This is a genomic window from Streptomyces sp. NPDC032822 (assembly GCF_055578825.1).
Window position 1 is genome coordinate 54,515 of sequence record NZ_JBVIOL010000008.1, and the last position, 223,436, is coordinate 277,950.

The window sequence follows — 223,436 nt, forward strand, 5'->3', positions numbered from 1 at the left end:
AGGTCATCTCTTTCCGGGTGAGGACCTCGTGGGCGTCCTCCGGGTCGATCCCGTCGTGCTCGGCCAGCCACAGCAGGGCGTACGGCCGCAGCGTGGGCTCCTCGGCCACGGAGCGGACGTCGGGCTCGGCGGGGGCACCGACCACGCGCAGCGCCTCGAAGGCGAGGCCGCGCAGCAGGGCGTCCTCGCCGCGGGCGGCGCCGAGCAGTTCGGTGACGGCACTGCCGACGGGACGGGCGGCGAGCCAGGCGCGGTACTCGGCGCGGGCCGCGTTCGGGCGCAGCTGGGCGCAGCCGCGGAGCATGCCCTCGGCCGCCTGCTCGATGTTCCCGGCGGGGCTCTGCGCGGCGACGCAGATCTGCTCCAGCTTGACCCAGACCGCCCAGTTGCCGAGCGGGGTGAGCGTGGCCTGTCCGGCGCCGTAGGTGAGGGCACCGACGGAGGCGAGGGCGCGCAGGGCCCAGTCCAGGAGGGGGGAGAGCGGGGCGTCGGTGTACTCCGGCGGGGCCGGGGGCGCCACCGCCGGTACGGGCTGCGGACCGTAGGGGATCTCGCAGCGTTCGGTGCGCAGTTCGGTGACGCGCTGCTCCAGCAGGTCGAGGAGCTGCTCGACGGGCACGGGGCCGGCGGACAGCTGGAGGAAGGAGAGCACCTGGGGCATCGCCGAGACGACCTCGGCGACCGCGGCCGCCTCGTGGTCGGCGGGTTCCGGGCAGGCGAGCGACCAGGCGTCGAAGAGGGCGACCCAGCCGCGCAGTACGGCGCTGTCGTCGCGGTCCCAGGCGCGCAGCCGCCAGCCGGGGCGGGCGCTGTCGCCGTGCACCTCGATGAGGCCGGCGAGCCGGGCGGTGTCCCAGTCGGCACGGACCTGAGCCGCGGTCAGGCCCAGCTCGGCGGCGGCCTGTTCGGCGGTCTCGCCGGAGAGGGTGCCCTTGCCGTCGGGGCTCGCGCTGTCCCGGCCGGGGCGCAGCGCGGCGTCGGCCCAGTGGGCTACGCGGGCCGCGGCCGCCAGGCCGGAGCGCGCCATTCTGGCCAGTTCCGCGGGTGCCGGTGTGCCCTCCGGCGGGCGGGGGGCAGGGCGGCGCGGGCGCCGCTGGTTCACGGCTCGGGGGGCGGCGGCCAGGGGTCGCGGGCGGACGAGTCGAAGCCTGGAGTCGCGCGGGATACGGGACGTCACGGGTGCAGTCTTCCGGTTGACGGTCGGAAAACCCAAACGGAATGTCACGGCGGGCTACGGGGAGGGCCAACGCCGGGGCCCCGCGGGGGGCCGTAGGCCGAGATCAGGCCACTGGTACGACGTTAAACGGAACGGGTCGCACCGGGTGGGGGCGGCGGCGGACCAGAGGTCACATGAGCGGGGTCAGGAAGCGGCGCAGGGTCTCTTCGTAGGCCGTCGGGTCGGCGTTCCACAGGGCGGCGTGGGGTGCGTGGCGGACCGTGTGGAGGGCGACCCGGTCGGGGCGGGACGCGGCGAGGCGGCGGGAGGGGCCCCAGGGGGCCACGCTGTCGTCCGGGCCGTGGAAGATCAGTGTGGGGGGTACGTCGAGCAGTTCGGGGGCGGTGCCGTTGCCGAGGCGGTCGCCGCCGTACAGGCCTGTGCGGCCCTGTGCGGCGCGGACCGCGAGCGGCAGCAGGGCGCCGGGGGTGCGGCGGGCCGAGGCGAGGGCGCGCAGGGTGGCCTCCCAGTCGAGGACCGGGGAGTCCAGGACGAGCCCCGAGATCCGCTCGCGCAGTCCCGACCGGGTGGCGGCGCGCAGTGCCATCGTGGCGCCGGTGGACCAGCCGTGCAGGACGATCTGCCGGGCCCCGTGGTCGAGGGCGTAGCGGATCGCGGCGTCCAGGTCGCGCCACTCGCTCTCGCCGAGGTGGTTCAGTCCGTCCGGCGGGCGGGGCGCTCCGAGGTCGCCGCGGTAGGCGAGGGCGAGGACCGGGACGCGGTGGCCGTGCAGGAACGCCATGAGGTTCATGGCGTGCTCGCGGGTGGCGCCGAGGCCGTGCACCGCGATCACCCAGGTTCCGCGGACGCCGGGCACGAACCAGGCGGGCAGGGAGCCGAGTTCGCCGGGGATGTCGACGTCGGCGTGGTCCAGGCCGAGGGCGGTCCGGGGGTCGCCGACGTACAGGTTCGGGGTGAGCCGGACCTTGTCGCCGGGTTTCAGGGTGCCGTGCGTGACCCGTTCCAGTCGGCGTACGACGGAGTCGACGGAGTGGGTCTCGGTGGCGAGGACGGGGCCGACGACCGCGTGCGAGCCGTCGCCGCCGAGGCCGTAGGTGCCGGGGCGCAGGGCGGCCGGGTCGCGGGTGAGGGCGACCCGGCCGGCCGCCGTCGCGTGCACGGTGAGCCGGGGTTCGGTGGGCAGGGGGCGGCCCGGGGGAGCCTTGAGCGCGGCGTCACTGGCGAGCCGGCCGGCGGCGATACCCGCGGCGCCGGCGGCCAGGGCGGCGGTGACGGCGGCGGCCGTTGCGGTGACAGTGCGCACCCGACCAGTGTCCGGGCGGACTCCGCCGACGGCCAGTGGGAGGGCGGGTCGGGGTGACACCGGCCGCGGGGAGCGCAGGTGGGCCTCAGCCTCGCTGGCCGTACCCCCGCAGTCGCTCCCCCGCCTCCGCCACCTGCGCCCGGGACAGCAGGTTCGGCGTCAGACCCGGTACCGAGGACGCCGTCAGCCACAGGCGGCACATCCACTCCAGCTGGGCCGTGCGGTCGTAGGCCTGGTCGAGGGTGGCGCCATGGGTGACGGTGCCGTGGTTCTGGAGGAGGCAGGCGGAGCGGTCGGCCAGGGCGTGGAGCATGTTCTCGGCCAACTCGTCGGTGCCGTAGGTGGCGTACGGGGCGACCCGGACGGGTCCGCCGAGCGCGCCGGCCATGTAGTGGACGGCCGGGAGTTCGGGGACGAGCGTCGAGACGGCCGTGGCGTGCACGGCGTGGGTGTGGACGACGGCGCGGGCGTCGGTGGTGCGGTACACGGCGAGGTGCATGGGCAGTTCGCTGGTCGGTACCAGGGTGCCGAGGACCTGTCGGCCGTCGAGGCCGACGCCGGTGATGTCGCCGGGTGCGAGCCGGTCGTAGGGGACACCCGACGGTGTGACCAGGACGGTGTCCTCGACGCGCACGGAGACGTTGCCGGAGGTGCCGACGACGAGCCCCTCGGACACGGTCCGGCGGGCCGTCGCGACCAACGCCTCCCAGGCCTGCGCCTCCTCGGGGCGCACCCGCCTCCCTCCCGGCTCCCGCGCATCCTGTGCGCCCTCTCGCACGCCCTGCACGCTCTCCGGATCCCGCTGCTCCTCGACCATGTCGCGATCCTGCCAGGCGCGGCGTCGACCCGCCGTGGAACGAGGGCACTTCAGGCCGGAACAGGCGCCTCCGGAAGGTCGCGTACCGGCACGGAAAAGGCTTCTCCTGTCGTTCGGCCAGGGATCGCCGGAGTGTGGATGATCTTCCAGTAGTCTCCGAGGGTTTTGTCGTGTAAGTAGCCATTCCGGGGGACATATGGCCCGTGACCATCGTCCGTACCGCCGCCGCGCCCGCGCCCTCGCGGCGTCCGTGGCGGCCCTCACCGTGGGGGGAATCGCCCTCGCCGAGGCACCGACCTCGGCCGCCGGCCTGCCGAAGGGCCACGACGTCTCCTCCCACCAGAAGAACGTCGACTGGCAGAAGGCCAGGGCGAAGGGCGCCCGGTTCGTCTACGTCAAGGCGACCGAGTCCACCACCTACCGCAACCCGTACTTCGACCGGCAGTACGACGGGGCGCGCGACGAGGGCATCCTCCGCGGGGCGTACCACTTCGCGCTGCCCCACCAGTCGTCGGGCAGGGCGCAGGCGGCGTACTTCGTGCGCAACGGCGGCGACTGGACCGCGGACGGCTGGACGCTGCCGCCCGCGCTCGACATCGAATACAACCCGTACGACAAGAAGCGCAAGTGCTACGGGCTGACCAGGCCGAAGATGGTCAGCTGGATCAAGTCGTTCAGCGGCGAGGTGAAGCGGCTCACCGGCCGCCGCCCGGTGATCTACACGACCACCCACTGGTGGAACACCTGCACCGGCGGCAGCACCGCCTTCGCCTCGAACCACGCCCTGTGGGTGGCGCGCTACGACTCGGCGGACGCGGGCGCACTGCCGGCCGGCTGGTCGTCCTGGACGATCTGGCAGTACGACAACAGCGGCGGTCTGCCGGGTGACCAGAATCTCTTCAACGGGTCCGCGAGCGGCCTGCGGAAGTTCGCCAGAGGCAGTTGACCATGCCGCACAGGGGCCGTGCGGAGCAGGTCGGAGAGAGCGGTGCGAGAACCATCGACTCCGGACACCGTGCGGCCCTGCTCAGTTCACCTTCCGTTCATCCAGGTTGCCTACGTTCATCCGGCCAATGACCTCGAACGATTGCCTGGGTAAATGGAAAACTTCTCGCTGATCCTCGCGATTGTGGTCGTGACCGCACTCGCGTTTGATTTCACGAACGGTTTCCACGACACCGCCAACGCGATGGCCACCACCATCTCGACCGGCGCGCTCAAGCCCAAGGTCGCGGTGGCCATGTCCGCCGTGCTGAACCTTGTAGGCGCCTTCCTCTCCGTGGAGGTCGCCAACACGATCTCCAAGGGTCTCGTCGACGAGACCGGCATCCGTCCCGAGGTCATCTTCGCCGCCCTGGTCGGCGCGATCCTCTGGAACCTGCTGACCTGGCTGGTCGGACTCCCCTCCAGCTCCTCGCACGCCCTCATGGGCGGCCTCATCGGCGCCACCATCGCCTCGGCCGGCGCCGGCGCGGTACACGGTGACGTCCTGGTCACCAAGGTGCTGATCCCCGCGATCGCGGCACCGCTGGTCGCGGGCCTCGCGGCGATGCTCGCCACCCGACTGTCGTACTCCCTCGGCAAGAAGGCCGACGGCAAGGCCGCCGCGAAGGGCTACCGGACCGGCCAGATCGCCTCCGCCGGCCTGGTCTCGCTGGCCCACGGCACCAACGACGCCCAGAAGACGATGGGCATCATCACCCTCGCCCTGGTCGCGGGCGGGGCCGTCGCGCCCGACTCCGACCCGCCCACCTGGGTCATCCTCTCCGCGGGCCTGGCCATCGCGCTGGGCACCTATCTCGGCGGCTGGCGCATCATCCGCACCATGGGCAAGGGCCTGACCGACCTTCAGCCGCAGCAGGGCTTCGCCGCCCAGACCAGCGCGGCCACGGTCATCCTGGCCTCCTCCCACCTCGGTTTCTCCCTCTCCACCACGCACTCCGTCTCCGGTTCGGTGATGGGCGCGGGCCTCGGCCGCAAGGGCGGTGTGGTCCGCTGGTCCACGGCGACCCGCATGTTCGTGGCGTGGGGCCTGACCCTGCCCGCCGCGGCCCTGGTGGGCGCGCTCGCCGAGTACGTGACCAGGATCGGGGACTTCGGCACCGCCCTGGTCGCGGTCTTCCTGATCGCCTCCAGCGCGGCCATCTGGAAGGTCTCCCGCCGCGAGGTGATCGACGCGAGCAACGTCAACGAGACCGACGGGAGCGGGGAGCCGGCCGGTGTGGTGACCACGGCGATCGCCGCCGTGACGCCGCCGCCCACGGGCACGGTGACCGAGGACCTCACGGCCACGATCCCGGCCCCGGCCGCCACCGCCACCGACCCCGCGGCCCCGCCGGCCGCGACCACCGTCTGAGCCCGGCCCCCAGGCACCTCCCCTCGTGAAGGAAGAAGCAGCATGAAGATCGACTGGGCGGCCCTCGGCTCCGTCTTCGGCGTCAGCCTCGTGATCACCGTGGCCCTCGTGGCCCTGTTCACCCTCGGCATCATGGGCCTGTCGCGCCGCGAACGGGCCACGGCCCAGGGCGACTCCGCCACCCTCGCGGTCACCGGCGCGTACGTGTGCTTCGCGGCGTGCGCGGCCGCGGTGGCGTACGGGATCTCACTGATCGTCGTCTGACCCGCGCGACCCGGACACCACGTGGGGTGCTGGACGGTTCTCCGTCCCGCACCCCACGTCTTTCCGTGACGGCTGCGACCACCCGCGTGTGGGTCTCAGCACACTCTCCCTTCGCAGGTCAACGGCAAGTTGACGGCCCTTCCAACACCGTGGTGGACTGCCGGGGCCATCTACGGCGGCAGGAGAGGAAGCCGGTGCGATTCCGGCGCGGTCCCGCCACTGTCACCGGGGCAGAAAGCCCCGGGAGCCAGGAACTCTCGCCGCCGATCTCGTCGAACCAGGGCGTGGACACCCTGAGTGAGGACATATCGCCATGCGCGGCTGCCGTTTGACGTTCACCACCGGTGCCCTGTCCGTGACCGCGGTCGGCTGAGCCGATGCGTGCCGATCGCGTCTTCGCGTACGGCGCCGCCGCCGGCCTTCTCGGCGACCTCCTGCTCGGCGATCCGCGCCGCGGGCATCCGGTCGCCCTGTTCGGGCGGGCCGCGGGCGCCGTGGAACGGGTGTTGTGGCGGGACCACCGCGGGTGGGGCGCGCTGCACGCCGTGGTGTGCGCCGGTGGCGCCGTCACGCTCGGCGCGATGGCCGCCCGTGCCGTACGCCGCTCCCCCGCCGCCTCCGTCGCGCTGACCGGCGCGGCCACCTGGGCCGTGGTCGGAGGGACGTCGCTCGCCCGGGAGGCCCGGACCGTCGGGCGGGCCCTGGAGGCCGGGGACGTCGACGCCGCACGGGCCCGGCTGCCGCATCTGTGCGGACGGGACCCGCAGGCCCTCGACGCCGACGGAATCGCCCGGGCGGTCGTCGAGTCCGTCGCCGAGAACACCTCCGACGCGGTGGTCGGGGCGCTGGTGTGGGGTGCTGTCGGGGGCGTACCGGGGCTGCTCGGCTTCCGGGCCGTGAACACCCTCGACGCCATGGTCGGGCACAGGTCGCCCCGGTACCGCCGCTACGGGTGGGCCTCCGCCCGCGCCGACGATGTCGCGGGGTGGCCGGGGGCGCGTCTGACCGCCGTGCTCGCCGCGGTGGCGGGGCCGGATCCGCGAGGTGCCGTGCGGGCCTGGCGGGCCGACGCGGCGAAGCATCCGAGCCCCAACGCCGGTCCCGTGGAGGCCTCGTTCGCGGGGGCGCTGGGCGTACGGCTCGGCGGGACCCTGTCCTACGCGGGACGGGTCGAGCACCGGCCGGTCCTCAACGAGGAGGGGCGCACCGTCGCGACCTGCGACATCGAACGGGCCGTACGGCTGTCGCGGCGCGTCGGCTGGCTCACGCTCGGCGTGGGCGTCGCCGCACGGCTGCTGACGCGGGGGCGTGCCTCATGACCGGTGGTGGACTGCTCGTCGCCGGGACCACCTCGGACGCCGGCAAGAGCGTCGTCACCGCCGGGATCTGCCGTTGGCTGGTGCGGCAGGGGGCGAAGGTGGCGCCGTTCAAGGCGCAGAACATGTCCCTCAACTCGTTCGTGACGCGGGAGGGTGCCGAGATCGGGCGGGCGCAGGCCATGCAGGCGCAGGCCTGCCGTATCGAGCCGACCGCGCTGATGAATCCCGTGCTGCTGAAGCCGGGCGGTGAACAGAGCAGCCAGGTCGTGCTGTTGGGAAAGGCGGTCGGGGAGCTCAGCGCCCGCGGCTATCACGGCGGGCGGCAGCAGAGGCTTCTCGGGACCGTTCTCGACTGTCTCGCCGAGTTGCGGGGCACGTATGACGCGGTGATCTGTGAGGGGGCGGGAAGTCCCGCCGAGATCAATCTCCGGCGGACCGACATCGTCAACATGGGCATCGCCCGGAACGCCGGGCTGCCGGTGCTCGTCGTCGGCGACATCGACCGCGGTGGCGTCTTCGCCTCCTTCTTCGGGACCGTCGCCCTGCTCTCCCCCGAGGACCAGGCGCTGGTCGCCGGGTTCCTCGTCAACAAGTTCCGGGGCGATGTGTCCCTGCTGGAGCCGGGGCTGGAGATGCTGCACGGCCTCACCGGACGGCAGACGTACGGCGTCCTGCCCTTTCGGCACGGGCTCGGCATCGACGAGGAGGACGGGCTGCGGGTCTCCCTGCGGGGCACGGTCCGGGAGTCGACCGTGGCGCCTCCGGTCGGCGAGGACGTCCTGCGGGTCGCCGTCTGCGCGGTTCCGCTGATGTCCAACTTCACGGACGTGGACGCGCTGGCCGCCGAGCCGGGTGTCGTCGTGCGGTTCGTGGACCGGGCGGAGGAACTGGCCGACGCTGATCTCGTCGTCGTCCCGGGGACCCGGGGAACCGTCCGTGCCCTGGAGTGGCTGCGGGAGCGGGGGCTCGCCGACGCCCTGGTCCGCAGGGCCGCCGAACAGCGGCCCGTCCTCGGCATCTGCGGCGGCTTCCAGGTCCTCGGCGAGCACATCGAGGACGACGTGGAGAGCCGTCGAGGCCATGTGGACGGGCTCGGGGTCCTCCCCGTGCGGGTGCGGTTCGCCCGCGAGAAGACCCTCACCCGGCCCGTCGGTGAGGCCCTCGGCGAACCCGTCGAGGGGTACGAGATCCATCACGGCATCGCCGAGGTCGACGGCGGGGACCCCTTCCTGGACGGCTGCCGGGTCGGGCAGACCTGGGGCACGCACTGGCACGGCTCCCTCGAATCCGACGGCTTCCGGCGGGCCTTCCTGCGCGAGGTGGCCGCCGCCGCGGGCCGCCGGTTCGTGCCGGCCCCCGACACCTCGTTCGCCGCGCTGCGCGAGGAGCAGCTCGACCGGCTCGGCGACCTGATCGAACAGCACGCGGACACGGACGCGCTGTGGCGGCTCATCGAGTCCGGCGCGCCGCAAGGACTGCCTTTCATTCCACCGGGAGCGCCCGCATGAGCACAGTGTTGTTGTTGTCCACCGCCGACACGGATCTGCTGGCCGCCCGGGCCGCTTCCGGCGCCTCCTACCGGATCGGCAATCCGACCCGGGTGGATGTCGCGGAGGAACTGCCCGGGCTGATCGAGGGCTCGGACCTCGCCGTCGTCCGTCTGCTGGGCGGCAAGCGGGCCTGGGAGGACGGGCTCGCCGCGCTGAAGGCGTCCGGCATCCCGACCGTCCTGCTGGGCGGCGAGACCGTGCCCGACGCCGAGTTGATGGCCGAGTCGTCCGTGCCCGCGGGTGTCGTCGCCGAGGCGCTGCGCTATCTCGTCGAGGGCGGCCCGGAGAACCTGACCGAGCTGGCCCGCTTCCTCTCCGACACCGTGCTGCTGACGGGCGAGGGCTTCGTCGAGCCGCTGAAGATGCCCGAGTACGGCGTCCACGGGGAGCGGGTGCTTGAGGACGGCCGTCCGACCGTCGGTGTGCTCTTCTACCGCGCCCACGAACTCAGCGGCAACACCGCCTTCGTGGACACGCTGTGCGAGGCGATCGAGGCGCGCGGCGCCAACGCCCTTCCCGTGTACTGCGGTTCACTGCGCGGCGCGGACGCGGGGCTGTACGAGATCCTGGGCCGGGCAGACGCTCTGGTCGCCACCGTCCTCGCGGCCGGCGGCACGCACGCCTCGCAGGCGTCGGCCGGCGGCGACGAGGAGGCCTGGGACATCGGGGCGCTGGCCGATCTCGACATCCCCGTGCTGCAGGGGCTCTGCCTCACCTCCTCGTACAGCGCCTGGTCCGCGTCGGACGCCGCCCTGTCCCCCATGGACGCGGCGATGCAGGTCGCGATCCCCGAGTTCGACGGCCGGCTGATCACGGTCCCCTTCTCCTTCAAGGAGCAGGGCCCGGACGACGTTCCGGTGTACGTCGCCGACCCCGAGCGGGCCGCCCGGGTCGCCGGGATCGCCGTACGGCACGCGCGGCTCGGGTACAAGCCGAACGCCGACAAGAAGCTGGCGCTCGTCTTCACCGCCTACCCGACCAAGCACTCGCGGGTCGGCAACGCGGTCGGCCTGGACACGCCCGCCTCGGCGATCCGCGTCCTGGACGCGCTGCGGGACGCCGGGTACGTCGTCGAGGGACACCCCGACAACGGGGACGAGTTGATCCACCGGCTGATCAACGCCGGTGGCCACGACGTCGAATGGCTCACCGAGGAGCAGCTCGCCGCCGCGCCCGCGCGGGTGCCGCTGGCCGACTACCGGGCGTGGTTCGACAAGCTCGACCCGCAACTGCGGGACGGCATGCTGGAGGCCTGGGGCGAGCCGCCGGGCAACCTGTACGTGGACGGGGACGAGATCGTGCTCGCCTCCCTCCGGTTCGGGAACGTCGTCGTGATGATCCAGCCGCCGCGCGGCTTCGGCGAGAACCCGATCGCGATCTACCACGACCCGGACATGCCGCCGTCGCACCACTACATGGCGGCCTACCGCTGGCTGGACAACAGCTTCGGCGCCGACGCGATCGTCCACATGGGCAAGCACGGCACCATGGAGTGGCTGCCGGGCAAGGGACTCGGCCTGAGCGGCGGGTGCGCGCCGGACGCCGTCCTCGGTGAACTCCCCCTCGTCTACCCCTTCATCGTCAACGACCCCGGCGAGGGCACCCAGGCCAAGCGGCGCGGGCACGCCACGGTCGTCGACCACCTGGTGCCGCCGATGGCCCGCGCCGACACCTACGGCGACCTGGCCAAGCTGGAGCAGCTGCTCGACGAGTACGCGCTCGTCTCCGACCTGGACCCGACGAAGGCCCCGGCCGTGCGGGCGCAGATCTGGACGCTGGTGAAGGCGGCCGAGCTCCACCACGACCTGCACATCGACGACCAGCCCGACGACGACGCCTTCGACGAGTTCGTCATGCACATCGACGGCTATCTGTGCGAGATCAAGGACGTGCAGATCCGCGACGGGCTGCACATCCTCGGCGGCGGTCCGGAGGCCGAGCCGCGCGTCAACCTCGTGCTGGCCGTGCTGCGGGCCTCGCAGGTGTGGGGCGGGCAGGCGAACGCGCTGCCGGGGCTCAGGGCCTGTCTCGCGGCTCATTTCGGGCTGGTGGAGAAGGAGTTGCTGGCCGAGCCCGGCGCGCCGGTGAAGCTGCCGGTGGAGCTGACGGACCTCGTCGCGGGGCCGGCCCGTTCGGCCGCCGACGCGATCGACCTGCTGGAGCAGCTGTGCCGGCGGTTCGCCGAGGGCATGGAGGAGCGGGGCTGGGCGGTCGCCGAGGCAGCGCCCCTGGTCCGTGAGGTCATCGGCGCCGAACTTCCCGACGCCGTCGCCGTGTTGGAGTTCGCCTGCGTCGAGGTCGTGCCGCGGCTGGCGAGGACCACCGACGAGATCGACCACATCCTCAAGGCCCTGGACGGCGGTTACGTCCCGGCGGGCCCCTCCGGCTCGCCGACCCGCGGGCTCGTCAACGTGCTCCCGACCGGGCGCAACTTCTACTCCGTCGACCCCAAGGCCATTCCCTCCCGGCTGAGTTGGGAGGTCGGGCAGTCCCTCGCGGACTCGCTGGTCCAGCGCTACCTCCAGGACACCGGCGACTACCCGAAGTCCGTCGGCCTGACGGTGTGGGGCACCTCCGCGATGCGCACCCAGGGCGACGACATCGCCGAGATCCTGGCGCTGCTCGGCTGCCGCCCGGTGTGGGACGACGCCTCGCGCCGGGTGACCGGCTTCGAGGTCGTGCCGCTGGACGAACTCGGCCGGCCGCGCATCGATGTCACGGTCCGCATCTCCGGCTTCTTCCGGGACGCGTTCCCGCACGTCGTCGGGTTGATCGACGACGCGGTGCGGGCGGTCGCCGAGCTGGACGAGCCGGCCGACCGCAACTTCGTCAAGGCCCACGCCGACGAGGACACCGCCGAGCACGGTGACCGGCGGCGCGCCACCGCCCGGATCTTCGGCTCGAAGCCGGGGGCGTACGGGGCGGGCCTGCTGCCGCTGATCGACGCCCGCAACTGGCGCTCGGACGCCGACCTCGCCGAGGTGTACGCGGTCTGGGGCGGCTACGCCTACGGGCGCGGGCTCGGCGGGCGGGCGGCGCGCGGGGACATGGAGACGGCGTTCAGGCGCATCGCGGTGGCCGCGAAGAACGTCGACACCCGCGAACACGACCTCGTCGACGCCGACGACTACTTCCAGTACCACGGCGGCATGGTCGCCATGGTCCGGCACCTGACCGGCGCCTCCCCCGAGGCGTACGTCGGCGACTCCGCCACCCCGGACCAGGTGAAGACGCGGACGCTGGGCGAGGAGACGCACCGGGTGTTCCGCGCCCGGGTCGTCAACCCCCGCTGGATGGCGGCGATGCGACGGCACGGCTACAAGGGCGCCTTCGAGATGGCGGCGACCGTCGACTACCTCTTCGGGTACGACGCGACGGCCGGGGTCGTGGACGACTGGATGTACGAGAAGCTCAGCGCGGAGTACGTCTTCGACCAGGAGAACCAGGACTTCATGAGGAAGTCCAACCCCTGGGCGCTGCGGGGCATCACGGAACGGCTCCTGGAGGCCGCCGAGCGCGGACTGTGGGCGGAGCCGGACCAGGAGACCCTGGACCGACTCCGGGCGACCTACCTTGAGCTTGAGGGCGATCTGGAGGGGGACGCGTGAACTCCCTGAAGATCCCCGCGGCGGCGGGGAGCACACCAGCACGCCGCCTACCGCCGGCGATACGGCCGGACCACCCCCGCACCGGCAGGGAGCAGGCTTCGACCATGACGGATCCGCGGCTCGACTGCGGGTCGTCCTGCCATAAGCCCTTCGAAGGAGTGATCACCGCGTGAGCACGCCCTATCCCTTTACTGCCCTCGTCGGGCAGGACGACCTCCGCTTGGCCCTGCTCCTGAACGCAGTGAGTCCGGCGGTCGGCGGCGTCCTCGTCCGGGGCGAGAAGGGAACCGCGAAGAGCACTGCCGTGCGCGCGCTCTCGGCGCTGCTGCCGGGGGTGGACGTCGTCTCCGGGTGCCGGTTCTCCTGTGACCCCGACTCACCCGATCCGGCCTGTCCCGACGGGCCGCACGAGCCGGGGGCGTTCGCGACCCGGCCGGCCCGCATGGTCGAACTCCCCGTCGGCGCCTCCGAGGACCGGCTGGTCGGCGCGCTCGACATCGAGCGGGCGCTCGCCGAGGGCGTGAAGGCCTTCGAGCCGGGCCTGCTCGCCGACGCGCACCGCGGAATCCTCTACGTCGACGAGGTCAACCTCCTCCACGACCACCTGGTCGACCTGCTGCTCGACGCGGCGGCGATGGGTGCCTCCTACGTCGAACGCGAGGGCGTCTCGGTACGCCATGCCTCGAAGTTCCTGCTCGTGGGGACCATGAACCCCGAAGAGGGCGAGCTGCGCCCCCAACTGCTCGACCGGTTCGGGCTGACCGTCGAGGTCGCCGCCTCTCGGGAGCCCGACCAGCGGGTGGAGGTCGTGCGGCGGCGGCTCGCCTACGACGACGATCCCGGCGGGTTCGCGGAGAAGTGGGCCGGCGAGGAGACCTCGCTACGTCAACGGATCGTCGCCGCGCGGGAGTTGCTGCCGTCCGTGCTGCTGGGCGACGGGGCGCTGCGGCAGATCGCGGCGACCTGTGCCGCCTTCGAGGTGGACGGGATGCGGGCCGACATCGTGATGGCGCGGACGGCGACCGCGCTGGCCGCGTGGGCCGGGCGGACCGAGGTGATCGCGGAGGACGTACGGCAGGCCGCGCTGCTCGCGCTGCCGCACCGCAGGCGGCGCAATCCCTTTGACGCGCCGGGACTTGACGAGGACAAGCTCGACGAGACCCTGGAGGAGTTCGGGGGCGGGTCCGACGAGGATCCCGACCCGGATCCGGACGGGCCCGATGGCGGGGGTGGCGGGCAGCCGCCGTCCGAGGGACCGGACGACGAGGGCGGCGACACCGGTGCGCGGCCCGAGGCCGGGGAGGAGGGCGGGGAACCGCGGTCCTCCGGTGGCGGCTCGGGCGAGCAGCAGCCGGCGCGGGCCGCCGAGCCCTTCCGTACCAAGGTGCTGAGTGTGCCGGGGCTCGGTGAGGGGGCCGCGGGCCGGCGTTCGCGGGCGCGGACCGAGCACGGGCGGACGACGGGTGCGCGGCGGCCCCGAGGGGCGCTGACCAAGCTGCATCTGGCGGCGACCGTGCAGGCGGCGGCGCCGCATCAGCGGGCGCGGGGCCGGTCGGGACGCGGTCTCGTCGTACGCCGTGACGATCTGCGGCAGGCGACCCGCGAGGGGCGTGAGGGGAACCTCGTGCTGTTCGTCGTCGACGCCTCCGGGTCGATGGCGGCTCGGCAGCGGATGAGCGCGGTGAAGGGTGCCGTGCTGTCGCTGCTCCTGGACGCCTACCAGCGGCGGGACAAGGTGGGGCTGGTGACGTTCCGCGGGTCGGCCGCCGAGGTGGCGTTGCCGCCGACGTCCTCCGTGGACGCGGCGGCGGTGCGGCTGGAGTCGCTGCCGACCGGTGGGCGTACGCCGCTCGCGGCGGGGCTGCTGCGGGCGCACGAGGTGCTGCGGGTGGAGCGGCTGCGGGATCCGGCGCGGCGGGCGCTGGTCGTGGTGGTGACGGACGGGCGCGCCACGGGCGGGCCCGAGCCGGTGGCGCTCGCCGGGCGGGCGGCCCGGCTGTTCGCGGCCGACGGTGTCGCCTCCGTGGTCGTGGACTGCGAGTCGGGGCCCGTGCGGCTGGGCCTCGCCGGACAGCTCGCGGGTGAGCTGGGCGGTACGCCGGTGACGCTCGACGAGCTGCGGGCGGACTCGATCGCCGGGCTGGTCAGGGATGTTCAGGGGACTTCGAGGAGGGCCGCGTAATGCCGCAGGGGCAGCCGAGTGTCGTACCGGACGACGGGCTGACGACCCGTCAGCGGCGTAACCGGCCTCTCGTCGTGGTGCACACGGGGATCGGGAAGGGCAAGTCGACCGCCGCCTTCGGGCTCGCTCTGCGTGCCTGGAACCAGGGGTGGCCCATCGGGGTGTTCCAGTTCGTCAAGTCGGCGAAGTGGAAGGTCGGCGAGGAGAACGCGCTGCGGGTGCTGGGCGCCAGCGGTGAGGGCGGGTCCGTCGACTGGCACAAGATGGGCGAGGGCTGGTCCTGGGTCCAGCGGGACTCCCAGATGGACAACGAGGAGAAGGCCCGGGAGGGCTGGGAGCAGGTCAAGCGGGATCTGGCCGCCGAGACGTACCGGCTGTACGTGCTGGACGAGTTCGCCTATCCCCTGCACTGGGGGTGGGTGGACGTGGACGAGGTCGTCTCCGTGCTGCGGGACCGGCCCGGGAACCAGCATGTGATCATCACCGGGCGGAACGCGCCCGACAAGCTCGTCGACCTCGCCGATCTCGTCACCGACATGTCCAAGGTCAAGCATCCGATGGACGCCGGGCAGAAGGGGCAGAGGGGCATCGAGTGGTGACCTCGTCCGTCCCCCGGCTGGTCGTCGCCGCGCCCTCCTCGGGCAGCGGCAAGACCACCGTCGCCACGGGGCTGATGGCCGCGCTCGCCACGCGGGGGCTCGCCGTGTCCCCGCACAAGGTCGGGCCGGACTACATCGACCCCGGGTATCACGCGCTCGCGACCGGGCGGACGGGGCGCAACCTCGACGCGTACCTGTGCGGGCCGGAGCTGGTCGGACCGTTGTTCCTGCACGGTGCACGTGGGTGTGACATCGCCGTCGTCGAGGGTGTGATGGGGCTGTACGACGGGGCCGCCGGGGAGGGTGAACTGGCGTCCACCGCCCAGGTGGCGAAGCTGCTCGGGGCACCGGTGGTGCTGGTCGTCGACGCGTCGTCGCAGTCCCGGTCGGTGGCGGCGCTGGTGCACGGGTTCGCCTCGTGGGATCCGCAGGTGCGGGTCGCGGGGGTGATCCTCAACAAGGTCGCCTCCGATCGGCACGAGGCGTTGTTGCGGGAGGCGCTGGACTCGGCGGGGGTGTCGGTGCTGGGGGTGTTGCGGCGGGTGGAGCAGGTGGCCACGCCGTCGCGGCATCTGGGGCTGGTGCCGGTTGCCGAGCGGGGGGTCGAGGCCGTGTCGGCCGTGGCCGCGATGGCTTCGCAGGTTGCCGACGGGTGTGATCTGGAGGCGTTGGTCGCGCTGGCGCGGAGTGCGGGTGCGTTGCCCTGTGCGGCTTGGGATGCGGGGGAGGCTCTGGCTTCTTCGCCCCCGCCGCCCCTTCCCTCCCCCGCTCTCGGCCTCGGTCGAGCGGGGGGACCCCCGTCGTCGCTGGGGGCTGCGCCCCCAGACCCCGCTTCGGCCCTGAAGGGGCCTCGTCCTCAAGCGCCGGACGGGCTGGATGGCGCAGGTCCGGGCTCGAAGGTACGGGTCGCCGTCGCCGGTGGGGCCGCCTTCACCTTCTCCTATGCCGAGAACACGGAGTTGCTCGGCGCCGCCGGGGCCGAGGTCGTCGTCTTCGATCCGCTGCGGGACGAGGAACTGCCCGACGGGGTGGCCGGGTTGGTCATCGGGGGTGGGTTTCCCGAGGTGTATGCCTCTGAGCTGTCCGCCAACGAACCGCTGCGCAAGGCCGTTTCCGCTCTCGCGGAGAGCGGGGCGCCCGTCGCCGCCGAGTGTGCCGGCCTGTTGTACCTCTGCCGCGCGTTGGACGGGCAGCCGATGTGCGGGGTGCTCGACGCCTCCGCGCGGATGGGTGAGCGGCTGACGCTGGGCTATCGCGATGCCGTGGCCGTCAGTGACAGTGTGCTGGCCGTCGCCGGGACCCGGATGCGGGGGCACGAGTTCCACCGCACGGTGGTGGAGCCGGGCGCCGGCGAGGTCGCCGCCTGGGGTGTGCGCACACCGGCGCGGCGGCTGGAGGGTTTTGTACAGCGAGGTGTGCACGCGAGTTATCTGCACACGCACTGGGCGTCGGAGCCCGGTGTCGCCCGTAGGTTCGTGGAGAGGTGCCGGACGTCATGAGCAGCAGGCTGATCGGAGTCGGGGTCGGGCCCGGTGACCCGGAGCTGGTGACCGTCAAGGGTGTCAACGCGCTGCGGGCCGCCGAGGTCGTCGTCGTCCCCGTCATGGCCGCGTCCGACGGAAACGACGGCGGTGAGCCGGGGCGGGCCGAAGCCACCGTGTTGCACTACGTGCCCGCGGAGAAGGTCGTACGGGTCGTGTTCGCGCTGAACGAGCGCAGTGACCGGGCGCGGCGGGAGGCCGCCTGGGACGCGGCCGGGGAGCGGGTCGCCGGGCTGCTGGCGGCCCATGGGTCGGTGGCCTTCGCGACCATCGGGGATCCGAACGTGTACTCGACGTTCACCTATCTCGCGCAGACCATCGGCGAGCTGGTGCCGGGGGTCGTCGTCGAGACGGTGCCCGGGATCACCGCCATGCAGGATCTGGCCGCGCGGTCGGGGGCGGTGCTGACGGAGGGGACCGAGCCGCTGACGCTGGTTCCCGTCACCGCCGGGGCCTCCGTGCTCAAGGACGCGCTGAGCGGGCCGGGGACCGTGGTCGCCTACAAGTTCGGGCGGCAGGCGCGCGAGGTGGCCGAGGCGCTGCGGGAGACCGGGCGGCTCGACGACGCGGTGTGGGGTTCGGCGCTCGGGCTGGCGGAGGAGTCCATCCGGCCCGCCGGTGACCTCGACGGCGCCGCCCTGCCGTATCTGTCGACCCTCATCGCGCCGGCGCGGCGCGAGAGCGGGCGGGGCGGCAAGCTGTGAGACCCCCGGCAGCGGGCTCACTCGGCGAGGCCCACCACCAGCCAGATGAACGCGGCGCCCGCGATCGTGCACAGCACGGTCGAGCGGGCGGGGTGTTCGTGGTGGGCCTCGGGCAGGATCTCGGCCGCCGCGAGATACAGGAGCGCGCCGCCGAAGAGGCCGAGATAGCCGCCGAGCAGGGGCTTCGGGATGGTGAACAGGAGCGTCGAGGCCGCGCCCAGCACGGGGGCGGCGGCGTCCGCGAACAGCATGGCGAGGGCTCTGCGGCGGGCGTTCCCGTACAGGCTCGTGATCGTGTACGTGTTGAACCCGTCCGCGAAGTCGTGGGCGATGACGGCCACCGCGACCGCCGCGCCCATGCCGCCGCCGATCTGGAAGGCCGCGCCGATCGCGACGCCGTCCATGGCGCTGTGGCCGACCATCGCGGCGGCGGCCGTCAGGCCCACCTCCGGGACTCGGCCGCCCGGTTCCCCGGCGCCGTGCGCGGCCTGCCGTACGGCCAGCAGACGTTCCACCAGATGGGCCAGCAGAAAGCCGGCCACGAAGAGCAGCAGGGCGGCCGGTACGCCGAAGACCTCGGTGCCGGCCGCGTCCAGCGCCTCCGGCAGCAGGTCGAGGCCGACCACGCCCAGCATCAGGCCGCCGGCCAGGCCCAGCACGAGATGACGGCGGTCGGTGACCCGCAGGGCCGTCCAGCCGCCGGCCAGCGTCATCAGGAACGCGCCGAGCGCGACGAACACCGCCATGTGCTCTTGGTATCCGATCGGACCCCGTTCGCGCACATCCGGCGCCCGCGGGACGCCCACGACCTCGAAGACGCGTAGCACGCGGACGCGCAAGACCTGAAGACGTGCAAGACCCCGAAGAGAGGACCTGTTCCCATGGCCGAAGCCCCCACCGGCAAGGTGACCTTCGTCGGTGCCGGCCCCGGCGCCGCCGACCTGCTGACGTTCCGTGCCGCGCGTGCCATCGCCGAGGCCGACGTCGTGATCTGGGCGGCCAGCCTGGTCCAGGCGGAGGTCCTCGACCACGCGCGCGAGGGCGCGGAGATCCTCGACTCGGCGACGATGTCCCTGGAGGACGTGGTGGCCGTGTACGAGCGGGCCCTGGCTGAGGGGCTGCGGGTGGCCCGTATCCACTCCGGCGACCCCGCCCTGTGGGGCGGCACGCAGGAGCAGCTCGACCGGTGCGACCGGATCGGCATCGCGACCGAGGTGGTCCCGGGGGTCTCGGCGTTCTCCGCCGTCGCCGCGCTCGCCCGGCGCGAGCTGACCGTCCCGGAGGTCGCGCAGTCCGTGGTGCTGACCCGGCTCGGTGGCGGCAAGACGCCGATGCCGCCCGGTGAGGAGGTGCGGGAGTTCGCCAAGCACGGCACCACCATGGCGATCTTCCTGTCGGCCGCCCGCAGCGGGCAGCTGGTGCGGGAGCTGCTGGAGGGCGGCTACCCGACGAGTACGCCGGTCGTGGTGGCGTACCAGGCGACCTGGCCGGAGGAGCTGATCGTGCGGTGCACGATCGAGACGCTGGAGGAGACGGTGAAGGAGCACAAGCTCTGGAAGCACACGCTCTTCCTCGTCGGCCCGGCTCTCGCCGCCGAGGGCACCCGCTCGCACCTCTACCACCCCGGTCACTTCCACGGGTACCGCAAGGCCGACCCGGAGGCCCGCCGGGCGTTGCGTCAGCGGGGTGCGAGTACGTGATCACCGTGGTCGGTACGGGAACGCAGGCCGGGGCGCCGCCGGTTCCGGTCGAGGTGCTCGCCGGGGCGCGGCTCGTCGTGGGCGGGCAGCGGCATCTGGCCGCCGCGCCGGTTCCCCAGGACGCCGAGCAGGTGGTCCTCGGGGCGCTGGCGCCCGCGCTGGACGTGATCGAACGGCATCTGGAGAAGGGGAACCGGGTGGCCGTGCTGGCCTCCGGGGATCCGGGGTTCTTCGGGATCGTGCGGGTGCTGGCCGAGCGGTTCGGGTCGCGGCTGCTCGATGTCCGGCCGGGGGCCTCCTCCGTCTCCGCCGCCTTCGCGCGGGCCGGGCTGCCGTGGGACGACGCGGTCGTGGTCAGCGCGCACGGACGGGACCTGCGGACGGCCGTCAACGTGTGCCGGGCCCGGCCGAAGGTCGCCGTGCTGACCGGGCCGGGGGCGGGCCCCGCGGAGCTCGGGGCCGCGCTCAGGTCCGAGGCGCGGGAACTGGTCGTGGCGACCGCGCTGGGCTCCCCGCGGGAGCGCCTGGAGCGGGTCACTCCGGCCGAGGCCGCCGCCCGGGACTGGGGGACGGCGGTGAGCGTGGTGCTGTGCCTGGACGGGTCGCGGGCGCTCGGCGCCGTGCGTACGGTCGCCGGGCCGCCCGCCGGACCGGCCCGATGGGCCCTGGTGGAGGACGAGTTCAGCCACCGGGACTCGATGATCACCAAGTTCGAGGTCCGCGCGCTCGCCCTGGCCCGGCTCGGGCCGCGGCTGGGCGACCTGGTGTGGGACATCGGCGCGGGCTCCGGTTCCGTGGCCGTGGAGTGCGCCCGGTTCGGCGCGGCCGTCACGGCGGTCGAGAAGACCCTGGACGGCGTCGAGCGGATCCGCGCGAACGCGACCGCGCACGGCGTCGACCTCCGGGTCGTGCACGGGGCGGCGCCGACCGTGCTGTCCGACCTGGACGACCCGGACGCCGTGTTCGTCGGCGGCGGGGGGCACGAACTGCCCGCCGTCGTCACGGCGTGCGCGCGCCGGGCCCGGCGGACGGTCGTCGTCGCGATGGCGGCGCTCGACCGGGTGCCGGCCGTGCGGGCGGCCCTCACCGGTGCCGGACTGGACTGCGACGGGGTGCTGCTGCAGTCGTCGCGGCTCGCGCCGCTGCCGGGCGACGTGACCCGGCTCGCGGCGACCAATCCCGTGTTCCTGCTGTGGGGCGTACGGCCTCCGGCATCCGCTGACGAAGGAGTTGCTCAGTGATCGGCCTCATTTCCGCCACCGCGGCGGGGGCGGCTGCCCGGGACCGGCTGGCCGCGGCGTGGCCGGAGCGGACGCGCGTGTACGAGGGCCCCGTCGGGGACGCCGTACGGGCCGCGTTCGCGGAGTGCGGGCAGCTCGTGTGCTTCCTGGCGACGGGGGCGGTCGTCCGGCTGGTCGCGCCGCTGCTCGGCGACAAGACGTCCGACCCGGGTGTGGTGTGCGTCGACGAGGGCGGCCGGTTCGCCGTGTCGCTGGTCGGCGGACACGGCGGCGGTGCCAACGAACTCGCCCGCGAGGTCGGGGAGTTGCTGGGTGCGGCGCCCGTGGTGACGACGGCGACGGACGCGGTGGGACTGCCGGGGCTGGACACGCTCGGGCTCCCCGTGGAGGGTGACGTGGCGGCCGTCTCACGGGCTCTGCTGGACGGCGAACCGGTGGCCCTGCACGCCGAGTCGGCCTGGCCGCTGCCCGCGCTGCCGGTCTCCGACGAAGGGGCGTACACCATCCGGCTGACCGACCGTGCCGTCGAGGCCGCCCGGGGCGAGGTCCTGCTGCGGCCTCCGTCCCTCGTCGTCGGCGTCGGCGCCTCCAAGGGGGCCCCGGTCGACGAGGTGCTGGGGCTGGTCGAGGCCGCGCTGCGGGACGCGGGCCTGTCCGCCCGCAGCGTCGCCGAACTCGCCACCGTGGACGCCAAGTCCGGGGAGCCCGGGATCGTCGGGGCGGCCGAGCGGCTCGGCGTTCCCCTGGTCACCCACTCCGCCGGGGAGTTGGCGGGTGTCGAGGTGCCGAACCCCTCCGACGCCCCGCTCGACGCCGTCGGCACCCCGTCCGTGGCCGAGGCCGCCGCGCTCGTCCGCGGGGGCGAACTCCTCGTCCCCAAGCGGAAGTCGGAGCGCGCCGACGGACGTCCCGCGATGGCGACCTGCGCTGTCGTACGGCGTCCCGCGCGCGGCCGGCTCGCGGTCGTCGGGCTCGGTCCGGGCGCCCGGGACCTGCTCACGCCCCGCGCGAAGGACGAGCTGCGGCGCGCTTCCGTGCTCGTCGGGCTCGACCAGTACGTCGACCAGATCCGCGACCTGCTGCGGCCGGGCACCCGGGTCCTGGAGTCGGGGCTCGGCGCCGAGGAGGAGCGGGCCCGGACGGCGGTGGCGGAGGCACGGAAGGGGCAGGCGGTCGCGCTGATCGGCAGCGGGGACGCGGGCGTCTACGCCATGGCCTCCCCCGCGCTCGCCGAGGCGTCCGACGACATCGACGTGATCGGCGTACCGGGGGTCACCGCGGCGCTCGCCGCCGCCGCGCTCCTCGGCGCCCCGCTCGGCCACGACCATGTGTCGATCAGCCTGTCCGACCTGCACACACCGTGGGAGGTCATCGAGCGGCGGGTGCGGGCGGCGGCCGAGGCGGACCTCGTCGTGACCTTCTACAACCCGCGCAGCCGGGGCCGGGACTGGCAACTACCGAAGGCCCTCGCCCTGCTCGCCGGACACCGGGACGCGGCGACGCCGGTCGGTGTCGTGCGGAACGCGTCACGACCGGACGAGTCCGCACGGCTCACGACACTCGCCGCCCTCGACCCGGCGACGGTCGACATGATGACGGTGGTGACCGTGGGCAACACGGCGACCCGGGACATCGCGGGGCGCATGGTGACCCCGCGGGGATACCGCTGGCAGGAGACGCGGCAGGAGGAACCGAAGTGAACCGTGCCGAAGTGAATCGCCCGGATGGTGTGGATCGTGTGGTTCATCCGATCGAGCAGGAGTCCTTCCGGCGGCTGCGCGCCCGGCTGGACACCTCGGCCTTCCCGCCGCTGACCCGGGCGGTGGTGGAGCGGGTCGTCCACTCGGCCGCCGACCTGGAGTACGCGTCCGAACTCGTCATGGACGAGGGGCAGTTGGAGAAGGCGCACACCGCACTGCACGCGGGGGCGCCGGTGGTCGTGGACGTGGAGATGGTGGCCGCCGGGATCACCCGGCGGGAGACCGTCTGCCGGCTCCGGGACGCCAGGTCCGGGCCGGGGCTGACGCGTTCGGCACACGCCGTGCGGCTGGCCTACGAACAGGTGGGCCCCGGCGCGCTCTGGGTGATCGGCTGCGCGCCGACCGCCCTGGAGGAGCTGCTGACGCTGGACGCCTCCCCCGCGCTCGTCATCGGGCTGCCCGTCGGTTTCGTCGGTGCGGCCGAGTCCAAGGCCGCGTTGCGCGCGAGCGGGCTGCCCGCCGTGAGCAACGTGTCCGAGAAGGGCGGCTCGGCGGTGGCCGCGGCGGCGCTCAACGCGCTGCTGTACCAGCCCGGTCCGGCCTCCGGCCCGGCAGGTGCGCCGGGATCCGGCTCGGCATCCGGTTCGGCCGACGGTTCGGATCGCGACCCGTATCCCGATCAGCATCCCGGTGCCCCGCTCACCCCCCACCCCGTTTCGCACCCCGCTTCCCACCCTGCCCCGCACTTCGAGGAGAAATCGTGACCACCCCGCCGCCCGCCCTGCTCATCGCCGGTCACGGCACCCGGGACGAGGCCGGAGCCGAGGCGTTCCGTGACTTCGTCCGGGAGCTGGGCGACCGCCACCCCGAACTGCCCGTCGCGGGCGGCTTCATCGAGCTGTCCCCGCCGCCGCTGGGTGACGCGGTCACCGAGCTGGTGGAGCGGGGCGTACGACGGTTCGCCGCCGTACCGCTGATGCTGGTGTCCGCCGGACACGCCAAGGGGGACATCCCGGCGGCGCTGGCCCGCGAGAAGGAGCGGCACCCCGGGATCTCCTACACCTACGGCCGTCCGCTGGGCCCGCACCCGGCACTGCTGGCCGTCCTGGAGCGGCGGCTGGACGAGGTGCTCGGCGGATCGGCCCGCACGCCCGCGGACCGGGCCGACGTGACCGTGCTGCTGGTCGGGCGGGGCTCGACGGACCCGGACGCCAACGCCGAGGTGCTCAAGGCGGCCCGGCTGCTGTGGGAGGGGCGCGGGTACGCGGGCGTGGAGACCGCGTTCGTGTCGCTGGCGGCGCCGGACGTGCCGAGCGGCCTCGACCGGTGCGTGAAGCTGGGGGCCCGGCGGATCGTCGTCCTGCCGTACTTCCTCTTCACCGGCATCCTGCCGGAGCGGGTGCGGCACCAGACCGAGGGCTGGGCCGCGGCGCACCCGGAGGTCGAGGTGCGGTCGGCGGACGTCATCGGGCCGGAGCCGGAGCTGCTCGACCTGGTGATGGAGCGGTACGAGGAGGCCGTGCGGGGCGACCTGCGGATGAACTGCGACTCCTGCGTGTACCGGATCGCTCTGCCGGGCTTCGAGGACAAGGTGGGTCTGCCGCAGCAGCCGCACTTCCACCCGGACGACGACGACCACCACCATGGTCATCACCCTCACGACGCCCACTCCCACTCCCATGCCCACTGAGGCCCACGATCTGCGGCACCACGGCGACTCCGAGGTGCGGGACGACGGCGCGGGGCTGATCGACCTCGCGGTGAACGTCCGCGCCGACACGCCTCCGGCGTGGCTGCGGGAGCGGATCGCCGGCTCGCTGGGCTCGCTGGCCGCCTACCCGGACGGGCGGGCCGCGCGGGCGGCGGTCGCGGCCCGGCACGGGCTGCCGGTGGAGCGGGTGCTGCTGACGGCGGGCGCCGCGGAGGCCTTCGTGCTGCTCGCGCGCGCCCTGAAGGTCCGTCGACCGGTCGTGGTGCACCCCCAGTTCACGGAGCCGGAGGCGGCGCTGCGGGATGCCGGGCACACCGTCGGCCGGGTGCTGCTGCGCGAGGAGGACGGGTTCCGGCTGGACCCCGCGGCCGTTCCCGAGGACGCGGACCTGGTGGTGATCGGCAACCCCACCAACCCGACGTCCGTGTTGCACCCTGCCGCCATGATCGCCCGACTCGCCCGCCCCGGGCGGACGTTGGTCGTGGACGAGGCGTTCATGGACGCGGTGCCGGGTGAGCGGGAGGCCCTGGCCGGGCGGACGGACGTGCCCGGTCTGGTCGTGCTGCGCAGTCTGACCAAGACGTGGGGGCTGGCCGGGCTGCGGATCGGTTACGTGCTGGCCGCGCCGGAGACCGTCGAGGCCCTGGAGCGGGCGCAGCCCCTGTGGCCCGTCTCCACGCCGGCCCTGGCCGCGGCGGAGGCGTGCGTCTCCCCGCGGGCCCTGGCGGAGGCGGCCCATGCCGCGCACCGCGTCGCCGCGGACCGGGCCCATCTCGTCGCGGGACTTGAGGAGTTCGGGCCGGACGGGCTGCGGGTGGCCGGTCCGGCCGAGGGGCCCTTCGTGCTCGTCGGGCTGTCGCACGCCGTCGACGTACGCCGTCGCCTGCGCCGCCTGGGGTTCGCGGTCCGCCGGGGGGACACCTTTCCCGGTCTGGGCGAGGAGTGGCTGCGGCTGGCGGTACGGGACCGGGTGACGGTCAACTCGTTCCTTCAGGCGCTGGACCGGGCGGTGACGCTGGCGGGGCGGTGACATCGCTCGGAGGCAGGGATGCGCGGGGCCGTCACGGAGCGCCCCGCGCATCCCTGCCTCCGAGGTCAGCCCCGGCTCTTGGCGCGGCGCGCCAACAGCACGGCTCCCCCGCCCGCGACGAGCAGGGCGAGCGCGCCGCCCGCGAGGTACGGCGTCGTCGAGTTGCCGCCGGTCTCGGCGAGACCGGCCTCGGCGGGCTCCCCCTGCGGCTTCACGCCGTCGCCCGGACCCTGGCTCGGGGCCGCCGGGGCCGAAGCGGGCCCCGGCGGTGCCTCGCAGGTCGCCTTCGCCAGTGTCACGGTGCCGGTCACCTCGGCCACGTTGAGGTTCAACGGGTTGACGGAGACGGTGAGTTCGAGGGCCGTCGCGGCGGCCGTACGGCTCGTCCGCTCCGTCTTCGAGAGGTCGAGGCGGACCTCGCCGACGCCGGGGACCTTCACCTGGGTGGGGCCGCCGGCGGTGAGCGTGACCTTCTTGCCGAGGACCGTCACCGCGCCGAGCAGGTTCGACGTGGCGACCGGCGTCTTTCCGGCCTCGCAGGTCGCCTTGGAGGTGACCGTGCCGACTTCGACGAGGGACAGCAGCGGCAGGCCGGGGACGTGCAGTCGGGCGTGGGCGAGGTGGGTGGAGCCCTCGGCCTTCCCGGCGGTGACCGTGGCCTTCGCGTCGGCCACGTCCGCGCGCAGCACGCTGAAGGGCGCGCCGCCGTCGACGCCGTCCAACGTGGCTGTCAGCGCCGTCTTCTGCGCGCTGTCCGGCGCCTCGACGGCGTTGAGGGTGACCGCGAGCGGGACGTTCACGGTCTTGTTGAGCAGGGACACGTCGAGGCCGGTGCGCAGGACGACGGCGCTCGCGCGGCCCTGGTCAGGGGTCGCGTGGGCGGTGGCCGCGCCGGCGAGGGCCGTGGGCCCCGCGGCCAGGGCGGTGACCGTCGCGACGATCGCCGAACGGCGTGCGGGCATGCGGAAGTTGATGCTGTTCAAGGTGGTGGGACCCCCAGAGAGAACACGCTTGGGACCTCGAAAGGATGTCGCACCATCGGCCGTTCGACAGTGATCCGCCGGGAGTTCACACCATCGTGGCGCATCCGTGCAGACTTTCGATCAGTCGTTCACAGTCCGGTCCTGAGGACGCGCCGGCAGGGAGCGCGGGGCGAGGCCGCGCTCGCCCTGCCTGTCAGGCGAAGACCCTTCCGTTCAGCACCACCCGCAGCGGGGCCCCCAGCACGCGTACGTCCGTGCGGGGGTCCTGTGCGTAGACGACCAGGTCGGCCGGGGCGCCCTCGTCCAGGCCGGGGCGGCCGAGCCAGGTCCGGGCGGACCAGGTCGTCGCCGACAGGGCGTCCAGCGGGGGGATCCCGGCCGTCACCAGTTCCGCCACCTCCGCCGCCACCAGGCCGTGCGGCAGGGTGCCGCCCGCGTCGGTGCCGACGAAGACCGGGATGCCCGCGTCGTAGGCGCTCCGGACCGTGTCGTAGCGGCGTTCGTGGAGCCGGCGCATGTGGGCCGACCAGCGGGGGAACCTGGCCTCTCCGCCGTCGGCGAGGCGGGGGAACGTCGCGATGTTGACCAGGGTCGGGACGATGGCGACCCCGCGCTCGGCGAACAACGGGATCAGGTCCTCGGTGAGGCCCGTGGCGTGTTCGACGCAGTCGATGCCCGCCTCGACCAGGTCGCGGAGCGAGCTCTCCGCGAAGCAGTGGGCCGTCACCCGCGCGCCCAGCCGGTGGGCCTCCGCGATGCCCGCCTCGACCGCGTCCCGCGGCCAGGTGGGGGTCAGGTCGCCCACCTCGCGGTCGATCCAGTCGCCGACCAGCTTGACCCAGCCGTCACCGCGGCGGGCCTCCCGGGCGACGTACGCGACGAGGTCCTCCGGCTCGATCTCCCACGCGTAGCCCCGGATGTAGCGGCGGGTGCGGGCGATGTGCCGGCCGGCCCGGATGATCTTCGGAAGGTCCTCGCGGTCGTCGACCCAGCGCGTGTCGGAGGGGGAACCCGCGTCGCGGATCAGCAGGGTGCCGGCCTCGCGGTCGGTCAGCGCCTGCTTCTCCGCGACGTCGACGTCGACCGGGCCGTGCGCGCCCAGGCCCACATGGCAGTGGGCGTCGACGAGGCCGGGCAGCGCCCAGCCCGTCACCGTGCGGACGTCACGGGCGGCGACGGGACGGTCGTAGGAGATCCGGCCGTCGACGACCCACAGCTCGTCCCGGACGTCGTCGGGGCCGGTCAGGATCCGGCCCTTCACGTGCAGCACCGAGTGATCGTTCATGCACCGCACCTTAGGACAGGTCCTGGCCGGCGGGCCGGGCCGTCACTGTTCCCAGGGCGGCGGGCCCTCGAAGGCGAGTCGGTACACGTCGAAGAGGACGGCGGCCTCGACGCCGAGTGCGGGGCCGCCCAGGTGGGCCGCCCAGGTGAGGAAGGGGCCGGGTTCGAAGCCCTGCGCGCCGAGGCCCTTGGTGTACTCGGCGTGGGCGGCCAGCGAGGCGATGCCGCGTCGCAGCGGCTCGCCGGTGACGTCCACGCCGTGGGTGGGCTGTTCGGCGCCGGCGAAGCACACGAAGCGGACCCCGCCCCAGGGTTCGAGGCCCTCGTCGGCGAGTTCGGGGAAGATCCACCGGTTGCCCGCGTCCCGCGCCGCGTCCAGCGTGGCGAGGCCCACCACCCGGTGGTCGGCCTGGTTGACCACGCCGGCGACCATCCGCACGGTGTACGCGCCCGACACCACGACCTCGGGCCGGTGCCGGCGGATCGCCCGGACGATGTCGCGGCGCAGGGCGGGGCCGCCCTCGATGGTCCCGTCCCGGTGGTCGAGGAACTCGACCGTGTCGACGCCGACTTCGCGGGCGCCGGCGCGTTCCTCGGCCTCGCGCAGCGGGCCCGCCTCGTCGGGGTGCAGTCCGTCGATGCCCGCCTCGCCCCGGGTGGCCAGCAGGTAGGAGATCCGCTTGCCCTGGGCCGTCCAGCGGGCCACGGCGGACGCCGTGCCGTACTCGATGTCGTCCGGGTGCGCGGCCACGGCCAGACAGCGTTCCCAGTCCTCCGGCAGCGGAGGCAGTGCGGTACCGGCGCCGAGGCCGCCCGTGTCGTCGTGAGTCGTCATGACCCGAATGATGACGGTCGGCGGAGTCTGGGCGACAGAGGCGCGTATGCCCTTTTCAGTCCTTGCCGCCGACCTGGTCCGACGTCTCCTCCTCCACCTCGGCCCGCGCGGGGTCGAGGAGGCGGGAGAGGAAGTGGCGGGTGCGTTCGTGGCGGGGGGCGGTGATGACCTGTTCGGGGGTGCCGTCCTCGACGATCACTCCGCCGTCCATGAAGACGACCCGGTCGGCGACCTCGCGGGCGAAGGTCATCTCGTGGGTCACCACCATCATGGTCATGCCCTCCTGGGCGAGCCTGCGCATGACGGCGAGGACGTCCCCGACGAGTTCCGGGTCCAGTGCCGAGGTCGGTTCGTCGAACAGCATCACCTCGGGGCCCATCGCCAGCGCGCGGGCGATGGCGACGCGCTGCTGCTGGCCGCCGGAGAGGGAGGCGGGGTAGGCGGTCGCCTTCTCCGTGAGGCCCACCCGCTCCAGGTTCTCGGCGGCGACCTCGGCGGCCCGCGCCTTGTCGCGCCGGAGCACCCTGCGCTGGGGCAGCGTGAGGTTCTCCGTCACCGACAGGTGCGGGAAGAGGTTGAACTGCTGGAAGACCATGCCGATCCGGCGGCGGGCGGCGTCGATGTCGACGTCGGGGTCGGTCAGTTCGGTGCCGCCGACGAAGACCTGGCCCTTGGTGGGCTCCTCAAGGAGGTTCACGCACCGGAGCAGGGTCGACTTGCCCGACCCCGACGGGCCGATCACACACACGACCTCGCCCTGGGCGATCTCCAGGTCGATGCCGCGCAGCACCTCGTTGTCGCCGAACGACTTGTGCAGTGCGCGTACGTCGATTTCCGGACGGCTCATCTCACGGCCTCCCCGGCCTTGTTCTCCATCCGGCGCACGACGAAGCCGAGCGGGATGGTCACCAGCAGGTAGCACAGGCCGGCGACGAGGATCGGCGTGGAGTTGGCGGTCGTGCTCGCCAGGTCGCGGCCGTACTTGGACAGTTCGCGCTCCTCCAGGGTGACGCCGAGGAACAGCACCAGCGAGGAGTCCTTGAACAGGAGCACCAACTCGTTGGTGAGCGGCGGCAGGATGATCCTGAACGCCTGCGGGACGACGATCGAGATCATCGCGCGGGCGGGTGAGAAGCCCAGTGAACGGGCCGCCTCCAGCTGCCCCTTGGGCACCGCCTGGATGCCCGCGCGGATGGTCTCCGCCATGTAGGCGGCGGCGACCAGGCCGAGCGCGAGGGCGACCTTGCCGTAGGTGCCGCCGATGATCTCCGTGCCGGGGAAGGCGAGCGGGACGGCGACGCCGATGAAGATGAAGATGAGCAGGGCGGGCAGACCGCGGAAGATCTCGATGTACACGCCGGCGAACCAGCGGTACGGCCCGACCGACGACAGCCGCATCAGCGCGATGACCATGCCGAGCACCAGGCCGACGACGAAGCCGGACAGGGTGTAGAGCACGGTGTTCTTCAGCGCCAGCGTGATGACGTCCGGGAACATCTGCTCGGCGATGTCCCACTGGGCGAACTGGTTCTTCAGCCGGCCCCAGTCCGCCGAGACCGCGAAGGCGATCACGGCGGCGACGAAGACGACGTACTGGGCGCCCTGCGACAGGCTGCGCTTCTGACGCCGGGTCAGACCCTTGCGGCGGGGCGTGACTTCGGGCCGCGTATCGGTCATGAGGCGGACGGGGAGGCGGAGGCCGCGGACTCGTCGTAGGGGCCGATCCACTTCTCGTACAGCTTCTTGTACGTGCCGTCGGCCTTGGCGTCCGCGATGGCCTTGTCGATGGCGGCGAGCAGCTTGGTGTTGCCCTTCTTCACCGTGAAGCCGTACTGCTCACCGGTGTTGATCTGCCCGGCGACCTGGAAGGCGTCCGCGTTGGCCTTGTTCTTCAGCCAGCCCTGGACGACCGGGTAGTCGATGACGACGGCCTTGACCTGTCCGGAGCGCAGACCGTTGAGGACCGCGTCGGAGGACTCGAAGGAGACCGGGTCGAAGCCCTCCTTCTTGACGTAGTCCTCGCCGGTGGTCTGCGCCTGGGCACCGAGCTTGTCGCCCTTGGACTTCAGGTCCGCGAGGGAGGTGATGCCGCTGTCCTTGCCGACCAGGAGCGCCTGGGTGGCCTCGAAGTACGGGGCCGAGAAGTCGACGTTCTTCTTGCGCTCGTCGGTGATGGTCATGCCGGCCGCGGCCAGGTCGCACTCGCCGGAGTTGAGGAAGGCGCCGGTCTTGAAGTTCTCGAACGGCGTGTCGAGGATCTCCTGCTTCACGCCCAGGTCCTTGGCGGCCACGTCGATCAGCGAGACGTCGAAGCCCTGCACCTTGCCGTCGATCTCCGACTGGAAGGGCGGGTAGGGCAGGTGCGTACAGGTGGTGAGCTGGCCGGCCTTGGCCAGTTCGACCCCGCCGGCGGCGGTCTTCGTACCGCTGCCGCCGTCGTCGGTGGAGGTGCAGCCCGAGACGGCGACGAGCACCAGCCCGGCCGTCGCGGTGGTGGCGGCCAGGACGCGGGTCCGGCGCCCGAGGAGCGTGTTCACGGCGGGCCTTCCTGTGGGGGAACTCAGGGGGAGCACTCAGGAGGAGTACAGACTTCTGATTATAAGGAGAGGTTTGAGTCTCTCAAACCAATCCGATGGTTGTGGGGCCGTCCGGCCTAAGAAGTAATCGGTCGGAGGGAGGTGAAGGGTGCCGGTTACCCTCGTCACGTCTACCCCGTGAGCGAAGAGAGCACCCTCGTGACACATCCGTTTCTGGACCTGGCCCCGCTGACCGCGGCGCACTTCGCGTCGATCGAGGACCGGGTGGCACGACTGCTGAGCACCGCCCAGGACGTGGTGATCACCCAGGGCGAGGCGCTGCTGCCGCTGGAGGGCGCGATCCGCTCCACCGCCGGGCCGGGCACCACCGCGCTCAACGTCGTCACCGGCCCGTACGGCCAGACCTTCGGTGACTGGCTGCGCGACTGCGGTGCGACGGTGATCGACCTGGCGGTGCCCTTCCACACCGCCGTCACCGCCGGGCAGATCCAGCAGGCCTTCACCGAGCACCCCGAGATCGACTTCGTGTCCCTGGTGCACGCGGAGGCCGCGACCGGGAACACCAACCCGGTCGCGGAGATCGGCGAGGTCGTACGGCGGCACGGTGCCCTGTTCTACCTGGACGCCGTCGCCTCCATCGGCGCGGAGCCGGTGCTGCCGGACGCCTGGGGTGTGGACCTGTGCGTCATCGGGGCGCAGAAGGCGATGGGCGGGCCCGCGGGCGTCTCGGCCGTGTCGGTGAGCGAGCGGGCGTGGGCGCGGATGGCGGCACATCCGGGGGCGCCGCGCCGGTCCTACCTCTCCTTGCTGGACTGGAAGGAGAGGTGGATCGACGGCGGGCGCACGGCGCTGCCGCACGCGCCGGCGCAGCTGGAGATGCTGGCACTGGAGGCGTGTGTCGAGCGGATCGAGACGACGGGGCTGGAGTCGGTGATGGACCGGCACCGGTCCGCCGCCGCGGCGACGCGGGCGGGGGCCGTGGCGCTGGGCGGAGGCCTGGAGCCGTATGTCCACGAGGTGGCGGACGCGGCGCCGGTCGCCACGACGTTGCGGGCACCGTCGGGGGTGGTGGCGTCGGAGCTGGTGGCGCGGGCGTTGGAGTCCGACCCCACGGTGCCGTTGGTGGCGGGTGGGGGTGCGCTGGCCAAGGAGATGATCCGGGTCAACCACTACGGGATGGCCGCGACGCGGGGGGCCGTGCAGGGGAGTCTGGCGGCGTTGGGGGTGGCGTTGTCGGAGCGGGGGCTGGACGTGGATCCCGACGGGGCCCGGCGGGCCGCGGAGGGGGCGTGGCGGTAGGTTCGCCCCCTCCGCCCCTTCCCGTCCCGTTCCTGGGGGCTGCCGCCCCCAGGCCCCCGCTTCGGCCCCGAAAGGGCCTCGCCCTCAAACGCCGGGCGGGCTGAAACCATGCGGGCGGGCCGGGAAGAGGGCTGGAAGGCGCCCGTCCTCCGTGAAGCCCGTGGCCGGCTCGCCGTATGACAGCGACTCTCCCGGACGGTCGGCCCGTCCCCCTCATGACCGGTGACGAGCGGCCCATGCTCGACAGCTGGCTCGCGTTTCATCGCGCCACGCTGGAGCTGAAGTGCGCGGAGCTGGACGACGCCCAGGTGCGGATCGCGTCCGCGGAGCCGTCGGCGCTCACGCTGCTCGGGCTGGTGCAGCATCTGTCGGAGGTCGAGCGGAACTGGTTCCAGCGGGTGGCCTCGGGGATCGACGTGCCGCCGCTGTACGGGCCGGGGAACGGGTACACCCTCGTGCCGGAGCGGGGCCTCGACGAGGCGTTGGCGGTGTGGCGGCGGGAGGTCGCCCGGGGGCAGGAGCTGTGCGCGGGCCGGTCGCTGGACGACGTGGGGCGGATCACCGAGGGGTTCATGACCGGGGTGGAGGTCAGCCTGCGGTGGGTGTACGTCCACATGATCGAGGAGTACGCGCGCCACAACGGACACGCCGATATTCTGCGGGAAAGGATCGACGGGGTAACCGGGGCATAATTCGAAGCGAATTCCTGGAATTCCCACAGGCGTAGCTTCCCGTGTTCTTCTTCCCGCTTTCTTCCGACCTAAACGCAAAGATTCTGCGAACGTCGCCCGGTGGAATACGGGCGGGTCTCGTGGGGATTACATGGCTGTGACGCGTTACACATCACGACCGTTTCGCGCCTTATGTGCCGGTAGAAACCGTACAAATCCCCGCGCACGCCCGCGTGATAACACAGGCCCCGCTCGTCCGTAACCCCATGCGGCGATGCATTTTTCAATTTCCCTCGGTAAATTCAATTCGCATGACTGCCGCACAAGCAGACCTGCAAATCGACCGCCCGGAGGTGGCCGACGGGGCCGCACTGTGGCGGATGGCAAGGGACTCGAAGGTTCTCGACCTGAACTCGTCCTACAGCTATCTGCTCTGGTGTCGTGACTTCGCCGCCACCTCGGCCGTGGCGCGCGACGAGCACGGCGAGCCGGTCGGCTTCGTCACCGGCTACGTCCGGCCCGACCGCCCGGACACCCTGCTCATCTGGCAGGTCGCGGTGGACGAGACGCACCGCGGGCGAGGACTCGCCGCCGCCCTGCTGGACGGGCTGGTCGCCCGCACCGCCACCGAGCAGGGCCTGACCCGCGTCGAGACCACCATCAGCCCGGGCAACACCGCCTCCGAGCGCCTGTTCACGTCGTTCGCCGAGCGCCACGTCGCCCACCTGGAGCGGGAGGTGCTGTTCGACACGGACGTGTTCCCCGACGGACCGCACGACTCCGAAGTGCTGTACCGCATCGGCCCCCTGTTCTTCCCTCCCGCCGTCTGAGCACCGCTTCCGCACTCCGCACCAGACCCTCCGCACCCCCCACGCAACGAGGAGCGATTCGTCGTGACCATCACCCAGCCCGACCTCAGCGTCTTCGAGACCCTCGAGTCCGAGGTGCGCAGCTACTGCCGCGGCTGGCCCACCGTCTTCGACCGTGCGCAGGGCAGCCGTATGTACGACGAGGACGGCCACGCGTACCTGGACTTCTTCGCCGGGGCCGGGTCGCTGAACTACGGCCACAACAACCCCGTCCTCAAACGGGCGTTGATCGACTACCTGGAGCGGGACGGCGTCACGCACGGGCTCGACATGTCGACCACCGCCAAGCGGGCCTTCCTGGAGTCCTTCCAGAACCTGGTGCTGCGACCGCGCGACCTGCCGTACAAGGTCATGTTCCCGGGCCCGACCGGCACCAACGCCGTGGAGGCCGCGCTGAAGCTGGCGCGGAAGGTGAAGGGGCGCGAGGCGATCGTGTCGTTCACCAACGCCTTCCACGGCATGTCGCTCGGCTCGCTCGCGGTGACCGGCAACGCCTTCAAGCGGGCCGGCGCGGGCATCCCGCTGGTGCACGGCACGCCGATGCCCTTCGACAACTACTTCGAGGGCAAGATCCCGGACTTCCTCTGGTTCGAGCGGCTGCTGGAGGACCAGGGCTCCGGGCTCAACAAGCCCGCCGCGGTGATCGTGGAGACCGTGCAGGGCGAGGGCGGCATCAACGTCGCCCGCCCGGAGTGGCTGCGCGCGCTGTCCGAGCTGTGCGAGCGGCAGGACATGCTGCTCATCGTCGACGACATCCAGATGGGCTGCGGCCGTACCGGTGCCTTCTTCTCCTTCGAGGAGTCGGGCGTCACCCCGGACATCGTCACCGTGTCCAAGTCCATCAGCGGCTACGGCATGCCCATGTCGCTCTGCCTGTTCAAGCCGGAGCTGGACATCTGGGAGCCGGGCGAGCACAACGGCACCTTCCGCGGCAACAACCCCGCCTTCGTGACGGCCACCGCCACCCTGGAGACGTACTGGGCGGACGGCTCCGCGATGGAGAAGCAGACCCGCGCCCGGGGCGAGCAGGTCGAGCAGGCCTTCATCTCCATCACCGAGGAGAACCTCGCCGACGTGAAGGAGTACCGGGGCCGCGGCCTGGTGTGGGGCCTGGAGTTCCACGACAAGGAGCGGGCCGGACGGATCGCGAAGCGCGCCTTCGAACTCGGCCTGCTCATCGAGACCTCCGGCCCCGAGAGCGAGGTCGTGAAACTGCTGCCCGCGCTCACCATCACGCCGGAGGAACTGGACGAGGGGCTCAGCATCCTCGCCCGCGCCGTACGGGAGACCGTCTGACCCGTACGGGAACACGGGAAGCCGACGGGGGCACCCGTCGGGAGACCCGACGAGAGACCCACCTATCTAGGAGGCATCGCAACACCGTGATCGTCCGTTCGTTCAAGGACATCGAAGGTACCGACCGGCATGTGAAGGCCGAGTCGGGGACCTGGGAGAGCAAGCGCATCGTCCTCGCCAAGGAGAAGGTCGGCTTCTCGCTGCACGAGACGATCCTGTACGCGGGTACGGAGACGTCGATGTGGTACGCGAACCACGTCGAGGCCGTCGTGTGCGTCGAGGGCGAGGCCGAGCTCACCGACGACGAGACCGGGCAGAAGTACACCATCACGCCCGGGACCATGTACCTGCTCGACGGCCACGAGCGGCACACGATGCGGATCAAGGAGGACTTCCGCTGCATCTGTGTCTTCAACCCGCCCGTGACCGGCCGGGAGGACCACGACGAGAACGGCGTCTACCCCCTGCTCACCGAGCCCGAGGAGGTGTGAGATCACCATGACCACCGCCACCAGGATTCCCGACCTCTACCCCAGCCGCGGCGCCACCGAGGTGGCCACCCCCCGCAAGGACCCGGTCCTCTGGTCGCCTCCGGGCACCCCCGGACCGATCGCCGACACGGAGCTCCAGTCGTTCGAGCGGGACGGCTTCCTCGCCATCGACCAGCTGGTCGGCGAGGACGAGATCGGCGTGTACCAGCGGGAGTTGGAGCGGCTCGTCACGGACCCGGCGATCCGGGCCGACGAGCGCTCCGTCGTGGAGCCGCAGTCCCAGGAGATCCGGTCCGTCTTCGAGGTGCACAAGATCAGCGAGTTGTTCGCGAAGCTCGTGCACGACGAGCGGGTCGTCGGCCGGGCCCGGCAGATCCTCGGCTCGGACGTGTACGTCCACCAGTCGCGGATCAACGTCAAGCCCGGCTTCGGCGCCAGCGGCTTCTACTGGCACTCCGACTTCGAGACCTGGCACGCCGAGGACGGTCTGCCGAACATGCGGACGGTGTCGGTCTCGATCGCGCTCACCGAGAACCACGACACCAACGGCGGGCTCATGATCATGCCGGGGTCGCACCGCACGTTCCTCGGGTGCTCGGGTGCCACGCCGAAGGACAACTACAAGAAGTCCCTCCAGATGCAGGACGCGGGCACGCCCTCGAACGAGGCGCTGACCGCGATGGCGAGCGAGCACGGCATCAAGCTGTTCACCGGCAAGGCCGGTTCGGCGACCTGGTTCGACTGCAACTGCATGCACGGCTCGGGCGACAACATCACGCCCTTCCCGCGCAGCAACGTCTTCATCGTGTTCAACAGCGTGGAGAACGAGGCGGTCGAGCCGTTCGCGGCACCGATCCGACGACCGGAGTTCATCGGAGCACGGGACTTCACGCCGGTCCGGTAGACCGACCCCGGCCGGGGGTCCGGGGGTTGCCCCCCCCCCGGAGAACGCGGCATCGGCGCAGTGAGTTTCCCGCCCGTGAGGTGAACCGGGCGAAGTGGAGCGGGTGGTGTCACAGCCAGGCCAGTGACGCCGCCCGCTCCAGCACGTTCCGTACGGCTTCCTCGTCCCCCGACGCCCCTCTGGGCACCTCGTCCGGCGTGTACCGTCCGCCGACGAGGAGACAGAAGTCGACGGGATCCAGGGTGACTTCGGCACGGACCGGCTCGTCCTCGGAGCCCAGCACCCACTGTGCGCCGCCGGTGACCGCGAACAGCACCGGCGGCGCGGTGCGTTCCAGGGCCAGGGCGAGGCCGAGGATGCGGACGGCTAGGCGGACCAGCTGCCACAGGTGGGCCTCGGGCGGTGGCGGCACGGCGAGGCCCAGCGCGCGGCCGATGTCGTCGGTGTGGATCCACACCTCGAAGGCGCGCACCAGGAAGTGCTCGGTGACCGGCAGCCGCATGCCCATCAACGTCACGGCCGGCAGGGCCGGTTCGGGCTCGCGGGCCGCCCGGGTGGCAAGCAGCGCGTCGGCCTGCGCGGCCCAGTCGGCGGCGGTCTCCTCGGGTGTACGGCCGTACTCGTGGGCGATGACCTCGGCGGTACGCCGGTTCCAGGCGTCCTCCCAGGGGAGGTCCTCATCGAGGTCCGAGGGCCGTACCCGGGTGTGGAGGCCGAGCCGGCCGGCGAGGGGTTCGTCGGCGGCGAGGAGGTGGGCGAGGGTCGCGTGCACGTCCCAGTCGTGCACCACCGGGGTGGTCCAGCGGCCCGCGGCCTCGGGCAGCAACGCCTTGAGCCCGGCGACGGCGGCGGCGTAGGGGGCGGCGTGCGCGGCGACACGGGCGGCGGCCGGGCGGGTGCGCAGGGCGAGCGGGAGCCGGCCGACGGGCCGAACGGGGGCGCCGGTCGGCGGCGGGCCGTCCAGCGGCCGTACCGTCGCGCGCAGGTGTTCCGCCTCGGCGGCGCAGGGCTCGCACTCGGCCAGGTGCGGGGTGACCCGTTTGCGGTCGGAGGGTTCCAGCGCGCCGAAGGCCCAGGCCGCCAACAGGTCCCGTACGCCCTCGTGTTCGGTGGTCACCGCACGCCCCCTCCCCCTGATTCCCTGTCCATGATGCGCCCCTTTCGCCCACCGGTTCGGGTGGGTCGGCCAAAGATTCGGCCAAGGCGCGCGGTGCGGTGCGCGGCCTGGTCCTGGCGGTGCCTTCGGGGATGCCGAGCTCGACGGTGGCCTGCCGTTGCCGTTAGGTGCGGCCCGAGAAATGGGCAAGGTGCACGACGTCCCGTTGCCGCTGCGGGAGTTCGGCGAGCGCGGAGTGCAGGAGCAGGGAGCGTTCCCGGTCGACGACGGCCTCGTCGGGGCCGGGGCGGGGTCGGGGATGGTGTGCAGGATGGCCTCGTCCACGCGGGCGTTCTTGTGGTGCTGGGCCTCGCCGCGCACCGAGTCGACGGCCCGCCGGTGGGCGAGCACGGACAGCCGGGTGCGCAGGGGTGCCCCGGCCCGCGTCGAAGGCGTAGGGCCTGCTCCGCAGCTGGGCGGACACCTCCTGCGCCACGTCCTCGGCGGCGCCGGGGCTGCGGGAGACGCGCGGGGCCACCCGCCGCCCCGGTCCGCCGTACGCCGGGGAGGCCTCGGTCGGCGCGGACCCGTCGCCGTGGACCGGCCGCCGGTGCGGTTCCGCGTCGGCGGACGGTTCGACGGACGTCCCGCCCGTGGACTCCGACAGCACCACCCCTGTGCCCCTCCCGACGTCCCGGGCGGGTCCGCGCCACCGGTTCAGCCGGACAGGACGTCCAGCAGCCGGTCCACGTCGGCGGTCGTGTTGTACACGTGGAAGGAGGCACGCAGGTTGCCCGCGCGGTCGGAGACCTGGATGCCCGCGTCGGCCAACTCGCCCTGCCGCCGGCCGAGTCCGGGTACCGACACGATCGCCGAGCCGGGCGCGGGCAGCGGTTCGTGGCCGAGGCCGGCGAGCCCTGTGCGGAACCGGTCGGCGAGGGCCAGGTCGTGGGCGTGCACGGCGTCGACGCCGAGTTCCTCGACGAGTTCGAGGCAGTGGCGCATCCCGGTGTACGGGAAGAGGGCCGGGGGCAGGTCGAAGCGCCGGGCGGAGTGGGCGAGTTCGACGACGGGGCCGTAGCAGTTGTCCCAGGGGTTCTCCGCCGCGACCCAGCCCGCCAGGATCGGGGTCAGTGCGCCGAAGTCCTCCGGGACGACGAGGAAGCTCACTCCGTGCGGCCCGAACAGCCACTTGTATCCGACGCAGACGGTGTAGTCGTAGGCGTCGGCGTCGATCGCCAGCCAGCCGGCGGACTGGGAGACGTCGAGGTAGGTGCGGGTGCCGTGGGCCCGGGCCGCGTCCCTCAGGGCGGGCAGGTCGGCGATCCGGCCGTCGGCGGACTGGGCGGAGCTGACCGCGACGAGGGCGGTGCCGTGGCGGACGGACTCGGCGAGCCGCTCCAGCGGCACGGTCCGGACCTTGAGGTCGCCGCGGGCGTGGAAGGGGTTCACCACGGAGGTGAAGTCGTTCTCGGCGGTGAGGACTTCGGCGCCCGCGGGCAGCGAGGCGGCGACCACTCCGGTGTACGCGGTGACCGAGGACCCGGCCGCGACCCGGCCGACCGGGACGCCGGCCAGCCGGGCGAAGGCGGCCCGGGCGGCCTCCAGGTCCTCGAACAGCGGGGTCGTCGACCGGCCCTCGGCCTTCAGCAGCACGGCCTCGTGCAGAGCGGCGACGGCGCGGGTGGGCAGCAGTCCGTTGCTCGCGGTGTTCAGAAAGGTGCTCTTCGGGGCGAACTCGGTCCGGACGAGGCTCTCGAAGCTTTCCGTGGTCTCCATGGATCCACTGTGACTCCCGGCGGACCTCCGGTCCATTGCGCGTTTCTGCGTCGGTTCCCCAAGGAGCGCTTATACGCCCGCCCCGACCTGCGTGTCTGTTCAGTTCTGCGGTACCGCGCACCCGTCGGGACCGCACGCCTGCGCGTCCTCCTGGTCGATCAGCCGCAGCGGCGGGCGCTCGCCCCAGGCCTGGGTCAGCGCCTGGGTGAAGACCTCGGCGGGCTGGGCGCCGGAGACGCCGAACTTGCGGTCGAGGACGAAGAAGGGCACGCCGTTCGCGCCGAGTTCGGCGGCCTCGCGTTCGTCGGCGCGGACCTCGTCGGCGTAGGCGGTGGGGTCGGCGAGCACCTCGCGGACGGCGTCGGCGTCGAGGCCCGCGGCGACGGCCAGTTCCACGAGCCGCTCGTCGCCCTCGGCGAAGACGGACCGTTCCTCGGCGAAGTTGGCCCGGTACAGCAGGCCGAGCAGCTCGTCCTGGCAGCCCTCGGCCTTGGCGAGGTGGAGGAGGCGGTGCATGTCGAAGGTGCTGCCGTGATCCCGGTCCCGGGTGCGGTAGTCCAGCCCCTCGGCGGCGGCCTGGGTCCCGAGGTTCTCCTCGCCGGCCTGGGCCTGTGCCTGGCTCATGCCGTACTTCTTGGTGAGCATCGTGATCACGGGCTGGATGTCGCCCTTGTCGCGTCCGGGGTCCAGCTCGAAGGAGCGGTGGACCACCTCGACCTGCTCGCGGTGCGGGAAGGCCTCCAGGGCCTTCTCGAAGCGGGCCTTGCCCACGTAGCACCAGGGGCAGGCGATGTCGCTCCAGATCTCGACGCGCATGTTCTCGGCTCTCTCCAGGTCGTCCGGGCGCGGGGGTTCCCTCCGCCGGTTGCCTGAACGTTCAATCAGTCTGTTTCATTCCCCGGTGACGCCGTACCGCAGGCCGTACCGCAGGGAGAGGTGGTGGTCTCCCGGGCCCGCCGGCCGCCGCGGATCGGGCGTCCAGCCCTGCCGGGCGTAGAACGCCCGGGCCCGCCGGTTGTCGACATGCACGTCGAGCACGGCCGCCCGCCTGCCGTCGGCCCGCCACTGCTCCACGCAGGCCGCGTGCAGGGCGGTGCCGACACCGGAGCGCCAGTGGTCGGGGTCGACGTGGAACTGGAACAGTCCGACCGTGTCCGCGGGCCCGCCCTCGGGCGTACGGAACGAGGCGAGTCCCACGATCCGGCCCCGCTCGACCGCGACCAGCACCTGTCCGGCGGGGCGCTCGACGGCTTCGCGCCAGGCGGCGGCCCAGTCGGTGCCGTCGTCGGGGATGCCGTCCGGGTAGTACGTGGCCCGGGCCCGCGCGTGCAGCGCGGTCACCGCCTCGGCCTCGGCGGGTACGGCGGTCCTGATCACCAGGGACTCGACGGTCCGGCGTGTTCTGATCACGCGGCGGAGGACGCGGGCGGGGCGGCTGTGGTTCCCGGACGGACGGTCAGGTTCCGTCGCGCAGGTCGTCCGGCCAGGTGGACCGGAACTCGATGTGGTCGTAGGTCACCACACACCCCTCCCCCATCGGCGACTGCGTCATGAAGCCGACCAGGGCCGCGCCGGTCTCCTTCTCGTCGCCGAGGGTGAAGAGGCGGACGAAGATCCAGCGCTTTCCGTCACGGGAGGCGTGGAAGGCGAGGGTGCGGCCGGTGCGGCTCACCCTGAACCAGACGGAACTGCCCTCCACCGTCCAGGCGTTGGCGTCGTCGGAGTGTCCCCGGGTGACCACCGTGCAGACGGTGGGCACGTCCGGGGAGTACTCCAGGCACAGCTTGGCCCAGGCCCGTTCGCCGACATGGACGTACAGCGCCCCCGCGTCGAAGGACCCGGCGAACCCCACGGTGACGCGTGCTATCAGCTGGAAGTCGCCTTCGGGCGACCCGAGCAGGCGGGGCGCGTCGGAGGCGGGGTCCAGCCCCTCACCGGCGGGCGGCACGAACCGGTCGTGGCGCGGGCCGGCCCATCCGGTGAGGACACCGTCGTCGTGGGACCAGTTGCCGTTGGGGCCGTACGTACGAAGGAGGAAGGGCAGTTCGGGAAGTTCGACGTCCATCGTCAGAGCTTCCCAGTTTCCCCTGCTCCGTGCGGCCCTTGTGGGATCAGCGTTCGAGGCTGCCGTTGAACCGACGCGGCACCCCGAGCGGGTTGGCGTCCCGCAGCTCCGCCGGAAGCAGCGCCTCCGGTGCGCCCTGGTACGCCACCGGCCGCAGCCACCGTTCGATCGCGGTGCCGCCGACCGACGTCGACGTGGAGGTCGTCGCCGGGTACGGGCCGCCGTGGTGCTGGGCCGCCGCGACGGCCACGCCGGTCGGCCAGCCGTTCACCAGCACGCGCCCGGCCAGCGGTGTCAGTTCCGCCAGGATCTCCGCGCCGCGTCCCTCGCCGGCCGACTCCTCCTCCGACAGGTGGACCGTCGCGGTGAGGTTGCCGGGCAGGCGGGAGAGCACGGCCTGCGCCTGGGCGTCGTCGTCGTAGCGGACCACGACCGTCACGGGACCGAAGCACTCCTCCAGGAGGAGGTCGTAGGCGCTCTCGCTGGTCAGCTTCTGTGCCGCCACCGTCAGGAAGCCCGCGCTCACCGTGTGCTCGCCGCCCGCGCCCGGCGTCACCGGCGAGTCGACGTCGGGGAGTTCGGCCCGCTCGGCCACGCCCGCGACGAAGTTGTCCCGCATGCGGTGGTCGAGGAGGACGCCGGCGTCGGTGTCGCTGACGGCGTCGGTCAGCGACTTCAGCAGACGGTCGCCCGCCGCGCCGGACGGGGCCAGGACGAGGCCCGGCTTCACACAGAACTGGCCGACTCCCAGCGTCATCGAACCGGCGAGGCCCGCGCCGATCGCCTCGGCGCGCTCGGCGGCGGCGGCCTCCGTGATCACGACGGGGTTCAGCGAGCCCAGCTCGCCGTGGAAGGGGATCGGCACCGGACGGGCCGCGGCGGCGTCGAACAGGGCACGGCCGCCCCGGACGGAGCCGGTGAAGCCCGCGGCGGCGACCAGCGGGTGCTTGATCAGCTCGATGCCCGCCTCGAAGCCGTGGACCAGGCCCACGACGCCCTGCGGGATGTCGTGCGCGGCGGCGGCGCGGCGCAGCACCGACGCGACCAGCTCGGACAGCCCCGGGTGGTCGGGGTGGGCCTTGACGACGACGGGGCAGCCCGCGGCCAGCGCGCTCGCGGTGTCACCGCCGGCCACCGAGAAGGCGAAGGGGAAGTTGGACGCCGAGTAGACGGCGACGACACCGAGCGGCACCTTGTAGCGGCGCAGGTCCGGGATCGGCGGGGTCGCGGTGGCGTCGGGGTGGTTGATGACGACGTCGAGGAAGGCGCCCTCGTCGACGATGTCCGCGAAGGCCCGCAGCTGGTAGCAGGTGCGGGCGAGTTCGCCGGTCAGCCGGACCGGGCCGAGCGCGGTCTCGGCGTCGGCGGCCTCGACGAGGTGGTCCTTGGACGCCTCCAGGCCGTCGGCCGCGGCGCGCAGGAACGCGGAGCGGACCGCCCGGTCGGCGAGGGAGGCACGCGCGGCGTGCGCGGCACGGACGGCCGCGTCCACCTCCTGGGCTGTGGCCTCCACCGCAACCTGTTCCCGCTGCTTCCCGGTTCGGGGGTCGACACTCCAGACTGGTGCTGCTGCCACCGCGGTCCCTCCACGTATTGCTGGGTCATTCACCAGGGTCGTTCGATATGCTGAACGCTGTCTCTGATGATGAATATGCTGTCGGAGACTATTTCCCGTCGAACGAAGGGGTCAAGGGCGATGTCGGCAGCCGAGACAGGCGGCGGGGCACAGGTCAAATCCGCGGTACGGACCGTTGAACTGCTGGAGTACTTCGCCGGACGCCCCGGCATGCACTCCCTGGCGGCGGTCCAGGAGGCCGTGGGGTACCCCAAGTCCAGCCTGTACATGCTGCTGCGCACCCTGGTGGAGCTGGGCTGGGTGGAGACCGACGCGACCGGCACCCGGTACGGCATCGGTGTCCGGGCACTGCTCGTCGGCACCTCGTACATCGACGGCGACGAGGTGGTCGCGGCGGCCCGCCCGACGCTGGACCGCCTCTCGGACGACACCACGGAGACCATCCACCTGGCCCGCCTGGACGGCACCAACGTCGTCTATCTCGCCACCCGCCAGTCGCAGCACTACCTGCGCCCCTTCACCCGGGTCGGCCGCCGGCTCCCGGCCCACTCGACGTCCCTCGGCAAGGCGCTGCTGAGCACCTACGCGGACGAGCAGGTCCGCAAGCTGCTCCCGGAGACGCTGCCCGCGCTCACCGAGCACACCATCACCGACCGGGAGAAGCTCATCGAGGAGCTGCACCAGATCCGGGAGCAGGGCTTCTCCGTGGACCGCGAGGAGAACACCCTCGGGCTGCGCTGCTTCGGTGTGGCGATCCCGTACCGCACCCCGGCACGGGACGCGATCAGCTGCTCGGTGCCGGTGGCGCGGCTCACCCCGGCGCACGAGCAGCTGGTGAAGGACGCCCTGTTCGACGCCCGTGACCGGCTGACGCTCGCCACCCGGAGGCTCTGAACGATGCAGGTCGACCTCCGCCCGGTCCACGACAGCGACCTGCCGGTCTTCTTCCGGCAGCTCAACGACCCCGAGGCGCTGCGCATGGCGGCCTTCACCCCACGGGATCCGGCCGACCGGGACGCCTTCGAGGCCCAGTGGAAGCGCCAGAGGTCCTCCGCCGACGTGGTGGTGCGTACGGTGCTGGCCGACGGTGACGTGGTGGGCAGCGCGGCGGTGTACGGAGAGCCGGGCGAGCGCGAGGTCACCTACTGGATCGACCGCGCCTACTGGGGCAAGGGCATCGCCACCGCCGCCCTGACCGCACTCCTGGCCGAGGTGCCGGAACGCCCGCTGTACGCCCGCGCCGCCGCCGACAACGAGGCTTCGCTGCGCGTCCTGGCCACGTGCGGATTCCGGCTCACCGCCCGGACCACGGGCTACGCGAACGCCCGCGCCGAGGAGATCGACGAAGTCGTGCTGACGCTGGAGGGCTGAGCCGCCCCGGCCCCGGCCCGGCGGGACTTTCATGAACAGGCGATGAGAAATCCGGTGGGAAGGGAACGATCCCCTCACTCCGGCTCGTCCTTCTGAGCGGGATGAACAAAACGATCAGGCGCGCCTCCGTCTTCATACTGCTCCTGGTGTTCGCTCTGTTGTTCAGGGCGACCTGGGTGCAGTTCTACGACGCCAAGGCGCTCGCAGACGACAAGGACAACCGGCGCAACGCGATCGAGCTGTACAGCGCGCCGCTCGGCAACATCGTGGTGGGCGGCAGATCGGTCACCGGCTCGGCGCCGACGAGCGGCGACCTCAAGTACAAGCGGACGTACACGAACGGCAAGCTGTACGCGGCCGTCACCGGCTACAGCTCGCAGGCGTACGGGGCGACGCAACTGGAGGGCATCTACCAGAACCTGCTCGACGGCACGGACACCCGGCTGAAGACCGTGATGGACACCGTCACCGACAAGCGGGCCGACCCGGGCAACGTGATCACGACGATCGACCCGTCCGTGCAGAAGGCGGCGTACGACGCGCTCGGTGACAACAAGGGCGCCGCCGTCGCGATCGACCCGGCCACGGGCCGGATCCTCGCGGTCGCCTCGACCCCGTCGTACGACCCCTCGAAGCTCACCACGGGCGAGGGCGACGCCTGGTCGCAGCTGACCAAGGACTCCGAGAAGCCGATGACGAACCGGGCGCTGCGCCAGCCGCTGCCGCCGGGCTCGACGTTCAAGCTGGTCGTGGCCGCGGCGGCGCTGGAGGACGGGCTGTACTCGTCGGTGGACGAGAAGACCGACAGCCCGAACCCGTACCAACTGCCGCTGTCGACGGACGTGCTGTCGAACGAGAACCCCTCGGCGCCCTGCGAGAACGCCTCGATCCGGGTGGCCCTGCAGTACTCCTGCAACAACGTCTTCGCGAAGATGGCCGTCGACCTGGGTGATGCCGAGGTCCGGGCGACCGCGGAGAAGTTCGGGTTCAACGACGCCACGCAGGACGTCCCGGTGCGGGCGTACGAGAGCGTCTACCCCAAGGACATGGACAAGGCGCAGACGGCGCTGTCGGGCATCGGCCAGTTCGACGTGACGGCGACGCCGCTGCAGATGGCCATGGTCTCGGCGGCGATAGCCAACGGCGGCAAGCTGGTCTCGCCGCACATGGTGTCCCAGATCACCGACAGCGGCGGTGACGTCCTGGAGAACTACGACGACGACACGGACACCAAGGAGATCGTCAGCTCCTCCACCGCCGAGCAGTTGCAGTCGGCGATGCAGACGGTCGTCGAGGAGGGCACCGGAACGAACGCGCAGATCTCCGGCGCGACGGTCGGCGGCAAGACCGGTACGGCCCAGCACGGCGAGAACAACAGCAAGACGCCGTACGCCTGGTTCACCTCGTACGGCAAGGCCGACGGCAAGGAGGTCGCCGTCGCGGTGATCGTGGAGCAGTCGAACGCGGCCCGGTCGGAGGTCAGCGGCAACGGGCTGGCCGCGCCGGTCGCCAAGGCCGTGATGGAAGCGGCGCTGAAGAACTGACGAAGCAGGGGGACGGTCGCGCCTCGGTCGCCGCAGACCGTCCCCCGGGCCCGCTACCTCGCGCCGAGGATCTGCTCGATCGGGTTGATCGCGAAGTACACCAGGAACAGCGCCGAGGTCGCCCACAGCAGCCAGTGGATCTCCCTGGCCCTGCCGAGGACCGTCTTGATCACCACGTAGGCGAGGAAGCCCGCGCCGATGCCGTTGGTGATGGAGTACGTGAAGGGCATCACGGCGATGGTCAGGAACGCCGGGATGGCGATCTCGTACCGGTCCCAGTCGATGTTCTTGACCTGGGTCATCATCAGGAAGCCGACGGCGACCAGGGCCGGGGCGGCCGCCTGGAGCGGCACGATGGTGAGCAGCGGGGTCAGGAACAGCGCGAGGCCGAACATGGAGCCGGTGACCAGGTTGGAGAAGCCGGTGCGCGAGCCCTCGCCGACGCCGGCCGCCGACTCGATGTAGGAGGTGGCCGAAGAGGACGAGGCCGCGCCGCCCGCGACCGCCGCGACACCGTCGATGAGCAGGACCCGGCTGAGGCCGGGCACCTTGCCCTCGTCGTCGAGCAGTCCGGCCTCGGCGCTGATGCCGACGACGGTGCCCATGGTGTCGAAGAAGTCGGACAGGATCAGCGTGAAGATCAGCAGGACGACGGTGACGACGCCGACACCGGCCGCGTCGAAGGCCCCGAACAGGCTGAAGTGACCGAGGAGCCCGAAGTCGGGGGTGTCGACCACCTTGTCGGGCCAGGCGGGTGTGGTCAGGCCCCAGGCCTTGATGTCGGCGACGGCGTTGATGATCATCGCGACGATCGTCATGGTGACGATGCTGATCAGGATGGCGCCCTTGACCTTGCGGGCGAGCAGGCCGATCGTCAGCAGCACGCCGAGGCAGAAGACGAGGATCGGCCAGCCGGTGAGGGTGCCGGTGGCGCCGAGCTGGACCGGGACCGTGGTGCCCGCGATGTCGGGGATCCGGCTGACGAAGCCGGCGTCGACGAAGCCGATGAAGGCGATGAACAGGCCGATGCCGACGCTGATGGCCTGCTTGAGGGGTTGCGGGATGGCGTGCATGACCGCCTCGCGCAGCCCGGTCAGCACCAGCACGCAGATCAGCAGGCCTTCGAGGACGACCAGGCCCATCGCGTCGTCCCAGCTCATCAGCGGGGCGATCTGGAAGGCGACGACCGCGTTCAGGCCGAGACCGGCGGCGAGGGCGAGGGGCAGGTTGCCGCCGACGCCCATGATGATCGTCATGACGGCGGCCACCAGGGCGGTGGCGGTGGTCAGTTGGACCGCGTCCAGCTGGTGGCCGAACTTGTCCTTGGCGCTGCCGAGGATGAGGGGATTCAGGACAAGGATGTAGGCCATGGTGAAGAACGTGGCGAAGCCGCCGCGTATCTCACGGGCGAAGGTGGATCCCCGCTCGGAGATCTTGAAGAACCGGTCGACGCTGTTCGTCGCGGGTGGCGGGCCGCTCGGCCGGTCGGCCACCTTCTGCGGTTCGGACATGGTTGCTGCTCCTTGTTGCCTGAATGATCGGTGCGCGGGTGCTGGCTGGATTGTTCCCTCGATGAACCCGTTGCAGGTTTTCCCCGTGTTACGGAATCAGGGTCGGGGGACCATACAGCGTTCGAAGGCCCGTACGAACCCAGTGATCGGTCACTGCTACGCTTCCGGATCTCGTCCGGAGACCCGCCGGATGATCACGTGTCATCCACATGACGCACACCGGCGTCCGAGGACGCTTCCGCCGCCGTGAGGAGAGGCCCCGTGGGCACAGTCGTCGACGACGCCGCCTCCGTGGAGTTCCACGCCTTCTTCGAACGTCACTACGCCGAACTGTCCCGCCTCGCCCATCTGTTGACAGGCGAGGCCGATGCCGCCGACGACCTGGCGGCGGACGCGCTGCTGGCACTGTGGCACCGCTGGGACCGGGTCCGCGCGGCCGACCATCCGGTGGCGTACGCCCGGGGCGTCGTCGCCAACCTGGCCCGCACCCGGATCCGCAGCGCGGTCCGCGAGCGGCGGCGCGTCGCGCTGTTCTGGTCGCAACGCGAGGAGAAAACCGAGAACCCGGACGTGGCCGGCGTGGTGGACGTCCAGGGGGCGTTGCGCGGACTGCCGTTCCGCAAACGGGCGTGTGTGGTGCTGCGGCACGCGTTCGACCTCTCCGAGAAGGACACCGCGCTCGCCCTCGGGATCTCCGTCGGTACGGTGAAGAGCCAGACCTCCAAGGGCATGGCGGAGTTGCAGCGGCTGCTCGGCCCGCAGGCCCCACCGCTTAGAGTGCATGCGGCGATGGCGCGCACCAGTGACGCTGCGGGAGGGGACCGATGACGACGCAGCGGGACGTGCACGAGAAGCTGCGCGCCCGGCTGCACGAGGCGGCCGGGACGCACGAACCCGACCGCGCGCGCATCCTGGCCCGCGTCGAGCGCGGCATGAGCGAGCAGACCCGCACCGGCCGCCTCGACCACGAGCCGGCGCGTCCGCCGGTGTTCGGCTGGGTGCGGGTGGTCGCCGCCACCGCCGCGGTCGCGGGTGTACTCGGTGTCGGCGGTTACGCGGTGGCGTCCGCGGTCAAGGAGGACACGCCCCCGCAGAAGTCGGTCGTGGCGACGGTGACACCGTCCCCGGACGCCACCAGCCGTGCGCCCGCCCCGCCGCCGGATCCGACGCCGAGCGCCCCCGAGACCTCCCGCGAGCCCAGTGGTTCGCCGTCGGGGACGCCGAGTGCGAAGGCCACCACCGAGGCGCCCGCCACCTCCGGCGGTTCCGCGGACAAGGACGGCCCGCTGTGGTCGGACGGTTCGGTGGACCCGCACAGCAACGAGTTCTGGGCGCAGAGCAACGTGACGGTGAGGACGAGCGGGAAACTCACCGCGCTCACCGTCCGGTTGAAGGTCAGGCAGACCGGCGGGGTCACCTCGGCCGGTGCCTGGCGGTCCGCTCCGGAGGACGACTTCACCCTGACGGTCGCCGAGGAGAACGGCTTCCTCGTCTACACCTGGGTGCTCAAGCCGGACCGCACGGTGTGGCCGGGCGACTGGGTGTTCGCGGGCCAGTACGACCACGACCGCGGCGGCCGGGACGCGAAAGACGACGCCTACGAGATCACCGCCACCGTGGGGGGCCAACAGCGTTCCGTGTCCGGCGACTTCGCCGCCCAGGCGGACGACGAGGGCGACTCGTAGAAAGTTTCCGAAACGGCGGCAACCTTTTGCCCCGCGGTGGCGACCGGCAGGAGGACAGTCCGGCCAAGCCCCCCTTGGGCCGGACCGATCCCCTGCTGGTCGAGCCCCCCTCGGCCGGTGAGAGGGAGGCCCCCGCCGGTGACGACCGGCGGGGGCCTCCCGCGTCCCGTACTCATGTCACGCACTCATTTCACCCACTCGGTTCACGCGTTCAGTTCATGGTGGCTCCGACGGCCGTCGATCCAGTGGTCAGGAACGTGGTGGCCGGCAGGGACCCGTCCGGCCGCCGCGCACCGTACGCCGTGGTCGCGTCCGTCGACCTGAAGGCGGGCGTCGACACCCCGCTGTCCCAGTTGTTGGCCGCGGACACCGTCGAGGAACCCGGCTTCGCGAGTCCGCCCTTGTTGCCGACCGCGAGATTGCGGGCCAGCCGGGCCTTGCCGGTGGCGAAGTGGAAACCGTCCTCGGTGTTCGCGTAGGCGGTGTTGCGGTTGAGCACGATCGCCCCCGGGTTGGAGTTCTCGGTGAACCCGTTCAACGTGTTGCCCCACGCCGCGTTGTGGTTCACCACATGCCCGACGGTGACTCCCCCGCCGCCCAGCTCGAACCCGTTGCCGTCGCCCTCGAAGGCCGGGTCGGACCAGCGGTTCCTGCCGTTGCCGAAGGCCCAGCTGTGCTCGACGGTGACCGGCGAGGAGAACTGCCAGAGGTCGAGGCCGTCGTCGGAGTTGTCGTACAGCCGGGCGCCCGTGATCCTGTTGCCCGTCCCGGAGCCGAACTTCACGGCGATCCCGTCGGCGTTCTCGCCGTGCCCGGCGGCGTCGTAGTTGCCGTGGCTGTCCAGGTTCTGCACGAGGTTGTCGGTGGTGCCGTCGCCCCGCAGGGTGAAGCCGGAGTCGCCGTTGTCCGCGGTGACGAGGTTCTTGAAGACACCGCCGGCCGAGGAGGTGGCGACGAAGCCCTGGGCCGGGGAGTTCTGGAAGGTGAGGTCCTGGACGGTCCAGTAGTCGCCGTAGACACCGGCGAGCCAGGAGCCGTCGGGCAGCTGGGAGCCGTCGATCCGTACCTTCTCGCCGCCGTACGCCCGCAGCGTGATCCGTGCCGAACTCGTGCCGCTCGCGGTGGACTTGAGGGTCGCCGCCGGGGTGTAGGTGCCGGCCCGGACCTGGATGACGGTGCCGGCGGACGCGTTCCTGACGGCCGACTCCAGCTGGGCCGTGGTGGAGACGGTGACCGTCGTCGTGGCGGCCTGGGCACCGCCTCCCGACAGCCCGAGGTGGACGCCGCCCGCCCCCGCGGCGACGGCCACCGCCGCGGCGATCGAGAGAGTCCGCGTTCTGCGGTGGCGTCCGGAACTTGGGCGCACGGATGGTCCTTTCCTCGGAGGTCGGGGACGACAGCGGGTCGGAGGGGCCGCCTCGGCCCGCTGCTGCCATCCGGTCGCCGCCCCGACCCGAAAGGTTGCCGCCGCCCCGCGAAAACGATCGAAACTTTCGCTCCCGCCGGCCCCACCCGCACCGATTGACGCCTTGATCGCCTCCGATGACACTCCGAGAACAACAGACCCCACAGAAACCCCCACAGTCACACAGGATGTGTCATGCGACCTCCCGGACGCCGCACCGCCCGCACGTTCCTGACTCCCTTCCTGGTCCCCCTCCTCGCTCTTGCCCTCTCCTTCCTCTCCCTCCTCGCCAGTCCACCGAGCACCGCGCACTCAGGAGCACCACCCGTGAAGAAGCCCCAGTACGCCGGCTACCTCTTCGCCTACTTCACCGGCGAGGGCACCGCCGACGGTGAACAGATCCGCTACGCCCTCAGCCGCGGCAACGACGCGCTGCACTGGAGGGAGCTGAACGCGGGCAAGCCGGTCCTCACCTCCACGATCGGCGAGAAGGGGCTGCGGGACCCGTTCGTGATCCGCGCCCCCGAGGGCGACAAGTTCTACATGATCGCCACCGACCTCAGGATGTACCGCAACAGCAGCGGCAGTTGGGACCAGGTCCAGCGGCACGGCAGCAAGTCGATCATGGTGTGGGAGTCCACCGACCTGATCCACTGGACCGACCAGCGCCTGGTGAAGGTCTCCCCGGACAGCGCGGGCAACACCTGGGCGCCGGAGGCCTACTGGGACGACTCCCTGGGCGAGTTCGTCGTCTTCTGGGCGTCGAAGCTGTACGCCGACGACGATCCCGACCACACGGGATCGACGTACAACAAGATGCTCTACGCGACCACGAAGGACTTCCGCGGCTTCAGCGAGCCGAAGGTCTGGGACGACCCCGGCTACTCGGTCATCGACTCGACGGTCGTGAAGCACGAGGACACCTACTACCGCTACACCAAGGACGAGCGCGACCCGTCCTCCAGCTCGCCCTGCTCGAAGTTCATCACCGGCGAGAAGTCGACCTCGCTGACCGACACCTCGTACGACTTCGTCTCCGACTGCATCGGGAGCGGCTCGATCGACCGCGGCGAGGGGCCGACGGTCTTCAAGTCGAACACCGAGAAGAAGTGGTACCTGTTCATCGACGAGTACGGCGGTCGCGGGTACGTCCCCTTCGAGACCACCGACCTCGACTCGGGCCGCTGGACCATGTCCGCCGACTACCAGCTCCCCGCGAGCCCGCGGCACGGCACGGTGCTGCCGGTGACACAGAAGGAGTACGACCGGCTGCTGGCCGCCTACCCCTCCACCCCGGCCTCGGTCGTGGACGCGACGGCGACCGGGCAGAAGGGGTACGCGGTGGTCACCGAGGCCGCGTCCAAGGTGGTGCTGCCGATGCGGCCGGGCCTCAAGGAGACAGATCTGCGCGGACTCGCGCCGAGGCTCTGGGTGGGCGAGGGCGCGACGCTGAGCCCGAGGTCGGGCACCCGCCGGGACTTCCGCAAGCCGCAGACGTACACCGTGACGGCCGCCGACGGCACGAAACGCGCCTGGACGGTCGAGGCGGTCCGCACCGGCAGCCCGGCCCTGCCCGGCCTCAACGCCGACCCCGACGTGCACTATCTGAACGGCGAGTACTGGATCTACCCGACGACGGACGGCTTCCAGGGCTGGGGCGGGACCAGGTTCAAGGCGTACTCGTCGAAGGACCTGGTCCACTGGAAGGACCACGGCGTCATCCTGGACCTCGGGCCCGACGTGGCCTGGGCGGACAAGTACGCGTGGGCTCCGGCCATCGCCGAGCGGGACGGCAGGTACTACTTCTACTTCTGCGCCGAGCAGCAGATCGGCGTGGCGGTGGCCGACTCCCCCGCCGGCCCCTTCGAGGACGCGCTGGGCAAGCCGCTGGTCGCCAAGGGCGGTTCCCTCCCCGGCCAGATGATCGACCCGGCGGTCTTCACGGACGACGACGGGACGTCGTACCTCTACTGGGGCAACGGGCACGGCTACGTGGTGCCGCTGAACGACGACATGACGTCGTACGACGCCTCGAAGGTGCGGGACATCACCCCGGGCGACTTCCGCGAGGGCTCGTTCGTGATCAAGCGGAACGGCACGTACTACTTCATGTGGTCCGAGGACGACACCCGCAGCGAGAACTACCACGTCGCCTACGCGACCGGACCGTCCCCGCTCGGCCCGTGGACCGAGCGGGGGACGATCCTGTCCAAGCGGGCCGAGTACGGCATCCTCGGCACCGGCCACCACTCCGTGGTGAACGTGCCCGGCACCGACGACTGGTACGTCGTCTACCACCGGTTCGCCCTCAACGGCCCCGGACGGCCGGGCGGCGACGGCATGCACCGCGAGACGGCCGTCGACCGGATGGAGTTCGCGGCGGACGGCACGATCGAGCCGGTGGTGCCGACCCTGGAGGGCGTCAGGCCGGTTCGACAGCGCCCCTGACGGGCGGCGGAGCGCCTAGCCGACGAAGTACGTCGGGTTCGGCAGCTTGTACGTGCGGTCGGCGTAGCCGCCGTCCAGGTCCGAGTACTGGTCGCCGAAGTTGGCGACGATCTCGTACCCGAGGTCCTTCTCGATGTGCTTCCGGGTGCCGGACTTGTACTGCACGGTGGTGCAGGTCCAGGCACCCGGCGTGGCACAACCGCCGAGGTAGGACGGCGGGTTGGCGGCGTCCTTGAGGAACATGTGGCCGGCGTCGAGGTTGACGTCGGCGCCGACCTTCTTCAGGTTCTCGACGGCCGCCGAGCGCTGGGCCTCGCTCAGGCCCGAGTTGTAGAAGACCTCGACGCCCTTCTTCTCGGCGTACCGCACGAGTTCGGGGCTGCCGAACACGGCCGGGCGGTCGGCCTTGTTGACGTAGGCCGCCCAACTCGCCGAGTTGTAGGTGTAGTTGTAGCGCTTCTCGTAATCGAGGCTGAGCAGCAGGGTGTCGTCGATGTCGAAGACGACGGCGGGCTTCTCCCCCTTGTGCAGCGCCTTGCGGGCCGCCTGGTCGATGTACTTCCTGGCGGCCGAGTCGATCCGCGCGAGGTCCTTGGCGTAGGGGCTGTCCGCGGACGCCTGGTAGACGCCGTTCGCGTCGGCTGCGGTGCCGTAGTAGCTGTCGATGTCCTTCACCAGCAGCCCGATGTTGTAGGGCTCGTGCGTGGAGTTGGCCGTGGACTGGCCGGCGGTGGCCGCACCGGCGCCGTACAGGACGGCACCGGTGACGGCACAGGCGGCGGTGACGGCCGCGATGCGCAGGGGCTTGCGTTGCAGTGACTTATGCATGACACAGGTTTCTACGCGCGTCACCCCCTCCGGCGCGAGACCCGCCGGGCAAAAAACGGGTCAAGCACCCCGGCCGGGTCGGTCGGTCGTCGTTCCGACCACGGTCCGACGACGAGCTGCCGTCAGTTCATGGTCGCCCCGATGGTGGTCGAGCCGGTCGTCAGGAACGTCGTCGTCGGCAGGGTGCCGCTCGTGCCGCGGGCGTTGTACGTGCTGCTCGCGTTCGTGGACCGGAAGGCCGGGGTGGCGATCCCGGAGTCCCAGTTGTTGCCGGCGGAGACGACCGAGGAGCCCTTGTTGACCGAGCCGCCGCCGTTGCCGACGGCGAGGTTCTTGCCGAGGCGGGCGGCGCCGGTGGCGAAGTAGTAGCCCCACTTGGCGTTGGCGTAGGCGGTGGTGCGGTTGAGGACGATCGCGCCCTTGTTGGAGTTCTCGGTGAAGCCGTTGCCGGCGTTGTCCCAGGCCGCGGAGTTGTTGATGACGTGCGCGACGACCTCGCCGTCGCCGCCCAGCTTGTAGCCGTTGCCGTCGCCCGCGAACGCCGAGTCGGACCAGCGGTTCCTGCCGTTGCCCATGGCCCAGGTGTGCTCGACGGTGACCGGCGAGGAGAACGACCAGAAGTCCAGGCCGTCGTCGGAGTTGTTGTACAGGCGGGCCCCGGTGATCAGGTTGCCGGAGCCGGAGCCGAACTTCACGGCGATGCCGTCGGCGTTCTCGCCGTGGGTGGCGGCGTCGTAGTTGCCGTAGCTGTCGATGTTCTTCACGGTGTTGTTGACCGTGCCGTCGCCGGTGAGTGTGAAGCCGGAGTCGCCGCCGTTGACGGTCTTGATGTTGTTCCACACCGTCCCGGTGCAGGACTGGCAGACGACCGCGCTGTCCGGCGAGTTCTGGAAGGTGATGTTCGAGACGTTCCAGTAGTCCGCGGTGAGCTTGAGGATCCAGTCGCCGTCGGGCAGCGACGACCCGTCGATCTTCACGGTCTCCGAGCCGTACGCGGTGAGCGTGACCGGCGCCGAGGAGGTGCCGTTGACCGTGGACTGGAGGGTGGCCGTCGGGTAGTAGGTGCCGCCGCGGACCTGGATGACGGTGCCGGCCGTCGCGCCGGACAGGGCGCTGCTCAGCTCGGCCGAGGTGTCGACGACCACGGTCGCGGCCTGGGCCTGGGTGGGGAGGACGGCGAGGCAGGTACCGAGCGCGAGGGCCGCCGCGGTGGTGAGAGCGGTACGACGAGACATGGGTGCGGGTCCTTTCGTCGTTCAGCCGGTGGGGAGATGGGGATGCGGGGACGGGGATGCGGGGACGGAGCGATGGTGGGGAGTTGAGCGGGGTGGTTCACAGGACGGAGTCGAGCCATGCGAAGACCTCGTCCTGCATGCGGTCGACGAAGACATGGCCGAGGTCGGGCCAGGTCTTCAGGCGCAACCGCTCCTCGGCGTGGCGCGCACGCCAGACGGCACGGAGCTTGTCGTGGGCCACCCGTACGCCGTCGGCGGGGAAGAGGGTGTCCAGCGCGCCGCCGAAGAAGAGCATCGGCCTGGGTGCGGCGATGCCCGCCACGTCGGGGAAGTCGAGGAACCGGGGAAGCCCCGGGTGGAGCATGTAGTACGACGACTGCCCGCGCAGCGTGTTGTTGCCGGGCACCATCATTTCCTTCAGGCCCGTCATCCAGCACACGCTCGCCGCGGCGGCGATGTCGTCGCTGAGCGCGGCCGTCTGCCAGGCCCGGTAGGCGCCCATGGAGAACCCGAGGGCCGCGACCCGGCGTCCGTCCACGCGGTCGAGACCGGCCAGGAACCCGGCGGCTCGGGCGTCCTCGCGGGCCATGAGTCCGGCGAGCGAGGAGCCGAGGTGGGAGAGGTTGGAGGCGAGGGCCTGCTGTTGGTCGTAGACGAGCGGGCCGCGGTCGCCCCAGCCGAGGGCGTCCAGGCAGAGGACGACATGGCCGCGCCGGGCGAGTTCGTCGCCGACGAAGCGTCCGCTGAAGTACCTGTCCGCCCAGGCCTGCGCGGAGGCGAGGCGGGTGTCGTCGTACCAGGGCCGGACGAGCTTCTCCTTCCCGATGTCGAACTTCGCTCCGTGGTCGTGGAGGAGGAGCACGGCGGGGAAGGGGCCGGGGCCGTGCGGGGTGAGCAGGGCGCCGCGGACCCGTTCGTAGCGGGTGAGGGAGAGGGTGACCGACTCCCTTGTGTAGCCGTCGCCTTGAGGGCCGGTGGTGAACTCCGGCGCGTACGGCGTCCCGTGCTGCCGGTCCACGAGGAGGTGCTCCTCGACCGTGGCACGGGCGGCGCGACGCCAGGACCCGAAGTCACGGATCGGGGAGGTGCCGTAGGCGAGCGGGAAGCGCAACTCGTCCTTGAGTGCGGGGTGGAAGTCGGGGAGGTTGCCGCCGACGAGTCCGGGTGCCTGCGCCGGGTCGGTGGCGTGCGCCGGGCCGGTGGCTCCTCCGAGGAACGCCGCCGCCGTGGCTCCCGCCACGAAGCTACGGCGGCCGAACGGCTCACTCATGGTGCCTCCCGGCGCCGGCGTGCCGCAGGACGTGGTGCTCGACGGCCGACCGGGAGGTGAGCGGCCGGTAGGCGTAGACGTCGGCGGGGTCCCAGCCGACCTCGTCGGTGAGACCGAGGCCGGTCGCGACGGCGTCCAGGCGGGCGGGCCGGCCGTTGAACCAGGAGCCGGTGTCCCGGAAGTGCTCGCCGCCGTAGTCCGCGACGGCCAGCGCCGGGTTGCCGCGCGGGTACACGAAGACGTTGCGCTCGGAGAAGACCGCGGACTCCAGTCCCGCGCCGAGCGCGTACAGGGTGTCGGCGGCCCGGCCCCGGTAGACGTTGTTGACGACGTGCACCTGGCCGAAGCGGACGCGGGGGCCGCGCTGCACGATGTCGGTGAAGAGGTTCCGGGCGAAGGTGACCTTGAGGTGGCCGCGGTCCCGGTCGCCGCGTCCGTCGCCCGAGCCGATGAGGATCGCCTTGTCGTGGTCGGTGAACCGGCTGTCGGAGACCGTGACGAAGTCGGAGCCGTCCTCGATGTCGAGGAGCCCGTCGTGCCGTTGGACGTGCTCGCCGTGGAAGCCGACAGGGGCCTCGCGGTCCGGAAAACGGCCGTCGGTGAAGGTGCAGTGGTCGACCCAGATGTTCTTGCCGGTGATCACGGTCATCGCGTCGAAGCGGGCGTTCCAGCTGCCCTGTGTGCCGTCGTCCGGTGACCAGGCGGTGAAGTGGTCGACCGGTGCCTCCAGTCGGAGGTTCCGGACGATGATGTTCGTGCCCGTGTTGACGGTCAGGAAGACTCCGAGGAGCCGTGCGTCGGCGCCCACGCCCACCAGGGTGGTGTTGCTCGGCACGGTCAGCTGGATCTGCAGCTTCTCCTTCGTGGAGCCCGTCTGCCGGAGTCGGCGCTGCGGTCCGCAGTAGTCGTGGCGGGTGTCGGACCAGGTGGTGCCGTCCTCGCCGAAGCAGGACCGGTAGCGGGCGAGGTCGTATCCGGGCGCGTAGTCCTGCTCTCCGAGCAGCGAACCGTCGTCCGCCTCATGGCCGCTCACGGCACCGACGACCCGGATCACCTTCGGCGCGATGGGGTCGCCGTCGTTCGCCAGGGCCTCCTTCAGTTCGGCGCGGGTGTGCACCGTCCGGGTGGTGCCGCCCGCGCCGCCGGTGGTACCGGAGCCCCAGCCGAGGGGGCCGCGCCCGGTGGCGGAGGCCTCGGGCGCCCAGGCCGGGCACACGCAGGCGAGCGCGAGCAGGACGGCGGCAGCCCTACGCACGGGGTCGCCAGTCGCCGAGATAGGCCGACCTGGTGTGTGACGCGGCCTGTGCCGCCGTGAGTTGGGGCCGGTTCTCCGGCACCGTGATCGCGGCGCCCGGGCCGGTGTTGCGGTACTCCCTGAACCGCATGGTCTGCCAGGGGTACGTCTCCCGCATGTTGGTGTACGGCGCCACCACGTCGATCCCCGCACCGATCCGGCTGTCCCGGACGACGAGGGACGGCCAGGCGGTCGTCTCGTACGTCGGCACCCACGGCCGCGCCAGCCGGTACGCCCCGTCCTCGGCGCCGGAGGTGATGAGGGAGCGGAGGGCGAGGATGCCGTGCGGGTTGGCACGGGCGGTGGACGGGGCGAAGACCATGCCCTTGGGGGTGAAGGTGACGTCCCGGCGCAGGGTGCGGAAGTGGCACTCCTCGAAGACGGCCGTCGCCCGGCCGAAGACGAAGTCGACGTCACCCTCGATGTAGCAGCGGTGGAAGTACTGCCGGTCGAAGGCGTCCAGGGCGGTCGTCTCGACGAACAGGGTGTCCTGGTGGGCCAGCAGCCGCACGTTCTCGAAATGTGTGCGGTCGCCGTACGTGTACGCCGCCACCGCCTGGGTGCCGGTGATCTCGGGATGGTCGGCGCGCAGCCAGTCGTTGGCCAGGGTGAGATCGCGGACGGTCAGCCCGGGGGCCGCCGAGGTGAAGGTGGCGGAGCCCGCGGTGCCGTACGTTCCCGAACCGTCGGGCTTCTGGGTGCCGTTCGCGTGGTCGAAGACGATGACGACGTCCCGCGGGTCGCGGGTGGCGCCGCGCAGGGTCAACTCCGCCTTGTCCGCGGGGATGTCGACGACTTCGCGATACGTCCCCGGGTGCACGACGATCGTCCGGCCGGGCCCGGTCACCGCGTCGACGGCCGCCTGCACGGAGTCGCCGGGGCGGACGTGCAGGACCCGGTGGCCGCCGGTGCCGGCGGAAGCGGCAGCGGAACCAGCGGTGACGGCGGGAGCGGCGGCGGCCAGGCCTCCGGCGAGTCCCGTCAGGAGGGTACGTCTGCGCATGTCAGCACCCCTGCTTCCACGGCCGCCAGTCACCGAGGTAGGCCGCGCGGGTCGCCGACCGGGCCTGTTCCGGGGTGAGTTGGGGGCGGTTCTCGGGGACGGTGATCTCGGCGCCGGGGCCGGTGTTCCGGTACTCGGCGAACCGCTGGCGCTGCCACGGGAAGGAGTCCGACATGCTGGCGTAGGGGGCGACCGCGTCGATGCCGGGGCCGAGCCAGGTGTTCCGCACGGTGAGCATCGGGCGGGCGGTGGTGTCGGAACTGGGCACCCAGGGGCGGGCCAGCTTGTAGAAGGCGTCCGGGGCCTCGCTGCTGATCCGGCCGCGCAGTACCAGGTAACCGAGCGGGTTGGCGCCCGCCGTGGAGGGCGCGAAGACGAAGCCGTACGGGGCGGTCGTCAGGTCGGCGCGGTTCAGGGTGCGGAAGTGGCAGTCCTCGAACACCGCGGTGCCCCGGCCGAAGACGAAGTCGACGTCACCCTCCGCGTAGCAGTGGGAGAAGTACTGCCGGGCGACGACGGAGAGCGCGAAGGAGTCGGCGTAGAGGGTGTCCTGGTGGCCGAGGAAACGGCAGTGGTGGAAGGCCGAGCGGTCGCCGAGGACCTTGACGGCGACGGCCTGGGTGCCGGAGATTCCCGGGTGGTCGGCGCGCAGCCAGTCGTTGGCGAAGGTGACCCAGCGGGCGGTGAAGCCGTCGGTGCGGATCAGGGTGGTGGCGGAGCCGGTGGTGCCGTAGGTGCCGGAGCCGTCCGGCTTCGGGGTGCCGGCCGCGTTGTCGTAGACGATGACGACGTCACGCGGGTTCTCGCTCGCGCCGATCCAGGTCATCTCGGCGGCGGCCTCGGTGCGCTGCCCGGTGGCGGGGTCGACGACTCCGGCGGACACCGTCTCGCGGTACTCGCCGGGCGCGATGACCAGGGTGTGTCCGGAGGTGGTGGCGGCGGACACGGCGGCCTGGACGGTGGTGAAGTCGCCGCGGCCCCGCTGGTCGACGTAGAGCGTCTTCGGGGTGAGCCGGGCGGCCGGTGATCCGAACCGGCCGAAGGGGCGGGGCCGGGCGGCGGCCTCGGCAGGACGGCTGCCGGCCGCCCCGAGCGCGGCGCCCGCTCCGGCGCTCGCCATCAGGAATCTCCTTCTGGACAGGGGCCTGGACAGGAGGAGTGGGAAGTGGGGCGAGGGCATGCGGGAACTCCTTGGATGTGCGGCTCGGGAGAGCGGTGCGGTGCTTCCTCGCGTGCGGGGTGTGGCCGGGGCGGGCGCATCCCTGGGTCCCGCCCCGGCCTGTTCGACGGGTGTCAGCACAGACGTCCGGCGCCCGCCCCGTGGTCGACGATCGCCGGGACGGACTTCGCCCGGTCGACCTTGGTGCGCAGGGTCGGCGTCCAGCCCGCGCCCGACGGGAGGGTCTCGGCGGGGAGTTCCGCGTTGTGCACGGCGAGCAGGTCGACGGCCTTGCCGTTGACGTGGTTGCCCGCGACGGTGACCGGCGACTCGTTCCACCGCTTGAGGACCTTCGCCGCGCTGACCCCGGCCGGCAGCGTGAACGCGTTGTGTTCGGCGACGAGTTGGGACTCCTTGCCGATGCCGTAGCTGTAGGCGTAGGAGTCGTCGGCCACGAAGTGGTTGTTGTACGAGTCGACCTGTCCGAAGCGGACCCGGGGTGCGCGCTCGACGAGCTTCGAGAACAGGTTGTGGTGGAAGGTGACCTTCAGGTGTCCCCGGTCGCCGACCGCCGTGGACTCGCTGTCGCTGTTGCCGACCAGGATCGTCTTGTCGTGCTCGGTGAAGACGTTCCAGGAGGCGGTGACGTAGTCGGCGCCGCGGACGATGTCGAGTTCGCCGTCGTGCTGCTGGTAGAGCATGCCGAAGTAGGTGGGCGCCGCGCTGTCGGGGTGCTCGCCGTCGGTGAACGTGTTGTGGTCCAGCCACACATGGGTGGAGCCGTAGACGACGGCGGTGTCGTACTCGGAGTTCCAGTTGCCCGTGGTGCCGTCGGTGGGGTCCCACTGCGGGAAGCAGTCGACGGGACTCTCGAAGGCGAGGTTGCGGACGATGACGTTGTCCACGGCCTTGATCTGGAGGCTGGCGCCCTTGATACCGGCGTTCTTGCCGACACCGATGATCGTGGTGTTGGCCGGGATGTTCGCCTTGATGGCCTTGTCCTGGTTCGCGGCGGAGGTTCTGCGCAGGCCCTCGGGGCTGTCGGCGGGCTCGGCGCTCAGGTCGGTGTCGAGCCCCCAGGCCTCCGGCGCGTACTTGGCGAGGTAGGCGTCGAAGTCGTAGCCGGGCGCGGCGAAGGCCTCGCAGCCCTCGGAGACGGCGTCGATCGTCCCCTTCACCTTGATGATCTTCGGCGCGCTGCCGCCGGCGGCCAGGGCGGCCTTGAACTGCGCCCAGGTGGTGACGGTGTAGACGTGCCCGGCATCGGCGGCGGCCCCGCCGGTCGTCCCGGTCCCGTAGGACGCCCAGCCGTCGTTCGGGGCGAGGGTCTGGCGGGCCACGTCCCGGGAGGTGGGGGACGGCGAGGTGTGCGACTGAGGGGTGTGGGCCTGTGCGGTGGTGCCGGTGACCGTCAGCGCGAGCGCGGCGCAGCCGACCACGGCCACGCTGGTGACATGCCCATGCCATGCATTGGTGTTCATTCTGCGGCTCTCTTTTCGGCGAGGTCGAAGGAGCTTGCTCGTGCGGTCCTGAGGGGTCCTACGCGTCTTACGCGGTCCTACGCCGCGGCCGCCGGCCAGGTGATCCAGGACTCCGGGACCACCGCGTCGAGCCGGCGCACGTCCCGCGGCGCCAGCACCCGGCGGCGCAGCAGCTCGGCGGCGACCAGCCGGGCCACCGCGATCGCACCCGGCGGATTGAAGTGCGTGTTGTCCTGCTCGGTCGCGGTCCAGTTGAAGTACTTCTTCGTCTCCTCGACCCCGAGCCGCTGCCACAGCGCCAGCGACAGGGCCTGGATGTCGAGGAGCGCCACCCGCTCCTCCTCGGCGAGCGCGCGCATCGCCGCCGGGTAGTCGCCGTGGCTCGGCAGCGAGGTGCCGGCGGCGTCGAACCTCCGCCGCTCGACGGGCGTCGCGAGCACGGGCCGGGCACCGCGGGCCCGGGCCCCCTCGATGTAGAGACGCAGATGGTCCTGGTACGTCGTCCAGGGCTCGGTGTACCGGGTGGGGTCCTCGGCCTTCTCGTCGTTGTGCGCGAACTGGACGAGGAGCAGATCCCCCGGCCGGAGCGCGGAGAGGATGACGTCGAGCCGTCCCTCGTCGACGAAACTCTTCGAACTGCGCCCGTTCACCGCATGGTTGGAGACGGGAAGATCCTTGTGCAGAAAGAACGGAAGCGCCATGCCCCACCCGGTCTCGGGGGCGGCGTCGGCGTACTTCTGGGCGGCGGTGGAGTCACCGGCGATGTAGAGGGTGCGGGATCTCCGGTGCGAGGAGGCCTCTGCCGGAGCCGCCGCGAAGGCGAGCGGAGCGACGGCGAGCGCCGCGGTGGTGACCTGTCTGCGGGTGAGCGACACGACGATGTGCCTTTCTCGACGGTCTTGACGGTCTTACGGAATGGCGGTGCCTTTCAAAGGTGGGGGGCTACCCCGCGCCCCCCATGGGGGGCGCGGGGTTGTACGCGATATGCGGCCGCGGTCACGTGGTGCGACCAGCCGCGACGAACCCGCGGCCGGCGCGCGGCCGAGCCGTCCGGGCTGTCAGCCGTTCTGTTCCTTCCACTCCGCCTGGGCCGTGTTCAGCTGCTCGGCGAGCGTGTCCAGGAAGTCCTTCTCGCTCATCTTCCCGAGCAGCACCTTCTGGAAGTTCGGCTCGTTGTCCGACTTCGAGATGGTGTTCCAGTCCGGCAGGTAGTACGGCAGCTGCACGATGGTCGTGGACCCGTCGGTCAACGCCTGGGCCGCCAGCTTCGTCGGCTCGGCCTTCGAGATCCACGCGTCCTTCGCCGCGTCGTTGTTCGACGGCACCTGGCCCGCGGACTCGTTGAACTTCGAGTTCTCCGCCTGCGAGGTGGCGAACTCGATGAACTTCCAGGCCGCGTCCTTGTTCTTGGAACTCTTGAACACGCCCAGCCCGTCGACGGGGTTGGACACCTGGACCCGCTTGCCGTCGGCGCCGGTCGGCTGGGGAATGCCCCGGAACTTGTCCGCGCCGAAGGCCTTCACGTGGTCCTGGTAGGAGCCCAGGTTGTGGTTCAGCATGCCGATGGTGCCGGAGTCCCACTGGGCGACCATCTTGGTGAAGTCGTTGTTGAGGTCGGCGGCGGGGGTGTCCTTCTTGTAGAGCGCCGAGTACTTCTCCAGGGCGGCCACGTTCTTCGGGTCGTTGACCGTGGTCTTCGCACCGCTCGTGTCCCAGAAGGACGTGATGCCGGACTGCCCGTACATCGCGTCCAGCGCCTGGGCGATGGAGCCGGCGCCACCGCGGATGGTGTAGCCGAACTCGTTCTTGCCGCTGTCGGTGAGCTTGTCCGCGGCCTCGTAGAACGTGTCCCACGTGGTCGGCGCGTCCAGGCCCGCCTGCTCGAACAGGTCGGTGCGGTAGTAGAGGACACCGTTGTTGGCGGAGGTCGGTATCGAGTACAGGGCGCCGTCACCGCCACCGGCGGCCTTCAGCGACTCGACCATGTCCTTGTTGAGCTTGCCGTTCAGGGAGGACTTGGACAGCCGGTCGTCCAGCGGGTCGAGCGATTTCTGGGCGGCGAAGCCAGCGAGCATCGCCGCGCCGACACCGCCGACGTCCGGCAGGCCGCCGCCCTGGATGGCGGTGTCGACCTTGGACTGGTACTCGGTGGAGGCGATCCCGACGTACTCGACCTCGATGCCCGGGTTGGCCTTCTCGAAGGAGGCGATGATCTCCTTCCAGATGTCGGTGCGGACACCGCCGTTGTTGTCCCAGAAGACGATCTTGCCCTTGCCGCTGCCCTCGGCGCCCTTGTCACCGCCGGAGCCGCTGCCGTCGTCACCGCAGGCGGTGGCGGTCAGCGCGAGCACGGAGCCCAGGGCGACGGCCATGGCGGCACGCCTGCTTCTACGGATGCTGATCTTCATTGGTCGGCTCTCTTCTTCTTCTGGTGTCTCTGGATCCAGCGGAGCTGTGAAGTTGTGGGGGTCTGTGGTCGCCACGAGGTCAGTGGCGGGTGTGCGGGGCCCAGTCGTCCGTGCCCCGCAGGTAGTTCGCGACGGTGTGCGCCTTCGCGTCGGCGTCGCTCAGCTGCGGCCGGTCCGCGGTGACGGCGGCTCCCGGCCCATGGGTCCGGTACTCGGCGAACCGTGCGTCCTTCCACGAGAAGCCGCTCATGTCGGTCCACGGGGAGGACTTCACCGCGGCGGGCAACTCGGTGTCGCGGAACAGCACTTGGGCGACGGCGTTCGGCTCCCCGCCCGGATGCCACGGCCGGCCGAGATGAAAGCTGCCGGCGGGCGCGTCGCTCACGACCCTCGACTTCGTGATCAGGAAGCCGTACGGGTTGCCCGTCCAGGTCGAAGCCGCCGTGATGTAGCCGTTGTTGGTGGTCGAGCCGCGGCTGAGCGCCTTGATGACGGACCGCTCGATGACGGTCGTCGCGCGCCCGTAGACGAAGTCGACATCGCCCTCGATGTACGAGTCGCGGACGTAGACCCGGCTGATCACGTCCAGCTTGGGGCTGTCGGTCATCAGCGTGTCCTGGTTGCCGAGGAAGGCGGTGTCCTCGAAGACGATCCGGTCGCCGGTCGTCTTCATGGCGAGCGCCTGCTCGCCGTTCAGCTCGACCGCGGCCTCGTCGAAGTCGTTGCTGAAGGTGAGGTTGCGGGCCGTGACGTCGTTCGCGGCGATCCGCACGGTGGTGCTCCCGGTGGAGCCGCCGTACGCGGCCGGGGTGTCGTGGACGATGACGGTGTCGGAGCGGTCGCGTCCGGTCCCCTGGAGCACGAGGTTCGCCTTGCCCGCCGGGACGAAGACCTTCGCGCGGTATGTTCCCGGCGCGACGGCGATGGTCACCGGCACGGTGTTGCCGTCGGGCACGGCGTCCACCGCGGCCTGCACGGTCGGGTAGGCGGCCGGTACCTGGAGCGTGACGCCGATCCGCCGCTGCGGTCCGGAGTAGCGCTCGACCAGCGCGGGAACGGCCGCCGCCGGGTCGAGGCGGTAGCTGTAGAACTCCCGCGGATCGAAGGCGGCACCCCACTCGTCGGTCCGTCCGGTGGTGTTCCGCAGAATCGAGCCGCGTTCCACCAACTCGGCGGTGGCATCCGCCTGGTAGGGGTGCTGGACGCCGTCGAAGTAGCTGTTCTCCAGGACCATCCTCGTCCCGCCGCGCGCCCAGTTCCCGTACGTCCACACCGGGTCGCCGTCGGCCACCTGCGCCGACAGGTAGTTGTTGTACAGGTGGGCGTAGGCGCAGTTGTCCGCGGAGGGATTGCGCTGCTTGGTGCCGGTGAACCAGTTGTGGTCGATGGTGATCTGCGTGTGGACGTTGCTGGTCCAGCCGATCCCCAACGCCTTGTTGTGGTGGTCGAACCGGTTGTAGGAGACGGTGATGTACTGGCTGTCCTTGCGGATGTCGAGCAGTCCGTCGCCCATGTGCGTGAACCGGTTGTGGTCGATCCACACATGGTCGACGGTGTCCATCTGGATCGCGTCGAAGTCGGTGGTCTTGCCGTCCCAGTCGCCCTCGACGTAGGAGTCGCGGATCGTCAGGTTGCGGATGACGACGTTGCTCGTGCCGGGGTTCAGATGGAGTTCCCCGTGGACGATCTCCCCGGTGTCACCGACGCCGATGATCGTCTTGTTCGAGGTCACGACGATGTCGGAGCCGAACGGGGCGACGGCTATCGCACCCGAGACCCGGATGACGTACGGCTCCTCGGCCGCCGCGTACCGGACCAGCGAGGCCTGGTCGGTGACGGTCACGACCCTGCCGCCCGCGCCGCCGGTGGTGCCCCCGGCGAGGGAGGCGAATCCGTGCGCCCGGTCGGACCAGCGGTCGGCCGCCGGAGCGGAGGACACCGCCGTCGGACCCGGAACGGCGGCCTTCGCCTCGCCGGCCGCGCCGAGCCCCAGGGCAGCGAGCAGGCCGGCCACCGCGGCCAGGACGACCCCCGGTCTCGGCAAGCGCTTGCTAGGGAAGTGCGTCATTGCGGCTCCCAACAGGCATACGGATGAGGTGGGTTACAGGGGAGTGACCCTGAAGTGCGAGAAGGTCGCCGCGCCGGTCTGTCCCGGACCGGCGGGCGCGAGCGCGAACACACCGAGCAGGGCTCCGACCCAGCGCCAGGGAGTGGCGGCGAAGACCGGTCCGGAGGGGCGCGGGCCGTCCCCGACGTCGTAGAAGAAGCGGCAGCGTGCGCCGGTGCCGATCTCGATGCGGAGCCTGGCCCGGCCCTGCGGCGCGAGCCTCGGGTGGTCGGCGTCGCGTTCGTTCTCCGCGACGGCCTCGGCGAAGCGGTGGACGAGGTGGACCGTCCCGTCGGTCCCCCGTTGCAGTCCGATCCAGCCGAAGGCGTCCCCGAGGACCGCGAGCCCGGCCCGCGCCCCCGGCTCCTCACCGTGCAGGGTCAGCTCCACCTCGACGGCGGACGGGGTGCCCGGGAGCCGCTGGGTGAGGACGCTCGGCAGTTTCCGCAGGTCGTGCGCGTCGGCCGAGCGGACACAGGCGAGCCGGAGGCCGTCCCCGGAGTGCTGGGTGGCCCAGCCGTCCTGCGGGTTGGCCGTCCACTGCCACTGGCGGCCGAAGCGCCCGCCGGGGAAGTCGTCGTCGGTGGCCGGTGCGGCGGCCGGCTGCGACGGCAGGTCGGGCCTGCGGTGTACGGCTACGGGGGCGCCCTCGTCGCCGAGCACCGGCCAGCCGTCCGCACCCCAGCGCATCGGCTGGAGGTGCACGACCCTGCCGTAGGCGCCGCGCTGCTGGAAGTGCAGGAACCAGTCCTCGCCGGACGGGGTGCGCACCCAGCCGCCCTGGTGGGGGCCGTTGACGTCGGTGTCCCGCTGTTCCAGGACGGTCCTCTCCTCGTACGGCCCGAAGAAGCCGCGCGAGCGGAAGGCGCCCTGCCAGCCGGTGTCCACTCCCCCGGCGGGCGCCAGGATCCAGAACCAGCCGTCGTGCCGGTAGAGCTTGGGGCCTTCGAGGGTGAACCAGCCGGGGAGGCGGTCCCCGTCGACGATCACCTTGCCCTCGTCGAGAAGTGACGTGCCGTCAGGGTGCATACGGTGGCCGGTGAGCCGGTTCTTGACGCCCGACCGGGACTTGGCCCAGGCGTGCACCAGATAGGCCTCGCCGGTCTCCTCGTCCCACAGGGGGCAGGCGTCGATGAGGCCCTTGCCCGCCTTGACCAGCCGGGGGCGGGTCCAAGGGCCGCGTATCTCAGGGGCGTTGACCTGGAAGATGCCCTGGTCGGGGTCGCCCCAGAAGATCCAGAAGCGGTCGTCGTGGTGGCGCAGCGCGGGTGCCCACACGCCGCAGTCGTGCCGGGGGGTCCCGAACTCGTCCGCCGGTTCCAGGCGTTCGAGGGCGTGGCCGACGAGCGTCCAGTTGACCAGGTCGCGGGAGTGCAGCAGGGGCAGGCCCGGGGCGCGGCCGAAGCTGGACGCGGTGAGGTAGAAGTCGTCGCCGACGCGGATGACGTCCGGGTCGGACCAGTCGGCGTTCAGGACGGGGTTGGTGTACGTCTCGGCGGCCGGAACGGGCTTCGGGTCCGTCTCGTCGGTCGCCGCGGGGTGCGTCTTCGCGGTCACGCGCTCACCGCCTTGCGGATGAGGGCCGCGGCCCCGTCCCGGTCGAGGCGGCCGTCGGCGACGACGGTGACGATCCGGCGGACGACGGTCTCGCCCGGCCCGATCGGCACCCGCTCGTCGTGGGCGAGGGACGAGCCGACGCCCGGGTACTCGGCGGTGCGGACGAACCACGGGTCACGGCGGCTCTGTTCGGTGGCCCCGGCGAAGACCAGGGTCCAGGCGGAGCCGGCCAGGGCGAGCCAGTCGGCCCGGGTGCCGTGGACCCCGGCCTCGCCCTCGCTGTCCGCGGTGAAGACCTCGGGGGTCCGCTGTTCCTTGCGGGCCCGCCAGAAGAAGCCGCCGTAGGCCGCGCCGGGGCGGCCGTTGGTCGCCGGGGAGCCGATCGACAGCGGGTCCGGGGTGACGTTGGTGAGGGAGAAGGTGAAGTCCAACGCCCAGGCCACGTCGGTGAGTTCGATGGCGGCGACGGTACGGCGCTCGCGCAGCAGCTCCGCTCCCGAGGCGACCCAGCGCAGCTCCTCCACGAAGCCGTCGGGGTCGCGCAGCTGGAAGGAGTGGTGACGCTGGGCGCCGTGGTTGTCCAGCTCGGTCGGACCCTGGTCGCGGACGTAGGTGCGCCCGCCCCAGAAGTTGTGCCCCTCGACGTCGGGAACGGCGACACCGACGCCGAGGTGGTGGGTGTGGTCGGCCGGGCTGAGCTCGGTCACCGCCGTGCCGGCCAGGGTGGTGACGGGGTGCAGGTAGGGGCGCGGGGAGAGCCGGGCCGGCAGTTCGGGCCGGGTGATGTACCGGCCGACCGGCCGGCCCGCGACGCGCAGTACCGGCGAGTCGTTGGTCGTCATCACGTGCTCACCTCTTTCGGTGGGGCCCAGTCGGCGCCGAGCTCGGAGTAGAGGGCGAGGTTGTCCGCGGAGGCCGCGACGAGTCCGTCGATGCCGGGCACCACCCTGCGCTGCTCGTCGGGGAGCAACCGCCAGGCGGTGTCGGGCAGTCGGGCCGGGTCGGGGGCCACCCGGATCGCTTCGACGACCTTCATGAAGGCGCCCGTCACGTCGGGGGCGACCAGCAGGTCGACGCCGTCGGTGAGGTGCTCGACGAGGTTCTCCAGCAGGTCGGTGCGGCCGTACTCGTACTCCTCGGGGCCGTGGCCGGCCCGCTGGAGCAGCACGCGGTCCTGCTTGTACCAGAAGGTGATCCGACCGCGGTCGCCGTGGACGACGACGTACGGCTCGTCGGGGTCCTCGGCGCACAGGGTCGCGGCGACGGTGACCGGGAGTCCCCCGGTGGTGGTGACGCGGACGCAGGAGGTGTCGTCGGACTCGATGTCGTTGGCGCGCAGCAGTTCGGTCTCGATCCCGGCGACGTCCTCGGCGCGCGAGGCGCCGGCCAGGGCGAGGCCGGTGGCGACGGCGTGCGCGAGCGGGTTGGTCAGCGCCCCGTCGATCACGTCGACGCCGTTCAGCCGCCGCTTGCCCGCCCAGGGCGCCCGCCGGTAGTACGACTCGGGACGCGCCCAGGCACCGGCCCCGCCGACGCCGGCCACCTCGCCGATCGCGCCCTCGGCGATCAGCTCACGGATCGCGGGCACGGCGTGCGAGCCCAGCGACTGGAAGCCGATCTGGCAGACGACCCCGGCCTCGGCGACCCCGTCCGCCATCCGGCGGAACTCGGCGTACGAGGGGGCGGGCGGCTTCTCCAGCAGGAGGTGCACACCCCTCGCCGCGGCCGTCAGCGCCAGGTCCGTGTGGGTCGGGATCGGCGTGCAGATGACCGCGACGCGGGCGCCGGTCGAGTCCAGGAGGGCGCCGAAGTCGGCGGACTGCTCGGGTGTGCCGAGGGCCTCGGGGAGCTCGTCCGCGGTCAGCGGGGTCAGCTCGCAGATGCCGGCGAGCCGGACGATGCCCTTGTCCTGGAGCCTGCGGATGTTCTCCAGGTGCCAGTGGCCGTGGCCACGCGCGCCCGCCAGGACGATGTCGATGCTCATGGGGTCCTCCCTGCGCCCGCGCCGCGTGCCACCTCTCGGTCGGCCACGTCGGCGCTGTCGATCTTTGTGTGCAGGGTAGGGGTCCAGCCGACGTCGGCCGTGAGGTCACGCTCGCTGCCCGAGTTGTAGGCGTTGTGAAGGGCGAGCAGGTCCACCGGATAGCCGTTGAAGACAGTGCCGCTCTGGTGCAGGGCGGTGCCGTTCCAGCTCTTGACCAGGTCGGCGACCTCGACGTGGCCGGGGGCGTGGAAGGCGTTGTTCTCGGCGAAGATCGCGGACTCGGTCGACACGCCGATGGAGTAGCGGTGGTCGGTCGCGTCCTCGGGGACCACGTACCGGTTGTTGTAGAGGTGCACCTGCCCGAAGCGGACCCGCGGTGCCCGCTGCACGACGGACTCGAAGGTGTTGTGGTGCAGGGTGACCCGGAGCTTTCCGCGGTCGCCCGTCGCCGTGTCTCCGCTGCCGATGAGCATCGCCTTGTCGTGGCCGGCGAACCGGCTCCAGGAGACGGTGACCAGGTCGGAGCCGTTGGTGATGTCCAACAGCCCGTCATGGCGCAGGTAGTTGCGGGCGAAGTAGGTGGGTTCCTTCGCGTCCGGGTGCCCCTGGTCGGAGGCCGTGACGTGGTCGACCCAGACATGGGTGGCGCCGTTCAGCCACAGGTTGTCGTAGGCCGTCTTCCAGTCGCCGAGGCCGCCGGTGTTGGGCTGCCAGACGGGGAAGCAGTCGTAGGCGTCGCGCAGGTCGAGGTTGCGGACGATGACGTTGTCCGCGTTCCTGACCTGGAGGCTCGCGCCCTTGAGGACGGCACGTCCGAGGCCGACGATCGTCGTGTTCGAGCCGACCGGCAGGACGATCCGCTCGGCCTGCCGCGCCGCCGACGCCTGACGGGCCTCCTCCTGCGGGCCGCCGGGCTTGGCCGCGCCCCAGGTGCGGGGGTCGTAGGCGGCCAGGTACTTCTTCGTGGTGTAACCGTCGGTGGCGTAGTCGGCGCAGTCCAGGTGGTCGCCGTCGTCGTCGGTGTTGGCGTCGACGGTCCCGGCGATCCTGATGATCTTCGGGGTGTCGCTGCCGCCGTCGAGGGCGCGGACCAGGCCCGCGCGGTCGGTGACCGTGAAGACGTGGGTGTCGTCGGCCGCCGCGCCCCCGGTGGTGCCGGCGCCCGCCGAGGCCCAGCCGTCGTTCGCGGGCAGGGTGTCGCGGCCGATGTCCCGGGCCTCGGCATGGGCGGGGACGCAGAGGAGTCCTAACAGGGCGGCGCCCAAAGCGATCTGACGGAGTCTCATCCCTTCACCGCCCCCGCGCTGAAGCCCGTGATGAGCCACTTCTGGATGAAGGCGAACACGATCACGACGGGGACGGCGGCGATGATGCCGCCCGCGGCGAGCGCGCCGAGGTCGACGCTGTCCGCGCTCATCAGGGTGTTGAGGCCGACCGGGATGGTCTGCTTCTCCTGGTTGTTCAGGAACATCAGGGCGAACAGGAAGTGGTTCCAGGAGTGCACGAAGGCGAAGGAGCCGACGGCGATCAGACCGGGCCGCAGCAGCGGCAGGACGACGATCCGGAACGCGGTGAACCGGTTGCAGCCGTCGACCCAGGCCGCCTCCTCCAGCGAGTACGGCACGTTCTTGATGAAGTTGCTGATCAGGATGATCGACAGCGGTAGCTGGAAGACGGTCTCCGCGATGATGACGCTGCCCAGCGAGTTGATCATCTGGAGCTCGGCGAAGATCTCGAACAGCGGGACCAGGAGCAGTGCGCCCGGCACGAACTGGGAGCAGAGCAGGGCCAGCATGAAGGCCTGCTTGATCTTGAAGTCGAACCGGGCGAGCGCGTAGCCGCCGGCCAGTGCGACGAGGGTCGTCATCACCAGGGTGGCGAGGCCGACGAGCAGGCTGTTCTCGAAGTAGGTGCCGAAGCTCCGGTCCGTCCACACCTTCTCGAAGTGGTCGAAGGTCATCGGCCAGGGCACGAGCGAGGTCGAGCCGGCCGGGCGGAGCGCGAAGAGCAGGATCCAGTAGAACGGGATCAGGGTGAAGACGAGGTAGATCCCGAGCGGCGTGTAGATCTGCCAGCGGGGTGCCTCGTCCCAGGCGGCACGCTTCTTGACCGGGCGCCGCGGTGCGGGAACCGTAGGCCGGGGAGCCGGTGCCACCGCGATGGCCTCCTTGGTGCTCACTTGTCACCGCCTCCGAACTTGCTCAGGCGCAGATAGACCATCGAGCAGAAGAGCAGGATCACGAACGCCACCGTGGTCAGGGCGGACGCGTAACCGAAGTTGTGGGCGTCGACGCTGGTGTTGGCGATGTAGAGCGGGAGTGTCGTGGTCTCGCCGGCGGGTCCGCCACCCGTGAGGGTGTAGAGGAGGTCGACGTTGTTGAACTCCCACACCGCGCGCAGCAGCGTGGACAGGATGATCGCGTCCTTCAGGTGGGGCAGCGTGATGTGCCAGAACTGCTTGAGCCGGCTGGCCCCGTCGACCTCGGCGGCCTCGTACAGGTCCTTCGACACGGACTGCAGGTCGGCGAGGATGAGGATCGCGAAGAAGGGGACACCGCGCCACAGGTCGGCGACGACCGCCGCCGGGAACACCGTGGAGGTGTCGGACAGCCAGCTGGTGCCGTAGCTGCCGAGGCCCATGTCCGCGAGGTAACGGGTGATGCCCGTCTGGGAGTTGTAGAGCAGCACCCAGATCGCGGAGGTCAGCACGCCGGAGACGGCCCACGGGGAGAAGACCATGGCGCGTCCCAGCCCCCGGCCCACGAAGGTCTGGTTGACGATGAGGGCCAGCGCCAGACCGAACAGCAGCTGGAGTCCGACCTCGACGACGACCCACTTGGCGCTGAAGACCAGCGTGTCCCAGAAGACGGGGTCCTTGGTGAAGGCGTGGACGAAGTTGTCGAAGCCCGCGTAGCCGTTCCGCCACGGTTTGGTGGGGTTGTAGTTCTGCAGGCTGTAGTAGAAGACGCTGATGACCGGGTAGGCGATGAAGCCCAGCATCAGCAGGGCCGCCGGCGCGATCAGCAGGTACGGGAGCCTGCGTGGCGTGGCGGAGGCACGGCGCCGCCGGGGTGGCGCTGGCGGTTTCGCCACGGCTGCGGCTTGGGCCATGACTGTTCTCCGTTTCTCGGTACGTCTGGTGCGTCGTGCGGGAACTCGGGTGCGGGAAGCGCTTTCTCTCTGGACAGGGGTGTGCGCGGTCGGGTGGCGGCGGCTCAGCCGGCGTACGGGTCCTGCACCTTGCCCGGACGGGCCAGGAACTCGAAGTCGCAGCCGGTGTCGGCCTGCGTGATCTGCTCGTTGTAGAGCGCGCCGTAGCCACGCTCGTAGCGCACCGGCGGCGGCGTCCACGCGGTCCGGCGGCGCGCCAACTCCTCGTCGTCCACGTTGAGTCGCAGGGCGCGCCCCTCGACGTCGAGGGTGATGCTGTCGCCGGTCCGCACCAGGGCCAGCGGCCCGCCGACGTACGACTCGGGCGCCACGTGCAGGACGCAGGCGCCGTAACTCGTGCCGCTCATCCGGGCGTCGGAGATCCGGACCATGTCCCGCACCCCCTGCTTGAGCAGGTGGTCGGGGATCGGCAGCATGCCGTACTCGGGCATACCCGGACCGCCCTTGGGCCCGGCGTTGCGCAGCACCAGCACACTGTCGGCGGTGATGTTCAACTCGGGTTCGTTGATGGTGCGTTGCATGGTCCGGTAGTCGTCGAAGACGACCGCGGGACCGGTGTGCTTGAGCAGCCTCGGCTCGGCGGAGATGTGCTTGATGACCGCGCCGTCCGGGCAGAGGTTGCCGCGCAGGACGGCGACCCCGCCCTCGTCCGCGACCGGGTTGTCGCGGGGGCGGATGACGTCGTCGTCGTGGACGAGGGCACCCTCCAGTTGCTCGCGCATCGTGTCGTGCGAGACGGTCGGCCGGTCCAGGTGGAGCAGGTCCGTGATCCGGGAGAGGAACCCGGGCAGCCCGCCCGCGAAGTGGAAGTCCTCCATGAGGTACGTCTGTCCGCCGGGCCGTACGTTGGCGAGCACCGGGACCGTACGGGCGACGCGGTCGAAGTCGTCCAGGGTGAGGGTGACTCCGGCCCGGCCCGCCATGGCGATCAGGTGGATCACCGCGTTGGTGGACCCTCCGAGACCGAGGACGGTCGTCACCGCGTCCTCGAAGGCGTCCCGGGTCAGGATCTCGCTCAACTTCCGGTCCTTGTGGACCAGTTCGACGATGCGCAGACCCGCGGCGGCGGCCATCCGATCGTGCCCGGAGTCGACGGCGGGGATGCTGGAGGCACCCGGGACCGTGACGCCGAGGGCCTCGGCGGCGGCGGTCAGGGTGGAGGCCGTGCCCATGGTCATGCAGTGCCCGGGCGAGCGGGCGAGGCCGGACTCCAGCTCGGTCATCTCGCAGTCCCCGATGAGACCGGCCCGCTTGTCGTCCCAGTACTTCCACATGTCGGTGCCGGAGCCGAGGATCTCGTTGCGCCAGTGGCCCGGCAGCATCGGCCCGGCCGGCACGAAGACGGCGGGCAGGTCGGCGGTCGCGGCGCCCATGAGGAGCGCGGGCGTGGACTTGTCGCAGCCGCCCATCAGGACGGCCCCGTCGACCGGATAGGACCGCAGCAGCTCCTCGGTCTCCATCGCGAGCAGGTTGCGGTAGAGCATCGGGGTGGGCTTCTGGAAGGTCTCGGAGAGCGTGGAGACCGGGAATTCGAGCGGGAAGCCCCCGGCCTGCCACACGCCCCGCTTCACGGCCTGCGCACGGTCGCGCAGGTGAACGTGGCACGGGTTGATGTCGGACCAGGTGTTGAGGATCGCGATGACCGGCTTGCCGAGGTGCTCCTCGGGCAGGTAGCCGAGCTGGCGGGTGCGGGCGCGGTGGCTGAAGGAACGCAGTCCGTCCGTGCCGTACCACTGATGGCTTCTGAGGTCTTCCGGACGCCTCCTGACCGGCTCGTTCATATCGACCATCCGGCGGCTATGGCGGCGACTTCCGCCCGCTCGTCCTCGGGCAGGTGGCGGCTCGGCGGGCGGACGTCGCGGCGGCACAGGCCGAGGGAGGCGAGGGCCTCCTTGACGATGGTGACGTTGTTGGCGGAGCCGTTGGCCGCGCGGAGTTCCTCGAAGCGGCGGATCTGTTCCCAGACCTTCATGGCAGCCGGGAAGTCGCCGGACCGAAGCGCTTCGATCATGTTCAGCGAAACGGCCGGGGCGACGTTGACCAGGCCGGAGGTGAAGCCGGTGGCGCCCGCGGAGAAGTACGAGGGAGCGTACGGCTCGGCGAGCCCGGCGACCCACACGAAGCGCTCCAGGCCGGCGTCGCGGGCGAACGCCGCGAATCTGGCCGCGTCCGGGACGGCGTACTTCACGCCGATGACGTTCGGACAGGCGTCGGCGAGTTCGGCGAGACGGAAGCCGTGCAGCTGCGCGTTGCGGATGTACGGGACGACACCCAGCTCGGGCACCGACTCGGCGATGGCCCGGTGGTAGTCGACCCAGCCGCCCTGCGAGACGTACGGGTGGACGGGCTGGTGGACCATGACCATGTGGGCGCCGAGGTCACGGGCGTGCCGGGCGGAGGCGACGGCGGTCGGCACGTCGTGGCCGACCCCGACGAGGATGACGGCACGGTCGCCGGCCTCGTCGACGGTCAACTCGGTGACGAGCTGCCGCTCCTGCGGGGTGAGGGCGTAGAACTCGCCGGTGTTGCCGTTCGGGGTGAGGGTCCTGATCCCGCCGTCGAGCAGCCGGCGCAGCAGGGCCCGGTGGGTGGCCCGGTCGACGGTGCCGTCCTCGGCGAAAGGCGTCACCGGGATCGCCACCACGTCGGCCAGGGCCGTCCGCTGGGTCTCGAACGTCGCCGTCATGCCTGACCGTCCTCTCCCTGGGCCCCGGACTCCGCCTGCGGGAAGGCCCGTTGCACGAACGACCCGATGTGCGCGTGCAGGGCGCGGCCCGCGCCGTCGGCGTCACCGGCGAGGGCGAGCCGCAGGATCTCCCGGTGCTCGCCGGCCTCCTTCTCCCAGGACGGCGAGGCCGCCCAGGCGACGGCGGAGACGAGGGCCGCCTGGTCACGGACCTCGTCGAGCATCCGGCCGAGCAGCGGGTTGCCGCACGGCAGATACAGGGCGCGGTGGAACTCCCGGTTGGCCAGGGAGCGTTCGGCGGTGTCGGTGGCCTGGTCGGCCCGGGTCAGCGCGTCCCGCGCCGCGTCGAGGGAGGCGCCGCGGTGCACGGCGCGCTTCAACGCCTCGGGTTCGAGGAGCAGCCGGACGTCGTAGACCTCGCGCGCCATGTCCGCGTCCACCATGCGCACCGTGACGCCCTTGTACTGGTTCATCACGACCAGCCCGGTGCCGGCCAGGGTCTTGAGCGCCTCGCGCACCGGGGTCTTGGACACCCCGAACTGAGCGGCGAGCTCGGTCTCGACCAGGGCCTGACCGGGCGTCAACTGCCCGGTGAGGATGCGGTGTTTGATCGCGTCCAGCACGTACTGCGTGCGGGACGGGATCGGCGTGGGCACAGAGGTCATGCGCGCCTCTCGGATCTCACGGATCGGATCTCGCGCATCGGTCTCACGGATCAGATCTCACGTATCGCGTCTCATATATGACGTACGAAGTACGACGGCTTGAAGGTAGGAGGGGGCCTGTGTTTCGTCAATGCTTCTGACAAAGGAAGTTGGGGTTGCGGACCCCGGTCTCCGTGGCCCGGTCACCTGACCGGCCGGAACGCCGGACACCGGGGCCGGGCCGGACCGCGAGGAACTCGGGGTCGACGGCATGGCGGAGCACGCGGTCGCTGTCGGCGGTGCCGTACGGGACCGCGGTGAGCGCGCCCGGGGAGGCGGCTAGGACACTCGCGTCCAGCCCGGGTCCCGCCCGCTCAGCCCGACCGTACGGTCCAGCAGGGAAGCCTCCGGCGGGACCGGGACGACCGGGCCGAAGATGCCCTCCCCGCGGTCGGAGTCCTCGGCGGCGGCGAGGAGGAAGTCGTGCGAGGCGCGCAGGGCGGCGGGGTCCGGGACGTACTCCTGTCCGGTCGCGCGGGCCAGGTCCCAGCCGTGGACGACGAGTTCGTCGGCGGCGACCGCGCCGGCCACCGCTCCGGGGAGGTCCACGCCGCCCGCGCGGGTCATGCCGGTCCAGGCGGACGGGTCGCGCCAGGCGTCCGCGAGTTCGTCGAGGACCTTGGGGAGTTCCGCGCGCCAGCCGGGGCCGATGTCGGGCACGGCGGCGTCCGGGCTGGTGTCGGTGGTGGCGCCGAGGTCCTTGCGGGCGGCGTCGCGGAAGGCGACGGCGAGACCGGTCAGGTGGCCCAGCAGGTGGCGCAGCGCCATGTCCGGGCACGGTGTCGGGGCCGCGAGCCGGTCCTCGCTCACCCCCTCGGCGAGGCGGGCGACGACGCGGGCCTGCGGTCCGAGGTCGAAGATCGTCGAGTCGGGGGTCGTCGGGTCGCTCATGTGCTGCTCCTCCGGGATACGGGTGTCCTGGGAGGTGGACCGGCCGCGGCACGGAAAGTCATCGCACCGCGACCTCCGGGCGTGCCGTCCCTGGCGTCCACGGCGTCCAGGCCATCCGGCGGCGGCTCGGTCGGCGACCGGGCCGCCGCCGGATGGCCCCCGGGGCACCACCGACGGGTCGCGACAGGTGCCGACAGGTTCCCGTCGCAGGCACGGTCGTCGCCTTGCCGTCGTCCGCCCCGCACGCACCGGTCGGCCGGAGCCCGCGCTCGGCCGCGGTGGCGCCGCCTCAGCGGTCGGCCAGCGCCTTCCGGGCCGCGTCCAGGTCCCCGTCCGACGCCAATCCGGCGTGGTACAGCCGCAGTTCGGTGGCGCCGAGGTCGCGGGCGCGGGCCGCGTCCGCGGCGAGCGTGCCCGGGCTGCCGCCCATGCCCGAGACGAGCCCGAAGTTGGCGGCGATCACGGACCCCTCGCGCCGGTGCCCGGCGAAGGCGGGCAGCAGTCCGGGGCCGCCCGCGCAGGGCACGACCACACCGTCCGCGACGGACAGGATGTGCGCGGGGTCGACACCCGGGTTCGCGCCGACGTGGTACGACACCGGGTCGGCGTGCAGCAGCACCTGGAAGTCCTCCGGGGCCGCCGCCCGGACCGCCGCGACGGCCGCCTCCTGGAGGCCGCGGGCGGTGGCGTCCCGCCACGCGCGCGTGGCGTTCGCCGTGCCCTCGCCGAGCAGCTTCTCGACCGCCTCCCAGCCGCCCTCGTCGGGCGCGCCCCGCCACACCGGCTCCAGCGCGTCCCGTACGGCGGCCGCCAGCGCGTCGGCGTCCAGGCCGTGGCCGCCGTAGCCCTCCCGGCAGGCCGGGCAGAAGCAGAGCGCCATCAGGTACTGGCCGGCGTCTCCGAGGCCGACCGCGCCCGTCTTGTCGTGGGCGTGCAGATGCTGGAGGCCGTACCAGCCGAGGGACTCCAGTTCGGTGCCGCGCGCGCCGGGGCGTACGGCGGCCTCGGCGGCCAGGTCGATCAGGTACGCGCGCGTGGCGGGCTGCGCGATGCAGGGGGCCCACGGGTAGCGGTCGCCGTAGGCGTTGACGACCGAGGTGTCCGGGCGCTCGGCGCCCAGGCGGGAGTTGTGGGCGAGGACGACCCAGGTGTGCACCTCCAGGCCGGCGTCCGCGAGCGCGCCCGCCGCCTCGCCGAACGCGTCCCCGGGAGCCCAGTCACCGGCGGCGTACGGGCGCAGGGCCCGGCCCTCCCAGCGGCCGTCGGCGGGGTACAGCACCGCCGCGTGCTCCGCGGTGACGATGCGGTGGCGGGGATGGCGGGGGGTCAGGGCGCGGGTGGAGTGGTAGGCGGCGGCGAGCGTCACCTGTTGCACGCCGAGGGAGGCGATGCGTTCCGCGGCCTCCGGGTCCCCGTTGACGTCCCAGGGGTAGACGAATGTCGACGCCTTCACTTGGTGCCCTCCTCCAGCAACGCGTACCCGCGCTCGATGATCTGAGCGAGTTGCTTGACATGATCCTCGGTCGGCTCGTGCAGCGGTGGCCGGACCTCCCCCACGTCGAGCCCGCGCAGTCGGACACCGGCCTTGACCAGGGCGACCGCGTAGCCGCGGCCCTGGGCGCGCAGTTCGACGAAGGGCCGGTAGAAGCCGTCGAGGAGCCGGTGGGCGGTGGCGTCGTCGCCGGTCCGGTGGGCCTGGTGGAAGGCGAGGGCCACCTCGGGCGCGAAGCAGAACACCGCGGAGGAGTAGAGGGTGACGCCGAGGCCGCGGTAGGCGAGCTGGGTCTGTTCGGCGGTCGGCAGTCCGTTGAAGTAGAGGAAGTCGCCGGGTTCCTCGGTGCGGACGGCGCTCACGATCCGCTGCATCAGGTCGAGGTCGCCGAGCCCGTCCTTGAAGCCGATGATCCCGTCGGTGCGGGCCAGTTCGACGACGCTCCCGGGGGTGAACACGGCGTTGTCACGCTGGTAGACGATCACCGGCAGCGCGGTCGCGGCAGCCACCTCGCGGTAGTGCCGCAGCAGCCCCTCCTGGCCGGCGGCCACCAGGTACGGCGGCATGGCGAGCAGCCCGTCGGCCCCGGCCGCCTCGGCGAGCCGCGCGTACCGCACGGCGAGCGCGGTGCCGTATCCGGCGCCCGCGACGACCGGTACCCGGCCCGCCGTCTCCGCCACGGCCGCCCGCACACACGCCTCGAACTCCTCGGGCGTGAGCGCGTGGAACTCCCCGGTGCCGCAGCACGCGAAGACGGCGGCGGCCCCGGCCTCGACCCCGCGGCGCACATGCGCGCGGTAGGCGTCGAGGTCGACGGAGCCGTCGGGACCGTAGGCCGTGACGGGGAAGAACAGCGGCCCACTGGGGATGCCGAGTCGAGTGGCGAGGGGGGCTGGCGTCACGGGCTCTCCCTGGGCAGGCGTGTGCATCGTTGTGATTGACGTCTACATTTCTGAACGCACTCACCCTAGGGAGCCCCTCGGGGCAGGTCAAGCGCGCAAACCCGCAACTCAAGGGGGTGCTTCCGTGCTCAGAGCACCCCTTGACTAGACAGGCGAGCAATCCTTAGCGTGTCCACGCATGTGAATAGCGTGCACGCATACAGTCGACGAATCGACACGCACGACGACTCAAGGAGACCGAGGATGCCAGCGCCCCGCACCGTTCTGCTCACCGGCGCCGCCGGCGGGCTCGGCACCCTCATGCGGAACCTGCTCCCCGCCTTCGGCTACGAACTGCGCCTGCTGGACCTGCGCCCCGTCGACGGGGAACCGGACGCGATCGTCGCGGACCTCGCCGACAAGGACGCCGTGCGCGAGGCCGTACGGGGCGTGGACGCGATCATCCACCTGGCGGGCATCTCCCTGGAAGCCCCCTTCGAGAAGATCCTCCGCGCGAACATCGAGGGCACCTACAACCTGTACGAGGCCGCCCGCGAGGAAGGCGTCGAGCGCATCGTCTTCGCGTCCTCGAACCACGCCGTCGGCTTCACCCCCCGCCCCCAGGGCGACGCACCCTTCGCGGCGGGCGACCTGATCCCCGTCGACACCCCCCGCCGCCCGGACACCTTCTACGGCCTGTCCAAGTCCTTCGGCGAGGACCTCGCCCAGCTCTACTGGGACAAGCACGGCCTGGAGACGGTCTCCGTGCGCATCGGCTCCTGCTTCGCCGAGCCGACCAGCGTGCGCATGCTCTCGGTGTGGATGAGCCCCGCCGACGGCGCCCGCCTCTTCCACGCGACCCTGACCGCCGAGGGCGTCGAGCACACCGTCGTCTACGGCTCCTCCGCCAACACCCGGCTGTGGTGGGACCTGACCACCGCGCGCTCCCTCGGCTACACCCCGCAGGACGACTCCGAGCCGTACGCCGAGAAGCTGATCGCCGAGCAGGGCGAGCTGGACCCGGAGAACGTGGCGCACGCCTACCTGGGCGGCCACTTCGTGAGCGACCCGCCGATCTGGCCCTACTGACCCTCACGCAGGAGCGTCTCCGAGACGGGCGGGCACCGAACGGGCCCGCCCGTCGCCGCGTTCGGGCACCGCCCCTGCCCGATCCCACGCCCACGTGGACGGCGTCGCAGGTCCGAGGCGGGCACTCCGCTCCGCAAACGGGCGGACACGGGCAGCATCGGGCATGCAACAGGCCTGGTCACTGCGGGGCACCCGCTGTAGAACTTCCTCCAAGGGCCCCACCGGGCCCGAACGGGCAGCTCGGCGAGGAAGCGGGTGACGACCATGCCCCCCAGGACGGCGGAGGAACGCCAGCGGGAGATCGTGCAGGCCGCGCGTGCCACCGGCCAGGTCGACGTCACCGCGCTCGCCGACGAACTGGGCGTGGCCAAGGAGACCGTACGGCGGGATCTGCGCGCCCTGGAGGACCACGGGCTGGTCCGCCGCACCCACGGCGGCGCCTATCCCGTGGAGAGCGCCGGGTTCGAGACGACCCTCGCGTTCCGTGCCACCAGCCACGTCCCCGAGAAGCGCCGGATCGCGGTGGCGGCGGCCGAACTGCTCGGGGACGCCGAGACGGTCTTCGTCGACGAGGGCTTCACCCCGCAGCTCATCGCCGAGGCACTGCCCAGGGACCGGCCGCTGACCGTGGTCACCGCGTCCCTCCCGGTCGCGGGCGCGCTCGCCGAGGCCGAGCACATCTGTGTCCTGCTGCTCGGCGGCCGGGTCCGCTCCGGCACCCTCGCCACCGTGGACCACTGGACGACGAAGATGCTGGCCGGTTTCGTCGTCGACCTCGCCTACATCGGCGCCAACGGCATCTCCCGCGAACACGGCCTGACCACACCCGACCCCGCGGTCAGCGAGGTCAAGGCCCAGGCGATCCGGGCCGCCCGGCGCACGGTGTTCGCGGGCGTGCACACCAAGTTCGGCGCGGTCAGCTTCTGCCGGTTCGCCGAGATCGGCGTACTGGAGACGATCGTGACGAGCACGCTGCTCCCCGCGGCCGAGGCGCACCGCTACTCGCTGCAAGGGCCGCAGGTCATCCGCGTCTGACACCCCGACTCACCGCCCATCTCACCGCTCATTCCACTGCTCGATGGGCACCCCACACCCCGGCGTGCCCTTTATCTCCCCATAAGTCCAGGAGCGATCCATGCGAACCCAGAACCGACGGCGGCCCCCGCGAGCCACGCTCGCCACGGCCGTCGCAGGGACGCTGCTCGCCCCGCTGCTCTCCGGCTGCTGGGTCGGAGCGGGCGGGGCCGGGTCGGGCGGAAACTCGATCAACGTCCTGATGGTCAACAACCCCCAGATGACAGAGCTGCAGAAACTCGCCCCCCGCTTCACCGAAGAGACCGGCATCAAGGTCAACTTCACCGTCCTGCCCGAGAACGACGTCCGCGACAAGATCAGCCAGGACTTCGCCAACCAGGCCGGCCAGTACGACGTGGCGACCCTGTCCAACTACGAGATCCCGATCTACGCCCGCAACGGCTGGCTGCACGAGATGGACTCCTACGTCGCCCGGGACCCGGGATACGACGAGAAGGACGTCCTCACACCCATGCGCCAGTCCCTGACCGGCGACGACGGCAAGCTCTACGGCCAGCCCTTCTACGGCGAGTCGTCCTTCCTGATGTACCGCAAGGACGTGTTCGCGAAGGAGGGCCTGACGATGCCCGCGCACCCCACCTGGACCCAGGTCGCCGACCTGGCCGCCAAGGTCGACGGGGCCGAGTCGGGCATGAAGGGCATCTGTCTGCGCGGCCTGCCGGGCTGGGGCGAGGTGATGGCCCCGCTCACCACCGTCGTCAACACCTTCGGCGGCACCTGGTTCGACAAGGACTGGAAGGCGCGCCTGGACTCCCCCGAGTTCGAGAAGGCGGTGAAGTTCTACGTCGGCCTCGTCCGCGACCACGGCGAGTCCGGCGCCGCCCAGGCGGGCTTCGCCGAGTGCCTGAACAACCTGACCCAGGGCAAGGTCGCCATGTGGTACGACGCCACCTCCGCCGCCGGTTCCCTGGAGGCCGCGAAGTCCCCGGTCAAGGGCAAGCTGGGCTATGTCCCCGCCCCCGTCGAGGAGACGGAGTCCGCCGGCTGGCTCTACACCTGGGCCTGGGGCATCCAGGACGCGTCCCGGAACCCCGACAAGGCCTGGAAGTTCGTCTCCTGGGCGTCCGGCAAGGAGTACGAGCAACTGGTCGGCGACGAGATCGGCTGGGCCAACGTCCCGGCCGGCAAACGCGCGTCGACGTACACGAACCCGGCCTACGTCAAGGAGGCCGGCGCCTTCCAGGAGATGACCAAGGAGGCCATCGAGGGCGCCCGCCCGAACGACCCCGGCGTACAGCCGCGCCCCGCGCCGGGCATCCAGTTCGTCGGCATCCCCGAGTTCACCGATCTCGGCACCAAGGTCTCCCAGGAGATCAGCGCGGCCATCGCCGGACGCCAGTCCGTCGAGTCGGCCCTGAACAAGTCCCAGCAGCTCGCCGAGCGGATCTCCGAGGAGTACGAGGGACGATGACCGCGACGACCACGGCTCCGACAGCCACCACTCCCGTACGCATCACTCCCCAGCCCTCGAACCGGCTGCGCGCCTGGGCCACCCGGGGCCCGCTGCTCCCGGCCCTGATCTTCATGATCGCCGTGACCCAACTCCCGTTCGTGGCGACGGTGGTGATCTCCTTCTTCGACTGGAACTCCCTCTACCCCGACGCCCGCCGCTTCACCGGCGTCGACAACTACCAGCAGGTGCTGAGCGACGCCGACCTGCGCCAGTCGGTGTGGACGACGGCCTTGCTGACGGTCGCCGTGGTGCTGGCCAGCCTGGTCCTGGGCCTGCTGCTCGCCCTGCTCCTGGACCGGAGGTTCCGGGGCCGGGGAGTGGTCCGCACCCTCCTCATCGCCCCCTTCCTGGTGGTACCGGTGGCGGCGGCCCTGCTCTGGAAGCATGTGCTCTACAACCCCGAATACGGCCTGTTCAACGGGTTGTTGCACTATGTGGGCGGCCCACAGCCCGACTGGATCTCCGACACCCCGCTGCTCGCCGTCGAGGCCTCGCTGGTGTGGCAGTGGACGCCGTTCATGATGCTCATCCTGCTGGCCGGCCTGCAGAGCCGTGACCAGCAGCAGATGGAGGCGGCGAAGGTGGACGGCGCCAGCGACTGGCAGATCTTCCGCTATCTGACGCTCCCGCATCTGCGCCGCTATCTCGAACTCGGCGCACTGCTGGGCTCGATCTACATCGTCCAGAACTTCGACGCGGTCTTCACCCTCACGTCCGGCGGCCTGGGCACCGCCAACCTCCCCTACACCGTCTACCAGAGCTTCTACCAGGCCCACGAGAACGGCCTCGCCTCGGCCGCGGGCGTCCTGGTGGTCATCGGCTCGATCATCATCGCGACCTTCGCCCTGCGCGTGGTGTCGTCGCTGTTCCGCGAGGAGGTGGGGCGCGCATGAGCGCAACGACCGTACGAGTCCGCCGCAGGGGGGCCGGTCTGGGCCTGGCGGCCTGGCTGGCCGGGATCGTCTTCTTCCTGCCCATCGCGTGGATGGCGCTGACCTCCTTCCACTCGGAGCAGGACGCGGCCACCAACCCGCCGTCCTTCGGCGCCGCCCTCACCCTGGACGGCTACCGCGAGTTCTTCGGCACCGGCGGCGGCGCCAGCCCCTGGCCGGCGCTGATCAACTCCGTGGTGGCGTCGGTCGCCTCGACGCTGTTCGTCCTGGTGCTGGCCCTGCCGGCGGCGTACGCGCTCTCCATCCGCCCGGTGAAGAAGTGGACGGACGTCCTGTTCTTCTTCCTGTCGACGAAGATGCTGCCGGTGGTGGCGGGCCTGCTGCCGATCTACCTCTTCGCGAAGAACACCGGGATGCTCGACAACATCTGGCTCCTGGTCATCCTCTACACCTCGATGAACCTGCCGATCGCGGTGTGGATGATGCAGTCCTTCCTCGCCGAGGTCCCGGTCGCCATCATCGAGGCCGCCCGGGTCGACGGGGCCCGCCTGCCGACGATCCTCACCCGGGTGGTGGCCCCCATCGCCCTGCCCGGCATCGCCGCGACGGCCCTGATCTGCTTCATCTTCAGCTGGAACGAGCTGCTGTTCGCACGGGTGCTCACCGGTGTCGTCGCCGAGACCGCCCCCGTCTTCCTGACCGGCTTCATCACCAGCCAGGGCCTGTTCCTGGCGAAGGTGTGCGCCGCCTCGCTCGTGATCTCCCTGCCGGTGCTCGCCGCGGGGTTCGCCGCCCAGGACAAACTGGTCCAGGGCCTGTCGTTGGGAGCCGTGAAATGAAGGCCGCCGTCATCGAGTCCGTGGGCCGTGCCGTCGTCACCGAGGTCCCGGACCCGACGCCGGGCCCCCGCGAGGTCGTCGTCGAGGTCGCCGCGTGCGGACTGTGCGGAACCGATCTGCACATCCTCCAGGGCGAGTTCGCGCCGAAGCTGCCGATCGTGCCGGGGCACGAGTTCGCGGGCGCGGTGGTCGGGGTCGGTACCCAGGTCACCGAGGTCTCGGTGGGCGACCGGGTCGCCGTCGACCCCTCGCTCTACTGCTACGAGTGCCGCTACTGCCGTACCGGCCACAACAACCTCTGCGAGCGGTGGGCCGCGATCGGCGTCACCACGGCGGGCGGCGCGGCCCGGTACGCGGTGGCCCCGGTCGCGAACTGCGTACGGCTGCCCGAGCACGTCCGCACCGAGGACGCGGCCCTGGTGGAGCCCCTGTCCTGCGCGGTACGCGGCTACGACGTCCTGCGGGCACGCCTCGGCGCCCATGTCCTCGTCTACGGCTCCGGCACCATGGGCCTGATGATGCTGGAGCTCGCCAAGCGCACCGGGGCGGCGAGCGTGGACGTGGTGGACCTCAACCCGGCCCGGCTGGAGACCGCACGGCAGCTCGGCGTCTCCGGCTCGGCGGCGAACGCCGACGAGTTGGAGCGGCCTCAGGGCTGGGACATCGTGGTCGACGCGACGGGCAACGCGGCGGCGATCCAGGACGGCCTGGGCCGGGTCGCCAAGGCCGGCACCTTCCTCCAGTTCGGCGTCGCCGACTACGCGACCCGCGTGCAGATCGACCCGTACCGCATCTACAACCAGGAGATCACCATCACCGGGTCGATGGCGGTCCTGCACAGCTTCGAGCGGGCGGCCGAGCTGTTCGCGAACGGTGTGCTGGACCCGGACGTCTTCATCAGCGACCGCATCCCGCTGGAGCGGTACCCGCAGGCGCTGGAGCAGTTCGCCGCGGGGGTGGGCCGGAAGATCGTGGTGGTGCCGTAGCCAGCCGGTGTCCGGGAGCCGGTGACCGGTGACTGGCCGAGCCGTCGTCCGGGGGTCCGAGAGGCCGAAGAGCCCGGGGCCATACCCCACCAGACCCCCGGATGACGGACACCGACCCGATTGGTCCCAGGTAAGGGAACGGCAAAACGCCCTCGCTCGTTCACGGGTCATGACAGCTATGACCCCCGGCTCGAACATCCCCCTGTCCGCCGCCCGCGTGACGGTGGACGTCGCCGCCCCGGTGCGGCTCGACGTATCGGGCCTGCTGCTCACCGCCGACGGCAAGGTGCGCTCCGACGACGACTTCATCTTCTACAACCAGCCCACGGGGCCCGGCGTGACCTACCGCTCCGGCGGCGGTACGGCGCCGGACGCGATCACGGTCGACACCTCCGCCGTCCCCCCGGGCATCGAGAAGATCGTCGTCACCGCCAGCCCGGACGCGGCCGGCCAGACCTTCCAGGGCATCGAGCCGACGGCCACCCTCCGCAACGGCGACGACAACAGCGTCCTGGCCACCTTCACGCCCCCGCAGCTCGGCGCCGAGACCGCCCTGGTCATCGTCGAGGTCTATCTGCGCAACGGCGTCTGGAAGGCCCGCGCGGTCGGCCAGGGCTACGCCAACGGCCTGGCCGGTATCGCCACCGACTTCGGTGTCTCGGTCGAGGAACCCGCCGCGCCGGCCGCGCCCGCCGCGCCGGCCGCCCAGCCGGTCACCGCGCCGCCGCCGACCGTGCAGACCCCGGTCGCGCCGCCGGCCCCGCCCCTGGACCCGAGGGTGACCGCGCCCGCGCCGCCGGCCGCTCCCCCGGCCCCGCCCGCCGCCGCCCCCGGCACCGGGAAGATCAACCTCGACAAGGGCCGGGTCAGCCTCCAGAAGAACCAGACCGTCTCCCTGGTCAAGGGCGGGCGCCCGCTGCTCTCCCAGGTCAAGATGGGCCTCGGCTGGGAGCCCGCGTACCGCGGCAAGGACATCGACCTGGACGCCTCGGTCATCGCCTACGGCCCGCAGCGCAACCACATCGACAGCTGCTACTTCGGCAAGCTGTCCATCGTCGGCGGCGCGATCAAGCACTCCGGCGACAACCTCACCGGTGAGGGCGGCGGTGACGACGAGGTGATCGTCGTCGACCTCGGCCGCCTCCCGCAGGAGGTCACGGGCCTGGTCTTCACGGTGAACTCCTTCTCCGGCCAGAAGTTCACCGAGGTCGCCAAGGCCTACTGCCGCCTCCTGGACGCCGCGAGCGGCGAGGAACTGGTCCGCTTCGACCTCACCAGCGCCGAAGCCCAGACCGGCGTCCTGATGGCCAAGCTGATCAAGCAGTTCACCGGCGAGTGGGAGATGACGGCCATGGGCGACTTCGTGAAGGCCCGCACGGTCAGGAACATGGTGAAGCCGGGAGCACAGGCGCTGTAGCACCCAGCGGCTGCGTGGCCGTCAGCCGCGTAGCTGCGGGCAGTCGTGCCGCTGGGGCGGCACGGGTGGGCGCAGCGGCACCCCGCCGGCGCCGGGTCGCGCGCCCACCCCCGCCCGGCCACCACCCCGGGTACCTCGGCGACCCGGGGCCGGGCCTACGCCCGCAGCCCTCCCACCAGCAGCGCCATGTACCGCCGGATCGCCGTCCCCTCCGCGTCCGCCAGCTCCGCGGCCACCGCCACCCCGTGGGCCAGCCGCAGCACATCCACCGCCTCGACGTCCCCCCGCAGCGTCCCCTCCCGCTGTGCCGCCCCCACCAGCCGCCTCGCCGCCGACCGCAGCGCGCCCGCGCACACCGTGGCCGCCGCCGAACTCCCGTCCGTGACGGCCGAGCCGAGCAGCGCCTTGAGCCCGCGGACCTGGATCGTCCCGGCACCGAGTTCGTTGAGCCACTCCACCAGCGCCTCACCCGGCGGGAGCCGGCCCGCGATCTCGTCCGCCCGCGCGGCGATCGCCTCGATACGGTCGACGTAGGCCGCCTCCAGCAGCGCCTGGCGGGTCGGGAAGTGCCGGTACAGCGTGCCGGATCCGACGCCGGCCCGCTTGGCGATGTCGTCGAGCGAGGCACCTTCCCCGTGCTCGGCGAAGGCCTCGGCGGCCACCTTCAGCAACCGTTCGTAGTTGCGCCGAGCGTCCGCGCGCATGGGTCTGACCTGCGCCATCCGGCACCTCCTCGCAAAACCGGGGGATCTCCCCGCATTTTACGAGCACGCGCAAGCGCGAGGGCCTGTCCGGCGGTCGTGCCGGACAGGCCCTCGCGACGGCTTCCAGGCCGCGCGTCCCGCGTCAGTCCCGGGCCGGAGCGGGAGCCGGATCCTGAGCCGGTGTCGGCGTCGGCGTCGGGGCCGCACTGCGCGAGGGTCGTCGCGAGATCCCCACGCCGACCAGGCACAGCGCACCTCCGGCGAACGCCAGCGCCGAGGGGAACTCGCCCAGCGTGGGCCAGGCCAGCAGCACGGTGATGGCCGGGACGATGTACGTCACCGCTCCCAGGCGCCCCGCCGGCATGTGCGCGAGGGCGTAGGACCAGGTCCAGAAGGCCAGTGCCGTCGGCAGGACCCCCAGGTAGAGCACGCCCGCCCAGATCCCGGCCGAGGCGTCCCCGAGGTCGTCGACGAGCTGGCCCGCGAAGGGCAGACAGGCGACGGCGCCGATCGCGCTGGCATAGGCGGTGACCTGCAACGGTGAGGCGTGACCGAGTGCGGGCTTCTGGAAGATCACGCCGACCGCGTGTCCCGCCGACGCGGCCAGGCAGAGCAGTACGCCGATGAGGGCGGTGTCGCCGCCGCCGCTGGACGCCCCGGCCAGTGCCGCACCGGCGAAGGCCACCGCGAGACCGGCGAGCAGCGGGCGCGGGAAGCCCTCCTTCAGGAGGAATCCGGCGAGCAGCGCCACCATGAGCGGGCCGCTGCCGACGAGGAGGGCGGCCGTTCCGGCGTCCGTGTGCTGCTCGCCCCAGTTGAGCGCCACCATGTAGAGCCCGAACCAGAAGACGCCCATGCCGGCGATCCCCGGCCACGCGGCGCGCGGCGGCAGACCCTCGCGCCGGACCGCGACCAGGGCGAGCAGCAGGACGGCGCCCACGAGGAGGCGGCCCAGGGCGAGGGGCCCGGGGCGCACGGTCTCGCCGATGTGCCGGATCGCCACGAAAGCCGAGGCCCACAGGACCATGGTGAGGACCGCGGCGACGGTCGCGGAGAGGGGGATCTTCACCGCGGCGGGTGGGGCCGCCTCGGCGGCGGGGGGCGTCTCACTCTGGACCATCGGGAACCTCCGTGTTCCCTCCGCGCAGGACGCGACGGAGGATCTTTCCTGTGCTGTTGCGCGGCAGCGCGTCGACGAACTCGACGTCCTCGGGGACCTTGTACCAGGTCAGCGCGGCCTCGGCGGTCGCGAGAACCGTCTTGGCCAGGCGGTCGCCGCGGTCCGCTCCGGGCTCGGGGACGACATAGGCCCGCAGGCTCGTCACCCCGCCGGGCCGGCGGACCGCGCACACGGCCACCTCGCGCACTCCGGCGATCCCGGTGATCAGGTCCTCCACCTCGGTGGGGTGGACGTTGGCGCCGGCGACGATCTCGATGTCGTCCGTGCGCCCGAACAGCCAGACCAGGCCGTCCTCGTCCACGCGGGCGGCGTCGCCGGTCGTGAACCACTCGTCGGGGCCCAGCCGCAGGGGCGGCAGGCTGCCGAGCCTCACGCCGGGGCCGATGGTGGGGCCGGAGATCTGCAGCTGTCCGACCCGGCCGGCGGGCAGCGGGTCGCCCGCGTCGTCGACGACCCGCACGCCGTACGGGGGAAGGATCCGGCCGAGGCTGTAGGGCTGGATCTCCTCGGGGCCGTTGGCCAGGACGGCGTGGCCGATCTCGCTCGTGCCGCAGATGTTGAGCAGGCGTGGCCCGAGGATGCGGCGCAGCCGGTCCTCCAGCGGGCGGGGCAGTGTCTCGCCGGCGACCAGCGCCAGGCGCAGCCGGCCCAGCAGGCCGGCGTCGGGGTGGGCCAGCAGCCGGGCGTAGAAGCTGGGTTGGGCGTAGAGGACGCTGACGCCGTGGCGGCGCAGGATCGACAGGGCGGTGCTCTCGTCGGGCCGTTGCGCGGTCAGGACGACGGCGGAGCCGCGCTGCAGCGGGAGGAGGACGGAGTTGCCGAGTCCGTAGGCGAAGTACATCCGCGACACGGAGAAGCAGACCTCGCCCTGGCGCAGGGCGAGGACGCCGCCGATCGCCCGGTCGAAGTGGAAGGCGTCGCCGTGGTCGTGGAAGCAGAGGCGGGGCCTGCCCGTGGTGCCGGAGGTGAACACGGCGAAGGCGGGGGCGTCGGACGCCACGGGCTCCGGGGTGTCGTCCGGGTCGGCCGCGAGGGCCTGTGCGGGGGTGTCCGTCAGCTCCCTGGGGGTCACGGTGCGGCCCCGGAACTCCCCGCGCAGCGAGGCGTCGGAGACGACCAGTACGGCTTCGGCGATCTCCTCGCTGGAGCGCAGTTCGTCGGCGTGGAAGAAGGTGTTCACCGGTACGGCGACCGCGCCGATGCGCAGCGCGGCCAGGAACGTCACCACGAAGGAGACGCCGTCGGGCAGGGCGAGCAGGATCCGGTCCCCGCGCCGGACGCCCTGTCCGCGCAGCGCGCCGGCGGTGCGGCGGACCTGGTCGTACACCTCGCCGTAGGAGTAGCGGTGGGTGCCCTGGAGGTACGCGGTCCGGGCGAGCCAGCCGCTCCGGTGGGCGAGGTGTTCCAGCCGTACGGCGAGGTTGGCGTCGGCCGGGGCGGGCTGCTCGGGGGCGGTCGTCGTGTGCGTGAGTATCTCGGTCACCGGCACACTCCCTCGATCTCCACCAGCAGGTCGGACCGGCAGACGGCGACGTTGAAGTACTCGATGTCGGTGTCGCCGGGGAACGCGGACTCGCAGATGCCGCGTACGACGGGAACGTCCTCGGCGTCCCGGACGTAGACCTTGACCTGGTCGAGGTCCTTGACGTCGTACCCGTCGGCGTCGACGCCGTGCCGGCCGAGGTTGTCGCCGCTGACGAGGGCCTCGATGTTGCGGAGGGTCTCCTCGGTCTGCTGCGCGACGTCGCCCACGTGCACGGTGTCGTCGCCGAGGATGCTGGCCGTGCCGGAGACGAAGAGGCTGCCCGGTCCCTGGCCCGCGGTGTCCCTGAGGTAGGTCGCCCGGGCGAAGCTCGGGGACTTCGGGCCGTAGGTGGAGGGGTACTTGTAGGCGGGGGTCTGCCGGGGGTTCTCCAGGTGGACGGCGCGGCCGGGCTTCGCGGCGAGGAAGCAGAGGTCGACGCCGGGGCTGAGGGTGCCGATGCCGGTGGCGGCGGGGAGTTGGGGGAACTGTTCCTCGAAGGTGGCGAACGCCTCGGCCCGGCCGACGCAGAAGTCGCGGTAGATCTCCAGGCCGTCCGCGTTCGGGCTGGTGATGCCGCCGATGAGGTTCCACATGCGGACCAGGTCGGTGTAGCCGCGGTCCCAGGTGAACCGCAGGGCGTTCTCGTACAGTTCGCGCACCTGGTCCCGGTACACCGGCAGCGGGCCGAGCCGGGCGGCGTAGAACAGGTGCTCGCCGTCCTCGGCGTGGACGGCGTCGCCGGTGACCCCGGACCGTACGGGGAGCTCGGTGCGCCAGATCTCCTCGGCGGGGCGGACGTGGTCGTTGGCCAGGTGGGTGGTGAGGCGGGGGGTGCCGTCGTCGAGCGCGGGCTCGGCGGGGGCCTCCGCGAACCTGATCCGCCCCAGGACGTTGCCGCTCGGCGCGTCGGGGGTGCCCGACAGCGCGGCGCCCGGAACCAGGTCGGACCAGAGGCGTGTCGAACGGCCGTCGGGCTGACGGATGCTCATGGATCTCCTATGTCTCTGCCGCGGCCCCACCGTGGAGCGCACCGGACGCGTCGAACTGACGTGTGTTGCTCGGGTGTTGCGGGACAAGAAGAGGTGTTGCCGAACGATGAACAAAGCGCCGCGTTGCTCGGCGCGGGATCACTCCCTTGGAGAGAATCAACGGCGAGCCGCCCTACAGGGCAGCCACAGACCTGTGCCAGGCACGATTACGAGGGGGACACACACCATGACCATCGTGGGCATATCGGAACTGCCGGACGTACCTCTGGCAGGCACGTCGGCCAGCGAGGTGTACACGCTCGCCTTACGGAGCGAATACGTCGATGTCCAGGGGTGTGTACGAGAGTTCGGCATCTCCGAGAGGGAGGCCGCCGCGGCCATCGAGGACCTCGTCCGGCTACGGCTCCTGCACCTGGTGCACGGCTGCACCTACGCCTATGTGGCCGTCGACCCGCTGTCCGCCTCCCAGCAGTTGCTGGCCGTGCAGGACGAGGCCCTGCGGCAGCGGGCGAACGAACTGGAGCGGCTGCGGCAGCAGATGCACAGCCTCGTGCCGCTGTACCGGGCCCATCTCACGACAGAGCGGCAACGGCCCTCCGTGCAGCGCGTCGAGGACGCCCAGGCGGCCCGCGGGATCCTCGCCACGGTGACCGCCGGGGCGAAGCGGGAGATCCTGCTGTCCCTGCCCACCGAGGACCCCTGGGACGAGCAGGCCACGGACCCGGAGACGGGGCCGTGGCCGCGGTACGCCGGGACGCGTCCCGGCCTCCTGAGGGTGCTGCTGCCGGAGGCCGCGCGCTTCGACGTCCGGGTACGCGAGCGGGCGGACGCGCTCCACACCCACGGGGGGAAGGTGCGTACCGCCGCCTCCCCTCCGACCTGGCTGCTGGTCGTCGACGCCGAGGTCGCCGTGATCCCCGCCGACGGGGGGCCGGGCCTGAGCGTCGTCCACGAACCGTCCGTGGTCGCGACGCTGTGGCAGACGCTCACCGGCGCCTGGGGCGAGGCCCGGCCCTTCGACGGCCGCTACGACCACGACAGCGCGCGCTCCGCCTCCGCCCTGATCGACGAGTCCATCCTGCGCATGCTCCTGAACGGCCTTGAGGACAAGGTGATCGCCCGGCGCCTCGACATCTCGCTGCGCACCTGCCAGCGGCGCATCGCCGACCTCATGGACGCCCTCGGCGCCAGGACCCGCCTCCAGGCGGGCTATGTGCTCGGCCAGAGCCTGCGCACCGGCGCCCGACGGGCCGCCTAGCACGGGAACCCGGCGCGGGGGTGATCACATCTTGGTCGCCCCCGCGGCGAGGTCCCGCAGGAAGTGCCGGGCGCCGAACAGGAACACGACGATCAGCGGCACGACGCTCATCAGGGCGCCGGCCATGACGACGGCGTAGTCGGTGTTGTAGGCGACGTTGAGGTTGGCGAGGGCGACCTGGAGCGTGACCCGGTCCGGGTTGACCATGACGACCAGCGGCCAGATGTAGTCGTTCCAGATGCTGATGAAGGTGAAGATGCCGAGGAACGCCAGCGCGGGCCGGAAGAGCGGGACCGCGATCTGCCAGTACAGCCGGAAGAAGCCGGCGCCGTCGATGCGCCCGGCGTCGAGCAGTTCGTCGGGCAGCGAGTTCTGCGCGTACTGACGCATCCAGAAGATGCCGAAGGCGTTGGCCGCACCGGGAATGACCAGCGCCTTGAGCGTGCCGGCCCAGCCGAACTCGGCCATGGTGACGAACTGCGGCACGAGCGAGAGCTGCGCGGGGATCATGTACGTCGCCATCAGCGTGCCGAAGAGGAACTTCCTGCCCGGGAACTCGTACTTGGCGAAGGCGAACGCGGCCAGCGAGTCGAAGAACAGCACCAGCACCGTGCCGGCCGTGGCGACCACGACCGTGTTGAACAGCGAGGTGAAGAAGTCGATGCGGTCGACGACCTCCCGCATGTTGTGCAGCAGTTCCGTGCCCGGGACCAGCCTGGGCGGGTAGTTCAGGATGTCCTGGGTGGTGACGGAGGCCATCACCACCAGCCAGTAGAACGGGAACATCGACACCAGCACGCCGAGGAGCAGTGCCACCCGGACGGCGATCCGGGTCGTCCTGCTTCCGGAGCCGATGGCGAGCCCGGCGTGGGAGGACGTGGGTTCAGCGGCCATTGCGGGCCCCCTTGCCGCGCAGGGAGATGCCACGGCGGCCGTCGCGGTCGGAGCCCGACACCAGCCGCCAGTTGATGATCGCGAAGAGCCCGATGATCGCGAAGAGGAGCCAGCCCATCGCCGCCCCGTACCCGAACTGGAGGTCGTTGAAGGACTTCTGCCACAGATAGAGCACGATGGTCATACCTTCCTGGCCCGGCCCGCCGGTGGTGCCCGGATCGTCCGAGTAGAAGAGCACCTGGGACTCGGTGAAGATCTGCAGTCCGTTGATGGTGGACGTGATGACGGCGAAGAGGATCACCGGCCGGAGCTGCGGTACCACGACCCGGAAGAGGAGCTGCCGGCTGTTCGCCCCGTCGACCCGGGCGGCCTCGAACTGCTCGGTGGAGATGGCCTGCAGACCGGCCAGGAAGATCAGGGCGTTGTAGCCGACCCAGCGCCAGATGATCATGACGGAGATCGCCGACTTGATGCCGAGGGCCGAGGTCAGCCAGCCGACGCCGTCCACCCCGACCGCGCGCAGCAGCGAGTTGGCCAGGCCCGCCTGGGCGAAGACCGAGCCGAAGACGATGGTCATGGCGACCATCGAGGTCACGTTGGGGATGAAGTACGCCACCCGGTAGGCGGCGGAGAAGCGCGTCTGCGAGTGCAGCAGGAAGGCGAGCACCAGGGCCAGGAACAGCATCGGCACCGTCGACATGAACCAGATCTCGAAGGTGTTGAGGATCGAGTGCCAGAACACCGGGTCGCGCAGCAGCCAGTTCTACTGCTGCAGCCCGACGAACCGCATGGCCCCGATGCCGTCCCAGTCCTGGAAGGACAGGTACAGGGAGAAGAACACGGGGAAGGCGCCGAAGACGGCGAAGAGCAGGTAGTACGGGGAGATCGCGAGGTACGGCGGGAGATGGCGCCGCCACCGGCCGCCCGGGGCGCCCTGGCCGGCACCGCGACCGTCCGTCTCCCCGCCTCTCTCGGCGGCGGGAACCGGCGCCGCGTCCGCGACGGTGGCCATCAGCTCACCCCCCGCTGGGACAGCGCGGTCTCGGCGGCGTTCATGGCGTCGCGCCACGCCTTGTCGGGGTTCTTGCCGAGCGTTTCCACGTTGGTCAGCTCCTGGAAGACGGGGGTGTTGGCGGTCGCCTCGTAGGGGCTGAAGAAGATGACCGGGGCCTTCTCGGCGGCCGGGCCGAAGACGTCGACGGGGATCTGCCCGCCGAAGAAGGGGTCGGCCTCGCGCATCGCGGGCTTGTCGTAGGCGGCCGGGGTGGTCGGGAACAGCGCCATCTCCTGGTAGCTCCTGAGCTGGTTCGCGGGCCCGAACATCCACTTCAGGAAGGCGAACGCCCCTTCCGGGTCACGGCAGTAGCGGGTGATGCCGACGTAGGAGCCCCCGTAGTTGGTCGGCCCTGCGGGCATCGCGGTCAGCCGCCAGGACCCGGAGGTCTTCGGCGCCGTCTGCTTGAGCCCGTTGATGGCCCACACCGCGTTCAGGATCGTGGCGACCCGGCCGCGGCTGATGGCCGAGTTGTAGTCGGGGGTGCTGTCCAGGACCTTGGCGCTGAGCCCCTGGCGATACGTCTCGACAGCCATGTCCCAGGCGTGTTTGACGTGGTCCTGGTCGCCGATGAAGCGGTTGTCGGCGTCGACGAACTGCTTCGAGCTCTGGTACAGGACCATCCGGAAGACGTAGCTGATCTGGGAGACCAGGAAGGGGTGACCGGGCGCCTTCGCCTTGAGGGTCCTGCCGACGGCGAGGTACTTGTCCCAGGTCGAGGTGGCCTCGGCGACCTCCGCCGGCTCGGTGGGCAGACCGGCCTTCTCGAAGAGTTCCCTGCGGTAGTAGAGCGCGGTGGGGCCGGCGTCGAGCGGGAAGCCGATCATCCGGCCCGAGGGCGTGATGCCGCTCTTCCACTTCCAGTCCAGGTACTGGTCCTCCAGCGCGTCCGCGCCGAGCTCCTTCAGATCGAGGAACTCCTGCTCGTCCGGGAAGAACTCGCCGATGCCGGAGTTCACGCACGCCAGGTCCGGCACGAAGGCGCGGGCCGCCATACTGGTGCGCACCTTCGACTTGTAGTCGCCGGCGATCGGCGCCCCCTCGACCTTCAGTCCGGGCACGCCGGGAACGCCGCGCGCGGCGGTGGCGAGCAGCTTGTCGCTCAGCGCCCCGTTCCAGTACCAGATGCTGAGGTGATCGGTCCCCGCGGAGGCCGAGCCGCTGCCCGCCCCGCAGCCCGACAGCCCCAGCAGGGCACCGCCCGCTCCGCCGAGGGAGGCCCCCAGCAGGCGTCTGCGGGACATCGTTCGGTGTTCCATCGGCTCGCACTCACTTTCCGGACACCGCTCGGCCGGAAAGGACGCGGCCTCGCGGGAGGGGGGAGAAAGGGTGATGACAACGATGTCGGATCAGGGTCCCGAGCTCGGTCCGACAGCGTGTGGGGCTCCGTGAACGTTCACGTGAACGTTGCCGTCGAGTATCGGGGCGGCCGAAAAGCACTGTCAAGGGACGTGCGGGTGACGATGTTCCGGACGAGGTGTCGACAGACGCGGGCGGTGCCGTGGAGGTCAGGCGGAGGCCCGCACCACCAGTTCGGGCCGCACCCACGCGTCCGCACCGCCGAGAGGTTCCTGCCCGGCGCGCAGCCGGGCCACCTGCTCGACGGCCAGCCGTCCGAGCTGTCGCTTGTCGAGGTGCAGGGTGGTCAGGGCCGGGTCGACGAGTTCGCCCAGCGAGAGTCCGTCGAAGCCGAGGACGGCCAGGTCCTCGGGTACCCGCCGGCCGCGGCGGCGGGCGGCGCGCATCGCCCCGATGGCGATCAGGTCGTTGAAGCCGAAGACCGCGGTGACCTCGGGCCGGGCGTCGAGCAGTTGCTCCGCACCCCGCTCGCCGCCGGCGACGCTGTGCTCGGAGCACATCACGACCCAGCTCTCGTCGACAGGGAGTCCGTGCCGGTGGACCTCGGCGAGGAAGGCCTCCCGTCGCGGCCCGGGGGCGTCGAGCCGGTCGCCGTCCAGCATGCCGATCCGGCGGTGCCCGGCCCGGACCAGATGGGCGACACCCTGCTCCACACCGGCGGCGGCGTCGATCCCCACGGCCGCGAACCGGGTCTGCTGCGGGCCGCGTTCCAGCAGCACCAGGGGCACCCCGCCGAGGTGCCGGGCGAGGACGTCGTCCCGGTTCTTGAAGTAGCCCACGACCGCGTCCGCCTGGTGGGACAGCACGTCGAGGGCCTCCCGCTCCCTGGCGTCGTCGGTGCGGGTGTCACACACCACCACCTGCCAGCCGCGCTGTTCGGCGGCCTCCAGCACACCGGCGGCGACCTCGGGGAAGAACGGGTTCATCAGATCCGGGATCACCAGGCCCGCCGTCACGGTCCCCTTCTGGACGAGCCCCCGCGCGAACCGGCTGGGCCGGTAGTCGAGCAGGCGGGCCGCCTGCAGCACCCGTTCCTTCGTGGCGGGATCGATCTCGCCCTTGTCGTTGACCGCCCGGGAGACCGTCTGCCGCGAGACCCCGGACAGCCGGGCGACATCGTGGATCGTGGCTCGGCGGCGAGGGCCGTCGGGCTGGTCGGTACGCGCATCCCGCTGCTGGTCGTCGGCCCACACGCTGTGCACTGTATCCGGCCATCACGGGAACATGATCCGGGCGTGCGGCCACGACCTGCCGTGGAGAGGACCGCGGGGCCCGCCGCGGACGGAGCCGCCCCGGACCGCCGAGAACAGACGCTCCGGAGCTGCCCTCGCGGAGACGGCTCTAGAACAGCGCGCTGTACGCGTTGAGCGCGGGCTGCCCGCCCAGGTGGGCGTAGAGCACGGTGGAGTCCCGCCCGATCTCGCCGCGCGCCACCAGGTCGACCATCCCGGCCATCGACTTCCCCTCGTACACCGGGTCGGTGACCATGCCCTCGGTGCGGGCCGCGAGCCGCATCGCGTCCAGCGTGGTCTCGTCGGGGATCCCGTACGTGCCCGCGTGATACCGCTCGTCCAGCTCGACGTCCGCGACCGTCAACTCCTTCTCCACGCCGATGAGTTGACCGGTGCTGTGGGCGATCCGGGCGATCTGCTCACGGGTCCGGGCGGGCGCCGCCGACCCGTCGACGCCGATCACCCGGCGGGTCCGTCCGCCCGCCTCCTCCAGCGCGCGGAACCCGGCGACCATGCCGGCCTGGGTGGACCCGGTCACCGAGCAGACGACGACGGTGTCGAAGAAGACGCCGAGGTCCCGCTCCTGCTCGGCCACCTCGTAGGCCCAGCCGGCGAACCCGAGCCCGCCGTAGGGGTGGTCGGAGGCGCCGGCGGGAATGGCGTACGGCTTTCCGCCGCGCTCCTCGACCTCCCGCAGCACCTGCTCCCAGCTCTCCTTGAACCCGATGCCGAAGCCGGCCTTCACCAGCCGTACGTCGGCTCCGGCGAGCCGGCTGATCAGGATGTTGCCGACCTTGTCGTAGACGGAGTCCGGCCACTCCACCCAACTCTCCTGCACCAGGACGCACTTGAGACCGGCGCGGGCGGCACAGGCGGCGACCTGGCGGGTGTGGTTCGACTGCACCCCGCCGATGGAGACGAGGGTGTCGCAGCCCTGCGCGAGGGCGTCGGCGACCAGGTACTCCAGCTTGCGCGTCTTGTTCCCGCCGTACGCGACACCGGAGTTGCAGTCCTCGCGTTTGGCCCAGAGGGAGGCGCCGCCGAGGTGGGCGGTGAGCCGCTCCAGGGGGTGCACGGGCGACGGCCCGAAGAGGAGGGGGTAACGGTCGTACGAGGAGAGGGACATGGGTCCTCCGGGGTCTAGTCGGTGTCGGCGAGTTCGGCCAGCCCTCGCCAGATCTCCGCGGTGACACGGACCGCGGCGTCCACGTCGCCCCTCGCGCAGGCCTCGATCAGCCGGTCGTGCAGACCGGCCGAACGGCAGGTGCCGCCCTCGCCGAAGCGCCGTCGCTCCAGCCGGCGGATGAGGGGGGTGTAGCGGGCGGCGGTGGCGGCGGCGGCGCGGTTGCCGCTGACCCGGACGAGGACGTCGTGCAGGTCGTCGTCGGCCCGCAGGGCGGTGTCCACGTCCCCCGCGTCGACGGCGGTCGCGAACCGCTCGTTGGCCGCGCGCATCGCCTCGACGTCGGCGGCGAACAGCCGGGGCACGGCGACCCGGGTGGCCAGCTCGTGCATGGCCCCCACCACGGCGGCGGCATCGCGCACCTCGGCGGCCACCACCGGGGTCACCCGGGTGTAGCTCTGCGGCTTGCTCTCCAGCAGCCCCTCGTCGACCAGCCGCGAGAACGCCTCCCGCACCGGCGCCCGGGACAGCCCGAGCCGCTCGGCGAGCTCGGCGTCGCGCACCACCTCGCCGGGTGCGATCTCCCCGGCGACGATGGCGTCCCGGATGGCTTCACAGGCACGGTCCCGGAGCAGGGTGCGGCCGACGGGCCGGATGGCGTCCATGAACTGAAATGTTAGATATCAATGGCCCGGGCGCACAAGAGGGGCCCGCACCGAAGTGCGGGCCCCCTGCGACGGGCCTCACGTCATGCCGTGGGCGCCCAGACGGTGGACGTCAGGCCGCCCACGGCCAGTCGGCGTCCCGGGCCGCTTCGAGCAGGGGCACCATCCGGAAGGCCGCGTCCGAGAGGCCGCCGAAGGTGTGCCTGTTCCCCTTGCCCGACGGGCCGTGGCCCGCCCGGTACCCGGCGAGGTTCCAGGTGTAGACCGGCACACCGGCCGGGATCTGTTCGGTCGGGTCGCCGTACCGGCTGTACGCGTACTGCTCGTCGGTGACGAGCAGCACCCGGTCGTGCTTCTTGTAGTGCCGGCGCACCGCCTCCGTGGTGTCGGTGCCGCCCAGGTCGCCGAAGCGGCCGAGGATCTTCAGCACCGACTCGCCCCGGCGGTACCGGATCCGGTTGCTGCCGGTCCCGAACTCGACGAGATCCGCGTCCGCCGCCCGCAGCGCGAGCGCCGTGCCGAAGACCGCCGCCGCGTCGGCCCGGTCGAGCTCCGAGCGGTCCGAGAGCCGCGAGTGGAACATCGAGCCCGAACGGTCGACGAGCACCAGCGTCCGGCCGGGCAGCGCGGGCACGTTCGCCAGCGAGTGGCCGAGCGCCTGCTCCAGCGGGTACGACCAGCGCAGCGACGGCGCGTGCCGGTACGCGGCGAGGTACCGGAAGGGGAACTGCCGCGAGCGCGCCACCTCGGCGGGGTCGCTGATCTTCGCCGCGACCCGGGCGGCCACCTCGTCCGAGACCCCGGCCTCGTCGAAGTTCCGCAGGTTGCGGGTCAGGGCCATCGCCCCCATGGACGGAATGACCGCCTCCCAGGCCGCCTTGTCCATCGGCCCCTGCAGCCAGCCCGCCAGCGCCTCCCACGTCATCCCGGCCGCCGCGAGCCGCTCCGCCCCGCCGTCCGACGTCACCACCGCGCGCCGCTCCTCGACGGGCAGCGCCATCAGCGCGCGGTGCGCGGTCAGGACGCGGTTCGACGTGGGCGGGACGGCCGTCTCCGGGTTGTGCCGACGGTCGAGGGCGTACCGGAACAGCTCGCCCTGCCACGGCTTGTCCGGGTCCGGCACCGCGTGCACCAGGTTGAGGATGTCGCCGAAGCGGTACCCCTTCGAGGCGGTGTCGTACTTCAGCAGCGACGCGCCGCCGTAGAGCCGGCGTACGGCGTCGGCGATGCCGCGCTTGACCGGCTTGGGCACGTTACGGCCATGCATCGCGGTCCAGTAGGCGAGCAGTTCACCGGGCTCGTCGGGCCGGCGCAGCACGGAGTCCACGACCTGCCGGTTCGAGGGCCCGGGTGAGCTGCTCGCACCGGCGTCGAGGCGCGCCTTGACGTACTCGGCGGCGCCCACGACCGCGGCCGTACGGACGTTGCCCGCGCCGCGCAGCCAGCCGAGCAGGCCCGCGGTCCACTCCGGGTCGGTGACGGCGAGCTCGCCGACGAGCCGCGCGAACCGGTCGTCGCGGTCGGCACCGGTCTCGTAGAAGGTGCGCTGGGACGTGAAATGGGAGAGGGCGAGCAGAAAGAGCTCGGAGCGCGCGTCGCGCTCACGGCCTCGGCCGCCCTCGAAGGTACGGAGCACCCGGCCCGTCGAGGTGACGCGCGAGGTGGACTGGGCCTTGGTGGCCTTGGTGTTGAAGCGGGTCATGAGGAATCCCCCCGAATTCACTGCCTTTTCGGAGGGAGACACAGCAAAGGGAGGGAGCCCGAGATCGGAATCGGCGACGGAGAACACACCTGGCGCGTCTTCCCTTTCCGCCACATCGGCCCTGGGCCGATGACGGGATTCGAACCCGCACCATTTCTGACCAGGTCCCTGAAGTATCCGCTGCCTGCGCACCGGGCACCCACCCATGAGCTGCGCCTCCCGAGATCAAGTCGGCTGCGGCCTGGATTCTTTGGAAGAGAAGGAGCCGCTGCCGTCGCACCGGGAGGTGCGTGAAGTTGTGTGTCCAGAGATCGAGGCCGGCGGAACCGACAAGGTGCTCTGGCCGCTGAGCTACACCGGCCTGCTGTACCGGTGGCGGGATTCGAACCCGCGGCCTCCCCATGAGAAGTGGAAGTAGGTCCTGCCTTCGCACCTGGACATGCATCACTTTAGGAGCGTGGCCGCGTGCCGGGCGAGCGAATTAAATCCCGCCTCCGCCCTACCGCTTCTGTCGCCGCCACGGCCCGGTGATGGCCAGCATGATTCCGGGCGTCTGGATGTTGGCGAACAACGTCTTTCCGTCCGGCGAGAACGTGACCCCCGTGAACTCGCTGTATTCCGGGTCCTCTTCGGTTCCGGCGTTGAGTTCGTTGCGGGCGATGGGGTAGGTGCGGCCGCGGTCGGTCGCGCCGAACAGGTGCTGGATTCCCTCGCCGTCCTCGGCGATGACGAGACCGCCGTAGGGGGAGACGGTGATGTTGTCGGGGCCGTCGAAGGGGCCGTCCTCGGAGGGGTCGGGGTTGACGCCGATGAGGACCTTCAGGGTCAGCGTGCGGCGCTTGGGGTCGTAGAACCAGACCGCTCCGTCGTGCTGGACGGGGCTCTCGGTGCGGGCGAACGAGGAGACGACGTAGGTGCCGCCGTCGCCCCACCACATGCCTTCGAGCTTGCGGGCCCGGGTGACCTGGCCGTCGGTGAACTGCTTGCGGACGGACACCGTCCTCGCGTCGCGGTCGGGGACGTCCACCCAGTCGACGCCGTAGACCGTGCCGATCTTCGTGGCGCGGGAGAGGTCGTCGACGAACTTGCCGCCGGAGTCGAAGCACTTGAAGGCCTGGAGGACGCCCGCGTCGTCGGCGAGGGTGCGCAGCCTGCCGCGGCCGTGGTGGAAGTGTTCCGGCGGGGTCCAGCGGTACAGGAGGCCGTTCGGGCCGGCCGCGTCCTCCGTCAGGTAGAGGTGGCCGCGCTTGGGGTCGACGACGACGGCCTCGTGGGCGTAGCGGCCGAGCGCCTTGACGGGCTTGGGGTTCCTGTTGGCGCGGTGGTCTACCGGGTCGACCTCGAAGACGTAGCCGTGGTCCTTGGTCATGCCGTTGGAGCCGGCCTTGTCCTCGGTCTCCTCGCAGGTGAGCCAGGTGTTCCAAGGGGTGCTGCCGCCCGCGCAGTTGGTGGCGGTGCCGGCGATGCCGACCCATTCGGCGACCGAGCGGTGGTCCTGGTGGACCTCGACGACCGTGCAGCCACCGGACGCGGCGGGGTCGTAGACGAGGCCCTCGGTCAGCGGTACCGGGTGCGGCCACTGCGCCCGGGGGCCGGCGAGTTCGTGGTTGTTGACCAGCAGGGTGGTGCCGCGCGGGCCGTCGAAGGCGGCCGTGCCGTCGTGGTGGGACGGCGTGAACTCGCCCGACTCCAGCTTGGTCTTCCCGCTGTGGGTGAGGATGCGGTACCTGAACCCGGCGGGCAGCGCGAGGATGCCCTTCGGGTCGGGGAGCAGCGGTCCGTAGCCGACGCCGCCGTGGATGTCCGCCGACTCCTCGGCGCTCTCGGTCTCGGTGGCCGCGAGGGCGTTCGGCGCGGTGGCGAGGGCGCCGACGCTGCCCGCCAGTGCGACACCCGCACCGGTGATCGCGGATTTTCTGGCGAAGTCCCTGCGGGTGAGCGACATGGTGTCTCCTGTGACGGTGGGTGTGCCGTGGAGGGTGGCGCGGACCTCGGTCCGCGCCACCCTCCCGCCCATGCCTGAACGCCGGTTGAACACCGGGCGACCTCACCGGGCCCGCTTCCGTGAACCCGCACCCACCGACCCGGTACCCATGGCCCCGGCACACACCGACGCCGGTACACACCGACCCCAGTACGTATCGGCCCTCGTCCCCACCGGCGCAGGAGACCGGACCTCACCGAGACCCCGTCGGCCCCCCGTACATATCCCGCAGCGACCGCAGGGACCGCACACCCTTCACCTCAGCCGCCTTGCTGGGACCGCGCCTTGAACGCCGCCTTGCGTGCTTCCTTCGCGATCCTCTTGTCCGGGTGCAGGCGCCCCATCGCCTCCAGGACGTCCGCCGTGGCCGGGTGGTCGACCCGCCACGCGGCCGTGAAGAACCCGCTGTGCTGCTGGGCCAGGCCCTCCACGAGGCCGCGGAGTTCCTCGGAGTTGCCCTCGGCGGCGAGCTGGGCGGCGAGGGTGTCGACGGTCAGCCAGAACACCAGGTCCTCGGAGGGCGCCGGGATGTCCGAAGCGCCCCGCTCGGCCAGCCAGACCCGCGCCAGGCCGCCGAGTTCCGGGTCGTCGAGGACCTCACGGAGGGCGGGCTCGGCCTCGGGGCCGACCAGGGACAGGGCCTGCTGGCAGCGCAGTCGCCGGAGCGGGGCGCCGGTGTCCAGGCCCCGTGCCGCGGCGAGCAACTCCCGTGCGGCGGCGAGGGATTCGCGGCGGGCGAGCCACTGCTCGGTCTCGGCCTGGGCGGCGGCCGGCGGGAAGACGGCCGTGCCGTCGAGCAGCGCGTCGGCCCCCTTGTCGGCGAGGTCACCGACGGCGGGCGCCTCGAACCCGGCCTCCAGGAGCCGCGCCCTGAGGCCGTACAGGCCGAGGGGGGTGAGGCGGACCATGCCGTAGCGGGAGACGTCGGTGTCGTCGACCGGGGCGGCGGGCTCCTCGTCGGCGTCGGCCATCAGCGCCTCGTCGACGGGCTGGTACGCCACCAGGCCCACCGGGTCCAGCAGCCGGAACTGGTCGTCGAGCCGCATCATCGCGTCGGAGACCTGCTCCAGCACGTCGTTGGTGGGCTCGCCCATGTCGCTGGGGACGATCATCGAGGCGGCCAGCGCGGGCAGCGGCACGGGCGCCTCGCCCGGTCCGTCCTCGCCGACGGTGAGGAGGTAGAGGTTGCCGAGCACGCCGTCCAGGAACTCGGCCTCGGCCTCGGGGTCCCAGTCCAGGGACGAGAGGTCGATCTCACCGCTCGCGTCCACCGCGCCGGCCAGGTCGTCCAGGTCCGGCACGCTCGCGTCGGCGAGCACGGTCTCCAGCGCGGTCAGCCAGACGGCGAGCACGTCGTGCGGGGCGCCGCCGGTGAGCAGGGCGAGGTCCTCGCCCGGGGTGACGGTGCCGGCCTCCTCGTCGACGACCTCGACGAGGCCGGTGTCGACGGCGATCCGCCAGGCCTCGCTCGCGTACGCCGCCGCGTCGTCCCCGGTCAGTCCGAGAAGCTCGGCTGCGGCCGGCAGCTGTTCCTCCACGAGCCCGCCACCGGCGTCGATCCGGGTCTCGGGTCCGGCCCAGCGGGCGATTCGCGCGGCCCGTGACAGCAGCGGCGTGGACAGGGCGTCCCGCGCCAGCTCCGCTTCGGGGTGCAGCCGCACCGGCGGCAGGGGCGAGCTGTCTGACATCGGCTGGTTCTCCTAGGCGCGTGCGTGATACCACTCAGCCGCTCAGCCTAGACGGATTTGGACCCATGCCGCCCGGTTCATCTCCCGGCGGGGAGGTGTACGTGGCTGAAACCTTGACAAGTGGCGTGACCAGGCACGAGATTGACGCGCGTAGAAACCCGGCGGACATCTGTTCACTGTACTTTCTACGCGCGTCGCCACCGCCCCACAGGTCGCGGCTCCCACGGTTCCACGTTCCATCCTCGTCCGGTTGTCCGGTTCCACGTTCCACCCTCGTCCCGGCGCCCATGTACGTCCCCGGAGGGATCCCGTTGCCGAGCAAGTCTTCCGTGCGCCTCGCCGCGCTCACCGTCGCCGCCGCCTGTTCCGCGGCCTCCACCCTTGTCCTCACCTCGCCCGCGCACGCGGCCGCGGTGAGCGTCCATGACGTCCAGGGCCCGACCCGGATATCCCCCTACGCCGGTCAGGCGGTCACGGACGTGACCGGAATCGTCACCGGTGTGCGCACCTACGGCTCCTCCAGAGGCTTCTGGATCCAGGACCCGAAGCCGGACGCCGACCCCGCGACCAGCGAGGGCGTCTTCGTCTTCACCAGTTCCGTCCCCAAGGTCGCGGTCGGCGACGCGGTGACCGTCTCCGGCACGGTCTCGGAGTACGTCCCGGGCGGGGCCACCTCCGGCAACCAGGCGTTGACCGAAATCGTGCGCCCGACGGTGACCGTCGTCTCCAGCGGCAACGCGGTCCCGGCCGCCACCGTCGTCAGCGCCAGGTCGGTGCCGAGCGCCTACGCCCCGGCCGGCGACACCGCCGCGAGCGGCTCGGTCAACGGGCTGACGCTGCGGCCGAAGAAGTACGCCCTGGACTACTACGAGTCCCTGGAGGGCATGAACGTCCAGGTCGCCGACGCCCGGGTGGTCGGTGCCACCGACCCGTACACCGAGCTGTGGGTCACGGTGAAGCCGCGTGAGAACACCAACCGCCGCGGTGGCACGGTCTACGGCGCCTACGACGCGCAGAACACCGGCCGGCTGCAGATCCAGTCCCTGGGCGCGACCGCCGACTTCCCGACCGCGAACGTCGGTGACGTCCTCAGCGGCAGTACCGCGGGCCCGCTGGACTACAACCAGTTCGGCGGCTACACGCTGGTCGCCAACCGGATCGGCACGCTGAAGAGCGCCGGTCTGGCGCGCGAGACCACCCAGAAGCAGAAGAAGGGCGAGCTCGCGGTCGCGACGTACAACGTCGAGAACCTCGACCCGACCGACGCCAGCTTCGAGGAGCACGCCTCCGCGATCGTGCACAACCTCCAGTCGCCCGACATCGTGTCCCTGGAGGAGATCCAGGACAACAACGGCGCGAAGAACGACGGTACGGTCGCCGCCGACCAGACGGTGACCAAGCTGATCGACGCGATCGTCGCGGCCGGCGGCCCGGCGTACGACTGGCGGTCCATCGACCCGGTGGACAACGCCGACGGCGGCGAGCCGGGCGGCAACATCCGCCAGGTGTTCCTGTTCAACCCGCAGCGGGTGTCCTTCACCGACCGCGCGGGCGGCGACGCGACGAGCGCCGTCGGGGTCACCAAGAAGCACGGCAAGGCCGCGCTGACGCTCTCCCCCGGCCGCGTCGACCCGGCGAACACCGCCTGGGCCAACAGCCGCAAGCCGCTGGCCGGCGAGTTCACCTTCCGTGGCAGGACGGTCTTCGTGATCGCCAACCACCTGAACTCCAAGGGCGGTGACCAGGGGCTGACCTCGCAGTACCAGCCCCCGGTGCGCAGCTCGGAGACCCAGCGGCACGCCCAGGCGACCGCGGTGAACGCGTTCGTCAAGGACATCCTGGCCGCACAGAAGGACGCGGACGTCATCACCCTCGGTGACATCAACGACTTCGAGTTCTCCGGCACCGCCAGGATCCTGGAGAGCGACGGCGCCCTCTGGTCGGCGATCAAGTCGCTGCCGAAGAGCGAGCGTTACTCGTACGTCTACCAGGGCAACGCGCAGGTCCTCGACCAGATCCTGGTCAGCCCGTCGATCCGGCGGTCCTGCGACTTCGCGTACGACAGCGTGCACATCAACTCGGAGTTCAACGACCAGATCAGCGACCACGACCCGCAGGTGCTGCGGTTCCAGCCGTAACCGGCGGTGGTGGTCAGGGCTGGCTGAACACCCCGTTCAGCCAGCCCTGCCAGGCGGCTTCGCACTCCTGGATCTCGGGGTCCGGCGCGAAGTCGTGCAGGGAGATCCCGACCGGATGGCCCCAGTGGTTGCGTCCGAACACACGGGTGAGACCCCGGTCCGTCCGCAGCCCGATGAAGTACGGGTCGCGGAAGTCGACCACGGCGTCGAACGCGTCGGGCCCGGTGACCTTCACCCGTGCACCCGCGCCCACGTCGTCCCCGAGGCCGAGGGCCCGTGCGACGACGGCGAGGGCGTCCGCGGCCTTCGACGCCTCGGGCCCGTCGAAGGTGGCGAAGGCGGCCGGCTTCGGCGCGAAGTGGACCAGGTACTCGCGCAGGGTGTGCAGGTAGAAGTCGGTGTGCCTGGCGGCACCGTCGTACTGGTTGTCCCAGTCGTCGACGAAGATCCCGCTGTGCACGTACCGCACCCAGGCCCGCCGGCCGCCGTCGCGGGGCTCGACGGTGTAGTCGAGCTGGTTGAGCGTCTGTTCGGAGATGCCCCCGACGTCCTCGACACGGTTGGTGTAGCGATGCGGCGGGTCCCAGGCGGTGACGGCGGACCCGAAGGGCCCCTTCCCGCCGACCCGGGGCTCCGGCGGCTCCATCGGCCACAGATACCCTCCGGTGCCCGTGGTGATCGCCGCCCACACCTCCTCCGGAGTGGCGTCGACCTCGAACTCGCGGGCGATCTCGAATTCCTTGGACATTTCCTTGGCCGTTTCCTCGGACATGGTGGGCTCCTGGTTATGGCGAATCGGTCTTCTTGAGCGTGGGATGGACGGCCACGACGATCCGGTGGTCCCGGCCGCCCTCGGCGTCGGGGTGGTCGTACCTGCGGATCAGCGCGCTCACTCCTGCCGTCAACTCCTGGATGAACGCGGCCCGTTCGGCTGCCGAGGCAAAACGCACCTCGCCGTCCAGCGCATAGGTGGCGAGCCCCTTGCGGGCCTTCGCCGCGCCGGTGATCAACTGGCCGACGTCCCGCACCAGCCGAGCGCCGAGCGCGAGCAGCCAGCGCGCGGAGAGCTGGTCCCGGAATCGATCCGGGTCCGGCTGCACGGCGGCCAGCGCGAGCGGCGAGATGACGTACGACGCGGCCGTCGCCCGCATCAGCCGTTCGGTGACGTTGCCCTTGCGGCGCTCACCTGCCAGCTCCACCAGACCGTGCCGCTCCAGCGCCTTCAGGTGGTAGTTCACCTTCTGCCGGGGCAGTCCGACCTGGCCGGCCAGCATGGCGGCGGACGCGGGGCCGGCCGCCAGCTCGGCGAGCAGCCGGGCCCTTATGGGGTCCAGTGAGACGGCTGCGGCCTCGGGGTCCTCGATCACGGTCACATCCAGCATGGGTCCACCGTCTCACCGACAACTTTATTTGTCCAGACGGTTCAGGTTGTCGGTTCGATGACCTTGCCCCGCCCTGTCACTCGGGTACGAGGCCGAGGGCGTGCTCGTACCGGCCGACCGTGCTCCCCTTCAGCCCCGGCCAGCCTTGAACGCGCTCCCACAGGGCACTGGGCGAGCCGATCCCCTGCCCCGGCCCGGCCAGGGCGTCGATGTGCGCCTGGGCGCTCTCCCACTCGGCGTAGTTGAGGACCCTCGTGCCGTCGGTGCTCAGGTGGAAGTGGGCGGAGATCCCGCCGGGATGCAGGGCGGGCTCGCTCTCCAGCGCCTCGAAGACGGCGTCGACCCAGGCGCGCTGCCGGTCCGGGTCGGGCCCCTCGAACTCGATGTCGACGATCACGACACATCCCGGCACCCGGACGGGACGGTCCTCCCGGACACCGCTGCGGTAGTGGCGGTACCGGTCGAGGCGCACCCGTTCGATGCCGGGCACGGCGGTGTCGATCTCGTCGACACGCTCCTGCCGGTGCACCTTCACAAAGGCGTCGAACGCCTGCTCGCCCGCCCACTGGGAGTGGTGCAGCAGGGTGGTGCCGTCGTGCCCGGTGTAGACGTGGTAACCGAGGAGACCGGCCGCGGGCCAGGGCCGACGGGCCCAGGTCCGCGCGATGGCCTCGACGGTCAGCCGCTGCCGCTCGGGCGTGCCCACCCGCCAGGTACTGAAGAGAGGAGCGCCGACGTCGGGTCGGGTGAGGTCGGGATGGTTGTCGGTACGGCGGGTCATGGCGGCCTCCGGAGGTCGGTACATGGGTCGGTAGACGGGGGTCGATACGTCGGTCGGGACACGGATGTCGGTACACCGGTGTCGGTACGCCGTTCGACACGTACGGCGGCCGGTACGGGAACCACCGTGCGTCGCGTGCACCCACCACCTTTCAACCTCAACCAAGATTCAGGTCAAGTCACCGATTCGGACGGCGTATTCGGGAGACCCGGCTGGTCATGGACGAGAAGGCCGAGAGGGCCGAAGCCGAAGAGCGGGCCAAGAGGACCGAGAGGTCCGAGCAGGCCGAGAGGTCCGAGCAGGCCGAACGGGCCGACGGGACCGGGGAAGGCGCGCCGGAGAGCCCCGCCGGGTTGCCGGGGCGGTCGTGGCGGGCGGTGGCGCGACGCACGGTGAAGGAGTTGCTGGACGACGAACTCGCCGACCGCGCGGCCGCGTTGACGTACTACGGCGTCCTGTCCCTGTTCCCTGCACTGCTGGTGATGGTGTCCCTGCTGGGCGTGGTGGGGCAGCGGGCGACGGACAAGATCCTCGACAACATCGGGGACCTCGCGCCCGGCCCCGCCCGGGACATCCTGCGGGACGCGGTGGTCCAGCTCGGCGACAGCGGCGGCACCGGCAGCGTGCTGGCCGTCGTCGGTCTGCTCTTCGCGCTGTGGTCGGCGTCCGGGTATGTCGCCGCGTTCATCCGTACGTCCAACGCGGTGTACGACCTTCCGGAGGGCCGCCCGGTGTGGAAGCTGACGCCGTTGCGTCTCGCGCTGACGGTGGTCCTGATGCTGATGCTGGCCGCGAGCGCGCTGATCGTGGTGTTCACCGGCCCGCTGGCCGAGCGCGCCGGCACGACGATCGGGCTCGGCGACGAGGCGATCACGGTGTGGGACGTCGCAAAGTGGCCGGTCCTGCTCCTGCTGGTGATCCTGATGATCGCCCTGCTGTACTGGGCCGCCCCCAACGTCCGTGGCCGCGGCTTCCGTTGGATCTCCCCCGGCAGCGTCCTGGCCACCCTGATCTGGCTGGCCGCGTCCGCCGGCTTCGCCCTCTACGCGGCCAACTTCGCCTCGTACAACAAGACATACGGCACCTTGGCGGGCGCCATCGTCTTCCTCGTCTGGCTCTGGCTGACCAACCTCGCGATCCTGCTGGGCCTGGAATTCGACGCGGAGCTGGCCCGCGAACGAGCGATCACGGACGGCCGTCCCCCGACGGAGGAGCCGTACGTCGAACCGAGGGACACGAGGAAATGGCCGGCGAGGCTGCGATCCCCCCGGGAGAAGTAACCGCCCGAGCAAGCCGAGACACCCCACCCCACCAACCCGAACGACGACACACCCCTCGCCCACCGAGCCAGGATGCCGCCGACTGCCCTTCTTGACCCCGCCCAGCCGAACGACGACGCGCCGCTCGCCCCACCGGCCCGGACGGCCACGCACCACTCACCCGTCCAACCCGGAGTACCGGCGGCGCCCTTGCTCTCCCTCGCCCGAACGACGACACGCCGCTTGCCCCGCCGAAACCCAACGCACCACTCGCCCCACCGACCCGGACGGCCACGCACCACCCGCCCGGGCCGGGGTGCCGGCGGCTCTCTTCGCCCCACCGAGTCGGGCCCCAGAGCCCCCTTCGCTCCACCGAGCCGGACGGCGGGCCACTTCTCGACCGGCCGGGACAGGGTGCCGGCGGTTCCCTTTCGACTTACCGAGTCGGGTGGTGGGTGGGCACAGGTTCGGGGGTCTGGGGGCGGAGCCCCCAGGGGGCGGGCACGCGGGCGCCGGGGTCATCCCCTCAAGGGGGACCCCGGCGCCCGGTGGAACCGACCGTCAGCGCCCGTGGCGCCTCCACCGCAACGTCCCCGCCACGACGACCACACCCACCGCCACTCCCACGACCCACATCGGCCGCGGACGACGTACAGCGTCACGGACCGGCCCCGGCAGGTTCTGCTCGACGGCGTGCCCCGCATGACTCGCCCGGTCCTGGACCACATGCCCCGCATGGCTCGCCCGGTCCTGGACCACATGCCCCGCCCGCGCCGCGCCGCTGCGCAACTGCACCGTCATCGCCCCCGCCCGGTCCCGGAGGTCGGCCGCGCGGGCCCGAGCACGTCCCTTGACGTCGATCTTGCCGGCCAACTCCTCTACGGTGTCGCCGAGTTCGCCCCGGGTGCGTTCGATCTGCCGACGCAGCTCGTCGGGCCCGTCCGCACCGACCTCCCGCGCGGCCTCGCCGCCCGACTCGTATCCCCGTGCCATCTTCTCGGTCATCGGTGCGCCCTTCCCTTGATCTCCTCGACGTCGGCCCTGACACTGCCGAGCGTCTCCTGCGGTGCGGGTGGCGCGGCACGGCGCAGCTGGGCGCGCCCGGTCGCCGCGAGCACGCCCGCGAGGGCGAACAGCGCGCCCGTCACGATGAGCGCCGCCGCCCACACGGGCAGCGTCAGCGAGAGCGCGGCCGCCGCCGTGGCGGCCAGGGCGAGGAGGCCGGCGTAGCCGACGGCGCCCGCGGCGCCGAGGAGCCCGCCGCCGCGCCCCGCGCGACGGCCCTTCGCGGCCAGTTCCTCCTTGGCGAGGGCCACTTCCTGGCGTACGAGCCGGGAGAGCTGTTCGGTGGCCTGTCCGACCAGGTCGCCCACCGAGTGTTGTTCGTCCTGCGCCGGCCTGCGGGCCGTGGTCTCGGTCACGGTTCCGCCTCCTCTCCGTTTCGGACCGGCCGGGTACCCTGCCCGCCCCGCGCTACCCCCGCCCGGGCTCCTCCCGCGGCCCGTTTCCCGTCCCCCGGTCACCGAGCCGCGCGAGCTGCCTCTGGAACCAGTCGAGCCGCGCCTGCAACAGGGCTGCCTCCGCGGCGAGTTCGGACACCCCCAGCCCCTCGGGCGTCCCCGCGTCACCGTCCGGCGGCACCGTCACCTCCAGTCCCGCCCCGGCCACCACCCGCAGCCCGTCCCCGGCCAGCCGGGCGAACCCGGCGAGCGAGACGGACGTACGGCCGCGCAGGCATCCCGCGCAGGAGGGGGCCAGTGCCCGCCATCCCGGCCGGCCCCAGCGCGCGTCGGCCAGCGCCGCCGCGCCCGTGCCACAGGCGCACGGGCCGACGGTGGCCGTGCGGACCCGCTGCCGGGCGTAGCGGAAGCCGCGCTCGAAGCGGAGGTAGCGGCCGATCACGGAGACTTCGAGCAGGACGGCCGTACGGTGCTCGGCCGTGCAGAGCAGTGCCTCGGCCGTCGTCCGGTCGTGCACGCAGTGGAAGCCGCAGTCGCAGCGGCGGTGCGGTGGCCGGTGCCGCAGGCCGTAGACACAGGACGCGTCGGCCAGGACTCCGTACGGCAGCGCGCCGCCCAGCGACACACCGGTGAACCCGGCCCGGGTGCCGTCCTGGGACAGCACCGGGTGGGCGATCTTGTGTCCGGTCGGCGGCTCCGTCGGGCGTTCCTCGGGGAGCCGCAGCCTCATCGGGCGGCCGGAACCTCTTCGGGTGCCCTCAACTCTTCGGTCTCCGCCGGGAGTTCGAGTTCGGGTTCTTCGTCGTGGATCTCGGGCCGCTCTTCCGCGACTCCGGTGGCGAGTGCTTTTCCGAGCTTCATGACGCCTCCCATGACCAGGGGCCGATGACCGTCCTGGCCATGGTGGCGCATGAGAGGCCGACTTGGACATAGGGCCTACCGCCCGGACGACGACCGAAAATCTCGCAGCATTCCTTAACGATACCTCGCAGGAGAATTAAGTTGAGCTTCACTGTCGGTGCGCCGAGACTACCCCCATGACGACACCGACACCTCGCCCCTTCGGCCGCGCCCTCTGCGCCATGATCACGCCCTTCACCGACGCGGGCGCCCTGGACCTCGACGGCGCCCAGCGGCTGGCCGACCGGCTGGTGGCGGAGGGCTGCGACGGTCTCGTCCTGTCCGGGACCACGGGTGAGTCTCCGACCACGACGGACGCGGAGAAGTCGGCGCTCGTCACCGCCGTCCGGGAGGCGGTGGGCACACGGGCCTCGGTCGTTGCGGGAGTCGGCACCTTCGACACCCGGCACACCGTCGAACTGGCCCTGGCCGCCGAAAAGGCGGGCGCGGACGGCCTGTTGGTGGTCAGCCCCTACTACAGCCGCCCGCCGCAGGACGCGCTGGAGGCGCACTTCCACGAGATCGCGGACGCGTCCGGACTGCCGGTCATGCTCTACGACATCCCGGGCCGCACCGGCACCCGGATCGAGCCGGAGACGATGATCCGCCTCGCCGAGCACCCCCGGATCGTCGCGGTCAAGGACTGTTCCTACGACTTCCTCGGCACCCAGAAGGTCCTGGACCGCACGGAGTTGGCGTACTACGCGGGCTGCGACGAGCACATCCTCGCCCTGTACGCGGTGGGTGCCGCCGGGTACGTCAGCACGGTCGCCAACGTCGTTCCGGCCAGGCTCCGCGCGGTGCTCGACGCGTTCGAGGCGGGCGACACCCCCGTGTCCGCCCGCCTCCAACAACGTGCCACGCCGCTGATCGAGTCGATGATGTCGGCGGGTCTGCCCGGCACGGTCACCGCCAAGGCCCTCCTCCACGCACTCGGTCTGCCCGCGGGGCCGGTCCGCCCACCGCTGCGACCCGCCGACCGCGGCACGGTCGACGGGCTGCTGACGGCGTACGAACAGCTCATGGCCGCCTGATCAGCGTGCGGCGAAGACGGGCTCCCAGCGTCCGGCGTCCCCGTCGTTGCCCTTGCGGAAGTCGCTGAGCGGCACCACCTTGTCGCTGCCGACGGTGACCAGCACGAGCTGCTGGTGGAACTCGTTCTTGCCGTTCTTCGCGATGTCCCAGGCGATCAGCGAACGGTTGCCGACCCAGGCCAGCAGCTGCTGTCCGTGCACCTCGGTCTTGCCGCCGTTCTTCACGTCGACGACCCAGGACGAGGTCTTCCACTTCTCGCCCGCGAAGCTACCGGCGACCAGCCTGCCGTCGGGCGACTTCCCCGCCTCGACGTACCAATCCAGGTACTTGTCGTTCGCCGGTGCGTCGACCTCGGTGCCCTTGAGGTCGTAGAACTGCTTGCCGATGTCCCCCATCGGGTTTCCCGCCCAGACGTGCCTGCCGTCGTCCGTGAGGGCGAAGTCCTGGCGGGAGTTGAGGAAGGTGCTGCCCATCGGGTCGTCCGGGTCGGCCTCGCCGAGGCCGACCGCGGCCCAGGACCCCTTGCCCGAGGCCACGTCGAGGACGTGGAAACCGGTGCGGGTCGACGGCTGCTTCTGGTCCCAGCCCGGCGAGCCCTCGGTCTTGACCCGCAGGTCGGGGTTGCCTCCGTAGGTGGTCGCGACCAGCTTCCGGCCGTCGTCGGAGAACGCGAGCCCGCCGACCGGATGGTCGACCGGGATCCATCGTTCTACCTTGCCGGTGGTCAGGTCGAGCAGACCGATCCGCGAGGCGGGCAGGTCCTGTTCCAGGACGGCGGCCGTCTTCATGCCGGGCGCGACGGCGACCCAGGACCACTTCGTGGTCTTCGCGTACCTGCCGGTCTCCTGGTCGAGCAGCCAGTAGGTACGCTCGTAGACGGCGGTGTCGGCCGACTTCTTGACGGTCTTCGGGATGAAGTACGCGGCCAGCGCGGTGTCCCCGGCCGAGATCAGCTCGCGCGGCGGCGACTGGTCCGGATGGGCGTTGACCTCGGTCTTCGGTACGACGTCCGAGGGGCGCGCGTCGGTCCCCCCGCCCGAGGTCAGCAGCGGCACGGCCACCGCGACGGCGACCACGGCGGCCGTGGTGACGGCGACACCCGCCATCCGGCGTGCCCGGCGGCGCCGGCGGACCGCCAGCACCCGGTCGGCGAAGCCCGGCCCCGCCGGGGCCTGTTCGGCGGCCTGCTCCCGCAGTGCGTCACGCACGAGTTCCTCGACGTTCATGGCCGCACCTCCACGGGTGAGTAGTCACGGGACGGCTGCCGCCCGGCCTCGGCCGGGTCCAGGGCGGCCAGTTCGGGCGCCAGGGAACGCAACCGGGCCAGGGAACGATGGGTGGTGGACCGTACGGTGCCGACGGTGCAGCCGAGAAGGCGCGCCACGTCGGCCTCCGGCAGATCCTCGAAGTAGCGCAGCACGAGCACGGTCCGCTGCCGTGCGGTGAGCCGGGACAGCGCCTCGCGCATCACGACGCGCAGTTCGGCGGCTGCCGCCGTGTCGCCGCCCGGCGTGCCCGCCTCGGGCGGCTCGGCGACGCTGAACTCCCGTCTGCGCCACTTCAGCCGCCAGCGGCTGACCTGCTGACGGTAGAGGATCCGCCGTACGTAGGCCTCGGGTTCGTCGATCCGCTGCCATCGGCCCGCCGCCTTGGCCAGCGCGTTCTGCAGCAGGTCCTCACCGGCGTGCTGGTCTCCCCCGCACAGCAGCACGGCGGTCTTCAGCAGCGCCGACGACCGGTTGTCCACGAACTCCCGGAAACTCTCCAGTCCTTCGGCATTCATCGTCACCTTCTCTTCCCCGGCGGCACCTGCGTTCCGCCCCTCTGCCCCTTGTGACGCCTGCGGGTGCCCGCCGCTATGCCACCCCACGAAAAAAAGTCGCCGTAGAAGACCACAGTCTTCTACGGCGACCGCTACGGCTGCCTTCTACGGCGACCTCCTGGGCGTATCAGCTCCAGGTGTGCCCGTCGCCGATCAGCAGCACATGTTCCAGCACGTCCTCCAGCGGATCGTCCACCTGGCCGATGGTGACCAGTCCGATCCGCGGGCCGTTGTGGGAGGCGGTGTTGGTCTCGTCGGCGTACGCGGCCCCCGCCGGCAGCCAGCACACGACCGCCAGGGCCAGTACCCCGGTCACCCGGCGCGCCACGGCCTTCGCCCGCTCGTTCCTCATCGCTCGGCGCCTCGTTCCCTCGTTCGTCGTTTCGGCGTCTGATCGGACACTGCGTCCACCCGTTCATCTGCCGAACCCACGAGAAGGTCACGCCGGGCAACCCGTACGTGATCTTCGTCGGCCCGTCGGAGCCCGCTCAGTTGTGGCTGTGCAGGATCTCGTTCAGGCCGCCCCAGACCGCGTTGTTCGGGCGGGCCTCGACCGTGCCCGTGACCGAGTTGCGGCGGAAGAGGATGTTCGAGGCGCCGGACAGCTCACGCGCCTTGACGATCTGTCCGTCCGGCATGGTGACGCGGGTGCCGGCGGTGACGTACAGCCCCGCCTCGACCACGCACTCGTCGCCGAGCGCGATACCGACGCCCGCCTCGGCGCCGACCAGGCAGCGCTCGCCGATGGTGATGCGGACGTTGCCACCACCGGACAGGGTGCCCATGGTGGAGGCGCCGCCGCCGATGTCCGAGCCGTCGCCGACCACGACGCCGGCGGAGATCCGGCCCTCGACCATCGAGGTGCCGAGCGTGCCGGCGTTGAAGTTCACGAAGCCCTCGTGCATGACCGTGGTGCCCTCGGCGAGGTGCGCGCCGAGGCGGACCCGGTCGGCGTCGGCGATGCGGACGCCCTTGGGGGCGACGTAGTCCGTCATGCGGGGGAACTTGTCGACGCTCGTCACGGCGAGGTGCAGGCCCTCGGCGCGGGCGTTCAGCCGCACCTTCTCGACGTCGTCCACGGCGACCGGGCCGAGCGAGGTCCAGGCGACGTTGGCGAGGAAGCCGAACATGCCGTCCAGGCTCTGGCCGTGCGGCTTGACCAGGCGGTGCGAGAGGAGGTGCAGCCGGAGGTAGACGTCGTGCGCGTCGATCGGCTTGTCGTCGAGGGAGGAGATGACGGTACGGACCGCGACGATCTCGACGCCGCGGCGGGCGTCATGACCGACGGCCTTGGCGGCGTTGGAACCGAGCAGTTCGACGGCCTGCTTGAGGTCCAGCCGCTCGGTGCCGGACGGGCCGGTCTCCGCGTTCAGTTCGGGCGCGGGGAACCAGGTGTCGAGGACGGTGCCGTCGGCGGCGACGGTGGCGAGGCCGGCGGCAACAGCGCCGGTGGTGCGAGGAGCAGTCGTGTCGGTCATAAGGGCAACCTAACGTGGCGGGGGGTGCCCGGGCGAACCGGTCCGCACGGTGTCTCAGGTCTCGGGCGCACCGGCCGCGATCAGCGATGTTCCCCACCGGAAGGGTGCCCGGCCCGGTGGATTCAGCCGGCGGCGTCGATGACCCGCGCCAGGACGTCCCGCGCGTACGCCTCGTCGTACGGCGCCCCCGTCAGCAGCACCTGCAGACAGATCCCGTCGGTCAGCGCGACCAGCGCCCGCGCGGTGACCGGGTCGGTGCGGGCGGCGAGCCGGTCGGCGAGGTCTTCGGCCCATTCGGCGGCGACCGGGCGCAGGGCGGGGCGGCGCAGGGCGGCGAGGTAGAGCTCGTACTCCCGCTCGACGCCGGTGCGTTCGCCGGCCAGCCACTCGCCGAGCAGCGAGGCCAGGTCGGCGGCCAGGTCGCCGCGCGGGCCGGTGAGGCCGTCGCGGTCGGCGATCAGTCGGGCGAAGCACTCGTTGGCCTGGCGCAGCGCCGCGACCATCAGTTCGTCGAGGGTCTTGAAGTGGTACGTCGTGGAGCCGAGCGGCACATCGGCCTCGGCGGCGACGGAGCGGTGGCTCAGCCCGGCGAGTCCGTTCGCCCCGACGACCCGGATCGCCGCGTCGATGATCCGCTGCCGTCGCTCGGGGTCGTGGCGGCGGGGCATCAGTGCGCACCGCCCAGGTTCAGCACGACGACGCCGACGATGATCAGCGCGATACCGGCGGCCTTCGCGGCGGTCATCCCCTCGCCCAGGAACAGCATCCCGATGGCGGCGATGGCCGCGGTGCCGGCCCCGGCCCAGATCGCGTACGCCGTGCCGACCGAGACGGTCTTCAGCGTCTGGGCGAGCAACGCGAAGGCGACGACGTAGCCGAGGACGGTGAGCAGCGAGGGCAGCAGCCTGCTGAAGCCCTCGCTGTACTTCATGGCCGTCGTCGCGACAACCTCGGCGGCGATGGCTCCGGCGAGCAACAGGTATCCCATGTGTACGAGCGTACACATCGACTTCGGGAGCCCCGCGCGGCAGGTCGAACCGGCATAAGCCGAAACCGCTTGCCCAAACGATTCCCAGGAGTTGACAGCCTCCACTAGTGTTTCACCGTTCACTTACCTCCCCCACACGGCCGCAGCCGTCGCTCCTTGGCGCCCGCCGGAGGAATAGCGCATGCCTGAAAGAAAGTCCCGGCCTCCTCGGAACCAGCCATGGGAGAGCGGCTGGTCCCCGGACGCCTCCCGGGTACCGGGAACCCGACGCCTCTGGCTGGCCGGAGCACTGGCGATAGCCACCGTCGCCGCGTGTGCCACGGCGATCACCGTGACGGATCGGCACACCGACGACGCGTCACCCGCGCCGGACCAGGCGTCCGGCGTGCCCGCCAGCGGCCCCGGTCTGATCTCCTATCCCACCCCGACCCCGGCGGCCACGTCCTCCCCCGCCAGGAAGAGCCCCACCCCCTCCTCCCGGACGAGCACGAGCGCCCCCGAGGCACAGGGATCGGCCTCCGCGGCACCGCCCCCATCCGATTCCCCCACGGCGAAGCCCGGTTCGTCCAAGCCGAAGCCGTCCACGACCTGGCGCTCGGTCCGCTCGGTGAACTACCCCGACCGGTACTGGCACGTCAGCCGCGGCCTGGTGGGACTCGACGAGGTCAGCGGCTCGGAATCCCGCGCGGACGCCACCTTCGCACTCGTCAAGGGCCTGGCCGACGCGTCCTGTTACTCCTTCGCCACGTCCGACGGAACGTACCTGCGCCACCGCGAGTTCGTCCTGCACGCGGACCGCGACGACGGCTCGGCCCTCTTCCGGCAGGACGCCACGTTCTGCTCCCGCAACTCGCCGGTCTCCGGCGCGGTCATGCTGGAGTCGGTCAACTACCCGGGCCGCTTCCTGCGCCACAGGAACTTCCAACTCCGCCTGGAGTCCTACCAGCACAGCGGCCAGTACCTGGCGGACTCGTCGTTCCGGCTGGTGGACGGAGTGGCCTGAGCGAGGGGCCGACCGGCCCGGGCACGAGAAACGGCGACGTCCTGGTGGACGTCGCCGTTCGCGTCGGCGGAGGGACCCGCGGCCGGATCCCGGACGGATCTCAGACGTTGAACCCCAGCGCCCGCAGCTGGTCCCGTCCGTCGTCCGTGATCTTGTCCGGACCCCACGGCGGCATCCAGACCCAGTTGATCCGGAGCTCGTTGACGATCCCGTCCGTGGCGGACTTGGCCTGGTCCTCGATGACGTCCGTCAGCGGACAGGCCGCCGAGGTCAGGGTCATGTCGATGGTCGCGATGTTCGCGTCATCGATGTGAATGCCGTAGATCAGACCCAGGTTGACGACGTCGATGCCCAGTTCGGGGTCGACGACGTCGTACAGGGCCTCGCGGACCTCTTCCTCAGAGGCCGGCTTCATCTCCATGGTCTCGCTCATGCCGTCTTCCTTTCGGCGGCGGCCTCGCCCAGGGCCTGGGCCGTCGCGTCCTTCCAGGCCATCCAGCTCAGCAGCGCGCACTTCACCCGGGCCGGGTACTTGGAGACACCGGCGAACGCGACCGCGTCCTCCAGGATCTCCTCCATCGCGTCGTCCGGTTCGATCCGGCCCTTGGACTGCATCAGCTCCAGGAAGGTCTCCTGGATCTTCTGTCCCTCGGCCAGATCCTTGCCGACGAGGAGTTCGTTCAGCACGGACGCGCTCGCCTGGCTGATCGAGCAGCCCTGGCCCTCGTACGAGACGTCCGCGATGCGGTCGCCGTCGTACTTCACCCGCAGTGTGATCTCGTCGCCGCAGGTCGGGTTGACATGGTGCACCTCGGCGTCGCCGTCCCGAAGACCACGCCCGTGCGGGTGCTTGTAGTGGTCCAGGATGACTTCCTGGTACATCGAATCAAGCTTCACGGTCTCAGCTCACGTCCCTCAGCCGAAGAAGTTCCGTACGTGCTCCAGGCCGTCGACCAGAGCGTCGATCTCGGTCGGCGTGGAGTACAGATAGAACGACGCCCGCGTGGTCGCAGGAATTCCGTAGCGGAGGCAGACGGGACGGGCGCAGTGGTGACCCACCCGGACCGCGATGCCTTCCTCGTCCAGAACCTGGCCCACGTCGTGCGGATGGATGTCACCGAGCGTGAACGAGATCGCCGCGCCCCGGTCCTCGGCCGTCGTCGGACCGATGATCCTCAGACCGGGGACCTCCGCGAGCCGCTTCACCGCGTACTCGGTGAGCGCGTGCTCATGGGCGAGGATCTTGTCCATGCCGATCGCGCTCAGATAGTCGATCGCCGCGCCCAGACCGACCGCCTGCGCGATCGGCGGGGTGCCCGCCTCGAACTTGTGCGGGGCGGGAGCGTACGTCGACGAGTGCATCGACACGGTCTCGATCATCTCGCCGCCGCCGAGGAACGGCGGCAGGTCCTCAAGGAGTTCCTGCCGGCCCCAGAGGACACCGATGCCGGTCGGGCCGCACATCTTGTGCCCGGTGAAGGCGACGAAGTCGGCCTGGAGCGCCTGGACGTCCAGCGGCATGTGCGGCGCGGCCTGCGAGGCGTCGATGCACACCAGCGCACCGACCTCCTGGGCGCGGCGCACTATCGCCTCGACCGGGTTGACCGTACCGAGGATGTTCGACACCAGCACGAAGGAGACGATCTTCGTCTTCTCGGTGATGATCTCGTCGATGTTGGAGAGGTCGAGGCGGCCGTCGTCGGTCAGCCCGAACCACTTCAGCTTCGCGCCCGTGCGCTGCGCGAGCAGCTGCCACGGCACGATGTTGGAGTGGTGCTCCATCTCCGTGATGACGATCTCGGTCTCGTGGTCCACGCGGTAGGGCTCATCCGCCCAGCCCAGCATGTTGGCCACGAGGTTGAGCGACTCGGAGGCGTTCTTGGTGAAGATCACCTCGTCGCGGCTCGGCGCGTTGACGAACGCGGCGACCTTGTCGCGCGCGCCCTCGTACAGTGCCGTGGCCTCCTCGGCGAGCACATGCACACCGCGGTGGACGTTGGCGTTGTAGCGCTCGTAGTACTCGTTCAGGGCGTCCAGCACCTGGCGCGGCTTCTGCGAGGTAGCCGCGTTGTCCAGGTACACGAGCTTCCGGCCGTCGTGGACCTGGCGGTCCAGGATGGGGAAGTCCTTACGGATCGCCTCGGTGTCGAGGAGGCCCGGCAACTGCGTCACGCTGATGCGCCACCCTTCACGTACTTGTCGTAGCCCTCGGCCTCGAGCTGGTCGGCGAGTTCGGCGCCACCGGACTCGGCGATGCGGCCGTTCGCGAACACGTGCACGTGGTCGGGCTTGATGTAGCGCAGGATGCGCGTGTAGTGCGTGATCAGCAGGGTGCCGACCTCACCGCTCTCGCGGACGCGGTTGACGCCCTCGGAGACCACCCGGAGCGCGTCGACGTCCAGACCGGAGTCCGTCTCGTCGAGGATCGCGATCTTCGGCTTGAGCAGCTCCAGCTGGAGGATCTCGTGGCGCTTCTTCTCGCCGCCGGAGAAGCCCTCGTTCACGTTGCGCTCGGCGAAGGCCGGGTCCATGTTGAGGCGCTGCATGGCCTCCTTGACCTCCTTGACCCACAGGCGGAGCTTGGGGGCCTCGCCGCGGATCGCGGTGGCGGAGGTGCGCAGGAAGTTGGAGACGGAGACACCGGGGACCTCGACCGGGTACTGCATCGCGAGGAAGAGGCCCGCGCGGGCGCGCTCGTCGACGGACATCTCCAGGACGTCCTCGCCGTCGAGGGTGACGGTGCCGCCGGTGATCGTGTACTTGGGGTGACCCGCGAGCGAGTAGGCGAGGGTCGACTTGCCGGAGCCGTTCGGGCCCATGATGGCGTGCGTCTCGCCCTGCTTCACGGTGAGGTCGACGCCCTTGAGGATCTCCTTCGTGGCGTTGTCGGCCTCGACGGTGACGTGCAGGTCGTGGATTTCAAGCGTTGCCATGGGTTCCTCAGGACTCCTGGTTGAGGGAGGCGCGTACGTCAACGAGGACGCTGCCCCCTTCGATCTTTACGGGGTATACGGGGACGGGGCGCGTCGCGGGCAGGCCGGACGGCTTGCCGGTGCGGAGGTCGAACGCGGAGCCGTGCAGCCAGCACTCGATCTGACAGTCCTCCACCTCGCCCTCGGAGAGCGAGACGTTCGCGTGCGAGCAGATGTCGTTGATCGCGAACACCTCCCCCTCGGTCTTCACGACCGAGACCGGCGTGCCGTCGAGTTCCACCCGCTTGGGGGTGTCCTCCTCCAGCTCGTCCAGCCCACAGGCGCGTACGAACGTCGACGAGGCAGTCATCAGACCGACGCCTCCAGCTCCTCGTCGATCCTGGCGAGAAGGCGCTCCTGAAGGTCGGCGACGCGGATCTGCTGGACCAGCTCGGCGAAGAAGCCGCGGACCACCAGACGGCGGGCCTCGTCGGCCGGGATGCCGCGGGCCATCAGGTAGAAGAGCTGCTCGTCGTCGAAGCGGCCGGTGGCACTCGCGTGCCCGGCGCCGACGATCTCGCCGGTCTCGATCTCCAGGTTCGGCACGGAGTCGACGCGGGCGCCGTCGGTCAGAACCAGGTTGCGGTTCATCTCGTAGGTGTCCGTGCCCTCGGCCGTGGCCTCGATGAGGACGTCGCCGATCCACACCGCGTGGGCGCCGTCGCCCTGGAGCGCGCCCTTGTAGGCGACGTTCGACTTGCAGTGCGGGGCGTTGTGGTCGACGAGGAGGCGGTGCTCCTGGTGCTGGCCGGCGTCCGTGAAGTACAGGCCGAACAGCTCGGCCTCGCCGCCGGGGCCGGCGTACGCGATGCGCGGGTGCAGACGGACCAGGTCGCCGCCGAAGGTGACCACGAAGGACTTGAAGGTGGCGTCCCGGCCGATCAGCGCGTTGTGCTGGCCGACGTGGACGGCCTTGTCGTCCCAGTCCTGGACGGAGACGACGGTCAGCTTGGCGCCGTCCCCGAGGACGTAGTCGACGTTGGCGGCGAGCACGGCGTCACCGGTGTGGTCGATGACGACGACGGCCTCGGCGAAGGCTCCCAGCTCGATGACCTGGTGGGCGTAGGCGACCCCGCCCTCGCCGTGCACGGCGATGCGGATCGGCTCGGTGAGGACCGTCTCCTTGGGGACGGTGATCACGCCCGCCTGCTCGAAGGCCGAGTACGCCTGGGCGGCGACGCGGTCCACCGGGGTGCCCGCCTTGCCGAGCCGGGCGTCGTCACGGCCGACGGTCTCGACCGTGACGCCCTCGGGCGCCGCGATGTCGACCTTCAGGCCGTCGCCGGTGGCGACCGCGGTGCCGTCGTGCAGCCCGCGCAGCCGCTCCAGCGGGGTGAACCGCCACTCCTCCTCACGGCCGTGCGGGACCGGGAAGTCCCGCACGTCGAAGGACGGGGGCGCACTCATGCGCGTGGCGACGGTCGACTCGGCGGCCACCGCGATCGATCCGGCGGTGGTGGAGGACCCCACCGTGGAGTTCTGAGCCTCAGCCATGGCTGTCGTAGTGCTCGCTTTCTATGACGATCCTCGGCTCGCCCCTCGGGGCGCGCCGTCTGCTGCCTGGACGCAAGGGTGCGTCAGCCGACCGCGCCTTCCATCTGCAGCTCGATCAGCCGGTTGAGCTCAAGGGCGTACTCCATGGGCAGCTCCTTCGCGATCGGCTCGACGAAGCCGCGCACGATCATCGCCATCGCCTCGAACTCGGTCATGCCCCGGCTCATCAGGTAGAAGAGCTGGTCGTCGCTGACCTTGGAGACGGTGGCCTCGTGGCCCATGGACACGTCGTCCTCGCGGACGTCCACGTAGGGGTACGTGTCGGAGCGGGAGATGGTGTCGACGAGCAGGGCGTCACAGAGCACGTTGGACTTGGAGCCGTGCGCGCCCTCGCCGATCTCGACGAGACCGCGGTAGGAGGTACGGCCGCCGCCTCGCGCCACCGACTTGGAGACGATGTTGGAGGAGGTGTTCGGCGCCATGTGGACCATCTTGGAGCCGGCGTCCTGGTGCTGGCCCTCGCCCGCGAAGGCGATGGAGAGGGTCTCGCCCTTGGCGTGCTCGCCCATCAGGTAGACGGCCGGGTACTTCATCGTCACCTTGGAGCCGATGTTGCCGTCGATCCACTCCATGGTCGCGCCCTCGTAGGCGACGGCGCGCTTGGTGACCAGGTTGTAGACGTTGTTCGACCAGTTCTGGATGGTCGTGTAACGGCAGCGGGCGTTCTTCTTGACGATGATCTCGACGACCGCGGAGTGCAGCGAGTCCGACTTGTAGATCGGGGCCGTACACCCCTCGACGTAGTGCACGTAGGCGCCCTCGTCGACGATGATCAGGGTCCGCTCGAACTGGCCCATGTTCTCCGTGTTGATACGGAAGTAGGCCTGGAGCGGGATCTCGACCTGCACGCCCTTGGGCACGTAGATGAACGAGCCGCCCGACCACACCGCGGTGTTCAGCGACGCGAACTTGTTGTCGCCGACCGGGATGACGGTCCCGAAGTACTCCTTGAAGAGCTCCGGGTGCTCCTTGAGAGCGGTGTCGGTGTCGAGGAAGATGACGCCCTGCTCCTCCAGGTCCTCGCGGATCTGGTGGTAGACGACCTCGGACTCGTACTGGGCCGCGACACCGGCGACGAGGCGCTGCTTCTCCGCCTCGGGGATGCCGAGCTTGTCGTACGTGTTCTTGATGTCCTCGGGCAGGTCCTCCCAGGACTCCGCCTGCTTCTCCGTGGAGCGCACGAAGTACTTGATGTTGTCGAAGTCGATGCCCGACAGGTCCGAACCCCAGCTCGGCATGGGCTTCTTGCCGAAGAGGCGCAGGCCCTTGAGACGGAGCTTGGTCATCCACTCCGGCTCGCTCTTCTTGGCCGAGATGTCCCGGACGACGTCCTCGTTGATACCGCGCTTGGCAGAGGCACCAGCCACGTCGGAGTCGGCCCAGCCGTATTCGTAGTTGCCCAGACCCTCGAGCTCGGGGTGAGCAGTCTCCTCGATGGGGAGCGTCATGCGGGTTTCCTCCCGGCGGTGCTTGCGGATGCGTGATCGGTTGTCATGGGGGGCTTGGAAATCTTGGGGATGAACGTCGTGCAGACGCCGTCGCCGTGGGCGATGGTCGCCAGCCGCTGCACATGGGTACCCAGCAGCTGGGAGAAGATCTCGGTCTCCGCCTCGCACAGCTGCGGGAACTTCTCGGCGACATGGGCGACCGGGCAGTGGTGCTGGCAGAGCTGCTCGCCGACCGGTGCGCTTCGCGCCGTAGCAGCGTACCCGTCCGCGGTCAGGGCCCTGGCCAGGGCTTCGGTCCGCTCTTCGGGGGCGGCGGCCTCGATGGCCTTGCGGTAGACGGTGGCCTGCTCGGCGATCCTGGCGCGGGCGAAGGCGACGACCGCCTCCTCCCCGCCGAACCGCTCCTGGATCCAGCGCAGGGCGTCCGCGGCCAGCTTGTCGTAGGACTGGTCGAACGCGTCCCGGCCGCAGTCCGTCAGGGCGAAGACCTTGGCGGGCCGGCCGCGCGTCCGCGCTCCGTACACCCGCTGTTCCCGGGCCTCCACGACGTCGTCGGCGACCAGTGCGTCCAGATGCCGGCGTACGGCCGCCGAGGTGAGCCCCAGGCGTCCGGCCAGATGGGTCACGGTCGAGGGCCCGTGGTCCAGGATGGATCGCGCGACACGGTTGCGCGTCGAGCGCTCACCGGTCGCGAGTTCCTCCTGAGGGGGCCCCGTGGGGGTCTCCCGAGCCTCGCCGACGTTTTTCACAACGCCATTGTTGCGTAATTCCTCTGAGGCAGGCAAGCCGCGCCCGGGACAGCGGGCCGTGCCCTGCGTCACTTAGGTAAACCTAATCTGACCTGCGGAAACGATCACTGATCGATCAAAGCGGTGGCGTCGGCGGACCCCGTGCGGGACACTCCGGAACCATGTCGACACCCCCTCCCACCGGCCCACTTGTCACCCGTGACACCCTCGCGGCCCAGCTGCGGGAACTGGGTGTCGAACCGGGTGAAACCGTCCTCCTCCACTCCTCCCTCAGCGCCCTCGGCTGGGTCTGCGGAGGAGCCGTCGCGGTCGTCCAGGGACTGCTCGACGCCCTCGGCCCGGACGGCACGCTGGTGGTCCCCACCCAGTCCGGCGACCTCTCCGACCCGGCCACCTGGGGAAACCCGCCGGTGCCCGAGGACTGGTGGCAGCCGATCCGGGCCACCATGCCCGCCTACGACCCCGTCATCACGCCCAGCCGTGGCGTCGGGGTGATCCCGGAGACCGTACGGACGTGGCCGGGCGCCCTGCGCAGCGCGCACCCGCAGACCTCCTTCGCGGCGCTCGGCCCGCGCGCGCCGGAGGTGACCGACGGCCACGCCCCCGACTGCCGGCTCGGCGAGCGCAGCCCCCTGGCGCGGCTGGAGGAGCTCCACGCGCGCGTGCTCCTGCTGGGCGCCGGCTACGACACGTGCACCAGCTTCCATCTCGCCGAGTACCGCATCCCGTCGCCGCGCGTGCCGGTGGGCCGCCCCGGACCGGCGGGCTGGGAGGTGCTCACCGAGGTGTCGATCTCCTCCGACCGGTTCGACGAACTGGGCCACGACTTCGAACGGGACCGTCCCGTCGTCCGCGGGCGGGTGGGCGCCGCCGACGCACGGCTGTTCCCGGTGGCCGACGCGGTGGCGTACGCGCAGCGGTGGCTGGCGGTGCACCGGCCGCGCGAGGAGGAGGTCTGAGGCCACGCGGTTACCGGGCCCGGGTGGAGATCTCGTACCCGCCGGTCTGGGCCCCCTTGCGCGAACCTAGACTCTGGACCCATGCGAAGCGAGCCCGTGCTCCAGGTCCAGGCCCTGGTGAAGCGGTACGGCACGAAGACCGCGGTGGACGGCCTCGACCTGGTGGCCAAGGCGGGTGTGACGGCCGTACTCGGTCCCAACGGCGCGGGCAAGACGACGACGGTCGAGACCTGTGAGGGGTACCGGAAACCGGACTCCGGCACGGTGCGTGTCCTGGGCCTCGACCCGGTACGGCAGTCCGGCGCCCTGCGCCCCCGGATCGGCGTGATGCTGCAGTCCGGGGGCGTCTACTCGGGCGCGCGGGCCGACGAGATGCTCCGCCATGTCGCCGGACTGCACGCCCACCCACTGGACGTGGACGCGCTCATCGAGCGCTTGGGGCTGGACAGCTGCGGCCGGACGACCTACCGGCGCCTGTCCGGGGGCCAGCAGCAGCGGCTCGCGCTCGCCATGGCGATCGTCGGCCGCCCGGAGCTGGTGTTCCTGGACGAGCCGACCGCCGGCCTCGACCCGCAGGCCCGCCGCGCCGCCTGGGACCTCGTACGGGACCTGCGCGCCGACGGCGTCTCCGTGATCCTCACCACCCACTACATGGACGAGGCCGAGCAGCTCGCCGACGACGTCGCGATCATCGACGCCGGCCGGGTCATCGCCCAGGGCTCCCCGGAGGAGCTGTGCCGCGGCGGCGCCGAGAACACCCTGCGCTTCACCGGCCGCCCCGGCCTGGACGTCGGCTCCCTCCTCAAGGCGCTCCCCGCGGACTGCACGGCCGCGGAGCTGACACCGGGCTCGTACCGGGTCGGAGGCAAGGTGGACCCGCAACTGCTGGCGACGGTCACCTCGTGGTGCGCGCAGCACGGGGTGATGCCGGAGAAGATCTCGGTCGAACGGCACACCCTCGAAGACGTCTTCCTGGAGCTCACGGGCAAGGAGCTGCGTTCATGACCCCGGTTCACACAAGGATCTGCTGGGGGTCCGGGGGTCGTCCCCCGGGAAGACACAGCCTGGAGCTCACCGGCAAGGAGCTGCGTTCATGACCACCGCCGCCACGGGTGCGTACGCCCCGAAGCCGGGCGCCGCGCCCCTCCCCCGCATGATCACCTCCCAGGCGGCGCTGGAGACGAGGATGCTCCTGCGCAACGGCGAGCAGTTGCTGCTCACGGTCGCGATCCCCACGCTGCTCCTCGCCCTGTTCAGCTCCGTGGACATCGTCGACACGGGCGCCGGCAAGGCCGTGGACTTCCTCACGCCCGGGATTCTCGCGCTCGCCGTGATGTCGACGGCGTTCACCGGGCAGGCCATCGCGACGGGCTTCGAGCGCCGCTACGGCGTCCTCAAGCGCCTCGCCTCCTCCCCGCTGCCCCGCTGGGGTCTGATGACCGCGAAGACGCTGGCCGTGCTGGTCACGGAGGTCCTCCAGGTCGTCCTGCTGACGGTGATCGCCTTCGCGCTCGGCTGGTCGCCGCACGGCAACCCCTTCGCCGTCCTGCTGCTGCTGGTCCTCGGGACGGCCGCCTTCTCGGGGCTCGGCCTGCTGATGGCGGGCACGCTGAAGGCGGAGGCCACGCTCGGCGCCGCCAACCTGGTCTTCCTGCTGCTGCTGGTGGGCGGCGGGGTGATCGTGCCGTTGGACAAGTTCCCGCCCGGCGCCCAGGACGTGCTGGGCCTGCTGCCGATCTCGGCCCTCTCGGACGGCCTGCGGGACGTGCTCCAGCACGGCGCCGGGATGCCGTGGGGCGACCTGGGGATCCTCGCGGTGTGGGCGGTCGTGGGGCTGGCGGCGGCGGGGAGGTTCTTCCGCTGGGAGTAGACGCCCCCGGCCCTCCGAGGGACCCTCGTGAAAGCGTGCACAAGCGGCCCCCTACGATGGGACGCGTGCCCAACGTGACCCGCGCCGACGCCGTAGCGGCCGTCCGCAATCCGCTCGCCTTCATCGCCGAACGCTGGACCCCGGCCCCCCGGACGGTCCGACGGGCGGCCCTCGCCGCGCTCGTGATGTCGGTGCTCATCGTGGTGACCGGCGGTGCCGTGCGGCTCACCGGATCGGGGCTCGGCTGCCCGACCTGGCCCAAGTGCACCGCCGACTCGCTCACCGCCACCAGCGCGATGGGCTTCCACGGAGCCATCGAGTTCGGCAACCGCATGCTGACGTACGTGCTGTGTGCGGCGGTCGGCTGGGCGATCATCGCCGCCCGCTCCGAGAAGCCCTGCCGGCGCGGTCTGACCCGGCTGGGCTGGGCGCAGTTCTGGGTGGTGATGAGCAACGCGATCCTCGGCGGCATCGTGGTCCTCGTCGGCCTCAACCCGTACACGGTCGCCGCGCACTTCGTGGCGACGTCCGCCCTGATCGCCGTGGCCACCGTGATGTGGCAGCGCACCGGGGAGGGCGACGGCCCGGCCCGCCCGCTGGTCGGCAGAGCGGTGCAGCAGCTGGTGTGGTTCCTGGTGGCGGCCTCCGTGCTGCTGATCCTGGTCGGCACGGTCGTCACCGGTGCGGGACCGCACGCGGGCGACTCCAGCGAGGTCGAGCGGATGCCGCTGGACTGGGAGACCGTCAGCAAGGTGCACGCGGTGCTGGCCTGGATCGTGGTGTCGCTGACCTTCGCCCTGTGGTTCGTCCTCAAGGCGGTCGACGCGCCGAAGGGGCCGCTGGCCCGCACGCGGGAGCTGTTCCTGATCCTGCTCGCCCAGGGCGTCATCGGCTACGTCCAGTACTTCACCGATCTTCCCGAGGTCCTGGTGGGCCTCCACATGCTGGGCTCCGCCGTGATGTGGATCTGGGTCCTGCGGGTGCTGCTGTCCCTGCGGGAACGGCCGGCGACGGTGGCCGAGGTGCCGGGGCAGTCGAACGGGGCGACGCTGACGCGGGCGTGAGCGGGCGGGCGTAGGCCCGGGGTACCGGCCCTACTCGATCCCGTACACCCGCCTGGCGTTCCCCGCCGCGATCAGTCCCGCCACCCGCTGCGCGTCCGCCAGCGACCACGCCCCCTCGGCGACCCAGGTGCCCAGCACCCGGCTCAGCGCCTCCCGGAACAGCCGCGCCCCCACCACGTGCAGTTCGGGCAGCCCCTGCGCCCCGCTGGAGAAGAGGATCTTGCCGAAGGGGGCCAGTTCCAGGATCTCCGCGAGGACGGTGGCGGCGCGCGCCCCGGTCCGTACGAGCGCGGCGCCCGAGTCGGCGTACACGTGCGGGAAGACCCCGGCGAGGTGGGCGGCGTGCCGGTGGTAGGGGTAGCCGTGCAGCAGCACCAGGTCCGTGCCGAGGCCGGCCGTGGCCCGGACGAAGTCGGTGAGCAGCACCGGATCCGTACGGTCGATGCGCAGCCCCGGCTCGCCCAGCCCGGCGTGCAGCTGGAGCGGCAGCCCGGAGGCGACCGCGATCCACAGCAGATGCCGTAGCAGCACCGGGTCGCTCAGCTCGCCGCCCACCCGGCGGCCCGCCAGCCAGCGGCCCGCGGCGCCGCGCACCTCCCCGGGTCCCGGCGGCTCGGGCGCGAGCGCGAGTCCGTGCCGTACGCCGGCCACCGAGGTGAAGGCCACCGCGCCCGAGGCGGCGCCGTGCACCGACTCGGCGAGGTTGGCGAGGAAGGACTCGACGGTGCCGGAGGTGTCGGCGACCTGTTCGGCGAGGAGTTCGAGGCGCACGATCTCACGGGCCTCGGCGCACGCGGCGGACGCCATCTCGGAGGGGCCGGTCAGGTCTCCGGGCAGTCCGGTGTCGACCAGATACGTCGTGATCCCGCTGCCCCGCAGCAGCCTGCGGCCCGACTCCAGTACGCCGAGTTCACGACGCCGGGCGAGATAGCGGGCGGGCGGGCAGTGCGGTTCCATGCCGAGCAGCGGGGGGCACCAGCGGCGTACCGCGAACCCGGTCTGGGTGTCGAACAGCGTCGTACCCGGCGCGGGCGGTCCCTCGGTCCGGGCCAGCTGGGCCTCGAAGGTGCCGAGGCCCAGCTCCGTTCTCAGGACGCCGTGACAGTACTGGTCCACGAGGGACGGCGTTTCGATCATCCGGGCTCCCCGTGCTGGGACTCTGTCCTTCTCAGGTCCTAACGGGTGAACCGGGCACTAGGTGTTGGAGTGACACACCCCGTGTGAAAGACCGACCGATCTCAGCCGTTGGAGGGGCCGCCCACCTGGATGCCCGCCATGCGGCTCCACTCGTACGGGCCCGTCCGCACCTTCGCCGCGAACTCGCCGTCGAAGTCCTCGTGGACGGTGACGCCGGCCTTCTCGACGGCCTGCTCGGCGATCGGGTACGAGGGGGCGACCAGGTCGCCCCAGGCGCCGTCCCCACCGACGAGGACGATCCGGGCGCCGCGCTCCCCGATGTACGCGATCTGGACCTCGGCCCCGCCGTGCTCCTTGGAGAAGCCACTGATCTGCCGGACGAGCCGGGTCACCTTGCGCTCGGTCTTCGGGTCCACCTGCTGCGTGTCTGCCATGGCCAGGATGCTACCGACGGGTAGATCCAACGGCGACGGGCGGGGTGCGTGGCCTTGACCACGCACCCCGCCCGTCCCCTGCGCTAGCGCAGGAAGGGGTCCACCGCGACCGCGACGAACAGGATCGACACATAGGTGATCGACCAGTGGAAGAGCCGCATCTCCTTGAGCTTGCCGCCGGTGACCTCGGCCTTGGCCCGGTTCTGCAGGCCGTGCGCCTCCCACAGCCAGAAGCCGCCGGCCAGCAGTGCGACGGTCGTGTAGAACCAGCCCGTGTAGCCGAGCGGGGTCAGCAGCAGCGACACCGCGACCATCATCCAGCTGTAGAGCACGATCTGCTTGGCGACGACCTTGTTGGAGGCGACGACCGGGAGCATCGGCACGCCCACGCGCGCGTAGTCCTCCCTGACCTTCATGGACAGCGGCCAGTAGTGCGGCGGCGTCCAGAAGAACATGACGAGGAAGAGGATGATCGGCGCCCAGGACATGGAGTTCGTGACAGCGGACCAGCCGATGAGCACCGGGAGGCAGCCGGCGATGCCGCCCCACACGATGTTCTGCGAGGTACGCCGCTTGAGGATCATCGTGTAGACGACGACATAGAAGAGCAGCGCCCCGAGTGACAGCCAGGCCGACAGCCAGTTGACGGCGAGGCCGAACAGCAGCGTGGAGACGACGGCGAGGGTGATGCCGAAGGCCAGACACTCGCGGGGACTGACCATGCCGGTGACCAGCGGACGCTGCGAGGTGCGGTCCATCAGCGCGTCGATGTCGCGGTCGATGTACATGTTCAGGGCGTTGGCGCCGCCCGCGGAGAGGTAGCCGCCGAGGCAGGTCAGCAGCACCAGTGTCAGGTCCGGTACGCCCTGCTGGGCCAGGAACATCACCGGAACGGTGGTGATGAGCAGCAACTCGATGATCCGAGGCTTGGTCAGAGCTACGAACGCCTTGACACGGGCCCCGAACGGCCGGTGGCTCGGGCTCTGGCTCGCACCGAGTACCCCCGCTGGACGGGATTCGACGGCCGTCACGCACACCCCTACAGAGACATCCCAGCAAGCCTCAACCGTGTGAAGTCCCGGTAAAGGCCCGCGCGTACCACGCCACTGTAGACGTTGCCCATACCCCGACATTCGCGGGGGTGGGGTCGTGTTGGGCAGCACCTCTGGCAGAGCCGCACGACACTCGATTGAGCACTCGGACGAGCGGTTCCGTATTCAGATGCCGAACACGGAACGACCCAGTCGGGAGGCGGATCCCGAAGAGTCCCGGCAGTCTGGAATGACTCGAAAAAACGCACGTTCTTACGGGGGTAGGCTCGACAACGGCCGGGGCGTTCAGTGCACCGGCATTCGACATGCGTGACATGTGGAGAGGAGCCCTGACCCAGGGTGAGCACCAAGCCGACCACCACAGACCTCGAGTGGACCGAGTTGGACCAGCGGGCCGTCGACACCGCCCGTGTCCTGGCCGCCGATGCCGTACAGAAGGTCGGCAACGGCCATCCCGGTACGGCGATGAGCCTGGCGCCAGCCGCGTACACCCTCTTCCAGAAGGTGATGCGGCACGACCCGGCGGACGCCGACTGGGTGGGCCGCGACCGCTTCGTGCTGTCCGCGGGCCACTCGTCCCTGACCCTCTACACCCAGCTCTACCTGGCCGGTTTCGGCCTGGAGCTGGACGACCTGAAGGCGTTCAGGACCTGGGGTTCGAAGACGCCCGGTCACCCGGAGTACGGCCACACCACGGGCGTCGAGACGACGACCGGCCCGCTCGGTCAGGGTGTCGCCAACGCGGTGGGCATGGCGATGGCCGCCCGCTACGAGCGCGGTCTGTTCGACCCGGACGCTCCGCGGGGCGAGTCGCCCTTCGACCACTTCATCTACGCGATCGCCGGTGACGGCTGCCTCCAGGAGGGCATCTCCGCGGAGGCGTCCTCGCTGGCCGGCCACCAGAAGCTCGGCAACCTCGTCCTCCTGTGGGACGACAACCACATCTCCATCGAGGGCGACACCGAGACGGCCGTCTCCGAGGACACCGCCAAGCGGTACGAGGCGTACGGCTGGCATGTGCAGCGCGTCGCCCCGAAGCCGGACGGCGACCTCGACCCGCACGCGCTCTACGACGCGATCGAGGCCGCCAAGGCGGTCACCGACAAGCCGTCGTTCATCGCGATGCGCTCGATCATCGCCTGGCCCGCGCCGAACGCCCAGAACACCGAGGCCGCGCACGGCTCGGCGCTCGGTGACGACGAGGTCGCGGCCACCAAGCGCGTGCTGGGCTTCGACCCGGAGAAGACCTTCGAGGTCTCCGACGAGGTCATCACCCACACCCGCGCGCTGGGCGAGCGGGGCCGTCAGGCCAGGGCCGAGTGGGAGAAGTCCTTCCAGGAGTGGCGGGGCAACAACGCCGAGCGTGCCGCCGAGTTCGACCGCGTCGCCGCGGCCGAGCTGCCCAAGGGCTGGGAGGAGAAGCTCCCGGTCTTCGAGACGGGCAAGGGCGTCGCCACCCGCGCCGCGTCCGGCAAGGTGCTCCAGGCGCTCGGCGCGGTCATCCCGGAGCTGTGGGGCGGCTCGGCCGACCTGGCCGGCTCCAACAACACGACGATCGACAAGACGTCCTCGTTCCTCCCGGCGGACAACCCCCTGTCCGAGGCCGACCCGTACGGCCGCACGATCCACTTCGGTATCCGCGAGCACTCCATGGCCGCGGAGATGAACGGCATCGCGCTGCACGGCAACACCCGCATCTACGGCGGCACCTTCCTCGTCTTCTCCGACTACATGCGCAACGCCGTACGGCTCTCCGCACTGATGCACCTGCCGGTGACGTACGTGTGGACGCACGACTCCATCGGCCTCGGCGAGGACGGCCCGACGCACCAGCCGGTCGAGCACGTCGCCGCGCTGCGTGCCATCCCGGGGCTGAACGTGGTCCGTCCGGCCGACGCCAACGAGACCGCGATCGCCTGGCGCGAGATCCTCAAGCGCTACACCAAGGTCTTCGGCAAGGGCGCCCCGCACGGCCTCGCGCTGACCCGTCAGGGCGTGCCGACGTACGAGTCCAACGAGGACACCGTGCGCGGCGGTTACGTGCTGTTCGAGGCCTCGACCGGGACGCCGGAAGTCGTCCTGATCGCGACCGGTTCCGAGGTGCACGTGGCCGTCGAGGCGCGCGAGCAGCTGGAGGCCGACGGGGTGCCGACCCGCGTCGTGTCCATGCCGTGCGTGGAGTGGTTCGAGGAGCAGGACCAGGGGTACCGGGACAGCGTCCTGCCGCCGGCCGTCAAGGCGCGGGTCGCGGTCGAGGCCGGTATCGGTCTCACCTGGCACAAGTACGTGGGGGACGCCGGTCGCATCGTTTCCCTGGAGCACTTCGGTGCTTCGGCCGACGGCAAGGTGCTCTTCCGCGAGTTCGGCTTCACTGCCGAGAACGTGGCCGCCAAGGCCCGGGAATCCATCGCCGCCGCCCAGCGCTGACGCTCACATACGACACGTAGGAGATGTAATTTCCATGACAGACGCACTCAAGCGCCTCTCCGAGGAAGGCGTGGCGATCTGGCTGGACGACCTGTCGCGCAAGCGGATCACGTCCGGCAACCTCGCCGAGCTGATCGACCAGCAGCACGTCGTGGGCGTCACCACCAACCCGTCGATCTTCCAGAAGGCGATCAGCGGCGGTGACGGCTACGACCAGCAGCTCGCCGACCTCGCCGCCCGCAAGGTGACGGTCGAAGAGGCCATCCGCATGATCACCACGGCGGACGTCCGTGACGCCGCCGACATCCTGCGCCCGGTCTTCGACGCCACCGGTGGCCAGGACGGCCGGGTGTCGATCGAGGTCGACCCGCGCCTGGCGCACAACACGGCGGCCACGGTCGCCGAGGCCCGGCAGCTGGCCTGGCTGGTGGACCGTCCCAACACCCTGATCAAGATCCCGGCGACCAAGGCGGGCCTGCCCGCGATCACCGAGACGATCGCGCGGGGCATCAGCGTCAACGTCACGCTGATCTTCTCGCTGGAGCGCTACCGCGAGGTCATGGACGCCTACCTCGCCGGCCTGGAGAAGGCCAAGGCCGCCGGGATCGACCTGGCGGGCATCCACTCGGTGGCGTCCTTCTTCGTGTCCCGCGTGGACACCGAGATCGACAAGCGGCTCGACGCGCTGGGCACCCCCGAGGCCAAGGCCGCCCGCGGCAAGGCCGGCCTGGCCAACGCGCGGCTCGCCTACGAGGCGTACGAGGAGGTCTTCTCCTCGGACCGCTGGGCCGCCCTCGACAAGGCGCGGGCCAACAAGCAGCGTCCGCTGTGGGCGTCGACCGGGGTGAAGGACCCGGCGTACAAGGACACCCTGTACGTCGACGACCTGGTCGCGCCGAACACCGTGAACACCATGCCGGAGGCGACCCTGTTCGCCGCCGAGGACCACGGCAAGATCACCGGCAACACCATCGCCGGTACGTACGAGCAGGGCCGTGCCGAACTCGACGCGGTCGAGAAGCTCGGTATCTCGTACGACGACGTGGTCCAGCTCCTGGAGGACGAGGGCGTCGAGAAGTTCGAGGCGTCCTGGACCGACCTGCTCAAGTCGACCGAGGCGGAACTCCGGCGCCTCGCCCCCTCGGAGGGCTGAAACCTTGGCGCCTATCTCCGGTTCCGGAGCGAACCCGCTTCGTGACCCCGCAGACCGACGGCTCCCGCGTATCGCGGGGCCGTCGGGCCTGGTCATCTTCGGCGTCACGGGCGATTTGTCACGAAAGAAGCTCATGCCCGCCGTGTACGACCTCGCGAACCGGGGTCTGCTGCCGCCGGGCTTCTCGCTGGTCGGTTTCGCACGGCGTGAATGGGCGCACGAGGACTTCGCACAGGAGGTCCACGACGCGGTCAAGGAGCACGCCCGTACGCCGTTCCGCGAGGAGGTCTGGCAGCAGCTCATCCAGGGGATGCGCTTCGTCCAGGGCACCTTCGACGACGACGACGCGTTCGAGCGGCTGCGCGGCACGATCGAGGAGCTCGACAAGGCACAGGGCACGGGCGGCAACTTCGCCTTCTACCTGTCCGTGCCGCCGGGCGCGTTCCCGGTGGTCATCCAGCAGCTGAAGAAGCACAAGCTGGCCGACCAGGCGAAGGGCTCCTGGCGGCGCGCGGTCATCGAGAAGCCCTTCGGTCACGACCTGAAGTCGGCCGAGGAGCTCAACGCGCTCGTCCACGAGGTCTTCGCCCCGGACCAGGTCTTCCGGATCGACCACTACCTGGGCAAGGAGACCGTCCAGAACATCCTGGCGCTCCGCTTCGCCAACACGATGTTCGAGCCGATCTGGAACCGGTCCTTCGTGGACCATGTCCAGATCACCATGGCCGAGGACATCGGCATCGGCGGCCGGGCCGGCTACTACGACGGCATCGGCGCCGCCCGTGACGTCATCCAGAACCACCTCCTCCAGCTGATGGCCCTCACCGCGATGGAGGAGCCCGCCTCCTTCGACGCGGACGCGCTGGCCGCGGAGAAGACCAAGGTGCTCGGCGCGGTGAAGCTGCCGAAGGACCTGGGCCGTGACACCGTCCGCGGGCAGTACGCGGCCGGTTGGCAGGGCGGCGAGAAGGTCATCGGCTACCTCCAAGAGGACGGCATCAACGCCAAGTCGAAGACCGACACCTACGCGGCGATCCGGCTGGAGGTCGACAACCGCCGCTGGGCGGGCGTCCCCTTCTTCCTGCGCACCGGCAAGCGGCTGGGCCGCCGGGTCACCGAGATCGCGGTGGTCTTCCAGCGGGCCCCGCACTCCCCCTTCGACCACACGGCGACGGAGGAGCTGGGCCAGAACGCGATCGTCATCCGCGTCCAGCCCGACGAGGGCATCACGGTCCGCTTCGGCTCCAAGGTGCCGGGCACCTCGATGGAGATCCGGGACGTGTCCATGGACTTCGCCTACGGCGAGTCGTTCACCGAGTCCAGCCCCGAGGCCTACGAGCGGCTCATCCTCGACGTCCTGCTCGGCGACTCGAACCTCTTCCCGCGCACCGAGGAGGTCGAGCTGTCCTGGCAGATCCTCGACCCGATCGAGGTCTTCTGGGACAAGCACGGCAAGCCCGCCCAGTACCAGGCCGGCACGTGGGGTCCCGTCGAGGCGGACGAAATGCTCGAGCGAGACGGACGGAGCTGGCGCCGGCCATGAAGACAGACCTTACGGACACCACGGCCGGCAAGATAAACAAGGCGCTGGTGGAGAGCCGCCGGGCCATCGGCACACCGGCCGTCGGCATGGTGCTCACGCTGGTCATCGTCACGGACGAGGAGAACGCGTACGACGCCCTGAAGGCCGCCAACGACGCCTCGCACGAGCACCCCTCGCGCACGCTCGTGGTCATCAAGCGCGTCTCGCGTTCCCCCCGCGACCGTACGCAGTCCCGCCTCGACGCCGAGGTACGCGTGGGCACCAGTGCGGGCACCGGCGAGACGGTCGTCCTGCGGCTGTACGGCGAGGTCGCTGACCACGCCCAGTCGGTCGTCCTGCCGCTGCTGCTGCCGGACGCCCCGGTGGTGGTCTGGTGGCCGGTGAACGCGCCGCTGGACCCGGCCGGCGACGCGCTGGGCGCCCTCGCCCAGCGCCGGGTCACCGACACCTACACCTCCGAGCAGCCGGTACGGGATCTCGGCACCCGCGCCGACGCCTACACGCCCGGCGACACCGACCTCTCGTGGACCCGCATCACGCCCTGGCGCTCGATGCTGGCCGCGGCCCTCGACCAGGTCCTCTGCAAGGTCCAGGCGGTCGAGGTGGAGGGCGAGGAGTTCAACCCGAGCTGCGAGCTGCTGGCGATGTGGCTCGCGGACCGGCTGGACGTGCCGGTGAAGCGGTCGCTGTCGTCGGGCCCCGGTCTCACCGCGGTCCGTATGCACACCGACCACGGACCGATCGTCCTGGACCGGGCCGACGGCTCCCTCGCGACCCTCTCCATCAAGGGTCAGCCGGACCGTGCCGTGGCGCTCAAGCGGCGCGATACGGCCGAGCTGATCGGTGAGGAGCTGCGGCGCCTGGACCCGGACGACACGTACGCGTCGGCGCTGCGCTTCGGCGTGGACCGGCTCGGCGTCCCGAACAGCAAGGGCACCAAGGTGCCCACCGGCGAGGGGGCGGTCGCCAAAGGAGCAGCGGCCACCGGCGTCGAGACGGCTGCGAAAGCACCCGGCGAGGCGCCGCCGCCGCTCCCGGTGAGGAAGGTGGCGGCGAAGTGAGCACGCCTCAGCTGGTCGTGCACCGCGACAAGGAGTTGATGGCCCAGGCCGCGGCGGCCCGGCTGATCACGAAGGTCGTGGACGCGCAGGCCTCCCGGGGTTCGGCGTCCGTGGTCCTGACGGGCGGCCGCAACGGCAACGGCCTGCTCGCCGCGCTCGCCGCCGCACCGGCCCGGGACGCCGTCGACTGGGGCCGTCTCGACCTGTGGTGGGGCGACGAGCGGTTCCTGCCCGAGGGCGACCCGGAGCGCAATGTCACGCAGGCCCGCGAGGCCCTGCTGGACTCCGTGCCCCTGGACCCGAAGCGCGTGCACGCCATGCCCGCTTCGGACGGTCCGCACGGCGCCGACGTGGAGGCGGCGGCCGCCGCCTACGCGGAGGAGCTGGCCCTGGCGGCGGGCCCGGAGACGATGAAGTCGGCGGGTGGCGCCGTCCCGGCCTTCGACGTCCTGATGCTGGGCGTCGGCCCGGACACCCATGTGGCGTCCCTGTTCCCGGAGCTTCCCGCGGTGCGGGAGACCGAGCGCACGGTCGTCGGTGTCCACGGTGCGCCGAAGCCGCCGCCGACCCGCGTCACCCTCACTCTGCCCGCGATCCGCGCGGCCCGTGAGGTCTGGCTCCTCGCGGCCGGCGAGGACAAGGCGCAGGCCACGGCCATCGCGCTGTCGGACGCGGGGGAGATCCAGGCCCCGGCCGCGGGCGCCCGCGGCCGGGCCCGCACCCTGTGGCTCCTGGACTCGGCGGCGGCCTCCCGGCTGCCGAGGTCGCTGTACCCGCCGGCGTCGGCCTGACGGCCGCGGGGCAGTCCCACGAGAAGCGGGCGGCCGCCTGGCCGCCCGCTTCTCATGTTCGCGGCGTCACTGCCGGCCGCGCAGCTCCCGGTACGTGCCGACGAGGGCCTGGGTGGACGCGTCCAGCCCGGGTACCTCCGCGCCCTCGGTGAGGGCGGGCTCCACGCGCTTGGCGAGGACCTTGCCGAGTTCGACGCCCCACTGGTCGAAGGAGTCGATGTTCCAGACGGCGCCCTGGACGAACACCTTGTGTTCGTAGAGGGCGATCAGCTGGCCGAGGACCGAGGGGGTGAGTTCCCCGGCCAGGATCGTCGTCGTGGGGTGGTTGCCCTGGAAGGTCTTGTGCGGGACCAGGTCCTCGGGCACCCCCTCCGCCCGCACCTCGTCCGGTGTCTTGCCGAAGGCCAGCGCCTGCGTCTGGGCGAAGAAGTTGGCCATCAGCAGGTCGTGCTGGGCCACCAGTCCGGGCTGGAGGTCGGCGACCGGCTCGGCGAAGCCGATGAAGTCCGCCGGGATCAGCTTCGTGCCCTGGTGGATCAACTGGTAGTAGGCGTGCTGCCCGTTGGTGCCCGGAGTGCCCCACACGACAGGGCCGGTCTGCCAGGTGACGGGCTCGCCGTCGCGGTCCACGGACTTTCCGTTGGACTCCATGTCCAGCTGCTGGAGATAGGCGGTGAACTTGGACAGGTAGTGACTGTAGGGCAGCACCGCGTGCGACTGGGCGCCGAAGAAGTTGCCGTACCAGATGCCCAACAGGCCCAGCAGCAAGGGCACGTTGGACTCGGCGGGCGCGGTGCGGAAGTGCTCGTCGACGATTCGGAAACCGTCCAGCATCTCCCGGAAGCGGTCCGGCCCGACGGCGATCATCAGGGAGAGGCCGATCGCCGAGTCGAAGGAGTACCGGCCGCCGACCCAGTCCCAGAACCCGAACATGTTGTCCGGGTCGATGCCGAACCCGGTGACCTTCTCCGCGTTCGTCGACAGGGCGACGAAGTGCTGGGCGACGGCGTCCTGACCGGCCTTCAGTTCGGTGAGCAGCCAACTGCGCGCCGAGGTCGCGTTCGTGATCGTCTCGATGGTGGTGAACGTCTTGGAGGCGATGACGAAGAGCGTCTCGGCGGCGTCCAGGTCACGGACCGCCTCGTGCAGGTCGGCACCGTCCACGTTCGACACGAAGCGGACCGTGAGGTCGCGGTCGGTGTACGCGCGCAGCGCCTCGTAGGCCATCGCGGGGCCCAGGTCGGAGCCGCCGATGCCGACGTTGACCACGTTCCTGATGCGCTTGCCGGTGTGGCCGGTCCAGGCGCCGGAGCGGACCCGCTCGGCGAAGTCGGCCATCTTGTCGAGCACCGCGTGCACCCCCGGCACGACGTTCTCCCCGTCGACCTCGACCACCGCGTCGCGCGGCGCCCGCAGCGCGGTGTGCAGCACGGCCCGGTCCTCGGTGGTGTTGATCTTCGCACCGCGGAACATGGCGTCCCTGAGGCCGAAGACGTCGGTCGCCGCGGCCAGTTCGCGCAGCAGCCGCAGCGTCTCGTCGGTGACGAGGTGCTTGGAGTAGTCGACGTACAGGTCACCGACTTGCACCCGGTACCCGCTGCCGCGCCCCGGGTCGGCGGCGAACAGTTCGCGCAACTGCACGTCGCCGAGTTCCTCGCGGTGGCCGGTCAGGGCGGTCCACTCGGGGGTCTGGTCGAGCCTGCTACGGCCGTCTGCGTTCATGTCGGACTTCAGCCTTCCTTCGTCCCGGTCCCAGCTGTTCCCAACGTAGTTGATCAGCGTGGGTCGTGAGCTGTCGTGGCGCCGTCGTCCGGCGCAACCACAGATACGTCCGCGGTGAGCGCGGGTATCAGCGCGACGACGGCCGGGACGAAGAACGCCGCCGCGAGCAGCGCCGGAGTGTTCAGGCCCCAGGCGGTGGCCACGGCACCGCCCAGCAGGGCGCCCAGCGGCGCGCCCGCCACCGCCAGGGTGCGGAACGCCGAAGCGACCCGCCCCAGCATCTCGGCGGGGCTGCGCTCCTGCATCAGGGTCGTGGTGTTGACGTTCCACACCATGCCCATGAATCCGAAGACCGCCAGGGCGAGTGTCAGAGCCACCGGGCTGCGCACGGAGCCCATGACGACCAGCGCACCGGTCTGCGCGATCCCGGCGAGCAGCACCGCGCGGACCCTCCCGAGGCGGACGACGATCCGGCCGCCGGCCACTCCCCCGGTCAGAGCGCCGATCGTGTAGGCGGTCATGGCCGCCGCGTACCCCGCGGTGCCGGCGTCCAGCCAGCCGGTCACCAGGAGCACCATGCCCGCGATGAGGGCGCCGACGCCGATGTTGCACAGGGCCGTGGCCGCGCAGAGCCCGCGCAGGGCCCGGTCGCGGCCCAGGGTGCGCAGTCCTTCGGCGATCTCGCGCCGCAGGGTGCTGCCCGCCGGTCCCGGTCTCCGCTGCGGCGCGGTGATCCGCAGGGACGCGACCAGTGCGGCGGCGGCCAGGAAGGTCAGCGCGTCGACGGCGAAGGGGGTGGCGAGGCCGACCATCAGCAGCAGCGGCACCACGGGTGCGCCCAGCAGGCCGCCGGCCACCCGTTGGCCGGTCATCAGCCGTGCGTTCGCGCTGCCGAGTGCCGGTCGGTCGACCAGGGCGGGCAGCAGCGCGGTGGCGGCGTTGTCGAAGAGCGTCTGAAGGGTGGTGAGGGCGAAGGCCAGCGCGATCAGCAGGCCGATCGAGGCGTGCCCGAGGGCGACGGCCACCGCGAAAGCGGCGACGAGCAGCCCGCGTAGGGCATCCACCGTCCACATGGCCCGCCGCTGGTCCACGCGGTCGGCGACCGCCCCGCCCAGCAGGCCGAAGACGATCCAGGGCAGATGGCCGGCCGCGGTGACCGCGGCGATCAGCAGGGGCCGGTCGGTCAGTGTCGCGGCGAGCAGGGGCAGCGCGGACCCTCGCAGCGCGTCACCGAAGCCGGAGAGCACGGCGGCGCTCCACAACCGCCCGAATCCCCCACGCCACGCGGGCGCGCCCACCTCCGTCACCTCGGCCGTCGCCACCGCTCCCCCTCACGATTCGCCTGTGCACAAACCGTAGAGGGCACCACTGACAATCGGCCGGGGCGGCGGTCGGCCCCGGGCTCCGGACGGGACCGGCCGGGCATCCGTGGATGTCCGGCCGGGTCAACTTCTAGATCTCGCCCCGCAGTTTGGCGAGCGCCTCGGCGAGGATCGCCTCGCCGTCCGCGTCGCTGCGCCGCTCCCGTACGTAGGCGAGGTGTGTCTTGTAGGGTTCGGTGCGCGGCGGATCCGGCGGGTTGTCCCGGTCCTGACCGGCTGGAAAGCCGCAGCGGGGGCAGTCCCAGGTGTCGGGAACCTGCGCGTCGCTGGCGAAGCTGGGCTGCGTCTCATGCCCGTTGGAGCACCAGAAGGAGATGCGCAGACGCGGCGCGGACTCGCCCCGCTCGGCCTCGCCCATCGGCCCCGCCCCGACCCGGCTTCCTCGGATCGCGTTGCCACTTGCCACGGTCGTAACTCCCTGCGTGATGGTGCCGCAAAGCGAGTCGGCGTTTCGCTTCGCTGCGAGCGCCTCAGTCTACGTAAGGCCCAACGCGCGTCCAGTGATTGGAGTTACAGCTCCCACACAAGACGCAAGCCCCATGATAGGCCGCGCTCAGGTGCGCGTACCGAACATGGGGCCTTACGTGCGGAATGGGCGTGCTGTGTGTGCGACGCCGATCAGTTGTTCGCCTTCATCAGCAGGCCGAGCACGACAATGCACGCGAACCACAACAGACCGACCGCGATGGTGATGCGGTCCAGGTTGCGCTCGGCGACCGAGGAGCCGCCGACGGAGGACTGCATGCCGCCACCGAACATGTCGGAGAGGCCGCCGCCCTTGCCCTTGTGCATCAGCACCAGCAGCATCATCAGCAGGCTGAAGACGATCAGGGCGATCGAGAACCCCATAACCACGGCTGGACCAACTTCCTCGGATTCTGATGGACGACGGGGCCCAGCTATGACGGCTGGACCCCGCAAGAGTACGACGTAACGCCGCTACCGCCTACTCGCGACCGCGACCCTTTGACTCACTGGTCGCGGAAGCGCACGATCTTGACGAACTCGTCCGTGTCCAGCGAGGCGCCGCCGATCAGGGCGCCGTCGATGTCGGCCTGCGCCATGATCTCGGCGACGTTGCCGGACTTCACGGAACCGCCGTACTGGATACGGACCTGGTCGGCCAGTTCCTGGGTGTACAGCTCGGCGACCTTGCCGCGGATGGCCGCGCAGACCTCCTGGGCGTCCTCCGCTCCGCAGACCTTGCCGGTGCCGATGGCCCAGACGGGCTCGTAGGCGATCACGACGGTCTCGGCCTGCTCGGCGGGGAGGTCCTTGAGGCCGCCCTCGACCTGGGCGAGGGTGTGGGAGACGTGGTTGCCCGCCTCGCGGACGTCCAACTCCTCGCCGACGCACAGGATCGGGGTCAGGCCGTGCTTGTAGGCGGCCTTGACCTTGGCGTTGACCTGCTCGTCGCTCTCCTGGTGGTACTGGCGGCGCTCGGAGTGGCCGATCGCCACGTACGTGCACTTCAGCTTGGCCAGCATCGAGCCGGAGATCTCGCCGGTGTAGGCACCGGAGTCGTGCGCCGAGAGGTCCTGGGCGCCGTACTTGATCTTGAGCTTGTCGCCGTCGACCAGGGTCTGCACGGAGCGCAGGTCGGTGAAGGGCGGCAGGACGGCGACCTCGACCGCGTCGTAGTCCTTGTCGGCCAGGGCGAAGGCGAGCTTCTGGACGTGCGCGATGGCCTCAAGGTGGTTGAGGTTCATCTTCCAGTTGCCCGCCATCAGCGGCATGCGCGTGCTCATGTGGGTCAGTCCTCCAGTGCGGCGAGGCCGGGGAGCGTCTTGCCCTCAAGGTATTCGAGGGAGGCGCCGCCGCCGGTCGAGATGTGGCCGAATGCGTTCTCGTCGAAGCCCAGGATGCGGACGGCGGCGGCGGAGTCGCCACCGCCGACGACGGTGAAGCCCGGGGAGTCGAGCAGAGCCTGGGCGACCGCCTTGGTGCCCTCGGCGTAGTCGGGGTGCTCGAAGACGCCCATGGGGCCGTTCCAGAAGACGGTGGCGGCGTCGGCGAGCTTCGAGGCGTACAGCTTGCGGGTCTCCGGGCCGATGTCCAGGCCCAGCTGGTCGGCGGGGATGGCGTCCGCGGCGACGGTGTTCGGGTGCGCCGGCGCCTTGGTCTTCAGGTCCGGGAACTCGGTGGAGGTCACCACGTCGACGGGGAGGACGAGCTCGACGCCGTTCTTCTCCGCCCGCTCCACGTACTCCTGGACGACCGGGATCTGGTCCTCCTGGAGGAGGGAGGCACCGACCTCGTACCCCTTGGCCTTGAGGAAGGTGAACACCATTCCGCCGCCGATGAGGAGGCGGTCCGCCTTGCCGAGCAGCTGGTCGATGACGGCGAGCTTGTCGGAGACCTTGGAACCGCCGAGGGCGACGACGTACGGGCGCCGGACGTCGTCGGTGAGCTTCTTCAGGACGCCGACCTCGGTGGCGATGAGGTACCCGGCGTAGTGCGGCAGGCGGGCCGGGAGGTCGAAGACCGAGGCGTGCTTGCGGTGCACCGCGCCGAAGCCGTCGCCCACGTACGCGTCGGCGAGTTCGGCGAGCAGGTCGGCGAAGGCGCCGCGCTCGGCGTCGTCCTTGGCGGTCTCGCCGGCGTTGAAGCGCAGGTTCTCGATGACGGCGACCCGGCCGTCGGCGAGGCCGGCGACGGTGGCCCGGGCGGACTCGCCGACCGTGTCGGTCGCGAACGCCACGTCGGCGCCGAGGAGTTCACCGAGGCGCGCGGCGGCCGGGCCGAGCGAGAAGGCCGGGTCCGGGGCGCCCTTGGGGCGGCCCAGGTGCGAGGCGACGACGACCCGGGCGCCCGCCTCGGCGAGGGCCTTGACGGTGGGCAGGACGGCGCGGATACGGCCGTCGTCGGTGATGGTGGTGCCGTCCAGCGGCACGTTCAGGTCGGCGCGGACGAAGATCCGGCGGCCCGCGACGCCTTCGGCGAGCAGTTCGTCGATCGTCTTCATTGAGGGAACTCCTGAGGAGGGCTCGTGATACTCGTGACGCTCGTGATCGTAAGAGGGCGGTCCGTACGCGAGTCAGGGCTCGGACCGCGCGTCCCTGCGCTGCCCGAGCCCTGCTCTCACATCAAAGTGCCTGCTCTGTGGATCAGAGCTGGTTGCCGACGAAGACCGTCAGGTCGACGAGGCGGTTGGAGTAGCCCCACTCGTTGTCGTACCAGCCGAGGATCTTCACCGAGGTGCCCTCCTGGACCATGGTCAGGGAGGAGTCGAAGGTGCAGGAGGCCGGGTCGCCGACGATGTCCGAAGAGACGATCGGGTCCTCGGTGTAGGTCAGGAAGCCCTTGAGGTCGCCGTCGTCGGAGGCCTTCTTGAACGCGGCGTTGACCTCGTCCTTGGTGACCTCGCGCTGCAGCGTCACGACCAGGTCGGTGGCCGAGCCGGTCGGGACCGGGACGCGCATCGCGATGCCGTCGAGCTTGCCCTTGAGCTGCGGGAGCACCAGGGCGGTGGCCTTGGCGGCACCGGTGGTGGTCGGGATGATGTTCTCGGCGGCGGCGCGGGCGCGGCGCAGGTCCGAGTGCGGGAAGTCCAGGATGCGCTGGTCGTTCGTGTACGCGTGGACCGTCGTCATGAGGCCCTTGACGATGCCGAAGTTCTCGTCGAGCACCTTGGCCATCGGCGCCACACAGTTGGTGGTGCAGGAGGCGTTGGAGATGACGTGGTGGTTGGCCGCGTCGTACTTGTCCTGGTTGACGCCCATCACGATGGTGATGTCCTCGTCCTTGGCCGGAGCCGAGATGAGGACCTTCTTGGCGCCGCCCGCGATGTGCTTCTCGGCGTCGGCCTTCTTGGTGAAGATGCCGGTCGACTCGATCACGATGTCGACGCCGAGGTCGCCCCACGGGATGTCGGCGGGGTTGCGCTCCGAGAGCACCTTGATGGTGTGACCGTCGACGGTGATCGTGTCGGCGGTGTGCGACACCTCGGCCTTCAGACGGCCCAGGATGGTGTCGTACTTCAGGAGGTGTGCGGTGGTCGCGGTGTCACCCAGGTCGTTGACAGCCACGATCTCGATGTCAGCACCCTGCTCCAGCAGCGCGCGGAAGTAGTTACGACCGATGCGGCCAAAGCCGTTGATGCCTACGCGGATCGTCACGAACCGATCTCCTCGTTGGTACGCCGGGTTTGACGCCGGCGAGCTGTATGGGATGTCCCCGACCGCCTACGACCCTACCTCCCTGAGCCCGCCGGGGTGACATCGAGATGCCCCATACACGGCAGGGCGGCCCGTACCCGCCAGTAGGGGTACGGACCGCCCGGGCCCGAAGGCCTGATCACCCGATTTGACCATGATGGGTCGCACCCGGTTGGCCAGGCGGGATTACTCGTCGAGGGCCGCGAGTGCCTTCTTCACCAGCGCCGTCCGCTCGGCCGCCGAGGCGACGTGTTCCAGACCGAAGCCCAGCAGCACGGTGTCGTCCGTGGTGACCGCGCCATAGGTCTGGAAGAGCGTTCCGGTACGCGCCCAGTCCTTGAGGACGGCCGGGCTGCCCGCGGGCGGTCCGGCCACCTTCCAGACGCCCAGCGACGTCTCGAAGCCCTCGGTCTGGGTCGCGGTGCCGCCGAGGACCAGCGAGGCCTCGTCGGCGAGGACGCCGTGACCGCCGCTGCCCGGGTCGGTGACATAGCTGATCGAGACCTCCACGGACTTGCCGGCGTACGCGCTGAGGTCGAAGTTGACCTGCTGCCAGCCGCTGGAGGCGCCCGTGAGGGCGTTCCACGCGCCGGTGGTGCCGGTCGCGGTGCAGCCGCCGGACGCCACGGTCAGGTAGTGCTCCAGCTGGGGGTGCTCGCCCACGTAGTACCCGGCCTCGCACTCCGCGGGCACGGTGGTGCGGGTGGCACCACCCGTGTCCGGGAGCGTGGTCCAGTCGTCGGCGCCGGTGGTGTGGGCCTCGACGATGGCGTTGTCGTAGCCGGGCTCGGTGTCCCACAACAGCTGGGTGCGCAGTGTGGGCTTGTCGGCCGCGCTCACTCCGGTGAGGTCGACGGTCCGGGTGAGCCGCTTGTAGGCGTCGTCGGTGTGGACGGCGGCGGCCATGAAGGAGCCCGCGTACGGGCCGTACGGGTTGATCGTCCCGGCGAACTGCCCCGCGCCCGCGCTGGCGAACTGCGGGTAGGTGGCCGCCGGCAGTTCGTCGGACGTCACGCCGTACGTCCCGGCCCGGTCCAGCGGGTTGCCGGCCGCGGGGCCGAGCGCGCCGGTGAAGCCGGCGAGCTTGCCCGAGCCGGTGAAGCCGGTGGCTCCGGGGGTGGAGGTGCGCGTGTAGGCGCCCAGGTAGTACTGGCTGAAGTCGTTCGACAGGGTGCCGTCACCGAGGTCGACGCTGCCGCCGGCCAGTTCGCCCGCCTCGACCAGCTTGCCGCCCTCGTTCAGGAAGGCACGCAGCTGGAGCTGGGTGGCGACGCCCGGGGTGCTCGCGCCGGTGTAGTGGACGACGGTGTCGAAGTGGCCCAGCACACCGAGCGCGTCGGGCGCGCCCTGGGTGGCGACGTCCCAGACCAGCGCCTTGCGGCCGCTCGTCTTCAGCGCGTCGACGTAGGTCTGCGCCTGGGTGGCGGCCACGCCCTCCTCGGCCACGACGAGGACGTCCGCGCGCGGGCGTTCGGCGATGGTGTAGGTGAAGTGCTCGCTGGAGACCTTCTTGCCGCTCTTCGTCTCCCCGGTGAACCACACCTCGACCTTGTCGCCCGGCACGCCGTCCTGGACCTTGGCCCGGTACTCGTCGAAGTAGAGGTTGTCCTCACCGCCGTACGTCTCACCGCCCTTCCAGGGCCTGAGCGCCTGGTCCAGGGTGCGGCCGCCGTTGACGCGGTACTTGAGCTCCTTGTCGCGCACGGCCTTGCGTGCGACGACCGAGACCTCCTGGTCCGCTCCGCGCGAGTACGACGTCGAGAACCCGGCCGGGGTGAAGTCGGCGGCGCTCAGGCCGAGCGAGGACTTCGGCTGGTCGGGCTTGGCGGCGGACTCGGCGAGGGAGAGCGCGAACGGGATGTTCTTGGCGAACTCCTGCTGGATCAGCTTCTCGTCGTCCGGGAAGTTGAACACCGACTGGCAGTCCGCGGCGTTCCAGGTGTCGTTCGGATCGAGGTCCGAGACGGACTGGCAGGTCGACATCTCGGGGGTGAACATCGCCATGCCGTTGACGTTCGCCGCGTGGCCGTCGGCCTCGCCGTTGGTGGTGTACAGCTCGGAGGAGACCTGCGGGCGGTAGCCCGGGATCGCGGAGTTCTCCGGAGTGCCGGCGAGCGCCTCGTACAGGACGTCGTCCGGGGTCTCGGTGGCCACCTGCCAGCCGACCCCGTAGAGGAGGAGTTCGGCGGCGGAGTGGTAGTTGATGCCGTACGTGAAGCCGATCCGCTTCTCGAAGGCGTCCACGGCCTTGGTCTCGGGCTCGGAGCCGGGGGCGGTGCCGCGGTAGGTCTGGCTGGTGGGGTTCGGGGACGAGCCCTCGTCGTCGTAGCCCCACTTGTAGGAGAAGTTGCGGTTGAGGTCGACGCCGTCGCTGGTGCCGACGGCCCCGTCACCGTTGTTGTCGCGCAGGTTCTTGCGCCACAGACGGTTGTCGGTGTTCTGGAAGGTGTAGTCGTAGCCGTCGGGGTTGGCCGACAGGACGAACCACAGCTCGGTCGAGTCGACGAGCTTCTTGATCTTCTTGTCGGTCTTGTAGTTGTCCAGGTAGTGGTGCATCAGCCGGCGGGTCATTTCCGGCGTGATCCACTCGCGCGCGTGCTGGTTGGACATGTACAGGACGGACGGCTTGGAGCCGTCCTTGGACTGCTTGGCGCCCTTGGTCAGTTTCAGCGCCAGGATGTCCTGGCCGTTGACCGTCTTGCCGATGGAGACGACCTTGGTGAGGCCGGGGTTCTCCTGGCCGGCCCTGACGATCTCCTCCTTGAGGCCGCCGCTTCCGCTGTACGGGCGGAACACGCCCTCGGCGGCGGCCGCGACGCGCTTCTCGGCCTTGGCGGAGAGCTTGTGCTCGGTGAGGTCGACGCCCTGGTCCTCAAGCTTCTCGGCCTCCCGGTCGGTGAGGTACACCTCGACCGTGGCCTCGCCCTTCTCGGGTACCTGCTCGCCGAGTTCGTGGCCGTCCTGGCCCGCCGCCAGCAGCAGGGGTACCTGCTTCTGGGTGACATCGGCCCGGAAGACCTTGACCTCGTTCGGATCGGGAGAGCCTGCGCCCGGTGCCGCCTGGGCGATGGGTGCGATTCCCGCACCGCCCAGCAGAAGCGCGCCAACAGCGAGGATCGGTCTCGCGTTTCGTCTCATGAACCCCCCTAGCAGTGGTTCGCCACGTCGGCGAACACAGGTCAGGCTCATCTCAGTTCATGATCCAGTCAAGGGTGCCGCATGGACACGTAAACGCCGGTGCCGATCACCCAAGTGGGTGTCGGCACCGGCGTGTTGAGCGCAGTGCGGCGTGTCGGACATGCCGCGGCGTGTCGAGCGTGCCGCGGGACTCAGCCCACGAGGTTGTCCGCCATCTCCTCGGTGATGCTGGACTCCGTGCCCGGGATACCGATGTCCTGGGCCCGCTTGTCGGCCATCGCCAGCAGGCGGCGGATACGGCCGGCCACGGCGTCCTTGGTCAGCGGCGGGTCGGCGAGCGCGCCCAGCTCCTCCAGGGACGCCTGCTTGTGATCCATGCGCAGGCGACCGGCGGCGGCGAGATGCTCGGGGACGTCGTCGGCGAGGATCTCCAGGGCGCGCTGGACGCGGGCACCGGCGGCGACGGCCGCGCGCGCCGAGCGGCGCAGGTTGGCGTCGTCGAAGTTGGCGAGCCGGTTCGCCGTGGCCCGCACCTCGCGGCGCATCCGGCGTTCCTCCCAGGCCAGCACGGAGTCGTGCGCGCCGAGCCGGGTCAGCAGAGCGCCGATGGCGTCACCGTCACGGACGACGACCCGGTCCACTCCGCGCACCTCGCGGGCCTTGGCGGCGATCGACAGCCTGCGGGCGGCGCCGACCAGGGCGAGCGCGGCCTCGGGGCCGGGGCAGGTCACCTCCAGGGAGGAGGAGCGGCCCGGCTCGGTGAGCGAACCGTGCGCCAGGAAGGCGCCACGCCAGGCCGCCTCCGCGTCACAGGTGGCACCGGAGACCACCTGCGGGGGCAGGCCCCGGATCGGGCGCCCCCGGCCGTCGACCAGACCGGTCTGCCGGGCCAGCTGGTCACCGCCGGCGACGACCCGGACTACGTAGCGCGAGCCGCGGCGCAGCCCGCCCGGCGCCATCACGATCAGTTCGGAGCCGTGGCCGAAGATCTCCAGGATGTCCCGCTTGAGTCTGCGAGCCGCCATCGCGGTATCCAGCTCCGCCTCGATCACGATGCGCCCGCTCACCAGGTGAAGGCCGCCGGCGAACCGCAGAATGGCAGAGACCTCCGCCTTCCTGCAGCAGGTACGGGTGACGGGGAGCCGGGAGACTTCGTCCTTCACCGCTGCCGTCATCGCCATGGGCCGATCCTTCCATGCATCCGAAAAATACGGTCGTACGCGGCGGCAAGCAGCTCCGGGTCATGTCTTGGAGACCCGTCCCTCCGGGCGACCGGGGCCAGCTCGACCGCGGCACCGAGCCGCTTGGCGGCCTCGGTGAGCACATCGCGGTCGGGCACGGCGGCCTCGTCGGCCAGCACCACGTCCAGGGCGAGTTTAGGGGCGTGTCGTCCCAAAACCTCCAAATGACGCTGCGGTGAGAAGCCATCGGTTTCTCCCGGTTGTGGTGCGAGGTTCAGCGGGAGCACCCGGCGGGCCTTCGTCTGGACGAGCGCGTCCAGCAGTTCGGGCACCAGCAGGTGCGGGATCACCGAGGAGAACCAGGAGCCGGGACCGAGGACCACCCAGTCCGCGTCGAGGACGGCGGCCACCGCCTCCGGCACCGCCGGCGGGTCGTGCGGCACCACGTGCACGGACTGCACCTCGCCGGGGGTGAGGGCGACGGTCGCCTGCCCCCGCACGGTGTCGACGTCGTCCGGCCGGTCCGGGTCGTGGCCCTTGACCAGGGCCTGGAGCTCCAGCGGTACGGCGGACATGGGCAGCACCCGGCCGTGCGCGCCCAGCAGTCTGCCGACCAGGTCGAGGGCCTGGACGTGATCGCCGAGCTGTTCCCACAGCGCGACGATCAGCAGATTGCCGACCGCGTGTTCGTGCAGGTCGCCCTTGGACTCGAAGCGGTGCTGGATGACGCGGGCCCAGGTCTGGCCCCACTCGTCGTCGCCGCAGAGCGCGGCCAGCGCCTTGCGGAGGTCGCCGGGTGGCAGAACGCCCAGTTCGTCGCGCAGGCGTCCGCTGGAGCCGCCGTCGTCCGCCACGGTGACGACGGCGGTGAGGTCGCCGGTGATCCGTCGCAGGGCGGTGAGCGAGGCGGACAGGCCCATGCCGCCGCCGAGGGCGACCACCTTGGGCTGGGCGCCGCGGCGGCGCGGTTTGGCGCCACGCGCCTCGACCGGGCGGCCGGCCCGCCCTTCGGGCACCGCCCCGCGCAGCCTGCTCAGCCGCGGAGTGCGTGCCGTCATTCCCGTCCCATGTCCCGGTGTACGACCACCGTCTCCACGCCCTCGGCCACGAGGCGCGCGGCGAGCTTCTCCGAGGTCGCGACCGAGCGGTGCTTGCCGCCGGTGCAGCCGATCGCGATCGTCACGTACCGCTTGCCCTCACGGCGGTAGCCGGCCGCGATGAGCCTGAGCAGCTCGGCGTACCGGTCGAGGAACTCCTTGGCGCCGGGCTGGTTGAAGATGTACGCCGACACCTCCTCGTTGAGGCCGGTGAAGGGGCGCAGCTCCGGGATCCAGTGCGGGTTGGGCAGGAAGCGCATGTCCGCGACCAGGTCGGCGTCGACCGGGAGGCCGTACTTGAAGCCGAAGGACATGACGGTGGCCCGCAGCTCGGGCTCCTCCTCTCCGGCGAACTGGGCGTCCATCTTGGCGCGCAGCTCGTGCACGTTCAGGCTGGAGGTGTCGATCACCAGGTCGGCGTCGCCGCGCAGCTCGCGCAGTAGTTCGCGCTCGGCGTCGATGCCGTCGACGATGCGGCCGTCGCCCTGGAGGGGGTGCGGGCGGCGCACCGACTCGAAGCGCCGCACCAGGGCCTCGTCCGAGGACTCCAGGAAGACGATCCGCCGGGTGACCTGCCTGCCGTCCAGGTCGGCGAGGGACTCGCGGAGGTTGTCGAAGAAGCGGCGTCCGCGGACGTCGACGACGACCGCGATCCGCGCCACGTTGCCCTGGGAACGGGCGCCGAGCTCCACCATGGTGGGGATCAGCGCGGGCGGAAGGTTGTCGACGACGAACCAGCCGAGGTCCTCCAGACACTTGGCCGCCGTCGAGCGGCCGGCTCCGGACATGCCGGAGATGATCACCAACTCGGGGATGGCCGCCTCGGCGACCCCGGGTGTATCGCTGCCCGTGCTCACTTGTGCTCCGTTTTCCTGGCCTGTGTCGTGCTGAGCGGGATCATCGCCGGTTTCCTTGTGCGTCTGATCTCGCTGTGCTGTGGGCTGCTCTTCGTGCTCGGTCATCTCTCCTGCCCCCGTCGTTCGTCCGGGGCGCCCGCGGTCACGGGCTCCCCCGGGGTGCCCGCCGCCGCCTTGGGCGCCCCGTCCTGCTCGTGCTGCTCGACCTGCTCGATCTGCTCGTCTTCCATGATCTCTCCGGTCGCCGTGTTGACGGCGGGTGCGGCCGGGGCCGCCTGGGCGAGGGCCACGGCGATCGTCTCGGCCGTTTTACGTCCTATGCCGGGAACCTCGCAGATCTGGTCGATTGTCGCGGACCTCAGCCTCTTCACCGAACCGAAATGCTTGAGCAGCGCCTGTTTGCGCGTCTCGCCCAGGCCGGGCAGGTCGTCCAGGGGGCTGGAACGGAAGCGCTTGGCCCGCTTGGTGCGCTGGTAGGTGATGGCGAAGCGATGGGCCTCGTCACGGACGCGCTGGAGCAGGTAGAGGCCCTCGCTGGTGCGGGGCAGGATCACGGGGTCGTCGTCGCCCGGCAGCCAGACCTCCTCCAGGCGCTTGGCGAGGCCGCAGATGGCGATGTCGTCGATACCGAGCTCGTCGAGGGCCTTCTTGGCGGCGGCCACCTGGGGTTGTCCGCCGTCGACGACGACGAGCTGGGGCGGGTAGGCGAAGCGCTTGGGGCGGCCCTCTTCGTCCTTGAGGCCGTTGCCGTTGCCGTCCCCGAGGCCGTCGCCTTCCGTGAGGCCGCTGTCTTCCGTGGGGCCGTTGCCGAGGGCGTCCTCGCCGTCGGTCCACTCGCCCGTCTTCTCCTTGTCGGCGAGGTAGCGCCGGAAGCGGCGGCTGATGACCTCGTGCATGGAGCGGACGTCGTCCTGCCCCTCGAAGCTCTTGATCTGGAAGCGGCGGTACTCGCTCTTGCGCTGGAGCCCGTCCTCGAAGACGACCATGGAGGCCACCACGTCGTCGCCCTGGAGGTGCGAGATGTCGTAGCACTCGATCCGGAGCGGCGCGCTGTCCAGGTCGAGGGCGTCGGCGATCTCCTCCAGCGCGCGCGAGCGGGTGGTCAGGTCGGAGGCCCGCTTGGTCTTGTGCAGGGCGAGCGCCTGGAGCGCGTTGCGCTGCACCGTCTCCATGAGGGCCTTCTTGTCGCCGCGCTGCGGGATCCGCAGGGACACGTTGGACCCGCGGCGACCGGTCAGCCACTCCTGGACCGGCTCCACCGGTTCGGGCAGGGCCGGGACGAGGACCTCCTTGGGGACCGAGTCGCCCTTCTCCTCGCCGTAGAGCTGCTGGAGCGCGTGCTCCACCAGGGCGCCGGTGGTGATCTCCTCGACCTTGTCGGTGACCCAGCCGCGCTGGCCGCGCACGCGTCCGCCACGGACGTGGAAGATCTGCACGGCCGCTTCCAGCTCGTCCTCGGCGACCGCGATGAGGTCGGCGTCGGTCGCGTCGGCGAGCACGACCGCGCTCTTCTCCATGGCCTTCTTCAGGGCCCCGATGTCGTCACGCAGGCGGGCCGCCCGCTCGTACTCCATCTCTTCGGCCGCCTCCGCCATCTGCTTCTCCAGGCGGCGGAGATACGTGCCGGTGCGGCCGGCCATGAAGTCGCAGAACTCCTCGGCGAGTTCTCCGTGCTCCTCGGCGGAGACGCGGCCGACGCAGGGGGCGGAGCACTTGCCGATATAGCCGAGGAGGCAGGGGCGGCCGGTGCGGGCCGCGTTCTTGAAGACCCCGGCCGAGCAGGTGCGGACCGGGAAGACGCGCAGCAGCAGGTCGACGGTGTCGCGGATCGCCCAGGCGTGGCCGTACGGCCCGAAGTAGCGCACGCCCTTCTTCTTGTGACCGCGCATCACCTGCACGCGCGGGAACTCCTCGTTCATCGTCACCGCGAGGTACGGGTAGCTCTTGTCGTCGCGGTACTTGACGTTGAACCGGGGGTCGTACTCCTTGATCCAGGAGTACTCCAGCTGCAGGGCCTCGACCTCCGTGGACACCACGGTCCACTCCACGGACGCGGCCGTGGTGACCATGGTGCGGGTGCGGGGGTGCAGGCCCGCCAGGTCCTGGAAGTAGTTCGCCAGGCGCTGGCGCAGGCTTTTCGCCTTTCCGACGTAGATCACCCGGCGGTGCTCGTCACGGAACCTGTACACCCCGGGAGAGTCCGGGATCTGCCCCGGCTTGGGGCGATAGCTGGAGGGGTCGGCCATGTCTCCCACCCTACTGGCGGGGGCTGACAGCGCGGCGGGCCTGTGGACAACGCACCGGCACCGTCAGCGGGACTCCAGAAAGGTGAGAACGGCCAGCACCCGGCGGTGGTCGTCGGTGTCCTCGGTGAGCGCGAGCTTGCCCAGAATGCTGCGGACGTGCTTCTCGACGGTGCCCTCGGTGACCCAGAGCCGGCGGCCGATGCCCGCGTTGGAGCGGCCCTCCGCCATGAGGGCGAGGACCTCGCGCTCACGGCCGCTGAGGTGGGACAGCGGGTCGTCGCGGCGCTGGGCCGAGAACAGCTCCTGCACCAGGGACGGGTCGACGACCGAGCCGCCCCGGCGGATCCGTTCCAGGGCCTCGACGAACTCCTCGACGTCGGTGACCCGGCTCTTGAGGAGATAGCCGACCCGGCGTCCGCTCGCCAGCAGTTCCAAAGCGTCCTCGACCTCGACGAACGCCGACAGGACGAGGATGCCGATGTCGGGATGCCGGTCGCGGATGGTTCGGGCCGCCTTCAGTCCCTCGGTGGAGTGGTCCGGCGGCATACGGATGTCGACGATCGCGAGATCGGGGTGCTGGTCGGCGACCAGTTCGAGGAGCCGGGTCGCGTCTCCGGCCTGACCGACCACGTGATGGCCAAGGCGTTCGCACAGGCTGGCCAGGCCCTCCCTGAGCAGCACGTCGTCATCGGCGAGGACGACCCGTCCCCGCGCGGACCGCTGCGGTGCCTCCATCGCTCCGGACCCCTTCCCCTCCCCCTGCGGTACGCCCCAACAGCCTGCCGGAGTACGGGGAGTACGGCTAGCGGGAAGGGGAATTGGGGGCCTGCCGTGACGACATACGGGTCTGCCCCGGGGGAAGCTCGGTTCACGGCGGACACGGAAAGGCTGCGGGACATGCGGCGGACACGGATCGAGAAGCCACGGCGGTCGGGTCGTACCGGCCGGACCACGGACGACAGGTACGCCCCGTACGGCGCCCCCGCCCCGCACGACCCGCGCGATCCCGACATCGTGCGCGCCCAGAGACTGGCGAAGGCGCGCCGCGGCGACGTCGACCGCCATGAGGAAGTCCTCCCGGACCTCCTCTGAGAAGCCCTCAGCCCCTTGGGAACACTCCCTGAGCCGGACGGCGTGCCTCTCCGTCCGAACCGACCGCCCGGAGCGTGCGCGACGTCACCGTGTCCAGGTTCCCCCGCCTGGGCAGACCCCGGCGTGCGCCCCGGGCGGTCACCTGTCCGCCGCCGGTGCGCCCAGCGGCAGCCGGACGGTGAGGGTCGTGCCACGGTCCGGCGGGCTGCTGACGGCCAGCCGGCCGCCGATCGCCTCGACCCGGTCGATGAGCCCGATCAGCCCGGAGCCGCGTCCGGGTTCGGCGCCGCCCGTCCCGTCGTCGGCGATGGTCACCTCCAGGACGTCGTCCTCGGTGCGCGCTCTCACCTCGACCACGCCGGCACGCGCGTGCTTGGCGGCATTGGTGAGGCATTCCGAGGTGACGTAGTAGACGGCGACCTCCAGCTGTTCGGGGAGCCGGCCCGCGGGCAGGCGGAGGTCCAGTTCGACGGGGAGGGGCGCGCGGCGGGCCAGGGCGCGCAGGGCGGGGCCGAGGCCGCCCTTGGAGAGGATCGCCGGGTGGATGCCGCGCGCGACCTGGAGGAGGTCGGCGAAGGTCTCGTCCAGGCCCTTCGCCACGTGCTCCAGCTGCTCGGGAAGCCCCCGCGGTGAAGGAAGCCCCTCTCCTGGAGGGAGCCTGCCGGACCGCTCCTCCAGCATGGCCTGCGCCATCCTGAGGTCCAGCTGGAGGGAGACCAGCCGCTGCTGGACCCCGTCGTGCAGATCGCGTTCGATCCGCCGCCTGGAGGCGTCCCCGGCGGCCACCACACGCGCGCGGGACGCGGTGAGCTGGGCCCGGCTGTCGGCGTTGGCGATGGCGGTGGCGACGAGTTCGGTGAAGTCGGCGAGCCAGGACTCGGCGCCCGGGGGCAGCGGATCCGGACCGGAGGCCGCCGCGACGACGGCGCCCCAGAGGCGGTCGTCCACGACGACGGGCGCGCCGATCGAGTGCTCCACGCGCGCGGGACGGCGGGTCCGCGCCACCTCGGCCGCCGCCGCACCACTGTCCATGGCGGGCCCGTAGGCGGTGCCGAGGACGGTGGCGGTGCCGTCGACGGCGTACCGCAGGACGGCCGCGGAGCCGCTGCTCAGCACGGTCCCCACCTGGTGGGCGACCGCGGAGAACACCTCGTGCGGCGGCACCCCGCGGGCCACCAGGGTGGCCACCTCGCGCAGGGCCACCTGTTCGCGCGCCGCGCGCCGGCTCTCGGTGACATCGCGCGCGGCGGCGTAGGCGAGGCCCTCGCCCATGACGGGGCGGGCGCTCCACTGGAGCCAGCGCTCGGTGCCGTCGGCGCGCAGGAAGCGGTTCTCGAACTCGACCACCTCGACACCGTCGGCGAGGCGTTGGAGTGCGACACGCGTGCGTGCCCGGTCCTGCGGGTGCACGAACTCCAGCCACGGCTTGGCGAGGAGCACCTCCGCGGGGTGGCCGAGGGTCTGCTCGAAGGCGGGGTTGACGCGCTTGAAGCAGCCGTCCAGACCGGCGATGCACAGCAGGTCGAGGGAGAGGTGGAAGATGTCCGCCAGTTCCCGTTCGGCCCGGCGCCGGCGTCCGTGGACCGCGGCGAAGGACGCCATGGTGCCGTTCATGCCGCCCAGCAGCCGTGCCCAGGTGCCCCGGAAGGCGGCGACGTCCGCGCGGTGGCCGAGCCGGCCGGCGTCGATCGACTCGTTCATGGCGTGGATCTCGTCGGCGAGCCGCTCGGTGGTCACCCGCAGCGCGCGGAACGTGTCGGCCACGTCGCCGAGTTCGTCCCGGCCCGCGTACCGGATGTCGTACGAGAGGTCCCCCTCCGACAGCGCCAGGGCGCCCGCGGAGACCTCCCGCAGGGGCCTGGTGATCGAGCGCCGCAGGGTGAGGGCGAGAGCGGTGACGCAGGCCAGCACGCCGAAGGAGACGGCGAGGTCGCGGACCTCCCGGGCGCGCGCGGAGCCGAGGTCCTGGGAGGCGGTGCGGCCGAGTTCGGCTGCCGCATCGTGCTGGATGCCGCGCAGCGCCTTGACGCGCGCCGCGGAGAGGGCCGTCCAGCGGTCGTACGACGGCAGGTCCGCCGGTGTGCCGTTCGGGTCGCCCAGCGTGTCGCGGGTCCGGCGCACGAACCGCCCGGGGTCCATCAGGAGCGTGGTGTACAGCTCGGCCTTCAGGGCCGCGGAGGCGTTCTGGTTGAACGCGTCGAGGCGGGACTGTTCCAGGGCGGGCCAGCGGTCCGCGGCGGCGGCGTGGGAGGCGTCCGGGGCGTCGAGAAGGACGGTGAGTTCGACGCGCTCGCGTTCGGCGGCCTCGACGGCTTCCAGGAGCGCCAGGTGGGCGTCGGCGGCGCGGCCCGACTGCCGGGTGGGGCGGCCGGATTCGAGGGTGGCGACCGTGCCCAGCAGATCGTGGACGACGGTGTCGTAGGCGCCCGCCAGGGACAGGGCCGGGAGGGAGGCCGTCCTGCTCTGCGCACGCACCGCGCGCAGGGTGCGGCCGGCGGCGTCCAGGCGGCCCGGCACATCCGGCTCGCCCCTCCAGGAGGTGGTGCCGGCGAGCGCCGTGCGGAGTGCCGTGTCGGTGGCACCCTGTGCGGCGGAACGTTCCCTCAATGTGGCCCGGCCCGGCCGCAACCGGGCCTTGACGGCGGCGGTCCGCTCCTCGGCGACGGCGTCGGTGAGCACGGTGGCCGCGAACGACACGCGGGTCGCGGTGCGGAAGTCCCCGAGCGTCCGCGCCTCGCGCCACTGGTCCATGCCCCCGACGGCCATGACGACCAGCATGGTGGTCACCGGCAGCAGCACCAGCAGCATCAGCTTCCGTCCGACCCGGAGGCGGGCCAGGAAGGGGACTCGGGACGGACCGGATCGGTGCCCTCGGCGGGCCGGCAGGGCCCGGGGGGCGAGGAACAGTGCGCGCCGCATGACATGACCGGCCTTCACCGGCCGACGAGCGGGACGTCAGCCGGGCCGGCGACGGATGCCGCTCTCCTGGGTCCGGTCACCGCTCCCTCGGGTCCGGATGCCGCCCTCCTGGGGTCGCGTGCTGCTCGCCCGAGTCCGTGTGCCGCCCTCCTGGTTCCGGTCGTGCGCGGCACCTCGTGGGGCTCGGCGGGCCGGCACGCGTAGGGCTGGGCGGGCCCCTCGTAGGGCCCGGCACGCGTTCCGCGGGCGCTCACAGGTCGTCCTCGGGGTAGCCGTCGTGGGCCGCCAGGTCGGCGTCGATGCGCCTGACCGCCTCGTCGAGGGACGCCTTGACCGGGGCCCGGTCGAGCATGATCGCGGCGAAGGCCCGGGAGAAGGCGTCGGTGATCGCCGGATAGGCGGGGGTCTGCGACCGGGGCCGGGCGACGCCCTCCCGGAGCTGCTCGATGAAGAGGTGCTCGGTGCCACGGGGGGCGTACTCCGGCGAGAGCTTCAGGGCGCTGCCCGTGGCGGGGATCGCGCCGTTGGCCTTGGTCATCCGGAGCACCTCGGCGGGCTTGAGGAGGTGGGCGAGGAACTTCCAGACCGCGTCGCCGTCGACGGCACCCGCCGGGATCCCCCACTGCCAGGAGCCCATGCCCGTGACCGTGCCCTTGCCGAAGTCGGGCAGCGGAACGATCGCGACGTCGTCGGGGAACGCCTTGTCGAACTCGCCGTACACCCAGTGGCCGCACCAGCTGATCGCGCTGCGGCCGTCGACGAACGCGTTCTCGTCCCGGGCAGTGTCGACCAGCCCCGCCTTGACCCAGTTCTGCAGGGTGGTGAGCGCGCCGACCGCCTCGGGGCCGTTCAGGTGGCCGTTCGCGGTGCGGTGGTGGACGGGGTCGACGAGGTCACCACCCGCCGACCACACGGCCGGTGCGAAGCCATAGGTGTTCCACTCCTCGCCCGCGCCCGCGAACACCAGCCTCAGATCGAGCGGCGCCTCGAACCCCTGCTTGCGGAGGGCACGCAGGATGCCGGTGAGTTCGTCGGCCGTCCAGGCGTCCCCGGGGCCCGTCGGAAGGCGCACGCCGGCCTTCTTCAGGGCGGACTTCCGCACGAACAGGCCCAGGCCGGAGTCGAAGGTGCCCACGCCCCACAGCCGGTCCGCGTAGGTGCCCTGTCTTCGGATCGAGGGCAGCAGATCCTCGCGGACGCTCTGCGGTACGCACGAGTCGATCGGCTTGAGCCTGCCCGACCAGGCGTGGCTGTAGAGGTTCGGCCCGTCGAAGTCGAGCAGGTCGGGCAGGTCGCCGCTGGCCGCGGCGGAGAGCACCAGGTCGTTGTAGGGCCGGCGTTCGGGGAGCGTGACCAGCTCGACCCGCACCTGCTTCTGCGCGGCGTTGAACTCCTCGACCTGGCTGCGCAGCGTGTGGAACTCGCCGCTCGGGCCGGCGTGGAACCACACCCTGATCCGGGCGGTGCCCTCGATCTTCCCGTCGCACGTGGTGTCGCGCGGCGCCGCGCGTCCGAAGCCCCTGTCGTCGCCCGCGCCGCCGTCACAGGCGGCCAGCAGCAGGCCGAGACACAGGGCCCCGCGCAGTGCGATGTTCCTGTACGACGTCCTCATCGCGGTCTTCATCGCGGACCCCCACTCGACCGGACAACACGGCCTTCCCCAGGGCGCCGCCATGCTACCGCCGGTCAGGCGCACCGCGCCGCGTGCACGGGAATCTCCGTTCCGAGTCGGTTCCGCCACGGTTTCCGGCTAGCTGCAAGGCGCGGTTGTCGACCGGTTGGCAAGCTGTGCCCATGTCGCTGCGCTGTCTCATCGTCGATGACAGCGCCCGGTTCCTCCAGGCCGCGCGCGCCCTGCTGGAGCAGGGTGGGATCCGCGTCGTCGGCCTCGCCTCCACCGGCCCCGAGGCTCTCGCCCGGATCCGGGAGACGCCCGTGGACGTCGTCCTGGTCGATCTCGACCTGGACGGCGAGAACGGCTTCGACGTGGCACGGCAGTTGATCGACGGCGGTTCCGCGGTGATCCTCGTCTCGACCCATTCCGGGGACGACTTCCAGGAACTGATCGCCGCCAGTCCCGCGCGCGGGTTCCTGCCCAAGTCGGCGCTGTCCGCGCGGGCGATCAGGGAGGTGCTGGGCGAGGACGGGCCGGCGGGACCCGCTTGAGGCGGGCCCCGCCCCGGAACAGCCCCCGCCTTGGAGGAGACCCTCCGGGCACAAGCGCCCGAAGTCGGCCAGGAGTGCGACGCGGTTGGGTATCAAGTGTTGTCGGGGCTTGGTCAACACGCTTCAATGCGGGGGAACTCGGGGCCCTGAACGACGGCGTACGGATGTGAAGAACCCCGTGCGCCGGTCCGGCGGCCTCCGTCGACTCCCGCGAACGGCCGGACCAGCCGTTGTGGACACCCACAGAAAGGCCCCTGCATGCCGCACGCCACACAGCACGCGGACGTCGCCACCGCGGAACTGGAGTCGGCCCTGCGTGGCGGCCCCTTCCACGTCGCGCTGCGCGCCGCGATCACCGCCCGCGGACTGCCACTGCAGCGCGTGCAGCACCATCTGTCGCGGCACGGGGTCAAGGTCGGCGTGACGAGCCTGAGTTACTGGCAGCAGGGTGCCCGGCGTCCGCAGCGCCCCGAGTCGCTGCGGGCGGTACGGGCACTGGAGGAGATCCTCCAGCTGCCGGAGGAGTCGCTGATCCGGCTGCTCGCCCAGAGCGACGAGGACCCGGCCGCCCAACGGCCCGCCGCGCGCTCCTACCGCTCCCTCGTCGAGGCGTCGGACGTCCTGGAACAGCTGCTGGCCGAGCTGGGCTCGCCGCTGGACGGCGGACTGCACACCCTCGGGCACCACGAGCGGGTACGGGTCGGCACGCGCCGCGAACTGGCGGGGCGCGAGTCGCACCACATCGTGCGCGCCCACCGGGACGGCGTCGACCGCTTCGTGGCCGTCCACCACGGCGATCCGGGGTGCGCGCCGGCGCGGATGACCGTCCACGCGCTGGAGAACTGCCGCACGGGGCGGGTGTGTTCGGACCACGACACCGGGGTGCTCGTCGCCGAGCTGCTCTTCGACACCCGGCTGCGGGCCGGCGACACGTTCCTCTTCCGCTACGCCGTCGAGGACGGCACGGCCGGTCCGTCACGGGAGTACGTCCGCGGGTTCGGTCCGGCGGGCGGTCAGTACGCGCTCCAGGTGCGTTTCGACGAACACGCGCTGCCGACGCGCTGTCACCGCTTCACCCAGCACTCGGCGGCGGCACCGCGCAGCGGCCGGCAGGAGCTGGCCCTGACCGGCCGGCACCACTCGGTGCATCTGGTCGAGCCGCGGGTGCGGTCGGGGATCGTGGGGATCGGGTGGGAGTGGGAGTGACGTCCTGACGACCCGGGGCGGATCCGTCCCGGGTCGAATCGAGTCAGGCCGAGTCAGGTCGGGTCGGACCATCTCGGCGACTGCACGTAAACGCTTACGCAAGCGTTTACGTGCGTCGGCGCATGAGATATGTTCCCGGTGCCGTTCCGGAGGGGGACACCATGCCGACCATGGCCGACGTCGCACGCGGTGCCGGTGTGTCCGTGGCGACCGTCTCGCACGTGCTCAACGACACCCGACCGGTCCTGCCCCGCACCCGCCAGGCCGTGCTGGACGCCGTCGAGGAACTCGGCTACACGCACAACACCCTCGCCCGCTCCCTGGTGACCTCCCGCACCCGGTCCATCGGCCTCGCGGTGTCGGCGACCAGCAACCCGTACTTCACGGAGATCCTCCAGGGAGTGGAGGCGGCCGCCCTGGAGCACGGCTACAGCCTGCTGATCGCCGATCCGCACGACGATCCCGAACACGAGCGCAAGGTCGTCCAACTGCTGCACGAACGGCGGGTGGACGGCATGATCGTCGCCCCCTCCGCCGACCCGCGCGCACTCGTCGCCTACCTCACGCGCCACGACGTACCGGCCGTCTTCCTGGACCGGGTGGTCGACTCCCCCGGGAAGGACACACCGCGCTTCGACCAGGTCTGCGCGGACAGCGCCGAACCGACGGCCCACCTGGTCACGCATCTCGCCGAGTCGGGCCACCGGCGGATCGCCCTGATCGCGGGCCGCCCGGGGCTGAGCACCACCGGCGAGCGGATCACCGGGTACCGGCACGGCCTGGCCGCCGCCGGGCTGCCCTACGACGAGCGTCTCGTCGTCCACGGCGACTCCGAGTCCGACGGCGGTCGACTGGCCACCGCGGCCCTGTTGTCCCTCGCCGTGCCGCCCACCGCGCTCGTCACCGCCAACAACGCGATGACCATCGGCGCCCTGCACGCGCTGCGCGAGGGCGGGCTGTCCGTGCCGGACGACATCGCGCTGTGCTGCTTCGACGACTTCGCCTGGGCGGACCTGTTCACACCCCGGCTCACCGCGATCGCCCAGCCCGGCAAGGAGATCGGCGCGGAAGCCGTCCGGATGCTCCTGGACCGCCTGTCCGCGCCGGACCGGCCCGCGCGGACCGTGCGGCTCCCCTGCACCTTCGTCCACCGCACGTCGTGCGGCTGCGTGGGCGAGGAGAGCGAAGCGACCGACGTGATCAACATGCCCGACATGACCGAGCCGAACGCCCCCCAGCACGCGGTGCGACGCCCCCAGGCCTCGCAGACCCCCCGGACCTCGCAGCCGTCGCCATCCCCGTCACCCTCCGCACCACCCCGTCAGTCATCGCAGTCCGAGAGAGGAACCAACTCGTGATCGTCGTCGCCGGAGAGGCCCTGATCGACCTGGTACCGCAGGGCACGGGCGCCCTCGCGGGCCTGCAGCCGGCGCTCGGCGGCGGCCCGTACAACACGGCCCTGGCCCTCGGCCGTCTCGGCTCCCCCACGGCCTTCTGCTCCCGTGTCTCGTCCGACGCCTTCGGCGAGGCACTGCTCGACGGACTACGGACGGCGGGGGTCGACGTGAGCGCCGTACAGCGTGGCCCGGAGCCGACCACCCTCGCGGTGGCCACGATCGACACGCACGGCTCGGCCGCGTACTCCTTCTACGTCGACGGCACCGCCGACCGGCTGTTCGCGGCCCCCGCAGACCTTCCCTCGGGGACCCGGGCGGTCTCCTTCGGCACCTGCTCGCTGGTCCTGGAGCCGGGTGCGAGCGCCTACGAGGAGCTGCTGCGGACCGCCGCCGCGCAGGGGGTGTTCACCGCTCTCGACCCGAACATCCGGGCGGGGCTGATTCCCGACGCGGACGCCTACCGGACCCGGTTCAGGAGCTGGCTGCCGTCCGTGTCCCTGCTCAAGCTCTCCGAGGAGGACGCGCTGTGGCTGGGCGGCACTCCGCGCGAGTGGCTGGCAGCGGGGCCCTCGGCCGTCGTGATCACCCAGGGCGGCGACGGGCTGACGGCCTTCACCCGGGACGGCTCGGTACACTCCGTGCCGGGCGAGAAGGTCGACGTCGTCGACACCATCGGCGCCGGCGACACCGTGAACGCGGCGCTGCTGCACGGGCTGTCCGCCCGGGACGCCCTGGCCTCGGAGGCCCTGGCGGGTCTGGGAGCGAACGGCTGGGCGGACCTGCTGCGGTTCGCGGCGCGCGCGGCGGCGATCACCTGCTCGCGCGCGGGCGCGGAGCCGCCGTACGCGGCGGAACTGGCCTGAGAGAAGCGGCTGTTCGGCGAGGGGTGTCCACGGCCCCTGCCGGTGACGGCCCGGTGGTCCCGGATGTCATGAGGTGTTCTCGGCAGGTGCCGGTATGGCGGCGAGCAGGGGCGCCAGTACTCCGGGTGGGTCTCCGGCCGCCAGGAGGAAGTCGAGCTGGCGGCGCATGGAGGAGACTTCGGCGCCGTCGGCGGACTGGACCGCGAAGGCGTAGTGCCGGAGTGCTTCGGCGGGCGGTTCCTCGGCCGGGTCCTGCTCCAGCAGGTGGTGGTGGAGGGCGAGTTCGGCCAGGGTCGCCTGCTCCCAGGTGTCGTGGGGGCCGACCGGGCGGCGTTCGACGGCGAACTGGACCACCGGGAGCAGGGACTCGGCCAGGTCCACGTCCGTGCGGCCACCGCCGAAGTGCTGGCCCCTGACCCGCACGAGGGCGAGCGCGTTGATGCCCGGGTAGTAGTCGCCGGGGTCGGCCGCCATGCCGCGGCGGTACGCGCTGATGGCGCGGTCCAGGTGGGGTGAGGCGTTCTTCTCGCCGAGCCGGAGGGCCAGTTCGAAGGCGCGCTTGGCGGCGCTGCCGAGCAGTCCCCAGGTCTCGGAGGACCCGGGGTGAAGGTGGTCGAGCAGCAGGAGTCGGCGTTCGGCCTCCTTCAGGTACGTCAGCCGCTGCTCGGGCGTTCCGGCCCGGTGGATCAGTGTGAAGGCGTACGACTGCTGCATGCGGACCCGGTCGAGGGCGGTGTCGGCCTCGGCCAGCGGCCTGAGCAGTTCCCGCCCCTTCTCGAAGTCGCCCAGCTTCACCAGGGCGAGTCCGATCTGCTCCAGTTGGGCGTGGGAGTTGTTGTCGGACAGCCCGTCCTCCCGTACCTGGCCGGCGATGTCGAGCAGTTTGTCGGCGTCACGCAGGGCCGCCGCCAGGGAGATCTCCTCGCTGTACCGCGTGAGCCGCGCGAACAGCTCCTCGTCGGCGTTCGGGGGGAGTTGTACGGGTGCCAGCGTGGGGAACACCGCCCACACCGGGCTGTCGGCTCCCTGCCGGGTCGCGCGCAGCGCGTCCGTGAGCTTGCGGATCGCCGCGACCGCCTGCCGGTCGCTGACCTTCTTCATTCCCCGCTCGTAGCGCTGGATGGTCGAGTGCCCCAGGTCGAAGGGTGGCGTGACCCAGTGCGGGGCCATGAGGAGGGTGGCGGAGGGCCGCCAGGCGTGCCGTACACCCAGTTCCCACAGGACGTTGGGGTTGAGGGTGGCGAGGTCCGCGACGAAGAGGTCGGCGGTGTTGATGCTGTGCAGCATGCGCGCGTCGATGCTCTTCAGGCCGGCTTCCAGGTCGGTGCGGAGGGGCCGGTATCCGCTGTCGAGCAGGGCGGGCACGAGCACCCGGTGCCAGGACTCGTCGGCCTCGAACCGCTTGAGTTCCCGCGTGGAGTCGGCCTTGCCGCCGTACGGCATGGCGACGAACGCCGTCTGTGCCTCGAACTGGCCCTGCGAGGGGTCAAGACGCAGCACCAGGTGGCCGAGGGTCCTGGCCGACCGGGCGAGGGACTCGGTGTGGTCCTCTCCCGTGCGGGGTCCCTCCGTCACGGCGACGACCACGAGTTCCTCGGGTTCGTCCGCCGCCTGGGCCGGATCGCGCAGACGATCGAGGGCGTGGCTCAGTATCGCCTCGTTGACGGTACGGAACCCGTCGTCGTCGGCCTTCGCCCCGGGCACGGGGACCAGCGTGGCCTCCGGCTTCGCGGTCAGCCTGCGGTAGCGCTCCTCCCATTGCGGGCCCTTGTCGGCGACGGAGGCGGTCACGAACTCCTGCGGGTCCTCGGTGATCACGAGGTCGGCCGGGATCCCCGCGCGCAGGGCCGCCCCGGCGGCCAGCAGGTCCGTGCCCGCGGCGGCGGAGCCCACCACGAGCCGGGGCCGCAGCCCGCCGAAGAGGAGCTTGAGCCGCTCCTCCAGCCAGTCCACGGAGGAGCCGGGAAACACGCCGTCGGGTCCTGTGGGACGCCGGCCGGTGAAGACGACGATCATGTGGTTTCCCGCTCCGCCCAGTGGGTGGCCTCTTGGCTGAGGATCCGCTCCACCGACTCGGCGAGCAGACCGTCGAGGTCGGCGGCGTCGGCGTAGTGCCCGGCCCGCGCGAGGTAGAGGTGTTCCTCGCGGCGCAGGCTCTCGCACGAGGACCGGTAGTTGATCCAGTTCTCCTGGAACTTGAAGAGTTGCTGGGCGCCTTCGATGACCGCGATGAGGGCGCCCATGGCGGCCGGGATCCAGCCGGGCGCGGACGCCGCGATGGCCACCGGCAGTCCCGCCGCCAGGATGAGTGTGGACAACTTCAGCTGCTTGAAGCGCCGTTGGGCATGGCTGCTCTTGCGGTCGAACCAGGCCATCTGCTCCTGTAAGCGATCCCAGGTGACTTCGGCGGGTCCTTTCGCAGGTGGCTGCGCCGGGCCGACCCGCGCTGCCGGAATGTCCCTCTCTCCCACCGTGTCCCCCACCGGCTCCCCCTCCGTGGTCGTCGGCGGTGCGGCCCGGTTGTCACGGGCTGTTCCGCCACGGTCACGATGGCGTAAGGGCACCGGGCGGGGCAAGGAGGCGATGGTGGTCCCCGGGAAACCTCGGAAAACCTGGACCGCTGCGGGTTCGTTGTGCTCGGCCCGCAACGGCCCAGGTTCCGGAGGTTCTCCGGACGGCTCCCCCTGTCAGGCCGTCATGCCTTGCGCGCCCGGGTCGTCTTCTTCGCGGGCGCGGCCTTCGTCGCGGCGTTCGCGGGGGTGTTCGCCGCGGCCTTCTTCGTGGTCGTCGTTCTGGCCGTCGCCGTCTGCTTCGCCGCCGTGGCCGCCACCGCCTTCTTCGCCGTCGCCTTCTTGGCCGCGGTCTTGCGCGGGGCCGGCACCGGAGGCGCGTCGCTGATCCGGTCGGCGCCCAGGACCTCCTGGAGGAACTTGCCGGTGTGGCTGGCCGGGACGCCCGCGATCTGCTCGGGGGTGCCCTCGGCGACGACCAGTCCACCGCCGCCGCCGCCCTCGGGGCCCATGTCGACGACCCAGTCCGCGGTCTTGATCACGTCGAGGTTGTGCTCGATGACGATGACCGTGTTGCCCTTGTCGACAAGACCGGCCAGGACCGTCAGCAGCTTGCTGATGTCCTCGAAGTGCAGACCGGTGGTCGGTTCGTCGAGGACGTAGACCGTGCGTCCGGTGGACCGCTTCTGGAGCTCGCTGGCGAGCTTCACCCGCTGTGCCTCACCACCGGACAGGGTGGTCGCGGACTGGCCGAGACGGACGTAGCCGAGGCCGACGTCGTTGAGCGTCTTCAGGTGGCGGGAGATCGCGGGTACGGCCTCGAAGAAGTGCATGCCTTCCTCGATCGGCATGTTCAGGATGTCGGCGATGGACTTGCCCTTGTAGTGGACCTCCAGGGTCTCCCGGTTGTACCGGGCGCCGTGGCAGACCTCGCACGGGACGTAGACGTCCGGGAGGAAGTTCATCTCGATCTTGATCGTGCCGTCGCCCGCGCAGTTCTCGCAGCGGCCACCCTTGACGTTGAAGGAGAAGCGTCCGGGCATGTAGCCGCGGACCTTCGCCTCGGTGGTCTCCGCGAACAGCTTGCGGACGTGGTCGAAGACGCCGGTGTACGTCGCCGGGTTGGACCGCGGGGTACGGCCGATCGGCGACTGGTCGACGTGCACGACCTTGTCGACGAGGTCGTCGCCGTCCACGCGCGTGTGCCGCCCCGGAACGCTCCGGGCGCCGTTCAGCTCGCGGGCGAGGTGCGTGTACAGGATGTCGTTGACCAGCGTCGACTTGCCGGAGCCGGACACGCCCGTGACCGCGGTGAACACGCCCAGCGGGAAGGACACGTCGATGTCCTGGAGGTTGTTCTCCCGGGCGCCGTGCACCGTGAGCCGGCGGGACGGGTCGTGCGGGCGCCGGACGTCGGGCAGCGGGATGACCTTCTTCCCGGACAGGTACTGGCCGGTCTGCGACTCGTCGTTGGCGAGCAGTTCCTTCAGGGAGCCGCTGTGCACGACCCTGCCGCCGTGCTCACCCGCGCCGGGGCCGATGTCGACGATCCAGTCGGCGACCTTGATGGTGTCCTCGTCGTGCTCGACGACGATGAGCGTGTTGCCCATGTCGCGCAGCCGGACCAGGGTCTCGATCAGCCGGTGGTTGTCACGCTGGTGCAGGCCGATGGACGGCTCGTCGAGGACGTACAGGACGCCGACGAGGCCGGAGCCGATCTGGGTCGCGAGCCGGATGCGCTGGGCCTCGCCGCCGGAGAGGGTGCCGGCCGCGCGGTTCAGGGAGAGGTAGTCCAGGCCGACGTCGACCAGGAACTTCAGCCGCTCGTTGACCTCCTTCAGGACCCGCTCGGCGATCTTCTTGTCGCGGACGTCCAGCTTGAGCTCGCCCAGGAAGTCCGCGCAGTCGCTGATGGACATGCCGGAGACCTCGGCGATCGACTTCCCCATGACGGTGACCGCGAGGACGATCGGCTTGAGGCGCGTGCCCGCACAGGTGGGGCAGGGCACCTCGCGCATGTAGCCCTCGAAGCGCTCACGGCTGGCGTCGCTCTCGGACTCGCTGTGCCGGCGCTTCACGAAGGGGACGGCCCCTTCGAACGGGGTGGTGTAGACACGCTCGCGGCCGTACCGGTTGCGGTAGCGGACCTCGATCTGGGTCTTGTGGCCGTGCAGCAGGGCCTTCCGGGCGCGCTGCGGCAGGCCTGCGAAGGGGATGTCCGTACGGAATCCCAGCGCGTCCGCGAGGGCGCCGATCAGACGGCCGAAGTAGTCCTTGGTGTGGCCGTGCGACCAGGGGTGGATGGCGCCCTCGTCGAGCGACTTGTCCTCGTCCGGGACGATCAGCTCGGGGTCGACCTCCATGCGGGTGCCGATGCCGCTGCAGTCGGGGCAGGCGCCGAAGGGCGAGTTGAAGGAGAAGGAGCGGGGCTCCAGCTCCTCGAAGGACAGGTCGTCGTAGGCGCAGTACAGGTGCTCCGAGTACATGCGCTCGCGCTCCGGGTCGCCCTCGGGGAGGTCGACGAAGTCGAGCACGACCATGCCTCCGGCCAGGCCGAGGGCGGTCTCCACGGAGTCGGTGAGGCGGCGCTTGGCGGTGTCCTTCACCGTGAGGCGGTCGATGACCACCTCGATGGTGTGCTTCTCCTGCTTCTTCAGCGTGGGCGGGTCGGAGAGCTGGATCGTCTCGCCGTCCACCCGCGCGCGGGAGTAGCCCTTGGTCTGGAGGTCGGCGAAGAGGTCGACGAACTCGCCCTTGCGCTCACGCACCAGCGGCGACAGCACCTGGAAGCGGCTCCCCTCCGGCAGCTCCAGGACCTTGTCGACGATGGCCTGCGGCGACTGGCGCGAGATCGGGCGGCGGCACTCGGGGCAGTGCGGCTTGCCGATGCGTGCGAAGAGCAGGCGCAGATAGTCGTAGACCTCGGTGATGGTGCCGACCGTGGAGCGCGGGTTGCGCGAGGTCGACTTCTGGTCGATGGAGACCGCGGGCGAGAGGCCCTCGATGAAGTCGACGTCCGGCTTGTCCATCTGGCCGAGGAACTGGCGGGCGTACGAGGAGAGCGACTCCACGTAGCGCCGCTGGCCCTCGGCGAAGATGGTGTCGAAGGCCAGGGAGGACTTGCCCGACCCGGACAGGCCCGTGAAGACGATGAGCGAGTCGCGAGGCAGGTCGAGCGAGACGTTCTTCAGGTTGTGCTCGCGCGCGCCACGGACGATGAGACGGTCGGCCACGCCGGTCCGCACCTTTCTTGAGAGAAGTGACAGGGGCGAGGCCCCCGTGCTTTCTCAGACTAGGGGGAGCCACTGACAACGCCGGTCGGATTCCGGAGTGCATAACAATCCCCGGCCATCCAGCATGCCCGACGCCAGGCCCGACCATATAGCACGTGCATTCGATTTACGGCACGCCTTCACCACCTTCACCCGAACGTGTGGCGGAGCTAGGGTCGGCGGCATGATTGATCACGCGCATGACCTGGCGTCTGTACGTGACGCGACCGATCGGCTGCTCACCGCAGCCACCGGACTGGACAACGCGGCTGTGACCGAGCCGTCACGGCTGCCCGGCTGGAATCGTGGTCACGTGCTCGCCCATCTCGCCCGCAACGCGGACGCCCTCGTGAACGTCCTCGAAGGCCGCCCCATGTACGTCTCCGGCGACGCCCGGGACGCCGACATCGAGCGGGACGCGCCACGCCCCCTCGGCGTGCAGCTCGCCGACCTGCGCGACAGCGCGGCCCGCTTCCAGGAGGCCGGGGCGGCGCCGGCGGACTGGTCGCGCACGGTGGAGCTGCGGAACGGGGTCACCGACTCCGCCTCCCGGGTGCCGTTCCGGCGCTGGATCGAGGTGGAACTGCACCACGTGGACCTCGGGATCGGGTACACGCTGGAGGACCTTCCCGAGGAGTTCACCCAGCGCGAGATCGACTTTCTCACCGACCGCTTCCAGGGCCATCCCGACGTGCCCGCCCTGGTGATCGAGCAGGACGACCGGAGGCGGATCACGACCGGCCGCCCGGGACCGGCCGGGATCACCGTCACCGGCCACCGGGCCGACCTGCTGGGCTGGCTCGCCGGCCGCCGCGACGGATCCGGTCTGACCGCCGCGGGAGGCCCGCTGCCGCCTCTTCCGCCGCTGTAGGGGGCACCCCTGCGTTCCCGGCACCCGCTATAGGCTGCCGTCATGACGTACAGCGGAGTGGTGAGGGTCGGCGGCCCGGCCGATGTGCACGAACTGCGGGACCTGATGATCACGAAGATCGCGGTCGGCCCGATGAACAACAACGCCTACCTGCTGCGCTGCCGGGCCACGGACGAGCAACTGCTGATCGACGCCGCCAACGACGCGGGCACCCTGCTCGGCAGCATCGGCGACGACGGCATCGCGTCGGTCGTCACCACGCACCAGCACGGCGACCACTGGCAGGCACTCGCCGAGGTCGTCGCGGCCACCGGCGCCCGCACGTACGCGGGACGCGACGACACCGACGGCATCCCCGTGCCGACCAACGTCCCGGTCGACGACGGCGACACCATCCGCGTGGGGCACGTGGAGCTCACCGCCCGCCATCTGGTCGGCCACACGCCGGGCTCGATCGCCCTCGTCTACGACGACCCGCACGGGCATCCGCACGTGTTCACCGGCGACTGTCTGTTCCCCGGCGGGGTGGGCAACACCCGCAAGGACCCGAAGGCGTTCGCCAGTCTGATCCACGACGTCGAGACGAAGATCTTCGACGCCCTCCCGGACGAGACCTGGGTGTACCCGGGGCACGGCGACGACACGAGCCTGGGCGCGGAGCGACCGCATCTGCCGGAGTGGCACGCGCGCGGGTGGTGAGCACCGGCGCGTGAGGGTGACCAAAGGCGCGTGAGGGCGTCCGCGAGCGCGCGATGGTGAACGTGCGCACCGCGCCCGCACCGCGCACGCGCCCCGTGTGAACCGTTCACACACGCTGGTGCCCCACACGCGCTCCCGGCGCACGTGGTTGCGCAGTCAACTGGTAGCAGCCCCGCACAGGATGACGGCTCCTGCGCGGTACGGGCCGCCGGTCTTCCGATCCCCGCCCTCGACCGGCGGCCCCGGCGCGCCCCACGTCGCGGCACGCGGGACACAGGGCGCGTTCACAGGAATGAAACACCCGTTCCCACTATGCGGACATATCCTGCCGTGACCTCGACAAACACGACGGCGGACTGTCACTCTCCCGCCATGCACCTTGCCTCGCGCGCGCTGTACCGCGCTGTCGCCGTCGCGACCACCGCCCTGCTCGCCACCACCGTGGGCTGTGCTCCGCAGCCGGAACAGGCGTCCGACACGCCTTCGGGCTCGGCCGGGACCACCTGCGCCAAGGGCAAGTTGGCCACCGAGACCTCCGGCAAGCTGACCATCGCCACCGACGAACCCGCGTACGAGCCGTGGTTCAAGGACGACAAGCCCGCGAGCGGCAAGGGCTTCGAGTCGGCGGTCGCGTACGCCGTGGCGACAGAGCTCGGCTACGACAAGAGCGCCGTCGTCTGGCAGAGCGTCCCCTTCAACAAGGCCTTCGCGCCGGGTGAGAAGACGTTCGACTTCGACATCAACCAGGTGTCGATCAGTGACGAGCGCAAGAAGGCCGTGGACTTCTCGTCCGGCTACTACGACGTGCGCCAGGCCGTCATCGCGCTCAAGGACAGCAAGGCCGCCAAGGCGACCGGTCTCGCCGACCTGAAGGGCCTCAAGCTGGGCGCCCAGGTCGGCACGACCAGCCTCGACTACATCCAGGACGTCGTGAAGCCGACGCGGGAGCCCGCCGCCTACGCCAAGAACGACCAGGCCAAGTCCGCGCTGCAGAACGGCCAGGTCGACGCCATCGTCGTCGACCTGCCGACCGCCTTCTACATCACCGCGGCCGAGGTGACGGACGCGAAGATCGTGGGGCAGTTCGAGAACCAGGGCGGTACGCCGGAGCAGTTCGGGCTCGTCCTCGACAAGGGCAGCGCGCTCACCTCCTGTGTGACGGCCGCCGTCGACACCCTCCGCGAGAACGGCACGCTGGCGAAGCTGGAGCAGCAGTGGCTGTCCGACGCCGTCGACGCCCCGGTGCTCAAGTGACGCTCGCGAAGGGCGAGTCCGGCCGTGAGGACGCGGACGGCGAGCCGGACGGCAAGTCGGACCACAACGGCGGCCGGACCGGCGTCGCCGCCCCGGACCGTCCCGGCGAGGGCGAGGGGTACGTCCCCTCGCAGCGGCGGATCGACCGCGAGGCGTACAAGCGCGCCCGCTCCCGCCGCGCCACCGGCATCGCCGCGCTGTCCACCCTGGTCACGGGTGTCGTCCTCTACCTGGTCGTCGTCAACGCGCCGGGCTGGCCGCGTACCAAGGAGACGTTCTTCCGCGCCGCGTACGCGCGCGAGGCGTTCCCCAAGGTCCTCGAAGGGCTGTGGCTCAACGTCCGGCTGCTGCTGATCTGCGGTGTCGCCGTGCTCGTCCTCGGGATGCTGATAGCCGTCGCGCGCACGCTGCGCGGACCGGTGTTCTTCCCGCTGCGGGTGCTGGCCGCCGCCTACACCGACTTCTTCCGGGGCCTGCCGCTCATCATCAACCTGATGATCGTGGTCCTCGGTGTCCCCGCGCTGCGGCTGCAGGGCGTGACCGTCGACCCGGTGCTGCTGGGCGGTACGGCGCTGACGCTGACGTACTCGGCGTACGTCGCCGAGGTGTTCCGCGCCGGCATCGAGTCCGTCCACCCCTCGCAGCGGGCCGCCGCCCGCTCGCTCGGCCTCAACAACCGCCAGGCACTGCGGTACGTCGTCCTCCCCCAGGCCGTGCGCCGCCAGGTGCCGCCCCTGCTCAACGACCTGGTGTCGCTCCAGAAGGACACCGGACTGGTGTCGATCGGCGGCGCGATCGACGCCGTCCGGGCCGCCGACATCATCGTGGGCCGCAGCCTCAACTACACGCCCTACATCGTCGCGGGCCTGGTCTTCGTGGCGCTGACCATTCCCATGACGCGGTTCACGGACTGGGTGACGGCCCGGATGGACCGCAGGCGGGCCCAGGGAGGATCACTGTGAGCGACACCCCCGTGCTGCGCATGGAGTCGGTGCGCAAGACCTTCGGCGCCTCGGTGGTGCTGCGGGACGTCGACCTGGAGGTCGCCCCGCACACGGTGACCGCGCTGATCGGTGCCTCCGGTTCCGGCAAGTCCACACTGCTGCGGTGCGCGAACCTGCTGGAGGACATCGACGACGGCGCGATCTGGCTGGACGACGAGGAGATCACCGATCCGCGTGCCGACCAGGACGCGGTGCGCCGCCGGATCGGCGTGGTCTTCCAGGCGTACAACCTGTTCCCGCACATGACGGTCCTGGAGAACATCACGCTGGCCCCGCGCCGGGTGCACGGTGTGTCCCGCGCGGAGGCCGAGGCCCGCGCGCGGGAGCTGCTGGAGCGGCTCGGCCTCTCGGACAAGGCGGACGAGTACCCGGACCGGCTCAGCGGTGGACAGCAGCAGCGGGTCGCGATCGTGCGCGCCCTGGCCGTACGTCCCCGGCTGCTGCTCCTCGACGAGGTGACCGCCGCCCTCGACCCGGAGCTCGTGGGCGAGGTCCTCGGCGTCGTCCGCGATCTGAAAGGCGACGGCATGACGATGGTGCTGGCCACGCACGAGATGAGCTTCGCCCGCGAGGTCGCCGACCAGGTGTGCTTCCTGGACGGCGGTGTGGTGCTGGAGCGCGGCAGCGCCGAGCAGATCTTCGGTGACCCGCGGCAGGAGCGCACGCAGCGCTTCCTGCGACGGATCGTGGAGGCGGGACGCCTGTAGCGGGATCCTTCCCGAGGAGGCCGCGTAAACCCTTACGCGTCGGTCTTCCCCGCCCCCACCAGCGCCGCGACCCGCTCCACCCCGAACACGTACCCCTGCACCCCGCACCCCGCGATGACCCCGTCGGCGCGCAGCGAGACGTACGAGTGGTGCCGGAACGACTCGCGCTGGTGGATGTTGGAGATGTGGACCTCCACCACAGGAAGCCCGTCACAGGTGTTGAGGGCATCCAGGATCGCGACGGAGGTGTGCGAGTAGGCGCCGGGGTTGATCACGATCCCGCAGTGGTTCAGCCGCGCCTCGTGGATCCAGTCGACCAGCTCGCCCTCGTGGTTGGACTGCCTCAGATCCACCGTGCCGCCGTGCGCTGCCGCCGCCTTGGCGCACAGGGCCTCGACGTCGGCGAGGGTGTCGGAGCCGTAGATCTCCGGCTGGCGCTGGCCGAGCAGGTTCAGGTTGGGGCCGTTGAGGATCATGATCGGGGCGTTGGCCAGGGTGCGGGGCACGGTTCCTCCGGTCCGTTCGGGGTGGGCGATCCGGTGAGGACCGCTGCTCGGACCCGGTTTATCACGGTGCGCCGAAGGGGCGACGACCCGTACCCTCCCCGGATGACGACGATCGCGTACCCGCCCAAGCCCTCGCCCGGCGACCGTGTTGCCGTGATCTCGCCGTCGGCCGGCCTGCCCGGGCTCTTCCCGGTCCCCTACGAGCTGGGCCTCGATCGGCTGCGCGAGGAGTACGGGCTCGTACCGGTCGAGTATCCGGCGACGCGCCGGATGGGCTCGTCACCGCGGGAGCGGGCCGACGACATCCACGCCGCCTTCGCCGACCCGGACATCAGGGCGGTCGTCGCGTCGATCGGCGGCGACGACCAGATCACCGTACTGCCGCTGCTGGACCGGGAGTTGATCGCCGCGAACCCGAAGCCCTTCTTCGGGATGAGCGACAACACGGCCCTGCTCGCCTATCTGCACACCACCGGGATCGTCGGCTATCACGGTGCGACGGTGATGACCGCGCTGGGCCGCCCCGGAGCGATGCACCCGCAGACGGCACACTCGCTGAGAGCGGCGCTCTTCACGTCGGCGGAGTACGAACTCGGGCCCGCCGAGCACTGGAACGACATCGACCGCGACTGGGCGGACCCGGCGACCTTCGACGGCGAGCCCGAGACCCGGCCCGGCACCGGATGGACCTGGCTGAACGCCGACCGGGTGGTCGAGGGGCGCAGTTGGGGCGGTTGCCTGGAGATCCTCGGCTGTCTGCTGATGGCCGACCGGGAGATCGCGCACGATCTCTCGGAGTACGACGGCGATGTGCTGTTCCTGGAGACCTCGGAGGAGATGCCGAGCGCCACGGAGGTCTTCCGCGTCCTGCGCAACATGGGCGAGCGCGGCCTGCTGCGGCGCTTCTCCGCGCTGCTGATGGGCCGCCCCAAGACCTGGTCCTTCGAGTACCCCAACAGCCCCGAGGAGGCCGCGCGTTACGCCACCGGGCAGCGCGAGGCCGTCCTGCGCGCGATGGGGGTGTATGCCCCCGACACCACCATCGTCTTCGACGTGGATCTCGGGCACACCGATCCGCAACTCGTCATCCCGTACGGCGGTCTCGTCCGCGTGGACGGTCCGGCCCGGCGCATCACCGTCACGTACTGACAGGGGCCGCGCGCCCCGCGCCCCCGTAACCCGCGATCACCGTGGGTAGTTGACGCGGCATGCACGACGTACGCTCCGTAAGGGCACCCTCCATGCTGCGGCTCGCGGCGGCCTCGCTCGCCGGGACAGCCATCGAGTTCTACGACTTCTTCGTCTACGGGACCGCGGCGGCGCTGGTCCTGGGGCCCTTGTTCTTCCCGACGTTCTCACCACTGGCGGGGACGCTGGCGGCCTTCGGGACGTTCGGCGTGGGGTTCGTCGCGCGGCCGCTGGGGTCGGTGCTGTTCGGGCACATCGGGGACCGGCACGGACGCCGGCCGGTACTGGTCGCCTCGCTGCTGCTGACCGGTGCGTCCACGGTGGCGGTCGGCTGTGTGCCGACGTACGACTCCATCGGCGTCGCCGCCCCCGTACTGCTCCTGGTGCTGCGTTTTCTGCAGGGACTCGGGCTCGGCGGCGAGTGGGGCGGGGCCGTGCTGCTGACCGCGGAGCACGCGCCCGCCGAACGGCGTGGCCTGTGGTCCAGCTTCCCGCAGATGGGACCCGCGCTGGGCTTTCTGCTCGCCAACGGGGTGGTGCTCGCGCTGTCGGCGACGCTGACCGAGGCGCAGTTCGCGGCGTGGGGCTGGCGGGTGCCGTTCTGGGCGGCGGGGGTGCTGGCCGTGGTGGGCCTGTGGCTGCGCTCGTCGCTCGTCGAGAGCCCCGGCTTCCTCAGCATCGACGACCACGCGCGCGTGCCGATCGCCGAGGTGGCGCGCGACCACTGGCGGCTCGTCCTGCTGACCGCGGGGGCGCTCTCGATCGGCTACGCGATCTTCTACGCGGTGACGACGTGGTCCCTGGCCTACGCCACGGAGCGCCTCGGAGTGAGCCGTACCGTCATGCTGACCTGCGTCATGGCCGCCGTGCTGGTGAAGGGCTCGCTGACGCCGGTGGCGGCACTGCTCGGCGACCGTTACGGGCGGCGGCCGTTGTGCCTGGCCGGGTCCGCCGCGGCGGCCCTGTGGATGTTCCCGATGGTCGCGCTCCTCGCCACGGCGGAGCCGCTGCTGATGTTCGTGGGGTTCCTGGGGGCGATGCTCGCGTTCATCACCATGTTCGCCGTGATCGCCGCGTATCTGCCGGAGTTGTACGAGCCGCGGGTGCGCTGCACGGGCGCCGCGGTCGGCTACAACCTCGGCGGGGTCCTCGGGGGCGCGCTCACGCCCCTGGTGGCGACCGCGCTCGTCGAGCGGGGCGGCCGGGTGCCGTGGGGCGTGGGCGCGTATCTGACCGGGATCGCGCTGCTCAGCCTGGGCTGCTTCGCGCTGCTGCCCGAGACACGTCCGGTACGGGTGGTGACGGCGGAGCCGGTCATGGATTGACCGGTCGTGGATCGATCGCACGAGGAACGACTGGACGGGTATGGCCCGTACGAGGACGGATCCGTCATGGGGACGGAGTCCGTCATGGGTTGATCGCCAGCTCCAGATAGGCGGCCAGCAGCACCAGGTGCACGCCTCCCTGGAGCGGTGTGGCCCGTCCCGGCACCACCGTCAGGGAGCTCACCACGACGGTCAGCGCGAGCAGCACCATGTGGGTGGCGCCGAGGCCTAGGACGAGCGGGCCGGAGAGCCAGATCGAGGCAAGGGCGACCGCGGGGATGGTCAGGCCGATGCTGGCCATCGCGGAGCCGAGGGCGAGGTTGAGGCTGGTCTGCACCCGGTCGCGGCGGGCGGAGCGCAGCGCGGAGATGGTCTCGGGCAGCAGCACCAGCAGGGCGATGATCACACCGACGACGGCATGCGGCAGGTCGGCGGCCTCGACCCCGGACTCGATGGTCGGCGACACCCCCTTGGCCAGGCCGACCACTCCGATCAGGGCGGTGCCGAGCAGTCCGACGCTGATCAGGGCGGTACGGGCGGACGGCGCGTCGGCGTGGTCCTCCGCGGTGATCACATCGCCCTGGTGGGTGATCGGGAGGAAGTAGTCGCGGTGCCGTACGGTCTGGGTCGCCACGAACAGGCCGTAGAGGACCAGCGAGGAGAGCGCCGCGAAGGTCAGCTGGACGCCGGAGAACTCCGGACCCGGTTTGCTGGTCGTGAACGTCGGCAGCACCAGGCTGAGGGTGGCCAGCGTGGCGACGGTCGCGAGGGCCGCGCCGGTGCCCTCGGGGTTGAAGACCGCCGTGCCGTGGCGCAGGGAGGCGACCAGGAGGCTGATGCCGACGATGCCGTTGCAGGTGATCATCACGGCGGCGAACACGGTGTCCCTGGCCAGGGTCGAGCTCTTGTCGCCGCCGTCCGCCATCAGGGTGACGATCAGGGCGACCTCGATGACCGTGACGGCGACGGCCAGCACGAGGGAGCCGAAGGGTTCACCGACGCGGTGGGCGACCACCTCGGCGTGGTGCACGGCGGCCAGGACGGCTCCCGCGAGAACCGCCGTCACCAGCGCGACGACCACGCCAGGCAGGTCCCGGCCCCAGGTGAACACCAGCAGAACGAGCGCCAGCACCGGCACGGCGGACGTCCACCGGGTCGTGAGCGACGCGGCCCGAGCGATCATGGAGTGATCGTCGCAGAGGCGAACGGGCCCCGCACTGCGGAGCGGACGGGGCCCGGCGGCGTCACTTGAACTCGGTGGAGTCCAGTACGTCGCAGTCGATGAAGGACGGGGGGCTGGTGCACATCGCGGCCATTCTCTCGGCGAACCTGGTCGTCTCGGGGGCGTTGCTGTTGCGCATGGCCTCCTCGTAGGAGGGGAACTCCATGACCACGAGGTAGCGGCCCGGTGTGTTGCGGTCCCGCAGGACGAGGCGGTGCGTGGGGCCGTCATCGCGCCCGGCGAACTGCCGTTCGGCCTGCTGGACCATCTCCTGCATCTCGTCCATGCGGTCGGTCTCGAAGTCGATGATCTGTACGAACGTCATGGGTGCCTCCACCCGGACAAGGGGCGCCCCGGGGCGGGGACCGCTCTGTCCCAACGAAACACCGGAAGCGGTGGTCGGCAATTCGCCGAGCACCGCTTCCGGTGGTGGCCCCTGCGTCCGAGATCCACGTCCAGGATCCACGTCCGGGGCCTACAGGCAAGGCCCACGTGCAAGGTGCATGGTCCACGTGCGAGGCGGTCAGGCCTCGATGCTGTCCTTCGGAGCGTCTTCGCCGTCCGTCTTCGCCGCCTCGGCCGCCGCCTGCTTCTTGGACGCCCACAGGCTGGTGATCGTGGTGACGATCAGGACCGAGCAGATCACGCCGAGGGAGACCGGGATGCTGATCTCCGGGACGTGGACACCGGACTCGTGCAGCGCGTGCAGGACCAGCTTGACGCCGATGAAGCCCAGGATGATCGACAGGCCGTAGCTGAGGTGGACCAGCTTCCTGAGCAGTCCGCCGATCAGGAAGTACAGCTGCCGCAGGCCCATCAGCGCGAACGCGTTGGCCGTGAACACGATGTACGGGTCCTGGGTCAGACCGAAGATGGCCGGGATCGAGTCGAGCGCGAACAGGACGTCCGTCGTGCCGATCGCGAGCATCACGACCAGCATCGGGGTCATGACCCGCTTGCCGTTCTCCTGGATCCACAGCTTGGTGCCGTGGTACCGGTCGGCCACACCGAAGCGGCGCTCGGCGGCCTTGAGCAGCTTGTTCTCCTCGAACTCCTCGTCGTCCTGGTCGGCGCGGGCCTCCTGGATGAGCTTCCAGGCGGTCCAGATCAGGAAGGCGCCGAAGAGGTAGAAGACCCAGGCGAAGCTGGCGAGGATCGCCGCACCGGCGGCGATGAAGATCGCCCGCAGGACCAGGGCGATGAGAACACCGACGAGCAGTACCCGCTGCTGGTACTGCGAGGGCACCGCGAACTTCGCCATGATCAGGACGAAGACGAAGAGGTTGTCGACGCTGAGCGACTTCTCGGTGATGAAGCCCGCGAAGAACTCGCCGGACGGCTGGCCGCCGGCGAAGACGAGCAGGCCGAGTCCGAAGAGGCCGGCCAGGACGATCCAGATGATCGTCCAGATTCCGGCTTCCTTGACGGACACGTCGTGCGGCTTGCGGCCGATGAAGAAATCGACCGCGATGAGGGCGGCGAGGCCCACGATCGTCAGGACCCACAGGCCCACGGAAACATCCACTGTTCCTCCGGCAATACGTAACGGCAAATAACCAGCGTCGTCGCGCTGCCGGAGGTCTCTTCCACCCAAGGTGGGCCGACGCCCCGGGATCGAATCCGATCCGTATTGACGGGTACGCCGCATCGACAGGGAGTACTCCCCTCCGTGACTACGACGGTACCCCAATCACCAAGGAAAGGTAAAGCGATTGGCAAAAGAAAGGTCAAAATCGCTGGTCAGGGGTCTTTACGTGTGCTTGGTTCGAGCCGCTGCGAGCCGGGTCAGCACCTGGTGGAGCACCTCGCTGCCGTACGGCACGAGCGCGGGCTCGTACGTCCAGGCATGCCCGACCCACGGGTCGGCAATGTGATCGTCGGCCACCGGGGTGAGGCGCAGCAGCGACCGCCACAGGGGGTCGAGCAACGGGCCGTAGGCCGAGGCCTCCTCACGGTCCGCGACCATCATCAGGTGGACGCCCACGGCGGGTCCCTCGTCCGCGAGGTAGCGCAGTTGGGTCACGGCACGGTCGTCGAAACCGTGCGGGAAGTCGTTGACGATCAGTAGTTGCTCGGCGGTGTCCAGGTCGCGCGGGAGCGAGTCGGCCGCGCCCGCCCGCACCGCCATCTGCACCAGGTCGACGCGCTCGGTGAGCCGGCCCAGGACGTCCCTCACACCTGCCGCTCCGACGGCGGGCGGACCGGCGAGCACGCCCGTCCGCACCAGTGGGCCGAGCGCCTGCCCCGCCGCGCCGGCGGGGTCGATGACGTGCACGGTGAACTCGCCCGCCGGATACACGGCCAGCAGCCGGGCCGCGTGTGCCACCGCCGTCTCCATCGCGAGGCGCCGCAGGTCGTGGGAGTCGGTGTACGACCCGTCCGGGGATTCGGCGTCTCCGCTGTCGATCCACAGGCCGCGTTCCAGCGGCAGCCGGACCAGCATCGGGATGCGCAGTTCGGCGGCCTCGGGCAGGTGCAGATCGCCCAGGCGCACGGCCATGGGCACCTCCATCGGCACGCGATAGCCCTGCCACACGGGGTTGTCCCAGCGCGCGTACGCCGGCGGCAGCGCGGGCTCGACGACCTCGGCCTCGGCGCCGAGCTGGGCGAGGTCCCGGTCGAGGACCGCCCTGGCCTGGTCGACGAGCAGCGCGTGCTTGGCCTGGGCCGCCTCGCGGGCGGCGTCGCCCTGTCCGCCGAGGCGGCTGCGGGGGTCGGACAGGGCCTGGTCGAGTTCCTTCTCCATGCGCGAGTCGGCGAAGTCCACGGCACTGCGGTACGCGGCCGCGGTGCGCGCCAGGTCCTCGAACATGCCCCACACCTGGTTGTAGAGCCGCTCGTCCATGGACCACCCGGTGGCGTCCCCGGCGACCGGCCGCGCCGGCTGCCCGGGCCGGGCCGGGGGCGCGGTCGGCGGGGGCGTCGGCGGAGCGGCGCTCCGCCGGCGCGGGTGGCTGTAGTCGATCGGGCCACCGGGACCGGCCCCCTGCGGCTGGGCGGCGGGGTCCATGGACGCGGGCTCCTGGGGGTGCCCGGGCCGGGGACCGGCGGCTGCCGGGTTGGTCTGCGGATCGTAGGGAGAGGCCGGTTGCTGAGGTGTGCCGGCCGCCGGGGTGCCCTGCCCGCCGTACGGAGAGGCGGTGGGCCGCACCGGGTCGCCGGGGCCCTGCGGGCCGTACGGGGGCATGGAGGGCGCCGGGTCTTCGGGGCCCTGCGGGCTGTACGGAGACGCGGGGTGCGGCGGGACGCCGGAAGTCTGGTTGCCGTACGGGGACGTCGGTTGGGGCGGTACGGCCTCGGGGGCGCCCTCGGCGGCGGGGGCGCCCTCGGCGGCGGGGGCGCCCTGGTCGCCGCCGAGCGCCGGTGCGGCCGTCCGGCGGGAGCGGTCGGCGTCCGTCGGTCGTGGCGGTGCCGGGAGGGAACGGGCCAGGCCCTGGGCCACCGCCTCGGTGATGCCGGCCGCGAGTCGGCCCGCCTCGGGCAGGCCCTGGTCGGTGAGGAGTTCGGCGAGTCCGCCCGCGTAGCCCTGGCCGATGGCACGCACCTTCCAGGCGCCCTGGCGACGGTAGAGCTCCAGGGCGACGACGGCCGACTCGGCGTCCAGGCCGGTGATCGTGTAGGAGGCGACCTCGGTGCCGTCGAGGTCGGTGACCGCGACGAACGGGGCGGCGGCGGCGCCGAAGGACACCGGTCCGCTTCCGCCCGCCGCGGGCAGGGCGAGCAGCACACTGACACGGTGCACGGCCTCCGGCATCGCGCCGAGGTCCACCGCGAGGCGGTGGTCGGCGGCGGCCTGCCGGGACACTTCGAGACCCGGCAGGGTGGGCGTGCCGGGGTGGGCGACCCACTCGACGCCGGCCACCCTGCCGTGCTCGTCGCCGAGGGTGGCCCCCACCACGATCGGCGTGCCGGCCGCGACCCGGATCTCCAGACGGGCCTGGGAGAGCGGGTGGTTCTGTCCCCGCACCAGCTCGGCCGCCATCGCCCTCTCCCCCTGTGTCGTGGTCCGGTGTGCTGCCGCCGCGCCGCCCTACAGGTGCGGCAGGATCGCCGGCATCAGGTCCTGGAAGGTGCGGCCGTTGGTCGGAGTGCCGAGGGCCGTCATCGTCCAGCCGGGGCCCGTGCGGTGCACCTTGGCCATGATCTGGGCCGTGTACGCGCCGCCGCCCGCGAGCGTGTAGCGGGCGAGTTCCTGGCCGTTGGTCTCGTCGACCAGGCGGCAGAACGCGTTCTGCACCTCCTGGAAGGTCTGCCCCGTGAAGGAGTTCACGGTGAAGACGATCTGGTCGATGTGGACCGGCACCCGTGCCAGGTCGACGAGGATCGCCTCGTCGTCGCCGCCCTGCCCCACGCCGCCGACGAGGTTGTCGCCGGTGTGCCGCACCGAGCCGTCGTCGCTCACCAGGTGCCGGAAGAAGACGACGTCGACCGGCTGCTTGTCCGCGAACAGGACGGCCGAGGCATCGAGGTCGACCTCCCGGGTGCGCGAGCCGAACAGGCCGCGTCGGGGGGCCGACTGCCAGCCGAGACCCATGCGCACCGCCGTCAGACTGCCGCCGTCGCTCTTCTGCAGGCTGATGGCCTGACCCTTGGTCAGATTGACGCCGCCACCGGACGCGCCGCCCTTGGATACGTCCACCACGCGCTGGTCCCCTCTCGATGTTTCCCCTGTTGCCGCGGGATCCGCGGATGACCAGAACCCTACGCAGGAGCACTGACAGTGCCGTACCCGGCTCCGCATTTTGTGTCGGTCCTGCAACACAGCGTGTGTCCGCGAGGCCGGGGGGCCCGTCAGGCCATGCCCGCCTCCTTCATCTGGCGGAGTTCCTTCTTCATCTCGGAGACCTCGTCGCGCAGCCGGGCCGCGATCTCGAACTGGAGATCGGCGGCGGCTGCGCGCATGCGCTGCGTCATGTCCTCGATCTGCTCGGCGAGTTCGGCCGCGGGACGGTCGGTCGGCACGGTCTCCTTGGCCTTGCCCTTGCCGGTCTTGGCCGCCTTGCCGCCGAGGGCGGGCACGGGCGCCTTGGCTCCCTTGCCGTCCTGGGTGCGGCGGTAGCCGGAGCCGAGCAGCTGCTCGGTGTCGACGCCCTCGCGGGCGATCTGCGCGACGATGTCGTTGATCTTCTTGCGCAGCGGCTGGGGATCGATGCCGTTCGCCGTGTTGTAGGCGACCTGCTTCTCCCGGCGGCGGTTGGTCTCCTCGATGGCCTTCTCCATCGCCGGGGTGATCTTGTCGGCGTACATGTGGACCTGGCCGGAGACATTGCGGGCCGCGCGGCCGATGGTCTGGATGAGGGAGGTGCCCGAGCGCAGGAAGCCCTCCTTGTCGGCGTCGAGGATCGCCACGAGGGACACCTCGGGGAGGTCGAGGCCCTCGCGGAGGAGGTTGATGCCGACCAGCACGTCGAACTCGCCCGACCGCAGTTCGCGCAGCAGTTCGACGCGGCGCAGGGTGTCGACGTCGCTGTGCAGATAGCGCACCTGGATGCCGAGTTCCAGGAAGTACTCGGTGAGGTCTTCGGCCATCTTCTTGGTGAGGGTGGTGACCAGGACGCGTTCGTCCTTCTCGACGCGTTGCCGGATCTCGTGCACCAGGTCGTCGATCTGGCCCTCGGTGGGCTTGACGACGACCTCGGGGTCGATCAGGCCGGTGGGGCGGATGATCTGCTCGACGGCGCCGTCCCCGCGGGAGAGCTCGTACTTGCCCGGGGTCGCCGACAGGTAGACGGTCTGCCCGATGCGCTTCTGGAACTCCTCCCACTTCAGGGGGCGGTTGTCCAGGGCGGAGGGCAGCCGGAAGCCGTGGTCGACCAGGGTCCGCTTGCGGGAGGCGTCGCCCTCGTACATGGCGCCGATCTGCGGCACGGTGACGTGCGACTCGTCGATGACGAGCAGGAAGTCCTCGGGGAAGTAGTCGATCAGGGTGTGCGGCGCGGAGCCGGGCGAACGGCCGTCGAAGTGCATCGAGTAGTTCTCCACACCGGAGCACGAACCGATCTGGCGGAGCATTTCGAGGTCGTACGTCGTGCGCATGCGCAGCCGCTGGGCCTCCAGGAGCTTGCCCTGCTTCTCCAGCTCGGCCAGGCGCTCCCCCAGCTCCTTCTCGATGGCGTTGACGGCCCGCTCCATGCGCTCGGGGCCGGCGATGTAGTGGGAGGCCGGGAAGACGTACACCTGCTGGTCGTCGCTGATGATCTCGCCGGTGAGCGGGTGGAGGGTGGACAGGGCCTCGATCTCGTCGCCGAACATCTCGATGCGGACGGCGAGCTCCTCGTAGACCGGGAAGATCTCGATGGTGTCGCCGCGGACGCGGAAGGTGCCGCGGGTGAAGGCCAGGTCGTTGCGCGTGTACTGGATGTCCACGAAACGGCGCAGCAGCTGGTCCCGGTCGATCTCGTCGCCGACCTTGAGGGGGACCATGCGGTCCACGTACTCCTGCGGGGTGCCGAGGCCGTAGATGCAGGACACCGAGGCGACCACGATGACGTCACGACGGGTGAGCAGCGAGTTGGTCGCGGAGTGGCGCAGCCGCTCGACCTCCTCGTTGACCGAGGAGTCCTTCTCGATGTAGGTGTCCGACTGCGGGACGTAGGCCTCGGGCTGGTAGTAGTCGTAGTACGAGACGAAGTACTCGACGGCGTTGTTGGGCAGCAGTTCACGGAACTCGTTGGCCAGCTGCGCGGCCAGCGTCTTGTTGGGTGCCATCACGAGGGTGGGGCGCTGGAGCTTCTCGATCATCCACGCGGTGGTGGCGGACTTGCCGGTGCCGGTCGCGCCGAGCAGCACGACATCCTTCTCACCGGCCTCGATGCGCCGGGCGAGCTCGGCGATGGCCGCGGGCTGGTCGCCGTTGGGCTGGTACGGGCTGACGACCTCGAAGGGCGCCACCGTGCGTTCGATGTGGGAAACGGGCCGCATGGCATCAACCGTACGACCCCCCACTGACAACGCGGCCCGATCAGCGGTTTCCCTCCCGCGGGGCCGTCGCGGCAGCGGGCCGGGTCAGCGGTTCTGCGGGGTGCGGGAGTCCCGGTGGCCGACGCTTCGGCGGGACCGGAGGGAGGGGCGGCGGGCGGCTTGGTGGGGGACGAGCTCGCGCGCGGGAACACCTGGCTTGTTCTCGACGGGGGTCCACACGGGTTTGCCCATGACCATGAGCGGATCGAACATCACGACGACGCCCGCGAGGAGCAGGAAGGCCAGCGGGCCGATCATCATGGGGGCCAGCAGCGAGGTGGCGGAGTCACCCGTGACGGGGGCCGCGGTGTCGTGCAGATGGACCCTGAGGGCGGCCATGCCCGTGTAGTGCATGCCGGTCACGGCGAGCCCCATGACGAGGCTCGCGCCCACGCTCCACAGGAAGCCCCGCACCTGTCCGGCGGCCCACAGGGCTGCGGTGGCGGCGGCGACGGCTATGACCACGGAGGCGGCCACGGTGAGGGTGTCGTACTCAAGTTTGCCGTTGAAGCGCATGCCGGCCATGCCCAGGTAGTGCATCGAGGCGATACCGAGGCCGGTGACGGCCCCGCCGGTCATCAGCGCGGTGCCGGCCGCTCCCCTGTAGCCGACGATGAAGATCCCGATGCCCACCATGACGATGGCCACGCCCAGGCTCGCGAACGTCGTCAGCCTGTCGTAGTGGATCGGCGCCTGCTGGACCTTGAAGCCCATCATCGCGACGAAGTGCATGGTCCATATGCCGGAGCCGATCGCGGCCGAACCCAGGGCCAGCCAGCCGGGGCGCCAGGAGTTGCCGACCAGCATGGATCTGGTGGTGCAGCGCAGGCCCAGGGCGCCGCCCAGACAAGCCATGAAGTAAGCCACCAGCGGTGTGACGAGTCCGTAACTGAATCCGTCGACCGTGCCTTGCATGCGCGGCTACCCTTCCGCCTTCGTGCATCCCGGAGATCCCTGATGTTCGCCCCTTCCCAGGACCGCCCGAGCGGTCAGGGTTGACGCAGAGAGTATGACTCCCACCGGAATGGTCGAACGATTTTCCGGCAAAGAAACACGTCCTTGCCCCAGTTGTGCGGCACCGGTGAGCGGGCTCGGGGCGACTCCGTTCAACTTGTGGCCATTGTGTACCCACCTTCTGTTGACCCTCTGCTGTCAGAGTTGTGCTGTACGTGTTCGTTCGACGCGAGGAGTACGCATGCACGCGCGCGCAGTTGCCGCCACGACCACCGCGCTCCTGGGAACCGCCGCCTACCTGCTCCCCACCTCCGACGTCCGGGCCGGCGAAGCCGCGGCACGGCCTGCGGTCATCGCCCACCGGGGCGCCTCCGCCTACGCCCCCGAGAACACCCTGGCCGCCGTCGACAAGGCGGCCCGGCTGGGCATCGACTGGGTCGAGAACGACGTGCAGCGCACCAAGGACGGCGAACTGGTCGTCCTTCACGACGACAATCTGCGGCGCACCACCGACGCCGAGGAGGTCTTCCCCGACCGGGCACCCTGGAAGGTGAGGGACTTCACGGCCGCCGAGATCGGGCGTCTCGACGCGGGCAGCTGGTTCGGTTCCGCGTTCATCGGCACGCGGGTACCCACACTGGAGCGGTATGTGCGCCGCGTCGGGGTCCACCATCAGAAGCTGCTGCTGGAGATCAAGAACCCGGAGCTGTACCCGGGCATCGAGGGCCAGACCCTCAAGGTGCTCGGCAACGAGGGCTGGCTCGACCGGAAGCACCTCAGGAACCGGCTGATCGTGCAGAGCTTCAGCGCGGCCTCCGTGCGGGCGGTCCACCAGCTGAAGCCCGGCGTCAAGACCGGGCTCCTCGGCACGCCGTCCGTGGCGGACCTGCCCGCGTACGCGTCCTTCGTCGACCAGATCAACCCGTCGTACGGCACGGCCTCCCGGGGGTATGTCGCCGCCGTGCACGCCTTCACCGGTCCGCACGGCAGGCCGCTGGAGGTCTTCACCTGGACCGTGGACACCGCGGCCACGGCGCGTCAGGTCGCCGGACACGGTGTCGACGGTGTCATCACCAACAAACCGGACGTGGTGCGCGCCGCCCTGCACGACTCCTGACGCCATCCCACCCGCCGGCGGCCTCGGCCCTGCGGGCAGTTCACCGGGTGTTGTCAGTGGCGGGTCGTACGGTGGTCCGCATGAACAGCGATGGGCAGGGCGACGGGCACGACGAGCAGCAGGTCGTGTGGGCCGTCGTCGCCACCGGCATCGGTCCGCTGCTGCTGGCAGCGACCCGCGAGGGCCTGGTCAACGTGGTGTTCCACGCCACGGACACGGTCCGCGACAAGGCGCTGGACCGGCTCGCCTCCCGACTGGGCGGGGAGCCGGTCGAGGCGCCCGGCTCCCCGCTGCTGACCGAGGCGATACGTCAGGTGGAGGCGTACTTCGCCGGCGAGCGGCACGATTTCGAACTGCCGTTGGACTGGTCGCTGATCTCGGGCTTCAACCGGCAGGTGCTGCGCGAACTGGCGTCGGGTGTCCCGTTCGGCTCGGTCGTCGGGTACGGCGATCTGGCGGGTCGGGTAGGGCAGCCGGGCGCGGCTCAGGCGGTGGGCGTGGCGATGGGTTCCAATCCGCTGCCGGTCGTCGTGCCCTGCCACCGGGTCGTGGAGCGCGACGGCGGCATCGGCGGGTTCGGGGGCGGCGTGGAGACCAAGCGGAAGCTGCTGGCCCTGGAGGGTGTACTGCCCGAGCCGTTGTTCTGAGCCGTCGTCCTGAACCGTTGTCCTGAGCCGTTGTCCTGCCGTCGGGGTGTTCCGGGCGGGCGGTCGGCACAAGCGGGCGCGATCCGTGCGCGCGACGGCTGGCCGGAACGCCGAGGCGGTAGCAGACTCCGCCGTGCGCACAGCCGCTGGCATTCCGACTGGCATCCGCAAGACGCGGGCCGAAGGGACGGCGATCACGCATGAGCGGGAACAGGGCAGTCGCATATCTCAAGCCGGGCGCGGTGGAGGTCAGGACCATCGACCGACCGACGCTCGAACTCCAGGACGGGCCGGGGGTGGCTCCGGACAACGTCGGCAGGAAGTGCCGGCACGGAGTGATCCTCAAGGTGCTCGCCAGCAACATCTGCGGCAGCGACCAGCACATGGTGCGCGGGCGGACGACCGCGCCCGAAGGGCTGGTCCTCGGACACGAGATCACCGGAGAGGTCGTCGAACGGGGCCCGGACGTCGAGTTCATCGGCGTCGGCGACATCGTCTCCGTACCGTTCAACATCGCCTGCGGGCGGTGTCGCAACTGCAAGGAGGGCAAGACCGGCATCTGTCTGAACGTCAACCCCGCGCGTCCGGGGGCGGCCTACGGCTATGTCGACATGGGCGGCTGGGTCGGCGGCCAGGCCGAGTACGCGCTGATCCCCTACGCGGACTTCAACCTGCTGAGGTTCCCGGACCGGGACGAGGCCCGCGAGAAGCTGCTCGACCTGACCATGCTGTCGGACATCTTCCCGACCGGCTTCCACGGCGCGGTCACCGCCGGCGCGGGCGTCGGCTCGACGGTGTACGTCGCCGGAGCCGGTCCGGTCGGCCTCGCCGCGGCCGCCTCGGCACAACTCCTGGGCGCCGCCGTGGTCATCGTCGGGGATCTCAACGCCGAGCGCCTCGCCCAGGCGCGGAGCTTCGGCTGCGAGACGGTCGACGTGTCGCGGGGCAGTGTGGAGGAGCAGATCGCGCAGATCCTCGGGGAGCCCGAGGTGGACGTCGCGGTCGACGCGGTCGGCTTCGAGGCCCGCGCCCACGGGCAGGACGCCCCCGAGGCTCCGGCGACCGTCCTCAACTCGCTGATGGGGATCACGCGCGCGGGCGGTGCCCTGGGCATTCCCGGGCTCTATGTCACGGACGACCCCGGTGGGATCGACGCGGACGCGAAGAGCGGGACGTTGAAGGTCCGGCTCGGGCTCGGCTGGGCCAAGAGCCACCGCTTCACCACCGGACAGTGCCCGGTGATGAAGTACAACCGCAGCCTGATGATGGCGATCCTGCACGGGCGCGTACACATCGCCAAGGCGGTCAACGCGACCGTCATCGGGCTGGACGACGCCCCGCGCGGCTACGCCGAGTTCGACCAGGGCGCGAGCCGCAAGTACGTGCTGGATCCGCACGGCGCGCTGGAGGGTGTGCGGCCGGTCTGACAACGCCGGGGGTGGCTCCACTCGCGCGTGGAGCCACCCCCCTCGCGCGCTAGTCGTAGTGCCGCGCCTCGAAGACGTTCCCGTCCGGATCGCGGAAGTAGAAGCTGCGCCGGGCCGGTCCGCGGGCGCCGAACGAGTCGTACGAAAGGTCGGAGACGGGGACCGACCGCTCCTCCAGGCGGGCACGTAGTGCCGCGAAGTCGTCGGCGGGCAGCGCCAGGCAGACGTGGTTGACGGGGTGACCCGCGCTGTCGGCGGCGCCGGGGAGCATCTTCATGCGCTCCGCCATGGTGAGCGGCATGAGGTCGAGGATGGTCTCGTCGTTGAGCCGTACGGAGGGGAAGGGCACCGTCCCCGCGGCGTAGTCGGTGAGTCTGATCGGTTCCATGCCGACCGCCTTCTCGTAGAAGTCGGCCGCGGCCACCGGGTCGTCCACCCAGAGGACCACATGGTCGAGACGTGTCGTGTTGTCCGTCATGCCCCCAGGCTGGTGTCGTCCCCCACAGGCCGCAAGTGTTTGACCGGACGCGCGGCCCGCCAGAGATGAGGGAAGACCGACCGACAGGAGGCAGGCACGTGGTGCTGGTGGTGTCCGAGGAAGTGCGCGACGCGATCGACGCGCGTCGACCCGTGGTGGCCCTTGAGTCCACGATCATCGCGCACGGGCTGCCGCGCCCGCGCAATCTGCAGGTTGCGCTGGAGTTGGAGGACGTCGTACGGCAGGAGGGTGCCGTGCCCGCGACGATCGCCGTGCTGGACGGACGGCCCCATGTCGGCCTGGACAAGGAACAGTTGGAGCGGGTCGCCAACGAGGACGGGATCCGCAAGCTGGGCCATCGTGACCTGCCGCTCGCGGTGGCCGGCGGGGTGAGCGGGGCGACCACGGTGTCGGCGACCGCGCTGCTGGCGGCCCTGGCGGGCGTACGGGTGTTCGCCACGGGTGGGCTCGGCGGGGTGCACCGGGAGTGGACGGTGACGCAGGACGAGTCGGCCGATCTCGGTCTGCTGGCCCGGACCCGGATCACCGTGGTGTGCGCGGGGGTGAAGTCGATCCTGGACGTGCCGGCGACTCTGCAGCGGCTGGAGACGCTGGGCGTGGCGGTGGCCGGGTACGGCACGGACCGGTTCCCCGGCTTCTATCTCTCCGACTCGGGGCACCCCGTGGAGTGGACGCTGGACAGCCCGGGGCGGGTGGCCGACGTCATGCGGGCGCAGGACGCGGTCGGCGGGCCGGAGTCCGCGCTGATCGTGGCCAACCCGGTGCCCGAGGAGGAGCAGTTGGATCCCGGCCTGCACGCGCGCGTGCTCGCCGACGCGCTGCACGCGTGCGAGGAGGCGGGGGTGACGGGACAGGGCGTCACCCCGTTCCTGTTGAAGTACCTGGTGGAGCACACCGACGGTGCCTCGCTGACCGCCAATCTCGCGGCGGTGCGCGGCAACGTACGGCTGGCGGCACGGATCGCGGCGGCCTGGGCCGGGGCGTGACGGCGGGGACGCCCCGGCGCGAGGGGGCCACCGCGACCGGTGACCGGCGGAGCGGGGTGCGCCCGGACGGCGCGCTGCTGGTCGTCGGGGACGTCATCACGGACGTCGTGGCACGGCACCGGGGGCCGCTCGCGGCGGGCACGGACACGGCCGCGACGATCCGGACGGTGCCGGGTGGCGCGGGCGCCAACGTGGCCTGCTGGGCCGCTCACCACGGCGGTGTCGAGGCAGACGGGCCGGCGGCCGGCCGGGGCGGGGCGGCCGGTGTGGAGGTGCGGCTGCTCGGGCGGGTGGGCGCGGACTCGGCCGCCTGGCACGAGCGGGAGCTGCTCCAGTACGGCGTACGGCCCCGGCTGGTCGTCGACCCCGACGCACCGACCGGGACGGTGATCTGCCTCGTCGACACGGGTGCCGCTGCCGAGCGGACGTTCCTCACCGACAGCGGGGCCGCGCTGCGGCTCTCGCCCGAGGACTGGTCGGACACCCTGCTCGACGGCGTGGCGCGGCTGCATCTCTCGGGCTACCTGCTGTTCTCCGAGCCGGGCCGTGCCCTGGTGGCCGTCGCGCTGGAGGCGGCACGCGCGCGCGGGGTGCCGGTGAGCATGGATCCGGCGTCGGCCGGGTTCCTCGCGGAGTTGGGGATCGACCGTTTCCTGAGGCTCGTCGAGGGCGTGGACGTGCTGCTGCCCAGCCGGGACGAGGCGTGTCTGCTCACGGGCCTGCCCGACGCGGCGGACGCGGCGGCCAAGTTGAGCCGCCAAGTGCCGCTGGTGGTCGCCAAGCAGGGGGCGGAGGGTGCGCTGGTGGCCCGCTCCGGCACCGTGGTCGCCCATGTCCCCGCGGTGCCGGCGACACCCCTGGACACCACCGGCGCCGGCGACGCCTTCACCGGCGCCTTCCTCGCCGCCCTCCTGACCGGCGCCGGGCCCGAGACCGCGGCGGCGGAGGGGTGCCGGGCGGGAGCGGTGGCGGTGGAGCGGGTGGGTGGGCGACCGCCGGTGGGTGGTTGACGGGGACGCGGTGGAGCCGGCGCCGGAGGTGGATCGCCGGGGGAGGCGGGACGAGGCTCCCCGTGCTCCCAGTGCTGCCGGTGTCCCCACTCTCCCGGCACTCCCGGCGCCAACTCCCGCTCTCCTCCTACGCCTTGCGCCCCCATGCCGAGATCATCGGTGCCGTGGCGAGGTCCATGCTGCCGGCGGCGACGTTCGCGAGGTGGTGGTCGATGTCCTGGTCGGTGGCGAGACCCGCGGTGACAAGCTGGTCGCGGATCTGGCGGACGGTGGCGGACTCCAGGGCGGCGCAGGCGGGCGAGGTGAGCGGGAAGTACGCGTCGGCCTCCACCCGGCGCAGCCCTGCCTCACGGAGCAGCCGTGGGAGCTTGCGGCCGTAGGAGAGGTCGGCGCCGCGATCGGCGAGCAGGTGGCGGAAGCCCTGGCGCAGCCGGTTCGCCAGCTGCTGTTCGGGGCCGTGCTCGTCGGGGCAGAGCAACGGCTGCAGGGCGGGGTCGGCGTCCTCGACGAGGATCCGTCCGCCGGGCCGCAGGGCCTTGACCATCGACTGCAACGCCTTCTCACGGTCGGGCACATGGACGAGGACGAGCCGGGCGTGGACCAGGTCGAACCCCTCCCCCGGCGGGTCCTGCGCGGCAACGTCGTGGACGCGTACCTCGACCGGCGGGCGGGCGGCCGCGGTGAGGCGCGTGGTGTCGATGTCGGTCGCGACGACCCGTCCGGTCGGGCCGACCTTCTTCGCCAGCCAGGAGACCACTGAGGTGCCGCCGGCGCCGACCTCCCAGCAACGCCAGCCCGGTCCGATGCCGAACGCTTCGAGGTGCCGGAAGGTCGTGGGGTCGAAGAGGGTGGCGAAGGCGTCGAAACGCTCCGCCGCCTCGGTCTGCCGGTTGTCGAGGAGATACCCGTCGGTTCGCGTCATGCCGCGATCATCCCAGTTGTACGGCTTGTCGGGGGTGGTCGACGCGGCGCCCCCGGCGAGATGCCGGGCACTCCGCCGGGCGACCCCTCCGACCCGTGACCGCCATCAAGCTCACGCCCACGCTCGCGACCGTGACCGCGATCAAGACCGAAGCGTTGTCCACAGTCGGGAACAAAGCGGAATCTCCTGTTCCCACAGGCTTACCCGGCCCACACGGAGAGCTGGCAAACTGGCTTGCCAGGGCGTGGAAACGCGTCACGGGGGAGATCCACGCAAGGAGATGCGGATGTCCATGGCAGGGAATCTGCGGAAGGTCACGAGCCTCGGCAGGGTCGGCGGTCTCCGCAAGGTGGCGCGGCTGGCACGGCGGCGTCCGCGCGTCGACCTGAGCCATCCGGCCCGGTCCCCACTGGGCTCCTCGGTCGTGAACTGCGTGACGTACCGGGACGGCGTCCGGACACCGGCCGGCGTCGATCTGGTCGACGCCGTGGAGCGGGTGCGCAAGAACCGGGACGGCTTCGTCTGGCTGGGTCTGCACGAGCCGACGGACCAGGAGTTCGCAGGGATCGCGGAGCTCTTCGACCTGCATCCGCTGGCGGTCGAGGACGCGGTCGAGGCGCATCAGCGTCCGAAACTGGAGCGCTACGGCGAGACACTGTTCGCGGTGTTCAAGACGGTCTGCTACGTCGAGCACGAGGAGCTGACCGCGACCAGCGAGGTGGTCAACACCGGCGAGATCATGGTGTTCGTCGGCCCCGACTTCGTCATCACGGTCCGACATGGCCGGCACGGCTCGCTGGGTCCGCTGCGCGAGGAGCTGGAGTGCGACCCCCAACAGCTCGCCAAGGGACCGGCCGCGGTGCTGCACGCGCTCGCGGACCATGTGGTCGACGACTATCTGAACGTCACCGACGCCGTGCAGTCGGACATCGACCTGGTCGAGATGGCCGTCTTCGCGGAGAACGGCGCGCGGGTCGACGCGGGTCGCATCTACCAGCTCAAGCGGGAGCTCCTGGAGCTGAAGCGGGCCGTGGTTCCGCTCGGCCGGCCGCTGGAGGAGCTTGCCGTCCGGCCGATCCGCGTGGTCGATCCGGAGATACAGGCCTACTTCCGTGACGTCGCCGACCATCTGCTGCGGGCCAAGGAGCAGATCGCCGCGTTCGACGAACTGCTCAACTCCATTCTGCAGGCCCATCTCGCGCAGGTGACGGTCGCGCAGAACGAGGACATGCGGAAGATCACGGCGTGGGCCGCGATCGTCGCCGTGCCGACGATGGTCTGCGGGGTGTACGGCATGAACTTCGACCACATGCCGGAGCTGCACTGGCGGTACGGCTACGGCATGGTGATCGGCGTGATATCCGTCGCGTGTCTGACGCTGTACCGCGGCTTCCGGCGCAACGGCTGGCTCTGACGACGAGGGCCGGCCCGGACGGCGGCGGCCGGCCCGGGGACCGAGCCCGAGCCCGCTCCCTGACGACAGGGGCTGCCGTCCGGCGGCCGGGGCCTGTCCGGGACCGCCGTCCGGGACCGCGGGTTCAGCCGCCGCCGGGGGTCCTGGCGTAGACGCTCTCGGCCCAGGTCGCGATCTGGTCGTCCGTCAGGTGCTGGGCCAGGTCGGCCTCGCTGATCATGCCGACCAGGCGCTTGTCCTCGATGACGGGGAGCCGGCGGATCTGGTGCTCCTGCATCTCGTGGAGCACCTCGCTGACATCGGCGTTCGCGTCGATCCAGCGAGGGGTGCCGTGGGCCATCTCACCGGCGGTGACCTTGGCCGGGTCGTGGCCCATGGCCACACAGCCGACGACGATGTCGCGGTCGGTGAGGATGCCGCAGAGCCGCTCGTTCCGGTCGCTGATGGGCAGGGCCCCGACGTTCAGGTCGCGCATCAGTTGGGCGGCCCGGTCCAGGGTCTCGTGGGCGGGGATCCACTGGGCACCACGGTGCATGATGTCTCCGGCGGTGGTCATGAAGTACCTCCCGGTGCCGGGCGGCCGGCGCGGTGCGAGGAGGCACCGCAAGTCCCGGCGCCCTACATTCTCGCCGTGCGGCCGGGCACCCGCACCCCGGACGCACGCACTCCGGGGTCCGGGGCCCGGCGCGGATCAGCCGCTCCACGCCGGGTGCCGGGGGTCGTCGGCGCGTACCAGGACGTCGGCCGTGCCGGCCGGGTCGGTCTCGTCCTCGTAGCGCTCGAAGGCGGGGAGGGTCCAGTGCTCGGCCTCGGGGGTGCGACGGCGCAGGGCGCCGGGCGAGAGGAGGACATGGACGCTGAGGTCGAAGGGGAACCAGTGGCGCAGCAGGAGGGGGCCGTGCAGCAACAGGATTCCTCCGGGCGGGAGTCGGACGTAGGGGCTGCGGGTGGCTCGGTCGGTGGCGGGGTCCCACAGGTCGGGCAGGACCCGGCCGTCTCCGCCGGGTTCGAGGGGCCCGAAGACCTCACGCCAGAGGGAACGGGTGTCGAACCAGCCGTCGTAGTAGGAGTCGACGTCCTGGTGGCCGTACTCCAGGCGGAGTGAGGCGGGGCGCAGGAAGCCCTGGGTGCCGACGACCAGTGAGGGTCGACCGCGCAGGCGCAGGGCTTCGCAGACGCGGTCGGCGAGGTCGCCGGGGCGGGCGGCCGGGGCGCCGTCGAAGGCGATGCGCGGCCAGGGACCGCCGTCGGCCGGCTTCAGGTCGAGCAGTCGTTCGGCCAGGAGGTCGCCGAGCCGGTCCCAGGTGATCGCTTCGAGTCGCACACGGCCCATGATGCGCCAGGCCCGGATCGGGAGGTGTTCCGTCGGGGAGGGATACCGGGAGACCGAGCGACAGGGAGATGAGGGAGGCGGGTGCGTGGAGGGCGTAGTTCCGCACGCTGTGGCCGGGCATGAACACCGTATGGCACCTCTGGCAACTCCCCCGTCGCGGAACGGGCTTCTCGTCGTCCAGCCGCTGCGCAGACGGCACTGCGCGGAGTGCGGTGGCGGGCCGCTGTCGCTGCTCGTGCTGGAGGACGGGGCGCCGCGGTGTCTCGACTGCGGGGATCTCGGGCACCTGGTGTTCCTGCCGCGCGGCGACACGGCGCTGACGCGCAGGTCGCGGGAGGAGAGCGGGCTGTCGGCGGTGGTCATCCGGTTCAACCGGCGCCAGGGCCGTTACGAGCGGCAGGGGGTCCTCGTCGAGGAGGCGGGGCTCGCCCGGGCCGAGGTGCGGTGTCTCGCGGACGCGGAGGCACGACGGCGGCGCCGGGTGCGGGACGCCGCGCGGCGGGCGGCTCAGGACCTGCGGTTCGCCGACGCCTTCGCGGCGGAGGTGGGGCGGCTCTTCCCGGGGTGTCCGCGGGACCGGGCGCTGGCGATCGCCGAGCACGCCTCCGTGCGGGGCAGCGGACGGGTGGGGCGGAGTGCGGCGGGGCGGGCGCTGTCCGAGGGCGCGGTGATCTCGGCGGTCGTGGCGTCCGTGCGGCACGTGGACACGCCGTACGACCAGTTGCTGATGAGTGGGGTGGCGCGGCACGAGGCGCGACGGCGGATCACCCCGAGGGTGGCGGCGGTGCTGCGGGGGTGGCGGGCGGAGGGGGTGGCCGGTGCGGAGGCCCCCGGGGTGGTGGCGGGTAGGGAGGCGGAGGCCGGCTGAGGGCAGGGACGGGGTGCGGGCCGTTGTGGACGCTCGCGTATGTCCCCGCGCGGTTCGTGCATGGCAGGCGGGTGCGGGCGGGGATTGACTGGTGGTGACGGATGGTGCCGGGCGGGGCTCGGGCGGATGTGGGAGGCGGGGTCGGAATGATCGAGGGACCGTATTTCGTACTGGTCGTGCTGGGTGTGCTGGGGACCGGGCTGGTGGCCGGGGTTTTCTGCGGGTTCTCGACGTTCGTGATGCGAGGGCTCGCCGCGCTGCCGCCCGCGCAGGGGGTCGCCGCGATGAACGCGATCAACGTGAACGCGCTGCGGCCGCCGTTCATGCTCGTGTTCGCCGGGACGGCGGTGCTGACCTCGGTGCTCGCGGTGGTGACGTTCGTGCTGTGGCCGGACGAGGGGACGGTGGAGTTGCTGGTGGGCAGCGCGCTGTACCTGTTCGGGGTGTTCGGGCTGACCATGGTGGCGAACGTGCCGCGCAACGACACGCTGGGCAGGCTGGAGCCGGGCACCCAGGAGGCGGCGGCGTACTGGCCGACGTACGTCCGCGAATGGACGCTGTGGAACCACGTCCGCACCGTCGCCTCGGCCGCCGCGGCGCTGGCGTACGTCCTGGCCCTGACCTGACGGCGGGCACCGTACCGGCCTGCGGGGAGGCGCTGCCCGACGCTGCCCGACGCTGCCCGGCGCTCTGCGCGAGTGACCGGCGGGACGTATCGTGGCTGAAAGCAGACCCCAGGTGTGCCGCCCGATGACGCACGGCCACGTCGGACGCGCGAGCGTCGTACGCGTAGGCAAGGAAGACACCCATGGCCGATCCCAAGGGATTCATGACCACGCCCCGCCAGGACTGGCCGCGCAGGCCGGTCGGGGAACGGGTGCGGGACTGGGACGAGGTGTACGTCCCGGGGGCCCTGCTGCCCATCGTCAGCAAGCAGGCCGACCGTTGTATGGACTGCGGTGTCCCGTTCTGCCACGCCGCCTGTCCGCTCGGCAATCTGATCCCCGAGTGGAACGACCTGGTGTCGCGGGAGGACTGGAGCAGGGCCGCCGACCGGCTGCACGCCACGAACAACTTCCCCGAGTTCACCGGCCGGTTGTGCCCGGCGCCCTGCGAGGCGGGGTGCGTGCTGGCCATCAACCAGCCCGCGGTGACCATCAAGAACGTCGAGGTCGCCGTCGCGGACCGGGCGTGGGAGCTCGGGTTCGCGCCGCCGCGTCCGCCGGACCGGCTGTCCGGGCGGACGGTCGCGGTGATCGGGTCGGGGCCCACCGGGCTCGCCGCGGCACAGCAGTTGACCCGGGCGGGGCACACGGTCGTGGTGTACGAGAAGGACGACCGGCTCGGTGGGCTGATGCGGTACGGCATCCCCGCGTTCAAGATGGAGAAGCACCATCTGGAGCGGCGGATCGAGCAGATGCGGGCGGAGGGCACCAAGTTCCGCACGTCGACCACGGTCGGGCGGGACGTCGAAGGCACGGGCTTGCGGGCGCGCTACGACGCCGTGGTGATCGCCACCGGGGCGACGGCCTGGCGAGAACTGGACATGCCGGGAAGGGAGTTGACCGGCATCCTGCAGGCGATGGAGTATCTGCCGCCGGCCAACCGGGTGTGCGAGGGGGATCTTGAGGTCTCACCGATGTCGGCCGCCGGGAAGCATGTCGTCATCGTCGGCGGCGGTGACACGGGGGCGGACTGCCTGGGCACCGCGGTGCGGGAAGGTGCCGCGTCCGTCACCCAGTTGGACATCTACGCGCAGCCGGGGGGCGAGCGGGACGAGGACATCGATCCCTGGCCGACGTACCCGAAGATCTACCGTCTCTCGGCGGCGCACGAGGAGGCCGGCGAGCTGCGGACCGCTCCGTCGGCGGACGCGGACGCCCGGCTGTTCGCGGCGTCCACGCTCCGGTTCACCGGGGACGCCGACGGGCATGTGCGGTCGCTGCATCTCGTCGAGGTCGACGCGGAGCGGCGGCCGGTGGCGGGCTCGGGCCGGACCCTGCGCGCCGACCTGGTGCTGCTCGCCCTCGGCTTCTCCGGGCCCGACCGGGGGGACGGGCTCATCGACCAGTTGGGGCTGGGCCTCGAACCGCGCGGAACGCTCACGCGGGACGCCGGTTTCGCGACGAACGTCCCCGGTGTGTTCGCCGCCGGGGATGCCGCGCGGGGTCAGTCGCTGATCGTCTGGGCCATCGCCGAGGGGCGGGCGGTGGCGGCGGCCGTCGACCGCCATCTCACCGGGAGCTCGCAGCTGCAGGCGCCGATCGGGCCGTACGACCGCCCCATGGTCGTGTAGGCCGGGGCGGTGGCCGTGCGGACCGGCGGCCCGCTTCCCGGGTGCGGGTGAGCGGGCCGCGTGTCGGTCGGCGGCGTCCGGTCAGCGGCGTTCGTCCGTCCCCGCCACCTTGCCGGTGGACAGGGCCACCCGGTTCCAGGTGTTGATCGTGAGCACGAGGGCGAGGACGTGGGCCAGTTCCCGGTCGTCGAAGTGGGCGGCGGCCCGGGCGTAGACGTCGTCGGGGACGCCGCCGTCGGCGACCAGGGTGACCGCTTCGGTGAGGGCGAGGGCGGCCTGTTCCTTCTCGGTGAAGAAGTGGCGGGCTTCGCGCCAGACGGCGACCAGGTGCAGCCGGTCCTCGCTCTCGCCGGCCTTGCGCGCGTCGTTGGTGTGCATGTGCAGGCAGTACGCGCAGTGGTTGATGTGCGAGGCGCGGATCTGGATCAGTTCGACGAGGGCGGGGTCGAGTCCCTCACGGGCGGCGGCGTCGAACCCGACGAGGGCGCGGAAGACCTTCGGGGCGGCCTTCGCGAGGTCCACTCGGGTCCGCCGGCCCTCGGCCGAGGCCACCGCGGCGGTGATGTCGGTGCTGGTGCCGGCGGTCGTGGTGTGGTGCGTGTGTGTCGTCATGTGCACCAACCTACGAGCCGGAAAGACCCTCTGTAGGGTGCATTTCCATGGATGAATCGTGGGTCAATTCCGCTGAGCGGATCGGGGCCGACCTGCATCTGGAACTGTCCGGCCCGGGGGGACGGCGGGCCGCGCTGATCCGGGCGCTGCGGGAGGCCGTGCGGGGCGGACGGCTCGCTCCCGGCACCCGGCTGCCGCCGTACCGTTCGCTCGCCGCCGACCTCGGGGTCGCCCGCAACACGGTGGCGGACGCGTACGCGGAACTCGTCGCGGAGGGCTGGCTCACCGCCCGGCAGGGCTCGGGCACCCGGGTCGCCGAGCGGGCCCGACCACTGCGACCCGCCGACCGAGTGCCCCGGAAGGCACCTCCACGCGCGCGTGGCCCACGGCACGACCTTCGGCAGGGCAGCCCGGACGCGTCCTCGTTCCCGCGCGCGGCGTGGCTGGCCTCCTGTCGGCGGGCCCTCCAGCAGGCGCCCAACGAGGTGTTCGGGCCGGGCGATCCGGCGGGCCGCGTCGAGCTGCGGGAGGCGCTCGCCGAATACCTGGCACGCGCGCGTGGGGTGCGGACCGAGCCGGGCCGGATCGTGATCTGTTCCGGTTTCGCGCACGCGCTGCGGCTGCTGTTCGGCCAGGACCGGGGCGGGGGCGGCGGGGTGCTGCGCGGTCCGCTGGCGGTGGAGGCGTACGGGCTGGGGTTCCACCGGGAGCTGCTGGACGCCGGCGGGGTGCGGACCGTACCGCTCCCGCTGGACGAACACGGGGCGCGGGTCGACCGGTTGGGGCGCGAGCGGGCCGTACTGCTCACGCCCGCTCACCAGTTCCCGACCGGCGGGCCGCTGGATCCCGCACGCCGGGCCGCGGTCGTCGACTGGGCACGCGCGCGTGGCGGTGTGATCGTCGAGGACGACTACGACGGGGAGTTCCGTTACGACCGCAAGCCGGTCGGCGCCGTCCAGGGCCTCGACCCGGAGCGGGTGATCTTCGTCGGTTCGGTCAGCAAGAGTCTGTCCCCGGCGGTGCGGCTGGGCTGGATGGTGCTGCCGGAGCGGTACGTCGACGACGTGGTCGCCGCCAAGGGCGAGCGGGAGGCCTGGGCGAGCGTCCTGGACCAGCTGAGCCTCGCGGACTTCGTCTCCCGTGGGTCCTACGACCGTCATGTGCGGCGGATGCGGCAGCGGTACCGCAGCCGTCGGGACCGGCTGGCCGCGGCGCTCGCCACGCACGCGCCGCATGTCGAGGTCACCGGGGTGGCGGCCGGACTCCACGCCGTGCTGCGGCTGCCGCCCGGCACCGAGCGCTCCACCGTGAAGGCCGCCGCCTGGCAGGGTGTCGCCCTGGACGGCCTCGGCGAGTTCCGGCACCCGGACGCCTACATGCCGACCCGCGACGGCCTGGTGGTGGGATACGCGACACCCTCGGAACACGCCTACGGGGCGGCCCTGGACGCGCTGTGCGGGGTGCTGCCGCCCGCTGAGTGAGCCGCGGGATCCCGCCCGCGCAGGAGCGGTCCCACGCGGCGTCCTGCCCCCGGAGGAGCCGAGGGCCGCTCCTCGCGGAGGAACCGCGCGGGATGTCGACGCCGGGGGGCGGTTGTGGCGGGGCGGCGCCCCCTCCCCCGCCGCTCCCCGGGGTGGCGATGAGCCGGCCGGCTCACGCGCCGCGCCGCATGCTGTCGTGGTTCCGATACCGCCTGAGGCCGTCCGCCCTCGTCGCTGCGCGCCCCTGGGCCGTCGGTCAAGGTTTGCGCCCCACCGCCCCGTACCCGGGGATGACCCCGTCGTCCTGCCCGGGTACCGGATCGCCCAGTTCGGGGTGCCAGCGCTGCGGCACCTCGACGCCCGGCTCGACGAGTTCCAGGCCGTCGAAGAAGCGGGCGAACTCCTCGCGGGAGCGCAGCGCCAGGGTGACGCCGGCGGCCTTGAGCTTCTCGGTGGCCGCCTTCGACTCCTCGGGCGTGAAGTCGGCGGTGGCGTGGCTGACCACCAGGTAGCTGCCGGAGGGCAGTTCGGACAGCAGCCGGCCGACGAGGTCGTGCGCGCCGTCCTCGTCGGAGACGAAGTGCAGCAGCGCGACGAGCGAGAGCGCGACCGGCCGGCCGAAGTCCAGGATCTTCCGGGCGCCTTCGAGAATGGCGTCCGGGTCCCGTACGTCGGCCTGGAGGTACTCGGTCACCCCTTCGTCCGTGCCGCGCAGCAGGGCGCCCGCGTGGGCGAGCACGATCGGGTCGTTGTCGCAGTAGACGACCCGTGCGTCGGGCGCGACCCGCTGGGCGATCTGGTGGAGGTTGGGCTCGGTGGGGATGCCGGTGCCGACGTCGAGGAACTGGCGTACGCCGTGTTCGGCGAGCCAGCGGGTGGAGCGGTGCATGAAGGCCCGGTTGACCCGTGCCATCACCGGCACCCGCGGATCGAGGGTGAGCATCTGGCGGCCCATCGCCTCGTCCACCGGGTAGTTGTCCTTGCCGCCGAGATACCAGTCGTACATGCGCGCGGGATGGGGCTTGCCGGTGTCGATCTCAACCATTAGTTCCGTACCCATCAATTCAGCCGGTTCAGCCAATTCAGCATCAAGACAAGGGAGTTGAGTAATAGTCAGCCCATCACCTCAGGACAGGAGGAAGTCGGCCTCCCCCGCCTTCGCGCCCTCGATGAACGCGGTCATCTCGGCCGGGGTGTAGATCAGGGCCGGACCGTCGGGGTCGGTGGACTGGCGGACGGCGATCCGGCCGTCGGCGAGCTTCATCGCCTCCAGGCAGTTCCCGCCGTTGCCGCCGCTCCACGGCTTGTGCCAGCCTTCGCTGCCCAACTCCCGCGCGGGCATGCCGTTGTAGACCTGTATGCGCGGCTTGATGCGATCCATTCACAACTCCTTGCGGAGATCCCTGAGGATCTCCTTCGTGCGATGTGCCGTAGCGGCCTGCGCCGCCATGCGGTCCATGACCTCCAGGTGGGTCGCCACCTCTGTGCGCGCGTCCAGATAGACGGCGCCGGTCAGGTACTCGCTGTAGACCATGTCCGGGAGTTCCGGCACGGCGAATCGGAACAGCACGAAGGGCCCGTACGTGCCGGGGTGCGGCCCGTTGGCGAACGGGGCGACCTGCAACGTGACGTTGGGCAGCTTCGTGGCGTCGAGCATCTTGTCGATCTGCGCACGCATCACCTCCGGACCGCCGACCGGGCGGCGCAGGACGGTCTCGTCCATGACGACCCACAGCCGGGGCGCATCCGGACGAGTGAGCAGTTCCTGTCGTTGCATGCGCAGCGCGACATGGCGCTCGATGTCGTCGGGGCTGGTCTGGCCGATCGCCCCGGATCTCAGGACGCCACGCGCATAGTCCTCGGTCTGGAGCAGACCGGGCACGAAGTGCGGCTCGTACTGGCGGATGAGGGCGGCCGCTCCCTCAAGGCTGACGTGCATGGAGAACCAGCCGGGCAGCACATCGTGGAACCGCTGCCACCAGCCGGGCTGGTTGGCCTCCTCGGCGAGCTGTACGAAACCCTCGGCCTCCAGGTCGGAGACTCCGTACGACTTCAGGAGGAGCTGGAGATAGGGGATCTTGAGCCCGACCTCGGCCATCTCCATCCGGCGGACCGTGGCGGGGGCGACGCGGAGGATACGGGCGGCCTCCTCGCGCTTGAGGCCGGCGCGCTCCCGCAGATCCAGCAGGCGCCGACCGAGAACGACCTGGCCGACCGTCGGCGCGGACCGCGGTTCGCTCACCCTCCACCTCCACAAAGTCACTGTCAGGAAATATCTCCGACAGGACGACCACCAGGGGAATCCGCCCCGGCCACAAAAGCATGCCGACAGCCCTACGGCGCCATTCGAAGACCCATTCGAAGATCTGTGCGAATCTCCGGTGATCCCAACTGGCGCCGCTCGACGTGCTGTTGCGAGCAGTGTGCCACGGCACTTCACCGCGTCATACAGCACTCTGCATTTTTCAGAGTGACACTTGCCAAGTGTTCACGGCGGGGCGATAGTGGCAAGCGTGATTCCGTCCCCGCCCTTAGGAACAGATGCCGCTGCGGACCGCCCCACCGGTCTCGGCGCCGCTGGGGGTCCCCCCGTGCGAGCGACGCCGAGCACGAGGGCGGGAGTGGGGCCCGACAGAGCCGCCGCACGCCGGTTCCGTTTCGAACTGGCCGCCCATCCGGGTTCTCCCGCACAGGCCAGACGGCTGACCCGGGCTCGCCTGACCCACTGGTCGGTCTGCGAGGACACCTGCGACTCGGCCGCCCTGGTGGTCTCCGAGCTGGTCACCAACGCCATCGTGCACACCGCGAGCAACCATGTGGTCTGCGAGCTGCACGACGGTGACGACCTGGTGCGCATAGCCGTGCGCGACGAGGGCTGCGCGCCGGGTGAGCCACGCCCGTCCTCGCAGCGCGCCGAGGAGGAGCAGGGGAGGGGACTGCTCCTGATCGACGCCCTCTGTCACGCCTGGGGAGCCCACGAGCACGGCCCCGGCCTGCTGGTCTGGGCGGAACTGCCGCGCAAGGCCGACGCACCCCGTGACGACGCCGCCGTCCCGCGCAACGACCTGGGCTGGGGAGCCCGCCCGAAGCCGGAGCCGTCCGGCGGTTCGGGCGAGGAGGACGAGGCTCAGGCACGGCACGCGGCGGTTCCCGCGGAGTGGGCCCGCCCGACGGCCCAGGAGACGGAGTGGGCCCGCCCCGTGCCCGAGGAAGCCGAGTGGGCACGCCCGGCGCCTGAGGAAACGACACATCACCGCGCGGCATCCGAGACCGCGGCACATCGGTACGAGCACGGCCGGGACGGAGGCAGGGCGTGAGCGGAGGATCCCGTGGCGGCCAGGTGCTGAACATGGACACGCTGGTCCGCCTCCGTCGCGGACTGCGGACGGTGGGCGCCCCGCGCCGCCTGCCCCTGCCGGAGGGCATGACGGCCCCGCTCGGCTGGGACGCGGTGGCGGTGCCCGCCCGGTACGGCCCGCTGCTGACGGCCAGGCTGCCGCAGACAGGGTGCGTCTACGCCGACGAGACGCACTGGTGGTGGATCGTTCCGTCCGACTCGGACTACGCCCTGGAGTGGCCGCTTCCCACGCGCTACGTCACCGGCGCCACGGTCCCCGACGCGCCGGCCGCCCCCGAGCTGATCCACCGGCCTGAGGGCACCATTCCGTACACCCCGCCGATACCGCTCTTCCTGACCCTGTGCCGGCTCACCGGCACCACTCCCACCTGGTCCCGGCCCATCAGCGCGTAGCTCGCCGGTCGTGCGCCCGCGCGCTCCCGCCGGCCCCGCATGCGCCCTGCCCTCTGTAACTCCACCCCGCGATAGTGGCCGTCCGTCCACGATCGCGGGAGGCCCACGGTGGGAAGGAAGCGCGACAAGGCCTCCCCGGACGGGCCCGGACCGGGCGCCCCGGACACACCGGGATCCGGCGCCCCAGGCGACCCCGGAGTCTCCGATTCGGAGCAGCTGCTCTTCGGCGGCCCGTTGCGTTACGACATGGGCTGGAACTCGCATGCCGACGCGTTCCTGGAGCTGAACTTCCGGGCCATGCTCAGCCGCCTGCCGTCGCTGCTCACGGCCAGCTTCCGACTCGCCTGGCAGGCGGACCGGCAGGCCGCCCGGACCGTCCTGACCGCCGAGGTCGGCCGGGGTCTGACCCAGGCCGTGAGCCTCCTCGCGGTCAACAGCGTGCTGGGCCGGCTGATCGAAGGCGGCCCCCTGGACGACCGGCTGCGCGGCGCCGCCCCCGCGCTGGTCGTGATGGCCGCCGTCATGGTGGTCGGGGCACTGCTGCGGGCCGCGTCGACGTACGCCACCGGACGGCTGGGTCCCAAGGTCGAGCGGGTGGCGACCGAGCGGTATCTGGAGCGGGCGGCGACCGTGGAGCTGACCGCGATCGAGGACCACGCCTTCCACAAGCTGCTGGACACCGCCCAGTACGGGGCCGCCTCCGCCCAGCGGATGATCACGTACGCCACGCGCGTGGTGAACGCGGTGATCTCACTGATCGCGGCGGCGGGCGTCCTGACCGTGCTGCACCCGGCGCTGCTGCCGCTGCTGGTGACGATGACCCTGCCGAGCGCCTGGAGCGCGCTGACGATGGCGCGCCGCCGCTACGCGTCCTTCCACGCCTGGGTGCAGCACGTGCGCGCGGGGCGGCTGCTCGGCGCGCTGCTGATCGAGCCGGAGGCGGCTCCCGAGATCCGGGTGCACGGAGTGGGCCCCTTCCTGCTGCGGCACTTCCGTGCGATGGCGGAGACCGCCGAGACAGAGCAGGCCCGGCTGGCCCGGCTGGCGGCCCGTACGGGGCTGATCGCGGCGGCCTGGACCGGTCTGGCGACGGCGGCGACGTACGCGACGCTGGGCGGGCTGCTGCTCGCGGGCGCGATGGCGCTGTCGGTGGCGGGCACGGCCGTGATCGCCATCCGTACGGGGTCGCAGAGCCTTGGGACCCTCGTCGTGGAGATGAACGCGCTGCACGAGGAGGCGCTCTTCGTCGGCGACCTGCAGCGGCTCTACGTGGAGGCGGCCGAACGCGCGATCCCGGTCGGCGGCACCCCGCTGCCGGAGGATCCGCGCGAGATCCGATTCGAGAACGTCACGTTCAGCTATCCGGGTGACGCGACCCGTCCCGCCCTCGCCGACGTGACCCTCGCCGTGCCGCTCGGCAAGATCGTCGCGCTGGTCGGCGAGAACGGCTCCGGCAAGACCACGCTGGTGAAACTGCTGGCCGGGCTGTACACCCCCGACCGGGGCCGGATCCTGTGGGACGACGTCGACGCGGCGGGCGCGGACCGGCACCTGCTCGCCGAGCGCGTCGCGATGGTGGCCCAGGACTTCAAGCGCTGGCCGTTCACGGCCCGCGTCAACGTGGCGGTCGGCCGCTCCTCCGCGCCGCTCACCGACGAACGGGTGGCGGGTGCGGTCGGGGAGGCCGGCGCCGAGGACGTGCTGGCAGACCTGCCGCGCGGCCTGGACACCCTGCTGGCCCGCAACTTCAGCGGCGGGCACGAGCTGTCGGGCGGACAGTGGCAGCGGCTGGGCATCGCCCGGGCCGCCTACCGGCAGGGCCGCATCCTCATCGTGGACGAGCCGACCGCCGCCCTGGACGCCCGGGCCGAGCTGGAGGTCTTCGAGAAGATCCGCGCCCTGGCGGGCACCGGCCAGACGGTCATCCTCATCACCCACCGGCTGGCGTCCGTACGCCACGCGGACCTGGTGCACGTGCTGGATCAGGGGCGGCTCGTGGAGTCCGGGACGCCGGACGAGCTGCTGGCGACCGGTGGGGTCTACGCGGAGCTGTACTCGCTCCAGGCGGACCAGTTCACGGCGAAGGTTCCCGCGAAGGTGCCCGCCCCGAAGGCGGGTTGACCGCACGCATCTCACGCGAGAGCGTCGACCGCCGCCTCTCCGCTGCGCACGATCACCAGGAACATGTCCGTGGCAAGGTCCATGACGACTTCGGCGGGCATGCCCTCAAGCCGCCGCGCTTGCGCGAACTCCTCCGCCGGCCACGAGCCTCGCGGCCCACCTGCGGGAAAGCGTTCGAGCACTGTTCGCCCGTTCACCACCCTGCACCTCCAGAAAGCGTCCTAGTTGTAGGAGTTAACGCCTTCCGGCAGCCGATCGCCTCGCTCAGTTGCGGGACTGAGACGTAGTTGACACTTGTTCACCCCGGAGTGTGAGGGTCCTGTCACCGTACGACGATCTCCGTCACCCTTCGTGTCAGTCCTCGTACTCGTCGTGATAACGGACACGTTCGCTGCCCGCGGGCGCCCCCAGGGCCGACGCGCGCCCCTCGGGTTCCTCCCACTCCTCCTGTCGCCCCAGCGCGGTGAGATCCAGCAGGCTGGTGGTCGAGCCGAGCCCGTCGAGACCGCGTTCGTAGGTCGAGTACGTGTGGAAGACCCGCTCCCGGTCCCGCAGGAAGCAGCTGATGCCCGGCCGCTCCATCCGCTCCCCCTCGTAGGTCAGGGTCGCCTCGAAGTCGTGGTTGAAGTCGCTCCCGAACGACGAGTACCAGGGGACCGCCCAGCCCATCCGCGCCTTGAACGGCAGGATCTTCGGGTACGGCGCTCTCGACACGGCGGCGAACGTCGTACCGCGTGCCTTCAGGTGCGCCAGATGCCCGATCTGGTCCAGGAAGCCCGAGCAGCTGCGGCAGCCGGCGTCCCACTCGGGCGCGAACATGAAGTGGTAGACGACGAGTTGGGACCGTCCCTCGAAGAGGTCGAGCAGTGTGGCCTTGCCGTCTCCGCCCTCGAAGACGTACTCCGTGTCGATCTCCACCATCGGCAGCCCGCGGCGCTGGGCGTTGAGCGCGTCCCGCGCGCGGGTGACGACCTTCTCCTTCAACAGCAACTCCGCCCGCGCCGCACGCCACTCGGCACGCGAGACGATTCCCGGAAGCGACATGGCTCCTCCTGTGCAACGGTCCCGTTCCCAGTGGTGACCGGGGGGAGGAACGGAACTCATCGCCGTCGCGGGATATTTCCTCCGGGAACTTTCCGCCGGGAACGCCGCGCCCGGACTTCTTTGCGCGCGGCCGTGTCAGGTGTCGTAGTCCTGGATCCGCCGGCCGTGGCTCCGGTCGACGAGGGCGGGGAGGCGCTCCCCCAACTCCGCGACCACCGCGGGCAGGTCGATGGTCAGCAGCGTGCGGTCGCGCATCAGGATGCGGCCGTCGACGATCGTGGTGCGCACGTCGGAGGAGCGGGCGCTGTGCACGAGGGTCGCGGCGAGGTCGTGCACGGGCTGGGTGTGCGGGCCGGTGAGGTCGACGAGGACGAGGTCGGCCCGGTGGCCGGGCGCGATGCGGCCGATCCTCTCGCCGAGGCCGACCGCCCGAGCGCTCTGCAGCGTGGCGTGGTGCAGGGCCTGCCGGGACGTCAGCCAGCGGGGGTCGCCCGTGGTGGACTTCTGGATCAGGGCGGTCAGGGCCATCGACTCCCACACGTCCAGGGAGTTGTTGGAGGCGGCGCCGTCGGTGGCGAGCCCGACGGGGATGCCGATGTCGTGCAGGGCCCGCACCGGTGTGGTGGTGGGCCAGGCGAACTTGAGGTAGCCGCGCGGGGCGGTGGCGACGGCCGTACGGCCCGTGGCGCCTTCGAGGACGGGCAGGTCGCGCTCGGTGATGCCGGTGCCGTGCGCGAGCAGGACGTCCGTGTCGAGGATGCCGGTGCGCTGGAGGACCTCGATCGGGGTGACGCCGTGCCGGGCGAGGCTGGTGTCGGTCTGGTCGCGGTTCTCGGAGGCGTGGAGGTGCACGGGGAGTCCGTGCGCGTGGGCGAGTGCGGCGGTGGCGGCGAGGTCGGCGTCGTCCACGGTGTAGGGGGCGTGCGGGGCGAGCGTGGTGGTGATGCGGCCGTCGGCGCCGCCCCGGTGCCGTAGCGCGAACTCCAGGGACTTCTCCCGGCCTTGGGGACCCTGCGAGGAGAAGTACGCCTCGCCGAGGTGCGCCCGCATCCCGCACTCGGTGACGACGGCGGCGACCGCGTCCATGCTGAAGTAGTGGTCCGCGAAGCAGGTGACCCCGCCGCGGATCATCTCGGCGCAGGCGAGCAGCGCGCCCAGCTCGACGTCCCGCGCGGTGAGGTTGGACTCCACGGGCCACACGACGTCGTTGAACCACTCCTCGGTGGGCAGGTCCTCGGCGAGCCCGCTCAGCGCGACCATGGGGGCGTGGGTGTGACAGTTGATCAGCCCCGGCAGGGCGATCTGGCCGCGCGCGTCGAGGCGTTCGGCGGCGGGCAGCTCCGCGGCCTCGGCGGCACGCGTCACCGACGTGACGACTCCGTCCCGTACGACGATCGCGGCGTCCTCCACGAACCCGATCCGCTCCTGCTCGTCGTGGACGAGGACGGTGCAGCCGGTGACGACGAGATCGGCGGGCGCGGCGGGATCGGCAGGGGCAGGGCGTTCGGCGCGCTCGGCGGGAGAGTCGCTCATCACGCCAACGTACGACGCCGTAGTCGCCCCGCGTGAGCCGAATCGCGCATCCCGTCGGGGCGCTGTCGCCGGGGCGTGCGGCCCGGGCACCCTGGCCTGACGACCGCCCGCCGTCCGACGGCTTCTGGAAGGGGCCCGGCATGCTCCTAGGCACCTGGAACCTGGAGAACCTCTACCGTCCCGGCGGGCCGTCCGGCCCCAAGGACAAGGCCGCCTACGAGACGAAGCTCGCCGCGCTGGCGGCCGTCGTCACGGAGCTCGACCCGGCGCTGCTGGGCCTCCAGGAGGTCGGTGAACCCGAGGCGCTGCGGGATCTGGCCGGGATGCTGGACGGCGAGTGGCACCTCGCGCTCTCCCGGCGTCCGGACAGCCGGGGCATCCGGGTCGGCTTCCTCGGTCGTACCCCGTTCGAGGTGCTGTCCGACACGGGCGCGTTCCCGGCGAAGCTGCGGCCCGTGCAGGTGGACGACGAGGGCGTGTCGGTGGCGGAGTCGGGCCGCGGTTTCCTGGCGGTGGAGGCGACGACCGGGACCGGGCCGCTCAGGGTGGCGGTCGCCCATCTCAAGTCGAAGCTGCTGTCGTTCCCCGGCGGCCGGTTCCAGCCGCGTGACGAGGGCGAACGGGCACGGTACGGCGCCTACGCCCTCAACCGGCGGACCGCGGAGGCGACGGCACTGCGCGCGCTGGCCGACGAGTTGCTGGCCGGCGAAGGGCGCGAGCGGGACGTGGCGGTCCTCGGGGACCTGAACGACGAGGTTCAGGCGGCCACCACACAGATCCTGCTCGGCCCGCCCGGCTCCGAGATCGGTACCGCCGGTTTCGAGGCCGCCGACCGCGGCGACGCGACCCGGCTGTGGAACGTGGCCCCCTTCATCCCCGCCGAGCAGCGCTACTCCCGCGTCAACTCCGGGCGCCGCGAACTGATCGACCACATCCTGGTCAGCCACCGTCTCGTGCACCGCGTGTCGGAGGCCGGGACGGGGCTGCCGGGCGCCGCCGAGCCCCTGCGGCTGCCGTCGGTGGGACCGGATCCGGCGGAGCGGCGGGGCGCGCCGGGGTCGGATCACGCGCCGGTGTGGGTGCGGGTGGGATAGCGAACGTTCGGCCGGCAAGACGAGCGGCAACGCGGGCGGTTGCTCCGTCGGCGGCCCTGGCGGCTGCTCACTCGGTCGGCAACTCGGTCGGTTGCTGAGGCAGTTGCTCGGCCGACAGCGCCGCCGGCCGCTCGCTCGGCTATACGGCGAGGGGGATGTCGGGCGGCCTCAGCCCGAGCCGCTCCCGGTGGTCGGTGAGTTCGTCGAGCAGGGCGACGAGGCGCTCGGCGTGCTCGGGTGTCAGCCGTCCCGTGTCGTCGAGTTGGACGGCGCAGGCGGTGGTCGTGTCGACCAGCCGTTCCAGGGTGTCGGCCACCTCGTCGGCGCCCTCGGCGTGCCGGGCGAGCGCGGGGAGTTCGGCGGCGGTGAGGGACACGGCGCTGCGCGCGGCGGCGAGGGTGCGGTAGGCCTCGCGGCGCAGGGTCCAGCGCTGCGCGCGGGGGTCGGGACGGGCGTGGGAGCGATCGTCGGAGCGGGGCGGCGAACCGGCGGCGGCCCGCATCGCCCGACGGGCGTCCCCGGCCAGGTGCGCGTCCGACTCGCGCAGTACGTGGGCCAGATAGGCGTGCGCCGCGTTCTCCGCCGCGGTGAGCCGTGCCCGTACGCCGCCCGCCTGCTTCCCCGGCATCGGCAGGTGCCCCACGATCAGCACGATCGCGCAGGCCAGCAGGGTTTCGCCGATCCGCCCGGCGGATGCCTGCGGTTCCCCGCCGACCATGACGAGCGCGAGGACGAGGACGGTGACGACGGCGGTCTGCGCGGCGAAGTGCCGGGTGGCGACGGGAATCAGGGCGCCACTGACGGCGACCAGTGCGATCAGCCCCTCCGGGCGGGGCAGCACCGCGGCGAACCCGGCGAAGAGCAGCGCCCCCAGCACGGTCCCGGCCGCCCGGCACAGCACGCGGGAGGCGAGCGGCCCGAGGTCGGGCTTGACGAGGAAGACGGTGGTGGCGGGCAGCCAGTACCAGTGGGCGTGCTCGCCGTACCAGCGAGCGTGGTGCAGGGCCTGCGCCACCCCCACGCTGGCCCCGAAGCAGAGGGCGACCCGCAGCCCGTACTCCCGGCCGCCGGACCCGAAGGCGGTCCGCAGTACGTCCCCGATCCCCCGTCGGCGCGTGTGCAGATCGCTCTCCCGGCCCCGGTCGAAGGCCTCGGCCGCGTGCAGGAGGGCGTCGTCGAGGGCGCGCAGCCCGGGCCCCGAACGGGAGGGCGCGGGCAGCGGCCCGGTGTGTGTGTTGTCGCGTACGGCGGCGGCGAGGCGACGGGGCCCTTGGGAGGACCGTCCGGAGACCGCCTCCCCGGCCCAGGCCAGCGCGGTCGCGGCCTCGGCGAGGGGCAGCGCGGCGGCGTACTGCGCGTGCAGCCGCCGCTCGGACGCGGAGCTGGCGTACCTCCGCAGCCGGGGTCCGGCGAGGGCGTCCTGCGCGTGGTCGAGCGCGGCGGTCAGCGCGGCCCGCCGGGCCCCGGCGCCCGGGGTGCCCACGGCGTCGAGGAGTTCGGCGACGGCGTCGTACACGGCGGCCACGGCGGTCCGCTCGCCGTCGAACCGGAAGTCACCGGCGAGCCCGCCGGGGGTGGGCAGGACGAGCCGCAGCCCGAGCAGCCATCCGGCTCCCACGAGAAAGGCGAGCGCCCGCTGCCATCCCGGCTCCGGCAACGGCATCCCGGCCCCGATGGCGGAGGCGACGAGCAACTGCGTACCGGCACCGGAGGCGACGAGCCCGATGGCACTCATGCTCCCGGCGACGAGCCCGACGCACGTGAGGAGCAAGGTCAGCGCGACGGCCCCGACACGCTCTCCGGCGTACGTCCCCATGAGCAGTCCCGCGGCCCCGGCGAGCGCGGGCACCCCCAGCCGCCGCACCGAGGTCCGCCGGCTGCCGGGCCGGTCGTTGATCCCGGCCAGCATCGCGGCGATGGCGGCGACCACCCCCAGGGAGACCTGCCCGGCGAGAACGGCCGCGAGCAGCAGCGGCCCGGAGGCGAGCGCGCCCCGCACGACCGCGTTCCAGGGCACGGGGCCCCGCTGGGCGCGAAGGGTATGGGCGAGCCAGGGGGGAAGGGTCGGAGCGGCGCGGCGGGACAAGGGGCTCCTGTCGTCTGGGCGAGGCGGGGGTGTGCCTTCGGGCGACGGTGGCCGGGCGAGCGACTGTGCTGTCCAGGGTAGGTCGTGTCGTCAAAGAGAACGGGACCGTCGTATTGCGGGGATGTGACGGTTGGCCGGAGAGGCGTGTTCTTTATGAACGCAATCCCGGAAAGGGGCCCAGTCCTTGGTGGCGGTCACGTCGAACAGCCGCGTCAGGGTCGCCGCGGTCTCCCGCAGCACGTCCTCCGCCTCCACCTGCACCCGCGTCGGCTCGGGCGGCGGCTGCCCGCCCTCCTCGTCCTTCGGCTGGTAGGTACGCGAGATCCCGGCCGGCAACCTGACGCTCTTCTCGATTGCGACGATCTGATGGAGTTTCGCCGCGAAAGGAACGGCAGCGGCCTCAACTCCCGTGGTTCAAAGCACTATTCCCCGAAGAGGTGACGCGCTTTCTCCACCGACTTCACCAATTCCCTCGCCCATTCGGCGTGGCCCACACCGCCGAGTTCCGCGACGATGGCGTCGACGCCTCGCAGACCGGCCCGCTCCAGCAACCGCTTCTCGTTCGTCACCCATTCTCCGCGCGCCGCGAGCACACCGTGTCCGGCCTGCATCGCGGCGGTGGCGATCGCACCGGCGACCTCCGTACGACGGCCCGCCGGGGCGTGGTTGGCCTCGGCGTACGCGAGGGTGGCGAGGGCGGTGCCGTGCCAGCGCTCGGCGGCGGCGGTACGGAGTCTCTGCGGATAGGCGGCGGGCCGTGCCAGTTCACCGCGCAGCACCCGGTTGATCGCCAGCTCCGCGACGACCAGATAGCTCGGAATCCCCGCCAGATGGAACAGCAGCGGCTCCATCCGGAAGCGCCCCTCCTCCGCCTCCGCCGACTCCCGCTCCACCACGTCGAGATCGCGGTAGTGCACATCGACGCGCCGCCCGTCGATCGTCAGCCAGGCACCCCCGTTGAACACCCCGCCACCCCACGCACCGACCTCGGACACCTCTCCCTCCCAGCCGAGGTCCCGCAGATCGTCGGGGTCGAAGGAGCCGCGGTAGTAGACGGCCAAGTCCCAGTCGCTGTCGGGCCGGTGGGTGCCCTGGGCCCGCGATCCACCGAGGGCCACGGCCTGGACGGCGGGAAGTGCGGCGAGGCGGTCGGCGGTGGCGTCGAGGAAGGCGGAGTCGGGGAGGGAGGGGACGCAGACCGGGCGGGCAGGGTCCGGGTGGGAGGTCATGGCGGCAGCGTACGTAACCGGGCTCCGGGATTCGATTGTCAGTGGGGTCCGCTTCAATGAGAGGTGTCCATCACAGAGCGTCACGGAAGGCCCTGGGTCGGGGCTGCCGGACGCCACGGGGGAGGCGGCGAGAGTGGACTGCGGGATGCACGAGGAGGACGGCCGGCGCTATGTCTCGCTGGCCGGGCTGCGGCTGCGGGGCTGGAAGGGCGCCTTGGTGCGCCGGCTGCTCGGGCCGCCGGACCGGCTCAGTCTCGATCCACGGGTGCGGGGTGCGCCGCAGGTGCGGCTGTACCGCCTGGAGCGGGTCGAGGCCGCCGAGCGGATCGGGGAGGTGCGACCGCCGGTGACGGGCGGGCGGGTTCCGTCGTCGGGAAATTCGGATGCGGGCGCGATCCTGCGCCCGGATGATCGGCGGGTTGTCCGCGACCGGCCCAGGAGTGTCATGATCCAGCGCGTCACCTCCCCCGCCCTCTTCCCACCCCCCGCCTATTCCCACGCCTCCGTCGTCGAGACCGGCACCAAGCTGGCCTTTCTCGCCGGGGCGGTACCGCTCGACGCCGAGGGGGAGTTGGTCGGGGCGGGGGACCCGGTGCGGCAGGCCGAGCAGGTCATCGCCAATCTCCGTGCGCAACTGCATGCCGTGGAAAGCGACTTGGCGCATGTGCTGACGACCGATGTGTACGTGGTGAGCGGCGACACCGCGGTCCTGTCCGCGGTGTGGGAGGTCGTCGAGGCGTCCGGACTCAGCGTGGGGCCGCACTCGTCGACCCTTCTCGGAGTGGCGTGCCTGGGATACGCCGGGCAGTTGGTGGAGATCACGGCGACCGCGGTCGTCCCCGAACACCGGAAGGAAGACCGGAGGGAGAACCGGACGGAAGCCCTTCAGGAAGACCGTCGGGACGACGCCGAGCAGGAGGACGTACGACCATGAGCCGCCCCGAAGCCCTCGTCACCCTGCGTCGGGCGACCGCCCCGGACGCGGCCTGCGCCGCCGACGTCTGGCTGCGTTCCTTCGCCGCCGCCCTGCCGACGGTCGTCAGCCCCCGCTCGGACGAGGAGGTGCGCACCCACTTCCGGAAGGTCGTGGTGCCGCTGCGGGAGACATGGGTGGCCGAGGCCGTGAGCGACGGCGCGATCGTGGGGGTGATGGTCCTCGACGGCAGCCTGCTGTCCCAGCTCTACCTCGATCCCGACTGGCGTGGACGCGGCATCGGTGACCGCTTCGTCGCCCTGGCCAAGGAACGCAGCCCGGAGGGGCTGGGCCTGTGGACCTTCCAGGTCAACCGGCCCGCCCACCGGTTCTACGAGCGGCACGGCTTCGTCGCCGTCGAGCACACGGACGGCGACGGGAACGAGGAGCACGAGCCGGATGTGCGGTACGAGTGGCGTCCGTGAGGTCACCTCGACGGCAGCGCGGGCACGACGCGGCGCCAGCGCGGGGCATCCGACGGCCGCGCGGGGGCATCGCGAGGTCATGACAGGGCCGTTCTCACGTCACCCCGTTCCCCGGGTGCCACACCCGCCTCTTCGGCACCGGCTTCGCATAGCTCCCCGCCCGGCTCGTCGTCAGTCCCAGCGCCACCAGCGACTCGGCCAGCTTCACCGCCGCCGCGACCCCGTCGACCACCGGGATCCCGAGCTTCTCCCCCACCGTGCGCTGGAGTCCCGTCATCCCGGCACAGCCCAGCACCAGGACCTCCGCGCCGGCCCGGCACGCCTGCTCGGCGGCCACGAGGAACGCCGCTTCGGTGCGCTCGGCTCCCCCGCCCTCACCGCCGTCCCCGCCCGCGAGGTCGAGGACGCTGAGCCCCGTGCCGACGACGGCGGCGCAGTTGCGGCCCACACCCGCGAGTTCCAGGCTGTCCTCGATCTGGCCGCACGACCGCTCCAGCGTGGTGACGACCCCGTACCGGCGGCCCAGCAGACAGGCCAGATGGGCGGCGGCCTCGGTGATGTCGACGACCGGCACGTCCACCAACTCCCGCACGCCCTCGCGTCCGTGCTCCCCGAAACCGGCCATGACCACGGCGTCGTACGGCGGACCGTCGTACGTGCGCAGCAGGTCGATGACCGCCGCGGCCGAGAGATAACTGTCGAGCCAGCCCTCCGCGGACTCGGGACCCCAGGCCGGGGTCAGTCCGGTCACGGTGGTGCCCGGGCCTGCCGCGGCCCGGGCACCTCGTGCGATGTCCTCGGTCATCTCCTGCGTGGTGTTGCAGTTGGTGACGACGATCCGCACGTTTCTCAGACCTCCACGGGCTTCTCGGTCACGACAGCGGGGCCGGCCGCACGGTCGTCGCGGCACAGCAGCGCGTACAGCCCGGCCGCCAGCGCCGTACCGATGAACCACGAGTACGGGGCGACGTCGCTGAACGTCTTCACCAGTGCGAGCACCCCGGCGACCGCCGCCGCGGGCAGGAACGCCCACAGGGCCTTGGGGTTGACGCCCTTGCGGTAGTAGTAGCGGGAGCCGGGGGTGGCGTCGAACAGTTCGTTCACGTCGACCTTGCCACGCTTGACCCAGTAGTAGTCGAGCATGATCACGCCGAACAGCGGGCCGAGGAAGGCGCCGAGGCCGCCGAGGAAGTAGTTGACGACGGTCGGGTTCGAGAAGAGGTTCCACGGGGTGACGACCAGCGCGGCCACCGTGCTGATCATGCCGCCGATCCTGAAGGTGATCTTCTGCGGCCAGACGTTGGCCAGGTCGTACGCCGGTGAGACGAAGTTGGCGACGATGTTGACGCCCATGGTGGCGATGGCGAAGGTCAGCGCGCCCAGCACCATCACCCAGGTGTTGCCCACCTTGGCGACCAGCTCCGCCGGGTCGGTGATGGCCTCGCCCCAGACCTCCAGCGAGCCCGCGGTGACGATCACCGAGACGACCACGAACGCCGTCGAGTTGATGGGCAGGCCCCAGAAGTTGCCGCGGCGCACGGTGCGGTAGTCCGGCGCGAAGCGGGAGAAGTCGCAGAAGTTCAGCATCAGCGTGCCGTAGGTGGCGAGGATCAGCCCGATCGCGCCGAACCACTGCCGCCACTGCTCGCCCACGGAGACCGGGTGCGGGGTGGAGGTGAGCGAGATGCTCCAGCCGGCCTTGGCCAGGACCCACACGGCGAGCGCGATCATCACGAGCCAGATCGCCGGGCCGCAGAAGTCCTGGAACTTGCGCACCGACTCCATGCCCTGGCTGATGATCAGCGCCTGGAGGAGCCACAGCGAGACGAAGGAGACCCAGCCGAGCGCGTCCAGGCCGAGGAAGGAGCTGTGGGTCCACGACTCCAGGCCCGGCCAGGCCGCCAGCAGCATCACGTTGACCGCGACGGAGGCCAGGTAGGTCTGGATGCCATACCACATGATGGCGATCACGGCCCGGATGAGGGCGGGGATGTTCGCGCCCCACACGCCGAAGCTGATACGGCTGACGACGGGGAAGGGGACGCCGTGGGCCTGGCCGATCCTGCCCATCCAGTTCATGCCGATATAGATGATCACGAAGCCGACGAGCAGGGACGTGAAGACCTGCCACACGTTCATGCCGAGGACCAGCAGGCCGGCCGCGAACGTGTAGTTGCCGAGGTTGTGGACGTCGGACATCCACAGGGCGAAGAGGTCGAAGACCTTCCAGTTGCGCTTGCCCGCGGGCGCGAGGTCTTCGTTGGTGAGCCGGGGGTCGGGGACGAACGCTGATGTGCCGGTGGCTTCGACACTGTCGGCGAGGGACACGGGGCCTCCAGGAGCGAGGGGAGCCGAGGGGACGGAGGGCTGCTATCCGGGTCGTTTGGTATACCAAACTGCGGTCATGGTCCTCCCGTCAACCGTTCCGACCGATGTCGCTCCCGTTAACGCTCCGTAAAACACCCTCAGGGTCGGCGAGGATGGGCTCATGAGCTCCACGACGAAGATCGAACCCCTGGGCGCGGTGCGCGAGCGCGTCCTCGTCACCCTGCGGCAGGAGATCATCGCGGGGGGCCTCCGCCCCGGCGACCGGCTCGTCGAACGCGAGCTGGCCGAGCGCTTCGGGGTCTCCCGGGTTCCGGTCCGCGAGGCGATCCGCGCCCTGGTCGCCGAGGGGTTCGTCCACTTCGAGACCCCGCGCCGCACGGTCGTACGCCGCCTGACCCCGAACGACGTCAAGGAGCTCTTCGAACTGCGCGAGGCCCTGGAGGTCTACGCGGCCGGACTCGCCGCGATCCGGGCCACACCGGAGGACCTCGCCGAGGTCGAGGCCCTCCTCGGCCTCGCGTCCGCCGCGACCGAGGCGGCCGACGCCGAGGCCATCACCGACATCAACAGCCGCCTCCACGACCGCATCGTGGCGATGGCGGGCAACGGCCTGCTGACGGCGGCCCTCGAACCGGTCGCCGGCCGACTGCGCTGGATGACCCGGCGCAACGAGGAGTGGACCCAACTCCTCGTGGAACACCGCGAGTTGTACGAGGCAATCGCCTCCGGCGACCCGGAGCGCGCGCGGACCCACGCACTCACCCACGTACAGACCAACTACCGCTCGACGGTACGGCAGTTGTTCGAGGACACCGGCGAACTGCGTTAGGCCGTGTCCGGCGGATCGTGTGACTGCCGCAGCCTTGGTTCATTGCCATGCTCATGGGATGCGGAGATCTCACCAATGAAGAATGGGCCCGGCTGAAGCCGCATCCGCCGAAGTCCGGTCAGCGCGGGGGCCGTTGGGAGAGCCCTCGCTTCGAGGGAACCGGATGCGCACCATCGTCCGTCGTTCAGGCCCGGGTGTAGCCGCCGTCGACGAAGAGTTCGGCGCCGGTGACGAACGACGAGGCGGCCGAAGCCAGGAAGAGGGCGGCCTCGGCGATTTCCTCGGCGTCGGCCAGCCGCCCCAGTGGCACGACGTCCTCGGCGAACCGGTCGACGTCCGGCCCCGCGGCACGCAGCAGGGCAGGCGTCCGCGTGGGTCCCGGGCTGAGGACGTTGACCCGGAATCGACGCTCTCGCGATTGCCGGGCCCAGTTGTGCACCAGGTTGCTCAACGCCGCCTTCGAGGCGCTGTAGACCTCCAGGTGCTCATTGGGGCGCACGCTGTTGCTTGAGCCGATGACCAGGATGGAGGCGTTCTCCGCCAGCAGCGGAAGCGCCTTCTGGACGGTGAACAGTGGGCCCTTGACGTTGACGGCGAGTGTCAGGTCGACGTTCGCCTCGGTGTGGGCGCCGAGCGTGGCGTCCGCGACGATTCCCGCGTTGGCCACCAGCACGTCGATGCGTCCGGCCTCCTCCTGGAGCGGGCCCGGGAACAGTTCTGGGCGACCGGCTATGCAGGAACCCGGATGGACGACATCGCCCAGGCGACCGGCCTGGGCAAGGGCAGTCTGTACGGCGCGTTCGGCGACAAGGGCAAGCTGTTCCACCGTGTGTTCGGCGACTGGTGCACCGCAGTCGTTGAGGTGGCCGAAGGGCGGCTGGCAGGTGGCCCGGACGCAGAGGCCTTGGTCCGGCTGTCGGGATACGTGCACCTGATGGCGGAGAACACCGCCTCCGACACCGAGCGCCGCGGATGCCTGTTGGCCAAGGGCGCGGCGGAACTGGCCCAGCACGATCCGACGGTCGCCGGACGGTCGGCCGAGACGATGACGGCACTGCTGACCCTGCTGCGGACGGAGATCAGCGCGGCCCAGCGCCACGGCGACATCGACAGCGCCGCGGATCCGGAGCGGTTGGCGGCACTGCTGCTGACGGTGGTCCGCGGTATCGAGGCGGTAGGCAAGGCCGGCCTGGCCCCGGAGACGCTGCGGAACATCGCGGATACCGCACTGGCAGTCCTGCCCGTGCCCGAGGGGCGAAAGCGCCTCGCCACCGGGCGCAGTCCGGCCCGCAGAAACGAACTTGGCGCCAACACCGCCACATGACCCGCCGGACAGTGCCTGGCCGACCGCGCACTCGACCGCTCGCCCATCCACCGATCGGCCGGCACACCTGTCCGCGTACCTGTTCGGTATGCCCGTTCGGTGTGCCTATTCCGCGTACTTGTCCGTCGCTGCCACGAGCGCCTCCGCCATGCCCGGCGCCCCCGCGTTGTGGCCCACGTCGTCCACGACGACCACCTCGCTCCCCGGCCAGGCGTGGTGGAGCCGCCAGACGGTGCCGAGCAGATTGCCGAGATCGAGGCTCCCCTGGACGAGGGTGCCGGGAATGCCCTTGAACAGCGGTGCGTCACGCAGGACGACACCCGCGTCGTTGCCCTCCCCGAGGAAACTGTCGTTGCCCCAGTAGTGCGTGACGGTGCGGGCGAATCCCCTCCGGAACGCCGGATCCTCGTACCGTGCGACCGAACGCGGGGGCGCGGGCACGATCGCCGTCTCCCAGTCGGTCCAGGCCCGCGCGGCCCGCTCCCGCACCTCGACGTCCGGCGACTCGATCAGCCGGTTGTACGCGGCCGCGAGATTCCCGTCCCGCTCACCGGCCGGCAGCTCACCGACGAAGCGCGCGAACGCCTCCGGGAAGATCTGCCCAAGTCCCCTGGTCAGCAGGGCCACTTCGGGGTTCGCCCCGGTCGCGATCCCCGTCAGCACCAGCTCGGACACCACCGCCGGATGCGTCTGCGCGTACCTCAGCCCGAGCACCGACCCCCAGGACACGCCCCACACCAGCCACCGGCCGATCCCCAACTCCCTCCGCAGCAGCTCCAGATCGGCGATGAGGTGAGCCGTCGTATTGACGCTCATGTCGGTGTCGTGGTCACTCGCCGCCGGCGTCGAACGCCCGCAGCCGCGTTGGTCGAGCAGCACGATCCGGTACGCCTCCGGATCGAACAGCCGCCGGAAGTACGGCGTACAGCCTGAGCCCGGCCCACCGTGCAGCACCAGTGCGGGCTTGCCGTGCGGGTTCCCGCACGCCTCCCAGTACACCCGGTTGCCGTCACCGACATCGAGCATGCCGTGGTCGTGGGGGTCGATCTCCGGGTAGAGAGCCATCCGACGACCCTAACTTTCGTACGCCTGTTCAGGTGTCGGTGTCGGCAGTCCCGCCGCCTCCCCCGCCGTGCGCAGCACGTCCCGCAGCATCGCCGGGGTGAGCCGACCGGTGAAGGTGTTGCGCTGGCTGACATGGAAGCAGCCGAAGAGGTCCAGGCCGTCGTGGCCGTCGAGCCGCACACGGGTGCCGTGGCCGAACGCGGGGCGCGGGCGCGGCACGCTCCAGCCCGCCTCCCCGAACGCGGGCAGCGCGGCCTGCCATCCGAAGCCGCCGAGCACGACCGCGGCCCGCAGTGTCGGCCGCAGCAGGTTCAGCTCCCGTACGAGCCAGGGCCGGCAGGTGTCCCGTTCCTCGGGGGTGGGCTTGTTGGCGGGCGGTGCGCAGTGCACCGGCGAGGTGACACGCACCCCGTGCAGTTCCAGGCCGTCGTCGGCCGCGACCGAGGTGGGCTGCGAGGCGAGCCCCACGTCGTACAGCGCCTCGTACAGGACGTCTCCGGAACGGTCACCGGTGAACATCCGGCCGGTCCGGTTGCCGCCGTGCGCGGCCGGGGCGAGGCCGATGATCAGCAGCCGGGCGTCCGGCGGTCCGAACCCGGGCACCGGACGGCCCCAGTACGTCCAGTCGGCGAAGGCCGCGCGCTTGGTCCGGGCCACCTCCTCACGCCAGTCGACCAGCCTCGGGCAGGCCCGGCAGCCCGCGATCCGCTCGTCGAGGCCGGTAAGACCGGCGAGCCCGCTGCTGTCCATCCCTCCACGGTACGGAAGCGCCGCAGCCGCCGCCGTCCTGGCCCACCCACGCCGGGCGCCGGGCCCCCGGAAAAACCCGCCAGACCCGCCGGGCACGGGGCACTAAGGTCGGAGCATGGCTGCTGAGCACACGGACGACCACAGGACGGGCGGGGCGGGCCCGGCGGACAGGGCCGACGGGTCCTCCGCTGCCGACGAGTCCGGCGCGGACACGGCCGGCGCCGCCGAGGCCAAGGACACCGACCCCAAGGTCGACGCCGCCGTGGCCGCAGCCGAGGCAGCCGCTCCGCAGCACGGCGAGACGGTGCGCATCGACAGCTGGGTCTGGTCGGTCCGGCTGGTCAAGACACGTTCCATGGGCGCGACCGCCTGCCGGGGTGGGCACGTCAGGGTGAACGGCGAGCGCGTGAAGCCCGCGTACTCCGTGCGCATCGGCGACGAGGTGCGCGTGCGTCAGGAGGGCTGGGAGCGGGTCGTCATCGTCAAGCGCCTGATCCGCAAGCGCGTCGGCGCCCCCGTGGCCGCCCAGTGCTACGTCGACAACAGTCCCCCGCCCCCGCCCCGCGAGGCCGTCGCGCCCGCCGGTATCCGCGACCGCGGCGCCGGCCGTCCGACCAAGCGCGACCGCCGTGAGATGGAACGTCTGCGCGGAACACCGGGAAGCCCCCAGGAGCCCCCGCAAGGACACTGACCGGGGGCGGGTCGGAGCCAGGCCGGAGCCACGACGAAGATCGGGCCGGATCCAGGAAGAGGAACAGGCGGGAGTCCGGCGGGAGCCAGGCCGACACCACGGCGGAGAACAGGCCGGTGACGGCAGTGGCGCCCGGGGCGAAAGCCGACCCGGACACCACCACCGTCACCGTGACCATCACCGGCGTGGCGTGGCGCGACGCGTTCCCTCACGCCGGTCGCCGCACCACCCGCAGCAGTCGCAGCAGCCGCTCGTTCTGCTCGCGCCGGGCCCAGGCGATGAGAGCGAGCGGCACGATCAGGATGAGCGGTGTCGCCGCGTTCTCTCCGTTGAAGTACGTGAGGGTGACGACGAACGCCCCCACCATCAGCCCGCTCAACGCCATGGCGGCCACCGACTGCAACACCGGGATCAACAGCGCGATCCCGCCGGCCAGTTCGAGGACACCGATCGCGTACATTCCCGCGCTCCCCCAGCCCATCTCGTCGAAGCCCTCGGCGGCCGAGGGGTGGGCGATCAGCTTGGGGAGCGCGCTCGCGATCACATAGAAGAGGGCGAGGAAGATCTGCAGGCCGCGCAGGGCGATACGGGCCCGGCGTCCGCGAGCGGTCGAGGACTCGGCGACGACAGGGCGGGACGCCCCGGCGGAGGCGGAGGTGCCGGCGGTGACGGGGACGGTGCTCTCGGACATCGGGGTCTCCTGTGGGAAGCGGTCCGTGGTGCTTTCACAGAGGTAGACCGACCCCCGCCCCAAAACTCATCGCCACCCGGCGACTTGGTCTCTCCGACTTGCCCCTCGACGCGCTCCCCTCCCCCTCCCACTTGGCTACTCCTCCAGCTCGGCCGCCCCCTCCGGCTCGGCTGCCCCTCCGGCTAAACCGCGGGAACGGCCCGCGCCCAGGTCCCGTCCTCCGTCAGATAGCTCTCCACCTCCAGACCGACCGCCACCAACGCCGCCTCGAACTGCTCCTTCGTCAAGGGCCGGGCACGGAAGGTCTGAGTCCATGTCGCGTCCGGGAACTCGTACTCCGCACGGACCGAGTTGACGTCGTCCCCGATCGGTTCCGAGGACGCGATGCGCAGGGTGAAACCGCTCGGGTCCACGCGCTCGCGCGGCACGTCGGTGTGGTAGTCCGCGCCCTCGCGCTGAACGAGCACGCACCCGTCCTTCGCGACATGGCGCGCGCAGGTCCGCAGCAACGCCTGCCGCTCCTCGGGCTCGGCGGTGTGCACGAGGAACGAGGCGAGCAGCACCACGTCGAACGTCTCCCCCAGATCGAGGCCCTCGATCGTGCTGCGTATGGTGCGCGCCCCACGGACGCGTTGCAGCATCTCCGCGGACTCGTCTACCGCCGTGATCGTGAACCCCCGCTCCAGCAGGGGGTGGGTCATCCGCCCCACGCCGCAGCCCAGTTCCAGGATGCGCGCGCCCGCCGGCACGGCGGCGCCGATGACGTCCGGCGCGTCTCCCGCGGGCAGTCGTGAGTAGAGCTCG

The 223,436-nt window shown here is 71.3% G+C and carries 201 protein-coding genes, 5 pseudogenes and 1 riboswitch (2 of these 207 running past the window's edge); of the genes and pseudogenes, 81 read left to right on the top strand and 125 right to left on the bottom strand.

Translation table 11 applies throughout. From position 1 onward, the window contains the following. The 3 genes from ACZ5VD_RS23130 to ACZ5VD_RS23140 all read right to left on the bottom strand — a co-directional run. A protein-coding gene (locus tag ACZ5VD_RS23130; RefSeq protein ID WP_468553993.1) for a hypothetical protein crosses the window boundary here: on the bottom strand, nt 1-1,177 show its 5' portion. 236 nt of this gene lie to the left of the window's left edge; only the first 1,177 of its 1,413 coding nucleotides appear in the window; it begins with the start codon at nt 1,175-1,177; its stop codon lies off the left edge, out of view. A gap of 169 nt (nt 1,178-1,346) precedes the next feature. Then, nucleotides 1,347-2,480, bottom strand: coding sequence for an alpha/beta hydrolase (locus ACZ5VD_RS23135; RefSeq protein WP_468683127.1), 1,134 nt, complete (start codon nt 2,478-2,480; stop codon nt 1,347-1,349). A gap of 85 nt (nt 2,481-2,565) precedes the next feature. Then, nucleotides 2,566-3,297 carry a class II aldolase/adducin family protein gene (locus ACZ5VD_RS23140; protein ID WP_468683128.1) on the bottom strand — a complete coding sequence of 244 codons (732 nt, stop codon included), beginning with the start codon at nt 3,295-3,297 and terminating at the stop codon, nt 2,566-2,568. Between the two features lie 196 nt (nt 3,298-3,493). On the opposite strand from ACZ5VD_RS23140, the gene ACZ5VD_RS23145 reads away from it, so the two are divergent. The 10 genes from ACZ5VD_RS23145 to cobI all read left to right on the top strand — a co-directional run bounded on the left by ACZ5VD_RS23145 (nt 3,494) and on the right by cobI (nt 17,420). Then, nucleotides 3,494-4,243, top strand: a complete 750-nt coding sequence (locus ACZ5VD_RS23145; protein ID WP_468553996.1) for a lysozyme — start codon at nt 3,494-3,496, stop codon at nt 4,241-4,243. A gap of 153 nt (nt 4,244-4,396) precedes the next feature. Next, the gene (locus ACZ5VD_RS23150; RefSeq protein ID WP_468553997.1) at nt 4,397-5,653 is read left to right on the top strand and encodes an inorganic phosphate transporter; all 1,257 of its coding nucleotides are present in this window, start codon (nt 4,397-4,399) and stop codon (nt 5,651-5,653) included. 42 nt (nt 5,654-5,695) lie between these two features. Further along, entirely contained in the window at nt 5,696-5,917 is a 222-nt protein-coding gene (locus tag ACZ5VD_RS23155) for a hypothetical protein (RefSeq protein ID WP_468553998.1), read from the top strand. A 136-nt stretch (nt 5,918-6,053) separates the two neighbouring features. After that, nucleotides 6,054-6,193, top strand: a riboswitch (cobalamin riboswitch). Nucleotides 6,194-6,294: 101 nt separating this feature from the next. Then, nucleotides 6,295-7,236, top strand: coding sequence for a cobalamin biosynthesis protein (locus tag ACZ5VD_RS23160; RefSeq protein ID WP_468683129.1), 942 nt, complete (start codon nt 6,295-6,297; stop codon nt 7,234-7,236). After that, nucleotides 7,233-8,744, top strand: coding sequence for a cobyric acid synthase (locus ACZ5VD_RS23165; protein WP_468683131.1), 1,512 nt, complete (start codon nt 7,233-7,235; stop codon nt 8,742-8,744). The genes ACZ5VD_RS23160 and ACZ5VD_RS23165 overlap by 4 nt, the downstream gene beginning before the upstream one ends. Next, the gene (gene cobN / locus ACZ5VD_RS23170; RefSeq protein WP_468554001.1) at nt 8,741-12,394 is read left to right on the top strand and encodes a cobaltochelatase subunit CobN; all 3,654 of its coding nucleotides are present in this window, start codon (nt 8,741-8,743) and stop codon (nt 12,392-12,394) included. The genes ACZ5VD_RS23165 and cobN overlap by 4 nt, the downstream gene beginning before the upstream one ends. Before the next feature lie 169 nt (nt 12,395-12,563). Beyond that, nucleotides 12,564-14,576: a putative cobaltochelatase gene (locus ACZ5VD_RS23175; RefSeq protein ID WP_468554002.1), complete on the top strand. Its 2,013-nt coding sequence runs from the start codon at nt 12,564-12,566 to the stop codon at nt 14,574-14,576. Further along, nucleotides 14,576-15,175 carry a cob(I)yrinic acid a,c-diamide adenosyltransferase gene (gene cobO, locus ACZ5VD_RS23180; RefSeq protein ID WP_468554003.1) on the top strand — a complete coding sequence of 200 codons (600 nt, stop codon included), beginning with the start codon at nt 14,576-14,578 and terminating at the stop codon, nt 15,173-15,175. The genes ACZ5VD_RS23175 and cobO overlap by 1 nt, the downstream gene beginning before the upstream one ends. Further along, nucleotides 15,172-16,674, top strand: a complete 1,503-nt coding sequence (locus tag ACZ5VD_RS23185; RefSeq protein WP_468683344.1) for a cobyrinate a,c-diamide synthase — start codon at nt 15,172-15,174, stop codon at nt 16,672-16,674. The genes cobO and ACZ5VD_RS23185 overlap by 4 nt, the downstream gene beginning before the upstream one ends. Continuing rightward, nucleotides 16,671-17,420: a precorrin-2 C(20)-methyltransferase gene (cobI, locus tag ACZ5VD_RS23190; RefSeq protein WP_468683132.1), complete on the top strand. Its 750-nt coding sequence runs from the start codon at nt 16,671-16,673 to the stop codon at nt 17,418-17,420. The genes ACZ5VD_RS23185 and cobI overlap by 4 nt, the downstream gene beginning before the upstream one ends. A 17-nt stretch (nt 17,421-17,437) precedes the next feature. Here cobI and ACZ5VD_RS23195 read toward each other — a convergent pair whose 3' ends face one another. Next, complete coding sequence (locus tag ACZ5VD_RS23195; protein WP_468554006.1) at nt 17,438-18,166, bottom strand: ZIP family metal transporter; 729 nt, start codon at nt 18,164-18,166, stop codon at nt 17,438-17,440. Nucleotides 18,167-18,301: 135 nt separating this feature from the next. Here ACZ5VD_RS23195 and cobM point away from each other — a divergent pair, with 135 nt between their 5' ends. Genes cobM through cobC form a run of 6 tightly spaced genes read left to right on the top strand, consistent with a single transcriptional unit; the run spans nt 18,302 to nt 24,802 of the window. Continuing rightward, nucleotides 18,302-19,120 (top strand): precorrin-4 C(11)-methyltransferase, encoded by an 819-nt coding sequence (gene cobM, locus ACZ5VD_RS23200; protein WP_468554007.1) that lies wholly within the window; start codon nt 18,302-18,304, stop codon nt 19,118-19,120. Then, a complete protein-coding gene (cbiE, locus tag ACZ5VD_RS23205; RefSeq protein WP_468683133.1) occupies nt 19,117-20,361 on the top strand; it encodes a precorrin-6y C5,15-methyltransferase (decarboxylating) subunit CbiE in 1,245 nt (414 codons plus the stop codon). Before cobM ends, cbiE begins: the two co-directional genes overlap by 4 nt. Next, nucleotides 20,358-22,061: a precorrin-3B C(17)-methyltransferase gene (cobJ, locus tag ACZ5VD_RS23210; RefSeq protein WP_468683135.1), complete on the top strand. Its 1,704-nt coding sequence runs from the start codon at nt 20,358-20,360 to the stop codon at nt 22,059-22,061. Before cbiE ends, cobJ begins: the two co-directional genes overlap by 4 nt. Before the next feature lie 29 nt (nt 22,062-22,090). After that, nucleotides 22,091-22,825 (top strand): precorrin-8X methylmutase, encoded by a 735-nt coding sequence (locus tag ACZ5VD_RS23215; RefSeq protein ID WP_468554010.1) that lies wholly within the window; start codon nt 22,091-22,093, stop codon nt 22,823-22,825. Next, on the top strand, nt 22,822-23,751 hold the full coding sequence (locus ACZ5VD_RS23220; RefSeq protein ID WP_468554011.1) for a sirohydrochlorin chelatase: 930 nt from the start codon (nt 22,822-22,824) through the stop codon (nt 23,749-23,751). The genes ACZ5VD_RS23215 and ACZ5VD_RS23220 overlap by 4 nt, the downstream gene beginning before the upstream one ends. After that, nucleotides 23,741-24,802, top strand: a complete 1,062-nt coding sequence (gene cobC, locus ACZ5VD_RS23225) for an Rv2231c family pyridoxal phosphate-dependent protein CobC (RefSeq protein WP_468554012.1) — start codon at nt 23,741-23,743, stop codon at nt 24,800-24,802. Before ACZ5VD_RS23220 ends, cobC begins: the two co-directional genes overlap by 11 nt. Before the next feature lie 65 nt (nt 24,803-24,867). On the opposite strand, the gene ACZ5VD_RS23230 is transcribed toward cobC, so the two are convergent. The 6 genes from ACZ5VD_RS23230 to ACZ5VD_RS23255 all read right to left on the bottom strand — a co-directional run bounded on the left by ACZ5VD_RS23230 (nt 24,868) and on the right by ACZ5VD_RS23255 (nt 30,441). Continuing rightward, on the bottom strand, nt 24,868-25,785 hold the full coding sequence (locus tag ACZ5VD_RS23230; RefSeq protein ID WP_468554013.1) for an SCO1860 family LAETG-anchored protein: 918 nt from the start codon (nt 25,783-25,785) through the stop codon (nt 24,868-24,870). Nucleotides 25,786-25,978: 193 nt separating this feature from the next. After that, nucleotides 25,979-27,070, bottom strand: coding sequence for an amidohydrolase family protein (locus ACZ5VD_RS23235; RefSeq protein ID WP_468554014.1), 1,092 nt, complete (start codon nt 27,068-27,070; stop codon nt 25,979-25,981). A gap of 42 nt (nt 27,071-27,112) precedes the next feature. Continuing rightward, a complete protein-coding gene (locus ACZ5VD_RS23240; protein ID WP_468554015.1) occupies nt 27,113-27,904 on the bottom strand; it encodes a PIG-L deacetylase family protein in 792 nt (263 codons plus the stop codon). Nucleotides 27,905-27,959: 55 nt separating this feature from the next. Then, a complete protein-coding gene (locus tag ACZ5VD_RS23245) occupies nt 27,960-28,751 on the bottom strand; it encodes an amino acid ABC transporter ATP-binding protein (protein WP_468554016.1) in 792 nt (263 codons plus the stop codon). Then, nucleotides 28,748-29,581: an amino acid ABC transporter permease gene (locus ACZ5VD_RS23250; RefSeq protein WP_468554017.1), complete on the bottom strand. Its 834-nt coding sequence runs from the start codon at nt 29,579-29,581 to the stop codon at nt 28,748-28,750. Before ACZ5VD_RS23250 ends, ACZ5VD_RS23245 begins: the two co-directional genes overlap by 4 nt. Continuing rightward, the gene (locus ACZ5VD_RS23255) at nt 29,578-30,441 is read right to left on the bottom strand and encodes a transporter substrate-binding domain-containing protein (protein ID WP_468554018.1); all 864 of its coding nucleotides are present in this window, start codon (nt 30,439-30,441) and stop codon (nt 29,578-29,580) included. Before ACZ5VD_RS23255 ends, ACZ5VD_RS23250 begins: the two co-directional genes overlap by 4 nt. A 198-nt stretch (nt 30,442-30,639) precedes the next feature. Between ACZ5VD_RS23255 and ACZ5VD_RS23260 the strand changes: the two genes are divergently transcribed. The 6 genes from ACZ5VD_RS23260 (at nt 30,640) to thpD (ending at nt 35,971) form a co-directional block, all read left to right on the top strand. Beyond that, complete coding sequence (locus ACZ5VD_RS23260) at nt 30,640-31,740, top strand: pyridoxal-phosphate-dependent aminotransferase family protein (protein ID WP_468554023.1); 1,101 nt, start codon at nt 30,640-30,642, stop codon at nt 31,738-31,740. 176 nt (nt 31,741-31,916) lie between these two features. After that, on the top strand, nt 31,917-32,432 hold the full coding sequence (locus ACZ5VD_RS23265; protein ID WP_468554019.1) for a DinB family protein: 516 nt from the start codon (nt 31,917-31,919) through the stop codon (nt 32,430-32,432). Nucleotides 32,433-32,722: 290 nt separating this feature from the next. After that, entirely contained in the window at nt 32,723-33,241 is a 519-nt protein-coding gene (ectA, locus tag ACZ5VD_RS23270) for a diaminobutyrate acetyltransferase (RefSeq protein WP_468554020.1), read from the top strand. 63 nt (nt 33,242-33,304) lie between these two features. Beyond that, entirely contained in the window at nt 33,305-34,576 is a 1,272-nt protein-coding gene (gene ectB, locus ACZ5VD_RS23275) for a diaminobutyrate--2-oxoglutarate transaminase (protein WP_468554021.1), read from the top strand. Between the two features lie 86 nt (nt 34,577-34,662). Continuing rightward, nucleotides 34,663-35,067, top strand: a complete 405-nt coding sequence (locus ACZ5VD_RS23280; RefSeq protein WP_266441756.1) for an ectoine synthase — start codon at nt 34,663-34,665, stop codon at nt 35,065-35,067. 7 nt (nt 35,068-35,074) lie between these two features. After that, complete coding sequence (gene thpD / locus ACZ5VD_RS23285; protein WP_468554022.1) at nt 35,075-35,971, top strand: ectoine hydroxylase; 897 nt, start codon at nt 35,075-35,077, stop codon at nt 35,969-35,971. 109 nt (nt 35,972-36,080) lie between these two features. On the opposite strand, the gene ACZ5VD_RS23290 is transcribed toward thpD, so the two are convergent. From ACZ5VD_RS23290 to ACZ5VD_RS23320, 7 genes are all read right to left on the bottom strand, one after another. Continuing rightward, a complete protein-coding gene (locus ACZ5VD_RS23290; RefSeq protein WP_468554419.1) occupies nt 36,081-37,088 on the bottom strand; it encodes a maleylpyruvate isomerase family mycothiol-dependent enzyme in 1,008 nt (335 codons plus the stop codon). Between the two features lie 163 nt (nt 37,089-37,251). Continuing rightward, a complete protein-coding gene (locus tag ACZ5VD_RS23295; protein ID WP_468683136.1) occupies nt 37,252-37,740 on the bottom strand; it encodes an RNA polymerase sigma factor in 489 nt (162 codons plus the stop codon). Nucleotides 37,741-37,784: 44 nt separating this feature from the next. After that, nucleotides 37,785-38,846, bottom strand: coding sequence for an aminotransferase class V-fold PLP-dependent enzyme (locus ACZ5VD_RS23300; RefSeq protein ID WP_468554421.1), 1,062 nt, complete (start codon nt 38,844-38,846; stop codon nt 37,785-37,787). Nucleotides 38,847-38,945: 99 nt separating this feature from the next. After that, a complete protein-coding gene (locus tag ACZ5VD_RS23305; protein WP_468683138.1) occupies nt 38,946-39,662 on the bottom strand; it encodes a DsbA family oxidoreductase in 717 nt (238 codons plus the stop codon). A 75-nt stretch (nt 39,663-39,737) separates the two neighbouring features. Continuing rightward, nucleotides 39,738-40,253, bottom strand: coding sequence for a GNAT family N-acetyltransferase (locus ACZ5VD_RS23310; RefSeq protein WP_468554472.1), 516 nt, complete (start codon nt 40,251-40,253; stop codon nt 39,738-39,740). A gap of 49 nt (nt 40,254-40,302) precedes the next feature. After that, the gene (locus ACZ5VD_RS23315; protein WP_468554423.1) at nt 40,303-40,911 is read right to left on the bottom strand and encodes a DUF1349 domain-containing protein; all 609 of its coding nucleotides are present in this window, start codon (nt 40,909-40,911) and stop codon (nt 40,303-40,305) included. Between the two features lie 46 nt (nt 40,912-40,957). Then, nucleotides 40,958-42,424 (bottom strand): aldehyde dehydrogenase (NADP(+)), encoded by a 1,467-nt coding sequence (locus ACZ5VD_RS23320; RefSeq protein WP_468683345.1) that lies wholly within the window; start codon nt 42,422-42,424, stop codon nt 40,958-40,960. A 183-nt stretch (nt 42,425-42,607) separates the two neighbouring features. Between ACZ5VD_RS23320 and ACZ5VD_RS23325 the strand changes: the two genes are divergently transcribed. The 3 genes from ACZ5VD_RS23325 (at nt 42,608) to ACZ5VD_RS23335 (ending at nt 45,402) form a co-directional block, all read left to right on the top strand. Further along, entirely contained in the window at nt 42,608-43,381 is a 774-nt protein-coding gene (locus ACZ5VD_RS23325) for an IclR family transcriptional regulator (protein WP_468554424.1), read from the top strand. A 3-nt stretch (nt 43,382-43,384) separates the two neighbouring features. Then, a complete protein-coding gene (locus tag ACZ5VD_RS23330) occupies nt 43,385-43,858 on the top strand; it encodes a GNAT family N-acetyltransferase (protein WP_468554425.1) in 474 nt (157 codons plus the stop codon). A gap of 101 nt (nt 43,859-43,959) precedes the next feature. Then, the gene (locus ACZ5VD_RS23335) at nt 43,960-45,402 is read left to right on the top strand and encodes a peptidoglycan D,D-transpeptidase FtsI family protein (RefSeq protein ID WP_468683141.1); all 1,443 of its coding nucleotides are present in this window, start codon (nt 43,960-43,962) and stop codon (nt 45,400-45,402) included. Nucleotides 45,403-45,455: 53 nt separating this feature from the next. Here ACZ5VD_RS23335 and ACZ5VD_RS23340 read toward each other — a convergent pair whose 3' ends face one another. Continuing rightward, nucleotides 45,456-46,913, bottom strand: a complete 1,458-nt coding sequence (locus tag ACZ5VD_RS23340) for an NCS2 family permease (protein WP_468683143.1) — start codon at nt 46,911-46,913, stop codon at nt 45,456-45,458. A 261-nt stretch (nt 46,914-47,174) separates the two neighbouring features. Between ACZ5VD_RS23340 and ACZ5VD_RS23345 the strand changes: the two genes are divergently transcribed. After that, a complete protein-coding gene (locus tag ACZ5VD_RS23345; RefSeq protein ID WP_468683145.1) occupies nt 47,175-47,741 on the top strand; it encodes a SigE family RNA polymerase sigma factor in 567 nt (188 codons plus the stop codon). Then, complete coding sequence (locus ACZ5VD_RS23350; RefSeq protein ID WP_468683147.1) at nt 47,738-48,598, top strand: hypothetical protein; 861 nt, start codon at nt 47,738-47,740, stop codon at nt 48,596-48,598. The genes ACZ5VD_RS23345 and ACZ5VD_RS23350 overlap by 4 nt, the downstream gene beginning before the upstream one ends. A 211-nt stretch (nt 48,599-48,809) precedes the next feature. Here ACZ5VD_RS23350 and ACZ5VD_RS23355 read toward each other — a convergent pair whose 3' ends face one another. Then, nucleotides 48,810-49,964, bottom strand: coding sequence for a right-handed parallel beta-helix repeat-containing protein (locus ACZ5VD_RS23355; protein WP_468683148.1), 1,155 nt, complete (start codon nt 49,962-49,964; stop codon nt 48,810-48,812). Between the two features lie 234 nt (nt 49,965-50,198). Here ACZ5VD_RS23355 and ACZ5VD_RS23360 point away from each other — a divergent pair, with 234 nt between their 5' ends. Further along, nucleotides 50,199-52,451, top strand: coding sequence for a glycoside hydrolase family 43 protein (locus tag ACZ5VD_RS23360; protein WP_468683151.1), 2,253 nt, complete (start codon nt 50,199-50,201; stop codon nt 52,449-52,451). 15 nt (nt 52,452-52,466) lie between these two features. On the opposite strand, the gene ACZ5VD_RS23365 is transcribed toward ACZ5VD_RS23360, so the two are convergent. The 22 genes from ACZ5VD_RS23365 to ACZ5VD_RS23470 all read right to left on the bottom strand — a co-directional run bounded on the left by ACZ5VD_RS23365 (nt 52,467) and on the right by ACZ5VD_RS23470 (nt 78,623). Beyond that, complete coding sequence (locus ACZ5VD_RS23365) at nt 52,467-53,279, bottom strand: HAD family acid phosphatase (RefSeq protein ID WP_468554432.1); 813 nt, start codon at nt 53,277-53,279, stop codon at nt 52,467-52,469. A 122-nt stretch (nt 53,280-53,401) separates the two neighbouring features. Continuing rightward, on the bottom strand, nt 53,402-54,514 hold the full coding sequence (locus ACZ5VD_RS23370; RefSeq protein WP_468683153.1) for a right-handed parallel beta-helix repeat-containing protein: 1,113 nt from the start codon (nt 54,512-54,514) through the stop codon (nt 53,402-53,404). Nucleotides 54,515-54,611: 97 nt separating this feature from the next. Next, nucleotides 54,612-55,784 carry a dienelactone hydrolase family protein gene (locus tag ACZ5VD_RS23375; protein ID WP_468683154.1) on the bottom strand — a complete coding sequence of 391 codons (1,173 nt, stop codon included), beginning with the start codon at nt 55,782-55,784 and terminating at the stop codon, nt 54,612-54,614. Beyond that, nucleotides 55,777-57,039 (bottom strand): pectate lyase family protein, encoded by a 1,263-nt coding sequence (locus ACZ5VD_RS23380; RefSeq protein ID WP_468683156.1) that lies wholly within the window; start codon nt 57,037-57,039, stop codon nt 55,777-55,779. Before ACZ5VD_RS23380 ends, ACZ5VD_RS23375 begins: the two co-directional genes overlap by 8 nt. Next, nucleotides 57,032-58,081: a pectinesterase family protein gene (locus ACZ5VD_RS23385; protein ID WP_468683157.1), complete on the bottom strand. Its 1,050-nt coding sequence runs from the start codon at nt 58,079-58,081 to the stop codon at nt 57,032-57,034. The genes ACZ5VD_RS23380 and ACZ5VD_RS23385 overlap by 8 nt, the downstream gene beginning before the upstream one ends. Before the next feature lies 1 nt (nt 58,082). Continuing rightward, nucleotides 58,083-59,261: a pectinesterase family protein gene (locus ACZ5VD_RS23390; RefSeq protein ID WP_468683158.1), complete on the bottom strand. Its 1,179-nt coding sequence runs from the start codon at nt 59,259-59,261 to the stop codon at nt 58,083-58,085. Between the two features lie 113 nt (nt 59,262-59,374). Beyond that, a complete protein-coding gene (locus ACZ5VD_RS23395) occupies nt 59,375-60,721 on the bottom strand; it encodes a pectate lyase family protein (protein ID WP_468683160.1) in 1,347 nt (448 codons plus the stop codon). 77 nt (nt 60,722-60,798) lie between these two features. Further along, on the bottom strand, nt 60,799-61,596 hold the full coding sequence (locus tag ACZ5VD_RS23400; protein WP_468554439.1) for a rhamnogalacturonan acetylesterase: 798 nt from the start codon (nt 61,594-61,596) through the stop codon (nt 60,799-60,801). A 183-nt stretch (nt 61,597-61,779) separates the two neighbouring features. Further along, nucleotides 61,780-63,129 carry an ABC transporter substrate-binding protein gene (locus tag ACZ5VD_RS23405; RefSeq protein WP_468554440.1) on the bottom strand — a complete coding sequence of 450 codons (1,350 nt, stop codon included), beginning with the start codon at nt 63,127-63,129 and terminating at the stop codon, nt 61,780-61,782. 79 nt (nt 63,130-63,208) lie between these two features. Further along, the gene (locus ACZ5VD_RS23410) at nt 63,209-65,197 is read right to left on the bottom strand and encodes a pectinesterase family protein (protein WP_468683161.1); all 1,989 of its coding nucleotides are present in this window, start codon (nt 65,195-65,197) and stop codon (nt 63,209-63,211) included. Nucleotides 65,198-65,230: 33 nt separating this feature from the next. Beyond that, on the bottom strand, nt 65,231-66,793 hold the full coding sequence (locus ACZ5VD_RS23415; protein ID WP_468683162.1) for a glycoside hydrolase family 43 protein: 1,563 nt from the start codon (nt 66,791-66,793) through the stop codon (nt 65,231-65,233). Then, a complete protein-coding gene (locus ACZ5VD_RS23420; protein WP_468554443.1) occupies nt 66,790-67,635 on the bottom strand; it encodes a DUF6807 domain-containing protein in 846 nt (281 codons plus the stop codon). The genes ACZ5VD_RS23415 and ACZ5VD_RS23420 overlap by 4 nt, the downstream gene beginning before the upstream one ends. Then, on the bottom strand, nt 67,635-68,777 hold the full coding sequence (locus ACZ5VD_RS23425) for a Gfo/Idh/MocA family protein (RefSeq protein WP_468554444.1): 1,143 nt from the start codon (nt 68,775-68,777) through the stop codon (nt 67,635-67,637). The genes ACZ5VD_RS23420 and ACZ5VD_RS23425 overlap by 1 nt, the downstream gene beginning before the upstream one ends. Further along, nucleotides 68,774-70,063, bottom strand: coding sequence for a pectate lyase family protein (locus ACZ5VD_RS23430; RefSeq protein WP_468683163.1), 1,290 nt, complete (start codon nt 70,061-70,063; stop codon nt 68,774-68,776). The genes ACZ5VD_RS23425 and ACZ5VD_RS23430 overlap by 4 nt, the downstream gene beginning before the upstream one ends. Further along, nucleotides 70,060-70,956 carry a carbohydrate ABC transporter permease gene (locus ACZ5VD_RS23435; protein ID WP_468554446.1) on the bottom strand — a complete coding sequence of 299 codons (897 nt, stop codon included), beginning with the start codon at nt 70,954-70,956 and terminating at the stop codon, nt 70,060-70,062. The genes ACZ5VD_RS23430 and ACZ5VD_RS23435 overlap by 4 nt, the downstream gene beginning before the upstream one ends. Beyond that, nucleotides 70,953-71,888 carry a carbohydrate ABC transporter permease gene (locus ACZ5VD_RS23440; protein WP_468554447.1) on the bottom strand — a complete coding sequence of 312 codons (936 nt, stop codon included), beginning with the start codon at nt 71,886-71,888 and terminating at the stop codon, nt 70,953-70,955. Before ACZ5VD_RS23440 ends, ACZ5VD_RS23435 begins: the two co-directional genes overlap by 4 nt. A 104-nt stretch (nt 71,889-71,992) precedes the next feature. Then, a complete protein-coding gene (araD, locus tag ACZ5VD_RS23445; RefSeq protein WP_468683346.1) occupies nt 71,993-73,729 on the bottom strand; it encodes an L-arabinonate dehydratase in 1,737 nt (578 codons plus the stop codon). After that, the gene (locus ACZ5VD_RS23450; RefSeq protein ID WP_468554448.1) at nt 73,726-74,634 is read right to left on the bottom strand and encodes a dihydrodipicolinate synthase family protein; all 909 of its coding nucleotides are present in this window, start codon (nt 74,632-74,634) and stop codon (nt 73,726-73,728) included. Before ACZ5VD_RS23450 ends, araD begins: the two co-directional genes overlap by 4 nt. Then, entirely contained in the window at nt 74,631-75,299 is a 669-nt protein-coding gene (locus tag ACZ5VD_RS23455; RefSeq protein ID WP_468554449.1) for a GntR family transcriptional regulator, read from the bottom strand. Before ACZ5VD_RS23455 ends, ACZ5VD_RS23450 begins: the two co-directional genes overlap by 4 nt. A gap of 318 nt (nt 75,300-75,617) precedes the next feature. Further along, nucleotides 75,618-76,229: a TIGR03086 family metal-binding protein gene (locus ACZ5VD_RS23460; protein WP_468683164.1), complete on the bottom strand. Its 612-nt coding sequence runs from the start codon at nt 76,227-76,229 to the stop codon at nt 75,618-75,620. A gap of 289 nt (nt 76,230-76,518) precedes the next feature. Continuing rightward, complete coding sequence (locus tag ACZ5VD_RS23465) at nt 76,519-77,682, bottom strand: hypothetical protein (RefSeq protein WP_468683166.1); 1,164 nt, start codon at nt 77,680-77,682, stop codon at nt 76,519-76,521. Next, nucleotides 77,679-78,623, bottom strand: a complete 945-nt coding sequence (locus ACZ5VD_RS23470) for a 5-dehydro-4-deoxyglucarate dehydratase (protein ID WP_468554452.1) — start codon at nt 78,621-78,623, stop codon at nt 77,679-77,681. Before ACZ5VD_RS23470 ends, ACZ5VD_RS23465 begins: the two co-directional genes overlap by 4 nt. Before the next feature lie 243 nt (nt 78,624-78,866). Here ACZ5VD_RS23470 and ACZ5VD_RS23475 point away from each other — a divergent pair, with 243 nt between their 5' ends. The 7 genes from ACZ5VD_RS23475 to ACZ5VD_RS23505 all read left to right on the top strand — a co-directional run bounded on the left by ACZ5VD_RS23475 (nt 78,867) and on the right by ACZ5VD_RS23505 (nt 86,374). After that, entirely contained in the window at nt 78,867-79,691 is an 825-nt protein-coding gene (locus tag ACZ5VD_RS23475; RefSeq protein ID WP_468683167.1) for an NAD-dependent epimerase/dehydratase family protein, read from the top strand. A gap of 264 nt (nt 79,692-79,955) precedes the next feature. Continuing rightward, nucleotides 79,956-80,726 carry a DeoR/GlpR family DNA-binding transcription regulator gene (locus ACZ5VD_RS23480; protein WP_468554454.1) on the top strand — a complete coding sequence of 257 codons (771 nt, stop codon included), beginning with the start codon at nt 79,956-79,958 and terminating at the stop codon, nt 80,724-80,726. Nucleotides 80,727-80,826: 100 nt separating this feature from the next. Beyond that, entirely contained in the window at nt 80,827-82,197 is a 1,371-nt protein-coding gene (locus tag ACZ5VD_RS23485; RefSeq protein ID WP_468683169.1) for an ABC transporter substrate-binding protein, read from the top strand. Further along, on the top strand, nt 82,194-83,132 hold the full coding sequence (locus ACZ5VD_RS23490; RefSeq protein ID WP_468554456.1) for a carbohydrate ABC transporter permease: 939 nt from the start codon (nt 82,194-82,196) through the stop codon (nt 83,130-83,132). The genes ACZ5VD_RS23485 and ACZ5VD_RS23490 overlap by 4 nt, the downstream gene beginning before the upstream one ends. Beyond that, on the top strand, nt 83,129-83,971 hold the full coding sequence (locus ACZ5VD_RS23495) for a carbohydrate ABC transporter permease (RefSeq protein WP_468554457.1): 843 nt from the start codon (nt 83,129-83,131) through the stop codon (nt 83,969-83,971). Before ACZ5VD_RS23490 ends, ACZ5VD_RS23495 begins: the two co-directional genes overlap by 4 nt. Continuing rightward, complete coding sequence (locus ACZ5VD_RS23500) at nt 83,968-84,957, top strand: zinc-dependent alcohol dehydrogenase family protein (protein WP_468554458.1); 990 nt, start codon at nt 83,968-83,970, stop codon at nt 84,955-84,957. The genes ACZ5VD_RS23495 and ACZ5VD_RS23500 overlap by 4 nt, the downstream gene beginning before the upstream one ends. 178 nt (nt 84,958-85,135) lie before the next feature. Next, nucleotides 85,136-86,374 carry a TerD family protein gene (locus ACZ5VD_RS23505; protein WP_468683347.1) on the top strand — a complete coding sequence of 413 codons (1,239 nt, stop codon included), beginning with the start codon at nt 85,136-85,138 and terminating at the stop codon, nt 86,372-86,374. Between the two features lie 155 nt (nt 86,375-86,529). On the opposite strand, the gene ACZ5VD_RS23510 is transcribed toward ACZ5VD_RS23505, so the two are convergent. From ACZ5VD_RS23510 to ACZ5VD_RS23525, 4 genes are all read right to left on the bottom strand, one after another. Continuing rightward, nucleotides 86,530-87,096 carry a TetR/AcrR family transcriptional regulator gene (locus ACZ5VD_RS23510; protein ID WP_468683171.1) on the bottom strand — a complete coding sequence of 189 codons (567 nt, stop codon included), beginning with the start codon at nt 87,094-87,096 and terminating at the stop codon, nt 86,530-86,532. A 124-nt stretch (nt 87,097-87,220) separates the two neighbouring features. Then, complete coding sequence (locus tag ACZ5VD_RS23515) at nt 87,221-88,105, bottom strand: DMT family transporter (protein ID WP_468683348.1); 885 nt, start codon at nt 88,103-88,105, stop codon at nt 87,221-87,223. A gap of 79 nt (nt 88,106-88,184) precedes the next feature. Continuing rightward, nucleotides 88,185-89,741: a class I adenylate-forming enzyme family protein gene (locus ACZ5VD_RS23520; RefSeq protein WP_468683173.1), complete on the bottom strand. Its 1,557-nt coding sequence runs from the start codon at nt 89,739-89,741 to the stop codon at nt 88,185-88,187. Next, on the bottom strand, nt 89,738-90,772 hold the full coding sequence (locus ACZ5VD_RS23525; protein WP_468554462.1) for an FkbO/Hyg5 family chorismatase: 1,035 nt from the start codon (nt 90,770-90,772) through the stop codon (nt 89,738-89,740). Before ACZ5VD_RS23525 ends, ACZ5VD_RS23520 begins: the two co-directional genes overlap by 4 nt. A 226-nt stretch (nt 90,773-90,998) precedes the next feature. On the opposite strand from ACZ5VD_RS23525, the gene ACZ5VD_RS23530 reads away from it, so the two are divergent. Continuing rightward, complete coding sequence (locus ACZ5VD_RS23530) at nt 90,999-92,030, top strand: LuxR family transcriptional regulator (protein WP_468554463.1); 1,032 nt, start codon at nt 90,999-91,001, stop codon at nt 92,028-92,030. Nucleotides 92,031-92,054: 24 nt separating this feature from the next. Here the strand turns inward: ACZ5VD_RS23530 and ACZ5VD_RS23535 are convergent, their stop codons facing one another. From ACZ5VD_RS23535 to ACZ5VD_RS23575, 9 genes and pseudogenes are all read right to left on the bottom strand, one after another. Further along, entirely contained in the window at nt 92,055-92,924 is an 870-nt protein-coding gene (locus tag ACZ5VD_RS23535; RefSeq protein WP_468554464.1) for a carbohydrate ABC transporter permease, read from the bottom strand. Further along, nucleotides 92,914-93,936, bottom strand: a pseudogene (locus ACZ5VD_RS23540) (carbohydrate ABC transporter permease). Before ACZ5VD_RS23540 ends, ACZ5VD_RS23535 begins: the two are co-directional and overlap by 11 nt. Beyond that, complete coding sequence (locus ACZ5VD_RS23545) at nt 93,936-95,222, bottom strand: ABC transporter substrate-binding protein (protein WP_468554466.1); 1,287 nt, start codon at nt 95,220-95,222, stop codon at nt 93,936-93,938. The pseudogene ACZ5VD_RS23540 and the gene ACZ5VD_RS23545 overlap by 1 nt, the downstream one beginning before the upstream one ends. 264 nt (nt 95,223-95,486) lie before the next feature. Beyond that, nucleotides 95,487-96,530, bottom strand: a complete 1,044-nt coding sequence (locus ACZ5VD_RS23550; protein WP_468683175.1) for a LacI family DNA-binding transcriptional regulator — start codon at nt 96,528-96,530, stop codon at nt 95,487-95,489. 148 nt (nt 96,531-96,678) lie between these two features. Then, the gene (locus tag ACZ5VD_RS23555) at nt 96,679-97,695 is read right to left on the bottom strand and encodes a 1-aminocyclopropane-1-carboxylate deaminase (protein WP_468683177.1); all 1,017 of its coding nucleotides are present in this window, start codon (nt 97,693-97,695) and stop codon (nt 96,679-96,681) included. A 14-nt stretch (nt 97,696-97,709) separates the two neighbouring features. Then, nucleotides 97,710-98,357 carry a GntR family transcriptional regulator gene (locus ACZ5VD_RS23560; protein WP_468683178.1) on the bottom strand — a complete coding sequence of 216 codons (648 nt, stop codon included), beginning with the start codon at nt 98,355-98,357 and terminating at the stop codon, nt 97,710-97,712. A 112-nt stretch (nt 98,358-98,469) separates the two neighbouring features. Then, nucleotides 98,470-100,059, bottom strand: coding sequence for a TROVE domain-containing protein (locus ACZ5VD_RS23565; protein WP_468683179.1), 1,590 nt, complete (start codon nt 100,057-100,059; stop codon nt 98,470-98,472). A 499-nt stretch (nt 100,060-100,558) separates the two neighbouring features. After that, nucleotides 100,559-102,004: an alkaline phosphatase PhoX gene (locus ACZ5VD_RS23570; RefSeq protein ID WP_468554471.1), complete on the bottom strand. Its 1,446-nt coding sequence runs from the start codon at nt 102,002-102,004 to the stop codon at nt 100,559-100,561. A gap of 299 nt (nt 102,005-102,303) precedes the next feature. Continuing rightward, nucleotides 102,304-103,731 (bottom strand): hypothetical protein, encoded by a 1,428-nt coding sequence (locus ACZ5VD_RS23575; protein WP_468555051.1) that lies wholly within the window; start codon nt 103,729-103,731, stop codon nt 102,304-102,306. A 311-nt stretch (nt 103,732-104,042) separates the two neighbouring features. On the opposite strand from ACZ5VD_RS23575, the gene ACZ5VD_RS23580 reads away from it, so the two are divergent. Next, entirely contained in the window at nt 104,043-105,869 is a 1,827-nt protein-coding gene (locus ACZ5VD_RS23580) for an endonuclease/exonuclease/phosphatase family protein (RefSeq protein WP_468683182.1), read from the top strand. A 13-nt stretch (nt 105,870-105,882) separates the two neighbouring features. Here ACZ5VD_RS23580 and ACZ5VD_RS23585 read toward each other — a convergent pair whose 3' ends face one another. The 3 genes from ACZ5VD_RS23585 to ACZ5VD_RS23595 all read right to left on the bottom strand — a co-directional run bounded on the left by ACZ5VD_RS23585 (nt 105,883) and on the right by ACZ5VD_RS23595 (nt 108,032). After that, nucleotides 105,883-106,617 (bottom strand): SRPBCC family protein, encoded by a 735-nt coding sequence (locus ACZ5VD_RS23585; protein ID WP_468555081.1) that lies wholly within the window; start codon nt 106,615-106,617, stop codon nt 105,883-105,885. Nucleotides 106,618-106,654: 37 nt separating this feature from the next. Further along, nucleotides 106,655-107,251 carry an ArsR/SmtB family transcription factor gene (locus ACZ5VD_RS23590; RefSeq protein WP_468555053.1) on the bottom strand — a complete coding sequence of 199 codons (597 nt, stop codon included), beginning with the start codon at nt 107,249-107,251 and terminating at the stop codon, nt 106,655-106,657. A gap of 76 nt (nt 107,252-107,327) precedes the next feature. Continuing rightward, the gene (locus ACZ5VD_RS23595; protein ID WP_468555054.1) at nt 107,328-108,032 is read right to left on the bottom strand and encodes an antibiotic biosynthesis monooxygenase; all 705 of its coding nucleotides are present in this window, start codon (nt 108,030-108,032) and stop codon (nt 107,328-107,330) included. Between the two features lie 218 nt (nt 108,033-108,250). Here ACZ5VD_RS23595 and ACZ5VD_RS23600 point away from each other — a divergent pair, with 218 nt between their 5' ends. Beyond that, nucleotides 108,251-109,312 (top strand): YihY/virulence factor BrkB family protein, encoded by a 1,062-nt coding sequence (locus ACZ5VD_RS23600; RefSeq protein WP_468683184.1) that lies wholly within the window; start codon nt 108,251-108,253, stop codon nt 109,310-109,312. A 540-nt stretch (nt 109,313-109,852) separates the two neighbouring features. Here the strand turns inward: ACZ5VD_RS23600 and ACZ5VD_RS23605 are convergent. From ACZ5VD_RS23605 to ACZ5VD_RS23620, 4 genes are read right to left on the bottom strand one after another with little or no spacing between them, the layout of a single operon-like run. After that, on the bottom strand, nt 109,853-110,296 hold the full coding sequence (locus ACZ5VD_RS23605) for a DUF3618 domain-containing protein (RefSeq protein ID WP_468683187.1): 444 nt from the start codon (nt 110,294-110,296) through the stop codon (nt 109,853-109,855). Further along, nucleotides 110,293-110,712 (bottom strand): phage holin family protein, encoded by a 420-nt coding sequence (locus ACZ5VD_RS23610; protein ID WP_468683188.1) that lies wholly within the window; start codon nt 110,710-110,712, stop codon nt 110,293-110,295. The genes ACZ5VD_RS23605 and ACZ5VD_RS23610 overlap by 4 nt, the downstream gene beginning before the upstream one ends. Before the next feature lie 52 nt (nt 110,713-110,764). Further along, nucleotides 110,765-111,481, bottom strand: coding sequence for a hypothetical protein (locus tag ACZ5VD_RS23615; protein WP_468683189.1), 717 nt, complete (start codon nt 111,479-111,481; stop codon nt 110,765-110,767). Beyond that, a complete protein-coding gene (locus ACZ5VD_RS23620) occupies nt 111,478-111,612 on the bottom strand; it encodes a hypothetical protein (protein WP_468555059.1) in 135 nt (44 codons plus the stop codon). Before ACZ5VD_RS23620 ends, ACZ5VD_RS23615 begins: the two co-directional genes overlap by 4 nt. A 176-nt stretch (nt 111,613-111,788) precedes the next feature. Here ACZ5VD_RS23620 and dapA point away from each other — a divergent pair, with 176 nt between their 5' ends. Beyond that, nucleotides 111,789-112,685: a 4-hydroxy-tetrahydrodipicolinate synthase gene (gene dapA / locus ACZ5VD_RS23625; protein ID WP_468683191.1), complete on the top strand. Its 897-nt coding sequence runs from the start codon at nt 111,789-111,791 to the stop codon at nt 112,683-112,685. Here dapA and ACZ5VD_RS23630 read toward each other — a convergent pair whose 3' ends face one another. The 6 genes from ACZ5VD_RS23630 to ACZ5VD_RS23655 form a co-directional block, all read right to left on the bottom strand. Continuing rightward, nucleotides 112,686-113,912: a WD40 repeat domain-containing protein gene (locus ACZ5VD_RS23630; protein WP_468683193.1), complete on the bottom strand. Its 1,227-nt coding sequence runs from the start codon at nt 113,910-113,912 to the stop codon at nt 112,686-112,688. Further along, nucleotides 113,909-114,469, bottom strand: coding sequence for a SigE family RNA polymerase sigma factor (locus ACZ5VD_RS23635; RefSeq protein WP_468555062.1), 561 nt, complete (start codon nt 114,467-114,469; stop codon nt 113,909-113,911). The genes ACZ5VD_RS23630 and ACZ5VD_RS23635 overlap by 4 nt, the downstream gene beginning before the upstream one ends. 166 nt (nt 114,470-114,635) lie before the next feature. Next, nucleotides 114,636-114,860, bottom strand: a complete 225-nt coding sequence (locus tag ACZ5VD_RS23640) for a hypothetical protein (RefSeq protein ID WP_468555063.1) — start codon at nt 114,858-114,860, stop codon at nt 114,636-114,638. Nucleotides 114,861-114,996: 136 nt separating this feature from the next. Continuing rightward, on the bottom strand, nt 114,997-115,986 hold the full coding sequence (gene dapD / locus ACZ5VD_RS23645) for a 2,3,4,5-tetrahydropyridine-2,6-dicarboxylate N-succinyltransferase (RefSeq protein ID WP_468555064.1): 990 nt from the start codon (nt 115,984-115,986) through the stop codon (nt 114,997-114,999). A gap of 122 nt (nt 115,987-116,108) precedes the next feature. Further along, nucleotides 116,109-116,654 (bottom strand): TetR/AcrR family transcriptional regulator, encoded by a 546-nt coding sequence (locus ACZ5VD_RS23650; RefSeq protein WP_468555065.1) that lies wholly within the window; start codon nt 116,652-116,654, stop codon nt 116,109-116,111. After that, nucleotides 116,654-116,974 carry a DMT family transporter gene (locus ACZ5VD_RS23655; protein WP_468555066.1) on the bottom strand — a complete coding sequence of 107 codons (321 nt, stop codon included), beginning with the start codon at nt 116,972-116,974 and terminating at the stop codon, nt 116,654-116,656. Before ACZ5VD_RS23655 ends, ACZ5VD_RS23650 begins: the two co-directional genes overlap by 1 nt. 181 nt (nt 116,975-117,155) lie before the next feature. Between ACZ5VD_RS23655 and ACZ5VD_RS23660 the strand changes: the two genes are divergently transcribed. Then, nucleotides 117,156-117,977: an AbfB domain-containing protein gene (locus ACZ5VD_RS23660; protein ID WP_468683195.1), complete on the top strand. Its 822-nt coding sequence runs from the start codon at nt 117,156-117,158 to the stop codon at nt 117,975-117,977. A gap of 100 nt (nt 117,978-118,077) precedes the next feature. Here ACZ5VD_RS23660 and ACZ5VD_RS23665 read toward each other — a convergent pair whose 3' ends face one another. The 8 genes from ACZ5VD_RS23665 to ACZ5VD_RS23700 all read right to left on the bottom strand — a co-directional run bounded on the left by ACZ5VD_RS23665 (nt 118,078) and on the right by ACZ5VD_RS23700 (nt 124,700). Next, a complete protein-coding gene (locus ACZ5VD_RS23665; protein ID WP_468555068.1) occupies nt 118,078-118,410 on the bottom strand; it encodes a metal-sulfur cluster assembly factor in 333 nt (110 codons plus the stop codon). Then, nucleotides 118,407-118,874 (bottom strand): Fe-S cluster assembly sulfur transfer protein SufU, encoded by a 468-nt coding sequence (sufU, locus tag ACZ5VD_RS23670; RefSeq protein WP_468555069.1) that lies wholly within the window; start codon nt 118,872-118,874, stop codon nt 118,407-118,409. Before sufU ends, ACZ5VD_RS23665 begins: the two co-directional genes overlap by 4 nt. Before the next feature lie 18 nt (nt 118,875-118,892). Then, on the bottom strand, nt 118,893-120,149 hold the full coding sequence (locus ACZ5VD_RS23675) for a cysteine desulfurase (RefSeq protein ID WP_468555070.1): 1,257 nt from the start codon (nt 120,147-120,149) through the stop codon (nt 118,893-118,895). Continuing rightward, entirely contained in the window at nt 120,146-120,910 is a 765-nt protein-coding gene (sufC, locus tag ACZ5VD_RS23680) for a Fe-S cluster assembly ATPase SufC (protein ID WP_107017663.1), read from the bottom strand. Before sufC ends, ACZ5VD_RS23675 begins: the two co-directional genes overlap by 4 nt. A gap of 7 nt (nt 120,911-120,917) precedes the next feature. Then, nucleotides 120,918-121,259, bottom strand: coding sequence for a non-heme iron oxygenase ferredoxin subunit (locus ACZ5VD_RS23685; protein WP_468555071.1), 342 nt, complete (start codon nt 121,257-121,259; stop codon nt 120,918-120,920). Then, nucleotides 121,259-122,443 carry a Fe-S cluster assembly protein SufD gene (gene sufD, locus ACZ5VD_RS23690; RefSeq protein ID WP_468555072.1) on the bottom strand — a complete coding sequence of 395 codons (1,185 nt, stop codon included), beginning with the start codon at nt 122,441-122,443 and terminating at the stop codon, nt 121,259-121,261. The genes ACZ5VD_RS23685 and sufD overlap by 1 nt, the downstream gene beginning before the upstream one ends. Nucleotides 122,444-122,526: 83 nt before the next feature. After that, nucleotides 122,527-123,951: a Fe-S cluster assembly protein SufB gene (sufB, locus tag ACZ5VD_RS23695; protein ID WP_468555073.1), complete on the bottom strand. Its 1,425-nt coding sequence runs from the start codon at nt 123,949-123,951 to the stop codon at nt 122,527-122,529. Then, nucleotides 123,948-124,700 (bottom strand): helix-turn-helix transcriptional regulator, encoded by a 753-nt coding sequence (locus ACZ5VD_RS23700; protein ID WP_468683197.1) that lies wholly within the window; start codon nt 124,698-124,700, stop codon nt 123,948-123,950. The genes sufB and ACZ5VD_RS23700 overlap by 4 nt, the downstream gene beginning before the upstream one ends. A gap of 161 nt (nt 124,701-124,861) precedes the next feature. On the opposite strand from ACZ5VD_RS23700, the gene ACZ5VD_RS23705 reads away from it, so the two are divergent. The 4 genes from ACZ5VD_RS23705 to ACZ5VD_RS23720 all read left to right on the top strand — a co-directional run bounded on the left by ACZ5VD_RS23705 (nt 124,862) and on the right by ACZ5VD_RS23720 (nt 128,593). Next, the gene (locus ACZ5VD_RS23705) at nt 124,862-125,659 is read left to right on the top strand and encodes an AAC(3) family N-acetyltransferase (RefSeq protein ID WP_468683198.1); all 798 of its coding nucleotides are present in this window, start codon (nt 124,862-124,864) and stop codon (nt 125,657-125,659) included. 81 nt (nt 125,660-125,740) lie between these two features. Beyond that, entirely contained in the window at nt 125,741-126,664 is a 924-nt protein-coding gene (locus ACZ5VD_RS23710) for an ABC transporter ATP-binding protein (RefSeq protein ID WP_468555076.1), read from the top strand. Nucleotides 126,665-126,752: 88 nt separating this feature from the next. Then, complete coding sequence (locus tag ACZ5VD_RS23715; protein WP_468555077.1) at nt 126,753-127,529, top strand: ABC transporter permease; 777 nt, start codon at nt 126,753-126,755, stop codon at nt 127,527-127,529. 56 nt (nt 127,530-127,585) lie between these two features. After that, complete coding sequence (locus ACZ5VD_RS23720; protein WP_468555078.1) at nt 127,586-128,593, top strand: COX15/CtaA family protein; 1,008 nt, start codon at nt 127,586-127,588, stop codon at nt 128,591-128,593. Between the two features lie 30 nt (nt 128,594-128,623). On the opposite strand, the gene ACZ5VD_RS23725 is transcribed toward ACZ5VD_RS23720, so the two are convergent. The 3 genes from ACZ5VD_RS23725 to ACZ5VD_RS23735 all read right to left on the bottom strand — a co-directional run bounded on the left by ACZ5VD_RS23725 (nt 128,624) and on the right by ACZ5VD_RS23735 (nt 131,201). Beyond that, on the bottom strand, nt 128,624-129,730 hold the full coding sequence (locus ACZ5VD_RS23725) for an amidohydrolase family protein (protein ID WP_468555079.1): 1,107 nt from the start codon (nt 129,728-129,730) through the stop codon (nt 128,624-128,626). A 101-nt stretch (nt 129,731-129,831) separates the two neighbouring features. Next, nucleotides 129,832-130,164 carry a hypothetical protein gene (locus ACZ5VD_RS23730; RefSeq protein ID WP_468555080.1) on the bottom strand — a complete coding sequence of 111 codons (333 nt, stop codon included), beginning with the start codon at nt 130,162-130,164 and terminating at the stop codon, nt 129,832-129,834. Nucleotides 130,165-130,247: 83 nt separating this feature from the next. Next, complete coding sequence (locus ACZ5VD_RS23735; protein ID WP_468549597.1) at nt 130,248-131,201, bottom strand: heme o synthase; 954 nt, start codon at nt 131,199-131,201, stop codon at nt 130,248-130,250. A 354-nt stretch (nt 131,202-131,555) separates the two neighbouring features. Between ACZ5VD_RS23735 and tkt the strand changes: the two genes are divergently transcribed. From tkt to pgl, 5 genes are read left to right on the top strand one after another with little or no spacing between them, the layout of a single operon-like run. Continuing rightward, nucleotides 131,556-133,643 carry a transketolase gene (gene tkt, locus ACZ5VD_RS23740; protein WP_468549596.1) on the top strand — a complete coding sequence of 696 codons (2,088 nt, stop codon included), beginning with the start codon at nt 131,556-131,558 and terminating at the stop codon, nt 133,641-133,643. A gap of 34 nt (nt 133,644-133,677) precedes the next feature. Continuing rightward, nucleotides 133,678-134,796 (top strand): transaldolase, encoded by a 1,119-nt coding sequence (gene tal, locus ACZ5VD_RS23745; RefSeq protein ID WP_468549595.1) that lies wholly within the window; start codon nt 133,678-133,680, stop codon nt 134,794-134,796. Nucleotides 134,797-134,809: 13 nt separating this feature from the next. Continuing rightward, nucleotides 134,810-136,339: a glucose-6-phosphate dehydrogenase gene (zwf, locus tag ACZ5VD_RS23750; protein WP_468683350.1), complete on the top strand. Its 1,530-nt coding sequence runs from the start codon at nt 134,810-134,812 to the stop codon at nt 136,337-136,339. Further along, a complete protein-coding gene (gene opcA / locus ACZ5VD_RS23755) occupies nt 136,336-137,400 on the top strand; it encodes a glucose-6-phosphate dehydrogenase assembly protein OpcA (RefSeq protein ID WP_468549594.1) in 1,065 nt (354 codons plus the stop codon). The genes zwf and opcA overlap by 4 nt, the downstream gene beginning before the upstream one ends. Next, nucleotides 137,397-138,191, top strand: a complete 795-nt coding sequence (gene pgl / locus ACZ5VD_RS23760; RefSeq protein WP_468683200.1) for a 6-phosphogluconolactonase — start codon at nt 137,397-137,399, stop codon at nt 138,189-138,191. The genes opcA and pgl overlap by 4 nt, the downstream gene beginning before the upstream one ends. A gap of 66 nt (nt 138,192-138,257) precedes the next feature. Here the strand turns inward: pgl and pgi are convergent, their stop codons facing one another. The 13 genes from pgi to ACZ5VD_RS23825 all read right to left on the bottom strand — a co-directional run bounded on the left by pgi (nt 138,258) and on the right by ACZ5VD_RS23825 (nt 154,706). After that, nucleotides 138,258-139,913 carry a glucose-6-phosphate isomerase gene (pgi, locus tag ACZ5VD_RS23765; RefSeq protein WP_468683201.1) on the bottom strand — a complete coding sequence of 552 codons (1,656 nt, stop codon included), beginning with the start codon at nt 139,911-139,913 and terminating at the stop codon, nt 138,258-138,260. 53 nt (nt 139,914-139,966) lie between these two features. Beyond that, complete coding sequence (locus ACZ5VD_RS23770; protein ID WP_468683202.1) at nt 139,967-141,235, bottom strand: MFS transporter; 1,269 nt, start codon at nt 141,233-141,235, stop codon at nt 139,967-139,969. Between the two features lie 130 nt (nt 141,236-141,365). Continuing rightward, nucleotides 141,366-141,701, bottom strand: coding sequence for an RNA polymerase-binding protein RbpA (locus ACZ5VD_RS23775; protein ID WP_003957010.1), 336 nt, complete (start codon nt 141,699-141,701; stop codon nt 141,366-141,368). 212 nt (nt 141,702-141,913) lie between these two features. After that, complete coding sequence (secG, locus tag ACZ5VD_RS23780; protein WP_468549590.1) at nt 141,914-142,144, bottom strand: preprotein translocase subunit SecG; 231 nt, start codon at nt 142,142-142,144, stop codon at nt 141,914-141,916. Between the two features lie 122 nt (nt 142,145-142,266). Further along, a complete protein-coding gene (gene tpiA / locus ACZ5VD_RS23785; protein WP_468549589.1) occupies nt 142,267-143,043 on the bottom strand; it encodes a triose-phosphate isomerase in 777 nt (258 codons plus the stop codon). Nucleotides 143,044-143,048: 5 nt separating this feature from the next. Further along, complete coding sequence (locus ACZ5VD_RS23790; protein ID WP_468549588.1) at nt 143,049-144,260, bottom strand: phosphoglycerate kinase; 1,212 nt, start codon at nt 144,258-144,260, stop codon at nt 143,049-143,051. 142 nt (nt 144,261-144,402) lie between these two features. Beyond that, nucleotides 144,403-145,413: a type I glyceraldehyde-3-phosphate dehydrogenase gene (gap, locus tag ACZ5VD_RS23795; RefSeq protein WP_468549587.1), complete on the bottom strand. Its 1,011-nt coding sequence runs from the start codon at nt 145,411-145,413 to the stop codon at nt 144,403-144,405. Nucleotides 145,414-145,638: 225 nt separating this feature from the next. Further along, the gene (locus ACZ5VD_RS23800) at nt 145,639-148,590 is read right to left on the bottom strand and encodes a M14 family metallopeptidase (RefSeq protein WP_468683204.1); all 2,952 of its coding nucleotides are present in this window, start codon (nt 148,588-148,590) and stop codon (nt 145,639-145,641) included. A 191-nt stretch (nt 148,591-148,781) separates the two neighbouring features. Continuing rightward, entirely contained in the window at nt 148,782-149,771 is a 990-nt protein-coding gene (gene whiA / locus ACZ5VD_RS23805; protein ID WP_468549585.1) for a DNA-binding protein WhiA, read from the bottom strand. Beyond that, nucleotides 149,762-150,829, bottom strand: coding sequence for a gluconeogenesis factor YvcK family protein (locus tag ACZ5VD_RS23810; protein WP_468549584.1), 1,068 nt, complete (start codon nt 150,827-150,829; stop codon nt 149,762-149,764). The genes whiA and ACZ5VD_RS23810 overlap by 10 nt, the downstream gene beginning before the upstream one ends. After that, complete coding sequence (gene rapZ, locus ACZ5VD_RS23815; RefSeq protein ID WP_468549583.1) at nt 150,826-151,830, bottom strand: RNase adapter RapZ; 1,005 nt, start codon at nt 151,828-151,830, stop codon at nt 150,826-150,828. Before rapZ ends, ACZ5VD_RS23810 begins: the two co-directional genes overlap by 4 nt. After that, nucleotides 151,827-153,971, bottom strand: coding sequence for an excinuclease ABC subunit UvrC (gene uvrC, locus ACZ5VD_RS23820; RefSeq protein ID WP_468683206.1), 2,145 nt, complete (start codon nt 153,969-153,971; stop codon nt 151,827-151,829). Before uvrC ends, rapZ begins: the two co-directional genes overlap by 4 nt. Nucleotides 153,972-154,034: 63 nt before the next feature. Then, the gene (locus tag ACZ5VD_RS23825; protein ID WP_468549581.1) at nt 154,035-154,706 is read right to left on the bottom strand and encodes a response regulator transcription factor; all 672 of its coding nucleotides are present in this window, start codon (nt 154,704-154,706) and stop codon (nt 154,035-154,037) included. Nucleotides 154,707-154,868: 162 nt separating this feature from the next. On the opposite strand from ACZ5VD_RS23825, the gene ACZ5VD_RS23830 reads away from it, so the two are divergent. Continuing rightward, nucleotides 154,869-155,063 carry a hypothetical protein gene (locus ACZ5VD_RS23830; RefSeq protein ID WP_468683207.1) on the top strand — a complete coding sequence of 65 codons (195 nt, stop codon included), beginning with the start codon at nt 154,869-154,871 and terminating at the stop codon, nt 155,061-155,063. A 138-nt stretch (nt 155,064-155,201) separates the two neighbouring features. On the opposite strand, the gene ACZ5VD_RS23835 is transcribed toward ACZ5VD_RS23830, so the two are convergent. Both ACZ5VD_RS23835 and ACZ5VD_RS23840 read right to left on the bottom strand, forming a co-directional pair. After that, nucleotides 155,202-157,982 carry a PAS domain S-box protein gene (locus ACZ5VD_RS23835; RefSeq protein ID WP_468683209.1) on the bottom strand — a complete coding sequence of 927 codons (2,781 nt, stop codon included), beginning with the start codon at nt 157,980-157,982 and terminating at the stop codon, nt 155,202-155,204. Nucleotides 157,983-158,232: 250 nt separating this feature from the next. Then, entirely contained in the window at nt 158,233-159,594 is a 1,362-nt protein-coding gene (locus tag ACZ5VD_RS23840; RefSeq protein WP_468549578.1) for an extracellular solute-binding protein, read from the bottom strand. 182 nt (nt 159,595-159,776) lie between these two features. Between ACZ5VD_RS23840 and ACZ5VD_RS23845 the strand changes: the two genes are divergently transcribed. The 4 genes from ACZ5VD_RS23845 (at nt 159,777) to ACZ5VD_RS23860 (ending at nt 163,614) form a co-directional block, all read left to right on the top strand. Further along, on the top strand, nt 159,777-160,148 hold the full coding sequence (locus ACZ5VD_RS23845) for a response regulator (protein WP_468549577.1): 372 nt from the start codon (nt 159,777-159,779) through the stop codon (nt 160,146-160,148). Between the two features lie 258 nt (nt 160,149-160,406). Then, nucleotides 160,407-161,354 carry a hypothetical protein gene (locus ACZ5VD_RS23850; RefSeq protein WP_468549576.1) on the top strand — a complete coding sequence of 316 codons (948 nt, stop codon included), beginning with the start codon at nt 160,407-160,409 and terminating at the stop codon, nt 161,352-161,354. Between the two features lie 161 nt (nt 161,355-161,515). After that, on the top strand, nt 161,516-162,712 hold the full coding sequence (locus tag ACZ5VD_RS23855) for a LacI family DNA-binding transcriptional regulator (protein WP_468549575.1): 1,197 nt from the start codon (nt 161,516-161,518) through the stop codon (nt 162,710-162,712). After that, nucleotides 162,709-163,614, top strand: coding sequence for a carbohydrate kinase family protein (locus ACZ5VD_RS23860; RefSeq protein WP_468549574.1), 906 nt, complete (start codon nt 162,709-162,711; stop codon nt 163,612-163,614). Before ACZ5VD_RS23855 ends, ACZ5VD_RS23860 begins: the two co-directional genes overlap by 4 nt. Before the next feature lie 66 nt (nt 163,615-163,680). On the opposite strand, the gene ACZ5VD_RS23865 is transcribed toward ACZ5VD_RS23860, so the two are convergent. From ACZ5VD_RS23865 to uvrA, 3 genes are all read right to left on the bottom strand, one after another. After that, nucleotides 163,681-165,630 (bottom strand): TRAFs-binding domain-containing protein, encoded by a 1,950-nt coding sequence (locus tag ACZ5VD_RS23865; protein ID WP_468549573.1) that lies wholly within the window; start codon nt 165,628-165,630, stop codon nt 163,681-163,683. Next, nucleotides 165,627-166,178: a DUF4231 domain-containing protein gene (locus ACZ5VD_RS23870; protein ID WP_468683351.1), complete on the bottom strand. Its 552-nt coding sequence runs from the start codon at nt 166,176-166,178 to the stop codon at nt 165,627-165,629. Before ACZ5VD_RS23870 ends, ACZ5VD_RS23865 begins: the two co-directional genes overlap by 4 nt. A gap of 131 nt (nt 166,179-166,309) precedes the next feature. Further along, nucleotides 166,310-169,357: an excinuclease ABC subunit UvrA gene (gene uvrA / locus ACZ5VD_RS23875; protein ID WP_468683211.1), complete on the bottom strand. Its 3,048-nt coding sequence runs from the start codon at nt 169,355-169,357 to the stop codon at nt 166,310-166,312. A gap of 223 nt (nt 169,358-169,580) precedes the next feature. On the opposite strand from uvrA, the gene ACZ5VD_RS23880 reads away from it, so the two are divergent. The 5 genes from ACZ5VD_RS23880 to ACZ5VD_RS23900 all read left to right on the top strand — a co-directional run bounded on the left by ACZ5VD_RS23880 (nt 169,581) and on the right by ACZ5VD_RS23900 (nt 173,931). After that, on the top strand, nt 169,581-170,267 hold the full coding sequence (locus ACZ5VD_RS23880) for a maleylpyruvate isomerase family mycothiol-dependent enzyme (protein WP_468549571.1): 687 nt from the start codon (nt 169,581-169,583) through the stop codon (nt 170,265-170,267). Between the two features lie 42 nt (nt 170,268-170,309). Then, a complete protein-coding gene (locus ACZ5VD_RS23885; RefSeq protein ID WP_468683212.1) occupies nt 170,310-170,966 on the top strand; it encodes an MBL fold metallo-hydrolase in 657 nt (218 codons plus the stop codon). A 372-nt stretch (nt 170,967-171,338) separates the two neighbouring features. Then, nucleotides 171,339-172,220, top strand: coding sequence for an ABC transporter substrate-binding protein (locus tag ACZ5VD_RS23890; RefSeq protein ID WP_468549569.1), 882 nt, complete (start codon nt 171,339-171,341; stop codon nt 172,218-172,220). Next, nucleotides 172,217-173,182: an amino acid ABC transporter permease gene (locus ACZ5VD_RS23895; protein WP_468683214.1), complete on the top strand. Its 966-nt coding sequence runs from the start codon at nt 172,217-172,219 to the stop codon at nt 173,180-173,182. The genes ACZ5VD_RS23890 and ACZ5VD_RS23895 overlap by 4 nt, the downstream gene beginning before the upstream one ends. A 20-nt stretch (nt 173,183-173,202) precedes the next feature. After that, the gene (locus ACZ5VD_RS23900; RefSeq protein ID WP_468683352.1) at nt 173,203-173,931 is read left to right on the top strand and encodes an amino acid ABC transporter ATP-binding protein; all 729 of its coding nucleotides are present in this window, start codon (nt 173,203-173,205) and stop codon (nt 173,929-173,931) included. A gap of 32 nt (nt 173,932-173,963) precedes the next feature. Here ACZ5VD_RS23900 and aroQ read toward each other — a convergent pair whose 3' ends face one another. Beyond that, on the bottom strand, nt 173,964-174,437 hold the full coding sequence (gene aroQ, locus ACZ5VD_RS23905) for a type II 3-dehydroquinate dehydratase (RefSeq protein WP_468549567.1): 474 nt from the start codon (nt 174,435-174,437) through the stop codon (nt 173,964-173,966). 102 nt (nt 174,438-174,539) lie between these two features. Here aroQ and ACZ5VD_RS23910 point away from each other — a divergent pair, with 102 nt between their 5' ends. Continuing rightward, entirely contained in the window at nt 174,540-175,586 is a 1,047-nt protein-coding gene (locus ACZ5VD_RS23910) for a S66 family peptidase (RefSeq protein ID WP_468683215.1), read from the top strand. 59 nt (nt 175,587-175,645) lie between these two features. Continuing rightward, nucleotides 175,646-176,950, top strand: a complete 1,305-nt coding sequence (locus ACZ5VD_RS23915) for an MFS transporter (protein WP_468683216.1) — start codon at nt 175,646-175,648, stop codon at nt 176,948-176,950. 82 nt (nt 176,951-177,032) lie between these two features. Here the strand turns inward: ACZ5VD_RS23915 and ACZ5VD_RS23920 are convergent, their stop codons facing one another. The 7 genes from ACZ5VD_RS23920 to ACZ5VD_RS23950 form a co-directional block, all read right to left on the bottom strand. Continuing rightward, the gene (locus tag ACZ5VD_RS23920) at nt 177,033-178,133 is read right to left on the bottom strand and encodes a calcium:cation antiporter (protein WP_468683218.1); all 1,101 of its coding nucleotides are present in this window, start codon (nt 178,131-178,133) and stop codon (nt 177,033-177,035) included. A 61-nt stretch (nt 178,134-178,194) separates the two neighbouring features. Continuing rightward, nucleotides 178,195-178,497, bottom strand: a complete 303-nt coding sequence (locus ACZ5VD_RS23925; RefSeq protein ID WP_468549563.1) for a DUF1330 domain-containing protein — start codon at nt 178,495-178,497, stop codon at nt 178,195-178,197. 198 nt (nt 178,498-178,695) lie between these two features. Beyond that, nucleotides 178,696-179,697: a TerC family protein gene (locus ACZ5VD_RS23930; RefSeq protein ID WP_468683219.1), complete on the bottom strand. Its 1,002-nt coding sequence runs from the start codon at nt 179,695-179,697 to the stop codon at nt 178,696-178,698. A gap of 225 nt (nt 179,698-179,922) precedes the next feature. After that, nucleotides 179,923-182,154, bottom strand: coding sequence for a TerD family protein (locus ACZ5VD_RS23935; protein WP_468683221.1), 2,232 nt, complete (start codon nt 182,152-182,154; stop codon nt 179,923-179,925). A gap of 48 nt (nt 182,155-182,202) precedes the next feature. Continuing rightward, nucleotides 182,203-182,769, bottom strand: a complete 567-nt coding sequence (locus ACZ5VD_RS23940; protein ID WP_468549613.1) for a TerD family protein — start codon at nt 182,767-182,769, stop codon at nt 182,203-182,205. 194 nt (nt 182,770-182,963) lie between these two features. After that, the gene (gene uvrB / locus ACZ5VD_RS23945; RefSeq protein WP_468549560.1) at nt 182,964-185,093 is read right to left on the bottom strand and encodes an excinuclease ABC subunit UvrB; all 2,130 of its coding nucleotides are present in this window, start codon (nt 185,091-185,093) and stop codon (nt 182,964-182,966) included. A gap of 84 nt (nt 185,094-185,177) precedes the next feature. Beyond that, nucleotides 185,178-186,047, bottom strand: a complete 870-nt coding sequence (locus ACZ5VD_RS23950) for an MHYT domain-containing protein (protein WP_468549559.1) — start codon at nt 186,045-186,047, stop codon at nt 185,178-185,180. A gap of 280 nt (nt 186,048-186,327) precedes the next feature. Here ACZ5VD_RS23950 and ACZ5VD_RS23955 point away from each other — a divergent pair, with 280 nt between their 5' ends. The 3 genes from ACZ5VD_RS23955 to fdhA all read left to right on the top strand — a co-directional run bounded on the left by ACZ5VD_RS23955 (nt 186,328) and on the right by fdhA (nt 189,277). Then, the gene (locus ACZ5VD_RS23955; RefSeq protein ID WP_468549558.1) at nt 186,328-187,203 is read left to right on the top strand and encodes a glycerophosphodiester phosphodiesterase; all 876 of its coding nucleotides are present in this window, start codon (nt 186,328-186,330) and stop codon (nt 187,201-187,203) included. Between the two features lie 80 nt (nt 187,204-187,283). Continuing rightward, on the top strand, nt 187,284-187,850 hold the full coding sequence (locus tag ACZ5VD_RS23960) for a methylated-DNA--[protein]-cysteine S-methyltransferase (protein WP_468549557.1): 567 nt from the start codon (nt 187,284-187,286) through the stop codon (nt 187,848-187,850). Between the two features lie 200 nt (nt 187,851-188,050). After that, nucleotides 188,051-189,277 (top strand): formaldehyde dehydrogenase, glutathione-independent, encoded by a 1,227-nt coding sequence (gene fdhA / locus ACZ5VD_RS23965; protein ID WP_468549556.1) that lies wholly within the window; start codon nt 188,051-188,053, stop codon nt 189,275-189,277. 49 nt (nt 189,278-189,326) lie between these two features. On the opposite strand, the gene ACZ5VD_RS23970 is transcribed toward fdhA, so the two are convergent. After that, a complete protein-coding gene (locus tag ACZ5VD_RS23970; protein WP_468549555.1) occupies nt 189,327-189,755 on the bottom strand; it encodes a VOC family protein in 429 nt (142 codons plus the stop codon). Nucleotides 189,756-189,853: 98 nt separating this feature from the next. On the opposite strand from ACZ5VD_RS23970, the gene ACZ5VD_RS23975 reads away from it, so the two are divergent. Continuing rightward, complete coding sequence (locus tag ACZ5VD_RS23975) at nt 189,854-190,762, top strand: pseudouridine-5'-phosphate glycosidase (protein WP_468549554.1); 909 nt, start codon at nt 189,854-189,856, stop codon at nt 190,760-190,762. A gap of 56 nt (nt 190,763-190,818) precedes the next feature. Next, entirely contained in the window at nt 190,819-191,772 is a 954-nt protein-coding gene (locus ACZ5VD_RS23980) for a carbohydrate kinase family protein (RefSeq protein WP_468683354.1), read from the top strand. A 127-nt stretch (nt 191,773-191,899) separates the two neighbouring features. Here the strand turns inward: ACZ5VD_RS23980 and ACZ5VD_RS23985 are convergent, their stop codons facing one another. Beyond that, entirely contained in the window at nt 191,900-192,694 is a 795-nt protein-coding gene (locus ACZ5VD_RS23985; RefSeq protein ID WP_468683222.1) for a methyltransferase domain-containing protein, read from the bottom strand. 286 nt (nt 192,695-192,980) lie between these two features. Between ACZ5VD_RS23985 and ACZ5VD_RS23990 the strand changes: the two genes are divergently transcribed. Continuing rightward, nucleotides 192,981-194,108: a magnesium and cobalt transport protein CorA gene (locus ACZ5VD_RS23990; protein ID WP_468683223.1), complete on the top strand. Its 1,128-nt coding sequence runs from the start codon at nt 192,981-192,983 to the stop codon at nt 194,106-194,108. A 124-nt stretch (nt 194,109-194,232) separates the two neighbouring features. Here the strand turns inward: ACZ5VD_RS23990 and ACZ5VD_RS23995 are convergent, their stop codons facing one another. Then, nucleotides 194,233-194,664 carry a CBS domain-containing protein gene (locus ACZ5VD_RS23995; protein ID WP_468683225.1) on the bottom strand — a complete coding sequence of 144 codons (432 nt, stop codon included), beginning with the start codon at nt 194,662-194,664 and terminating at the stop codon, nt 194,233-194,235. Between the two features lie 135 nt (nt 194,665-194,799). Beyond that, nucleotides 194,800-195,441 (bottom strand): nucleoside/nucleotide kinase family protein, encoded by a 642-nt coding sequence (locus ACZ5VD_RS24000; RefSeq protein WP_468549550.1) that lies wholly within the window; start codon nt 195,439-195,441, stop codon nt 194,800-194,802. A gap of 130 nt (nt 195,442-195,571) precedes the next feature. Here ACZ5VD_RS24000 and ACZ5VD_RS24005 point away from each other — a divergent pair, with 130 nt between their 5' ends. The 3 genes from ACZ5VD_RS24005 to ACZ5VD_RS24015 all read left to right on the top strand — a co-directional run bounded on the left by ACZ5VD_RS24005 (nt 195,572) and on the right by ACZ5VD_RS24015 (nt 198,605). Next, nucleotides 195,572-196,309, top strand: a complete 738-nt coding sequence (locus ACZ5VD_RS24005; RefSeq protein ID WP_468549549.1) for a DUF2293 domain-containing protein — start codon at nt 195,572-195,574, stop codon at nt 196,307-196,309. 146 nt (nt 196,310-196,455) lie between these two features. Then, a complete protein-coding gene (locus ACZ5VD_RS24010; protein ID WP_468549548.1) occupies nt 196,456-196,935 on the top strand; it encodes an anthrone oxygenase family protein in 480 nt (159 codons plus the stop codon). 182 nt (nt 196,936-197,117) lie between these two features. Then, nucleotides 197,118-198,605, top strand: a complete 1,488-nt coding sequence (locus tag ACZ5VD_RS24015; RefSeq protein ID WP_468683226.1) for a glutamate synthase subunit beta — start codon at nt 197,118-197,120, stop codon at nt 198,603-198,605. Between the two features lie 81 nt (nt 198,606-198,686). Here the strand turns inward: ACZ5VD_RS24015 and ACZ5VD_RS24020 are convergent, their stop codons facing one another. After that, the gene (locus tag ACZ5VD_RS24020; RefSeq protein WP_468683228.1) at nt 198,687-199,217 is read right to left on the bottom strand and encodes a carboxymuconolactone decarboxylase family protein; all 531 of its coding nucleotides are present in this window, start codon (nt 199,215-199,217) and stop codon (nt 198,687-198,689) included. Between the two features lie 47 nt (nt 199,218-199,264). On the opposite strand from ACZ5VD_RS24020, the gene pdxR reads away from it, so the two are divergent. Next, entirely contained in the window at nt 199,265-200,698 is a 1,434-nt protein-coding gene (gene pdxR, locus ACZ5VD_RS24025) for a MocR-like pyridoxine biosynthesis transcription factor PdxR (RefSeq protein WP_468683229.1), read from the top strand. Nucleotides 200,699-200,954: 256 nt separating this feature from the next. On the opposite strand, the gene ACZ5VD_RS24030 is transcribed toward pdxR, so the two are convergent. The 3 genes from ACZ5VD_RS24030 to ACZ5VD_RS24040 form a co-directional block, all read right to left on the bottom strand. After that, complete coding sequence (locus tag ACZ5VD_RS24030) at nt 200,955-201,743, bottom strand: SAM-dependent methyltransferase (protein ID WP_468549544.1); 789 nt, start codon at nt 201,741-201,743, stop codon at nt 200,955-200,957. Nucleotides 201,744-201,824: 81 nt separating this feature from the next. Next, entirely contained in the window at nt 201,825-202,079 is a 255-nt protein-coding gene (locus ACZ5VD_RS24035) for a DUF397 domain-containing protein (RefSeq protein WP_468549543.1), read from the bottom strand. Further along, on the bottom strand, nt 202,080-202,940 hold the full coding sequence (locus ACZ5VD_RS24040; protein WP_468549542.1) for a helix-turn-helix domain-containing protein: 861 nt from the start codon (nt 202,938-202,940) through the stop codon (nt 202,080-202,082). Between the two features lie 235 nt (nt 202,941-203,175). Here ACZ5VD_RS24040 and ACZ5VD_RS24045 point away from each other — a divergent pair. From ACZ5VD_RS24045 to ACZ5VD_RS24055, 3 genes and pseudogenes are all read left to right on the top strand, one after another. Beyond that, nucleotides 203,176-203,841: pseudogene (locus ACZ5VD_RS24045) on the top strand (ATP-binding protein); the annotation flags it as partial. A gap of 206 nt (nt 203,842-204,047) precedes the next feature. Next, the gene (locus ACZ5VD_RS24050; protein WP_468683355.1) at nt 204,048-204,449 is read left to right on the top strand and encodes a hypothetical protein; all 402 of its coding nucleotides are present in this window, start codon (nt 204,048-204,050) and stop codon (nt 204,447-204,449) included. A 246-nt stretch (nt 204,450-204,695) separates the two neighbouring features. Continuing rightward, nucleotides 204,696-206,570 carry an ABC transporter ATP-binding protein gene (locus ACZ5VD_RS24055; RefSeq protein WP_468683356.1) on the top strand — a complete coding sequence of 625 codons (1,875 nt, stop codon included), beginning with the start codon at nt 204,696-204,698 and terminating at the stop codon, nt 206,568-206,570. Nucleotides 206,571-206,581: 11 nt separating this feature from the next. Here ACZ5VD_RS24055 and ACZ5VD_RS24060 read toward each other — a convergent pair whose 3' ends face one another. The 3 genes from ACZ5VD_RS24060 to ACZ5VD_RS24070 form a co-directional block, all read right to left on the bottom strand. Next, complete coding sequence (locus ACZ5VD_RS24060) at nt 206,582-206,767, bottom strand: hypothetical protein (RefSeq protein ID WP_468549541.1); 186 nt, start codon at nt 206,765-206,767, stop codon at nt 206,582-206,584. A gap of 157 nt (nt 206,768-206,924) precedes the next feature. Next, complete coding sequence (locus ACZ5VD_RS24065) at nt 206,925-207,614, bottom strand: DUF899 domain-containing protein (protein ID WP_468549540.1); 690 nt, start codon at nt 207,612-207,614, stop codon at nt 206,925-206,927. A gap of 135 nt (nt 207,615-207,749) precedes the next feature. Then, on the bottom strand, nt 207,750-209,147 hold the full coding sequence (locus ACZ5VD_RS24070) for an amidohydrolase (protein ID WP_468683230.1): 1,398 nt from the start codon (nt 209,145-209,147) through the stop codon (nt 207,750-207,752). Between the two features lie 140 nt (nt 209,148-209,287). Here ACZ5VD_RS24070 and ACZ5VD_RS24075 point away from each other — a divergent pair, with 140 nt between their 5' ends. Then, nucleotides 209,288-210,241 carry an endonuclease/exonuclease/phosphatase family protein gene (locus ACZ5VD_RS24075; protein ID WP_468683232.1) on the top strand — a complete coding sequence of 318 codons (954 nt, stop codon included), beginning with the start codon at nt 209,288-209,290 and terminating at the stop codon, nt 210,239-210,241. Nucleotides 210,242-210,380: 139 nt separating this feature from the next. Here ACZ5VD_RS24075 and ACZ5VD_RS24080 read toward each other — a convergent pair whose 3' ends face one another. The 3 genes and pseudogenes from ACZ5VD_RS24080 to ACZ5VD_RS24090 all read right to left on the bottom strand — a co-directional run bounded on the left by ACZ5VD_RS24080 (nt 210,381) and on the right by ACZ5VD_RS24090 (nt 213,556). After that, the gene (locus ACZ5VD_RS24080; RefSeq protein WP_468683234.1) at nt 210,381-212,327 is read right to left on the bottom strand and encodes an FUSC family protein; all 1,947 of its coding nucleotides are present in this window, start codon (nt 212,325-212,327) and stop codon (nt 210,381-210,383) included. A 174-nt stretch (nt 212,328-212,501) separates the two neighbouring features. Further along, nucleotides 212,502-212,690 (bottom strand): annotated as a pseudogene (locus ACZ5VD_RS24085) (DUF7873 family protein); the annotation flags it as partial. 59 nt (nt 212,691-212,749) lie between these two features. Continuing rightward, the gene (locus ACZ5VD_RS24090; protein WP_468683235.1) at nt 212,750-213,556 is read right to left on the bottom strand and encodes a nucleotidyltransferase domain-containing protein; all 807 of its coding nucleotides are present in this window, start codon (nt 213,554-213,556) and stop codon (nt 212,750-212,752) included. Between the two features lie 445 nt (nt 213,557-214,001). On the opposite strand from ACZ5VD_RS24090, the pseudogene ACZ5VD_RS24095 reads away from it, so the two are divergent. Together ACZ5VD_RS24095 and ACZ5VD_RS24100 are read left to right on the top strand one after the other, a co-directional pair. Continuing rightward, nucleotides 214,002-214,400: pseudogene (locus tag ACZ5VD_RS24095) on the top strand (RidA family protein); the annotation flags it as partial. Nucleotides 214,401-214,486: 86 nt separating this feature from the next. Continuing rightward, nucleotides 214,487-214,954, top strand: coding sequence for a GNAT family N-acetyltransferase (locus tag ACZ5VD_RS24100; RefSeq protein WP_468683236.1), 468 nt, complete (start codon nt 214,487-214,489; stop codon nt 214,952-214,954). Nucleotides 214,955-215,048: 94 nt separating this feature from the next. Here ACZ5VD_RS24100 and ACZ5VD_RS24105 read toward each other — a convergent pair whose 3' ends face one another. Together ACZ5VD_RS24105 and ACZ5VD_RS24110 are read right to left on the bottom strand one after the other, a co-directional pair. Further along, nucleotides 215,049-215,798, bottom strand: a complete 750-nt coding sequence (locus ACZ5VD_RS24105) for an aspartate/glutamate racemase family protein (RefSeq protein ID WP_468549534.1) — start codon at nt 215,796-215,798, stop codon at nt 215,049-215,051. A gap of 5 nt (nt 215,799-215,803) precedes the next feature. Continuing rightward, on the bottom strand, nt 215,804-217,282 hold the full coding sequence (locus ACZ5VD_RS24110; RefSeq protein WP_468549533.1) for an NCS1 family nucleobase:cation symporter-1: 1,479 nt from the start codon (nt 217,280-217,282) through the stop codon (nt 215,804-215,806). 160 nt (nt 217,283-217,442) lie between these two features. Between ACZ5VD_RS24110 and ACZ5VD_RS24115 the strand changes: the two genes are divergently transcribed. Together ACZ5VD_RS24115 and ACZ5VD_RS24120 are read left to right on the top strand one after the other, a co-directional pair. Beyond that, on the top strand, nt 217,443-218,111 hold the full coding sequence (locus tag ACZ5VD_RS24115) for a GntR family transcriptional regulator (RefSeq protein ID WP_468549532.1): 669 nt from the start codon (nt 217,443-217,445) through the stop codon (nt 218,109-218,111). A 53-nt stretch (nt 218,112-218,164) separates the two neighbouring features. Continuing rightward, nucleotides 218,165-218,260 (top strand): annotated as a pseudogene (locus ACZ5VD_RS24120) (IS5/IS1182 family transposase); the annotation flags it as partial. Nucleotides 218,261-218,295: 35 nt separating this feature from the next. Here ACZ5VD_RS24120 and ACZ5VD_RS24125 read toward each other — a convergent pair. Continuing rightward, complete coding sequence (locus tag ACZ5VD_RS24125) at nt 218,296-218,778, bottom strand: SDR family NAD(P)-dependent oxidoreductase (protein WP_468549531.1); 483 nt, start codon at nt 218,776-218,778, stop codon at nt 218,296-218,298. Between the two features lie 78 nt (nt 218,779-218,856). On the opposite strand from ACZ5VD_RS24125, the gene ACZ5VD_RS24130 reads away from it, so the two are divergent. Next, complete coding sequence (locus ACZ5VD_RS24130; protein ID WP_468683238.1) at nt 218,857-219,435, top strand: TetR/AcrR family transcriptional regulator; 579 nt, start codon at nt 218,857-218,859, stop codon at nt 219,433-219,435. 105 nt (nt 219,436-219,540) lie between these two features. Here ACZ5VD_RS24130 and pip read toward each other — a convergent pair whose 3' ends face one another. Together pip and ACZ5VD_RS24140 are read right to left on the bottom strand one after the other, a co-directional pair. Beyond that, entirely contained in the window at nt 219,541-220,500 is a 960-nt protein-coding gene (gene pip, locus ACZ5VD_RS24135; RefSeq protein ID WP_468683239.1) for a prolyl aminopeptidase, read from the bottom strand. Between the two features lie 9 nt (nt 220,501-220,509). Continuing rightward, complete coding sequence (locus ACZ5VD_RS24140; protein WP_468549528.1) at nt 220,510-221,250, bottom strand: uracil-DNA glycosylase; 741 nt, start codon at nt 221,248-221,250, stop codon at nt 220,510-220,512. A 115-nt stretch (nt 221,251-221,365) separates the two neighbouring features. Between ACZ5VD_RS24140 and ACZ5VD_RS24145 the strand changes: the two genes are divergently transcribed. Continuing rightward, nucleotides 221,366-221,941, top strand: a complete 576-nt coding sequence (locus ACZ5VD_RS24145; protein WP_468549527.1) for an RNA-binding S4 domain-containing protein — start codon at nt 221,366-221,368, stop codon at nt 221,939-221,941. Between the two features lie 208 nt (nt 221,942-222,149). Here the strand turns inward: ACZ5VD_RS24145 and ACZ5VD_RS24150 are convergent, their stop codons facing one another. Together ACZ5VD_RS24150 and ACZ5VD_RS24155 are read right to left on the bottom strand one after the other, a co-directional pair. Further along, nucleotides 222,150-222,632: a DoxX family protein gene (locus tag ACZ5VD_RS24150; protein WP_468549526.1), complete on the bottom strand. Its 483-nt coding sequence runs from the start codon at nt 222,630-222,632 to the stop codon at nt 222,150-222,152. A 182-nt stretch (nt 222,633-222,814) separates the two neighbouring features. Next, nucleotides 222,815-223,436, bottom strand: partial view of a class I SAM-dependent methyltransferase gene (locus tag ACZ5VD_RS24155; protein ID WP_468549525.1) — the 3' portion only. It continues 59 nt past the right edge of the window; 622 of the gene's 681 nt are visible here — the last part of the coding sequence; its start codon lies beyond the right edge, outside the window — the gene reads right to left on this strand; the stop codon is at nt 222,815-222,817.

Excerpts from the sequence above, each read along its gene's own strand:
- ACZ5VD_RS23140 (WP_468683128.1), bottom strand. The coding sequence starts at position 3,297 with ATGGTCGAGGAGCAGCGGGATCCGGAGAGCGTGCAGGGCGTGCGAGAG.
- ACZ5VD_RS23145 (WP_468553996.1), top strand. The coding sequence starts at position 3,494 with ATGGCCCGTGACCATCGTCCGTACCGCCGCCGCGCCCGCGCCCTCGCG.
- ACZ5VD_RS23150 (WP_468553997.1), top strand. The coding sequence starts at position 4,397 with ATGGAAAACTTCTCGCTGATCCTCGCGATTGTGGTCGTGACCGCACTC.
- ACZ5VD_RS23155 (WP_468553998.1), top strand. The coding sequence starts at position 5,696 with ATGAAGATCGACTGGGCGGCCCTCGGCTCCGTCTTCGGCGTCAGCCTC.
- ACZ5VD_RS23160 (WP_468683129.1), top strand. The coding sequence starts at position 6,295 with ATGCGTGCCGATCGCGTCTTCGCGTACGGCGCCGCCGCCGGCCTTCTC.
- ACZ5VD_RS23165 (WP_468683131.1), top strand. The coding sequence starts at position 7,233 with ATGACCGGTGGTGGACTGCTCGTCGCCGGGACCACCTCGGACGCCGGC.
- cobN (WP_468554001.1), top strand. The coding sequence starts at position 8,741 with ATGAGCACAGTGTTGTTGTTGTCCACCGCCGACACGGATCTGCTGGCC.
- cobO (WP_468554003.1), top strand. The coding sequence starts at position 14,576 with ATGCCGCAGGGGCAGCCGAGTGTCGTACCGGACGACGGGCTGACGACC.
- cobI (WP_468683132.1), top strand. The coding sequence starts at position 16,671 with ATGAGCAGCAGGCTGATCGGAGTCGGGGTCGGGCCCGGTGACCCGGAG.
- ACZ5VD_RS23195 (WP_468554006.1), bottom strand. The coding sequence starts at position 18,166 with ATGGCGGTGTTCGTCGCGCTCGGCGCGTTCCTGATGACGCTGGCCGGC.
- cobM (WP_468554007.1), top strand. The coding sequence starts at position 18,302 with ATGGCCGAAGCCCCCACCGGCAAGGTGACCTTCGTCGGTGCCGGCCCC.
- cobC (WP_468554012.1), top strand. The coding sequence starts at position 23,741 with ATGCCCACTGAGGCCCACGATCTGCGGCACCACGGCGACTCCGAGGTG.
- ACZ5VD_RS23235 (WP_468554014.1), bottom strand. The coding sequence starts at position 27,070 with ATGAACGATCACTCGGTGCTGCACGTGAAGGGCCGGATCCTGACCGGC.
- ACZ5VD_RS23240 (WP_468554015.1), bottom strand. The coding sequence starts at position 27,904 with ATGACGACTCACGACGACACGGGCGGCCTCGGCGCCGGTACCGCACTG.
- ACZ5VD_RS23245 (WP_468554016.1), bottom strand. The coding sequence starts at position 28,751 with ATGAGCCGTCCGGAAATCGACGTACGCGCACTGCACAAGTCGTTCGGC.
- ACZ5VD_RS23250 (WP_468554017.1), bottom strand. The coding sequence starts at position 29,581 with ATGACCGATACGCGGCCCGAAGTCACGCCCCGCCGCAAGGGTCTGACC.
- ACZ5VD_RS23265 (WP_468554019.1), top strand. The coding sequence starts at position 31,917 with ATGACAGCGACTCTCCCGGACGGTCGGCCCGTCCCCCTCATGACCGGT.
- ectA (WP_468554020.1), top strand. The coding sequence starts at position 32,723 with ATGACTGCCGCACAAGCAGACCTGCAAATCGACCGCCCGGAGGTGGCC.
- thpD (WP_468554022.1), top strand. The coding sequence starts at position 35,075 with ATGACCACCGCCACCAGGATTCCCGACCTCTACCCCAGCCGCGGCGCC.
- ACZ5VD_RS23300 (WP_468554421.1), bottom strand. The coding sequence starts at position 38,846 with ATGGAGACCACGGAAAGCTTCGAGAGCCTCGTCCGGACCGAGTTCGCC.
- ACZ5VD_RS23305 (WP_468683138.1), bottom strand. The coding sequence starts at position 39,662 with ATGCGCGTCGAGATCTGGAGCGACATCGCCTGCCCCTGGTGCTACGTG.
- ACZ5VD_RS23315 (WP_468554423.1), bottom strand. The coding sequence starts at position 40,911 with ATGGACGTCGAACTTCCCGAACTGCCCTTCCTCCTTCGTACGTACGGC.
- ACZ5VD_RS23325 (WP_468554424.1), top strand. The coding sequence starts at position 42,608 with ATGTCGGCAGCCGAGACAGGCGGCGGGGCACAGGTCAAATCCGCGGTA.
- ACZ5VD_RS23330 (WP_468554425.1), top strand. The coding sequence starts at position 43,385 with ATGCAGGTCGACCTCCGCCCGGTCCACGACAGCGACCTGCCGGTCTTC.
- ACZ5VD_RS23335 (WP_468683141.1), top strand. The coding sequence starts at position 43,960 with ATGAACAAAACGATCAGGCGCGCCTCCGTCTTCATACTGCTCCTGGTG.
- ACZ5VD_RS23340 (WP_468683143.1), bottom strand. The coding sequence starts at position 46,913 with ATGTCCGAACCGCAGAAGGTGGCCGACCGGCCGAGCGGCCCGCCACCC.
- ACZ5VD_RS23350 (WP_468683147.1), top strand. The coding sequence starts at position 47,738 with ATGACGACGCAGCGGGACGTGCACGAGAAGCTGCGCGCCCGGCTGCAC.
- ACZ5VD_RS23360 (WP_468683151.1), top strand. The coding sequence starts at position 50,199 with ATGCGACCTCCCGGACGCCGCACCGCCCGCACGTTCCTGACTCCCTTC.
- ACZ5VD_RS23365 (WP_468554432.1), bottom strand. The coding sequence starts at position 53,279 with ATGCATAAGTCACTGCAACGCAAGCCCCTGCGCATCGCGGCCGTCACC.
- ACZ5VD_RS23370 (WP_468683153.1), bottom strand. The coding sequence starts at position 54,514 with ATGTCTCGTCGTACCGCTCTCACCACCGCGGCGGCCCTCGCGCTCGGT.
- ACZ5VD_RS23375 (WP_468683154.1), bottom strand. The coding sequence starts at position 55,784 with ATGAGTGAGCCGTTCGGCCGCCGTAGCTTCGTGGCGGGAGCCACGGCG.
- ACZ5VD_RS23385 (WP_468683157.1), bottom strand. The coding sequence starts at position 58,081 with ATGCGCAGACGTACCCTCCTGACGGGACTCGCCGGAGGCCTGGCCGCC.
- ACZ5VD_RS23390 (WP_468683158.1), bottom strand. The coding sequence starts at position 59,261 with ATGCCCTCGCCCCACTTCCCACTCCTCCTGTCCAGGCCCCTGTCCAGA.
- ACZ5VD_RS23395 (WP_468683160.1), bottom strand. The coding sequence starts at position 60,721 with ATGAACACCAATGCATGGCATGGGCATGTCACCAGCGTGGCCGTGGTC.
- ACZ5VD_RS23405 (WP_468554440.1), bottom strand. The coding sequence starts at position 63,129 with ATGAAGATCAGCATCCGTAGAAGCAGGCGTGCCGCCATGGCCGTCGCC.
- ACZ5VD_RS23410 (WP_468683161.1), bottom strand. The coding sequence starts at position 65,197 with ATGACGCACTTCCCTAGCAAGCGCTTGCCGAGACCGGGGGTCGTCCTG.
- ACZ5VD_RS23420 (WP_468554443.1), bottom strand. The coding sequence starts at position 67,635 with ATGACGACCAACGACTCGCCGGTACTGCGCGTCGCGGGCCGGCCGGTC.
- ACZ5VD_RS23425 (WP_468554444.1), bottom strand. The coding sequence starts at position 68,777 with ATGAGCATCGACATCGTCCTGGCGGGCGCGCGTGGCCACGGCCACTGG.
- ACZ5VD_RS23430 (WP_468683163.1), bottom strand. The coding sequence starts at position 70,063 with ATGAGACTCCGTCAGATCGCTTTGGGCGCCGCCCTGTTAGGACTCCTC.
- ACZ5VD_RS23440 (WP_468554447.1), bottom strand. The coding sequence starts at position 71,888 with ATGGCCCAAGCCGCAGCCGTGGCGAAACCGCCAGCGCCACCCCGGCGG.
- araD (WP_468683346.1), bottom strand. The coding sequence starts at position 73,729 with ATGAACGAGCCGGTCAGGAGGCGTCCGGAAGACCTCAGAAGCCATCAG.
- ACZ5VD_RS23450 (WP_468554448.1), bottom strand. The coding sequence starts at position 74,634 with ATGACGGCGACGTTCGAGACCCAGCGGACGGCCCTGGCCGACGTGGTG.
- ACZ5VD_RS23455 (WP_468554449.1), bottom strand. The coding sequence starts at position 75,299 with ATGACCTCTGTGCCCACGCCGATCCCGTCCCGCACGCAGTACGTGCTG.
- ACZ5VD_RS23460 (WP_468683164.1), bottom strand. The coding sequence starts at position 76,229 with ATGAGCGACCCGACGACCCCCGACTCGACGATCTTCGACCTCGGACCG.
- ACZ5VD_RS23475 (WP_468683167.1), top strand. The coding sequence starts at position 78,867 with ATGCCAGCGCCCCGCACCGTTCTGCTCACCGGCGCCGCCGGCGGGCTC.
- ACZ5VD_RS23480 (WP_468554454.1), top strand. The coding sequence starts at position 79,956 with ATGCCCCCCAGGACGGCGGAGGAACGCCAGCGGGAGATCGTGCAGGCC.
- ACZ5VD_RS23485 (WP_468683169.1), top strand. The coding sequence starts at position 80,827 with ATGCGAACCCAGAACCGACGGCGGCCCCCGCGAGCCACGCTCGCCACG.
- ACZ5VD_RS23490 (WP_468554456.1), top strand. The coding sequence starts at position 82,194 with ATGACCGCGACGACCACGGCTCCGACAGCCACCACTCCCGTACGCATC.
- ACZ5VD_RS23495 (WP_468554457.1), top strand. The coding sequence starts at position 83,129 with ATGAGCGCAACGACCGTACGAGTCCGCCGCAGGGGGGCCGGTCTGGGC.
- ACZ5VD_RS23500 (WP_468554458.1), top strand. The coding sequence starts at position 83,968 with ATGAAGGCCGCCGTCATCGAGTCCGTGGGCCGTGCCGTCGTCACCGAG.
- ACZ5VD_RS23505 (WP_468683347.1), top strand. The coding sequence starts at position 85,136 with ATGACCCCCGGCTCGAACATCCCCCTGTCCGCCGCCCGCGTGACGGTG.
- ACZ5VD_RS23510 (WP_468683171.1), bottom strand. The coding sequence starts at position 87,096 with ATGGCGCAGGTCAGACCCATGCGCGCGGACGCTCGGCGCAACTACGAA.
- ACZ5VD_RS23515 (WP_468683348.1), bottom strand. The coding sequence starts at position 88,105 with ATGGTCCTGTGGGCCTCGGCTTTCGTGGCGATCCGGCACATCGGCGAG.
- ACZ5VD_RS23525 (WP_468554462.1), bottom strand. The coding sequence starts at position 90,772 with ATGAGCATCCGTCAGCCCGACGGCCGTTCGACACGCCTCTGGTCCGAC.
- ACZ5VD_RS23530 (WP_468554463.1), top strand. The coding sequence starts at position 90,999 with ATGACCATCGTGGGCATATCGGAACTGCCGGACGTACCTCTGGCAGGC.
- ACZ5VD_RS23535 (WP_468554464.1), bottom strand. The coding sequence starts at position 92,924 with ATGGCCGCTGAACCCACGTCCTCCCACGCCGGGCTCGCCATCGGCTCC.
- ACZ5VD_RS23545 (WP_468554466.1), bottom strand. The coding sequence starts at position 95,222 with ATGTCCCGCAGACGCCTGCTGGGGGCCTCCCTCGGCGGAGCGGGCGGT.
- ACZ5VD_RS23555 (WP_468683177.1), bottom strand. The coding sequence starts at position 97,695 with ATGTCCCTCTCCTCGTACGACCGTTACCCCCTCCTCTTCGGGCCGTCG.
- ACZ5VD_RS23560 (WP_468683178.1), bottom strand. The coding sequence starts at position 98,357 with ATGGACGCCATCCGGCCCGTCGGCCGCACCCTGCTCCGGGACCGTGCC.
- ACZ5VD_RS23565 (WP_468683179.1), bottom strand. The coding sequence starts at position 100,059 with ATGACCCGCTTCAACACCAAGGCCACCAAGGCCCAGTCCACCTCGCGC.
- ACZ5VD_RS23570 (WP_468554471.1), bottom strand. The coding sequence starts at position 102,004 with ATGTCGCTCACCCGCAGGGACTTCGCCAGAAAATCCGCGATCACCGGT.
- ACZ5VD_RS23575 (WP_468555051.1), bottom strand. The coding sequence starts at position 103,731 with ATGTCAGACAGCTCGCCCCTGCCGCCGGTGCGGCTGCACCCCGAAGCG.
- ACZ5VD_RS23585 (WP_468555081.1), bottom strand. The coding sequence starts at position 106,617 with ATGTCCAAGGAATTCGAGATCGCCCGCGAGTTCGAGGTCGACGCCACT.
- ACZ5VD_RS23590 (WP_468555053.1), bottom strand. The coding sequence starts at position 107,251 with ATGCTGGATGTGACCGTGATCGAGGACCCCGAGGCCGCAGCCGTCTCA.
- ACZ5VD_RS23595 (WP_468555054.1), bottom strand. The coding sequence starts at position 108,032 with ATGACCCGCCGTACCGACAACCATCCCGACCTCACCCGACCCGACGTC.
- ACZ5VD_RS23600 (WP_468683184.1), top strand. The coding sequence starts at position 108,251 with ATGGACGAGAAGGCCGAGAGGGCCGAAGCCGAAGAGCGGGCCAAGAGG.
- ACZ5VD_RS23605 (WP_468683187.1), bottom strand. The coding sequence starts at position 110,296 with ATGACCGAGAAGATGGCACGGGGATACGAGTCGGGCGGCGAGGCCGCG.
- ACZ5VD_RS23615 (WP_468683189.1), bottom strand. The coding sequence starts at position 111,481 with ATGAGGCTGCGGCTCCCCGAGGAACGCCCGACGGAGCCGCCGACCGGA.
- ACZ5VD_RS23620 (WP_468555059.1), bottom strand. The coding sequence starts at position 111,612 with ATGAAGCTCGGAAAAGCACTCGCCACCGGAGTCGCGGAAGAGCGGCCC.
- dapA (WP_468683191.1), top strand. The coding sequence starts at position 111,789 with ATGACGACACCGACACCTCGCCCCTTCGGCCGCGCCCTCTGCGCCATG.
- ACZ5VD_RS23630 (WP_468683193.1), bottom strand. The coding sequence starts at position 113,912 with ATGAACGTCGAGGAACTCGTGCGTGACGCACTGCGGGAGCAGGCCGCC.
- ACZ5VD_RS23635 (WP_468555062.1), bottom strand. The coding sequence starts at position 114,469 with ATGAATGCCGAAGGACTGGAGAGTTTCCGGGAGTTCGTGGACAACCGG.
- ACZ5VD_RS23640 (WP_468555063.1), bottom strand. The coding sequence starts at position 114,860 with ATGAGGAACGAGCGGGCGAAGGCCGTGGCGCGCCGGGTGACCGGGGTA.
- dapD (WP_468555064.1), bottom strand. The coding sequence starts at position 115,986 with ATGACCGACACGACTGCTCCTCGCACCACCGGCGCTGTTGCCGCCGGC.
- ACZ5VD_RS23650 (WP_468555065.1), bottom strand. The coding sequence starts at position 116,654 with ATGCCCCGCCGCCACGACCCCGAGCGACGGCAGCGGATCATCGACGCG.
- ACZ5VD_RS23655 (WP_468555066.1), bottom strand. The coding sequence starts at position 116,974 with ATGGGATACCTGTTGCTCGCCGGAGCCATCGCCGCCGAGGTTGTCGCG.
- ACZ5VD_RS23660 (WP_468683195.1), top strand. The coding sequence starts at position 117,156 with ATGCCTGAAAGAAAGTCCCGGCCTCCTCGGAACCAGCCATGGGAGAGC.
- ACZ5VD_RS23665 (WP_468555068.1), bottom strand. The coding sequence starts at position 118,410 with ATGAGCGAGACCATGGAGATGAAGCCGGCCTCTGAGGAAGAGGTCCGC.
- sufC (WP_107017663.1), bottom strand. The coding sequence starts at position 120,910 with ATGGCAACGCTTGAAATCCACGACCTGCACGTCACCGTCGAGGCCGAC.
- ACZ5VD_RS23685 (WP_468555071.1), bottom strand. The coding sequence starts at position 121,259 with ATGACTGCCTCGTCGACGTTCGTACGCGCCTGTGGGCTGGACGAGCTG.
- sufD (WP_468555072.1), bottom strand. The coding sequence starts at position 122,443 with ATGGCTGAGGCTCAGAACTCCACGGTGGGGTCCTCCACCACCGCCGGA.
- sufB (WP_468555073.1), bottom strand. The coding sequence starts at position 123,951 with ATGACGCTCCCCATCGAGGAGACTGCTCACCCCGAGCTCGAGGGTCTG.
- ACZ5VD_RS23705 (WP_468683198.1), top strand. The coding sequence starts at position 124,862 with ATGTCGACACCCCCTCCCACCGGCCCACTTGTCACCCGTGACACCCTC.
- ACZ5VD_RS23710 (WP_468555076.1), top strand. The coding sequence starts at position 125,741 with ATGCGAAGCGAGCCCGTGCTCCAGGTCCAGGCCCTGGTGAAGCGGTAC.
- ACZ5VD_RS23715 (WP_468555077.1), top strand. The coding sequence starts at position 126,753 with ATGACCACCGCCGCCACGGGTGCGTACGCCCCGAAGCCGGGCGCCGCG.
- ACZ5VD_RS23720 (WP_468555078.1), top strand. The coding sequence starts at position 127,586 with ATGGGACGCGTGCCCAACGTGACCCGCGCCGACGCCGTAGCGGCCGTC.
- ACZ5VD_RS23725 (WP_468555079.1), bottom strand. The coding sequence starts at position 129,730 with ATGATCGAAACGCCGTCCCTCGTGGACCAGTACTGTCACGGCGTCCTG.
- ACZ5VD_RS23730 (WP_468555080.1), bottom strand. The coding sequence starts at position 130,164 with ATGGCAGACACGCAGCAGGTGGACCCGAAGACCGAGCGCAAGGTGACC.
- tal (WP_468549595.1), top strand. The coding sequence starts at position 133,678 with ATGACAGACGCACTCAAGCGCCTCTCCGAGGAAGGCGTGGCGATCTGG.
- opcA (WP_468549594.1), top strand. The coding sequence starts at position 136,336 with ATGAAGACAGACCTTACGGACACCACGGCCGGCAAGATAAACAAGGCG.
- pgi (WP_468683201.1), bottom strand. The coding sequence starts at position 139,913 with ATGAACGCAGACGGCCGTAGCAGGCTCGACCAGACCCCCGAGTGGACC.
- secG (WP_468549590.1), bottom strand. The coding sequence starts at position 142,144 with ATGGGGTTCTCGATCGCCCTGATCGTCTTCAGCCTGCTGATGATGCTG.
- tpiA (WP_468549589.1), bottom strand. The coding sequence starts at position 143,043 with ATGAGCACGCGCATGCCGCTGATGGCGGGCAACTGGAAGATGAACCTC.
- ACZ5VD_RS23790 (WP_468549588.1), bottom strand. The coding sequence starts at position 144,260 with ATGAAGACGATCGACGAACTGCTCGCCGAAGGCGTCGCGGGCCGCCGG.
- ACZ5VD_RS23800 (WP_468683204.1), bottom strand. The coding sequence starts at position 148,590 with ATGAGACGAAACGCGAGACCGATCCTCGCTGTTGGCGCGCTTCTGCTG.
- whiA (WP_468549585.1), bottom strand. The coding sequence starts at position 149,771 with ATGGCGATGACGGCAGCGGTGAAGGACGAAGTCTCCCGGCTCCCCGTC.
- ACZ5VD_RS23810 (WP_468549584.1), bottom strand. The coding sequence starts at position 150,829 with ATGACGGCACGCACTCCGCGGCTGAGCAGGCTGCGCGGGGCGGTGCCC.
- rapZ (WP_468549583.1), bottom strand. The coding sequence starts at position 151,830 with ATGACCGAGCACGAAGAGCAGCCCACAGCACAGCGAGATCAGACGCAC.
- uvrC (WP_468683206.1), bottom strand. The coding sequence starts at position 153,971 with ATGGCCGACCCCTCCAGCTATCGCCCCAAGCCGGGGCAGATCCCGGAC.
- ACZ5VD_RS23825 (WP_468549581.1), bottom strand. The coding sequence starts at position 154,706 with ATGGAGGCACCGCAGCGGTCCGCGCGGGGACGGGTCGTCCTCGCCGAT.
- ACZ5VD_RS23830 (WP_468683207.1), top strand. The coding sequence starts at position 154,869 with ATGCGGCGGACACGGATCGAGAAGCCACGGCGGTCGGGTCGTACCGGC.
- ACZ5VD_RS23835 (WP_468683209.1), bottom strand. The coding sequence starts at position 157,982 with ATGCGGCGCGCACTGTTCCTCGCCCCCCGGGCCCTGCCGGCCCGCCGA.
- ACZ5VD_RS23840 (WP_468549578.1), bottom strand. The coding sequence starts at position 159,594 with ATGAGGACGTCGTACAGGAACATCGCACTGCGCGGGGCCCTGTGTCTC.
- ACZ5VD_RS23845 (WP_468549577.1), top strand. The coding sequence starts at position 159,777 with ATGTCGCTGCGCTGTCTCATCGTCGATGACAGCGCCCGGTTCCTCCAG.
- ACZ5VD_RS23850 (WP_468549576.1), top strand. The coding sequence starts at position 160,407 with ATGCCGCACGCCACACAGCACGCGGACGTCGCCACCGCGGAACTGGAG.
- ACZ5VD_RS23855 (WP_468549575.1), top strand. The coding sequence starts at position 161,516 with ATGCCGACCATGGCCGACGTCGCACGCGGTGCCGGTGTGTCCGTGGCG.
- ACZ5VD_RS23865 (WP_468549573.1), bottom strand. The coding sequence starts at position 165,630 with ATGATCGTCGTCTTCACCGGCCGGCGTCCCACAGGACCCGACGGCGTG.
- ACZ5VD_RS23880 (WP_468549571.1), top strand. The coding sequence starts at position 169,581 with ATGATTGATCACGCGCATGACCTGGCGTCTGTACGTGACGCGACCGAT.
- ACZ5VD_RS23885 (WP_468683212.1), top strand. The coding sequence starts at position 170,310 with ATGACGTACAGCGGAGTGGTGAGGGTCGGCGGCCCGGCCGATGTGCAC.
- ACZ5VD_RS23890 (WP_468549569.1), top strand. The coding sequence starts at position 171,339 with ATGCACCTTGCCTCGCGCGCGCTGTACCGCGCTGTCGCCGTCGCGACC.
- ACZ5VD_RS23900 (WP_468683352.1), top strand. The coding sequence starts at position 173,203 with ATGGAGTCGGTGCGCAAGACCTTCGGCGCCTCGGTGGTGCTGCGGGAC.
- ACZ5VD_RS23910 (WP_468683215.1), top strand. The coding sequence starts at position 174,540 with ATGACGACGATCGCGTACCCGCCCAAGCCCTCGCCCGGCGACCGTGTT.
- ACZ5VD_RS23915 (WP_468683216.1), top strand. The coding sequence starts at position 175,646 with ATGCACGACGTACGCTCCGTAAGGGCACCCTCCATGCTGCGGCTCGCG.
- ACZ5VD_RS23920 (WP_468683218.1), bottom strand. The coding sequence starts at position 178,133 with ATGATCGCTCGGGCCGCGTCGCTCACGACCCGGTGGACGTCCGCCGTG.
- ACZ5VD_RS23925 (WP_468549563.1), bottom strand. The coding sequence starts at position 178,497 with ATGACGTTCGTACAGATCATCGACTTCGAGACCGACCGCATGGACGAG.
- ACZ5VD_RS23935 (WP_468683221.1), bottom strand. The coding sequence starts at position 182,154 with ATGGCGGCCGAGCTGGTGCGGGGACAGAACCACCCGCTCTCCCAGGCC.
- uvrB (WP_468549560.1), bottom strand. The coding sequence starts at position 185,093 with ATGCGGCCCGTTTCCCACATCGAACGCACGGTGGCGCCCTTCGAGGTC.
- ACZ5VD_RS23950 (WP_468549559.1), bottom strand. The coding sequence starts at position 186,047 with ATGCAAGGCACGGTCGACGGATTCAGTTACGGACTCGTCACACCGCTG.
- ACZ5VD_RS23955 (WP_468549558.1), top strand. The coding sequence starts at position 186,328 with ATGCACGCGCGCGCAGTTGCCGCCACGACCACCGCGCTCCTGGGAACC.
- ACZ5VD_RS23960 (WP_468549557.1), top strand. The coding sequence starts at position 187,284 with ATGAACAGCGATGGGCAGGGCGACGGGCACGACGAGCAGCAGGTCGTG.
- fdhA (WP_468549556.1), top strand. The coding sequence starts at position 188,051 with ATGAGCGGGAACAGGGCAGTCGCATATCTCAAGCCGGGCGCGGTGGAG.
- ACZ5VD_RS23970 (WP_468549555.1), bottom strand. The coding sequence starts at position 189,755 with ATGACGGACAACACGACACGTCTCGACCATGTGGTCCTCTGGGTGGAC.
- ACZ5VD_RS23985 (WP_468683222.1), bottom strand. The coding sequence starts at position 192,694 with ATGACGCGAACCGACGGGTATCTCCTCGACAACCGGCAGACCGAGGCG.
- ACZ5VD_RS23990 (WP_468683223.1), top strand. The coding sequence starts at position 192,981 with ATGTCCATGGCAGGGAATCTGCGGAAGGTCACGAGCCTCGGCAGGGTC.
- ACZ5VD_RS23995 (WP_468683225.1), bottom strand. The coding sequence starts at position 194,664 with ATGACCACCGCCGGAGACATCATGCACCGTGGTGCCCAGTGGATCCCC.
- ACZ5VD_RS24000 (WP_468549550.1), bottom strand. The coding sequence starts at position 195,441 with ATGGGCCGTGTGCGACTCGAAGCGATCACCTGGGACCGGCTCGGCGAC.
- ACZ5VD_RS24005 (WP_468549549.1), top strand. The coding sequence starts at position 195,572 with ATGGCACCTCTGGCAACTCCCCCGTCGCGGAACGGGCTTCTCGTCGTC.
- ACZ5VD_RS24010 (WP_468549548.1), top strand. The coding sequence starts at position 196,456 with ATGATCGAGGGACCGTATTTCGTACTGGTCGTGCTGGGTGTGCTGGGG.
- ACZ5VD_RS24015 (WP_468683226.1), top strand. The coding sequence starts at position 197,118 with ATGGCCGATCCCAAGGGATTCATGACCACGCCCCGCCAGGACTGGCCG.
- ACZ5VD_RS24020 (WP_468683228.1), bottom strand. The coding sequence starts at position 199,217 with ATGACGACACACACGCACCACACCACGACCGCCGGCACCAGCACCGAC.
- pdxR (WP_468683229.1), top strand. The coding sequence starts at position 199,265 with ATGGATGAATCGTGGGTCAATTCCGCTGAGCGGATCGGGGCCGACCTG.
- ACZ5VD_RS24030 (WP_468549544.1), bottom strand. The coding sequence starts at position 201,743 with ATGGTTGAGATCGACACCGGCAAGCCCCATCCCGCGCGCATGTACGAC.
- ACZ5VD_RS24035 (WP_468549543.1), bottom strand. The coding sequence starts at position 202,079 with ATGGATCGCATCAAGCCGCGCATACAGGTCTACAACGGCATGCCCGCG.
- ACZ5VD_RS24050 (WP_468683355.1), top strand. The coding sequence starts at position 204,048 with ATGGACACGCTGGTCCGCCTCCGTCGCGGACTGCGGACGGTGGGCGCC.
- ACZ5VD_RS24055 (WP_468683356.1), top strand. The coding sequence starts at position 204,696 with ATGGGCTGGAACTCGCATGCCGACGCGTTCCTGGAGCTGAACTTCCGG.
- ACZ5VD_RS24065 (WP_468549540.1), bottom strand. The coding sequence starts at position 207,614 with ATGTCGCTTCCGGGAATCGTCTCGCGTGCCGAGTGGCGTGCGGCGCGG.
- ACZ5VD_RS24070 (WP_468683230.1), bottom strand. The coding sequence starts at position 209,147 with ATGAGCGACTCTCCCGCCGAGCGCGCCGAACGCCCTGCCCCTGCCGAT.
- ACZ5VD_RS24075 (WP_468683232.1), top strand. The coding sequence starts at position 209,288 with ATGCTCCTAGGCACCTGGAACCTGGAGAACCTCTACCGTCCCGGCGGG.
- ACZ5VD_RS24090 (WP_468683235.1), bottom strand. The coding sequence starts at position 213,556 with ATGACCTCCCACCCGGACCCTGCCCGCCCGGTCTGCGTCCCCTCCCTC.
- ACZ5VD_RS24100 (WP_468683236.1), top strand. The coding sequence starts at position 214,487 with ATGAGCCGCCCCGAAGCCCTCGTCACCCTGCGTCGGGCGACCGCCCCG.
- ACZ5VD_RS24115 (WP_468549532.1), top strand. The coding sequence starts at position 217,443 with ATGAGCTCCACGACGAAGATCGAACCCCTGGGCGCGGTGCGCGAGCGC.
- ACZ5VD_RS24130 (WP_468683238.1), top strand. The coding sequence starts at position 218,857 with ATGGACGACATCGCCCAGGCGACCGGCCTGGGCAAGGGCAGTCTGTAC.
- pip (WP_468683239.1), bottom strand. The coding sequence starts at position 220,500 with ATGGCTCTCTACCCGGAGATCGACCCCCACGACCACGGCATGCTCGAT.
- ACZ5VD_RS24140 (WP_468549528.1), bottom strand. The coding sequence starts at position 221,250 with ATGGACAGCAGCGGGCTCGCCGGTCTTACCGGCCTCGACGAGCGGATC.
- ACZ5VD_RS24145 (WP_468549527.1), top strand. The coding sequence starts at position 221,366 with ATGGCTGCTGAGCACACGGACGACCACAGGACGGGCGGGGCGGGCCCG.
- ACZ5VD_RS24150 (WP_468549526.1), bottom strand. The coding sequence starts at position 222,632 with ATGTCCGAGAGCACCGTCCCCGTCACCGCCGGCACCTCCGCCTCCGCC.